This window comes from Morganella morganii, assembly GCF_019243775.1.
Classification (GTDB): Bacteria; Pseudomonadota; Gammaproteobacteria; order Enterobacterales; family Enterobacteriaceae; genus Morganella; species Morganella morganii.
On sequence record NZ_CP069157.1, the window covers coordinates 3,452,675 to 3,683,360 of the forward strand.

A 230,686-nucleotide genomic window follows, 5' to 3' on the forward strand; every position below is an offset into this window, starting at 1 on the left:
ATGAGGCAATTAATGTCTTCGCCCGCAACCTCAGTGATCTGCTGATGGCGGCACCGGCCGGGATGCGCGCCACAATGGGGCTGGATCCGGGTCTGCGTACCGGGGTGAAAGTCGCGGTGGTCGATGCCACCGGTAAAGTGCTGGCCACCGACACCATTTATCCGCACACCGGCCAGACTGCCAAAGCAGCGGCATCCGTCGCGGCGCTCTGCCTGAAATACCATGTGGAACTGGTGGCGATCGGTAACGGGACAGCATCCCGTGAAACTGAACGTTTCTTTGCCGATGTGCAGAAGCAGTTCCCGGATATCAAAGCCCAGAAAGTGATTGTCAGTGAAGCCGGTGCCTCCGTTTACTCTGCGTCAGAACTGGCAGCGGCAGAATTCCCGGACCTGGATGTATCACTGCGCGGTGCCGTTTCTATCGCCCGCCGGTTACAGGATCCGCTGGCCGAACTGGTGAAAATCGACCCGAAATCCATCGGGGTCGGCCAGTATCAGCATGATGTCAGCCAGACACAACTTGCCCGTAAACTGGATGCGGTAGTGGAAGACTGCGTAAACGCCGTCGGCGTTGACCTCAACACCGCATCTGTCGCCCTGCTGACCCGCGTTGCCGGGCTGAGCAAAGTGATCGCACAGAATATTGTTGACTGGCGTGATGAAAACGGCCGTTTTGCTGACCGCAAGCAGCTGCTGAAAGTCGCGCGTCTCGGCCCGAAAGCCTTTGAGCAGTGCGCCGGGTTCCTGCGTATTGCCGGCGGTAAAAATGCGCTGGATGCCTCCACCGTTCACCCGGAAGCCTATCCGGTGGTGGAAAAAATCCTGCAGGCCACACAGAAAACCCTCAGTGATCTGATGGGTAACAGTGATGTGCTGCGCAATCTGAAAGCACAGGATTTTGTCACTGAACAATTCGGTGTGCCGACCGTTTCCGACATCCTCAAAGAACTGCAAAAACCCGGTCGTGACCCGCGTCCGGAGTTTAAAACCGCCACCTTTGCCGATGGCATTGAAACCATGAATGATTTGCGTCCGGGCATGGTTCTGGAAGGCGCGGTCACCAACGTCACCAATTTCGGTGCTTTTGTGGATATCGGTGTTCATCAGGACGGACTGGTGCATATCTCCTCGCTGGCCAACCGCTATGTGGAAGATCCGCATACCGTGGTCAAAGCCGGGGATATCGTCAGTGTCAAAGTGCTGGATGTGGATATCGCCCGTAAGCGTATCGCGCTGACCATGCGGATGGATGAGGAGCCGGAAACGGCAGCCCGCCGCGGTGGTGGCGGCAGCGATAAACCACGGGCGGAAAAGCGTCAGAACAACCGCCCTGCCCGTAACGGTAATAATGACACCTCTGCCGGTAACAGTGCGATGGGTGATGCCCTCGCCGCGGCATTCGGTAAGCGTAAGTAATTCCCCTGCTATCATGTACGCGGCAGCCCCGGCTGCCCGTACATTTCCCTCCTGTTAGTCACATATTGCGTTAATTAGTCGTAAAAATTGTTATTAACGTAAATCAATACGTGAAATATCTGCTCTCAATTGTTTTATACGCCGGATATCTTGATGCACATCAAACTTTGCTGGTTAATTTTCGGGCTAAATAGGTAAAATATTGTTGGTTATGATTTGCATTTACAGTATCAATTAAATTTGTAAGGGATATTTTTCTGCCAAACTGTTCGTGCAATAATCATTTGCAATATCATTCCTGTTTGCATGGTTAACCGGAGCCTTTATGACACTTCAGCCACAACACAGTTATAAAATTCTGGGCTTTTCCGGGCAAATCAGCCCGGCATACCGTCAGAAATTATTGTCTCTGGGCATGCTGCCCGGCTCTGTTTTCCGGGTGATCCGCAGCGCACCGCTGGGCGATCCGATCCAAATCGAAACCCGGCACGTCAACCTGATGCTCAGAAAAAAAGACCTGGCGCTGCTGATGCTTGATGACGTGCAGGCGTAATCCGCCGCACATCCCGCGCTGACTCACTCTTTTCCCTCTGCCGCCGGCAGAGGGGTTTGTATTTATTGATTGGCATACGACACTATGAAAGCACTCACCCTGGGACTCATCGGTAATCCCAATTCAGGGAAGACCACGCTGTTTAACCAGTTAACCGGATCCAAACAACGCGTCGGCAACTGGGCCGGTGTAACTGTGGAACGGAAAATCGGTTATTTCACCACGCCGGAACACAAGATTGAGCTGGTGGATTTACCCGGCACCTATTCACTGACCACCATCTCTGAACAAACATCCTTAGACGAACAGATTGCCTGCCACTTTATCCTCAGCGGTGAAGCGGACATGCTGATTAACGTTGTCGACGCATCCAATCTCGAGCGTAACCTGTATCTGACGCTGCAGCTGCTGGAACTGGGTGTTCCCTGCATTATTGCCCTCAATATGCTGGATATCGCCGATAAAGCGAATATCAATATTGATGTCAAAGCGCTGTCAGAACGCCTCGGCTGCCCGGTGATCCCACTGGTTTCCACCCGCGCGTCCGGTATCTGTGAGCTGAAAGCCGCGATCGACAAACACACAATGACACCGCATGAAGTGCTGGTGAACTATCCGGCTGCGCTGCTCGACAGCATGAACACTCTCGCACAGTCGATTCCTGCGGAAGAGTTCAGCGCCACACAGCGCCGCTGGCTGGCACTGCAAAGCCTGGAGGGGGATATCTACAGCCAGGCACGCGCCGGTTTCACCCCGGAGCATGTGCAGTCTGTCCGTGACGCGATGCAGGCACAGCAGCAGGAAGAGCCGGAATTGGTAATTGCCGATGCCCGTTACCAGACCATCGCGGATATCTGCGAAACAACCATTGATAACAGCCATTCCGAGCCGAATAAACTGACCGCAGCGATGGACAAAATTGTCCTCAACCGCTGGCTGGGCGTGCCGGTATTCCTGTTTGTGATGTATCTGATGTTCGTGCTCGCCATCAATATCGGCGGGGCATTGCAGCCGCTGTTTGAAGGCGGTTCGGAAGCTATTTTCATTAACGGCACACAATGGCTGGGGATGACACTCGGCTTCCCGGACTGGCTGACCATATTCCTCGCCCAGGGGGTCGGCGGCGGTATCAACACCGTGCTGCCGCTGGTACCGCAAATCGGGATGATGTACCTGTTCCTCTCTTTCCTGGAAGATTCCGGTTATATGGCCCGCGCGGCATTTGTGATGGACAGACTGATGCAGGCACTCGGACTGCCGGGTAAATCCTTCGTGCCGCTGATTGTCGGTTTCGGCTGTAACGTGCCGTCCATTATGGGTGCCAGAACCCTGGATGCACCGCGTGAACGTCTTATCACCGTCCTGATGGCACCGTTTATGTCCTGCGGCGCGCGGCTGGCTATCTTCGCGGTTTTCGCGGCTGCCTTCTTCGGCAAAAACGGCGCGAGCATCGTGTTCTCCCTGTATATCCTCGGGATTGTGGTGGCTATCCTTACCGGTCTGCTGCTCAAACACACTATTATGCGCGGCGAAGCATCACCGTTTGTGATGGAACTGCCGGTGTACCACGTACCGCATATGAAAACCCTGTTTATGCAGACCTGGCAGCGCCTGAAAGGCTTTGTGGTGCGTGCGGGTAAAGTCATTATTGTCGCCAGTATGGTAATCGGCGCACTGAACAGCTTCAGTTTCTCCGGTAAACCGGCGGACAGCATTAATGATTCCGCACTGGCCTCAGTCAGTAAAGTGGTCACTCCGCTGCTCAGCCCGATTGGTGTCACCAATGATAACTGGCAGGCGACTGTCGGCCTGATCACCGGTGCGATGGCAAAAGAAGTTGTGGTCGGGACACTGAATACCCTCTACACCGCTGAAAGTATCACCAACGAACCGTTTGATCCGGAATCCTTTGATTTATGGGATGAACTGGGTGATGCGGTAAATGAAACCCTGGATTCCCTGGCGGAAACCTTCACGCTCGCGGCATTATCCAACCCGATTGAAGCCAGCAAAGGCGACGGCGAGATGGACGGCGGTACCATGGGCACCATGGCCGCGAAATTCGGCTCTGATGTTGCTGCTTACAGCTATCTGATCTTTGTGCTGCTGTATGTGCCGTGTGTCTCTGTGATGGGGGCTATCGCCCGTGAAACCAGCCGCGGCTGGATGACCTTCTCCATCCTGTGGGGTCTGAACGTGGCTTACTCACTGGCCGCCCTGTTCTACCAGGCCGCCACATTCAGTACCCATCCGGGGAGCAGTTCAGTGATTATCGCTGTAGTGGTGATTTTCAACCTGATCCTGTTTGCACTGCTGCGCCGCACACGCAGCCGGGTGAATCTCAGCTTCCGCCGTGATGCACACAGCCGCTGTGGCGGCTGCTCCGGCAACGAGTGTCACTGATAAAAGGACACGGACATGATCAGCCTGATCGCAGTACGTGACGCCATTGCACTGAACGGCCGGGCAGATGCCCGGCTGCTCAGCCACCAGTTGAATGCCCCGGAAGCCCTGGTGCAGGCCATCATGGAAAAGCTGGCTGCCATGGGAAAAATTGAAGCGGTGGATGTCAGCAGCTGTCTGAGCAGCAGCTGCAAACAGTGCCCTGAAAGTCAGGGCTGTGACACAAAGGTGTATCAGATTCATTCATAAAACTTACCCGCCGTTGTGCGGGTATTTTTTTATTAACAAACTCCGTCAGTACCTCACAAAACTCATCCGGATGTGAAATAAACGGTGCGTGAGCGCTGTTACGCATAATAACGGATGGAGAGGACGGCAGTTGCTCATCCAGCAGTGACGCGACTTTACGCGGCACCAGGCCATCGAGATAACCATAGATCCGCAGGAACGGCATTGTCAGGGACGGCAGTCCGCTGCGCAGATCGGCGGTTCTCAGAATCTCCAGCCCGGCATTCAGTACTGACACACCCGGCATCGGCTGTCCCAGTACCACTGATTTCAGTGTACGGGCATCCTGACGGGCACTTGCGGTTCCCAGTGTCTGCAGTGCCAGAAAACGCTCAACAGTACGCTGAAAATCGGTCGCCAGCTGATGCTGAAAGCCGCTCAGCACCGTCGGTTTGATCCCCGGCCAGCCTTCCTCTTCCTGTGCACCAAAACACGGCGATGAACAGATTGTCACCAGATGGCTCACTGCCTGCGGGTAACGCAGTGCAATATCCGCAGCCACCAGCCCGCCCAGTGACCAGCCCGCCAGCACCGCATTTTCCGGCATCTGCGCGAAAACGGTATCCGACATCTCCGTCAGTGACATCTCTCCGAATTCCTGGCTGCGCCCGTAACCCGGTAAGTCAACCTTGTGAATACGGAAATGCGGTGCGAGCCGCAATTCAATGCTGTTCCATACTTCGCTGTTCAGTCCCCAGCCGTGTAACAGCACAAGATCACGCGAACCCTGTCCGCTCTGCTGCCAAAAAAGCGTTGCCATCGTTATTGTTTCCTTATTTATCCGGAGGGAAGACGGATGGTTATTATTGAGAATTACTGCCTGCTGTGCAATCAGCCGCTGGCAATTGCCGCACACGGTATCTGCGGATTCTGCGAACGGGGACTGCCGGAGATGCCGCCGGTCTGCCGTCGCTGCGGCCTGCCGCTGGTGACACCGGAGCCGGAATGCGGCCGCTGTCTGCAATCCCCGCCGCCGTGGCAGAGCCTGCTGGCCGTAACCGGCTATCAGCCGCCACTGGCCGCCCTGGTTCACCGCCTCAAATACAGCGGGCAGACACACATTGCCCGTGCACTGGCACGGCTGCTGCTGCGCCGGGTGCTGGCAGCTTACCGCGCCGGGGAATGTCCGAAGCCGGATCTGCTGCTCAGCGTCCCGCTTTACCGTTACCGGCAATGGCGGCGCGGGTTTAATCAGAGTGATCTTATCACCCTTCCGCTGGCAAAATGGCTGCGCTGCCCTTATGACAGTTCCGGCCTTATCCGCACCCGTGCTACACTGAGCCAGCGGATGCTGTCCCGCACACAGCGCCTGACAAACCTGTCCTCTGCGTTTGCCGTCACCCGTGATGTCCGCGGACTGCATATTGCGCTGACCGATGATGTCATCACAACAGGGGCGACCATGACAGCGCTGTCTGAATTGCTCATTCGTGCGGGCGCGGCGGCAGTCCGGGTGTGGTGCCTTTGCCGCACCTTGTAGTGAACCCGCAAATGGGCGTATTATAACCAACCGGAACAGTCAACTATTTTTGGGCAATGTTATGATTACTATTACTGACGCTGCGCAGGCACATTTTTCCAAACTGCTTGCCAACCAGGAACCCGGCACACAAATCCGTGTTTTTGTTATTAACCCGGGCACTCCCAACGCGGAATGCGGAGTCTCTTATTGTCCGCCTGATGCTGTGGAAGCGACCGATACCGCGCTGCCGTTTGAGCAGCTGACCGCCTATGTTGATGAACTGAGCGCACCGTTCCTTGACGAAGCCGTGATCGACTTCGTGACCGATCAGCTCGGCTCTCAGCTCACCTTAAAAGCCCCGAACGCCAAAATGCGTAAAGTGGCGGATGATGCCCCGCTGATCGAGCGTGTCGAGTACGTTCTGCAATCTCAGATCAACCCGCAGCTGGCCGGGCACGGCGGCCGTGTTTCCCTGATGGAAATCACGGACGAAGGCTATGCCATCCTCCAGTTCGGCGGCGGCTGTAACGGCTGCTCCATGGTGGATGTCACCCTGAAAGAAGGGATCGAAAAAGAGTTACTGAATATGTTTGCCGGTGAACTGAAAGGCGTTAAAGACCTGACTGAACATCAGCGCGGCGAACACTCTTATTACTGATAGTGCTGTACCGGCCGGATATCGCACGGCCGTGATAATACACTGCCCGGTTATCCGCCGGGCAGGTTTCCGGTGGTGCTCTGTCACCGCTGATATTCACCTGCATACGAAAAATCATTATGGAACAAATCCGCTTAATCACACCGGATACGGCGTATGAACTCTGGCAGCAGAACGGGGCTGTCCTGGTTGATATCCGTGATCCGCAAAGCTTCCGTGCCGGTCATACTGACGGCGCATTTCACCTGACAAACGACACCGTGAATACCTTCATGGATCAGACAGATTATGAGCAGCCGGTTATGGTCATGTGTTACCATGGGCACAGCAGTCAGGGCGCGGCTCAGTATCTGCTTAATGTCGGCTATGAAACGGTATACAGCATCAACGGCGGCTTTGAGGCCTGGTTGCGCAATTACCCGGACACAGTCAGGTCACTTGCTTAACAACGGACAGCTATATGGTTTATCTGATCACCATCGCCAACCCGCGGATTGCCCAGTCATTTATTGATTATATGGCCGCCCGGGATATTGAGCTCACTATGCGTGCCACCCGCGAAGGGCGCGGCGCGGAATTGTGGCTCGACGACGAAAGCAAACTGGCACAGACACAGGCTGAGCTGGAAACCTTTATGCGTGATCCGATGAATAAACGCTATCTCGCCGCCAGCTGGGAATCCGGTGAAACCGATTCCCCGTTCCGCTACCCGGCCTCTCATGCCTTCAGTAACCTGGTGACCCCGGCCGGGCCGCTGACCATCACCATTACCGTACTGTGCGCACTGGTTTTTCTGTGGATGCAGATAAGCGGCACTGACGCGGTGATGGACTATCTGGCCTGGCCGCAGCCTGACCAGCAGGGTGAACTGTGGCGGTGGATAAGCCCGGTGTTCCTGCATTTCGGCCTGACCCATATTCTGATGAACCTGGCGCTGTGGTGGTATCTCGGCGGTCAGGTGGAAAAACAGCTCGGCAGCGGACGGCTGCTGGTGATCACCCTGATTTCTGCCCTGGTCAGTTGCTGGTCGCAATCCTTTTTCAGCGGCTCATCCTTCGGCGGCCTGTCCGGCGTGGTTTTCGCGCTGATCGCTTATGTCTGGTATACCGGTGCGCGCAATCCGTCCGCCGGTATTTATCTGCCCGCCGCCATGATGGTATTTTCGGTATTATGGCTGGTTATCGGTTACTTTGATTTATTTGGTACAATGCCGATTGCAAACATGGCCCATGCATCCGGTCTCGCGACCGGCCTGCTGATGGCGGTATGGGATAACCGCCGCCGGACGGCCTGAATAATAATGAAAATATGACATCACCGCCGCATATCACGGCACAGCCCTGAATATGCGCGGTACTGATCTGACCGGGGGATTTTGTGAAACAAACACAGCGTCATGATGCTATCGTTGAGTTAGTCAGTAAACAGGGCTATTTCAGCACAGAAGAGCTGGTCGAGCACTTTAAGGTCAGTCCGCAGACCATCCGCCGTGATCTCAATGAGCTGGCGGAGCAGAATAAAATCCACCGTCACCACGGCGGAGCTGCACAGCCGTCCAGTTCGGTGAATGCCGCCTATCATGAGCGTAAAAGCATGTGGTCGGATGAAAAACGCCGGATTGCCCGCCGTGTCGCGGCGCTGATCCCGGACGGTGCCACACTCTTTATCGATATCGGCACCACACCGGAAGCGGTCGCGCATGAGCTGCTGGAACACAAAAATCTGCGCATCGTCACCAATAACCTCAATGTCGCCACTCTTCTGATGGCGAAAGATGATTTCCGGCTGATCCTGGCCGGTGGTGAAGTCCGTTCCCGTGACGGCGGAATTGTCGGTGAGGCCACGCTCGATTTTATCTCTCAGTTCCGTCTGGATTTCGGGATTCTCGGGATCAGCGGCATTGATACTGACGGCTCCCTGCTGGAATTTGATTATCACGAAGTCCGCACCAAACGGGCGATTATTGAAAACTCCCGCTGTGTGATGCTCGTGACCGACCACTCCAAATTCGGCCGCAACGCCATGGTCAACCTCGGTAATATGGGGCTGATCGATTGCCTGTTTACCGACAAACGCCCGCCGGAAAGCATTATCAAAATCCTGGACGAACAACAGGTGCAGCTCGAAGTCTGCTGATTATCTCTGCCCGTGCCACCGCCCGGTGGCGCGGTTTTCCTCCCTTTTCCCTCTGCCGTAATTCATTATTCTTTGTATGGATATGCTAACGAATTGTTATCCATGTCACGGAGAACGTTTTTTTTATGTCCTGAATGTTGGAATATCGTTCACATTGCACTATCATGAGCGATAACGAACATTAAAGAACAAATATGGTCATGCGGGAGTGAGGATGGAAACGAAAGATTTGATCGTTATCGGGGGCGGAATCAACGGTGCAGGCATTGCCGCTGATGCCGCCGGACGCGGGCTGTCTGTGCTGATGCTGGAAGCACGGGATCTCGCCTGTGCCACCTCATCGGCCAGCTCAAAACTGATCCACGGCGGATTGCGCTATCTCGAACATTATGAGTTTCGTTTGGTGAGCGAAGCGCTGGCTGAACGCGAAGTATTATTAAAAATGGCCCCGCATATCGCCTTCCCGATGCGTTTCCGCCTGCCGCATCAGCCGCACCTGCGCCCGGCGTGGATGATCCGCGCGGGGCTGTTTCTGTATGACCATCTCGGTAAACGCACCACACTGCCGGGCAGCCGCGGCCTGACCTTCAGCAGCGCCTCTCCGCTGAAAGCAGAATTTAAAAAAGGCTTTGAATATTCCGACTGCTGGGTGGACGATGCCCGCCTGGTGGTGCTGAATGCACAGGAAGTTGTGCGGCAGGGCGGCGAAGTCCGCACACGGACAAAAGTCACCCGCGCATGGCGCGAAAATGGTTTATGGCAGGTGGAAGCAGAAAATGCCCTGACCGGCGAAACCCTGCGCTGGCAGGCAAAAGGGCTGGTCAACGCCGCCGGACCGTGGGTAAAAACCTTCTTTGATGACGGATTACAGCTCAAATCCCCTTATGGTATCCGTCTTATCAAAGGCAGCCATATTGTGGTACCGCGCGCTCACGACGAGCCGCAGGCCTATATCCTGCAAAATGAAGATCACCGCATTGTGTTTGTCATTCCGTGGATGGATGAATTTTCGATTATCGGCACGACCGATGTGGAATATCACGGCGATCCGGCAGACGTTAAAATCGATGATAACGAAATTAATTATCTGCTGGATGTGTATAACGACCACTTCCGCAAAACCCTGACCCGCGATGATATCCGCTGGACATACTCCGGTGTGCGTCCGCTGTGTGATGATGAATCGGACTCGCCACAGGCAATCACCCGCGATTACACGCTTGATTTGCATGATGACAACGGACAGGCGCCGCTGTTGTCCGTCTTCGGCGGCAAACTCACCACTTACCGCAAGCTGGGCGAACACGCGCTGGATAAACTGGCGGCCTACTATCCGCACGCCGGGAAAGCATGGACAAAACAGGCGGTACTGACCGGCGGTGAACTGAACGGCCGGAGCCGTGACGATTATGCCCGAGTGCTGACAGAACGCTGGTCCTGGCTGCCGAACGGACTGGCGCTGCGCCTGGCCCGCACCTACGGCAGTCAGACAGAAAAAATTATCGGTACTGCGCAATCCCTCAGCGACCTCGGGCAGTTATTCGGCCATAACCTGTATGAATCCGAGCTGCGCTATCTGGTACAGCACGAGTGGGTGATCACCGCAGAAGATGCGCTCTGGCGCAGAACCAAACTGGGAATGTGGCTCACACAGGAAGAACAGCTGCAGGTGGAGCAGTGGCTCCGCCGGGAAGAGCAATAACGGAAACGAAACAGACCGGCTCAAAAAGCCGGTCTTTTTTTTATCGCCTCAGCGCCGGGATTCCAGCGCCATCCGGACAGCCAGCCCGGCCAGCACAGTCCCCATCAGCCAGCGCTGCACCACCTGCCAGAACGGACGGCCCGTCATAAAGACAGCCACCGAGCCCGCCATCAGAATAATCAGTCCGTTAACTGTCAGGCTGATCATAATCTGTATTGTTCCGAGCGCCAGAGACTGTACCAGCACACTGCCGTGCCCCGGCACAATAAACTGCGGCAGCAGCGATAAATACATCACCGCCACTTTCGGGTTCGCCAGGCTGGTCAGAAACCCCATGGTGAACAATTTTTTCGGCTTATCTTCCGGTAAATCCCGCACCGAAAATGCAGAGCGTCCGCCCGGTTTGACCGACTGCCACGCCAGCCAGAGCAGATACAATGCCCCCGCAATACGCAAAGCATCATAGGCATAAGGAACAGCAAAAAAGAGCGCGGTGATACCAAATGCCGCACTGAGCATATAAAAAATAAATGCCAGGCCGACACCGGCAAGAGAAATATATCCGGCCCGCTTTCCCTGACAGAGTGAGCGGGAGATCAGATAAATCATATTAGGGCCGGGCGTTAATACCATTCCCAGTGCAACCAGGGCAAATCCGAGCAATGACGTCAAATCAGGCATAATGCACTCCATGACAGATAATGCATAACAGATTATAAGATAGATTATTGGTTTTACAGGATATATAACCACCCGGAACAGGCGATCATTGATTATAGCCGGAACAAAAAAAAAAGCAGCAACGATATAATTCAGTATGTATTAATAACGTGGGTTACTGCACAAAATCGCAGGCACAAAAAAAGCGCCTTCATTTCAGCGCTTTTTCTGGGACAGTCTTTTCTCAGTGAACCTGTGACGGGCTGAGCAGCTGATAAATGGTATCCGGGGTATATTTCTCACCGGAAAAATAGATATTCCAGTCAGTCAGCATCTCCGTATTCAGAGAATACACACCGCCCTCTTCCATCTCTTCAACATAAAACGGCTGGTTGATCAGTTTGCCGGTAAACACATCATTATCCAGAGTTTCCGGGATAAACCACATGTGCTCCAGATCATCCTCATCCCCGTACGGAATACCGCATTTGACCATAAATGCCCACGGATGCTCATCCTCTTCATCACGGGCTTTTTTACCGAATAATCCGCCGAGCAGACCTTTTTTCGTTTTGACCACCGGCTGACCGTATTCCGCAAACATCTGGGCAAAATAGTGCCAGCGCAGGCGGGCTTTTACCGCCATTTCATGGGTTTCACTGTTCGGGCGGTAAAACATAATGGCGGCATCGTCGTCGAAACTACGGAAAAATGTCTGTAACACCGGCGAACTTTCATTTACACGGAATAGCATACAGGATGGATGGTCATGCTGATCGTCGCGATCTCCGCGATCGCCGAGAAATTCATTTTCCGGCATATTATCGTGAGAGTAATCGATCTCTTCGAGAGGCTTCAGCTGGTCGATCGGGGTATTTTTGTTGATCTGGCGGATCCCTTCCTGATATGGCAGCGCCACAATATATTCCAGCTGTTTTTCCGTCTGGCCGCACAACATCGGCTCATTAAACAGTACCTTACCTTCATTCAGACTCTGCCCGATAAAACTGCGCAGCAGATCAGGAATGCCGTAGTACGCATTAATGGTATGCGGCAGCAGCAGTTCCACTTCCGGGATCCCGCAGCGCAGCAGGCCGTGTGTGTGGAACCAGTACATGGTCGGCGGAGAATTTTCCGTGTCATAGATTGCATGAATGGTATACAGAGATTCAATGTTCAGCTGCACGTCGTTTTCCAGCTGAAAATTGAGCCACTCACGGGTAAAACCGCGCCCGGCTGCCGAGATATCGATGCCCAGCAATAAATTCGGCACCAGAATCTGTACCATCTTCAGCTGGTACCGGTAACTTCGCAGCACGTCATTCTGTAAAAGGCATTCAACATAAATGTCCTGCCCGGTCTGGTTGACTTCGGCCAGCAGTCCGGCAGACAGCGGATCAGTTGAATAGTAAGGATTGATTTCCAGTTCCGGTGCCCGCGGTGCCAGTGACACCAGAAACAGCAGTTCTTCATCGCCGTAATGACAGGTGTAATAAAAGCTGTTCTCATCATGTTCCGCGTATTCAATATCACCCTGTGTGAAAAAGGTTTGTGATGCCAGACGCTCTTCTAACTCTGCCAGGTTGAGCCGCGAGGGAGAGAATGCCACAACCTCCGACGTCATCCTCTTACCTTTACCTTCCGCAACCTCAAGGTAATATTGTTTTATATCCATCGGTAATGCCTTTATCCGTTCTGAGTTGTGCTGCTGTGCTGAAATTAAACTCATTTGTTCATACGTATAAGTACCACATTTTGTATGCGGAGTTCATTCAGAATAATCCACCTATTATTCTGTAAATATACATTTTGACCAAAATCGTACGTCCGGGAGCAAAAACGGCTATAATCCGGTCAATTGCCCGCCCTGTTCTGAGGTATGAAAAGTTGAATAATAACAAAAACTTAACGATTACCGTTCCGTTACCTGAGCCCTATCATACAGCGGATTTTCTCGCATTTCATTTACGTGATAATCACCATGTGGCCGAAGAGGTCACGGAAAACCGGGTGATGAAAGGAATTTGCCTGCACGGCCACCCCGCGTTACTGACACTGGAAATCAGTTCAGGAGAAGCGCGTGTCACCCTCAGCACTGACGGCCCGGGGCCACTGCCGGAAGACGAAGCCCGTATGCAGCATCTCGCCCGGCATATGCTCGGTCTGATCCAGCCGGTGGAGGAGTTCGAGACACAATATCAGGATCACCCGCTGGCCGGTCCCCTTATCCGGCAACAGAAAGGGCTGCGGATCTACCAGTCCGCCACACCGTTTGAAGCCATTAACTGGGCGATTATCGGTCAGCAAATCAGTGTTCAGGCCGCGATTTCCATCCGCCGCCGCCTGATTCAGCATATCGGCCTGCGCCACTCCTCCGGACTGTGGTGCTATCCGGATGCGGCACATATTTTACAGACCGATTTTGACGGACTGCGCAGCTGCGGTTTTTCTGTAGGTAAAGCCAATGCCCTGCTGGCACTGAGTGAGCAACTGGAAAGCGGAGCGCTGGTGCTGCCGGATGTGGTCACACCGGAGAATGCAGACGCGGTTTCCGCCTCACTGACGGCGATCAAAGGTATCGGCACCTGGACGGTCAGCTATGCCCTGCTGCGCGGCTTTAACTATCTGAACGGCTCACTGCACGGTGATGTTGCGGTACGGCGTAATCTGCAGCGCCTGCTGGCGCGGGATGAAAAAATAACGGCGGATGAAACTCAGGAATGGCTGGCAGATTTCGCCCCGTGGCGGGCCCTGATGGCCGCCCACCTGTGGCGGCTGGAGTCCGCCGCCGGGTACTGAACAAAAAAAATGCCGCAAATGCGGCATTTTTTCTCTCTGCTGACTCAGCGCAGCCAGTTGGTTTTCGCCAGCTCCACAATCTCATCACCGCGCCCGTTGATAATCGCGCGCAGCATATACAGACTGAAGCCTTTGGCCTGCTCAAACTTAATTTCCGGCGGCATGGCCAGTTCCTGTTTGGCCGTCACTACATCCACCAGAACCGGGCCGTCATGGGCAAATGCGGTTTTCAGTGCATCATCCAGTGACTCGCTGTCTTCAACACGGATCCCTTTGATCCCCATGGCATTGGCCATCGCGGCAAAATCCGGATTGTGAAGATCGGTGCCGTCAGTCAGATAACCGCCCGCTTTCATCTCCATCGCCACAAAGCCCAGCACGCTGTTGTTAAAGATGACGATTTTCACCGGCAGCTGCATCTGCGCCAGGGAAATGAAATCCCCCATCAGCATACTGAACCCGCCGTCACCGCACATCGCCACCACCTGGCGTTTACGGTCATGCGCCTGAGCACCGATAGCCTGCGCCATAGCATTCGCCATCGAGCCGTGGTTAAAGGAGCCTATCAGCCGCCGTTTGCCGTTCATGGTGAGATAACGCGCCGCCCAGACCGTCGGGGTGCCCACATCACAGGTGAATACGGTGTCATCATCCGCCAGCTCACTGATTTTCTTCGCCAGATACTGCGGATGGATCAGTTCCCGTTTGCTTGCGGTTGCCAGTGCATCGAGGTCACTGCGGGCGGTCTGATAGTGTTTCAGCGCCGCATCCAGATGGGTGCGATCCTCTTTGGCCTGCAGGCGCGGCTGAATGGCATTGAGTGTGGCTTTGATATCCCCGATAACCGCCATATCCACCGCACAGTGCGCGCCGAGGCTGCCCGGGTTGATATCCACCTGAATAATTTTTGCTTTGGCCGGATAAAACGCGCGGTACGGGAAGTGCGTGCCGAGCAGCACCAGGGTATCTGCGTTTTCCATCGCATAATACCCGGAGGAAAATCCGATAAGCCCGGTCATCCCGACACTGTACGGGTTATCATACTCAATATGCTCTTTGCCGCGCAGTGCATGCACCACCGGTGCTTTCAGGGTTTCCGCCAGTTTGATAACTTCATCATGTGCCCCGGCACATCCGGCTCCGCACATCAGTGTGATGTTTTTCGCACCGTTAAGGGCATCCGCCAGTTTCACCAGCTCATCCCGCTGCGGCATCACCAGCGGCAGAGACGGCTCATACCAGACATTGCGGGCCGATTCCGGTGCCGGTCTTAATGCCACATCCCCCGGAATGACCACCACGGCCACGCCGCGCTCCAGAATCGCCTTGCGCATGGCAATACCCAGCACCTGCTGGATCTGCTCAGGATTGGAAACCAGCTCACAATAGACGCTGCACTCACGGAACAGCTCCTGCGGATGGGTTTCCTGGAAGTAATGACTGCCGATTTCGCCGGAAGGAATATGTGCGGCAATTGCCAGCACCGGCACGCGGTTGCGCTGACAATCAAATAATCCGTTGATTAAGTGGAGGTTACCCGGCCCGCAGGAACCGGCGCACACCGCCAGTTTACCGGTCAGATGGGCTTCCGCCCCGGCGGCAAACGCGGCCACTTCCTCATGCCGGGTGCCCATCCATTCAATGCTGCCCAGTTTACGTAAGCTGTCACTTAACCCGTTCAGTGAGTCTCCGGTGACACCCCAGATACGGTTGATTCCTGCATCCGCCAACATTTTTGCGATATAACCCGCTACAGTCTGCTTCATCGTAAATCTTCCCTCATACTGGTGATAAATCTGATTCGCAATAAGATGCTGCACAGAACAATACCGGCCTGCTCTGTGTGTTTATCCTGTCATTTCAGTGTAGCCCGGGCGCGCCGCAGATAAAACCACCAGTAATAAGGTAAATTTTCAGCACTAATTCAGGATATTGCCGGAGATCCGGCGGAATAATACAAAAATGGCTGCAAGGATATATAAATACACTTTTCTTAATTTCTGTTTAATAATATTAATATTATTGTTATTTCGGGTGGCGAATTTATATTTCACGCAGAATAAAAATAAAAAATCAGGAAACCAGGGCTTATATAACATATTGATATTAATAAATAATATAATATTATTTTATCACGGTGATATTATTTTTTACCGATATCATCCTTATTATTCATGCACCATGAAATACTGATATGATATAAACACGATCTCCGTCACGCTCACTTTTTTAATACTGACGTTAAAATCCCTCCTGCAAATAATAACGAAAACAGCTGCTGACAGAAACCCGCCGGTTCCGGAAGGCAGACTTTTTTTCGTAAAAATAAAATGTACTCATGTTGCGCCGGCGCTGTGGTATGACCGGTTTCCGGTCATACCCGCGCTTACATCAGGGATTCTTTATCAGCACACAAACCGGTTTCAGTTACGGGGTAAATGTAATGACCAATAAATACAATGTCAGTGAAAAACTCTTTGCGCTTGAGGCGTTCAGCAAGAAAACGCGCCAGGATTTACATAAAATCCCTGAGCTGTCCGGTGAAGAATATAAAACCTCAAAATACTGCCGCGAACTGATGGAAAGCTTCGGCTACACCATCCGTCAGTTTGAGGGATACACCGGCTTTACCGCTGAACTGACCGTCAATCCGGCATACCGCCTGATTGCTTACCGCACCGACATCGACGGCCTGGAAATGCCGGACATGACCTGCAACGAGCACAGTTCCGTACACGAAGGCTGCGCCCACAACTGTGGTCACGACACCCATATGACCATCGCGCTGACTGCGGCAAAATACCTCAGCGAACACCGCGATGAACTGACACACAATGTCCGTTTTGTCTTCCAGATGGCGGAAGAAGATATGCGTGTGCCGGGTGCGGATAAAATGGTGGAAATGGGCTGCATGGACGGTGTGGATGAAGTCTACGGGCTGCATAACGACGCCGCGATTGAAACCGGCTGCATCCGTTTTAACGCGGGTGTGATGTCCTCTTACGGCTCCGCCTGGACGCTGGATGTACACGGTGTTTCCGCGCACGGCTCCACGCCGCACAAAGGGCTGGATGCTATCCGCGAAGCCACCCGTATCATTGATTACATGGATTATATCGTCGCCAAGAAAACCGATCCTTTCAGCCCGGCTGTTTTCGGCTGCGGTATGATCAACGGCGGTACCATCCCGAATGCGCTGGCTGATTATGTGCAGGCACGCGGCACCATCCGTTCTATGGATGAAGAAACCGATAAAATCTTAAAAGCCAGCTTTAAAGAGATTGTTGCCCGCAGTGAAGCCGGTGGTTTTAAAACCACACTGGAAGCCTGCGGTTACCCGGCCGTAATTAACCATCCGCAGGCAGCGGAAGTCATTAAAAACGCGGCAGCGGCCTTCTTACCGGCTGAAAATATTGACTCAAACGGTAAGCCGATGACCGGCAGTGAAGATTTCAGCTATATGATTAATGCCACCAAAGACAGATTAGGTGCCATGTATTTCCTCGGCAGCGGTAACAAAGCCAAAGGAATTAATAACTATCTGCATGCCAATCCGTATTTTGTTGATGACGATTGCCTGCTGATCGGTGCGCAAATCTTTATTAATATTGCCACCCGCTAAAAAAGATTACACACAGCAAACACAAAGCCCGGTAACAGACGTTACCGGGCTTTTTTTATCCGGAATACAAAGGAATCAGAGCTCAGGCAATGCGCGGTAAAGCCGGTCACGGGCTTTAGGATCAACCGGCAGCCACTGTTCCGGCTGGTGAATATAATTCAGGTCAAGATGCGGCGCATAACAGGAAATAAAGTCATACATATAATCCTTCAGATGTGTATGACGGCTGATACAAATATGGGTATAGCTCGGTTTCACCAGATTACCGATATTAATACAGCGCAGTGAGTCACTGTCTTCCGCCGGATCAAACGCCACGGTGGAAATAACACCGACACCCGCTCCGCGCTTCACATAGAATTTAATAATTTCCGTATCGACCGCGGTTAATACCACATTCGGCGTCAGGTGGTTCTGATAAAATACCTGATCCAGCTTGGAACGGCCGGTGAATCCGAATACATAGGTGATCAGCGGATAATGAGCCAGCTCCTGAATCGTCAGCTGCTCATTCTGTGCCAGCGGGTGATCGTGCGGTACAATCGCACTGCGGGACCACTGATAGCACGGCAGTGTCAGTAAATCGTCATACAGATGCAGGGATTCAGTGGCGATTGCAAAATCCACATCCCCGTTTTTCACCATTTCCGCCAGCTGTGCCGGCGCTCCCTGATGGAAATGCAGCGAAATATTCGGGTAACGCGCATTAAAGCGTTCAATCACTTTCGGTAATTTATAACGGATTTGCGTGTGGGTGGTGGCAATACGGAGATTCTGTTTTGTCGTGGTATCTTCGTGTGATACCAGACTTTTAATTTTATCAAACTGCGCCAGAATATCGCAGGCAACACGATGAACTTCTTCACCAATCGGACTGAGCGATAATAAGTTATTATTTTTCCGGTTGAATAAAGAAACGTTCAGTTCATCTTCAAGAATTTTAAGCTGCTTGCTCACTGTCGGCTGCGAGGTATACAGCTTCTCGGCGGCATTCGTGATATTAAAGTCACTCCTGACCACCTCAACAAAACTTTTGAGCTGATTAATGTTCATTGCTTATTTATCCAGTTATAAAACGGATTCAAAATATTAAAATTATTAATAAACAGGGTTATAAGAGTAATACAACATGCTGTGTGTCAGGATGATAGCACAAGGCGGGTGATGAAGAAATAAACACGTTCCGCAAAAAGCGGTATCCGTTATTAGCAGGCTAATAACGGATTTTTGAGATGAGATTCAGTATCACTCAATATCACGAAATTACATCAGTTCAGATTCGACCGGCAAAATAACGGTTTCTGCTTTCCAGGATTCCCGTTCATTTCCGCTGTCGCGTTTACCCCGGCCTTCAATCTCGGTGAAGAACCAGCCAACCGGTACTTCAAAGATATCCGCAATACGGACTAAACAATCCACATCAACACGGTTTACACCACGTTCATAACGTGACATCTGCTGCTGACTGATTTCAATCATTTCAGCCAGTCTTGCTGCAGTAATGCCGTGATCTTTCCGTAACACCTGAATTTTTTGCCCGACGGCGCGTGCTATCGAGTTTTTTGCTTTGGTCATGTCGCTATCCCTCACATATGGCTGTGATAACCATCAGATTCCTCTCTGATGACTAACAAAAATATGCGTTTATTAAAGAAAGTGGACCAATTGATATTCACAAAGTTTTACTCTTTGTTGTTGTTTTAACTGCCGCATGTATGTACTTATGCAAACCAGCCTCGTACACATGTTGAAACACATATTACATATTCATTTACCAAATTGAAACCTACCGCTCCGGCACCTAACGAATTGTAAAAAAAAAGAATTATTCGGTGTCCGAAAGAGTGATAACCCTATGTATTATAGTATATTTACCTTTTCTTTCACCCCCGTACCAGGTATAAACCACTAAAAATAAAATGACTCATTAGTGGTATAAAATAGTAATTATTTAGCTTTAATAGAGTAACAAACCACAATTAAATGGAAAAAAAAACGATATATCTTGAAACATTTATATCTTTCTTAAATTGCTGTTGGCAGATATCACTGCATGATTTTCATATTCAGCAGATAACACCAAAGTTTATCTTATTATTACGTAAAGAAATCATTGAGGACTGTGATTATGCGTTAATTACATCAGATGTAATTATCAGGAAAACGCATACAGAAAATTGAGAAATCAGGTGAAACATACTGATAACATTGTCTGTTTTCTGAAACCGCCCTATATATTGCTTAAATTTAAACCACTCACATTATAATTATGCTGATAATTTAAAATACATCGGATTGTGATACTAAACATGTTCCGTTTCACACAACAAAATATGCTGAAAAGCATCCGTTTAAGATGCCTTATTTCCGGGGTGATCTGCACTTCCGTTGATTTTTCAGAAAAAAATAGCATTGAACATTTTACGATGCAGAGAAGTTAAATGCCAAATACACGATATTAATCAGTACAAAAACCCACTAATTTTACAAAAAATATGATTTATGCTAAATTAGGTGACCTCGTTTCAAAACAAAGGTGCTTTTTTTGGTTATTACAACACAATACTTTCCTATTCTTCCTGTCCTGTCTGCGGTTTCCTGTACCGTCTGCCGTTAGCGTCACATATTCAACAATCAATCTATTTAACGGGAAACATGAATACGGGAAAAAATACGTATTTATACTTACCAATTTAGTATTAAACATCTCCTGCTGCCGATGAATTCACTATCACACAAAAAGTCATTGCAGATTTGAGTGAAATCTCAGTTACGTGAATCCCCGTCATAAAACAAAAGGATACAACGATGAGACGCAAGAAAACAAAACAAAAACCTTTAAATATCAATGATATTACTATCATTGATGATGGAAAATTAAAGAAAGCCATCACCGCTGCCTCACTGGGTAATGCCATGGAGTGGTTTGATTTCGGGGTCTACGGCTTCCTGGCGTATGTGCTGGGTCAGGTCTTTTTCCCTTCCGCCTCCCCGGGCATACAGATGATCGCGGCGTTAGCGACGTTCTCCGTACCGTTTTTGGTACGTCCGCTGGGCGGGGTCTTTTTCGGCATTATGGGCGACAAATTCGGCCGCCAGAAAGTGCTTTCCGTCACCATCATTATTATGGCTGTCAGTACCTTCTGTATCGGTCTAATCCCGTCTTATGAAAGTATCGGGATCTGGGCACCGGTGCTGTTACTGCTGGCAAAACTGGCTCAGGGTTTCTCCGTGGGCGGTGAGTATTCCGGTGCAGCTATCTTTGTAGCGGAATATTCACCGGATCGTAAACGCGGATTTATGGGCAGCTGGCTGGACTTCGGCTCGATTGCCGGTTTCGTCTGCGGTGCCGGAGTGGTGGTGCTGATCTCCAGTATTCTCGGTGAGGAAACCTTCCGTGAATGGGGCTGGCGTATCCCGTTCTTCCTGGCGCTGCCGCTGGGCGTTATCGGCCTGTATCTGCGTCATGCCCTGGAGGAAACACCGGCTTTCCAGCAGCATGTTGAGGATATGAAAAATGCCAACCCGGAAACCGGCGAAGATAAGCCCCGCGTTTCACTGCGCAGCATTGCCTCACAGTACGGTAAGGGTCTGATGATTTGTGTCGGGCTGGTGATTGCCACCAACGTCACTTATTACATGCTGCTGACCTATATGCCGAGTTATCTGTCGCATAACCTGAATTACAGTGCGGATCACGGTGTGCTGATTATTATCGCGATTATGATTGGCATGCTGTTCGTACAGCCTCTGATCGGGATGATGAGTGACCGCATCGGCCGTAAACCGTTTGTCCTCGCGGGCAGTATCGGGTTATTTGTGCTGGCCATTCCGGCATTTATGCTGATTAACAGTGGTGTCATCGGCCTGATTTTCTTAGGCTTACTGATCCTGGCGGTGCTGCTTAACTGCTTTACCGGTGTGATGGCCTCTATTTTACCGGCCATTTTCCCGACAAAAATCCGTTACAGTGCACTGGCTATCTCATTCAATATCTCAGTGCTGATTGCCGGTGCCACCCCGACCGCCGCCGCCTGGCTGGTCGAGGCGACCAATAATCTGTATATGCCGGCCTATTATCTGATGGTGATTGCCGTTATCGGGATGATTACGGCGATTGTGATGAAAGAAACCGCCAATAAGCCGTTACGCGGCGCCACACCGGCCGCATCTGACCGCGCGGAAGCCAAAGAGATTTTGCTCGAGCATTACGATAATATCGAACACAAGATTGAGGCGATTGATGAGGAGATTGCCGCGTTGCAGAAACGCCGTCAGTCACTGATTGATCAGCACCCTAAACTGGACTGATGTCCTGCTCAGGCCCGCCTCTCCGGATGCGGGCCTTTTAATTGTTTATGCGGGAGGTAAAGTTATGACGGATTCAGCACCGGCCGTTGTCTGGCTGCGGCACGATCTGCGGCTGACAGATAACACGGCGCTTTACGCCGCCTGTCAGGCACACCGGCAGGTAAAACTGATTTTTACACTCACGCCGGGACAGTGGGAGCAGCACGCTATGTCCCCGTCACAGCAGGCGCTGATTTTCTGTCAGCTGCACGCGCTGAACACATCCGCAGCCGCACTCGGGATCACCCTGCATGTGCAGCCGTGCCATACCTTTGAGGATGCCGCTGACTGGCTGGCCGCGTGGTGCCGCGAACATCGTATCCCCGCTGTCTATGTCAATAAACAGTACGGGCTGAATGAACAGCGCCGTGATGCCCGCTTTGCCGCGCGTCTGCCGGACACCTGCCGCTTTTATGCCTTTGATGACAGTGTCCTGCTGCCGCCGGGCAGTGTGAGCACACAACAAGGCGGACTCTACAAAGTGTTCACCCCGTTCCGGCGGGCCTTTCTCACCACACTGATGCAGACCACCGTCCGCGTGCTGCCGGTACCGGAGGCCAAAGGCCCGCCGGTCTCCCCGGCACCGCTTAATCTGCCGCAGCAGGAGCATGCCCTTTTCCCTTCCGGAGAAGAGGCCGCACTGCAGCGGCTGGCGGATTTTTGTCAGAAGCATGCTGCGGATTACAAAACAGAACGGGATTTTCCGGCGATTGACGGCACCAGCCGCATCTCCGCGTATCTCGCCACCGGAATTTTGTCCCCCCGCCAGTGCCTGAGCCGTCTGCGCCTGCATTTCCCGATGGTCGCTGATGAGCCGGAAAGCGGCGCTTATACCTGGCTCAGTGAGCTTATCTGGCGGGAATTTTATCTGCATCAGCTGGCACAGCACCCGGATATCAGCCGTCACCGCCCGATGCAGCGCTGGACAGAGTCCATTATCTGGTCACCGGATAACAGCGGGCTGCTTGCCTGGCAGCAGGGTAAAACCGGGTTCCCGCTGGTCGATGCGGCCATGCGCCAGCTGAATGAAACCGGCTGGATGCATAACCGCCTGCGGATGATCACGGCCAGTTTTCTGGTCAAGGATTTACTGACTGACTGGCGGCGCGGCGAGCACTATTTTATGTCACAGCTGATTGACGGTGAATTTGCCGCCAATAACGGCGGCTGGCAGTGGGCGGCCTCCACCGGTCATGATTCGGTGCCGTATTTCCGGATTTTCAACCCGGTCACGCAGGGAAAACGGTTTGATCCGGACGGCAGCTTTATCCGCCGCTGGCTGCCGGAGCTGGCAGAAGTACCTGCGAAATACATTCATACACCCCATGAATGGGCGGAGAAAAATCAGCGTGAGATTGATTATCCGAAACCGGTGGTGGATCACCGGATGGCGAGGATCCGCGCTATCGATGCTTACGAAACCGCCCGCCGGACCGCTGCCGGCGGGGATGATAATCCGTATTAATCTGTTTTGTCTGCTGACCGGCGCACAGTGCTGTAGGTCAGCAGATGCTCCAGATTATAGTAACGGGCTTTATTCAGTACGGTGGTGTGAGACATCCCGATTTCACGGGACACTTTGCGGGCCGAACCGTAGCGGCGCAGATAATCTTCCAGCAGGCTTTTTTCCTGCCGCGCAAGAGACTCTTTCAGGTTGATATCTTCCTGCACCGGCAATACCGCAGGGGGTATTTCCGTTTTCGGTACCGGCTGCGGCCTGAGCACCGGAGAGGCCATCACTTCCTCATGGGGCAGCCACAGATCCCCGACGGTAATTTCCCGGCCGGAAGCCAGATGGATGGCCCGCAAAATCACGTTTTGCAGTTCCCGCACGTTACCCGGCCAGGAATAGGCCATTAACTGGTGATATGCATCCTGGGACAGACTGAGCTGTTTATTCAGCTCTGTCGTGTATTTGCTGATAAAGCGCTGCAGTAACAGCGGGATATCCGTCTTCCGCTCTTTCAGCGGCGGGATATTAATCGGGATCACGTTGATCCGGTAATAGAGATCTTCACGGAACGATTTGTTCTCGATCATCTCTTCCAGATTCCGGTTGGTGGCGACAATGATCCGCACATCCACCGGGATCTCTTTGTGCCCGCCGACGCGGCGGATCACGCCTTCCTGTAATACCCGCAGTAATTTACTTTGCAGGATAAGGGAAAGCTCGCCGAATTCATCCAGAAACACGGTGCCGTGGTTGGCGGATTCAAACAACCCCATCTTTCCGCCCTTGCTGGCGCCGCTGAACGCGCCGCCCTCATAACCGAACAGCTCACTTTCAATCAGGTTTTCCGGCAGTGCCGCACAGTTAATCGGCGCAAACGGGTGAGCGCTGCGGTCGCTGGCGTTATGAATGGCGCGGGCAAACAGCTCTTTACCGGTACCGGTTTCACCGCGGATCAGTACCGTATACGGGCTTATTGAGATTTTTTTAGCGAAATCAATCAGGTTCATCATGATTTCGCTTTCACAGATAATGTCATCAAAGCTGAACGGCAGGCTTTTATTCACCGAAGACGCCATTTGCTGCACCGAGCGCAGGCTCTTGAAGGTGATAACCGCCCCCATCACCTGAGACTCTTCACTCAGAATCGGACGGCCGGAACAGATATAATACAGCTCCCCTTTCGGCGTACTGGTGACCATCTGATAGTGATCGAAACTGTTGCCGCCGAGCAGTTTGGTGAGCACTGACTGGTTTTTGCCGCTGAGAATTTTGCTGATATTGACGCCGACAATATTTTCCCGTGAGATCGAGAAAAAGTCTTCCGCCACTTTATTGAAGTAGTTGATATTACCCTGATTATTGATACCGATAATGCCGTCCGTGGTGGATTCCAGAATCGCCTGTAATTCTTTTTCTTTACGCTCGTAGGGCTGTAATTTGGAACGGGTGACACTGATAACATCAGGATTAAGCAGGAGTTTGCTCAGCAGCAGCTTAACATCCCGCTCGCACTCCGTATTGAATTTGACATAAATTTTGCACGGAAAGACTTCCATGGAATTAATGCTGATTTCGGAGGCCGAAAATTCATTGATGACTTCTTCCACCATGGCGACGCGGTCAATGGTATTAATTAACCATCTATATGCAGACATGTGATTAGTCACTCCCGGTTAGTGTATGTAGTGCTCATTTTTCACCCACCCGACCAGGGTTAACCCATCTTAGGTAATCACTGAGAGGTGAACAAAGGGCGAAATACAACAAAATAGTGCGCAATAAAAAAACCATATGATAAGTAGCCTTATCATACAGAGTGTAATTGTTATTTTGGGTTTTGTTACGTTACTTACTATAAACAAGTTCAGTCGGCTTGTACCCGCCAGATATCTCAATTCTATGAAAAAAAGTCCGCAGATTGTCAGGTTTACACCTGCATTTATTGGAGTGGCAAATCATTAAACGCGCGGTAATTAATGGAATTGATTATTCATGGCTTTGATCATTATCAACCGCCGGACGTATCGATTCAGGAAAAAATTTAAAAAGAGATCTGGATCACCCTTCCCTTTTGGGGCTATAATGTGACGCAAGTCCGGTTTTATCCCTCAATGTGATTAACCTCACTATCAGAAAGTGGCAACTTACTGTCAACTTTCTTTCCACTTTGTCATTTTTACTTACAGTCCGCTTTCCACTTCCTCCGCACTGACTTTGTCTAATCTATACCTTAAAATTATTTATCTCTTTTAATTCAATGTGTTATAAAAATAACTCCTGAGTTGGCACGGCTATTGCTTTTATTACTGCAACAACAACACATGTTGGCATAATAAAAAATTATTCTTTGGAGGATTTATGCACGATTATACGAATAAAGGTTATGACACTAAGATTGTTCACGCTGGCCAGCAGGCTGATCCACTGACTGGTGCGTTATCAACCCCAATCTATCAGACCTCTACATTCGTCTTCGACAGCGCAGCACAAGGGGCAGCACGTTTCGCATTAGAAGAAGAAGGTTATATCTACTCACGTTTAGGTAACCCTACTAACGCAGCATTAGAAGAAAAAATGCGTGTACTGGAAAACGGCGAAGCAGCGCTGGCGACTTCTTCCGGTATCGCAGCTATCTCTACCACTATCCTGACTATGTGCGGCCAGGGCGACCATATCGTTGCTTCTGACACTCTGTACGGCTGTACTTATGCTCTGCTGTCTCACACCCTGCCTAAATTCGGTATCGAAGTCACTTTCGTTCGTGCAAATGACCCTGCGAACATCAAAGCGGCGATGAAACCAAACACCAAAATGGTTTACGTCGAAACTCCGGCTAACCCGACTCTGGCAATGATCGACCTCGAAGCAGCGGCAAATGTTGCTCACGAAGGCGGCGCAATGCTGGTTGTGGATAACACCTTCATGTCTCCGTACTGCCAGCGTCCTCTGGAATTAGGTGCAGACATCGTGGTTCACAGTGTGACCAAATACATCAACGGCCACGGCGACGTTATCGGTGGTGTGATTGTCGGTCCTGCTGACTTCCTGGTTCCTGCCCGTCTGGTTGGTGTTAAAGACATCACCGGTGGTGTAATGAGCCCGTTCAACGCATGGTTAACCCTGCGCGGTCTGAAAACACTGCACGTCCGTATGGAACGTCACTGCTCTAACGCAATGAAAGTGGCTAAATATCTGGAATCTAACCCGAACGTAGAAGCAGTATTCTACCCTGGTCTGCCGTCTCACCCGCAGCACGAGTTAGCGAAAAAACAGATGAGCAACTTCGGCGGTATGATCAGCTTTGAAATCAAAGGCGGTATCGAAGCAGGCCGTAAAGTGATGGACTCTGTTGAGTTATGCATGCTGGCAGTAAGCCTGGGCGATACTGAAACTCTGATTCAGCACCCTGCATCAATGACTCACTCTCCGGTTCCGGCTGAAGAGCGTCTGAAAGCAGGTATCACCGATGGTCTGATTCGTATCTCTGTCGGTCTGGAAACACCTGAAGACATCATTGCTGACCTGGAACAGGCTATTGCGAAAGCAGTTGCTTAAGACCAGAGCGGAAAATTAAGTCCTGCAGTATGTACTCACCTCATTTGCCGTTAACACACAGACGGGGTGAGTACACGAAGCACGCGGAAAAATTCATTGAGAGCCACTCTGAATTCTCTCCGGCGTGCTTTTTAAGTATTTAACAGGTTATTTTTAGCGGTAATAAAAAGAACAACGCAGTGCTGAAATTTTTTAGAAACCATAATCACAATAAATTATTATGAAAACCAAGGGGGCTTAGTATGGCGGACATGACCTCAACCGAGAATTCCGCGAAAGCGCTGGGCAAAATACCATTTACAATGTATGACGCCGGCTGGGTAGTACTTTGTATTGGTATGGCGATCGGTGCCGGTACCGTTGTAATGCCGATTCAGATCGGTCTGAAAGGTATTTGGGTATTTATTTTAGCTTTCATGATTGCGTATCCGGCAACCTATATGTTGCAGAAGCTGTACATGAATACGCTGTCTGAAAGTGAAGAATGTGAAGACTACACAAACATAATCACACAGTATCTGGGCAGTAACTGGGGTGTGGCGCTGGGAGTTATTTACTTCCTGATGCTTATCCACGGTATCTTTATTTACTCTCTCTCTGTTATTTTCGACAGTGCCTCTTATCTCCATACGTTTGGTGTTACAGAGGGTGTGCTTTCAAGCTCACTGATCTATCGTGTGGCTGTCTTTGCCGCGCTGATTTTCATTGCCTCCAAGGGCGAGAAACTGCTGTTTAAAATCTCCGGTCCGATGGTTATCGTCAAAGTCGGTATCATTGTATCGCTGGGTCTGGTGATGATCCCTCACTGGGATTTCAATAACATCACTGCATTCCCGCCGATTGGTGACTTTACCCGTGACGTGCTGCTGACTGTACCGTTTGCGTTCTTCTCTGCGGTCTTCGTTCAGATTCTGAACCCGATGAACATCGCGTACCGTAAACTGGAATCAGACAAACGTGTTGCCACCTACCGTGCTATCCGCGCTCACCGCGTGGCCTATATCACCCTGGTGACAATCATCCTGTTCTTCTCATTCTCCTTTACGTTCTCTATCAGTCATGAGCAGGCCGTATCCGCGTTTGAACAGAACATTTCTGCACTGGCTATTGCTGCTCAGGTTATCCCGGGCGCGGTCGTGAGTGTGATGACCACCGTTCTGAACATCTTTGCAGTTCTGACAGCATTCTTCGGTATCTATCTGGGCTTCCAGGAATCAGTGAAAGGCCTTGCGGTTAACATCCTTTCCCGCTTCATGGATAAAGAGAAAATCAACCACACCGTATTAAACATCTGTATCTCTGTCTTCATCGTTGCATTACTGACTGCATGGGTGTCAACAGGGTTCTCCGTGGTTGTCTTCTTCCAGATTGGTAGTCCGTTATACGCTATCGTTTCCTGCTTAATTCCTGTTTACCTGGTATTCCGTGTCGCGAAACTGAAAAAATTCAAAGACTGGAAAGCCTGGTGTGTTATGGGCTTCGGTATCCTGCTGCTCATCGCACCGTTCTTCAAATACCTTGAGTGACGGGTAAGAGAAAACAGGCCATCCGTCGGTGCCCCGCACTGACTGAAATAAAGTAAAACCCGGAACCGGTCACAGCACCGGTTCCGGAAAGTTAAAAAACTCAGCACCGCAGTCTGAATAAAAAAACCTCTGTCCTTCTGACCAATATATTATTAAGTTCCTTGATTGGTTAGCATATTGCGGGAGATATCATCTCCCGCTTTTTTTCGTCTGAAATTTGTCCCGGTGCTGCTCTGTCATCTGTATTACAGTTTTGTTTCTGCCGGATGGCGGGCACGGCAAACCCGTACAGTAATCCGCAAATCAGCTGTACTGGTCTGTCTTTTTTATTTAAAAGCGGAAATTATGGTGATTAAAAATCGCGCGGGGAAATAATACTGTCCGCAATAAGGCTCATCCGGATTTCCTGAATATCCCCTTCTTCATTTTCATAAAGAATGTCATCCAGCCCGGTGCCGGTCATATTCATTTCCTCAAAGAAACGACCCGGAGTGAGTTTAAAGGCCAGACTGACACGCAACAACGTATCCACATCAATACGGTTTACCCCCCGCTCATAACGCGAGAGCTGCTGCTGGCTAATCCCTATTCTGTGTGCCAGCTGCTTTGTGGTTAAACCTGCATTGGTCCGGTATTGTCTGATAACCTGTCCGATAGCTTCGGATATCGCATATTTCTTCATCATTAATCAATAACCCTATAAAGACCATCACTAAAATTCCTTATTTAGCTCACTGATCATAGAAAAAACACTTAAAACTATAAGTAGTTTATCGTACATAGGGCCATTTTTGAAAAACCAAAGGTTATGCTGTTTGTGAGTACATGAGGGGGTAAATGAGACTGAATGTTTCGATATATTTCGCCTTTAAAATCATAGTGTAACGAAATAATATTACAAAATATTAATCGATTGAAAGTACAATGAATTAGTAGAATAAGTGTTATATACCAAATAATTAGAAAAAAAAATATGTTTTCACTCCATTCAAATACAAATTCCGAGTTTTTACAGGATGTGAAAAAGTGTGTTTGATCCCACACATCGGATTTCAGCATAATAGGTTGATGACTCATCCTAATATGAACAGCAAACCGCAGTTAATAAATTAAATTAATGTAAATATTTTACACGAAAAATTAACTTAATTCGAATTTTGTCAGAAACACAGAAACCGGCACAAAAAAGCCGGTGACAGTTACCCTGCCACCGGCTGAATATCCGCCTGTTATTTCACCGGATTACAGACGTTCAATCACCATCGCGATCCCCTGCCCGCCACCGATACAGAGTGTCGCCAGACCGGTGGTTTTATTCTGAGCCTGTAATGCATGCAGCAGTGTCACCAGGATACGGGCACCACTAGCACCAATCGGGTGACCCAGGGCAATCGCCCCGCCGTTGATGTTTACTTTGTCAGGATCAAAACCCAGGTCACGGCCGACCGCGAGAAATTGGGAGGCAAATGCTTCGTTGGCTTCGATAAGATCGATATCCTTCAGTGACAGCCCCGTTTTCTCCAGCACTTTCCGCGTGGCCGGAACCGGCCCCAGCCCCATCATCGACGGTGAAACCCCGCCGGAGGCATAACCCCGGATGCGGGCAAGCGGTGTCAGTCCCAGTGATTTAGCACGGGTTTCCGTCATCAGCATCAGAGCTGCCGCACCGTCATTGATACCGGAGGCATTACCGGCAGTCACCGTTCCCGCTTTATCAAAGGCCGGGCGCAGTTTCGCCAGCCCTTCTGCCGTTGATCCGGCTTTCGGGAATTCATCGGTATCCACCACGATATCCCCTTTACGGCTTTTCACCGTCACCGGCACGATTTCAGCCTTAAAGGCGCCGCGCTCAATCGCGCTGACGGCTTTCTGCTGTGATGACAGTGCCAGTGCATCCTGCTCTTCGCGGGTCAGGTTATAGGCTTTGGCGATGTTCTCCGCTGTGATCCCCATGTGATAGTTATTCTCGGCACATAACAGCCCGTCACGCAGAATCACATCATGCACTGCACCGTCGCCCAGGCGGTAACCCCAGCGGGCACGGCTGTCGAGCAGATACGGCGCCTGACTCATATTTTCCGTGCCGCCCGCGATAATAATGTCCGCGTCACCGCTGCTGATCGCCTGTGCGCCCAGCGCAACACTCTTCAGGCCGGAGCCGCACACTTTATTGACGGTGAAAGCACAGGCGCTTTCCGGTATACCGCTGCGCAGCAGGATCTGGCGCGCAGGGTTCTGTCCGAGTCCGGCCTGTAGCACGTTCCCCATAATCACTTCATCCACCAGCCCCGGTTCCAGCTGCGTTTTTTCAGTAACGCGCTGACCACTGCCGAGCCGAGTTCCACGGCACTGACACCCGCCAGTGCGCCGTTAAAGTTGCCGATTGCGGTACGCACGGCACTGACAATAACGATATTTTCCATTGCGAAATCCTTACTGTTTAGTATCTGTCAGAAGAAAGCGAGGCCGATAATGAAAATCGGTGCCGAGAGCAGCAGGGCGGTGATGCAGTACCCCATAATGTCCCTGACCCCCAGCCCGGCGATCGCCAGTGCAGGAAGCGCCCAGAACGGCTGCGCCATGTTCATCCACTGTTCACCGTAGGCAATCGCCATCACGGACTTACCGAGATCAGCCCCCAGCGCCTGGGCAGCCGGAATAACAAACGGCCCCTGAATCACCCAGTGACCGCCGCCTGACGGCACGGCAAAGTTGATCAGCGCAGAGCTGAAGAACGTCATCAGCGGGAAGGTTTCTTTGTTGGCGACGTTGATAAAGAATTCAGTGATAAGCCCGCCCAGTCCGGAGCCTTCCATCATGAGCTGGATACCGGCATAGAACGGGAACTGCACGAGGATCCCGGCGGTACTGCGGGCGGCGGCACTGACGGCACGCATATACGCCATAGGGGTTTTATGCAGCAGCAGACCGGTCAGCAGGAAAATCATATTCACGGTGTTAATGGTGATGTTGAAACCGTTTTTGATGAAATACATGCCGAGGAACGTGAAGCCCAGAATCCCGATAATCCATGCGATAAGGCGGCTTTCTTCCATCCGGAGAGAAACCGGCGCGTCTTCCGGTAATTTTTTCTGGAAATCCGGCTCTTCTTCGAGCAGCGCAGGGTCGATCATCATGATGTCGTCTTTGCGCGGCATCATCATGCGGGTGACAAACGGCATCACCAGAATCAGTGTCAGGGTGATAAACAGGTTATACCCGGTGAACATGGTCTGGCTGACAGGAATAAGCCCGGCGATATGCTCGACAGGGTTACCCGGTGTGGCGGCCAGCAGCGGCATAGAGCCGGAGAAACCGCCGCCCCAGGTCATAAACCCGATATAGGCACAGGCGATCAGCAGCGGGTAGTCAGAGCCCGGTACACGGCGGGCCACTTCGCGGGCAAACATCGCCCCGACCACCAGGCCGAATCCCCAGTTAATGACACAGGCAACCGAACCGAAAAACGTCACCAGCATCACCCCCTGAACCGGGGTTTTTGCCAGTGAGGCAGTCAGCCGCAGAATACGTTTAACCGGCGGGGAGCTGGCCAGCGCGTGACCGGTCACGATGATCAGCGCCATCTGCATCCCGAACGCCAGCAGGTTCCAGAATCCGTTCCCCCATAAGTTCACCAGATCCATTGGTGTGCTTGGTGTGAGTGCCAGCGCGATGATAAACGTCAGCATGGTCAGCAGCATTGCGAAGATCAGCGGATCCGGCAGATAACGGCTCACCACACGGGTCATGACTCGTGAGATGCGTCCTATCATACGGCTTCCCCCGCAGTCACCAGCGGCATTTCACAGATAGCCGGTGAAACAATAAAATGCGCGGCGGTTTTTTCGCGGATAGTATCGATATCCGTACCCGGCGCGTATTCACACAAAATCATCTGATCGTTTTCAAAGCGGAATAACGCCAGTTCCGTTACCAGCACATCCACCGCTTTCACGGCGGTCAGCGGCATGGTGCACTCCGGCAGGATTTTGGCGGAACCGTCTTTTGCACAGTGCTCCATGGCTATGATCACTTTGCGTGCACCGGTCACGAGATCCATCGCACCGCCCATACCCGGCACCATTTTGCCCGGTACCACCCAGTTGGCGAGGTTGGCCTGTTCATCCACCTGTAAGCCGCCCAGTACGCTGGCATCCACATGACCGCCGCGGATCAGGGCGAAGGAGAAGGCGCTGTCAAACATCGACGCGCCCGGCAGGATGCCGCACGGCTGACCGCCTGCATTGACCAGATTCTTATCCGGCGTGGTTACCGGCCCGAGGCCGAGAAAGCCGTTTTCTGACTGTAATGTGATATGCACGCCTTCCGGCAGATAGTTCGCCACCTGTGTCGGCAGCCCGATCCCGAGGTTCACCACATCACCGTCATTCAGTTCAAGTGCCACACGGCGGGCGATTAATTCTTTTGCATTCATGATGTTTTCCTTATTCTGCAATCAGCCAGTCAATAATTGCCCCTGGTGTGGCAACACAATCCGGGTCGATATCCCCCACCGCGACCATTTCATCCGGCTCGGCAATGGTGATATCCGCCGCCAGTGCCATCAGCGGGTTAAAGTTGCGGGCACTGAGGTCATAGGTGAGGTTGCCGAGCGGGTCGGCTTTTTGTGCCTGAATCAGCGCCAGGTCAGCGCGGAGGGGAAGTTCGAGGAGATAATCGCGGCCATCGAGGGTAATTTTCTGTTTGCCTTCTTCCACGACCGTACCGACACCGGTCGGGGTGAGGAATCCGCCCAGCCCGGCACCGCCGCAGCGGATTTGCTCTGCCAGCGTGCCCTGCGGGATCAGCTGTACTTCCATTTCACCGGCGATCATGCGCCGCCCGGTTTCCGGGTTTGTCCCGATGTGGGAAGCGATGACTTTTTTCACCCGTCCGTTGACAATCAGCGGGCCCAGGCCGGTATCCACGAATGCGGTATCATTGGCGATAATGGTTAACTCTTTGACGCCGGATTCTAATAATTCAGTCATTAAACGCGGCGGTGTACCGACCCCCATAAATCCGCCGACCATAATTGTCATGCCGTCACGAAAAAATTCACCGGCTTTTTTCACCGTTATTTGTTTATTCTTCATAGCACTTCCCTTTTATAAAAAAATATAGACACAAAGGTAATAGCAAGCGCTATGCCAATAATAAAACCTGTATTTTGTTATATTTACATCACTCTAACTTACTGATATATATTGCTTTAAATATTATAAAAATAAACTTATTAACATATTATAAATAAATGATTCATTCCTGATGGTGAAATAAAATGCACAGTGTGAAAATTTATTCACAACAAAAAAAGCACGGTGAATTTATTTTCACCGTGCTTTTTAAAATTATTTTTATAAAATTATTATTAATTATTCAATATCGTATTCCTGCAATTTATACATTAATGCCCGGCGGCTGATCCCCAGCGCAGATGCGGTATGGGTTTTGTTATTCTGAAATTCCGCCAGGGCGGAAATAATCAGCTCTTTCTCGTAAGCTTTAATATTCTCTTTCAGGTTCAGGCCCGGCTCCTGCGTGACCGGAATCAGTGCCACCGGCTGGCTGCGGACCTGTGCCAGTAACTGCTCCGGCAGATCTTCGGGGAAAATCACATAACCGGTGCTCATAATCACTGCCCGCTCAATCACGTTGGAAATCTCCCGCACATTACCCGGCCACTGGTAGTTCATCAGTAATGCCAGCGTTTCCGGCGCCAGCTCGACAATATCGCGGTTATTTTCCTGACTGAATTTCTGCAGAAAATGGGAAGCCAGCAAACCCACATCCTCCGGCCGCTCACGCAGCGGCGGCAGATTCAGGTGAATGACATTGAGGCGGTAAAACAGATCCTGGCGGAAATGCCCTTCCCGCACCCGTTCATGCATATCGCGGTTGGTCGCGGCAATAATGCGGATATCCACACGGATAGTTTTACTGCCGCCGACCCGCTCGAATTCTTTCTCCTGCACCACCCGCAGCAGTTTCACCTGTAAATCCGCCGGCATCTCACCGACCTCATCAAGCAGCAATGTCCCGCCACTGGCACGTTCAAATAACCCCTGACGCTGTACCTGCGCCCCGGTAAATGCGCCCTTTTCATGGCCGAACAGTTCACTTTCCAACAGCGAGCCGGGCAGCGCCCCGCAGTTCACTTTAATAAAGGGGCCGTTGGCTCTTTCACTGTTGTAATGGATCGCCCGCGCCACCACTTCCTTCCCGGTGCCGCTTTCCCCAGTGATAAGCACTGTCGCCTGACTGCGCGAGACTTTGGCGATATCGCGGCAGATTTCCATCATTTTCGGGTTACGGGTCAGTACCCGTCCCCACTGGTAGCTGTCGCTCAGTTCGCGGTGCAGCAGATTAATTTCCTGTTTCATCTCCTGCAACTGTAATGCACGGGAGATAAGCAGTTTCAGCTCCGTCAGGTCAAAGGGCTTTATCACATAATCAAACGCCCCGAGACGCAGCGCGTCCACTGCGGTTTCCACAGCGGCATAGGCGGTCATCAGAATGACCGGCACTTCCGGGTTCAGCTCCCGCATCCGTTTGAGGGCCTCAATGCCGTCCAGTTTCGGCATACGGATATCCATCAGTACCACATCCGGTTTATCCTGCACAAAGCTTATCAGTGCCGCCTCGCCGTCCTCCGCCACCCGGGTTTCATGACCATCAATAGAAAAGGCGGTCTGTAACATCCGGCAGAGATTCTTTTCATCATCAACTATCAGAAGCCGGTACGATTTATGTGTAATCATTTTTCTTACCCTGCGTTATCGGCAACGTTATGGTGAACGTCGTTCCATGATGTTCCTGACTTTCAAGGAAAATATCACCGCCGTGACCGGCAATGATCCGCTGGCTGATAGCCAGTCCCAGCCCGGTTCCCGAGGCTTTGGTGGTAAAGAACGGGTCAAAAATTTTCTTCTGCAGCGCCGCCGGAATTCCGGTGCCGTCGTCGCGGATCACCACCATGACCCGCTGCTCTTCCATGTAACAGGTAGAGATAAAGAGATTGCCTCTGGCCGGAATCGACTGCACCGCGTTTATCATGATATTGAGCAGCACCTGACGCAGCAGTTCGCTGTTGGCCTCAATCAGCGGCAGTGTGTCATCCGGCTCCCAGGTAAAGGTGACCCGTGCCTCCACCCCTTTGGTTTTGACCAGCACCAGGGCTTCCTCAATCAGCCGGTTGACGCTGATCGGGCGGAATGTGCCGGTCTGCGGCCGGGAGAAATCAAGCAGCTGGCGGATGATCCGGTCAATGGAATCCACTTCCTTGAGAATAATACTGATATATTCCAGTTTATCCGGGTGATTTTCCAGTTCTTTGAGGATCTGCACGAAACCGCTGATCGCCGTCAGCGGGTTACGCACCTCATGGGCCACTCCCGCCATCAGCTCGCCGAGTGTCGCGAGTTTTTCCGCCTGCTGCATACGGCGCTGAACCTCTTTCTGCGCAGTAAGATCTTTAAATATCACCAGCGCGCCGATAAGCTCCCCGCCCGCATTACGGATGCGGCTGGTGCTGACGTTTATCTGAATGGTGCGGTCACGGGCGGGATAGGCAATTTCCAGACTGACGTGCTCAATACCGCGCTTCAGGGTATCGAGAACCGGGCTGGAGAAACTGCGCCCCTCAAAAACGTCACCGTAATATTTGCCGTGCAGATCCCGCTCCAGATAGCCGGTTATTTCTTCCGCCGCCGGGTTAATCATGGTGACACAGCCGTTGATATCCACCGCGATCACGCCGTCCGCCGCACTTTCAATAATCAGTTCGTTGAGGGTTTTCATCTCCCGCAGTGTCTGTGCCAGGGCGTTGACGCTGTCGCTGATCTCCCCCATTTCCCCTTTCATCATCGGCAGATGGGTATTGAGATCACGGGAGAGATCACTGAGGCCGCTTTTAATCGCGCCGATATCCCGGCTGAAATGACGGGAAAAGACGATAATAATCAGCAGACTGAACAGGATCCCGAGTGCAATGACCGCGATAATTTTGACATCCATCGCCAGCGCCTGGCGGTCAATATCATCCGTCAGTTCGTTCGCCCAGATATAGCCGATCACCTCGCCGTTACGCCTGACAGGAATCATGGCGTTCATAATATTACCGCGCACCTGGCTTCCCCAGCCGACCTCCGGCTCTCCCGTTGCCATCACATGACGGCCGGGGTGATCCTCACTGATTCGGGTACCGGTTTTGTTGCCGTAACGGGCACGCGGAGAATAGGTCACAATACCGTCGAGTTTACGGTGGTAATACCCGGCGCCGACCCCGGGGAAGGTGGAAGTGATAATTTCCGCCGCCGGATACAGTTTTTCGCTGATCAGCGCCAGGCGCTGGTCACGCGGCAGGGATGCGGCAAGGTCATATTCATCATTCAGTGCCTGTTCCAGCAGACCGGCAACGGAATAGAGTTTGTTCCGTTTCTCCTGCAACAACGCGGAACGCCCCTCTGTTTCCACAAAATAACCGATGATAAGTGTCGGCACGGTGACCAGCAGAATGGCCATCAATATGAGTTTGTCACGCAGACTGAAGGGATAATATTTATGCAACACAGAAGGCCCGTCTGAAAAGCAGTATGATTCACCAGCATATACAACTGATTAAAAAAATATCTTTGCGAACGGTCATAGTTCCGGAATCTCTGTAAAAACAACAGGATAATTGATGATTCGGAATGTTACAGGCGGGAGAAAACAGATAATACGGCAGCAGAGAGGGGATCTGCTGCCGGAACGGTAAAAAATCCTTATTTCACAAACTCACTGGCTTCACGCGCCAGTTTGCCGATGGCTGCCCAGTCTTTTGCTTTGATAAGCGAAGCCGGAACCATCCACGAGCCGCCGCAGGCCACAATCTGCGGGATAGCCAGATAGTCGCGGATATTGTTCAGCCCGATACCACCGGTCGGCATCACCTGTAACTGATGATACGGCGCCAGCATGGCTTTGATCATCGGAATACCGCCTGACGGCTCTGCCGGGAAGAATTTCACAAAATCGATGCCCAGCTCCAGTGCCTGCTCAACCGCGCTGGGGTTGTTAATCCCCGGCACAATCGGGATATCAATCTGCTGACACGCCTGCACGGTGTTCGGGTTCAGACCGGGAGAGACGACAAACTGTGCCCCGGCGGCTTTCGCCTGACGCACCTGCTCGCGGTTAATCACGGTTCCCGCGCCCACCAGCATATCCGGGCGGGCTTCGCGCAGCAGTTTGATCGCTTCCGCCGCACATTCAGTACGGAAAGTGATTTCCGCCACCGGCAGACCGTTATCCGCCAGCGCATTGCCTAACGGGATAATATCTTCCGCGTTATCCACGGCGATCACCGGCACAATTTTCAGCTGCCGGAAACGGGTAATCATTGCCTGTAATTCGGACATCTCGTTCTCCTCTTTTCCCGTTAAAACGTGTTATTCAGTAAAGTATCAGTGACCGGGCGGGTCGCCGCCTGCGGGATAATCGCCCCTTTGTGCTGAATCACCACACCCGCAAGCCGGTGGCCCATCCGGGCAGCGCGTTCAATATCCGCGCCGGTCAGCCAGCCCGCCAGGAACCCGGCGTTGAATGCATCACCGGCTGACGTGGTATCAACCACCTGTTCCGCCGGGGTGGTGGCAATAGTGATGGCCGGTGCGTCAGTGCGCAGATCACGGTAGTCACACCCCTGAGCACCCGCTTTTATAATCGCCTGCTTCACCCCGGCTTTTGCCAGACGGGCAAAGGTGGAGTTGCGGTCGCTGTCGCCCCACAGACGTGCTTCATCATCATCAGTGACCAGTGCCATGTCGGTCAGTGCATACATTGCCTGATAACAGTCACGGGTTTCATTTTCATCCGCCCACAGTGCCGGGCGGTAGTTGCTGTCAAACAGAATGGTCTTGCCCTGCTGTGACAGCGTTTTCAGGTCATCCAGCAGTTGCAGCCGGTCTTGCGGCGGCAGAATGGCAAGGCTGATCCCGCTGAGGTAAATGGCATCCATCTGCGCCATCTGTGCCAGCAGCGCCGGGTATTCCGGATGGCGGATAAGATAACGCGCCGCCGAATCATTGCGCCAGTAAAGAAACGTGCGCTCGCCCTGCTCATCCAGCTGGATAAGGTATAACCCCGGCTGATGATGCGGATCGATCAGCACATGCGCAGTATTGACCCCTTCCGCCTGCCAGCGGCTGATCATACCTTTACTGAGCGGGTCGGTTCCCATGGCAGAGATAAAATTCACCTCAACGGCGTCTCCGGCCGCACGGGCCAGATAAACCGCACTGTTCAGGGCATCACCCCCGTAGCGCTGAACCATCTCCCCGAACGGCGCACCGTTGAGTTCAATCATGCACTCGCCGATCAGACCAATGCGTTTCACTGTCATTATTCACCTTTTGCAGCGGAAAAATAACGCTGTGCATTATTGAAACAGATATCACGCACCATCTGTCCCAGCATATTCTCATCCGCCGGAATTTCACCATTTACCGCCAGCGTACCGAGCATATTACACAGAATACGGCGGAAGTATTCATGACGAGTATAGGACAGGAAACTGCGGGAATCTGTCAGCATCCCGACAAACTGGCTTAACAGTCCCAGTTGTGACAGCTGTTCGAGCTGACGCTGCATGCCGTCTTTCTGGTCGTTGAACCACCAGCCGGAACCGAACTGCACTTTACCTGCGATACCGCCGCCCTGGAAGTTGCCGATCATGGTCGCCAGCACTTCGTTATCACGCGGATTCAGGCAGTAAAGGATGGTGCGCGGCAGTTCATCGGTTTTATCCATTTCATCAAGCAGACGTGAAAGCGGATAAGCCACCGGCGCATCACCGATGGAATCAAAACCGCTGTCGGCACCGAGCAGCTTAAACATGCGCGTATTGTTGTTGCGCAGCGCACCGATGTGCAACTGCATCACCCAGCCGCGTTTCGCATACTGCTTTCCGAGCCAGACCAGCACCGCCGTTGCGAACTGCGCGGTGGCGGTTTCATCAGGGATTTCCCCGGCGAGACGTTTCTGCAGAATCGCATCCAGCACCGATTCATCCGGTACCGGTGCGTAGCGCAGGATCTCAATGCCGTGGTCAGAGGCAACACAACCATGCTGCGCAAAGTGTACCAGACGGCGTTCCAGCGCGGTCAGCAGGTCGCTGAAACGGCGGATATCCACATCAGCACTCTGTCCGAGCTTCGCGATATAGTCCGTGAAGCCGTCCAGTTCAATTTTAAAAGCACGATCCGGACGCCAGCTCGGACGCACTTCAATATCAAAGCTGTCATCCTGCGCAATCTGCCGGTGGTATTCCAGCGAATCTGCCGGGTCATCTGTTGTGCCGACCATATGCACATTCATCTGCTGCATAATGCCGCGCGCGGAAAATTCAGGTTGCGCCAGTTTTTCATTCGCTTCATCCCAGATGCTCTGCGCCGTTTCCGGCCCGAACACTTTGCCGGTGATACCGAACGGGCGGCGCAGTTCCAGATGAGTCCAGTGATACAGCGGGTTACCGAGAGTCATCGGCACGGTTTTTGCCCACGCCTGATATTTTTCATAATCACTGCTGTCGCGCCCGGTGATAAGCTGCTCCGGGATCCCCGCCGAACGCATGCCGCGCCATTTGTAGTGATCCCCTTCCAGCCAGATCTGCCCGAGGTTATCAAAACGGCGGTTTTCCGCGATTTCGCGCGGATTCAGGTGACAGTGATAGTCATAGATTGGCATGTCCGCCGCGTAGTCATGATATAGACGGCGGGCAATGTCGCTGTGCAGTAAAAAGTCTTCGCAAAGAAACTGTTTCATAAACTCTCCGGGATTACAGTGCGGCAACGGCCTGACGGGCACCGACATCAAGTAACTGCTGATACGCGCGTTTCACCGCATCAACAAAGCCCTGCTGTTTCGGCAGGCTGTCACCGAAAATGGATTCAATTGCCAGCAGCTCATCCACCACCGCCACAGACAGGCCGTGTTTTGCATAGATAGCCGCGAAGGTTTCTGCCAGCGGGTCACGCACATCGATTTTGTTGCCCTGCTCATCGGTGCCGCTGACATAACGCATCCAGCCCGCCACGCCCAGCACCAGGTGGCGGTAATCGCTGCCGTCCGCAATATGCTGCGCTACCGGGTCCAGCAGACGCTGCGGGAGCTTCTGGCTGCCGTCCATCGCAATCTGCCAGGTCTGATGTTTCAGGGACGGGTTGGTAAAGCGGTCAATCAGGTTATCCGCATAGGCGACCAGGTCGGTTTCTTCCGGCATGGTGAGGGTCGGCGCCTGCTCATCCAGCATCAGTGCACGGGCGGCTTTGCGGTAATCCGGGTTGGTCATGGTATCGGAAATATGGGCATAACCACCGAGATAGCCGAGATACGCCAGGAAGGAGTGGCTGCCGTTGAGCATCCGCAGCTTCATTAATTCAAACGGCACCACATCCTGCACAAACTGTGCACCGGCGCAATCCCACTCAGGGCGGCCGTTCACGAAGTTATCTTCAATCACCCACTGACGGAACGGCTCACAGGCGATAGCACAGTTATCTTCCGTTCCCAGAAGCTGTGCGATTTCCGCCAGTGTTTCCGGGGTGGCAGCCGGGACAATGCGGTCAACCATGGTGCACGGGAAAGTGACATTGGATTCAATCCACGCCGCCAGCGCCGGATCCTGTAACCGCGCCAGGCCGAGTACGGCTTCACGGGCAACATGACCATTCTCACGGACGTTGTCACAGGAGAGCACAGTAAACGGCGGCAGACCGCGTTCACGACGGCGTTTCAGTGCTGCAGTGATGTAGCCGATAGCAGAGCGCGGGGTCTCCGGTGTGGCCAGATCCTGTTTAATCAGTGCATTTTCCGGGTCAAGCTGCCCGGTCGCCGGATCGGTGCAGTAGCCTTTTTCGGTCACAGTCAGGGAAACAATACTGACATCCGGAGACGCCATTTTCTCAATCACCGCATCAATACCGTCGATCAGCGGGTGCATCGCTTCCTTCATTGAACCGATAATTTTCAGCTCTGTTTTATCCGCCCCTTTCTCCGCCACGGTATACAGCATGGACTGGGCTTTCAGCCCTTCGATCAGTGCCGCATCCTGTGCCGACATCAGGTTAACTTCGCAGTAACCCCAGTCGCTGTCTGTTTTTTCTAATACGTGATGGGTATACAGCGCCTGATGTGCGCGGTGAAACGCGCCGCAGCCGAGGTGAACAATACGGGTGGTGAGACGATCAGTCGTCCAGTCAGGACGCGTTGCGGTGATGTCCGCAGTGACAAGATTCTTTTCCATTACAGGCTCCCGGGGAGCAGGCTGCGGGAGAGATCCCGCAGCCCGGCAGGTACAAAGGTATGAGATATTATTTTGTATAGAATGCGCGGTGAATACCCATTTCCAGACCACGGATTTCAGCCAGCCCTTTCAGACGGCCGATGGCGGAATAGCCCGGGTTGGTTTTCTTCTTCAGGTCATCCAGCATCTGATGGCCGTGATCCGGACGCATCGGGATCAGGGACTCAGAGCCGCTCTCACGGCGGCGGTTCTCTTCGGCGGCAACCGCGCTGATCACATTATACATATCCACATCACCGGCCAGATGCGCCGCTTCGTGGAAAGTATTCGGGTTTTCTTCGCGCATGGTTGAACGCAGATGCAGGAAGTAAATCCGCGGACCAAAGGTCTGAATCATATTGACCAGGTCGTTGTCAGCACGCACGCCGTAAGAGCCGGTGCACATGGTGTAACCGTTGGCATCACTGTTGACGGTATCCGCCATCCACTGCATATCTTCAATCGTGGAGACAATGCGCGGCAGGCCGAGGATAGGACGCGGAGGATCATCAGGATGCACAGCCATTTTCAGGCCGCACTCTTCAGCCACCGGAATGATTTTATTCAGGAAATACGCAAAGTGCTCACGTAATTTCGCTTTATCGATACCGGCGTAACGTTTCAGGTGCTGGCGGAATTGTTCAAGTGTATAGCCTTCTTCCGCACCCGGAAGACCGGCAATAATATTGTTTATCAGTTTTTGTTTTTCGTCATCCCGCATGGTTTCAAAGCGGGTTTTGGCCTGCGCAAGTTCTTCTGCGGTGTAGTCCTGCTCAGCCCCTTCGCGCTGTAAGAGGTAAATTTCGAACACCGCAAATTCAATCTGATCAAAACGTAATGCTTTTGAGCCGTCCGGCAGCTCATATTCCAGGTCAGTACGGGTCCAGTCAAGAACCGGCATGAAGTTGTAGCAGACAGTATAAATCCCGCAGGCGGCGAGGTTACGCAGCGATTGCTGATAGTTGGCAATCCATTTTTCATACTCACCGGTCTGTGTTTTGATGTCTTCGTGGATAGGCACACTCTCAACCACGGTCCATTCCAGATGGTTAGCTTCAATCAGCGCCTTGCGCTTCTGAATTTCGTCTGTGGTCCAGACTTCACCGTTCGGGATATGGTGCAGCGCTGTCACGATACCGGTAGCGCCCGCCTGACGAATATCAGATAAAGTAACCGGATCTGCCGGTCCGTACCAACGCCAAGTTTGTTTCATACTAAACCTCGTTTATGCTCCGCGAATATCATCACTGTGTATTTGGTTGACCAATTAAATCCCCAGTGTGGCGAGTATTGCTGTCAAACCTTGCTGTCACGTGTACAGCGTTGTCATCTTCCTATCAACACAGAGAGACGTCAAGCCTGAAAACAATATTGGTCAACCAATATCACATTTTGTTTTATGATTAATTTATTGTTTTTACTGTAAATAAAAATACATCAACGAAAAGTGCGTTTTTGTTACTTTCATTTCACTAAATCGGTAAACCAAAACGGTCACTCATCCGGCAGGGCAGATGAGTGACAACACCGGTATTACGATGGTGTATAGTTCAGGACTAACTCAGGCAGCCACAGGCTGAGCTGAGGGAAATAGGTCACCACCGCCAGCGCCGCAATCAGTGCGATATACATCGGCACCAGTGGTTTCAGGACTTTATCAATACTGACGCCGCCCACGGAACACCCGACAAACAGTGCGCTGCCGACCGGCGGGGTACAGATACCGATAGCCAGGTTGAATGTCATGATGATCCCGAAGTGTACCGGGTCAATCCCCATATCCATGGCGACAGGCAGGAAAATCGGGGTGAAAATCAGCACCGCCGGCGTCATATCCATAAAGATACCGACAATCAGCAGGATGATGTTAATGACCAGCAGGATAGTCAGCGCGTTATCGGAAATCGCCATCAGACCGTCAGCAATCAGATACGGCAGATCCGCGTTCGCCATCGCCCATGACATCCCCATGGAGGCACCGATCAGGAGCAGCACGATAGAAGTCGTCACTGCCGATTCCAGAATAATTTTCGGCAGGCGGCTGAAACTGACTTCACGATAAATAATCACGGCCAGAACAAAGCTGTAGATTACGGCAATCGCGGATGCTTCTGTCGCGGTAAAGATACCGGCGATAATCCCGCCCATAATCACCACGATCAGCATCAGTGACGGAACAGCTTTCCAGACGGTTGAGAAAAACTCATTCCATGTCGGGCGCGGTGCAACCGGATAACCGCGTTTTTTCGCGATAATCCCGGAAACGATCATCAGAGACAGCCCCATCAGGATGCCCGGAATATACCCGGCCAGGAACAGCGCGGCAATCGACGTACCACCGGAAACCAGCGAGTAAACAATCAGCGTGTTGCTCGGCGGGATCAACAGACCTGACGGGCAGGACGCAATATTCACCGCAGCGGACAGTTCCGGGTCATACCCCTCTTTTTTCTGCATCGGGGACATGGTGCCGCCGACCGCAGCCGCAGAAGCCACTGCAGAACCGGAAATCGCACCAAACAGCATGTTCGCCATGATATTCACGTGCAGCAGTGAGCCCGGCAGACGACCGCCGATCACTTTTGCCACATTAATCAGCCGGGCAGCGATACCGCCCTGGTTCATAATGTTACCGGCGAGAATAAAGAACGGGATCGCCAGCAGCGAGAAGTTATCCACCCCTGCCGCCATACGCTGGGCGACAACAGTAATCGCGGAGTCGAGCGGCAGCGTCATGGCTATCGCCACTAACGATGACAGGCCGATAGCGAAGGAAACCGGAACACTGAGAACCAGCAGAAACGCAAAGGTGCCGAAGAGCGCGGCAATCACATACCAATCCATAATTAACCTCTCATCGCACCATTAATGGCTGTCAGTCAGTTCAGTATTTGCTGAACCCGGCTGAAAGAGTGAAAAGATATCAACCAGTGCATACATAATCATCAGTAAGCCGCTGATTGGTAAACAGAGATAGATGTAACCCATCTGCCAGCCCAGTGCCGGGGTGATCTGACCGCTTTCCAGTGTGGAAGAGACCAGTGTGCTGCCGCCGTACACCAGCACAATGCCTGCAAAGGCAATAATGGCAATCTGGATAAATAAACTGACAAACTGCTTTCTTGCACCTGACAGTTTCATAACGAGAAGATCAATCGCGAGGTGCCGGTGTTGTCCTGTGGTGTAAGCCGCACCAATCATGGCGACCCACATAAAAAGGTAACGGGCGAGTTCATCAGTAATGGTACTCGGGGAGCTGAGGATATAGCGGGATAACACCTGCCATGTCACACAGAACACCAGGAATGCTGATAAACAGATAGTAAAAACAGCAAGCCCTTTATTAATCAGCGCTACAAGGTTTTTCATTGGCCTTGTCCTTGTTCTTATTTTGGTTAACCAATTTGGCAACTGTCACACCAAATACAAATTTTGCTGTTCGAGCATAGTCTATCCCGCTGAAAACAGTGAGTGACGGTGATCACATTATGATTTGGTTAACCAGAGATTGGGGTTATTTTGTGATAGTGGTCAACCAATGAAGGTTTACCTTTTGACCACTTAGTGACTTGTGATTAAGGTGAGACAACATAATAAGAAGCTCATTTTCCTCCGGAGAACCCTAACGTGAAAAACAGCAAACGTATCCTCAGCACTGTTATCGGCGCGGTATTTGCTCTCAGCGCTACCCAGGCTTTCGCCGCCACCACGCTGAAACTCAGCCATAACCAGAACCGTGATCATGCTGTTCACAAAGCCATGACACAGTTTGCGGATGACGTAAAAACCAAAACAAACGGTGACGTCCGCATCCGTATCTACCCGGACGCGCAATTGGGCAACCAGCGTGAATCCATGGAATTAATGCAGAACGGTGCACTGGATATCGTCAAATCCAATGCTGCTGAACTGGAAGCTTTCTCACCGGCTTACTCCGTCTTTAACCTGCCTTACCTGTTCCGTGACAAACCACACTACGAAAAAATTATCTACGGTGATATCGGACAGGAGATCCTCGACTCCAGCAAAGACAGCGGGTTTGTCGGTCTGACTTACTATGATGCGGGCGCGCGCAGCTTCTATGCCAAGAAACCTATCCGCACACCGGACGATCTGAAAGGTCTGAAAATCCGCGTACAGCCGAGCCCGACGGCTATCTCAATGGTAAAAGCACTCGGCGGTAACCCGACCCCGCTGGCTTACGGTGAACTCTATACCGCCTTACAGCAGGGCGTGGTGGATGCGGCAGAAAACAATATCCCGTCCTATACACTGAGCCGTCACAGCGAAGTCACCAAGTTCTTCTCTCTGGATGAGCATACAATGGTGCCGGATGTGCTGGTGATGTCGACCAAATCACTGGATAAGCTGACACCGGAACAGCAGGAAATTGTGAAGCAGGCAGCCAAAGACTCCGCACAGACAATGGCGAAACTCTGGGAAGCCTCAGAGAAAGAAGAACGTGCGAAAGTTGAGAAGCAGGGTGTTGAATTTATCACCGTTGATAAAGTCACCTTCCAGGATGCGGTAAAACCGATGTATGACGATATTGCCAAGTCCAACCCTGAGTTATCCAAAATGGCAGATCGTATCCGCGACGTGAAATAATCTTCGTTGCACCTCTCAGATAAACCACCCTGTATTACCAATATTGGGTGGTTTATTTTATATTATAGTCATCAAAATCATTTTTGGTTGACCAATATCTGGTAAACTGACTCCGATTTCATTTTATTTATGGCACCACAGATGACTCAATTTATCGAATCAAAACGTCCTTATCAGGAAGTTGGCCACGCATTGCGTCAGATGATCACCAATATGCACTATGCTGTGGGTGATAAGCTTCCTCCTGAGCGCGAAATTGCTGAGATGCTCAGTGTGTCCCGTACCGTGGTACGCGAGGCACTTATTATGCTGGAACTGGAAAACCTGATAGAGGTCCGTAAAGGATCCGGTATCTATATTACTGACCTGCCGCATCAGAAAGACGGTTATACGGATAACGGTTCGCTCAATGCCGCCGGTCCGTTTGAGCTGTTACAGGCGCGGCAGCTGCTGGAAAGCAATATCGCGGAATTTGCCGCCACCCAGGCCACACCGGTGGATATCGCCAATATGCGCAGTGCCCTGCAGCGGGAACGCGACGAACTGAAAACCGGGGAAGATGAAACCGGCGACCGCGAGTTTCACCTGGCCATCGCGCAGGCGACCCATAACAGCATGCTGGTGGAGTTACTGAAACAATCCTGGGCATGGCGGGAAAACAACCCGATGTGGCTGAAGCTGCATACGCGCATCACCAATAAAGATTACCGCAAAGAGTGGATGACCGATCACCAGGTGATCCTCGCCGCCATGATTAAGAAAGACCCGGCGGCGGCCAAAGAAGCCATGTGGCAGCATCTGGAAAATGTAAAACAGCGCCTGCTGGAGCTGTCGGATGTCGATGACCCGGACTTTGATGGTTATCTGTTCAATTCCTACCCTGTTGACCTGGTGCGGAACTGATCCCCCTGCACACCTTTTTTACTCTCAGACACCAGAAACCGGGCAAAATCAGCCCGGTTTTTTTGACCGTAAAATAAAAATAATAACCTTATTATTCATAGTGTGATTCACCTCTCATTCATATAAAACATGCAATTGTCTGATATATAACACTTATTTTATAACAGAGAAATTTATTCTCTGCCGTCTGCGGCAGCGGAATTTTTTTTAGAAAATTTTTTCTGACTACCTGTGCCACTATCCGGCCATTACAATAACCATTAAATATTCATCGCATATTTTACAGGACACCAACTATGAGTAAGAAAATTGCCACTGTGCTGATCCACGGCGGACAGCAGCAGGATAAAGTAAACCATGCTATTTTCCCGGCGATCACCACCGCCAGTACGTTTGTGCAGACCAGCCTGAGCGAACACGGCGAATATGCCTATTCCCGCGTCAGTAACCCGACCCGCCACGCCTATGAAACACTGCTGGCCGATGTCGAGGAAGGGACTTACGCCACCGCGACCGCCTCCGGTGTAGCTGCTGCGGCACTGGTGCTGAATATCTTCCCGCAGGGCTCCCATATTATTGCGATGAAAGGCGTGTACGGCGGGACATTCCGTCTGTTTGAGCGCGTGGCAAAAGAGAACTGCGGCCATGAGTTCGATTATGTTGATCTCAATGATTTAGCCGCAGTACGCAGCAAAATCAAAGACAATACCCGCATGATCTGGATAGAAAGCCCGACCAACCCGTTACTGGAACTGGTTGATATTGAAGCCATCTGCGGACTGGCCAGAGAACACAATATCGTAACCTGCATCGATAACACCTTCGCGACACCGTGGAACCAGAAGCCCCTGACCATGGGTGCGGATCTGATCATGGTCTCCTCCAGTAAATATATCGGTGGTCACTCTGACTTGATCGGCGGCGCGGTGATCACTAACCGTGACGATCTCGCGGAAAGACTGAATTTCCTGAAAACCACCACCGGCGCGATTGCCTCTCCGTTTGATGCTTATCTCGCTCTGCGCGGCCTGAAAACCCTGGCACTGCGGATGGCGGCACAATGCAGCAATGCACAGGCCGTGGCGGAATTCCTGTCCGGTCACGACAAGATTGAAAAAGTATTTTATCCGGGCCTGAAAGATCATCCGCAATATGAGTTATGCAAAAAACAGATGCGCACCGGCGGTGCCGTGGTCACTATTCAGCTGAAAGGCGGCCTCGCAGAAACCGAAGCATTTGTGAAAAAACTGCGCTATTTTGTGCTCGCTGAATCGCTGGGCGGCGTGGAAAGCATGGTGAATCACTCCGCGACCATGTCCCACGGCTCCATGACCCGCGAAGAGCGCGAATCCATCGGTGTTTTTGACAGCACACTGCGTTTGTCTGTCGGCATCGAAGATATCGGCGATTTACTGGCTGATTTACAGCAGGCTCTGGCCTGACACAGCATCACTACCACAATAATAAAAGAGAAAGCGTATGCAGGACTATGGTATCTGGACGGTCATTACCCCGGTCGTCACAATTATTCTGGCCATCTGTACCCGTCAGGTGATTTTATCACTGCTGATCGGGATACTTGTCGGCTTTACTGTTATTCATGATCACAACCTCTTACTGGGGATCCGCGCGACCCTCGAAGGGATTATTGATGTCTTTAAATCATCAGGAAACGCCAAAACCATCATCTTTATGCTGATGATTGGCGGGATTATGCGGCTGGTCGTGGTGACCGGCGGTGTACGGGCGCTTGTCCGCCTGCTGACCAACAAAACGCAGATCATCAAAGGCCGCAAAGGTGTTCAGCTGCTGGCGGTGATTATCACGTCCCTGATTTTTATCGAAAGCTCGATTAACCAGCTGGTTTCCGGTGCTTCCACCAAAGCGCTGGCAAAAAAATACGGCGTGCCGCCGGAGAAAATGTCTTACATCATCCAGACCGCCTGTGTGTCTGTCTGTTCTTCCGCCATGATCAACGGCTGGGGTGCGGCAATGATGGGCGTTATCGGTGTGCAGATCTCTCAGGGGCTGATCACCGGCGAACCGTTTGATATCCTGGCACATTCCATGGTTTACAACATCATGGCCTGGTTCTCACTCGCCAGCATTCTGTTCTATATCTTCAGTAATGTCTCCTGGGGACCGATGCGCAAAGCAGAAATGCGTGCGCAGGCACTCATCAGCTCTGCGGATGTTATCACCGGTACACCGGAAGAAACGCACGACGAGCCGGAAGATGATAAAGACATTATTGATCATCCGAACTGCCATACTTCACTGAACTTCTTTATCCCGATCCTTTCCACCATTCTGATGGTGCCGGTCGCGCTGTATATCACCGGTGACGGCGAGTTCAGCAAAGGCAGTGGTTCCACCTCGGTTTACTGGGGCGTAATGTTCGGGACGGCGGTGTCATTTGTCTGGTTCCTGGCGCGCCGCGTGATGAATGTCGATACCTTCTTTAAAGAGCTCTATATCGGCTATGCCAATATGATTAAAATCAGCTCGGTGATGATCCTCGCCTTCCTGATGGGCTCTGTCTCTTCCGACCTTAACACCGGTGCCTATATTGCTCAGGTGACATCAGGGGTTATCGCGCCGGGCTTCTCTGTCGGCTTTATCTTCCTGATCAGTGCCATTATGTCACTGGCGACCGGCACCTCCTGGGGTACATTCGCCATCATGATCCCGATTGGTGTGCAGCTGGGTCTGTCTGTCGGTATGCCGCCGGAATATATGATTGGTGCGGCTATCGCCGGGTCTATCTTTGGTGATATGACCTCCCCTATCTCCAGTGATGCGATCGTGGCATCGATGGCGACAGACTGTGACCATATTGAGCATATCCGTACCCAGATGCCGTATGCGGTATTAACCGCGAGTTTTGCGCTGGCCGTCTATCTCTGGTTAGGATTCACCTACTGAGTATGACTGCGAATTCAATAAGGAAATGATATGTCTTCTTCTGTAAACACTGCCGGGGCAACCCGGCTGCAACAGACACTGGCGCAGTTCAGTAAGCTTAATCTGCTCAGCGGTGTCACGCCGCTGAATAAACTGAATAATCTCTCCCGCCTGCTGGGACGGGAGATTTACATCAAACGTGATGATCTGACACCGCTGGCGGCAGGCGGCAACAAGCTGCGCAAACTGGAATTCCTGATGGCGGATGCCCTGGAAAAAGGCGCACAGTTTATTGTCACTGCCGGAGCCATTCAGTCCAACCACGTCCGCCAGACAGCGGCTGTTGCGGCAATGTACGGCCTGAAATGTGTGGCGCTGCTGGAAAACCCGATCGGCAGTCAGGAAGCCAATTTTCTGAATAACGGCAACAAGCTGCTGACGGATTTATTTGGCACACACTGTGTGATGTGTGATGCCCTGACTGACCCGGATGCGCAGATGCAGGCACTGATCAACCATATGCAGCTCAGTGATGCGTATATCGTGCCGGTCGGCGGCTCCAATATGCTGGGTTCCCTCGGCTATGCGGAGTGCGCCATGGAAATCGTGCAGCAGACACCGGAAGGCACAGAATTCGGTGCTGTCGTGGTCGCCTCCGGCAGCGCCGGAACACACGCCGGGCTGTCTGCCGGATTACAGCTGGTGATGCCGCAGACCCCGGTTATCGGTGTCACCGTATCGCGGGTATATGCTGACCAGGCGCCGAAAGTGGTTAAACTGCAAAACGAACTGGCACAGCTGTTTGATATTGAAACACCGGCACCGATTGTGCTGTGGGACAGCTATTTTGCCCCGGAATACGGCATGCCGAATGCCGGCGGGCTGGAAGCCATTGAACTGCTGGCGCGTCACGAAGGTATTTTGCTGGATCCGGTTTACACCGGTAAAGCCATGGCCGGGCTGATTGACCAGGTTCGCAGACACCCGGAAGATACTTCACCACTTCTGTTTGTGCACACCGGCGGTGCCGCCGGACTGTTCGCTTATCAGGAAGTGAGCGCAGCAATATAAAGCTGTCCGCCATAATATTATAATTTACAGATAACATCTGACAGATACCGGCAATATCCCCTGTTCCGGTATCTGTTATTTCCCGCCTCTCTGATAATACCTCTCATTTCCGGAAAAAATCACACATCAAATTCCGATGTAAATCATTATTCAGGCCGATAAAAAATCATTTCCTGTGTTCTTTTTTAAAAAAAATACGCGTGTGAGATGTAAGTAAATAATGCATTTCCTCCCCGTTTTTCTTTCATTTATTATTACTCAACCTATTGATATTTAAATCATTACTTACTATTCATTTTGTTCACATCCGGTGAAAAAGAAATAAGATAAAATAAATACAATAAAAATACACATAAAAATCAAAAGATTAAATCCAATACTAACAGCGCAATAGTTTGAAACATCAGATTACACAGAGATACACCGCAGGGTATTCTCAATACATTATTTCGATATACTCATTCTGTGAGTTATTCAGAGACACTCATATATCTATAAATTAAACCAGACAAATAGTAAGCAGCAGAAAAAATAATCTTCAACTCCGGACAATGAAAATTGTATTTATCATTGCCAGAATTATTTCTGCCTTTATTCATTATTGTTTCGCATAAAACACCACGATCTCATTCTTATTCAGCTGACACTGAATAATAAAAAACTCATTTAAATAAGGTTTAAGATGAAAAAATCTATAATTGGTAAATCATTAATTTCTGCATTACTTGCCGGTACTGCTATGAGTGCATCCGCAGTTGATCAGACAGGTACAATTTCCTTTAAAGGCTTTATTTATAATGCCACCTGTTCGATTGATCTTAACGATACTAACTCTCCTAATGTTGATGTGTTAATGGGTCGTTATCCGACCAGTGCATTTACAGAAACCGGCACTATGGTTGGCGGAAAAGATGGCTACGGTGAACTGAATATTTCATTAACAGACTGCCCGGATCAGGGAAAAGTAAAATTACAGTTACATGGTAAGCCAAAAGATGGTGATAACGAGCTGTTAGAATTAGATAACCCGAACGCAAGTACAACGGCTAAAAATATTGCTGTCCTTATATTTGAGAATGGTGATACCAATAATGACCCTGTTGTGATTGATGGCTCAAAAACAGAGGAATATAACGTATCTTCCAGCGCATCATGGAAGGGAAGTTATACCGCATACTACTACAGTACCGCTGACGACGTTGAAGCCGGCCAGGCGGATGCAACGCTGAATTATACGCTCTCATATAATTAATATTTATGCGCAGATGAAATACTCTGCGCGCCCTCACTATAATAAAATAACCAAGGCTTAATCATGTTCACTAAAACAAATATTCTCTCTGCTTGTGCATTACTTCTTTTGGTATCAGAAAGCTATGCCGGTTTTGGTTTAGAAACAACCCGCGTTATTTATCATGAAAAAAATAACAGCGAGGGTGTTGTTGCCTTTAATACCGACAAAGGCAGAAATTATCTTTTGCAGTCATGGGTTGAAGATAAAGCAGGAAATGTCAGCCCTGATTTTGTTTCAACACCACCACTCGTCAAATTACGGGCTGAAAAAAAGAATACATTACAGATCACAAAAGTGGCGTCATTACCGGCTGACAGAGAGTCTCTTTACTGGCTGAATGTTAAGTTTGTGGCGCCGAGTGAGGAAGGCCAGGAAAACGTTCTGCGCTACTCGATGACCAACAGAATAAAAATCCTGTATCGTCCGGCGGCTCTCGATAACAGCCGTGATATTGAAACCTATGCGAATAAGTTAGACTGGTCTGTTTCAGGTAACCGCCTTACGGTTAATAACAGCACGCCTTATTATGTAAATATTTCAAAAATAACGGTTAACAACCAGGAAGTAAAACTGCCTGCCGGATATATATCGCCAAAATCGGCAGAGACAATAACGGCCCCGCAGGCAATTAAAGCACCTGCAAATGTAAAACTGACATACATAAATGATTACGGTAAAGCCGTTGAATTAAGTTATTCTGCTAAATAACAGATGATAATGATGATGAAAAAATATCATAATAAAAACCATTTTATGTCATTATCCGTGATGCCTGTCCTTATGGCAGGGACATCTTTCTCTGTTATGGCTGATGATTATTATCCGGCCAGCCTATTTAACATTCCCGGCAGCAACTCACAACTGACTAATGAAGATGTCAATGTTTTCAAAGAAAATGATAATGCACCAGGAAAATACAAAGTAACTCTTATTATTAATAATAATAAAATTACCACAAAAGAGATTGATTTTGTTCTGAGAAAAAACAACGCCGGTAATGAAAAGCTCATTCCCTGTTTTTCAAGAGAAGAATGGGAAAACACAGGACTCGATTTTCCGTCATCAGATAATGATGATACCGGTGGCTGTTTTAATATCAATGACATTGAATATACGCATGGCTATCTCGACCTTAACACCCGGATTTATGCACTGACAACACCACAGTCATACATTAATAAAGATAAACTGGAAGCATTAGAGCAGGAAAACTGGGATAATGGTATCCCTGCACTTTTTGTTAACTATTTATTTTCGGCAGTAAATCGTCAGCACAATGGCGAAACAAAAGACAGCTATTATGGAAATATCCAGACCAGAGTCAATCTGGGTGCATGGCGTTATCAGAATTATTCCACCTGGATGAATGATGACAATAATAAAAACAAATGGAAAAATATCAGTAATACCTTATCGAGAAACATAAATTCACTGAAAAGTGAATTTACTGTCGGTAATTTATATTCATCATCACAGTTATTTGATTCTGTTAAATTTCGTGGTATTCGTCTGACAACAGACAGAACCATGGATCCGGTCAGTAAAACAAACTATGTTCCGTCAATTTCCGGCATGGCAAATTCAGAAGCCGTTGTCACTGTTGTTCAGAATGGTGAAATTATCCTGAGACAAAGTGTTCCTGCCGGTCCGTTTAATCTCACAGAATATTACCCGATGAGTAATGGCGGAAACCTGTATGTTAATGTTAAAGAAACTGATGGTAGTGAGAAAAATTTCATCGTTCCTTTCTCTTCAATTTCCACACTGGAAAAGAAAGGAAATATGCGTTACAGCATTTCCGGCGGAACCTATGACAGCAATAACAAAGGTAACGGAAAGAAAATCAATCAGGCAGAAATATTTTATGGCCTGACCGATTTTGTCACCGTTTTCGGCGGAGCATTTGTTGCCAAAGATTATCAATCCGGCGGTATCGGTGCTGCATTTAACTTTGGTGCTTTTGGTGCAATCACAGCCGATATCCTGCATGCAAAAGCAACTCTTAATCACGATAAAGCCTCTGCCGGGAATGCGTTTCGCGTTAACTACTCGAAGAGAATAGAAGCAACAAATACCAGCGTATCCCTGGTGGGTTACCGTCACTTTGATGCTAAATTTTATCGTTTCGAGGATGCAATGTCATATGATGAAAACCGGAACGACCATAATAAACTTAAAAATGAATACACTTTATCACTGAATCAGCCTGTTTTTTCCGGCAATTCATCGCTTAATCTGTCGACTGTTATTTATGAATATACATCCGGTAAAAGACAAAAATCCTATAATGCCGGGTTCAACAGCTCATTTAACAAAATGAACTACGGTATATATTATAATTATTATCAGGGCACAAGAACTGAGAATGGTAAAAATAATACCTATAATGTCAGTATGAACCTTAATATTCCGCTCAATATTAAAGATAATACCATCTGGGCAAATTATAATATTTCTTCCGATGCCGATCATCAGACGTTACAGACTGCCGGGCTCAGCGGGAATTATGGTGAGAACCAACAAGGCAGCTGGGATATTTATCAGAGTCAGGGTAATAAAGGCACCGGGAATTCAGGCGGTCTGAGTAGTTCCTATCGCTCACAATATGCGTCTGTTAATGCCGGTTATTCATACAGTAAAAATAATAAAAATCTCAGCTATGGCATGAATGGTTCATTGCTGGCCACACAATATGGCGTAGTTACCGCTCCCGCATTGCAGAATACCAATGCACTGGTACTGACCAAAGATACTGCCGGTGTGGGTATCATTAACGGTCAGTCTGCTCAGACAAATAATTCGGGCCTTGCTGTTGTTTCCGGTATGACGCCATACCGGAAAAATAATATTGTGATTGATACTCAGACCATCCCCGGTGATACCGAGATCGAAAATAATATTATTAACGATATTGTTCCGACAAAAGGCGCACTGATTCTGGCCGATTTCAATGTGAAGAAAGGCTACAAACTGCTGATCACACTGAAAACACCTGATAATAAAGAAATACCGTTAGGCGCAAAAGCAACGATGGGTGGTGATACTGAATACCTGGTATCTAATTTTAATACGCTCTATTTCATTGCGGATAAAGAAAAAGGTGATATCCGCGTGACCTGGAAGCAGGACGGAAATATGCAGCAATGCATTATCCGGTATGACATTACCGGCACTTTACCCACGAACGGAATATATATTACAAAGCTGAATTGTCAGCGGGAGATTTGATGAAATACTGTCACCTGATAAAAAAAACCAGACATCTGATATTATCTCTGATAATTACCGCAGGCGGATTAGGTACGGCCGGCCATGCTTATGCACTCGAGGACTGTATCAGAGGCGGAAATCAGAACCATTCCACAATGACGTCAACCATCAATCTGCGTCTTACCGGCAGTATAAAGCAGAATCAGGAAGTCGGCCGCTTCACATTTGTCCGTGAAGGCGGTATCGGCGGCGTGGCAGACTGCGGACCGAATGCCGGTATTCACGGCTATACCAGCTACAGTGAAGGCAGTGGTATTGTCGCCAAGCATTATGGTGATATTGACGGCTATCCTGCATATCATATTTATCCGGGCGGAGATCGGAATTTTGTTTATGTTCTGATCGATAACAGAACCGGTATGCATTTTCAAAACCAGCCGGGAAGTAATATTCCGGTTCCGGCAGGTCCGCTCCTGCCGCTTGACTTAACAGTTATTATTTATGCCGCAAAAGATAATCCGGATACGCTTTCTTTAACCGGCGGAGCATATATTGGTACTGTCTTAATTCAGGCATATAACCCCGGCGGCGGCACAACAGCGGTAGGATACAGTTACAGACTGAAAGGCAAGATTGAAAGCGCACCGTCATCATGTTCGCTGGAAAATTCTGACCTAGAATTTAAATTACCACGGGCACCGGTAAATGCCTTTTCGTCCAAAGGATTTCCGGACGGTAATTATAAAGCTGAAGATAATTTATTTATTTCATGTAACGGCGATCTGTCTGCTCATATGAAATTAATGGCGGCTAAAACAGAAAATTATAACGGAAAAGAGTCTGTTATCGTTCCTGATGATGAAGGTAATAATAATGCGTCCGGTGTCGGTTTTGTTGTCACATCACCGATGAATAATGATGCCGTACTGGTTAATCAGGAGTTTGTTAAAATCGCGGACTTACAGGACGGAAAAACACGTGTTCCGCTTGTTGCTGAATATTACCGCTATGGCGATTCCGTTAAACCCGGCAGGCTGGAAGCAAACACACAATTTATTCTGCAGTTTGACTGATACAGCAGCCGTCCGGATCTCCCGGACGGCTGCTGCTGTTCAGCTGATACCGGTGCATCCCCGCCATGCCATCGGTACTGTGGCAAGATTATAGAGCGGCGTACCCAGCAGGTAGTGGTCATACACCGTCAGCCCCGGCGTTTTATCTTTTTCCATCGCGTAATATTCAACGGGCAGAATAAACGAGAGTAATAACAGCGAGATACCGGCATTACGGATAGCACGGCGCGGCAACGCACGGCTCAGCAGGTGAACCACCGCGAAATACGCCACAGAAACCACGATAAAAAACAGTACGATACCACTGTTTTCAGACAGGAAATCACCGGCTGATAACGGATAGCCCTGATGGAGCAGCTCAGGAAGGTTCGTCAGATATTCAGCGCCCGCCTCGCGGCGGAAAAGCGCAGAGGCAGATAAATTCAGCCCCCACAAAATGGTCAGCAGGCCAACAACTATTTTGCCCGCGGTATAGCGGCAGAGATACACATTCGCCAGCAGCAATAATGTGCCCATCACCGTAATTTTCACATTGTACTCCGCCCCCGGTCCGCCGGATAACACCGCCGGTGCCAGAGCAATCAGCACAATCAGTAAAACAGAAGAAAACAGACGCATAAATTAACTTTTAAATAACATAAACAAGCGGGTTGCAGTAAACCATTAACAACCTGATAAAACAAGTGCCGGAGAGAAAGAAAAACGCGGCCTCCGGAACGGAGACCGCGCTGTGACGTCTGTCAGTGAGATTTACCCTGCTCGATTCCGATGCCAATCTGAGAGCGGATAAACTGCGCCTCAAAGCGGCTGCGTTCTTCCTGACCCTGTGCGGAGTTATCCGTCACAGACACCAGCCAGGCCGCAATAAAGGCAGCAAACATTGAGAAAAGTGCCGGATATTCATACGGATAAATCGCTTTTTCGTGCCCGAGAATATTGACCCAGATAGTCGGTCCCAGGATCATCAGGATCACAGCGGTTAATAATCCCAGCCAGCCTCCGGCCAGTGCACCGCGTGTGGTCAGGCGTTTCCAGTACATGGAGAGCAGAATGATCGGGAAGTTACAACTCGCCGCGATAGAGAAAGCCAGCCCCACCATAAAGGCAATGTTTTGTTTTTCAAACAAAACACCCAGCCCGATGGCGACAATCCCGAGAATAATCACCGTCACTTTGGAGACTTTTAACTCATCCCGCTCATTGGCCTTGCCGTCTTTGATAGCACAAGCGTACAGATCATGGGAAACCGCAGAAGCCCCCGCCAGGGTCAGCCCGGCAACAACCGCCAGAATGGTCGCGAATGCCACGGCGGAGATAAAGCCGAGGAACAGATTACCGCCGACCGCATCCGCCAGATGCACCGCCGCCATGTTGGTGCCGCCGATCAGTGCCCCTGCCGCATCCTTAAATACCGGGTTCGGGCTGACCAGCAGAATGGCGCCGAAGCCGATAATAAAGGTCAGGATATAGAAGTAGCCAATGAATCCGGTGGCATAAAACACACTCTTACGCGCTTCTTTGGCATCACTGACCGTGAAGAAACGCATGATAATATGCGGCAGCCCGGCGGTACCGAACATCAGCGCCAGCCCCAGAGATAATGCGGAGATCGGATCCGATACCAGCCCGCCCGGGCTCATAATCGCCAACCCGTTTTTATGTACCGCAACCGCGTCTTTAAACAGGGTGTTAAAGTTGAAATCTACAGCTTTCATCACCATCAGTGCCATAAAGCTGGCACCGGCGAGTAACAGAACCGCTTTGATAATCTGCACCCAGGTCGTTGCCAGCATGCCGCCGAACAGGACATAAAACACCATCAGGATGCCGACCAGCACAACCGCCACGATATAGTTGAGTCCGAATAACAGCTCAATCAGTTTACCGGCCCCGACCATCTGCGCTATCAGATACAGCGCCACCACCACCAGCGAACCGCTGGCAGACAGCACACGAATCGGCCTGGCTTTCAGACGGTAAGAAACCACATCCGCAAAAGTGTAGCGCCCGAGGTTACGCAGACGTTCCGCAATCAGGAACAGGATCACCGGCCAGCCGATCAGGAAGCCGATGGAGTAAATCAGGCCGTCATAACCGGAGGTGTAAACCAGTGCGGAGATCCCGAGGAAGGAGGCGGCAGACATAAAGTCACCGGCAATCGCCAGTCCGTTCTGAAACCCGGTAATTTTTCCCCCGGCGGTGTAATACTCCGCACGGGAACGTGTCCGTTTTGCCGCCCAGTAAGTGATGTACAGTGTCAGGCCGACAAAAACCAGAAACATAATAATGGCCTGATAGTTTACCGGCTGGCGCTCCACCGGCCCGCTGATGGCATTCGCGTGACTGAGCAGCGGAAACAACAGGGATAACAGAAGAGCAGAAAGGCGCGTTTTCATTGTTTCACCCCGCTGATGATTTCGGCGGTCAGACGGTCGAATTCACCGTTTGCGCGGATGGTATAAATACCGGTCAGGACAAACGCACTGACAATCAGCCCGACGCCGACAGGTATCCCGCGGGTAATCGTCAGACCTTCGCCGAGTGGCGTACCCAGCCATTGCGGGTCAAAGGCTATCAGAATAATAAAGCTGACATACAGCACAAGTGTGATAGCGGACAATGTCCATGAGAACCGACTGCGCTTTCTGACCAGTTCCTGAAAGCGAGGGTCGTTCTCCACCTGCTGATAAATGGATGCGCTCATTGAGGATACTCCTCTGTTTTTGTTATCCGGAGTGTCAGTGCCGCACAATGCGGCACTGACTGAGGTTAGCGTGCTAATTCATTTTGATGGCCTGCTTTTCTTCGAGCAGTTTTTCGACCACACCGGGTCGGCCAGTGTTGATACATCACCCAGATTACCGGTATCACCGGCGGCGATTTTACGGAGGATACGGCGCATAATTTTACCGGATCGCGTTTTCGGCAGAGAGTCGGTCCAGTGCAGAATATCCGGGGTGGCAATCGGGCCGATTTCTTTACGGACCCAGTTCCTCACTTCCGCATACAGCTCTGGTGTCGGCTCCTCGCCGTGATTGAGTGTGACATAGGCATAAATAGCCTGCCCTTTGATACTGTGCGGGATCCCGACCACGGCCGCTTCGGCAATTTTCGGGTGTGAAACCAGTGCGGATTCCACTTCGGCGGTACCGAGGCGGTGCCCGGAGATATTCAGCACATCATCCACCCGCCCGGTGATCCAGTAATAGCCGTCTTCATCACGGCGGGTACCGTCCCCGGCAAAATACATACCTTTAAAGGCGGAAAAATAGGTCTGTTCAAAACGTTCATGATCACCGAACAGAGTACGGGCCTGGCCCGGCCAGGAGTCGAGGATCACCAGATTCCCCTCGGTTTCGCCGTCCAGAATTTCACCCTGGTTATCCACCAGCGCAGGCTGAACACCAAAGAACGGGACGGTCGCGGAGCCCGGTTTCAGTTCAATCGCCCCCGGCATCGCACCTATCATGCAGGCACCGGTTTCGGTCTGCCACCAGGTATCGACAATCGGGCAGCGGCTGTCACCGATAGTTTTGTAATACCACTCCCAGGCTTCCGGGTTAATCGGCTCGCCGACTGATCCCATAATGCGCAGTGATTTGCGGGAGGTGTCTTCAATCGCACTGAGGCCTTCAGCCATCAGGGCGCGGATAGCGGTCGGTGCGGTATACAGGATATTGACCTGATGTTTGTCGACAATCTGGCACATCCGGTTGACCTTCGGATGGTTCGGTACGCCTTCAAACATCAGCGTGATGGCCCCGTTGGAGAGCGGGCCGTAAACCAGGTAGGTGTGTCCGGTTACCCAGCCGACATCCGCTGTACACCAGAACACTTCATCACCATGATAATCAAAGATATATTTAAATGTCAGAGTGGCATAAACCAGGTAACCGCCGGTGGTGTGCAGCACGCCTTTCGGCTTGCCGGTGGAACCGGAGGTATAGAGGATAAACAGCGGATCTTCCGCATTCATCTCCTGCGGCGGACAGTCCGCACTGACACCACTGACAGCATCGTGCCACCAGATATCACGCCCTTCCTGCCACTCCACCGGATTACCGGTGCGGCGGAAAACAATCACACTGCTGACTGTGGTCACACCCGGGTTTTTCAGGCCGTCATCCACATTTTTCTTCAGCGGAATAGTACGCCCGGCGCGCAGACCTTCATCTGCCGTGATCACCATTTTTGCCCCGGAATCAATGACACGGCCGGACACCGCCTCCGGTGAGAACCCGGCAAAAATCACCGAGTGCACCGCACCGATACGGGCACAGGCCAGCATGGCGACCATTGCTTCCGGTACCATCGGCATATAAATCGCAACCACATCACCTTTGCGGATCCCCTGCTGTTTCAGGACATTGGCAAACTGGCAGACATCATGATGCAGTTCACGGTAAGTGAGTGTGCGGGACTCATCCGGGCTGTCACCTTCCCAGATCACCGCCGGTTTATCACCACGCTCCGCAAGATGCCGGTCAAGACAGTTAGCACTGAGATTCAGTGTGCCGTCCTCAAACCATTTAATACTGACATGGCCCGGATCAAAAGAGGTGTTTTTCACCCGCGTATAGGGCTTTATCCAGTCTACAATCTGACCTTTCTCACGCCAGTAGCTGTCGGGATCCTCAACAGACCGCTGATACTCGTCCAGATACTGCTGATGATTGATTAGCGCGTTTTCTGCAATTGCTTCGGGTACAGGATATTTCGTTATTTTTGTCATGATGCATCTCCTTTCAATTGTTAATGCTATGTCAAAATCACGTTAAATAAAGTTACCTTTCTGCCTTTGTTTCTTTTTTGCGCTAAAGATCACGGATTGAAAAAGGGGGTATTCACAGCGTTATCATTTGATGCGAAAACCTCCGGCGATATAAAAAATTACCCGTAGAATAAAAAATAGTGCATGACATCAGATGATAAGCAAAAGCTAAAATATTTAACTAAAATAAGACAGTAAAATAACAAATAAAAAAAATCCGCACAGATCGTACAGATCTGATAATCGTTTTCATTATCATCTGTTTCATTATAATGTTTAGCCTGTTCACACACGGTGTGAGCGGTTCGGTCAATTACTGGAGTTATAATTATGAGCTATGTATTACCTGCATTACCGTACGCTTATGATGCGTTAGAACCGCATTTCGATAAAATGACAATGGAAATTCACCATACCAAACATCATCAGACGTATGTGAATAACACCAACACCGCGCTGGAAGCCTTCCCTGAGATGGCAAATCTGGATATCGACGATCTGATCGCACAGCTCGATAAATTCCCGGCGGACAAACGTACCTTTATCCGCAACAACGCCGGTGGTCATTCCAACCACAGCATGTTCTGGAAAGGCCTGAAAACCGGCACCACATTACAGGGCGATCTGAAAGCAGCGATTGAACGCGATTTCGGCAGCGTTGAGGCGTTTCAGGCTGAGTTTGAAAAAGCCGCCGCAACCCGTTTCGGTTCCGGCTGGGCATGGCTGGTGCTGAAAGACGGCAAACTGGCTGTGGTTTCCACCGCCAACCAGGACAGCCCGCTGATGGGTGAAGCGATTTCCGGTACTTCCGGTTATCCGATCATCGGTCTGGATGTGTGGGAACACGCCTATTATCTGAAGTTCCAGAACCGCCGTCCGGATTACATCAAAGCATTCTGGTCTGTGGTGAACTGGGATGAGGCAGCAGCGCGTTTCGCTTCTGCAAAATAAGTCCTGAAATATGTGCGGACGCTGTCCGCACATATTCTTCTTTCCCGCTTTCGATTATGATATCCGTCTCACTCAATACGGAGGCGGCATGGCATACACACCTTTAGTTTTCACCGGTCCCGTCAGGGATACAGCCCGCTGCGGGCGCAGCGCAATTGAAAAGCGTCAGACCGAAGGCGTGATTGCCCTCAGTGCCACCGGACTCGCCGGTGACGAGCAGGCGGAAAAAGCCTTTCACGGCGGCCCTGACCGTGCGTTGTGTCACTATCCCCGCGAACACTACGACTACTGGAAAATGATGTATCCGGAGATTGAGGATCGCTTTGTCGCGCCGTTCTTCGGGGAAAATATATCCACCCTCGGTATGACAGAAGAAACCGTATTCATCGGGGATATTTATCAGTGGGGCAGCGCCGTGATTCAGGTCACCCAGCCGCGCTCACCGTGCTACAAACTGAATCCGCTGACAGATGTGTCTGATTTTGCACAGGTGATGCAGGATTGCGGCCGTACCGGCTGGCTGTACCGTGTCGCCGGGAAAGGGGATGTCAGCAGTGATCAGCCGCTGAAACTGCTGACCCGCACCAGCGCGGTGTCTGTCAGGGAAGCCGCTGCCATCGCTTTTCATCTGCCGTTTGATGAAACAGAATACCGTTATCTGTTACAGGCATCCGGACTTTCCGCCAGCTGGACACTGACCATGCAGCGCCGTCTGATGACCGGTAAAATCGAGGATTTTAACCGCCGGTTATTCGGCTCCGCCGCAGCCGTGTAAGAATATGTAATCCCGGGTTCTCCCTGCTTTAAACCCGTTCCGGAATGTGTGATTATCATACTCGTTTCACGATGACCGCTGCTGACCCCGCAGCACACACAGACGACCTTTTAAACAGGAGACACGGATGAAATACCTGATAATGCTGCTGAGCCTGGCAGCGCTTTCACTGCCCGCCGCCGCGGCAGATCAGAACAGTGCGGATGAGCTGGAAATCTTTACGGATAATGCAGAAAACTGCATCCATTTTGCCGGTGAATGGGATGTGTCCCTGCCGGCAGATCAGAAAAAAAGATATCAAAAAAGCACTGGATGAAACCTGTCCTCCGGCCAAAGAGCAGCAAAAAGTCTTGCGTGAAAAGTACCGCAATGACCCGGAGATGCTCGCAAAAATTAATGAATTTGACCTCGGCCAGTAACATCCGCCGTAAAAAAAAGCCCTTCCGGTCTGCACCGGAAGGGCTTTTTGATCTGATAGTGTGATATCTCAGGCGAAAATGGTTTTCTCTGCCGGGATCACCAGCAGTGCATCCTGCCAGCCTCTGAGAGTCAGAGCCGTCAGAGCAGATAATCCTTCATAGAACGGGCTGCCGCATTTTTCCTGCATCCGCGCCAGATAAAAGCGTGCCCACGGCAGAAGGTGTTCTGCCAGCAGTGAATTCAGGGCATCCGGACGATTTTCCGCCGTCCAGGCCGCCATCATCAGTAACAGGCCGATGTGATCTTCCGGCTCATTCTGCGACAGCACAATATCCACCTGATGTGCACGCATCCACTCACGCAGGGCAACAGTGGAATCCCCGAACAGCACCTGTTCTTTATCCAGCCAGACAGAGCCCCACGGCGATGCGGGCAGTGCCTGCGGGCCGATAAACAGCCGCTGATAGGCCTGCGCTAAAGTTTCCTCACCGGTGACAGTCAGACCCAGTTTCTGTGCGGCGGCCTGCTTTTGCGCATCATTACCGTACGGCCATTCCGCCACCCACTCCCCGGAAGAGAGCAGTTCCGTTATCTGTACGATTTCTGACGGCGGGTAGTAAAATGCCGCCCCGAGAATACGGGCCGTTAAGGCAACATCACTGACAGCTTGCTCACTCATAACTCAGGACTCTCACAATAAAATATCCGCGTATCCTGCCACGATTTCCGTCCGGAAAACAGTAACAGGATACGCGCTGATTGTATCAGGACAGATAGGCCATACCGGCTGTCATGTGCAGTCCGTAGAAAATACCGCGGCCGATAATTTCCCCGGATAACACCAGAACAAAACCAATCAGCATCATAATCACCGGCGGATTTGTCCGTTTCACCAGCGGCAGGATCCAGCAGGTCAGACCCAGCGCCAGCAGAACCAGACGCCAGCCCATATACAGGCCGAATTCCGGTACCAGCGCGGAAGCGCTCTGTACGGAACTGCGGATAAAGGCCAGATCAAACGCCTGTGACGTCACTGCGACCGCACTCGCCACCAACGCAACGATACCCACCAGCGGCAGCCAGCTGATGCAGCGCAGGTCAAACCCGGCAATCCGCAGCAGCAGAGCAGCCAGTACCGGCCCGCCCAGCAGAGCTGTCAGCACAAAGTGAACCGTGGTGTACGGGGTATACCAGGTCGGCACCGTGGCAATCTGGTAAACCTGCGGAATGGCGTAAATAAAGACCACCGCCAGAACCATTACCACCAGCAGCCAGAGCTTACCGAGCGCCGCCGGCATTTTGTTCAGTACCGCCAGCAGCCAGTAAAAACCACCGGCAGCGAAGAAGACCGAACCGGCCGCAATTTCATTACTGAGCGATGAACTGCCGAGGCGGTTAAACGCATTAAACGCACGCAGCGGCGTGCCCATGTGCATCATGGAGAGCAGGAAACCCACGCCCATCAGCACCCACAGGCCGAACATGCTGTAATGCACTTTACGGTTCAGTTCCGGTGACAGTTTTCCGGACAGCAGCACTGCCGCCATCACAATAAATGCCCCTGCCACACTCTGCCCGATGGTGGTAAAAAACATCAGCGGCCATTCATGAATTCCCGATCCCATGTTATACCTCCTCCGGGTTCGCCAGATGGCCTGTGGTATCCCCGACAGGACGGCTGTTGGCATTCAGTTTTAAAACGATATTCGGATGTGTGTATTCCGCAGACGGCAGCGGCGCGATTTCCGCCAGTGTGCCGTATTTAGCCCGCAGCTCTTCAATCGGTCCCATATCCAGTGCCCGCAGCGGACAGGATTCAACACAAATCGGCTTTTTGCCTTCCGCGACGCGCTCATAGCAGCCGTCACATTTGGTCATATGGCCTTTGACCTCATCAAACTGCGGTGCGCCGTACGGGCACGCCATATGACAGTAACGGCAGCCGATACATACTTCCTCATTCACCACCACAAAGCCGTCTTCCCGCTTGTGCATTGCACCGCTCGGGCAGACTTTGGCACAGGCCGGATCATCACAGTGGTTACAGGAGATGGAGAGATAGTAAGCAAACACATTCTGCTGATACACACCATCCTGCTCTGTCCAGTCGCCGCCTGCATACTCATAGATACGGCGGAAATTTACTTCCGGAGATAAGTTTTTAAAGTCTTTACAGGCCAGCTCGCAGGTTTTGCAGCCGGTGCAGCGACTTGAATCAATGTAGAAACCATATTGCGTTGACATAAATCGCTTCCTCAGGCCTTAACGACTTCAACCAGGTTGGAATGGGACGGATTCCCTTTCGCCAGCGGCGACGGGCGCTGAGTGGTTAACACGTTAATGCTGCCCGCGTGATCGATACGATCGCCGTCCGGGCTGTACCATGCACCTTCACCCAGACCGACAACGCCCGGCAGAATACGCGGTGTGACCTTCACATTGACGCGCACTTCCCCGCGATCGTTAAAGACCTTCACATTATCACCGTGCGCAATCCCGCGTTTCGCGGCATCGACAGGGTTAATCCACAGTTCCTGCGGACAGGCGGCTTTCAGCACATCAACGTTGCCGTAAGTGGAGTGAGTCCGGGATTTGTAGTGGAAACCGGTCATCTGTAACGGGTATTTTTCCTGAAGCGGATCACCGGCATGCTCAAAGCCTGCGGAATAAACCGGCAGCGGATGGATTTCATCCCCTTCGTTCAGTTCCCAGGTATCACGGAGTTCCGCCAGCTGTGCGGAATAGATCTCGATTTTACCTGACGGCGTGGTCAGCGGGTTTGCCTGCGGGTCGTTGCGGAAATCACGGTACGCCACATGGTGTCCCTGCGGGTCACGTTTTTTGAAAATACCCTGTTTGCGGAACTCATCAAACTCCGGCAGTTCCGGCAGCGCGGCGCGGGACTGCTCATACAGGTGACGCAGCCACTCTTCCTGGGTACAGCCTTCGGTAAACTGATCACCGACCCCCATCCGTTTGGCGATTTCGCTGGTCATGTCATAGATATTGCGGCTTTCAAAGCGCGGGGCGATTGCCTGATCGGCAAAAATCACATACCCCATGTTGCCTGCAGAGGCATCCATGCAGAAATCCATCTGTTCGGAAGCGGTGCAGTCCGGCAGCAGGATATCCGCATATTTGGCGGACGAGGTCAGATGGTTATCGATCACCACAATCATCTCGCACTTGCTCTCATCCTGAAGGATGTCATGAGTGCGGTTGATTTCGGAGTGCTGGTTCACCAGACAGTTACCGGCATAGTTCCAGACCATTTTGATCGGCACATCCAGTTTGTCTTTACCGCGCACACCATCCCGGGTGGCGGTCATCTCTTCGCCGCGCAGAATCGCATCTGTCCACATAAACATGGAGATACTGGTTTTCACCGGGTTGGTCAGGGTCGGCATACGGACAAACGGAATTGCGTAAGAGCCTTCACGCGCACCGGTGTTACCGCCGTTAATCCCCACGTTACCGGTCAGAATAGAGAGCATGGCAATGGCACGGGATGCGGTTTCGCCGTTTGAGCGGCGCTGCGGGCCCCAGCCCTGAGTGATATACGCCGGTTTGGCAGTACCGATTTCCCGCGCCAGTTTCACAATCCGCGCCGCCGGAATACCGGTGATTTTGGCTGCCCATTCCGGGGTTTTCGCCACGCCGTCCGGCCCTTCACCTAAAATATAAGCTTTATAGTGGCTGTTGGCCGGTGCACCGGCAGGCATGGTGGTTTCGTCATAACCGACACAATATTTGTCAAGGAACGGCTTATCCACCAGGTCTTCTTTGATCATCACATACGCCAGCGCGCTGACCAGTGCGGCATCCGTACCCGGACGGATCGGGATCCATTCATCCTCGCGCCCTGCACCGGTATCGGTATAACGCGGATCGATGATAATCATGCGGGCATTTGATTTTTCGCGTGCCTGCTCAACATAATAGGTCACACCGCCGCCGCTCATGCGGGTTTCGCCCGGGTTGTTACCGAACAAAACCACCAGCTTGCTGTTTTCAATATCTGACGGGCTGTTACCGTCCGCCCAGCCGCCGTAAGTGTAATTCAGACCGGCTGCAATCTGCGCGGTACTGTAGTCACCGTAATGATTCAGATAACCGCCGCAGCAGTTCATCAGACGGGCAATCAGTGTTGCTCCCGGCGGCCAGGATTTGGTCATGGTGCCGCCGAGGGTGCCGGTGCCGTAGTTAAGATAGATAGATTCGTTGCCGTAATCGCGGATCAGGCGTTTCATGGTACCGGCGATAGTATCAAACGCCTCTTCCCAGGTGATACGCTCGAATTTGTTCTCACCGCGTTTACCCACACGTTTCATCGGGTATTTCAGGCGATCCGGGTTGTACACCCGGCGGCGCATGGAACGGCCGCGCAGGCAGGCGCGTACCTGATGCAGATCTTCGTAGACATCATCACCGGTATTGTCGGTTTCAACATATCTGATTTCGCCGTCAACCACATGCATCCGTAACGGACAGCGGCTGCCGCAGTTAACCGTACAGGCACTCCAGACCACTTTCTCATCAGAAGCCGCCGCAGGTGCCGGGGTAGTTTCAGCGGCAGACGCCGCATGGCTGAACGGGAGGGATAACCCGCCCGCTGCAACTGCCAGACCGCCGGCCGCACCGGAGGCTTTGACAAACCCGCGCCGCGTCAGCGGCGCAGTGAACAACGCCGTTTCTTTCATCTTTGTCATATACATTGCTCGCTTAATTGATTTTGTAATCGTTATTATTATTGTTGTTGCCGGATAACGGCTTATTGTCAGATTGCGACTGGTAACCATTCGCAATAAATCATTTGTAATACAATAACCTGCAGTTATTAACCTATAGTTATTTTACGGTTTTACGATTCAGCCGGGTTGTTTTGCATCAAAAAATGAGTGCGTGAAAAGCAGATTATTGATCCCGTCAGTGGCAGACGGCATCCGCTCATGGGAAAATAGTGACCAGCTCAATATTATGATCAGGAAAAGGAGTTAACGTTATCAGACGCAGCGCACTCAACTACCTGATAAACGGCGAAAAAACCACACCGCCGTCAGTGAATGATCACTGTGTCAGGAAGAAACTCAAAAACAGTCAGTGTGATAACTGCGCCGCCTGCTGCCCGGCAGATGCGGTCACATTCGGCTATCTCGACGTCAAAATTGATAATGACCGCTGTTTTCAGTGCGGAAACTGCCTGTTTGTCTGCCCGTCTGATGCTATTGAACACATCCCTGTCCGCGAACGCAACTACAACAATAACGGGCAACTGGTGATTGAGAAGAAAGAAACCCCGGCCAGCGCGGAAGAGCTGCTGGTCTGGCACCGGCAGTACCATATCCGCGGGATGCAGATAGCAGAGCCGGAAGTTGATAACTGGCTGCCGGTACTGGCAGCGCTCAATCTGCGCCTGAAAGCCCTCGGCGAACCAATCTGGCAGTTGACTATCATCCCGCCGCCGCCGGTGGATACCGGAAAACGTTTTGCGCTGTTCCGGCAGAAAACCATCAGTAGCGGGCTGAATACCGGCCGTGCCAGAACCGGTCTGAATGAGCGAAAAAAACTCTGGCCGGATGACAGCTGGTTTGATGTGCGCCCGGATACGGAAAACTGTATTTTATGTACCGCCTGCGCGGCAGTGTGTCAGGAAGGGGCTATCACTATTGCGGATAATCAGTTTACCGTGGATAAGACAAAATGCAGCGGCTGCATGAGCTGCCGTGACGTCTGTTTCCCGAAAGCGATCGATGTCATACCGCAGGCAGAAAAAAACAGTCAGCCGGTCCGCTATGCTTATTTTGATGCTCATTGCAGCAGCTGCCATCTGCCTTTTATGAGCTGGCAGCCGGGACAGACATTATGCCCGGTATGCCGTTCACGAAAAGAGAAAGGCTGGCTGTAACGACAGAGATAAAAAAAGCGCCGAAAGGCGCTATTTTTATTTTTATATCATGTAATTACAGCGGACGACGTACAAAACCAATCGCGTCGTGTACTTTATCCAGCGTGACCTGTGCACGGGCAGAGGCTTTCTCAGCACCCTCTTTCATTACACGGTTCAGTAACACATCATCGTTACGGATTTCGTGATAACGGGTCTGTAACTCTGTCAGCATGCCGGAAACCGCATCCGCCACCGCACCTTTCAGGTGACCGTACATCTGGCCTTCAAATTCAGCTTCCAGCGCAGCAACCGGTTTGCCGGTCACACCAGAGAGAATATCCAGCAGGTTGGAAACACCCGGTTTATTTTCCAAATCATAAATCACGCGTGGCGGCTCTTCAGAGTCTGTCACCGCGCGTTTGATTTTCTTCGCTGCCGCTTTCGGATCTTCCAGCAGGGCGATCAGGTTGTTACGGTTATCATCGGATTTCGACATTTTTTTCGTCGGATCCTGTAACGCCATCACACGGGAGCCGCCAGCCGGGATAAACGGATCCGGCACCACAAACACATCACCGTAAATGGCGTTGAAGCGCTGCGCGATATCACGGCTCAGCTCCAGATGCTGTTTCTGGTCGATACCGACCGGCACCTGGTTAGTCTGATACAGCAGGATATCTGCGGCCATCAGCACCGGATAGTCAAACAGACCGGCGTTGATGTTTTCGGCATGACGGGCAGATTTATCTTTAAACTGTGTCATGCGGCTCAGTTCGCCGAAATAGGTGTAGCAGTTCAGTGCCCAGCCCAGTTGTGCATGCTGCGGCACATGGGACTGAACAAACAGCGTATTTTTTGCCGGTTCCAGACCACAGGCCATATAAAGCGACAGTGTATCCAGTGTGCGTTTGCGCAGCTCCGCCGGATCCTGACGGACAGTGATCGCGTGCTGGTCAACGATGCAGTAAATGCAGTCAAAATCATCCTGCATTTTTACCCACTGGCGCAGTGCGCCCATGTAGTTACCGATGGTCAGTTCGCCGGAAGGCTGTGCGCCGCTGAATACAACGGGTTTGTGTGCTTTGGTGTTAGTTCCGCTCATGATTATCCTTCCTGATGAGTTAACGGAGGCAGCCCGAGTGCAGGCAGCAGACCCGCAAAGTCGGACAGTACGCAATCCGGATTGCTGTCAGCAATCGGAATACCGTAGTTGTAGCCGTAGGTCATGCCGACACAGGGACATTCCGCTGCCCGTGCCGCCAGGATGTCATTGCGGGAGTCCCCGACAAACAGCATCTCTTCCTTACGCAGCCCGAACTCACCCAGCGTCAGGTAGAGCGGAGCCGGATGCGGCTTCTTATTTTTCACATCATCCCCGCCGAGCACGACAGAGAAAAATTTATCCAGACCGGTTTCAGCCAGCAGCGACGGAATAAACTGAGACGGTTTGTTGGTCACGATCGCCAGATCCAGCCCTGCGTCTGCCATCACCTGTAAGGTTTCTGCCACATGCGGAAATGCCGGACTGCCGGTTTTAACGGTCTCAGCATAAAAATCATCAAACAGCTGACGGCATTTCGCGTGCAGTGCAGCATCAGGTTTTTCACCGGTTGCATGAGTCAGGGCACGTTCCAGTAACATATCAACGCCGTTACCGACCCAGACAGAGGCCATTTCCCGGCCCGCTTTCCGGTAGCCCAGTGCTTCCAGTGCGCGATCAGTCGCTTCCGCCAGTCCCTGAATACTGTCAGTCAGTGTGCCGTCCAGGTCAAATGCAACGGCTTTAATCCCTGTGAATTGCTGTACTGCTGTTTTGTCTGTCATGCTGAAACCTTTGTTAATTCTTTACGCATATCATCAATCACGGCTTTGTAATCCGGTTTGCCGAAAATCGCAGAGCCGGCCACAAACATATCCGCACCGGCCTGCGCCACTGCCGCGATATTTTCAGTCTTAATTCCGCCATCGACTTCCAGGCGGATATCACGGCCGCTGGCATCAATGCGGCGGCGGACTTCTTCCACTTTTTTCAGTGTTTCCGGAATAAAGGACTGACCACCGAAGCCCGGGTTTACCGACATCAGCAGGATCAAATCCAGTTTATCAATCACATAATCGAGGTAACTGAGCGGCGTGGCCGGGTTGAATACCAGGCCCGGTTTACAGCCGCATTCGCGGATAAGCTGAATGGTGCGATCAACGTGCTCGCTCGCTTCCGCGTGGAATGAAATGTAGGTTGCTCCCGCTTTGGCGAAGTCCGGCACAATGCTGTCCACCGGTTTCACCATCAGATGCACATCAATCGGCGCGGTAATACCGTAATCACGCAGCGCCTTGCACACCATCGGCCCGATAGTCAGGTTCGGGACATAATGGTTATCCATCACGTCGAAGTGAACCACATCGCCGCCTGCGGCGAGAACTTTCGCGGTGTCTTCCCCCAGACGGGCAAAGTCAGCAGATAAAATGGACGGAGCAATCAAAAACTCTTTCATTCCTGTTTCCTCTTAATAAGACGCCGCCGGGTTCAACGGCTTACTGTCCGCGGTAAAGCGCCAGTAATTCATTCACTTTCTGGCGGTTAAGTGTATTGCGGCTGATAGTGCGGCGCACTTTGACAATATGTAGTTGCGCCTGATGATACCACTCCCGGGTCAGCGGGGTGTCATGATTCGAGATCAGAACCGGAATTTTGCGATCCGACGAAAGCATTTGTGCCAGTTGTGCCAGATTCTGCTGCTCCGGTAACCCGAATCCGCTGGTGTGATACGCCGTAAAATTGGCTGTCAGTGATAACGGCGCATAAGGCGGATCACAATAGACGATATCCCCGGTGCCTGCATTTTCCATGCTGGTCACATAAGACTGGCAGACAAACAGGGCGTTGCGGGCTTTTTCCGCGAACCACAGCAGTTCAGCTTCCGGGAAATAGGGTTTGCGGTAGCGCCCGAAGGGCACATTAAACCGGCCTTTGGAATTATAACGGCACAAACCGTTATAACAATGGCGGTTCAGATAGAGAAACAGAATGCTGCGCTCGAAATGATCCGTGCTCTGATTAAACTGTTCCCGCAGCGCATAGTACTGTAATTCATCATTAAACTGCGGCGTGAACAGCTTGCGGGACTCATCGATAAATTCCTGAGTCCGCTGCTTCACCATCGTGTAGAGGTGGATCAGATCACTATTGATATCCGCCAGCACATAGCGCGGATAATCTGTATTGAGAAAAACCGACCCCGCGCCGACAAAGGGCTCAATAAGACAATCACCCTCCGGCAGATGCCGTTTTATTTCATCTGCCAGAGTGTATTTTCCGCCGGCCCACTTCAAAAATGCGCGTTGTTTCTTCATGCTGTCTGTAATCATTGCTCAAAAAGGCCAGAGCCGCCGATTCTGCTCTGTTTCAGACAGCAAATCAGCACCTGACGGAATCCGTGTTTATTATTTCATGTCCTGATGCACTTGCTGCATCTTTCTGACCCACGGTTTTTTCCCCTGAATTTCGGCAGGCAGACGCTCAACTTCCCGTTTTGCATCCCCGACTGTCGGGAAATTACCGTACACCAGGACGTACCACGATTTTCCGTTACGTGTTGTCTCATAAACCTGATAGTTGGATAACCCGTGCTTCTGCGCAAAGGCTTTCAGCGTATCCGCACGGCTCGCGCTGCTCAGCTGCAGGGTATAGTTCCCGGCAGGGGCTTTGGCGATCGCGGTGCCGCTTTTTGACGGAGCCGGTGCCGCAGTAGCCGGTTTGGTGGTTTCACGCGGTTTGGCTGGTGTTGCCGTGGTGGTTTTCACCGGCTGCGGTTTCACCTGTTGTACCGGTTTCTTCGGCTCTTCCTTCGGAGTGACCACCGGCGGCAGATTATTCATATTCTGCTGCGCCGCATTATTAATACCCACCTGCGTATTTCCCTGATTCAGGGCATCGTTAATATCCCCCGGGATATCCACGCGCTGGCCGGTGCCGGTTGTCTGTGACGGCGGCTGTGCCTGTGTCGGCAGGTTATTGATAGCAGGGAGATTCACGCCGGTCTGCCCGGTCTGTGACGGAACCGGTTCGGTTGGCTGTAACTGTGTTGCACCGTCATTGCTGCCGGTGCCGAGGGTAATCGGGCGCTCGCCGTTCTGTGCCTGCGGCTGGGCTTCCGGTTCTGACGGCGATTTCAGCGCGGAGCTTATCGCGATAATCAGTAATACCAGGACCACAACCGCCACGCCGATCATCATCTGCTGGCGGGAGACGGCAAACTTAGGCCGTGACTGCTGCGGGCGCGGACGCGGATTACGGCGTTCAGGGCGCTCCGGTCTGTCAGATGCGTCCGGACGGATAGATTCATCATCCGGCTGGCTGAAAATCTGTGGTTCTTGCTTTTCGGGTTTAAAGCCGTCCATTTTGCCCTCCCATCAGAGCAGAAACTGTGTCTTTGGATATAACAGAAGAGAACTGACGCCCGGTGAGTGCGTCATAATGCGTAGTGTAACCATTTTCCCGGCACTCAGCGAGACAGATATCAAAAAACTTCTGCCGCCGCTTCCGTTACACGGACTGAATGGCAGCCAGCACCCTGTCATGCGGGATATCCGCACGGACAACTGACCGGCCGATTGTTTCCGGGACAATCAGGTGCAGTTTACCGCCCTGCACTTTTTTATCCCGCATCATGTGCGGCAGATACGCATCCGCCGGCATGGATTCCGGTCCGCGCACCGGCAGCCCGGCGCGGATAAGCAGCGCAATGACCCGCTCTGTCTCTTCCGGGCGGAAGGTCCCGAGCAGTTCAGCCGTGCGTGCAGCCATCACCATCCCTGCGGCGACTGCCTCGCCGTGCAGCCAGACACCGTAGCCCATTTCCGCCTCAATGGCGTGGCCGAATGTATGGCCGAGATTCAGCAGTGCGCGCAGCCCGCTGGTCTCTTTTTCATCCGCAGCCACCACCTCTGCTTTCAGTTCACAGCAGCGGCGGATGCAGTACGCCATCGCCTGCGGCTCAAGTGCCAGCAGACGGTCGATATTATTTTCCAGCCAGATAAAAAAATCGTGATCCAGAATAATGCCGTATTTGATGACTTCCGCCAGCCCTGACGCCAGTTCACGGCGCGGCAGGGTTTTCAGGCAGTCGAGATCAATCACCACACTGACCGGCTGCCAGAAGGCACCAATCATATTTTTACCCAGCGGATGGTTCACGCCGGTTTTACCGCCGACAGATGAATCCACCTGAGACAGCAGCGTGGTCGGCACCTGAATAAAACGGACGCCGCGCTGATAGCTCGCTGCCGCAAATCCGGTCAGATCACCGATAACACCGCCGCCCAGCGCAATCAGCGTGGTATCACGCCCGTGATTGTTTTCCAGCAGCGCGGTAAAAATACGGTCAAGGGTGGTCAGGGATTTATACTGCTCGCCGTCCGGCAAAATCACGGAATCCGCCTGTACGCCGGCTTGCGCAAGGTTATCGGTCAGTGTCTGAAGGTACAGCGGGGCAAGGGTTTCGTTGGTAACTATCATTGCACGCTGACCGGTGGTCAGCGACGCAAAGGTGCCGGAGAGGGAAAAGAGACCCGGAGCAATTGAAATAGGATAAGCACGCTCACCCAGAGTCACAGTCACTTTTTCCATGGCACCTCCGCATGTTGCCGGTAAAATGAAATTAACTGTTGGTTTCTAACAGTTCAATAATTTGATTTGCAACCACTTTTGCACTCTGATCATCGGTGTGGATAGTAATATCCGCGATCTCTTCATACATCGGATTGCGTTCATCGGCCAGTTTGACCAGGACTTCCCGGACCGGCTCATCGACCTGTAACAACGGACGCTTTTTATCGCGCTGTGTCCGGGCCAGTTGTTTTTCAATATTGGTCTCAAGGTATACAACCACACCCCGCGCAGACAGGCGGTTGCGGGTCTCCCGTGACTTGACGGAACCCCCGCCGGTAGCCAGGACGATACCCTGCTTTTCAGTCAGTTCATTGATGATTTTTTCTTCACGCAGGCGAAAACCTTCTTCACCTTCGACATCAAACACCCAGCCCACATCGGCTCCGGTGCGGCGTTCAATTTCCTGGTCGGAATCAAAGAATTCCATATTTAATTGCTGAGCCAGCTGACGACCAATAGTACTTTTGCCGGCACCCATCGGGCCGACAAGAAAGATATTGCGTTTCTCTGCCATGTTTTTGGTATAACTAAGAATATTCGTTAATGATAACCCGCCCCGCTCACCCGATCAGCGGCGGGACCTCAAATGAAACCTCATGAGTGAATCTGCGTGAGTAACCTGAAATTATCTCCGCACATTCTGCCCGATTGCAACCATACCGGCACGAAACCGGAAAGATACCTCAGGTGCTGCTGTGTGACGCCTGTCGCAATCCGGCCTCTGAACATCCGCACATACTATCATAACGCCTGCGAAAAACCGCGCCTTATATTTCCGTGAATCCTCCTGAAAACAGGAGCTGTACAGAAACATAAGGCGCGATCTGAGAATCAGGACGTTGTCCGTCAACGGATTAACGGCATATTTTACGGCGGCAGTGATTTCATACCTGCTAAATTTGCTAACTCTTGTATGCTAAATCGTTGCAATCGTCAAATGTATAACACCGCAGAACCGGTAAAAAAACCCGTTATTCTGCGCATATAATCCGTGAATAATGATACAACATGCTGATATTGATACAGTTACTAAATATCGATCAACTGCGGTGTAATGAATATCACTAATTCACGGCGGCTGAGTTTATCGTATTGATGAGTAAAAAGCTTTCCCATCAATGGGATCGACGATAAATACGGCACTCCGGTCACCTGTCTGCCTTTATCCTGCTGAAAAATCCCGCCGAGGATCAGGGTTTCCCCGCTGCGGACAATCACCTGTGTGGTGATTTCCTGCTTATCAATGGAATACTGCTCGCTGCCGTTCTGCATCAGCGCTGCACCGGGGGCATTACGGCTGATATGCAGTGTCAGACGTACTTTATTATCCCGCAGGATCTGCGGTGTCACCTCCATCCCCAGTACCGCCTCGCGGAACTGTACCTGTGAACCGGACTCATGGTTTTGCGTGGTGTACGGAATTTCCGCTCCCTGTTTGATACTGGCGGGATGCTCGTGCGCCGTGGTCAGGCGCGGGCTGGCGACAATATCCAGCTGCTGTTCCTGCTCCAGTGCGCTCAGTTCCATCTCCAGCAGATGGCCGCCGAGACGGGCGATATTAAAGGTGAACGTGTTATTTCCCCGCGCCTGATGCAGCTGCAGGCGGTTGCCGGACTCTGGTGACGGCAGCACGGTTCCCCACTGCAGCCCCAGCTCATGCAGCCCTTCCCGCGAGCCGGACACAATATGCGCCGTAATCTGCACCTGCTGCTGCGGCTGATCCATCTGTGCCAGCCAGGCTTCCGCCCGCGACAGCACATCCGGTTGTGCTTCTATAAAGAGGGAATTTGTCAGCGGGTCGGCTTCCGGCGCTTTATTATCTGTAAACCATTCCCCGTGATGCTGTTTCAGCAGGGCCAGCATGTCCGCCGCATCCGCATATTGCAGGGTAAATGTGCGGCTCTGCCCGCTTTCCGGTATCAGCGGCGGGGAATACATCACGGGGAGTTCTGTCAGCACGGCCGGTTCCTCACTGATGACGACAGGCTGAAAAAGATCCCGCGGATGCTGCCCGCCGGGAGCCGCTGCCGCAAGCAGCAGACAACAACCGGTGATCAGCCGGGCGGCTGATTTTGCTTTATTCATCATCATGCCATTCCTTTTCCGGATCCGGTGAATCCGCCCCCGGTAATGCCAGATGCAGTGTCAGCTGCAACAGCGGCGGGGATGAGGAGGTTCCGGGTGTCAGCGGGTGCAGCGAAAGCCGGGTGATCGGCAACTGAGTCAGCTCCCCGCTGAGGGTATCGAGCAGCGCCGCCAGCTCAGGGTAATGCGCCTCAAAGGTCAGCACCCAGCGTTCCGGCTGTTCCGGCGGCTCCTGCTGCCAGCCGGTCAGCAACGGCAGCGCATTTTCGGGCAGTAAGGTAAACAGCGGCGGGATATCCGGGGGCGGCAGAACCACCGTTTCCGGCACCGCCTGTTCTGACAGTGCTGTCAGCCGCTGCAACTGCCGGAACCGCATTTCCGTTTCCCCGGCTGCCGGTTGCAGATAAAAACACCAGAACACCACACCGGCCGATAACCAGATCCCGGCAGTCACTCCCCACTGCACGCGCCGGTACTGCGCACAGCGCCATACTGTGTTCAGATTCATGACCGGCTCCTCCCGGTCACCAATATAAACTGCCGGATCCCGGCTGTTTTGTGATGCTGCAGGCTGATCAGCCTGAGCGGCATCAGCCCCGGCGGTGCCCGCTGTAATAAAGGATGAGACGGGACAATCACCTGACGGCGGTTCACCGACAGGGCATGGCGCACACTGCTTTCTGTATCATGCTTTTGCTGCTCTGCCTGATAACGCGCCAGCCAGGCATCTTCCGGCAGCTGAGCCTGCAAAAAAACCAGCAAATCCCGGTAACGGCGGTTTTCCCGTGCAGTTTGCTGCTGCCGCAGATTTTCCGTTTCCGCCTGCCGCTGTAGCGCACGCTGACGGGCAAGTTCAGCCCGCTGCGGCGCAAGACGGATTTCCCGATCATCAAATGCGGCCTGTAACAACGCCAGATGCTGCACATTCAGTGAATGACGCAGATAAACCGGCAGCAATGCGGATAACAGCACGCCGCCTGCCATCAGAAACCGGAAAACCATCCGGCGGCAGATTTGCCGTTTCAGCCGGGAGCGCCAGGCAGTCAGATTCACCCGGTGTGTCATAGCCGCTCCTCCCCGCAAAGCACCATCCCTGCCGCCGCCGCGTAGCCCGGCGGGACATCATCCGCTTCCGCATTGCGGTAACGCCGGCATTCCCGCTGCCATGCCTGCGGCAGCAGCGCAGTATCATGCAGACAGCACAGTGCCGCCTGTGACTCATCAAAACCCTGTGTTTTCAGCTCTGTCAGTAATGACGGCAGGGTCAGGTCAGCCCGTCCGCTCAGTACCGGCTGCGTTTCACCGGCAGTCCAGCAAAGACTGTTCCCCTGACGGAAAACCAGCCAGTCCTGTGCGGCCACACCCCTGGCGCAGGCAAAACAGCGCAGCGCACAGGGAATAATGCTGAGTACCGTCAGATCCGCGCGGAGTTCCGCCGCCAGCGACAGCCACTGATCACGGACAGTACGGTGCAGCGCCGTCAGAATAATATCGCCGGAAAACCACCGGTAATCATAGATAAGATCCTGATGACGCCCCGGAAATGTGCGCGCCAGCCAGGTATCTATCAGCGGCACCACCGCAGACTGCGCGACACGGCTCTCCGGCAGGCGGATCTGCTGCTGAAGACAGAGTGACACCGGCAGTGCCGCCCGGCAATCCGGCCGCCCGCGGATACGCCGCCGCCATGGCGCCAGTGCAGCCGCAACCGCAGACAGGCCGGGCACACCGTTTTCGGCTGATTCCGTTTCCGGCAGTGTCAGCGTGATAAAATCCTCAAAACACCACCTCCGGCGTATGCGCCGCGCCAGTGCTATCCTGATCTCCCCGTCCTGAAGTGAAATTCCCGCCATCCGTGAAGCAATCCGCATAAATTATCCCTGTATTATTGATATGAGAAATACTTTTTTCTCTTAATTTTCCTGTGGTTACAAAATACGTATTCAAGAAACGCATGAACCTTTATACTACAGGGTCGCTGTTTATAAACTGTCCACCACACGGCTAACGGAAATTTTCAGGTGAAGTTCTTAAAGTATTTATTGATCTTTGTTGTCTGTTGCATTTTTCTTGGAGCAGCATCGATATATGGCATGTACAAATATGTCGAGGCTGACCTGCCCGATGTGGCCACACTGAAAGATGTCAAATTACAGACACCAATGCAGGTCTACAGCGCGGATGGCGAACTGATTGCCCAGTTCGGTGAAAAACGCCGTATTCCGCTGACACTCAGCCAGATCCCGCCGATGGTAAGGAATGCCTTTATCGCGACGGAGGACAGCCGTTTCTATGACCACCACGGAATCGACCCGATCGGGATTTTCCGTGCCGCTTCTGTTGCCATGACCTCCGGTCGTGCCTCACAGGGCGCCAGTACCATCACACAGCAGCTTGCCCGTAACTTCTTCCTGAGCCCAGAAAAAACCGTTATCCGTAAAGTAAAGGAAGCGTTCCTGGCCATCCGCATCGAACAGATGCTGACCAAAGATGAAATTCTCGAGCTGTATCTGAACAAAATTTACCTCGGCCAGCGCGCTTACGGCGTGGGGGCTGCGGCTTATGTCTATTTCGGCAAAAGCCTTGATCAGCTGACTCTCAGTGAGATTGCGGTGATCGCCGGGCTGCCGAAGGCACCGTCCACCTTTAACCCGCTTTACTCCAAATCCCGCGCCCTGGCCCGCCGTAATGTGGTGCTGACGCGGATGCTGGAAGAGAATTACATTACCCGCGCCCAGTATGATGAAGCGCGTAATGAGCCGATCGAAGCCCGTTATCACGCCCCGGAAATTGATTTTTCCGCGCCGTATCTGGCAGAAATGGTTCGTATGGCAATGATTGAAAAGTACGGTGAAAATGCCTATACCGATGGTTATAAGGTCTACACCACCGTTAAACGCAAAGATCAGCTCAGTGCTGAAGATGCGGTTCATACCGGTATCATCGACTACGATATGCGCCACGGTTACCGGGGAGCTCAGCAGGTTTTGTGGCCGCAGAACAGTGCGGCATGGGATACAGAGCAGATCCTGAGCAAACTGAAAACGTTACAGGTCTACGGCCCGCTCAACCCGGGTGTTGTGCTGAGTGCGGATGCTAACCGTGCACAGGTGATGCTCAAAGACGGCTCCACCATCGACCTGACCATGGACAGCATGCGCTGGGCGCGCAAATTTATCTCTGATCGCGCTATGGGTCCGGCACCGCGTGCGGTAAACGGTGTGGTGCATGCCGGTGAGCAGATCTGGGTGCGTCAGAACAAAGACCGCTGGATGCTGGCACAGATCCCGGATGTCAACTCTGCCCTGGTGGCACTCAATCCAACGGATGGTGCGGTGATCGCACTGGTCGGCGGCTTTGATTTCGGGCTGAGCAAATTCAACCGTGTCACCCAGTCTCTGCGCCAGGTCGGCTCCAGCATCAAACCGTTGCTGTATACCGCCGCACTGGATAAAGGTCTGACACTCGCCTCCCTGCTCAATGACCTGCCGATTGTCCGTGCGGACGGCGCTGGTCCTGACTGGCGACCGAAAAACTCACCACCGCGCTATGACGGCCCGATCCGTCTGCGTCAGGGGCTGGGACAATCGAAGAACGTGGTGATGGTGCGGGCCATGCGGGCAATGGGCGTGAATTATGCCGCCGATTATCTGCTGCGCTTCGGCTTCCCGGACAGTAACATTGTCCGGACAGAATCCATGGCGCTCGGCTCTTCCTCATTCACCCCGATGCAGATGGTGCGCGGCTATGCCGTGATGACCAACGGCGGCTATCTGGTCGACCCGTATTTTATCAGCCGGATTGATAACACCGAAGGCAAAGCTCTGTTTACCGCAGAGCCGAAAATTGCCTGTCCGCAGTGCACCAACATCCCGGTGATCTACGGCGAAGGTTCACATGACCTGGAAAGCAGCCTGAACAAGGATGCTCTGGAAAACGACGTGGCGAAATCAGACAGCCAGCCGCAGGAAAATGACCAGCCGGCAGCCCCGGAAGCCGACCTGGAAAAAGCACCGCAGGCAGGAAGTGATTCCCCGTATGCACCGCATGTAGTCAGCACCCAGGTGGCCTTCCTGATCAAAGACGCCATGAACTCCAATATCTATGGCGAACCGGGCTGGAGCGGAACCGGCTGGCGGGCAATGCGGGATATCAAACGCCGTGACCTCGGCGGTAAAACCGGTACCACCAACAGCTCAAAAGATGCCTGGTTTGTCGGCTACGGCCCGGACATCGTTGCTGCGGTCTGGATTGGTTTTGATGAAAACGCCCGTGACCTCGGCCGTGGTGAGGCCGGTGCGAAAAGCGCCCAGCCTATCTGGAACGACTTTATGAAAGTTGCGCTGGAAGGTGTGCCGGAACGCAAAGATCCGCCGCCACCGGGAATTATCTCCGTTCAGATCAACCGCAGCACCGGTAAGCTGGGCTCCGGCGGCAACTCCCGTTCCGAATACTTTATCAAAGGCACCGAGCCGACTGATTACGGCGTGTCGGAAGTGGGTACAACGATTATCCAGCAGGACGGCGGTTCGGAAGAACTGTTCTGATTAAGCGGATAAAAACAGAAGGGCTGCCTGAAGGCAGCCCTTTTTTTTCAATCGTTGTTACTTAACACAAATGAATGTCTTTTTTCGATGATTAACACAAACAGATTTGTGTTAAAAATAGCTTAGTGACCGGTACGCTGTAAAAATTGCTGCGCCAGGAACAGCGCGGTAATATTGCGGGCCTCGTTAAAATCCGGATGAGTCAGCAGATCCATCATCTTACTGACCGGCCAGCGCTCCTGAACCAGCGGTTCCGGCTCATCGCCCTCCAGCTTTTCAGGATACAGACCTTCCGCCAGCAGGATATTCATCTGCCCGGAGAAATAGGACGGGGACATGGTGACGCGGCGCAGCGGTGTCAGTGTGCGGGCACCAAACCCGATTTCTTCTTTCAGCTCACGGTTAGCGGCAGTCAGCATATCCTCACCGGGATCGACTGCACCTTTCGGGAACCCCAGCTCATAGCTGTCCACACCCGCCGCATATTCCCGGATCAGGATAAGTTCGTTATTTACCACAGGGACAATCAGGACAGATTCACGGGTTGCAGGACGCATACGTTCATAAACCCGTTCCGCACCATTACTGAATTTCAGTGCAACAGACTGGACAGTAAACAGGCGGGATTGGGCAACAGTCTCGATGCGGATAATTTTCGGTTTTTGTAATTCAGCCATGTATGCCTCTGTACGTAATATAAAAACGCAGTACAACCATACAGAGTAAAACTGTACAGGGTGAAAAAGTACCGCTTTGCGAATAAGTAAAAACCGGGGTAAATTCCCTGGTTCACTCACTTATTGCTCTGCTTCATATTACCCGTTCCTGAGACAAAGAAAAGCACCGGGCGGGATGAATAAATAACGGTAACATACAGCATAATCAGCAGGTAAAAGTGAAAATAATCAGTTATAACAGACTGTTATTTCAAATAATTTTTTTTGCATAATCAGAAAAGGCCGATTTTTTAACGGCTTCCTTCACTGTTATGCTGCACAGGCAATTACGACGGGGAAAAAATGACTATCACCCTCATTATAACGGCCGCTCTGGTGATCGGTTGTCTTATAATGGTTTCTGTTATCAGTCACCGGCGGAGACAGCGCCGGGCAGGTTATGTATTACCTTCACTGGCCAGTCTGACACACCACCGGCCGGGTGCCGGTGAAATTCAGGCCATTGAGCACCATCTGACCTGCGCTGCCCGGCAGGCGGTCAGTAATGATCTGCACTTTACATTACCGGCTTTCCCCAAAAAAAGTGATCACGTCTATCGTCTGTGCAACCGCATCACCCGGTATGCTATCCCGGAGAAAAACGGACAGCAGTGGCATTACTACATTGAAGGCAACGAGGTTTATCTGCCTGCGGTTCTGGATGAATTTATTCAGGCCACAAATGTCATTGATGTGATGTTTACTGACGGGATACCGATGATTGTCGGGCTGAACGGTCATGACTTACGTGAGTTTACTGATGACCACGCGCTGGCAAGGCCAATGACAAAAAATAACAACGTACCGGTACAGGCCGCGATACTGACTAACAGCAATGCTGATATTGAGTTTCTCGGCACACGCAGAGAGAGCCGGCAGGAATATAACCTGCAGCACAGTCACGGGTTTATCAGCGGCACGCTGATTGTCTGCGGCGTGCTGACGGCGCTCACTGCGGTCTTTATGCCGCCGTTTTTATTTTACTGGATGATGGCCGCCGGAGCCGGGCTGCTGCTGCCGGGCATCATTTTATCCCTGATCCCGATCAGCAACCGCCGCCGTCTGCGGGATATTCAGTGCTACCGGGGGATCCCGAAACGCTGGGGTCTGTTCGGCGATTTTGACCACAGTCAGAAGCACAGCATTTCACTCGGCGGTATTGACCTTATCTACCCGCGCCACTGGGAACCCTGGCTGCATCAGGATCTCGGGTCTGTCACACAGATTGAAATGTATGAGGATCAGCAGGTTGTCCGCCAGGGGAAATACCTCTCCCTGCGCGAGGAATCCACCCGCTTCCCGTATCGCCGTTACGGCAAAAATCTGCTGATCGCCCTGACCAGCGCCTTTGCCCTGCTGGTTCTGGCCTGCAATCAGCCGGTCAATTTACCGGTTAAACTGGCCCTGAACTGGCTGACCGGCACAGAAACCAAAGTCACCACCAATTTCAGTGAACTCCAGAATATGCCGCTCTATGTGGGGGATTTTCTGGAAGCCAAAGGCGTGGGGATGTGTTACATGCCGCCGAACCTCTCCGCCCAGGATAAACCCAATTTCCGCGCATTTGACTGCTCCGGTATTTACTGGAACAACACCTCCCCGCTTCCGGTTCCCGAGTCCGAACAGGTTGATCGCGCCGCCGCGCTGCTTGCCGAACTGAATAACCAGCTGCATCCCGATGCCGGAGCCCGTAAGGTGAACGACAGTCTGCGCAATGTTATCACCCGCTCCGGGATGAGCCTGTTGGATGACTTTTCCTCCCTGGTTCTGAAAACCCAGGCGTTATGTGAATTTGAAAACAGTGACTGTGTGCGGCTGAAAAACGCCCTCGTCAATCTGGGGAATTCCCCGAACTGGGAAAATTTATTAGCCCGCGCCAAAGCCGGTAAACTGGAGCAATCGAATGTTTTATTGCGTCCGGCAAGTGCAGAGGCCTTGGAAAAGCTGGTTATCGCCACCACATCTACAGCTATAAACAAAGAAGTGGAAAATGCGGCAATGCGGCTGAACAGTCCGCCGCCTGGTGGTGTGCTGCTGATCAGTGACGAAGGCAAATCCCTGGTGGAGAACGCCCCGGTCAATGAACAGACAGAGGAAATGACACCGCTGGCACACTGGCAGTCCCTGCAGAAGCTCTCCAATATGCTGCTGCACACCCCGTTTGAGGTTCAGGGTATTGTCACGGATGTGTCTGTGGATGCCAACGGCACCCGCCATATCCTGCTGCACTTTCAGCCGGATAATGTCATGCTGGCGCGGTTTATCGGCAGCTGCATTTTACTGGTCGTATTTTCCCTTCTGGCCATTATCAACGGCATCTATACGTTTATCCGCTGGCGTCAGCGCCGCCGCCGGATGACGGATATCCGCCGTTATTATGACAACTGCTTCCGGCACGACTACCCTTCCTCTGAGGTGCAGCCGTAACGGCTGCACTGTCTGTCACGGAGTAACCATGCAACAGGCTTCACAGGTCACAGAGCCTGTCCGCCTTGATAAATGGCTCTGGGCGGCACGGTTTTATAAAACCCGCTCCATCGCCAGAACCATGATTGACGGCGGCAAGGTTCATTATAACGGGCAGCGGACCAAGCCCGGAAAACTGGTCGAAAACGGCGCGGTTATCGTCCTGCGTCAGGGAAATGATGAACGGACAATCCGCGTGCTGGGGATCACGGACAAGCGCCTGAGCGCGCCGCTGGCACAGACACTCTGGGAAGAAACCCCGGAGAGCATCGAAAAACGTGAAAAAACCGCGCTTGCACGTAAAATGAATGCCCTGACGATGCCGCACCCGGAACGACGTCCTGATAAAAAGGAACGACGGACATTGTTAAAATTTAAACACAGTAATTCAGATACCGCGGAATAACCGGCGGTTAAGACGAGAGAAAATTATGTCTGCACGACAAGATACATTACACCGGTTCCTGTTTAACAAAAGCGATGTCCGGGGAGAATTGGTCAATGCTTCCGGCACATTACAGCAGATCCTGGATAATCATCATTACCCGGAGCCTGTCCGCCGCCTGCTCGGCGAACTGCTGGTCTGCACCAGCCTGCTGACCGCGACCCTGAAATTTGAAGGGGATATCACCGTTCAGATCCAGGGCGACGGCCCGGTCCGTCTCGCTGTGATCAACGGCAACGACCGCCAGCAGATGCGCGGTATTGCCCGTATGAACGGCGATGTGCCTGCCGGTGCCGGTTTCCACGATATGATCGGCAAAGGCTTTATGGTCATTACTATTACGCCACGTCAGGGCGAGCGTTATCAGGGTATTGTGGCGCTGGAAGGGGAAACGCTTGAAGCATGTCTGGATGACTATTTCCGTCAGTCCGAACAGCTGCCGACCAGCCTGTTTGTCCGCGTTGCGGAACACGACGGCAAAATGCAGGCCGCCGGGATGCTGTTACAGGCACTGCCGGCATCAGCAGAAGCCCGTACTCAGGAAGAAACACAGAACATGTTCAGCCACCTGATGCAGCTGACTGCCACTATTTCGTCTGATGAGCTCTTTACCCTGGATGCCGAAACCATCCTGTACCGTCTCTATCATGAAGAAGACGTTGTGCTGTATGAACCGGCACCGGTAGCGTTTCATTGCGGTTGTTCCCGAGAACGCTGCGCAGATACGCTGGTAACACTGCCGGAGGAAGATGTTAATCATATTTTGCAGGAAGATGGCAAAATTGATATGGAGTGTGAATATTGCGGTGCTCATCATATCTTTGATGAACAGGATATTCATGAAATCCGCACTCAGAAAAACGCTTCGCTGCACTGATTCGTTTTAGCTGACGCAACACCAGGCCGCACCGGGCTCCCCGGATGCGGCCTTTTTGTTTATTTTTTCTTATGGTATCGAGCCAGCTCACAAAATAAACCCAAATAAAATCCGGATTTTCATTTATTTGATAGCAATCGCTGTTAACCAGTCGTAAATAATTATGATATATGGAGATATTCCGACAACCCGGAGGCTTTGGATGAGCGTAAAAACAATGGCTGTGAGTGAACTGGAGCAGTATGGTATCCGCGATGCCGCAGAAATAATCTATAACCCGAGTTATGACTTACTCTTTGATGAAGAAACCCGTCCCGGCCTGACCGGTTATGAACACGGTGTTGTCACCACCAGCGGCGCGGTCGCGGTAGACACCGGTATCTTTACCGGCCGCTCACCGAAAGACAAATATCTGGTCAGGGATGATCTCACCCGCGACACCGTCTGGTGGGCGGATCAGGGAAAAGGCAAAAACGACAACAAACCGCTGTCACAGGACACCTGGAATTCCCTGAAACACCTGATCACCAATCAGTTATCCGGCAAACGCCTGTTTGTGGTGGACGCCTTCTGCGGCGCCAATGCCGATACCCGCCTGAAAGTCCGCTTTATTACCGAGGTTGCCTGGCAGGCACACTTCGTCAAAAACATGTTTATCCGCCCGGATGAAAACGAACTGCATGATTTTGAACCGGACTTCATTGTGATGAACGGTGCGAAATGCGTGAACCCGGACTGGCAGGCGCAGGGGCTGAATTCGGAAAATTTTGTGGCATTCAATCTGAGCGAGCGCATCCAGCTTATCGGCGGTACCTGGTACGGCGGTGAGATGAAGAAAGGCATGTTCTCCATCATGAACTATCTGCTGCCGTTACAGGGCATTGCCTCCATGCACTGCTCGGCAAACGTGGGTGAAAAAGGGGATGTGGCGATTTTCTTCGGCCTGTCCGGCACCGGTAAAACCACCCTCTCAACCGATCCGAAACGTAAACTGATCGGCGATGATGAACACGGCTGGGATGATGACGGCGTCTTTAACTTTGAGGGCGGCTGCTACGCCAAAACCATTAATTTATCTGCAGAAGCAGAGCCGGATATTTATCACGCCATCAGCCGCGATGCACTGCTGGAAAACGTGGTTGTCCGTCCGGACGGCAGTGTGGATTTTGATGACGGCAGCAAAACCGAAAATACCCGGGTTTCTTACCCTATCTATCATATTGAAAACATTGTTAAACCGGTTTCCAAAGCGGGTCACGCCAACAATGTGATTTTCCTGACTGCCGATGCCTACGGTGTGCTGCCGCCGGTGGCGGAACTGACACCGGAACAGATGCAGTATCATTTCTTATCCGGATTTACCGCAAAACTGGCCGGTACCGAGCGCGGCGTCACAGAGCCGACACCCACTTTCTCTGCCTGCTTCGGTGCGGCATTCCTGACGCTGCATCCGACACAGTACGCAGACGTACTGGTAAAACGGATGAAAGCGGCCGGGGCAAAAGCGTATTTAGTGAACACCGGGTGGAACGGAACCGGAAAACGCATTTCAATTAAGAATACTCGTGCTATCATAGACGCCATTCTTAGTGGGGATATTGATAAAGCGGCAAAACATACGCTGCCGGTCTTTAATCTGGCCATTCCTCACGAACTGCCGGGTGTCGACAGTCATATACTCGACCCGCGCAACACGTATGATAATGTGGCGCAGTGGCAGGAAAAAGCGGAAGACCTCGCAGGGCGGTTTATAAATAATTTTGATAAATATACCGACACGCCGGCGGGTCAGGCTCTGATTAGTGCAGGGCCTTCGCTGTAACCGGATAACAAGAAAAGTAGTGTGAGCAACACAGTAGCCCCGGGTCAGATGATCCGGGGCTTTCTGTTTTATTGGGCAGGCGGCAGGTCAAACAGCAGGATTTCACTGTCTTGTGCGGCATTCAGGCTGATTAACGCTTCATCCCATACGGCCACGCCATCACTGGTTTTCACCGTCTGGCCATTCACGGTCAGCTCACCTTTCACCACCTGGATCCAGACCATCCGTCCGCTCTGAGGCTGATATTCCCCTTCTTCACCGGCGGCCAGTGTCCAGCGCCACAGTGTCATGTCCTGAAAAACTTTCAGCGAGCCGTCACGGGCATCCGGGGAAAGCACCAGCTGGCGTCCGTTTGCCGCATCGAACCGGCGCTGTTCATAGCGCGGAGTCAGACCGGTTTTTTCAGGGATAATCCAGATCTGATACAGATGCAGCGGATTATCATTACTCGGGTTATATTCCGAGTGTCGGATCCCGGTTCCGGCGCTCATGATCTGGAACTCACCGGCAGGCACCTGTTCTTTATTCCCCATGCTGTCCTGATGCTCCACCGCACCACCCAGCACATAGGTAAGAATTTCCATGTCTTTATGCGGATGGGTACCGAACCCCTGACCTTCCGCGATAAAATCTTCGTTAATAACCCGCAGGGCGGAAAAGCCCATAAAGTTACGGTCATAATAATCGGCAAACGAAAAGGTGTGCCAGCTGTCGAGCCAGCCGTGGTTAGCATGGCCGCGTTCATTTGCAGGGCGTACATAGATCATAATTTTTCTCCTCAATCTGATGAGGTTAAGTTTACGTCCTGCCGCTAATTTCACCAGTAGCCGGGTTTAACGCAAGAATTCAAAAAATTTGAATAAGTGCTGACAGGGGGATGCGGAGATAACCATTAAAACCATCTTCTTTCAGACCCGGGCGGCGGGATAACCAGCAAAGCGGAAAGACGCTGACACATCCCTGTCCGCTCGGATCGCGCCATCCATGGCGCTTTACGCTTTCCTTTTTTTGCCGGTTATTCCCGAATGAATTTTTACATTATCAAAACCAAACAATTCATCTGTGAAATCATCCGGTTTGTGGCAAGGCGGTAAGGGAAGGATTCCGGGGAGCATACACAAGTATGTGACCCGGAATACTGAGCGCAACCAACACAGCCACAGGCCGGAGGATGACACAGAAAAGCCAACGCACCTGCGGCGCGAATGGCCCCGGGGAAAAAGGGGAAAAAAAAGCCAGCACTGGGCTGGCTAAATAAACACTGGAAGCAATGTGAGCAATGTCGTTCTTTCATCTGAACCCTGAAGGTGGTCATCTGAAAGTGACTTGATGATAATAGTTCTCAGTATCATTTGTAAAGCACTTTTTGCTCAGGATTTCGTATAATCACTGATGTTTTCTGTTAACTCACTGATACCGTGATTTATTTTAATAAAATTAAATAATTCCATAGGGTTATCAGGGATTAAACATCCGGTGAAAACGGCAGTGCCTGCGCACATGCCCACGCGGAACTCCATGCCCACTGGAAGTTATAGCCGCCGAGCCAGCCGGTCACATCGGTCACTTCGCCGATAAAATAGAGTCCCGGCACATCGCGGGCTTCCATGGTTTTGGAGGAGAGCGCCTGAGTATCCACACCGCCGAGTGTCACTTCGGCTGTCCGGTAACCTTCTGTGCCATTCGGCTGCACCTGCCAGTTCTGTAATTTCTCCGTGATTTCCTGCTGTACGGCTTTGGATAACTGGTTCAGCGCAGTATCCGGCAGGTCACCGGTTGTCTGTAAACACTCCACCAGCCGTTTTGGTAACAGCTTCGCCAGTGCATTACGCAGGCTCAGATTCGGGTGTTTTTCCCGCTGTACGGTGAAAAATTCAGCCAGATCGGTGCCCGGAAGTAAGTTAATACTCACATACTCACCGGGGTGCCAGTAACTGGAGATTTGCAGGACCGCAGGGCCTGACAGGCCACGATGGGTAAATAATATATTTTCCGCAAACCGGGTGCCATCCTGTGCGGTAACTGTCGCAGACACTGCCACGCCGGACAGCGTCTGTAAGGCTTCCAGCAGCGGTTTATGCAGCGTGAAAGGCACCAGTGCGGCGCGGGTCGGTAATACCGGCAGACCAAACTGTTCCGCCAGGCGGTAACCCAGCGGAGTCGCCCCCAGCCCCGGCATCGATAATCCGCCGCTGGCCACCACAAGTGAGTGAGCGCTCACAACCTTTCCGTTAACGGTCACACAGAAATCATCGCCCTGTTTCTGTACCTCCGTCACCTCACTGCGCAGGCGGATAACCACATTCCCCGACTCACACTCCGCCAGCAGAAGATCAACTATCTGTTGTGCGGAATCATCACAGAAAAGCTGGCCGAGGGTTTTCTCATGATAGGCAATCTGATATTTCTGCACCAGGGCAATAAAATCCCACTGCGTATAACGGGCGAGCGCTGACTTACAAAAATGCGGATTTTTGCTCAGATACGCCGCCGGTTCGGTATAAAGGTTGGTAAAATTACAGCGCCCGCCCCCGGACATCAGAATTTTCCGCCCGGCTTTTTTACCGTTATCCAGTACCAGCACCCGCAGCCCGCGCTGCCCTGCCTGCGCGGCACAGAACAGTCCGGCGGCACCCGCGCCTATTACAATCGCGTCAAACTTTTCCAAAATAGTGTTCTCTGTGTCTTTAAATGTGGAGAAATTCCGATAAATGTCTTAAATTTGTCATGATGATTAAATCAGGCCAAAAATTTATTCTTTTCAGAAAAGGAGCCTAATCCGATGATATACAAGGATTAATAATTCCTTAAGCTGATTTGATGAAGGTATCAAATCAAAAAAAGGCCATATTTCACTTCCCCGGGACGCATTTGTCGCTGATAATGCGCCGCGTTCATGTCCAACAACTGGCTTAACGTCTATGCTACATCTATTTACAGGCCTGGAATTTCACACCGGCCTCTTGTTAGTACTGGCACTGATCTTTGTGCTGTTTTACGAAGCCATCAACGGCTTCCATGATACCGCAAACGCGGTAGCAACTGTTATCTATACCCGTGCAATGCGCGCGCAGCTTGCTGTCGTCATGGCCGGTGTATTTAACTTCCTCGGGGTACTACTCGGCGGTCTGAGCGTGGCGTATGCGATCGTGCATCTTCTGCCCACGGACTTACTGCTGAATGTCAGTTCGGCCCATGGTCTTGCCATGGTCTTTTCCCTGCTTCTCGCCGCTATCATCTGGAACCTGGGCACCTGGTACTTCGGTATCCCGGCCTCAAGTTCTCATACCCTGATCGGCGCCATTATCGGGATCGGCCTGACCAACGCAATTGTGACTAACAGTTCCGTGGTTGATGCGCTGAATATTCCGAAAATGATCAGCATTTTCCTTTCTCTGATTCTGTCACCGCTGGTCGGCCTGGTGATCGCCGGATTAATGATCTGGTTCCTGCGCCGCTACTGGAGCGGCACGAAGAAACGCCGCCGTATCCACTTAACACCGGCAGAACGTGAGAAAAAAGACGGCAAACGCAAACCGCCATTCTGGACGCGTACCGCCCTTATCCTTTCCGCAGTCGGCGTCAGCTTCTCACACGGCGCAAACGACGGGCAGAAAGGTATCGGTCTGATTATGCTGGTTCTGATTGGTGTCGCCCCTGCCGGCTTTATGGTGAATATGAATTCCAGTGATTACGAAATCGCCCGTACGCGTGATGCCGTGGTCAACCTGGAGCAGTATTACACCACGCATAAGGATGCACTGGCACACGCCATCGAGCTGACCCCGGCACTGAACACGGAGAATACCGTTCTCAATGAACAGTTCCACTGTGACAGCTCCCGTACCGGCATCGTATTAAGACAGGCTCAGGATCTGCTCGGTAATATTCATACCTATGATGATTTATTACCGGAACAGCGCAGCCAGATGCGCCGTCTGCTGATGTGTATTTCGGATACCGCCGCAGAAGTGGCGAAATTACCGGAAACCAAACCGGAAGATGCGCGTTTCCTGAAACGTCTGTCCAATGACCTGCTGAATACCGTTGAGTATGCGCCTATCTGGATCATCATTTCTGTCGCGCTGGCGCTCTCTCTGGGCACCATGTTCGGCTGGAAACGTGTTGCAGTGACTATCGGTGAGAAAATCGGTAAGAAAGGCATGACATACGCCCAGGGCGTGTCTGCGCAGGTCACCGCGGCTGTCTCCATTGGTGTGGCAAGTTATACCGGGATGCCGGTATCCACCACCCAGGTGCTCTCCTCTGCGGTGGCAGGTACGATGATTGTTGACGGTGGTGGTGTTCAGACCAAAACCATCAAAAACATCATGCTGGCCTGGATTCTGACACTGCCGGTGTCCATTATCCTGTCCGGCGCGCTCTACTGGATCTCCCTGCAGATTATCTGACAGCAGGTTGCTATCCTCTGAAACAGAAAAGCCTGACACGTGTGTCAGGCTTTTTTTTGCATCCGGTAACCGGTTACGGCCAGATAATCATCATCAGCAGAGAGGCAATCACAATCCCGCATATCGCACTGATCATGGTGAACTGACGGCGGATACGTTCGCAGCGTAAAATCACTTCAGGGTCATGATGAGTGAGATATTCCCGCTGATTGATATAGCGGATAAGGCGCAGCTGCTTCTGCCACTGGGTGTGGTCAGTAAACGCATTATTGCCGCCGACAGCGTGGTAAAGCAGCGGGTCGCTGTCACGCAGGACCGAGAGTAATGCCCGGGTGGATGAATAAAACCGGATCATGTTAATCAGACAAAGAAAACATAACGCCCAGAACAGTGTAAGTATACTGAACATAATCCACTCCTTAGACTATCTGCGGAGAAGGAACCGGTGATATCAGTGTCTATCACATCATACTGACAGTATTTTATGTATTCAGTATGAACAATGCTGTGAAGTTCCACAAACTCTCACATTCTTTCACGATAATCTTCTGAAAATATCCGTTTTGCCACTCTCAACCTTGTGAGAAGTGCGCAGACTGGTATATCTTATAAATCAGACATTCTCTGCTGCCTGATAAAAGCATTGAGTTGTGATCAGCATTACACTCTTTAATGATATTAAGCAGTTATAGTATTCATAAAGGATAGCGGCGCAAGCCCTGCCAACCCCTTAACCTTTTGAACGGAAGGAGTTTCTTATGGCATATAAACATATTCTGGTCGCAGTCGATCTTTCGCCTGAAAGTGAAGTGTTAGTAAGCAAAGCAGTTTCTATGGCAAAACCTTACAACGCCAAAGTTTCTCTGATCCACGTTGATGTCAATTACTCTGACTTATACACCGGACTTATCGATGTTAACCTGGGTGATATGCAGCAGCGCATTACTGAAGAAACCAGTAATTCACTGAAAAACCTGGCGAAAAATTCCGGTTATGAGATTCAGGAAATGCTCAGCGGCAGCGGTGATCTCGGCCAGGTATTAGTCGATGCCATCAGAAAATATGATATGGACCTGGTTGTCTGCGGACACCACCAGGATTTCTGGAGCAAACTGATGTCTTCCGCCCGTCAGCTGATTAACACCGTTCATGTCGATATGTTAATTGTTCCGCTGCGGGATGATGATAACGCATAATCCTCTGCTGAAAAATTATTCATATAAAATGCCTGCTTATGCAGGCATTTTTTTTGGCTGAAAATGCGGCTGCCGAATCCGTCAAAAAGGCCGTCAACGAATTTTTTTTGTCATATATGAAAAAAACAGCTTGAAAACAGGATATAAACAAGAGATAAATTCAAGTGGTAAATGCAAACACATCTCACATTATTCGAAAAATAAAACAAAAATGTTCGGGATACCTCACAAAGTAACGTAACCCGATATCATTCGTGTCACAGATATGACGTACGCGAAAATATTCCGGAGAACCTGCCCCGGAGACAAGTGCGGCCTGCATAACTGCTGCATGAATGAGAAGGGCATGACAGACAGGAAATCAACATGAGTAACTTTATCTCTTTGGAAACGTTTCTGGAAAATGTTCAGCGCCGTGACCCGTCACAGCCGGAATTTCTCCAGGCGGTGCGCGAAGTTTTCTCCACGCTATGGCCATTCCTTGAAAAGAATCCGCAGTACCGCGATCAGAACCTGCTCGCCCGCTTTGTTGAGCCGGAGCGCGTAATTCAGTTCCGCGTGACCTGGGTTGACGATCAGGGTCAGGTGCAGGTAAACCGCGCATGGCGTGTGCAGTTCAGCTCCGCTATCGGCCCGTTCAAAGGCGGTATGCGCTTCCATCCGTCCGTAAACCTCTCCATCCTCAAATTCCTCGGCTTTGAGCAGACACTGAAAAATGCCCTGACCACACTGCCGATGGGTGGCGGGAAAGGCGGCTCTGACTTTGATCCGAAAGGCAAAAGCCAGGGCGAAGTGATGCGTTTCTGCCAGGCACTGATGACCGAGCTGTACCGTCATCTGGGCGCAGATACAGATGTCCCTGCGGGTGATATCGGCGTCGGCGGCCGTGAAGTCGGCTACATGGCGGGGATGATGAAAAAACTGTCCAACAACACCGCCTGTGTGTTTACCGGCAAAGGTCTCTCCTTCGGCGGCAGTCTGATCCGTCCGGAAGCCACCGGTTACGGGCTGGTTTACTTCACTCAGGCCATGCTGGAACGCCACGGGATGAGTTTCGACGGTATGCGTGTTGCGGTTTCCGGCTCCGGTAACGTGGCGCAGTACACCATCGAAAAATGCCTGTCACTGGGTGCGAAAGTGATCACTGCATCTGACTCCTCCGGTACCGTAGTTGACGAAGACGGTTTCACCGCCGAAAAACTGGCGCGTCTGACCGAAATCAAAGACCGTTACGGCCGTGTGGAAGAGTATGCGAAAGAGTTCGGCCTGGTGTATCTGAAAGATCAGACCCCGTGGGCTGTTCCGGTGGATATCGCTCTGCCGTGCGCCACTCAGAACGAGCTGGATCTGGCAGATGCTGAAGTGCTGATCAAAAACGGCGTTAAAGCCGTGGCGGAAGGCGCAAACATGCCGACCACTATCCCGGCAACCGATGCCTTCCTGGCCGCAAATGTCCTGTTTGCACCGGGCAAAGCAGCGAATGCGGGCGGCGTGGCAACATCCGGCCTGGAAATGTCACAAAACTCTGTCCGTCTCGGCTGGAAACGTGAAGTGGTGGATGAGCGTCTGCATCACATCATGCTGGATATCCACAATGCATGCGTTGAGTACGGCAGTGAGGAAAAACAGACCAACTATGTGCAGGGCGCGAATATCGCCGGCTTTGTGAAAGTCGCTGATGCCATGCTGGCGCAGGGTGTGCTGTAAGTCTGTAAGCTGTTACTGAAAAACGTCACAGTGTCGAAGGGGGTATAACAAGCGTTACGGAAGTCTCACTTGTTGCCCCTTCGCGAAACGGGAACTGCCCTGTCCCCTTTTCAGATGTTATTCAGTGTTATCCCTCTGCTTTCACACAGGGATAGATATCAAAACGATGATTTTTGGTTTCAATCGCCGCAGCGGCTTTCTGCCCGGCTAACGGCTCCGCGTAATCCGGACGTTTTACCACCACACGACGGGTTGCCAGCGCCAGTGCAGGCGCCAGCAGAAGATCCGCATCCTCATCCGCGCCCACCAGCGACTGAAACACCCGCATTTCTTTCTTCACCAGCGCGCTTTTCTGCCGGTGCGGATACATCGGATCGAGATAGACCACATCCGGCGGTGGTGTGATTTCCGCCAGCGCATCAATCCCGGACGCATGGATAAGGATCATTCTCTCCTGCATCCATCCCCCGATTTCACTGTCCCGGTAGGCCCGCTGTAAGCCATCATCCAGCAGTGCCGCAACGACCGGATGGCGTTCAATCATCCGCACATGACAGCCCAGCGACGCCAACACAAAGGCATCACGCCCGAGACCGGCTGTCGCGTCCACCACTGACGGAAGATAGGATTTCTTAATCCCGGCAGCCTTTGCCACTGCTTCACCGCGTCCGCCGCCGAAACGGCGACGGTGTGCCATCGTTCCCCCGGCAAAATCCACACGGATCCCGCCGAGTTTCGGTTCATCACACTTGCGCAGTTCCAGCCCTTCCGCCGTCAGCACCAGCGCCATCAGCGCGGTATCATCATGCTCCAGGCCCCACCGCGCCGCCAATACATCAAGGGCGCAGCTGTCTGCGCCCTGTTCACACTGTAAACGAATCTTCACGTATTACCCGTTGATTCCGTAGCCTTTTAACATCGCATCCAGTTCCGGCTTACGCCCGCGGAAGCGCTCAAACAGGACCATCGGCTCTTCCGAACCACCCCGGCTGAGAATGTTATCCAGGAAAGACTGACCGGTGACCGGATTGAAGATACCTTCCTCACTGAAGCGGGAGAATGCATCCGCTGCCAGCACATCCGCCCACAGATAACTGTAGTAACCGGCCGCATAACCACCGGCAAAGATATGACTGAACGCATGCGGGAAGCGGTTCCACGGCGCAGCAGGCACCACAGAGACTTTCTCTTTCACAGACAGCAGTGTCGGCATCACCTGAGCGCCGGTTGCCGGGTCATATTCCGCATGCAGACGGAAATCAAACAGCCCGAACTCCAGCTGACGCAGAATAAACATCGCAGACTGATAATTCTTCGCTGCCAGCATATTGTCGAGCAGCGACTGCGGCAGCGGCTCACCGGTTTCATAATGACCGGAGATAAAGGCCAGCGCCTCCGGCTCCCAGCACCAGTTTTCCATAAACTGGCTCGGCAGCTCAACCGCATCCCACGGCACACCATTGATGCCGGAAACATCCGCCACATCAATCTGTGTCAGCATATGATGCAGGCCGTGTCCGAACTCATGGAACAGAGTCAGCACTTCATCATGAGTAAACAGTGCCGGTTTGCCGCCGACCGGTTTATTAAAGTTACAGGTCAGATACGCAACCGGTTTTTGCAGGGAATTATCTTTGTGGCGCATACGGCCGATACAGTCATCCATCCACGCCCCGCCGCGTTTGTGCTCACGGGCATACAGATCCAGATAGAAACTACCGCGTAATTCACCGTTCTTATCAAATAAATCAAAGAAACGGACATCCGGATGCCAGGTTTCCACCCCGAAACGCTCTTTGGCGGTGATCCCGTAGATCCGGCGGATCACTTCAAACAATCCGCTGATCGCTTTTTCTTCCGGGAAGTACGGACGCAGCTGCTCATCACTGACCGAGAACAGATGCTGTTTTTGCTTATCGGCAAAATAGGCCATATCCCACGGCTCGAGTTTATCAACGCCGTAATGTTCTTTGGCAAAGGCGGCCAGCTGAGCCACTTCCTGCTCGCCCTGATGATGGGCGCGCTCCGCCAGGTCATTCAGGAAATCCAGCACCTGCTGCGGGTTTTCCGCCATTTTGGTGGCGAGGGATTTTTCCGCGTAGTTTTTAAAGCCGAGTAACTGTGCCAGCTCATGTCGCAGCGCTAAAATCTCCGCCATCACACTGCTGTTATCCCACTTACCGCCGTTCGGCCCCAGCTCGGAAGCACGGGTGCCGTAGGCTTCGCTCATCTCTTTGCGCAGCTCACGGTTATCGGCGTAAGTCATCACCGGCAGATAGCTCGGCATATCCAGGGTAAACAGCCAGCCCTTCTCACCTTTGGACTCCGCCAGTGCCTGTGCAGCAGCAACCGCGCTCTCCGGCAGACCAGCCAGCATGCTTTCATCGGTGATAAGCTTGCTCCAGCCCATGGTTGCATCCAGCACATTATTGCCGAACAGCGAACCCAGCTCAGACAGACGGGCAGAAATCTCGCCGTAGCGTTTTTGTTTCTCCGGTGGCAGACCAATGCCGGATAACTCAAAATCACGCAGTGAATTTTCCACTGACTTGCGCTGTGCCTGAGACAGTGACGCAAACGCCGGGCTGTTTTTCAGTGATTTATAGGCGTTATACAGCCCTTCGTGCTGACCCATCCAGGTGCTGAATTCTGACAGCAGCGGCAGGCACTGCTCATAAGCTTCACGCAGTTCAGGACTGTTTTTGACAGAGTTCAGATGACTGACCGGCGACCAGACACGGGATAATTTATCCCCGGCTTCCGCCAGCGGAACACACACATTTTCCCATGTAAAATCAGGTGCATGACTCACCACCTGCTCTACCGTCTGACGATAATTATCCAGCGTTTCTTTCACCGCAGGCACAATACATTCCGGATTGATGGCAGAAAATGCCGGTAACTGATTCTGAGTCGGGGTAAGCAAAGGGTTCATCATAAACCATCCTGTTGGCTGCTGGTGCACGTCCGCCGCAGCGCACATACACATGAAAAATGAAAATCGAAACTCTCTATAAGATGGGGACACACTCCGGCAAGTTCAATGATTTTTAGTGTTATTATGCTGATTAAAAATCATTCTCGTAAAAAATCGCACGATACTGATGTATCTCAAAGGAAAAAACGCAAGAGAACTTTTGAATCCCTGCCGGAAAGCGTATACTGTGCAACCTCAAAACGGAAGATCATCGTCCCCGGTGGGGCGGCCGGACTTCAAATCCGGTTGGGGCCGCCAGCGGTCCCGGGCAGGTTCGACTCCTGTGATCTTCCGCCAATTATATTCATCCGCACATCGCTAAAACCCATCTCTGTAATATCATCTGCACACAACTAACCGGTGTGAGTATTTTAACATTTATTTTTCCGGGTATATTGGTAGCATCTGTGTTCATTCCGCTGAGATAACAACCCGTAAAACGGAGGCCATGCAATGAGTGATAATCTTCCTGAGGCACCACAGGGCGAATTTATTCTGTTCCGCAGTGAAGATGGTCAGACCCGCGTTGAATGCCGTTTTGAATCTGATACGCTGTGGTTATCTCAGGCATCAATTGCTGAATTGTATGGAAAAGATGTCCGTACAGTTAATGAGCACCTTGTGAATATTTTCTCTGAGGGAGAACTTGCTCAAAACGCAACCATCCGGAAATTCCGGATAGTTCGATTAGAGGGAAATCGTCAGGTTTCCAGGGAGATAGACCACTATAGCTTACCTGCCATTCTCGCTGTCGGTTACCGCGTCCGCTCCGTTCGCGGCACACAGTTTCGGCAGTGGGCAACGCAAACACTGGAACAGTATCTGATCAAAGGGTTTGTGATGGATGATGAGCGGCTGAAGAATCCGCCTGTCGGTCAGTCTGTGGTGCCTGATTACTTTGATGAGATGCTCGAACGCATCCGTGATATCCGCGCCAGTGAGCGGCGGGTGTATTTACGGGTAAAAGAGATTTTCACGCTGGCGGCAGACTACGAACCTTCAAATAAAGAAACCACGCGTTTCTTCCAATCCATTCAAAATAAACTGCATTTTGCCTGTACCGGCATGACCGCCGCTGAGCTTATCGCCAGTCGTGCAGATGCCAATCAACCGGATATGGGATTAACAAACTATAAAGCCGGTGAAGTCCGTAAAACTGATGTGACGATTGCGAAAAACTATCTGCGTGAAAATGAGCTCAAAGAATTAAACCGCATCGTCAATATGTGGCTCGACTTTGCCGAAGACCAGGCGTTGCGCCGTAAGCAGGTTTTCTTACAGGATTGGGATACTAAACTGGATCAGTTTTTAAATTTCAATGACCGCAACGTATTGCAGGGCGCTGGTGGGATCAGTAAGAAAGCAGCTGATGAAAAAGCCAAAGACGTATTTGATATATTTGACCGGAAACGCCGCCGGTTAAAAGAGTCAGAAGGGGCGAGAGCGAATATCGCGGCACTGAGAGATTTGCTGAAAAAAGGGAAGTAGAAAAATCACAGAGCCATTATTTTTAATGTCAGCTGAATTATTAACGCCCGGTTTATGCCGGAACCGGACGTTGTAAACAAAGAGAGTAATTACTATTCAGAAATCAGTCTTAGAAAAACCGGTCATATCATCCAGTCCCATTTCGCGGCCTAACGCCGTCATCGGATGGACAATGATCAGGCCCCGCACCGCTTTCTTCAGCTTGCCGATATCAGCCTGTTCTTTCTTAGTGATAGAACGTTTGAATGGCATATCCACCAGCTTCTGCGCTTCTTTGCTGAGTTTCTTGCTGCGTTGTTCCTTCAGACGGGCAATGTCAGTTTCCAGCGCGGCTTTTTCTTTCTCAAGTTCTGCGTACTTTTCCGTTTCGTTCTTTTGCAGCATACCGGCCATCTGGTGACGGGTAAGGTCTAAACGGTCGCTGAGAAGCTTGATTTGTGCTTTTTCGTTTTCTTTCATTTTAATTAACCATGACTAAATTTCTTACCGGCAAGTATACACCATTCTGCATAAGAGGACGAAAAGGGAAGATATCACAATTTTAAACATTAAAACCTAATTGTGCCCATGCATCTTTCCATTCAGAAATTCGTTTTACCGAAATAGCATGATGAGTCGAGTTATCATTAATAGCCCACCTTCCGTTATGTTTATCTAAATAATCTGAATGAGCCTCATAAATATCATTCTGTATCCATGACAATGGTGTGATATAGAAAGTGGCAGGCTCTTTTCTGATATCGATAAATATCCAGAATTCATCGTCGTTTTTATCAGGTACACACTTATTGGCATAGTTGATTGATGTTTGCCACGTACCTGACATTTTAGCTCTGGTTGTTACTTTATATTTTTTGTCATTTGGAGAGTCAAATTTGATAAACGTTCTGCGGCCTTCTTTGCAGACGGAAACATTTATAGCACCAAGGCTCATTAGTTTTTGCAAGACCTTTAACTGTCCTGATTCTGCTGTAGTCATCTTTCCTCCTGAATGGAAAGTTGTTATGTCCGCCCGGAATCTTACTCCTTCACATTCCAGTTTTTAAAATAGCGTTTTAATTTTTCGACAGTATGGCGCCATTTCGGTGCCGTGGGTTTACAAACGGTATTTTGGTTACCGAAGAATCCGACTTCATTTACCGCCTCTTGTTCACTGCGGGTTTCCAGCCATTTGACAGGGACAAAATACTCAGATTTATCAGGATCATCTGCATTCCGCTGATAAAGTTCCTTGTACCTGAGTACATCCATCGCCAGCTTTTCACCCTCTTCCGTAGTGATAGTAAAGCTACCGGCAGGCTCAACGGCGCTCTGCACAATACCAACGCCGACATAACCCGTCGCCGGGATTTTTACCCACACCCGGTCCCCCGGCTGAAGTTGTTTCAGCGTCTGGCTGTACCAGCTTCCGCCGCCCGCACTGATAAATCCGTAACGACGAGCCTCTTCCCAGACCCGGCTTTGCGGGTCGCCAAACGAGACATAAAACTCACCATTCCAGGGCTCTTTTGCATTCGCACTTGTGGCGGTGGCCTGTGCCGCATTAGTTTGCGTTTCACTCGGATCGATAAGCCAGGCACGGCTTAAAAATTGCTCTTCTCCATGCTGAAAAACCTTAAAGAACAGGACGTTGATTGAGATACCATTTTTACTCAGATAATCCACAATACGCTCGGTGGACGGGTCCAGCTCTGCCGCCACAATAATGATTTGATGTGACTGATTAAGCGATTCTTCCTCCAGCTCAGCATTGAAACGCAGTCTGAATGCATCACCCAGATTGCCGCCACCAGAGAATTTTTCATAAATCTGCGACAGACGGTCAGCAGTAAGATCATCCACCCAGGAGGCGTAGTCCAGTGCCTGTGCGACCACTTCACGCGGCGTACGATCACGTTTAAGTTCAATCAGGACCAGTGATGCGTCCGGCGCAATCGCCAGCAGATCAATACGGCCCTTATCGAGGGTATTTTCCTGATGGCCGATAATCATCCACTGGTCGGAGAGAATGGTCGGGTCATTTAAAATCATCTTCTCCAGCAACTGCTCACTGGCGAGTTTGCTGATGGTTAGCGGCTGGGGATTTTCCCCTATCCGCCAGATTGCATGATGAACCGGCATCGTCTGTTCCTTAGCGCCTGATCCAGCAGGCGTTATTGTTGAAGCCAGTTTGGACTCGGACAGCGCGGAAGAACCGGAGCGTACACGTAGTACGTGAGGATTCTGAGCACTGCCCGAGACCCAAATGGCGAATAAAATAGCCTGGTGGACAGGCGCTTAGTTTAATGCTGCGTCAGTAAGTGCATCCGCCAGGTGGAGCCTGGTTTGTTGGGCGGATTGCAGGCAGGATTTGAGGTGACTGCAAATTAATAAATATTCATTAACTTTATCAGCGATCCTATGTTGTTCTTCCAAAGGTGGTAATGGTAAATATATTTCCTCTACATCACTTAAGCGAAAACTATTTTTTATACCTCTTTGTGGCGTATTAAATTGTAATTTTGCCATAGGAGAGCGCATAAACTCAGGAAAATAATAATTATGACATATTGGGATAAGACGTAGTAAACATGTATGTTGATTGATATATGCCTCACCTAATCCCTCAGGGATTAAACCTAAATTACCAACATCTCCCGTAATTGAAATAACTAAGTCAAAAGGTTCTAACTTTGTTCGCAATCCCTCTCCTTCAACTGGAGGAGTAACATAACGGAGATTGTCCATTCTTAGATCATAAGAATATTTGGATAAATTTCCCATTGTTACAAATAAAGCCCCTTTTTCTGAATAATATTTCGCCCAATCTCGAGATCCCGATGTAGTAAACATGGCTATATCAGATATACGACACCACTCCCACCCCACCGGCAATTCAAATGGCTTTTCCTCATCACTCACTGGCGGCAACGGTTTTTGTTTTTTAATTTTCCCTTCTTTCACCAGTTGCGTTTTTTCCTGCTCAATACGTTTAAGCAGTTCAGAAGCAGGTTCATCGTTAGGATCTTGCGACACAAGTTTACCCATAACTGCCAGTTGCAGAATGGTTTGCTTAAGTGCATCGATGCTGGCTTCAGTGGTAAACAGCGTGTCGAAATGCTGGCTGATTCGCACCCAGTTTTCGGCGAGTTCTTCGGCATTTTGGCTATCGGTCAGCGTTGCCAGCAGGGTTTTTACCAGTTGCTGATGCGCGTCCAGACTGCTCAGCGATTGCTGTTCCAGTTGATCGCAAATAGTCATCAACTGAGAAAATGTTTCGACTATCCTAATTTGCTCAGCAATTGGTGGAAATGGTAATGGATAGTTTTCAAAGAAGTTCCTTGGGACACGTTTTTGACCGGCAGAACCAGTCATCATTGATTCACCCATACTTAAATAATGAGGTGATTTTATATTAAGAAGAATATATTGAAGGTTTAACTCTGAACTAATCGGGCGAGCGACATGTAGTTCTGTTGTACCGACTCCAACACCACCTTTTAATCCCTTGAAAATCACCGCTTTACTATTTTCAAAACAAGGTGTTATTTTTGCTATCGCAATATCCCCGTCCGCAAAATGAGTATAGCCTTTCTTCACCTTACCCCAACTTTTTATTTCTTGGTCATGAGCACCATCAAATCGGGTAGAAATACATGGCATTGGGACAAAAGAAATATCTTGCTCATCATCTGTTACTTCTATCTTTGGATTTATCGTAGCAATCTCACTTAATGTGGTCCACTCCCACCCCACCGGCAACTCAAACGGCTTCTCATCCTCGCTAATCTCAGGAAGTGGTTTTTGCTTTTTAATTTTACCCTGCTTTACCAGCTCCGCTTTCTCAGCCGCAATACGTTTTAACAGCTCCGACGCCGGTTCATCATTTGGGTCCTGCGGCACCAGTTTTCCGCGTACCGCCAGTTCCAGAATCAGCTCGCGCAGTTTCTTAATACCATAGAGATCGATTTTGCCATTACTGCCACGCCCGGCTGCGGAGCGGGTTTGCAGGGCAGAAGACCAGATATCGATATGGTCGGTAATCAGCTTCTCAACGGTCATCAGTTAGCGTCCTTATTGCCTGTCAGTGCAGCGCCAAGAATATCGCGCAACTGGTTACGCAGTTTGCTGATTTCCGCCTGCTGTTTCTGGTACTGCGCCAGCAATTCGTCCGGGTCGTGGCTGATGGTTTCGCCCTGATAGGGATTTTTAATATCGAGGTTGAAGTTGCGGGCGATAATGTCATCAATGCTGACTTTCCATGCCAGATGGTTTTCTTTACGGGCAGCAAAACCGTCGGCTTCATTTCCCCACCAGTCGATCTCAGCCTGAAACTCTTCAAACTTCATCGGTTTGGTTTTACTGTAATTCTTCACACCGTCCGGGTACGGGTGTTCATAGAACCACACCTCTTTGGTTGGCTGACCTTTGGTGAAAAACAGAATATTAGTTTTGATACCGGTGTACGGGTTAAACACGCCGTTCGGCAACCGCACGATGGTGTGCAGATTGCACTCCTCAGTAAGCAGTTTTTTAATCTTGGTTTTCACACCTTCGCCAAACAGCGAGCCATCCGGTAATACCACTGCTGCGCGGCCTTTGTCTGCCAGCACTTCAATAATCAGTTGCAGAAACAGATCAGCGGTTTCACGGGTCTGCATCTCTGCCGGGAAGTTTTTCTCGATACCGTCTTCTTCGGTACCGCCAAACGGCGGGTTGGTAACAATCACATCAATCTGCTCATCCCAGGAAGAAAGCGGCTTATTGAGTGTGTTGTCATGGCGGATTTGTACCGGTACTTCAATGCCGTGCAGCAGCATGTTGGTGGTACACAGCAAATGCGGAAGCTGCTTTTTCTCTACGCCGCAGATCTGTTTTTGCAGTATTTTGTGGTCTTCGGTGGTATTGACGTAATGCTCTTTCACATGGTCAAACGCACAGGCGAGGAAACCGCCGGTACCGCACGCCGGGTCCATAATTGACTCACCCAGCTTCGGATCAATACGATTGACCATAAAGCGTGTCACGGCGCGTGGAGTATAAAACTCCCCCGCATTTCCTGCACTTTGCAGGTCACGCAGGATCTGTTCGTAAATATCGCCAAACAGATGCCGTTCCCGGCTGCTGCCGAAATCAATTTCATTGAGCTTGTTAATCACCTGGCGCAGCAGTGTGCCATTTTTCATATAGTTATAGGCATCGCTGAACGCCTGTCTGACAACAAAGCCACGCGGATTTTTATCGATCGACGCGATGAGGTTTTTAAGCCCCGGAAAAAGATCGTCGTTCACAAACTCCAGTAACTCATCACCGGTAATACCCTCACTGTCTGCTGCCCAGCTGCGCCATAAATAGCGCTTCGGGATCGGGAACTGATAATCATCCAGCTCCAGTTCCAACTCTTCTTCCTGGGTATCGAAAATTTTCAGGAACAACAGCCATGACAGTTGCCCCAAACGCTGGGCATCACCGTCAACACCGGCATCTTTACGCATAATGTCCTGAAGGGATTTAATTACTGAACTAATCGACATGTTTTCTTTCCATACTAAAAAAGACAGCCACCGGCCACAGGCGCGGCGGTGGCAATATATTTATTCGCTGTCAGGCTAATCGTGGCGGTAACCGGTAGATTTCGTTTTCCAGTTCGTTGACGGCCTGCTCATACGCTGCTTTGTTACCAAAGCCGGCTCTGATGATCTCTCCCGGACGGCCCAGCGCATCAAACGGTTTCAGTTTGAGCACCAGAACGTCCTCAATTTCCTGCACACCTTCATCAGCATATTTGTCCAGCAGAGTATTAAGTACCTGCTGAGCCGGTTCGGCATACTTCGTAAAATAGTTACGTTTACGCACATTTGCTGCACGCTCCTGACGCGTTAACGGCGGCTGACCGTACACTACATGGCAGAGCAAATCAAACGGGTCGAGATCTTTACCCACCTCTTCGGCCAGTACATCCCATAAAATCCCCAGTTGCTCCAGTTCTTCAATGATGACCTGTTTGCGCGGAGCATTCTTCCATTTACGCATAAAGCCATCCAGTGAAGCGTACTCACTGTCTTTCAGCATTGTTTTGCGGGTGTAATCGCGGAAGGATTCAGTCACCAGTTTACCGTCAGAATCATAATACTGAACACGTTTAGCCAGCACTTTTACATGCACGCCATTCACATAGAACTTACGGACTTTGTCGTCATCATCGTCACTATGGAATTCACCACAGCCTTCAGACCTGTCGCGGTTAACCTGATAGTCAGCGGTATCTTCCCGCGCTTCACCGGCGGTATTATCATCATTTTCCGCATCAAGTTGCTCGTTAAAATCCGAATCCTGATCGGAAATGTCACCGGGTCTGACCACCAGCACTTTTTCCGGCACACCGTCAAAGCGCTCATCCGCAAACAGTTCGGTTGCTTTTTTAAAGTCGAGAATGGTGAACCACAACTTACCGTACTTTTCGTTGATACGCGTACCGCGCCCGATGATTTGCTTAAATTTGGTTATGGACTGAATATTTTGATCCAGCACGACCAGCTTGCAGGTCTGCGCATCGACGCCCGTACTCATCAATTCTGAGGTGGTTGCTATCACCGGATAAGGCTTTTTCGGATTAATAAAGTTATCCAGCTGTGCTTTGCCGATATCATCGTCACCGGTAATTTTCATCACGTATTTTTCGTTCTTCAATACCTGCTCAGGATTAAGCACCACCAGCGCATGACGCATCCGCTCTGCATGATCAATATCGTTACAGAAAACAATGGTTTTATCCATCGGGTTGGTACGTTTCAGGTAATCGGTGATAGTCTTCGCCACCAGCATAGTACGCTCATCAATAACCAGCGTGCGGTCAAAATCCTTCAGATTGTATATACGGTCTTTAATCTCTTTGCCGTATTTATCCAGTTGACCTTTAACCGGCCGCCAGCCCTGAACATCGACATCGATATCAACACGCACGACTTTGTAAGGGGCGAGGAAACCGTCTTCAATTCCCTCTTTCAGTGAATAGGTGTAAACCGGTTCACCAAAATAATCGATATTGGAGACGTCTTCTGTTTCTTTTGGTGTTGCTGTCAGGCCAATCTGAGTGGCGCTGCCGAAATACTCCAGAATCTCCCGCCAGGCGGAATCTTCGGACGCACTGCCACGGTGACATTCGTCAATCACAATCAGGTCAAAGAAATCCGGAGCAACCTGTTTATAGGCTTTCTGATTCTCTTCCGGTCCGGTAATGGCCTGATACAATGCAAGATGTACTTCATAAGCAGGATCGATAGTACGGCCGGTGACTTTGGTCATCACAGTGCCGAAAGGTTGAAAATCATTATTTTTAGTCTGATCGACCAGAATGTTGCGGTCTGCAAGAAACAGAATACGTTTCTTGTTTCTGGCTTTCCACAGCCGCCAGATTATCTGGAACGCGGTATAGGTTTTGCCCGTGCCGGTTGCCATAACCAGCAAAATACGATTCTTTCCCGCTGATACGGCATCTATCGTCCGGTTAATTGCCCGCATCTGATAGTAACGGGGCGATTTCCCGCTGCCGTCATCGTAATAATCCTGACTGATAACGGGCAACTGTTGCTGAGTAAACCCTTTCCAGTCGCAATATTTTTGCCAGAGCAGCTCTGGTGCCGGGAAAGCATCAAGCGTAATTTCTGATTCGAGCTGCTGCGGATTGGTTTTATCATGGAAGATAAACCCATCACCGTTAGAAGCAAACACAAAGGGTACATCAAGCAGTCCGGCATAATCCAGTCCCTGCTGCATCCCTTTACTGATGGCGTGCTTATTGGCTTTGGCTTCGATAACCGCCAATGGCAGGTTAGGCTTGTGATACAGTACGATATCGGCAGATTTCACTTTGATACGTGATGCCAGCTTTCCGCGGACCACTATCTTACCATCACGCAGTTTCACTTCCTGACGAATCTGAGTCAAATCATCCCAGCCGGCATCCTTAACTGCGGGAAGGATAAATTTGCTGATAATATCCGTTTCACTCATATTCGTTTTGTTTACACCAGCCATAGCAGAGCGCTCCATGAAAGTGGGTTAGCTCTGATTCTACACAAATTAGTGCATCAGGTAAGGACTAAAGCAACATTTCGGGTATTCACTTCCCCTGAAATGGAACAACTATAATCAGGCTTTCTGCCCTGAAAACAGCAGAGGTCATAATGAAGAAAGTACGTTAGGACAGTACCTATATCCGGCAGGATATTTACACGATTCTGATTGATGTCGGTATGGCAGCTGATGCTGAAAATCATAAATTATTCACAGAAGCCTGCCGGAAAAATCTTGATACCTATCAGTCCTTATATGACGATTCATCAAAAAGTTTATATGCCCGCGTTGATCTGATTTATAACTTTGTCTGTAACCAGGAATTAAAAAATTACCGGGCCAGTTTTACCGGCGAACTTCACGCACCGATGTATCGTTACGACAATTCAAAGAATAATACGGAATATGATTTTGTCCGGAATAAAATCCGGGGCGGACTGGATGAAACCAGTAATGAGATCAATAACCTGATCTATGAACAAATGATTGAAATTCTCTACAAACCCGCATATATGGGTGAATCAAGGCACCCCGGTAATATTATGCTGTCACTGGACAGTGTCAGAAGAGAAATGGCACCGGAACTGGTGCTGAAACTGGTTAAATAGCGGTGAATATAAGACACCGGCTGAGTCCGGTGTCTTTTTATTTTCAGACAAAAAATCCCCCTGCTGATATCCCGGTTCCCTGATACATCAGCAGCCCTGCAATAATAAATATCCCCCCGGATATCAGCCGGAGAATATCGCCATAATGCCGGTTTGTTTTTTGTCCGGGATTACGGGACATGCGCAGTGCCAGAAAGCGCATGCTGTGTACGAACCAGGCTATCATACACAGTGTGATACCGGTTCCCAGCGCCATTGCAAATACCGCGATAATTCCCCAGTGAAAAACACCGATAACTGATGAGAATAGTAAAACTAATAATGCCCCCGAACACGGTCGGCTGCCCATGGCCAGAATCATACCGGCTTGTGTCCGCCAATTGCCGGTGACTGTATTTCCCGGCATAACATGCTGATGACCACAACTGCATGTCTGAACTTGTCCGCTTTGCAGATAAACAGGTTTTAACACAGCCGCAGATTTATTATCCGATACGCGGATTGTTTTTATTTGCGGCTTATTGACCGGTGGTCTGATAAATAAACGACGTAATGTGCGGATAACAATAATGGCGCCAAAAAGAATAATAAATGCATAGCTGGCTTTCTCCGTTATCTGGCTGACATTATTTAACTGGCGTACTGACAAATTTAATATAAACAGTACAACAGAGACTAAAATAACCGCCACAGTGCCCTGAAGCAGAGAAGCCAGAATACTTAATAACGCGCTGTGGCGTAATTTTGCCGGATGTGTGGCGATGTAAGCAGAAAGGATAACTTTGCCGTGGCCGGGACCCAGTGCGTGCAATAAGCCGTATAAAAAACTGAAAAGCGTCAGAAGCCCGCCCGCTTTCAGCGGATCAGACACCACTTTCTGAATCAGCGCCGCCATTTCAACATTCAGTTCTTTTTGTAACTTTGCACTGACATGCAGCAATGACGGCCACTGGCTGTACAGCAACCCACCCGCAGACAAAACAATAAACACAACAGTAAGCTGAATAATAGTCCGTGAATATGATGTCATCCGTTATCTCACTCCGGGCAATGTAAGGTGATCTGCTGTGCAAACTGGCGACCGAGCGTCAGGTCATCATCCGGGGTATCGCCGGTATCCAGCGACAGCGCGTAATCTTTCAGGGTATCCGAAGGATCTGCCTCGGTAAAAACTAACCGGCACTGTGATGCATCCGGCGGAGAAAGGTGAACCGCGCGTTTGCCGTTGTAGGTCATACTGACAAAAAAAGTCGGTTCATACGTTTTCAGCTCAATGGTACTGCCGGCTAACGGTATCGGATGCAATAGTGAGACACGGAATGACATAACAATCTGTAATCCCTCACGCGTCATCCGGTAGGTGTCCGGAAAGAGTTTAAGAGGCTGTTTTTTATTCTGATAATTCAGTTCGGAAAAATAAGACTGTGCAATTATATTGGCCATCACAGATGCTGCCTGCTTCTTCCACTGCGGGCCGTCTTCTTTGCTGTTCATCAAATCATACAGAATATCTGCGGAAGTCATCGGATCCATTTTCCAGACATATTCAATCCCCCTCAGCGTATGGTTTTCCGTCACAAGGGTCGTTTCCATATCAATAAAACTGTGCGGGTGTGCAAACACCTGCGGACTGAATGTCAGCAAAAACAGGAAAGAGAGCAGTAACGTATTCATTCTTCTGATTAAATTCACAGATTATCTCACCTGGCAAAAGATGTTATAACATAACATAGTGTTACGGATGAAAATACTGTTTTCTGAAACACCGCAGCAGACAGAAAAACATCATAAAATGACGAAAGTGCGATCCCTGCCACAGATATCCGTCATTCATTCACCTGTTCAATAAAACATCATAAAGATATAAGTCACACCGCCGATAACTCAAATATACCCTTATTTGTTTCGGGAGTTTTGTATGTCCTGGTATCCGTCCCGCATTTCAACCCGCCTGACTATCGGGGGCATCCTGCTCCTGGCCGTCACTACTGCCATTATCATTGTTGTTATGCTGTGGCGGGGTCAGCCCCGCGTTGTGGAAATTAATACTGCATTAATTGAAGAAACCGGACGCGGCCTGACATCCCGGGTCAGCACGATTTTATCTCAGACAGACGGAAAAACCGTCAGCTTGGCGCGCCTGGCGGAAGTGCTGCCCAATGATGAGGCGCTGTACCGCTATATCCCGCCCAATCTGATTGAAAGCAACAGCCTGATCACCGGCGGCGGGATCTGGCCGGAGCCGGGGGCATTCACCCCGGGAATTGAGAAACGCAGCTTTTTCTGGGCACGGAATCCGGCCGGGGAACTGGTTTTTTCTGATGAGTACAATACAGAGGGTGCCGGTAATTATCACAATGAAAGCTGGTACCGGAATGCCCGTGAGCAATCCACGGAAAGCTGTTTGTGGTCTGATGTTTACCGCGATGCCATTTCCGGTGTGAATATGGTGACCTGCAGTGTGCCGTACAAAACCGACGGAAAATTTGCCGGTGTCGCGACAACGGATATCCGTCTGGATAATATCGCCGCTATTATGCAGCAATACGGTAACAGCACCGGTGGCTATGCTTTTGTGACAGACCGGCAGGGGCAGCTGATCTATTTTCCGGGTGATGACAATAAGCAATTCAAAACCTTTGATGAGCTGGCCGCACAATCAGCCTGGCTGGCACCGGTGGCGGCAAGCCTGAAGCAACCCCATTCTGAGCAATCCGCTATCGACAGTATCCGCATTGATAATGACGGGCAGCTGAACACCACTTCACAAGTGATGCTGTTCCCGATGGCCGATACCGGATGGGTCATCGGCCTTGTCACGCCGGAGAGCCGGATCACCGGGCTGGCAAAAGTGATGATGCAGGATGTGCTGGAAGCCCTGCTGCCGATCATGGCACTGTTGTTGCTGGGTTCCTGGCTGGTTGTCCGCCGACTGATCACCCGCCTCGATGAAACCCGTAAGGCCCTCGATGACATCGCTCACGGGGAAGGCGACCTGACACGGCGGATGGAAGTGCGCGGTGCCGATGAAATATCCGCTATCTCACAGGCATTTAATCTGTTTGCCGATAAAATATCATCCATGTTGCTCACAGTACGCAGCAGCAGTTCTGTTGTGGCCGGAAATACCGTTAATCTTGCTGATAATAATAACGAGTTATCCGCACGGGTCACACAGCAGGCAGCGGCGCTGGAGCAAAGTGCTTCCGCGATGGAAGAACTGAACGCAACGGTGCGTCAGAACAGTGAAAATACCCATCAGGCCGATGAACTGGCGGAAACCACCGCACAAACAGCAAGCCGCTGCGGGGATATGATGCGTGATGTGATTTCGACAATGAACAGCGTCAGTACATCATCCGGACGAATGGTTGAAATCGTGTCAGTGATCGACAGTATTGCATTCCAGACCAATATTCTGGCACTGAATGCCGCCGTCGAGGCCGCGCGTGCCGGTGATTCCGGGCGAGGCTTTGCAGTGGTGGCGACTGAAGTCAGATCACTGGCTCAGCGCAGTGCACAGGCAGCACAGGAGATTAAGGCGCTGATTGATGAGTCTGTGCAGAATGTCAAAACCGGCAGTAATCAGGTGCATGAAGCCGGAGAAACGCTGGCAGATCTGGTGATGGATGTGTTGCAGGTAAGACAGCTGATGAGTGATATCCGCGTTGCCGGTGAGGAGCAGAGCAAAGGGCTGGCCGAGGTTACGATGGCTGTCTCAGAGATGGATACCACGGTACAGCAGAATGCCACATTAATTGATGATGCTGCTTCACGGACGCAAATCCTGCGAAGAGAAGCCGAACAGCTTTCGCAGATGGTATCGGCCTTTAAATTACCGGAACCGCGTTAATAATGCAGATACGTTTCCCGGCAGAAAACGCTCTGCCGGGAACACGTGAAATATCAGTCCAGATCTGACGCATTATGACGTTCGCGGATAAACCGGTCTGACGGCTCTCCGCCGCTGCGGTTAACCCGGCGTCCGCGCTGAACAGCCGGACGTGCCGCTATCTGCTTCGCCCAGCGGATCACATGCGGATATTCACTGACAGACAGGAATGTCGCCGCATTATACAGCGTACCCAGCACTAACCCACCGTACCATGGCCATGCAGCCATATCAGCAATAGTGTAATTATCGCCGGCAATAAATTCATGCTGACTGAGCTGACGGTTCAGGACATCCAGCTGGCGTTTGGTTTCCATCGCGTAGCGGTTAATCGGATATTCATATTTTTCCGGTGCATACGCATAGAAATGGCCAAATCCGCCGCCGACAAATGGTGCTGATCCCATCTGCCAGAACAGCCATGACAGTGTTTCTGCCCGTTCAGGCTGAGTTTCCGGCAGGAACAGGGAAAATTTTTCTGCCAGATACGTAAGAATTGCTCCGGATTCAAAGATCCGTACCGGCTTCGTACCACTTCTGTCGACCAATGCTGGGATTTTTGAGTTCGGGTTAATATCAACAAACCCGGAACCAAACTGGTCGCCTTCGCCGATATCAATCAGCCAGGCATCGTATTCCGCATCGCGGATCCCCGCCGCCAGCAGTTCTTCAAGCATGATAGTGACTTTCTGACCGTTAGGTGTTCCCAGCGAGTAAAGCTGCAATGGATGTTTACCAACAGACAGGGTTTTTTCATGTGTCGCCCCGGCAACAGGACGGTTGGTATTGGCAAATTTTCCGCCGTTTTTCTGTTTCCATTCCCACACCTGAGGCGGGACATAGGTTGGATCAGCCATAACGATGCTCCTTTGTATTTTCTGCCGGATTGAAGTGATCAGTTATCCAATCTACCTTCCGGTGAATAAAATACAAACGGAATTTTCTTTTCGTCCAAACGCAAAAAAGCCACCCAAAGGGTGGCTTCTTTACTTAATAATAACCTGGCGGTTCCCTACTCTCACATGGGGAGACCCCACACTACCATCGGCGCTACGGCGTTTCACTTCTGAGTTCGGCATGGGGTCAGGTGGGACCACCGCGCTACGGCCGCCAGGCAAATTCATTTCAATCCAAAACAAGCTTTCACAGTGAATGACTTCTGCCTCTTCACTGTGCTGAAAAATCTCTCTAATCGTCTCTCAACTCAAAACACCTTCGGTGTTGTCAGGTTAAGCCTCACGGTTCATTAGTACTGGTCAGCTCAACGCATCGCTGCGCTTACACACCCAGCCTATCAACGTCTTAGTCTCAAACGTTCCTTCAGGACCCTTAAAGGGTCAGGAAGACTCATCTCGAGGCAAGTTTCCCGCTTAGATGCTTTCAGCGGTTATCTCTTCCGCACTTAGCTACCGGGCAATGCAATTGGCATCACAACCCGTACACCAGTGGTGCGTTCACTCCGGTCCTCTCGTACTAGGAGCAACCCCTCTCAATCTTCCAGCGCCCACGGCAGATAGGGGACCGAACTGTCTCACGACGTTCTAAACCCAGCTCGCGTACCACTTTAAATGGCGAACAGCCATACCTTGGGGACCTACTTCAGCCCCAGGATGTGATGAGCCGACATCGAGGTGCCAAACACCGCCGTCGATATGAACTCTTGGGCGGTATCAGCCTGTTATCCCCGGAGTACCTTTTTATCCGTTGAGCGATGGCCCTTCCATTCAGAACCACCGGATCACCAAGACCTTGCTTTCGTACCTGCTCGAGCCGTCACTCTCGCAGTCAAGCTGGCTTATGCCTTTGCACTAACCGCATGATGTCCGACCATGCTTAGCCAACCTTCGTGCTCCTCCGTTACTCTTTGGGAGGAGACCGCCCCAGTCAAACTACCCACCAGACACGGTCCCCGATCCAGATTATGGACCCGGGTTAGAACATCAAACGTTAAAGGGTGGTATTTCAAGGATGGCTCCGTGCAGACTGGCGTCCACACTTCATTGCCTCCCACCTATCCTACACATCAAGGCTCAATGTTCAGTGTCAAGCTATAGTAAAGGTTCACGGGGTCTTTCCGTCTTGCCGCGGGTACACTGCATCTTCACAGCGAGTTCAATTTCACTGAGTCTCGGTGGAGACAGCCTGGCCATCATTACGCCATTCGTGCAGGTCGGAACTTACCCGACAAGGAATTTCGCTACCTTAGGACCGTTATAGTTACGGCCGCCGTTTACCGGGGCTTCGATCAGAAGCTTCGCCTTGCGGCTGACCTCATCAATTAACCTTCCGGCACCGGGCAGGCGTCACACCGTATACGTCCACTTTCGTGTTTGCACAGTGCTGTGTTTTTAATAAACAGTTGCAGCCAGCTGGTATCTGCGGCTGGCTTCAGCTCCGTGGGTAAACCACTTCACCTAGTGCCAGCGTGCCTTCTCCCGAAGTTACGGCACCATTTTGCCTAGTTCCTTCACCCGAGTTCTCTCAAGCGCCTGAGTATTCTCTACCTGACCACCTGTGTCGGTTTGGGGTACGATTAATGGTAACCTGGAGCTTAGAGGCTTTTCCCGGAAGCAGAGCATCAATCACTTCACCACCGTAGTGGCTCGTCGTCACGCCTCAGTGTTAACAACCGACCGGATTTGCCTGGTCAGTCCACCTGCACGCTTAAACCGGGACAACCGTCGCCCGGATGATTTAGCTTTCTCCGTCCCCCCCTTCGCAGTTACCACCAGTACGGGAATATTAACCCGTTGCCCATCGACTACGCTTTTCAGCCTCGCCTTAGGGGTCGACTCACCCTGCCCCGATTAACGTTGGACAGGAACCCTTGGTCTTCCGGCGTGCGGGTTTTTCACCCGCATTATCGTTACTTATGTCAGCATTCGCACTTCTGATACCTCCAGCAACCCTCACAGGTCACCTTCACAGGCTTACAGAACGCTCCCCTACCCAACAATATTTACATATCGCTGCCGCGGCTTCGGTGCATAATTTAGCCCCGTTACATCTTCCGCGCAGGCCGACTCGACCAGTGAGCTATTACGCTTTCTTTAAATGATGGCTGCTTCTAAGCCAACATCCTGGCTGTCTGAGCCTTCCCACTTCGTTTCCCACTTAATTATGACTTTGGGACCTTAGCCGGCGGTCTGGGTTGTTTCCCTCTTCACGACGAACGTTAGCACCCGCCGTGTGTCTCCCGTGATAACATTCTCCGGTATTCGCAGTTTGCATCGGGTTGGTAAGTCGGGATGACCCCCTAGCCGAAACAGTGCTCTACCCCCGGAGATGAGTTCACGAGGCGCTACCTAAATAGCTTTCGGGGAGAACCAGCTATCTCCCGGTTTGATTGGCCTTTCACCCCCAGCCACAAGTCATCCGCTAATTTTTCAACATTAGTCGGTTCGGTCCTCCAGTTAGTGTTACCCAACCTTCAACCTGCCCATGGCTGAGATCACCGGGTTTCGGGTCTGTACCTGCAACTAATTCGCCCAGTTAAGACTCGGTTTCCCTGCGGCTCCCCTATCCGGTTAACCTTGCTACAGAATATAAGTCGCTGACCCATTATACAAAAGGTACGCAGTCACACCCGAAGGGTGCTCCCACTGCTTGTACGTACACGGTTTCAGGTTCTTTTTCACTCCCCTCGCCGGGGGTTCTTTTCGCCTTTCCCTCACGGTACTGGTTCACTATCGGTCAGTCAGGAGTATTTAGCCTTGGAGGATGGTCCCCCCGTATTCAGACAGGATAACACGTGTCCCGCCTTACTCATCGGACTCACAACACCAGTGCTTTCAGATACAGGGCTATCACCTGCTGTGGCCAGCCTTTCCAGACTGTTCTCTTAACACTGATGCTGATTAAGGTCCTGGGCTGCTCCCCGTTCGCTCGCCGCTACTGGGGGGAATCTCGTTTGATTTCTTTTCCTCGGGGTACTTAGATGTTTCAGTTCTCCCGGTTCGCTTCATTACCCTATGTATTCAGGTAATGATAGTGCAACGAATTGCACTGGGTTTCCCCATTCGGAAATCGCCGGTTATAACGGTTCATATCACCTTACCGGCGCTTATCGCAGATTAGCACGTCCTTCATCGCCTCTGACTGCCTAGGCATCCACCGTGTACGCTTATTCGCTTAACCTCACAACCCGAAAGTGTCTTTCTGGACGGGTCGCTGCGCGTCATAATTTCTTTGTCGGGCAGTGCTCGCAATGCTCACATACTGATGTATGCTCCGCTTGCTGTGCGCTGGTCTCCGCGAAATTATTTAGCTCGCTTCCCCTCGAAAGTGAGTACTTTCAAAGTTGTTCGGCTGAGAGACTCATCAATATTACCTCGGTGATAATATTGATTGTTTCAATTTTTCAGCTTGTTCCGGATTGTTAAAGAGCATAATAATTCACAGCATACCGTTTCCGGTAAACTCTGAATTATTTTTCAGATATCAGATAATGGTGGAGCTAAGCGGGATCGAACCGCTGACCTCCTGCGTGCAAGGCAGGCGCTCTCCCAGCTGAGCTATAGCCCCATTATTTGGTTTTCCCGGGCGTGTCTTTTCATCATGAAAAGAGGAAACCGCATTGAGACAAGGCATGGAAAGGCGAAGTTTACTAAGGTAAACGAGTCTTTTCATGACGCAGTATCAATTCGGTTTTGGTAGGCCTGAGTGGACTTGAACCACCGACCTCACCCTTATCAGGGGTGCGCTCTAACCACCTGAGCTACAAGCCTATTCCCGGTATCTGCTTCTTTCTATCAGACAATCTGTGTGAACACTCACATTCAATACCAACTAGGTAAGGAGGTGATCCAACCGCAGGTTCCCCTACGGTTACCTTGTTACGACTTCACCCCAGTCATGAATCACAAAGTGGTAAGCGCCCTCCCGGAGGTTAAGCTACCTACTTCTTTTGCAACCCACTCCCATGGTGTGACGGGCGGTGTGTACAAGGCCCGGGAACGTATTCACCGTAGCATTCTGATCTACGATTACTAGCGATTCCGACTTCATGGAGTCGAGTTGCAGACTCCAATCCGGACTACGACGTACTTTATGAGTTCCGCTTGCCCTCGCGGGGTCGCTTCCCTTTGTATACGCCATTGTAGCACGTGTGTAGCCCTACTCGTAAGGGCCATGATGACTTGACGTCATCCCCACCTTCCTCCGGTTTATCACCGGCAGTCTCCTTTGAGTTCCCGCCATCACGCGCTGGCAACAAAGGATAAGGGTTGCGCTCGTTGCGGGACTTAACCCAACATTTCACAACACGAGCTGACGACAGCCATGCAGCACCTGTCTCAGAGTTCCCGAAGGCACCAAAGCATCTCTGCTAAGTTCTCTGGATGTCAAGAGTAGGTAAGGTTCTTCGCGTTGCATCGAATTAAACCACATGCTCCACCGCTTGTGCGGGCCCCCGTCAATTCATTTGAGTTTTAACCTTGCGGCCGTACTCCCCAGGCGGTCGACTTAACGCGTTAGCTCCGGAAGCCACGCCTCAAGGGCACAACCTCCAAGTCGACATCGTTTACAGCGTGGACTACCAGGGTATCTAATCCTGTTTGCTCCCCACGCTTTCGCACCTGAGCGTCAGTCTTTGTCCAGGGGGCCGCCTTCGCCACCGGTATTCCTCCACATCTCTACGCATTTCACCGCTACACATGGAATTCTACCCCCCTCTACAAGACTCTAGCTGACCAGTATCAGATGCAATTCCCGGGTTAAGCCCGGGGATTTCACATCTGACTCAATCAACCGCCTGCGTGCGCTTTACGCCCAGTAATTCCGATTAACGCTTGCACCCTCCGTATTACCGCGGCTGCTGGCACGGAGTTAGCCGGTGCTTCTTCTGTCGGTAACGTCAATTGCCAAGGTTATTAACCTTGACACCTTCCTCCCGACTGAAAGTACTTTACAACCCGAAGGCCTTCTTCATACACGCGGCATGGCTGCATCAGGCTTGCGCCCATTGTGCAATATTCCCCACTGCTGCCTCCCGTAGGAGTCTGGGCCGTGTCTCAGTCCCAGTGTGGCTGATCATCCTCTCAGACCAGCTAGGGATCGTCGCCTAGGTAAGCCGTTACCTTACCTACTAGCTAATCCCATATGGGTTCATCTGATGGCGCGAGGCCCGGAGGTCCCCCGCTTTGGTCCGAAGACATTATGCGGTATTAGCTACCGTTTCCAGTAGTTATCCCCCGCCATCAGGCAGATCCCCATACATTACTCACCCGTCCGCCGCTCGTCAGCAGAGAAGCAAGCTTCCCCCTGTTACCGCCCGACTTGCATGTGTTAGGCCTGCCGCCAGCGTTCAATCTGAGCCATGATCAAACTCTTCAATTAAAAGTGTCTGATGCTCAAAGAATTAAACTGTTTACTGCTGCTTATTTCTAAGCTGCTGTATTGGTCACTCTTCAAGACTTCTCAAAAATAATATTTTTTGTGATATGTCCTGCGAGTGCCCACACAGATTGTCTGATAAATTGTTAAAGAGCAGTTGCAACCTTCGCTGCCGTTGCCGGTCTTCTGCGTTGTTGCGAGGCTGCGTATATTACGTTTTCAGCCCCTTTGAGTCAAGCGTTGTTTTTCAACTTTCCGCTTTTTCTCTTTCTGCCGGACCGCGTGTTAGCGCGTTGTTCCGTGTCAGTGGAGGTGCATTATAGGGAGTCGATTTCAGAAGACAAGTGTTAATTTTCGATTTTCTGACTGTTTGCTGCATTCCCCAGCAAAACCCCTGTTTATACCGGGTTACACACAAAGTTATCCACAGATGGTAAAAAATCACAAAATTCACAAGCAACACGCAAACGTTTGCGTTACAATCTGCTGCATTCGTGTACCGTTGCTTTTTACTCCGGGTTTTGAAATCTTATGAGATACACCGATTTCACCTGCAACCTATTGTCATTTATTCGTTGAATTCAAGGGATCCAAACTCATGCAACAGCCTCGCCCTATCCGTCGCGCCCTGCTCAGTGTCTCTGACAAAACCGGCATCACTGAATTTGCTCAGGCTCTTTCCGCCCGTGGTGTTGAATTGTTATCAACCGGCGGTACTGCCCGCCTGCTGGCTGACGCCGGTCTGCCGGTGACTGAAGTCTCCGATTACACCGGTTTTCCGGAAATGATGGACGGACGTGTCAAAACCCTGCATCCGAAAGTACACGGCGGGATCCTCGGCCGCCGCGGCACCGATGATGAGATTATGGCGAAGCATCAGATTTCCGCTATTGATATGGTGGTTGTGAATCTTTATCCGTTTGCGGAGACCGTGGCAAAACCCGGCTGCACATTGGAAGACGCGGTTGAAAATATCGATATCGGCGGGCCGACCATGGTGCGCTCCGCCGCGAAGAACCATAAAGATGTGGCGATTGTGGTAAAAAGCAGTGACTACAGCAATATCATTGCCGAGATGGATGCCGGACAAAACAGCCTGAGTTTTGATACCCGTTTTGACCTCGCCATCAAAGCCTTTGAGCATACAGCTGCCTATGACAGCATGATCGCCAACTATTTCGGTCAGAAAGTAAAACCGTACTTCGGCGATACCACTCAGCCTTCCGGCCAGTTCCCGCGCACCCTGAATCTCAACTTTATTAAAAAACAGGATATGCGCTACGGCGAAAACAGTCATCAGAATGCCGCCTTCTATATAGAAGAGAATATTCAGGAAGCCTCCATCAGTACTGCTGTGCAGTTACAGGGCAAAGCCCTCTCTTATAATAATATTGCTGATACTGATGCAGCCCTTGAATGTGTGAAGCAGTTTGATAAACCAGCCTGTGTGATCGTCAAGCACGCCAACCCGTGTGGCGTGGCCGTTGCCGATAGCTTACTTACCGCCTATGACAATGCCTTCAAAACTGACCCGACCTCCGCATTCGGCGGTATTATCGCCTTTAACCGCGAACTGGATGCCAAAACGGCGGCAGAAATTATTGAACGCCAGTTTGTGGAAGTGATTATTGCCCCGTCCGTCGCGGAAGATGCGCTGCCGGTTCTCGCGGCAAAACAGAATGTCCGCGTGCTGACCTGCGGTCAGTGGCAGCATCCGGCTGCCGCCCTTGATTTCAAACGGGTGAACGGCGGTCTGCTGGTGCAGGATCGCGATCTCGGGATGGTCGGTGATAACGACCTGAAAGTGGTCAGCAAACGCCAGCCGACAGAGCAGGAACTGAAAGATGCCCTGTTCTGCTGGAAAGTGGCGAAGTTTGTTAAGTCCAATGCCATTGTTTATGCAAAGAATAATATGACCATCGGCGTGGGTGCCGGTCAGATGAGCCGCGTTTACTCCGCGAAAATTGCCGGCATCAAAGCCGGTGATGAAGGGCTGGAAGTGGCGGGATGCGCCATGGCATCCGATGCGTTCTTCCCGTTCCGTGATGGTATTGATGCGGCGGCTGCCGTTGGTATTACCTGCGTGATCCAGCCGGGTGGCTCCATCCGTGATGATGAAGTCATTGCAGCGGCAGATGAACACAATATCGCGATGATTTTCACCGGCATGCGCCATTTCCGTCATTAATACCCGGAGCTGACTTATGAATATCCTGATTATCGGTAATGGCGGACGCGAACACGCGCTGGCCTGGAAAGCCGCACAATCCCCGCTGGCAGCCAATGTTTATGTCGCGCCCGGTAATGCCGGTACCGCACAGGAACCAAACCTGACCAATGTGGATATCAGTGCGACAGATATTGACGGTCTGGTGGCCTTTGCCCGCGCCAATAATATCGGCCTGACCATTGTCGGCCCGGAAGCACCGCTGGTGATGGGTGTGGTTGATGCATTCAATGCAGCCGGTCTGACTATCTTCGGCCCGGCCAAAGGTGCCGCGCAGCTGGAAGGTTCCAAAGCATTCACCAAAGATTTTCTGGCGCGTCACCATATCCCGACGGCGGACTATCAGAACTTTACTGAGGTTGAACCGGCACTGGCTTATCTGGACAAAACCGGTGCACCGGTGGTGATCAAAGCTGACGGCCTGGCGGCCGGTAAAGGCGTGATCGTCGCCATGACCCTGAAAGAAGCACAGGACGCGGTACATGACATGCTGGCCGGTAATGCTTTCGGCGATGCCGGGCACCGCATTGTGATTGAAGAGTTCCTGACCGGCGAAGAAGCCAGTTTTATCGTCATGGTGGACGGTAAAAATGTGGTGCCGATGGCGACCAGCCAGGATCACAAACGGGTCGGTGACAATGACACCGGGCCAAACACCGGCGGTATGGGCGCTTACTCCCCGGCACCAGTGGTGACCGATGCCGTTCATCAGCGGGTGATGGAAAAAGTGATTTACCCGACCGTTGAAGGTATGGCGGCGGAAGGTCACACCTATCAGGGTTTTTTATACGCCGGGCTGATGATTGATGAACACGGCGAGCCTAAAGTGATTGAATTTAACTGTCGCTTTGGTGACCCGGAAACCCAGCCGATTATGATGCGGTTACAGTCAGACCTGGTTGAACTCTGCCTTGCCGGTGCACAGGGAAAACTGGCGGGAAAAACCTCGCAGTGGGATCCGCGTCCGGCGCTTGGTGTGGTGATGGCAGCCGGTGGTTATCCGGGTGATTACCGTAAAGGTGATGTGATCAGCGGACTGGATGTTCAGGAAGCAGACTGCAAAGTTTTCCAGGCCGGAACAGCACTGAAAGAAGGTGCGGTTGTGACTGACGGCGGCCGGGTGTTGTGTGTGACGGCACTGGGTGAGGATATTGCTCAGGCGCAGAAACAGGCTTATGCCGCACTGAAACATATTCACTGGGATGATGCATTTTGCCGCAGTGATATCGGCTACCGTGCTATTGCCCGTCTGAATAAGTAAACCACGTTAATACCCTGCGGGAGATTTACAGTGAATCTTCCGTAGGTTCCCATTTACAGAAGTTATCATTTGCCGCCAGCAGAATTTCCCGTCCTTCCGGTGAATCCAGCCATGCAATGTAGATAGGTGATGCGCTGCTGCGCTGACGCTTCGCCAGGAACTGTTCTGTTTCCGCATCAAACTCAATGTAGGATTTATTACCCTGACAATCCGTGACATAGCTGTCACGCCACTGCCCCTGTTTCAGCCGGATATCACCGATCACCAGTGCGCTGTTAAGTGTCAGCTGTCTGTCCGCCACAAAGGTCATCCGGGTGATTTCGTCTGCGGTCAGCGGGGATTTATGCCCGTCTTTATCACGCTGCATAAAGATGGTATTGCCCTCGTGATCCAGCCGTATCTGTTCAGAAAAACCGTTATCGCCCAGATATTCTGCACGGATCTGCCAGAGCTGGCCTCTGCGGTATTCATAAACGGTGACGACGGTCTGTTGTCCGCTGCGGTAGGGACTGAAAACACTCATCAGGACACGGGGTTGGTTGTCAGCGTTGAGACGCCACATTCTGACAGCGCCGTCGTCCGCGATATAACCGGACGCGCTGAAGGGAGGAAGGTCAGGCTGAACAGAGCAGGCGCTGAGCAATGAGCCAAAGCCCAGTGCAAGCAGCCCCTGTCTGATCAACAAAAGGGGACGAAATCCCCCTCTATCAATCTGTTTTTGCAACGCAATTATTTTACTGAATCTTTCAGTGCTTTACCGGCAGTGAAAGCAGGCACGTTTGCTGCTGCAATTTTGATTTCTTTACCGGTCTGCGGGTTACGGCCAGTACGCTCTGCACGATGGTTAACTTTAAAAGTACCGAAGCCAACTAATTGTACAGCATCGCCTTCTTTCAGAGAGTCAGTGATGGCCGCCAGAGTTGATTCCAGCGCTGCTTTAGCTTGTGCTTTAGACAGCTCTGCTTTTTCTGCGATAGCATCAATCAATTGAGTCTTATTCATAAAATATCCTTACAGTGTGTTTATCGTTTGCAAAGCATCGAGTGCGTCGGATGTGCCTTTTGACAGCCCTGATACACGCGCCCCGATAGCCACTTCTTTTCGCCCCCCACTGTAGACCAGAGACGGGGCAATTGTGAAGCCTTTAACACCGGCATTTATAGGCTTAAATCACGTTTTTTGATTTAATCGCCTAAACTAACGCCAATATTGCTGATCCCCGCATCCCGGAGATCGGATTTCAAGCCTTTTATCAACTCAATATCGCGCTCTTCGCAGGCGGCCAATAAGCGGTAAATTTCCCACTGAATGTCCCACTCTTCTTCAACAGCAGGCAATTCATTTAATTCGTCGTCGGACATTTCGCGTCCGGCTTGTGTCATTTCCAGTACCGCGACAGTGCCGACTGAAATCTCACTGACCGCAATAGCGTGCTCCAGTGTTTCCCCGCTCAGGCGGGTATGGATAAGCTCACTGAGTGCCGCGCAGGCATCAATCGCCGGATACACACCGTAGATATCATAGTCGTCTCCATCAGGGATAATGTCTTCCAGCTTTTCCAGCTGGTTATCAAAGTTCACTTTTGCGTCTTTGACAGTCAGGACTTCCCAGATGAGATCCAGAATACGCCGGTAAAGCGACGGATCGGTAAACCCGGTCTGCTGACAAAAAACGGCATAATTCGGGTACATTCTCTCGCACAGACAAGCCGTGAAGGTGAGATGCTGCCAGCTTTCCAGTTTTTCCAGCCGTAAGTGGATCGGGTTCTTTAACATTCCGCTTTACTCGTTACTCTGATGTGAGCCGCAGTTTACCTGAAAATCCGTGATATCCACATCTTTACGTGGAAAATCGGGAAATTTCTGTTTCAACCGGACAAAAAATGTTCGATTTGAGGCAATACCATCAGCCCAGCGGGTCGGTTCAGGCAGGCGATAGCCGCGCGTCAGGGCTTTTACCCAGGTCAGTGCGGTGTCAATACTCATATGATGACCGGGTGAAATGAACAGCGGATTGCAGCGGTTTTTGCTGCGCCAGACCCAGCCGAGCGGCTCACCTTTGTCTGTCAGCAGCGACTGTGCACCGGCCTCTTCCGCCAGCGGTTCAAACGTGCCGCATAACCGGCTTTTGGCCACACCAATAGCGGGTAAATCCAGCAGAACCCCGAGATGACCGGCAACGCCGAGACGGCGCGGATGAGCGCGCCCCTGGCCATCCACCAGCACCAGGTCCGGTTTTAAGGTCAGTTTCTCCCACGCGGCAAGTGCGGCAGGGATTTCACGGAAGGAGAGCAGCCCCGGAATATAGGGCAGTTGTGTGGGAATACGGGCGGTCTGATACTCCGCCACCTCCAGTTCAGGCCAGGTGAGGATCACCACGGCAGCCCGGGTGACGTCCCCCCCGTCCTCAAAGCCGATATCCACCCCCGCAATATAGCGGGGATTAAGCGGTACATCCTGCAGACTGACCCGTTGTGCCAGTTCCGTCTGCCGGGCTTTCAGGGCGCGGGTATCGATGGCTGTCATGGTGACCTCCGTGGTCTGTCAGTGATCAACCCTGATGATATTTAGCTGACAGGCGGTGAACAGATTCAACGAATGCACCGGCATGCTCAGGCGGAACATCCTGGTGGATGCCGTGTCCGAGGTTGAACACATGCCCTTCGCCCTGACCAAAACCGGCGAGGATAGATGCCACTTCCGCTTCGATACGGGCAGGTGATGCATAGAGCATGGACGGATCCATATTGCCCTGTAACGCCACTTTGCTGCCGACCCGGCGGCGGGCATCCGCGATATCTGTGGTCCAGTCCAGCCCCAACGCATCACAGCCGGTTTCTGCCATCGCTTCCAGCCACTGTCCGCCGCCTTTGGTGAACAGAGTGACCGGTACACGGCGACCGTCATTTTCGCGGATCAGACCATCGACAATCTTGTGCATGTAATTGAGTGAAAACTCACGGTAATCACGCCCGGTCAGCACGCCGCCCCAGGTATCAAAGATCATCACGGACTGCGCACCGGCTTTAATCTGCGCATTGAGATAGAGGATCACGCTGTCCGCCAGTTTATCCAGCAGCAGGTGCAGGGTCTGCGGTTCGGCATACATCATCTTTTTGATTTTGGTAAAGGCTTTGCTGCTGCCGCCTTCCACCATATAGGTTGCCAGTGTCCACGGGCTGCCGGAGAAACCAATCAGCGGCACATCGCCGTTCAGGGCTTTGCGGATGGCGCGCACGGCATTCATGACATAACCGAGTTCCTGTTCCGGATCCGGCACCGGCAGTTTTTCAACATCACGGGCATTCTGGATCGGATGCACAAAGCGCGGCCCTTCACCGGTTTCAAAATAGAGCCCGAGACCCATCGCATCAGGAATGGTGAGAATATCGGAAAAGAGAATTGCCGCATCCAGCGGAAAACGACGCAGCGGCTGCAGAGTTACTTCACAGGCCAGTTCGGTGTTTTTGCACAGCGCCATAAAATCCCCCGCCTGTTCGCGGGTGGCTTTATATTCAGGCAGATAACGCCCGGCCTGGCGCATCATCCACACGGGGGTGACATCCACCGGCTGACGCAGTAATGCCCGCAGATAGCGGTCGTTTTTCAGTTCACTCATGACAGACTCCAAAAAGTTGTTGGCCGCGTAACGTATTGACGTCCTGAATAAAACCCATTGTAGCACGCCTGCCGCCCGGGGTCAGGGCGGTGTTACGCGTCTTCGTCATCCTGACGGCACAGTACGACTGTATCTTCAATCAGACGGCGGGCAATGGTATCCGGCGGCGGAATAACCGGCAGATTATCATAGCGGTACCAGTCTGCACTGAGCAGCTCTGACGGATCGTGATGAATTTCACCATCCGCATAATCCGCCAGGAATCCCATCATCAGCGAGTGCGGGAACGGCCACGGCTGCGAGGAGACATAACGGATATTCTGAATCTCAATCCGGCTCTCTTCCATCACCTCACGGGCGACAGCTTCTTCCAGGGTTTCGCCGACTTCGACAAACCCGGCGAGTACGGTAAACAACGGCGCGCTTTTGTGGCGGCGGTGCTGTGCAAGCAGAATAGAGTCATGACGGCGGATGCCGACAATAATACACGGCGCTATCTGCGGATAGTAACGTTCGCGGCAGCTGTCACACAGACACGCCCACTCACTTTCACTGTATTTCATCGCCGCACCGCAGTAGCCGCAATAACGGTGCGAGCGGTAGAATTCCGCCAGTTGCACGCCGCGTCCGGCCATTTTGAAGAGGTCATCATTCTCTGCGGCAATAATGCGCGGCGAACACATATCGGAACGCATTTTTTCGCGGATCAGCCAGACCGGCAGCCCCTGCCACTCCCCGATACGCACCGCCGGTTTCCCGGTCAGCATCCATTGTGCCGCACTGCCCTCCGGCAGTTGTCCTTCCGGCAGCCAGACGCGGTTATCCGCGCTGATAACCCAGTAGCCGGTTTCATTGCCCGTTAAAATCTGCTGCATAATAGAGACATCATGTTAATGAAATAATAATGGATTAAATCATACTCCGTTTGCGGGGAGAATACTCGGCATAACGGGGCATGCATTTCCCTGTCACCCAGCTGTCAGAAAAGTGTCACACGGGTGTCAGTTGCCTGTCACAAACGCGTCATACCCTAGCCTCACCACTGATACTGAATCAGTTAACTGACGAGGGTTTTATGACACGTTTTCCTGCTGCCAAAATATTGCTGACCGCCGTTGCTGTTTCCGCCTCTTTTTCTGCGTTCTCTGCCGGACAAAACACCATTCCTGAAGAACTGATTGCCGCCGCCAAAAAAGGAGGCGTGGTTTACAGTGTCGGGATGCCGGATACCTGGGCCAACTGGAAAGGCACCTGGTCTGATCTTGAAAAACTCTACAATATCCGCCATCAGGATACCGACATGAGCTCTGCTCAGGAAATTGCCAAGTTTGCGGCTGAAAAAAGTAATGCCACCGCAGATATCGGGGATGTCGGTGCCGCCTTCGGCCCTGTCGCCGTTCAGAAAGATGTGGTGCAGCCTTATAAACCCACCACCTGGGATCAGATCCCGGACTGGGCAAAAGATAAAGACGGTAACTGGGCGCTGGCCTATACCGGCACCATTGCATTCATCATCAATAATGACCTTGTCAAAGAACAGCCGAAAAGCTGGGCTGATCTGCGCAGCGGTAACTACCGCGTGACAATCGGTGATGTCGGTATCGCGGCACAGGCTAACAGCGGCGTGCTGTCTGCGGCCTTTGCCCTCGGCGGTAATGAAACCAATATTCAGCCGGCGATTGAGTTGTTTGCCGATCTCGCCAAACAGAAACGTTTATCCCTGAATGACCCGAGCGTGGCCAACCTGGAAAAAGGGGAAGTGGAAGTGGCGGTAATGTGGGATTTCAACGCCCTTAACTACCGCGACCAGATTGATGCCAAACGCTTTACCGTGGTGATCCCGTCTGACGGCTCTGTCACCTCCGGTTACACCACTATTATTAATAAATACGCGAAGAACCCGAACGCTGCCAAACTGGCCCGTGAGTTTATTTTCAGTGATAAAGGACAGCTCAACCTGGCCGAAGGATATGCCCGCCCTATCCGCGCGGCACACCTGACCCTGCCGGACGATATCAAAGCCAAACTGCTGCCTGAATCCCAGTACAGCAAAGCCAAACCGATTACCGATTTTGACGGCTGGGAAAAAACCTCCCGCCAGTTGCCGAAACTGTGGCAGCAGAACGTTATCATCAACATGAATTAACGGAATGACAATGAATAACCCAGTTATCCTGGTTGTTCTGGATGGCTTAAACTACCGCACAGCCCATGACTGCATGGGCTTTATGCAGGGGTTAGCCGAATCCGGGAACGCCACACTGTACAGCCTGAGCTGTGAACTGCCCTCGCTCTCCCGCCCGCTTTATGAATGTATTCTGACCGGCGTGCGTCCCGTTGACAGCGGCGTGGTGCACAATCAGGTGGTGCGCCTGTCACACAACGACAGTATTTTCTCCCTCGCACAAAAAGCCGGAAAAACCACCGCTGCCGCCGCTTATCACTGGGTCAGTGAGCTGTATAACCGCGCCCCGTTTGATGCCGTCCGTGACCGTTTCACCCACGATGATTCGCTTGCGATACAACACGGCTGTTTTTATCAGGCGGATCACTATCCGGATGACCATTTATTCCTCGATGCGGAATATTTACGCCGTCAATACCATCCCGATTTCCTGCTTATTCACCCGATGAATATTGACGATGCCGGTCATAAATCCGGCGGGGATTCACAGCAATACCGCAACAGCGCCCGCCGTGCAGACGGCCTGCTCTCCGCGTATCTGCCTGCCTGGCTTGAAGCGGGTTATCAGGTACTGGTGACCAGTGATCACGGTATGAATAATGACCGCTCACACGGCGGGATTCTGGATGAAGAGCGCACTGTCCCGCTGTTTGTTGCCGGTGGCGCCTTCTCTCATGAGGCCGATCTTCCGGTGCAGCAGACACAGCTGTGCGGCACCATCTGCCGGTTGCTCGGCCTGAGCGGGCACAACAAAGCCGCTGTACCGCGCCTGCTGCGGGAGACGCAACATGGCTGATATTCTGCCGGAGCTGACCGCGATGAAAAGTAAGCAACATACCCGCCCCCTGTCACGCCGTCTGCCGCTGAAACCGATGCTGTTACTGCTCCCTGCCGCGCTGCTGTTCGTGCTTTTCCAGCTTGCGCCGATGTTATGGGTGATTATCAACAGCTTCGTGTATGAAGATGCGTGGTCATTCGGTAACTTTACCGAAATCTTCAGCAGCCCTTTTTATATTCAGTCCTTTGAAAACACTCTGTGGATTTCCGGGGTATCGGCGGTCGGCGGGCTGATCCTCGCCGCACTGTTTGCCGCCTCCTTACAGCACGTCCCGCCGCGTCCGCGCCGCTGGCTGATTGCCTTTACCAATATGACCGGCAACTTCAGCGGTGTGCCGCTGGCGTTTGCTTTCATCATCATTCTCGGCGTCAACGGCGCCATCACCCTGCAACTGAAAGCCTGGGGAGTGATTGAGGATTTCAATCTCTACAGCGCTGCCGGGCTGATGCTGATTTATCTCTATTTTCAGATCCCGCTGGGGATCCTGCTGCTCTATCCGGCGTTTGATGCCCTGAAACCGGAGTGGGAGGATGCCGCCAAAACCATGGGGGCCGGCCGCCCGGCCTACTGGCGCTATGTCGCGCTGCCGGTGCTTTCGCCGGCGCTGCTCGGCACCTTTATCATTCTGTTCGCCAATGCCGCCGGGGCTTATGCCTCCACTTATGCGCTGACCACCGGGAACTACAATATGGTGACCATCCGTATCGCCAGCCTGGTGTCCGGCGACCTGTTCCTGGAGCCGAATATGGCGGCGGCACTCTCTGTCCTGCTGATGGTTATCCTCGGATTCATCACTGCTGTCTATCACTGGCTGCTGAAACGGAGTTACCATGCCACGTGCTGATCTCACACTCAATCCGCCGTCCATGGCGCGTTATCACAAAATCATGCTCAGCCTGATTGTGATCCTGCTGCTGTTACCGATTATCGCGACGCTGCTGTATTCCTTCTCCACACGCTGGGGTGCCACGGTGCTGCCGGACGGCCTGACATTACAGTGGTATCTGAAACTGTGGCAGGATCCGCGTTTTCTTGCCGCGTTCGGCCGCTCACTGTTTATCTGTTTTGTCACCCTCGCTATCAGCACCCTGGTGATTCTGCCGCTGGTGTTTGCTGTTTTTTATTACTTCCCGCGGCTGAAAGGGCTGATGGAGATCCTGATTATTCTGCCGTTCGCCGTGCCGCCGGTGGTCTCCTCCGTCGGATTACTACAGCTGTTTGCTGACGGGCCGCTGCCGATTGCCGGTACGCCGTGGATCCTGATCGGCACCTATTTCACCATCACCCTGCCGTTTATGTACCGGGCGCTGGCCAACAGCCTGAACGGCGTGCCGCTGAAAGATCTGCTGGATGCCGCCCATCTGCTCGGCGCAGGCACTTTTAAGGCATTTCTGCTGGTGGTGGTGCCGAATATCCGCAAAGGGCTGCTGGTGTCACTACTGATCGCCTTTTCCTTCCTGTTCGGTGAGTTTGTATTTGCCAATATCCTGGTCGGCACCCGTTACGAAACCCTGCAAATCTATCTCTATAACATGCGCCAGACCAGCGGGCACTTCACCTCCGCACTGGTGGCGAGCTACTTTATTTTCACCCTGATCCTGACCCTGATCGCGACACGCTTAAGCCGCTGAGGAATCACTGATGAGCTATGTAATTGCTGAAAACCTGACAAAATCCTTTGCTGCCACTCCGGTCTTTTCCGGTCTGAATTTTTCTGTCAGCAAAGGGGAATTTATTACCCTGCTCGGCCCGAGCGGCTGCGGTAAATCTACCTTGCTGCGTTGTCTCGCCGGGCTGGAACCGGTCAATGACGGCAGAATTTATGTGAATAAACAGAATATTACTTCATCTCCGCCACAGCAGCGGGAAATCGGCATGGTGTTTCAGAGCTATGCGCTGTTTCCGAATATGACCACTGAACGCAACATTGCTTTCGGTCTGAAGATGCAGAAAGTCCCGGAAAATGAACAGCGCAAATCCGTTGCAGAGGTGATTGAGCTGGTGGGTCTGAAAGGAAAAGAACAGCATCTGCCGCATCAGCTTTCCGGCGGCCAGCGCCAGCGGGTGGCACTGGCACGGGCACTGGTGATGAAGCCGCGCATCCTGCTGCTGGATGAACCGCTCTCCGCACTGGATGCGCAGATCCGCAAACATCTGCGCCAGCAAATCCGTCAGATCCAGCGCGAGCTGAATCTCACCACCATTTTTGTCACCCACGACCAGGAAGAAGCCATGCTGATGTCTGACCGCATCTTCCTGATGAACAAAGGTGAAATCGTGCAGAGCGATACCGCCGAAAATATCTACACCCAGCCCGCCAATGAGTTTGTCGCGCGTTTTATGGGGCATTACAATCTGGTCAGCGCGCACAACGCCAACAGCCTGCTCGGCCTGAATCTCAGCGGTATTGTGGCGATCCGCCCGGAATCCATTTATGTGCGCGAGGCCGGAAGGCAGTACGGGGAACACATTTCTCACCCGGTTTCAGGTACAATCCGTGACAGTCAGTTACTGGGCAATATTATCCGTTATCAGGTGGATACCGGACTGGGCGCACTGACCGTGGATCTGCTGAACCGCTCCTCAGAGCGGCTGTTTGAACAGGGAACTCAGCTGGAGCTGATGTTCAATAAAAATGAAATCCGCGCCCTTGCCCCGTCAGTTAATTAAAGGAACGTCATGTCAACATTAGCGGTTTTCGACCTCGATCACACCTTAATCGCTGCAGACAGCAGCCTGTTATGGACAGACTACCTGTGGGAAAAAGGCATTATCACTGATCCGGCCTTTCTTGCCGCAGATAAGCAGATGATGGCGGATTACAGCGCCGGTAAGCTGGATATGGCCGCGTATATGGCCTTCAGCCTTAAGGGGTTGGGTAATGCCACCGTTGCACAGATTGATGAGTGGGTGGCTGATTTTACCGAAAGCAAAGTGCGCCCGCTGGTCTACCCGGATGCGGTCAAAACCCTCGCATTTTATAAAGAACACGGCGTGCCGGTGATCATCATTTCTGCCACCGCCGATTTTATTGTCAAACCGGTGGCGAAGATGCTGGGTGTGAATCTGGCGTTTGGTATTGAACTGGAAGTCCGGGATGATCACTACACCGGCGCATTGCAGGGGATCACTACCTTCCGGGAAGGGAAAGTGGAAAAACTGGCTAACTTTCTGGATATTCGTCAGTTTTTACCGGAACGTACGATTTTTTATACCGATTCCGCCAACGATTTACCCCTGTGCCGCTACGCCACAGATGTGCTGACGGTCAACGCCGACCCGGTATTGAAGGCAGAAGCAGAAAAGCAGGGGTGGATGCAACTGACGTGGTCATTAAACCCAGTAAACAGCTGATCCTCCTGCCCGTCACTGATAAATATGATACCCGCTGCCGGAGGTACGGCAGCGGATATCAGCCGGATCAGGCGGCGCTGCTCCCCAGTCTGAACTGTGTCATAACCTGCATGAGCTGCCCCGCCTGCTGATGCAGGCTTTCCGCAGCCGCCGCATTTTCAACCACCAGCGCAGCATTCTGCTGTGTGACTTCATCAATCTGCTGTACAGCAATCCCGACCTGCGAAATGCCCTGAGACTGCTCATTTGCCGCCAGTGTCAGCTCGTCAATCATCTGGCTGACCCCCTGTGTCTGAGTGACAATCACCTGCATCGACTCACCGGCTTCTGCCACCAGTTTACTGCCTGCGTCCACCTGCTCAACACTGGCATTAATCAGATTTTTTATTTCACCGGCAGCCTGTGCACTCCGCTGTGCCAGTGTCCGGACTTCGCCGGATACCACAGCAAAACCGCGTCCGTGTTCACCGGCGCGTGCGGCTTCCACCGCCGCGTTCAGTGCAAGGATATTGGTCTGGAATGCGATGGAATCAATCACACCGATAATGTCAGTGATTGTGCGGGAAGAGTTTGAGATATCCTGCATGGCATGAATAACCAGATCCACTTTCTCACCACCGTGACGGGCGGTTTCGGATGCTTCCGCAGCCATCATATTCGCTTTTGCCGCAATCTCCGCACTGCTTTTCACTGTAGCAGACAACTGTTCCATTGATGCTGCGGTCTGCTGCAGACTGCTGGCCTGGGATTCAGTACGCTGGCTCAGATCAGCATTACCGCTGGTTATCTGCATTGTGCCGGTCACAATACTGTCACTGTTATTACGCACCGTACCGACGATACTGGCCAGATTCCTCTGCATCGCTTTCAGGGTACTCAGCACACTACCGTCCGGAACCGGATGAATTTCATCGGACGGCGATAGATCACCGGAAGCCACCCGTTCAGCCACTTCTTTCAGTTGGGCGGGTTCGGCGCCCAGAGAGCGTGTCAGATTCCGGATAATCATCACCCCGGAGACAATCGCCAGCGTTAACGCCAGCAGCGCGAACACCAGAATAATGTTGCTCTGACGCTCATAATTCGTATTAAATTCCTGAATAAGCTGATTACCGGTTTCAGTGCCGTGATCGCGGCTGGCACGGAATGACAGGATATAGGCATCCGATGCCGCATACTCAGCATCCATCATTTTCGCAATCGCTTCCTCATGACGTCCCTGCTGATCGAGTTCAAGCACTTCCCGGGTCACGGCGGCATAGTGTTTTTCATCCGCTATCATCTTATCAAGCAACGCCCGCCCCTGCGGATCCATACCGAACTCATTGACCATATCCAGCAATGTCTGCGTTCTTTTACTGACTTTCCCGTCCTCTTCTTTAAAACGGTTCAGTTCTTCTGTTTTATCTTTCTTATCAGTCGCATTGATCATATCCCGCAGCATGATAGCCCGCTCTTCCGTCGCATGGCGGACTTCATAGGCCTGAACCTGAAGTGCATATGTCCCGTTAACGTAATTCGTGAACATCTCTTTGTCTTTATACAGGTTCATCACTGCCATTCCGGAAACCAGCGCCAGAATGGCGATCAGAACACCAAATGTGACAGATAACCTGACACGAATCGTCGTATTTTTAAGATTCATTTTTTTCCTGATGCAGAAAGCAGTCAATAAGGCCAATAAATAACCAAATATTTTTTCTTAATATGCCGTAATAAGGCACGCCGACAGAAAACATCGGCAACTGACCGGAAATTATCAGTTTTAATTTAATTTTTTTTATAGTCAGCTGCTGCGGTGTAACCACTGAATATCAGGGAGGATGATCGGAAACGCTTCTGGTGAATAAATGATGTTATAAAAAGGTTGTAGTTTCCGAGCAGCTTCTTATACTGAAATCTTTCTTGTCGGAGTGCCCAGTATTTATCTCTGTGATAAATCGGGCTGAGACCGTTAATTCGGGATCCGCGGAACCTGATCGGGTTAGTACCCGCGAAGGGAACAAGAGTAATCTTTCCTTTTTTAACCGCTGTTTTCAGCCGCCGCAATGCGGGTTTTATCAGCAGCCGGTTATCACGCATTACTCCTGACGCACCTCCAGACAAGCAATTTCTCACTTTTTCTTCCGGCGTTGCCGGTTTCACTGTAAGGAATTTGCTATGTCCCGTGAACAACGTATTGATACCACTGATCTCTCCCCGGGCGCGGAAACCGCCGCCCCGTCCAAAGCCCGTACCCGCCGTGAGCAGCGCGACGCGGCAGAGGAATATATCAGCACCCTGAAAGGGGTAAATTTCCCGAACTCCTCCCGTATTTATCTCACCGGCTCGCGCCCGGATATCCGGGTGCCGATGCGGGAAATTGCCCTGTCCCCGACCCTGATCGGCGGTGATAAAGCCAATCCGCAGTATGAAGAGAATGAGCCGGTGCCGGTTTATGATACCGCCGGGCCGTACGGCGACCCGCAGGTGAAACTGGATGTCCGTACCGGTCTTGCCCGTCTGCGTGAGCAATGGGTTGCAGAGCGGGGTGATACCGAAGCGGTGACACAACTGAGTTCTGATTTTACCCGTGACCGGCTGGCTGATAACGGCCTTGACCATCTGCGCTATCCAAACCGCCCGGCACCGCTGAAAGCCAAAACCGGAAAATGCGTGACACAACTGCATTATGCCCGGAAAGGGATTGTCACCCCGGAGATGGAGTTTATCGCCATCCGCGAAAATATGGGGCGTGAACGCATCCGGGGCGAAGTTCTGCTGCAACAGCATCCGGGACAGCATTTCGGTGCCAATCTGCCGGATAACATCACCCCGGAGTTTGTCCGCGATGAAGTCGCTGCCGGACGCGCCATTATCCCGTCCAATATTAACCACCCGGAATCCGAACCGATGATTATCGGCCGCAATTTCCTGGTAAAAGTGAATGCCAATATCGGCAACTCCTCTGTTACCTCCTCCATTGAGGAAGAAGTGGAGAAACTGGTCTGGTCCACCCGCTGGGGCGCGGATACGGTGATGGATCTCTCCACCGGCCGCTATATTCACGAAACCCGCGAGTGGATCCTGCGTAACAGCCCGGTGCCTATCGGTACCGTACCGGTCTATCAGGCACTCGAGAAAGTAAACGGTGTGGCCGAGGATCTGACCTGGGAGATGTTCCGCGATACCCTGCTGGAGCAGGCGGAACAAGGGGTGGATTACTTCACTATCCACGCCGGTGTCCTGCTGCGTTATGTGCCGATGACGGCAAAACGCCTGACCGGCATTGTGTCACGCGGCGGCTCGATTATGGCGAAATGGTGTCTGTCCCATCATCAGGAAAACTTCCTCTATCAGCACTTCCGTGACATCTGTGAAATCTGCGCGGCGTATGATGTGGCGCTGTCGCTCGGTGATGGTCTGCGTCCGGGCTCTATTCAGGATGCCAACGACGAAGCCCAGTTCGCTGAACTGCATACTCTCGGCGAGCTGACCAAAATCGCGTGGGAATATGATGTGCAGGTGATGATTGAAGGCCCGGGCCATGTGCCGATGCAGATGATCCGCAAAAACATGACCGAAGAACTGGAGCACTGCCATGAAGCGCCGTTCTACACCCTGGGGCCGCTGACCACCGATATCGCACCGGGCTATGACCATTTCACATCCGGCATCGGTGCGGCACTGATCGGCTGGTTCGGCTGTGCCATGCTCTGTTATGTGACACCGAAGGAACATCTCGGATTACCGAATAAAGAAGATGTTAAACAAGGGCTTATCACCTATAAAATCGCCGCGCACGCCGCCGATCTCGCCAAAGGGCATCCGGGAGCACAAATCCGCGATAACGCGATGTCAAAAGCGCGTTTTGAATTCCGCTGGGAAGATCAGTTCAATCTGGCGCTGGATCCGGAAACTGCCCGGACTTACCACGATGAAACCCTGCCGCAGGCATCCGGCAAAGTCGCACATTTCTGTTCAATGTGCGGGCCGAAATTCTGCTCAATGAAAATCTCACAGGAAGTCCGCGACTACGCCGCGGGGATGGAAGAGATGTCTGACGCCTTCCGCGCCAAAGGCAGCGAGCTGTATCACAGTGCAGAGGAGCGTATCGATGAATCTGCCTGACGCGCCGTTTGCCCGGACGGAACATAAATTAGGGCTGTATCCGGTGGTCGATTCACTGGTGTGGATTGAGCGGCTGCTGGCATCCGGCGTGCGGACTATTCAGCTGCGCATCAAAGACAAAACCGATGCACAGGTGGATGAGCAGATCCGCACCGCTGTTGCGCTGGGGGAAAAATATCAGGCGCGGCTGTTTATCAATGACTACTGGCGTTCTGCCATAAAGCACGGTGCGTATGGTGTGCATCTCGGCCAGGAAGATCTGGATATTGCTGACTTGCGGGCAATTCAGCAGGCCGGACTGCGCCTCGGGATTTCCACCCACGATGACAACGAGTTGCTGCGTGCCAAAGCGCTGCATCCATCCTATATCGCGCTGGGGCATATTTTTCCGACACAAACCAAAATCATGCCCTCTTCCCCGCAGGGACTGGAAAACTTAGCCCGCCAGGTTGCAGCCACGCCGGATTTCCCGCTGGTCGCCATCGGCGGTATTTCCCTTGAACGCGCCCCTGCCGTGGCCACCACCGGGGTCGGCAGTATTGCGGTGGTCAGCGCCATCATCAAAGCCGCTGACTGGCAGGCTGCCACCCGGCAGCTGATGACACTGACCGGGGAAGCCGCTGAATATCAGGAGGTAAACCATGCTGAATGATCATGATTTTATGCGCTACAGCCGCCAGCTGCTGCTGGAGGATATCGGCCCGGAAGGTCAGCTGAAACTCAAACAGTCTCATGCGGTGATCACCGGCCTCGGCGGGCTGGGATCCCCTGCGGCGCTGTATCTGGCCGCCGCCGGAGTCGGTGAGCTGACCCTGATTGATGATGATGAAGTGCATCTCTCCAACCTCCAGCGCCAGATTTTATATACCGAAGCCGATGTGCCGGACAATAAAGCCCGTACGGCAGCGACACGTCTGCGGGCGCTGAACCCGGCCCTGACGCTCAATGTGATCACCGAACGTCAGACCCGGGAAACGCTGCAATACATTGTACAAACAGCAGATATTGTTCTCGACTGTACCGACAACATGGCCACCCGCCATGCTATCAATGCCGTCTGCGTGACGCAGCAAAAAACCCTGGTCAGCGGCAGCGCGGTTGGTTTCAGCGGACAACTTCTGGTACTGCAGCCCCCGTTTGAGCACGGCTGTTACTGCTGCCTCTATCCCGATGATGTCATTCCGGAACGCAACTGCCGAACTGCCGGTGTGCTCGGCCCGGTTGTCGGGGTGATCGGCACACTCCAGGCGCTGGAAGCGATCAAACTGCTGGCCGGATTGTCTTCCCCGCTGAACGGGAAATTACGCCTTTTCGACGGCAGACAGCAAAGCTGGAGCACATTACAGCTCCGGCGGGCGGCAGAGTGCCCGGTGTGTCAGGAGGCAGCCGCATGCGCATAACGGTGAATGACGAGGTGATGGATATTGATTCTCCCATTACCGTCAGTGAACTGCTGGCATTTCTCGGCCGTCCCGTGGCGGGTATTGCTGTCGCGGTAAACCAGGCCATTGTTGTCCGTGGCTGCTGGTCAGAACACGTTGTCCGCGACGGCGATCAGATTTTACTTTTTCAGGCTATCGCAGGAGGTTAATGATGCTGACGATTGCAGATACCATATTTACATCCCATTTATTTACCGGCACCGGGAAATATACCAGCAGCCGGGTGATGCAGGAGGCGATTGCCGCCTCCGGCAGCCAGTTAGTCACCATGGCGATGAAGCGTATCGACCTTTCTCAGGGACACGATGATATCCTTGCCCCGCTCCGTGAACTCGGTATTAAACTGCTGCCGAATACTTCCGGTGCAAACAATGCCCGGGAAGCGGTGTTTGCCGCACAACTGGCGCGGGAGGCGCTCGGCACCAACTGGATCAAACTGGAGATCCACCCCGATGCCCGTTATCTGCTGCCGGACCCGGTTGAAACCCTGGCTGCGGCAGAAATACTGGTGAAAGAGGGGTTTGTTGTCCTGCCTTACTGCAGTGCGGACCCGGTACTATGCCGCCGGTTGCAGGAGGCCGGATGCGCCGCCGTTATGCCGCTGGGTGCACCTATCGGCTCCAATCAGGGATTACAGACCCGCGATATGCTGCGCATTATTATTGAACAGGCAACGGTTCCGGTAGTGATTGATGCCGGGATCGGCGCACCAAGTCACGCCCTCGAGGCGATAGAACTGGGTGCAGATGCCGTGCTGGTTAATACCGCGATGGCCGTTGCCCGCTCACCGGTCACCATGGCAAAAGCGTTCCGTCTGGCCATTGAGGCCGGGCTGCTGGCGCGGGAGGCAGAGCTGGCGCCGAAGCAGTTGCAGGCATCGGCATCCAGCCCGCTGACCTCATTCCTCGGAGCATTGTGATGAGTGAAAAAACCTTCAGTGACCGCTGGCAGCAGCTGGACTGGGATGATCTCACCTTACAGCTCAACAGCAAAACCACGCGGGATGTCGAACGGGCACTGAGTGCAGACACGCTGACCACCACGGATTTTATGGCACTGATCTCCCCGGCGGCCCGGCCGTATCTCGAAATCATGGCGCAGAAAGCACAGACACTGACCCGGCAGCGTTTCGGCCATGTCGTCGGGATGTATGTCCCGCTCTATCTCTCTAACCTGTGTGCCAACGACTGTACTTACTGTGGCTTCTCCATGAGCAACCACATTAAGCGCAAGACCCTGACACCGGCAGAAATCCATAGCGAATGTAAGGCAATAAAAGCCCTCGGCTTTGACAGCCTGCTGCTGGTCACCGGCGAACATCAGCGCAAAGTGGGAATGGACTACTTCCGCGAAACCTTCCCGCTGATCCGTGATTATTTCAGTACCATGATGATGGAAGTGCAGCCGATGGCGACAGAGGAATACGCCGAACTGCGCACGCTGGGGCTGGACGGCGTGATGGTGTATCAGGAAACCTACCATGAGAGCACCTATCAGCGGCACCATCTGAAAGGGAAAAAACAGGATTTTCACTGGCGGCTGCAAACCCCGGATCGCCTTGGTCAGGCCGGGATCAGCAAGATCGGGCTCGGCGCGCTGATCGGCCTGTCCGGTCAGTGGCGGACAGACTGCTACATGGTCGCGGAACATCTGCACTATCTGCGCCAGCGCTACTGGAAAACCCGTTATTCCATCTCTTTCCCGCGCCTGCGCCCGTGTGCAGGCGGTATTGAGCCGGAATCCCTGATGAATGAAGCGGAGCTGGTGCAGCTTATCTGTGCATTCCGCCTGTTCGCACCGGATATTGAGCTGTCACTCTCCACCCGCGAATCACCGTATTTCCGTGATCATATGGTGCCGGTGGCGATAAACCAGGTCAGCGCCGGTTCCCGCACTCAGCCCGGCGGCTATGCCGAAGAGGATGATCCGGAACTGGAGCAGTTCAGCCCGCATGACAACCGCTCGCCGCAGCAGGTCGCGGATGCCCTGCTCGCCGCCGGTCTTCAGCCGGTCTGGAAGGACTGGGACAAATATCTGGGAAGATAAGGAAAGAAAGGCCGGTGAATACCGGCCTGATTTTTTTATTCTATCCGCTTACAGTAAGTCACCGGCGGCACATCCTGTCCGGCATTTTTCGCCGGAATATAGCGATCCCAGAAATCATTAAATAACCGGAAAATCTCTTTCCGCCGGCTCAGTATTAATGTCATAGTGATCAGCACATAAACCGCACTCAGAATATCGGTCAGCGCCCATAAAATATCGGCCTGAAGGTTAGTGAATAACACAATCGGCGCCAGGTAATAAACCCGGTACAGATTCTTCGCGATTTTATTGGCTCTGGTGTCCCCGAAGAAAAAGTTCACCGCTTTCTCACAGGTAAAATACATGCCGATGGTCGTGGTACAGGCCAGCAGGGTGATAAATATCGCCATAAACCAGCTGCCCGCATCACCGTATGTCACTTTAAATGCCAGCGTGGTCAGGCGTGATGAGGTAATACCGGCGTAATCCACCCACACGTTAGTGGTCAGAATAGCCAGCGCGGTAACAGTACAGATAATAATGGTCAGGAAAACCTCGCCGAAACCCCAGCTGGACTGGCGGATCGGGTGATCGGTTGTTGCTGCCGCATGTGCCACAATACCGTAGCCGGTTCCGGCGTCATTGGAATAAATCCCCCTGGCGATCCCGAAACGGATGGCTTCCATCACAGTTGCTCCGGCAAATCCGCCGACACCGGCAGCCGGTGAAAAGGCCGATTTAAAAATCAGCGCAAATGCAGGCAGGATCTGATCATAATTCATCACCAGCAGAATAACGGCAACGGTCAGATAGGTGATCGCCAGTTTCGGCACCACACTTTCCATTTTGGAGGAAATACCTTTTAATCCGCCGATAATGACACTGGCAATAAAAATAACCATCACCAGCAATGTCAGGTAACTGTCGACATTAAACGCTTCTTCGATAGAGGACGTCGCGGATTCACTCTGTACCAGACAAGTCCACGGCCCGAGCATAAAACAGCATACCGACAATGCAACCGCACCTTTTTTCCAGCCCAGAGCATGTTCCATCACAAATGAGCGGTCACAGACATACTCATCCATCGATTTTTCATATTTGACGCGGTAACGCTGGCCGAGAATAATTTCACAGGCTTTGGTCGCAATTCCGAAAAAAGCAGAAAACCAAAGCCAGAATATCGCGCCCGGCCCGCCCATCGTAATCGCGGTTGCCACCCCGCCGATACTGCCGATACCCACGGTATTCGCCAGCGCGGTACAGGCGGCGGCAAAACTGGATACTGAGCCCGCCCCCTGAATTTGTTCACCGGCATTTTTTTTTCTTAAACAACCCGCCGTAGGTATTTTTAATATTAAAACGGAAATTCAGCTGGTATTTAAACCGGAATTTAATGGTCAGCCAGATACCAAGACTGACTAATAAAACCGGCATCGGATAAGTCCAGATAAAATCTGAAAACTGATTAATAATATTAAGAATCGTGTCCATAGTGAGTATCCGGTTTAATTAAACACATCAAGTGCCTGAGTAATATCAGCAATTAAATCTTCGGCAGCTTCGCATCCGGCAGAAATACGGATAAGCCCCTCATGCATACCGAAATCAATCAGTTGCTGCGGTGTAAATTCAGTGCGGAATGCGGTTGCCGGATGCGCCAGAGAGGTGCGGAACCCGCCCAGCGTGCCCAGATAGGTAATAAGATTTAAACGGCGGATAAAAGCATCGACTTTTGTCTGGTCATCAGCGACACGGAAACTGAGCATCGGGCCGCAGCCCTGCAGAAACAGGGATTTCGCTAAATCATGCTGAGGATGTGACGCCAGGCCCGGATAATTCACCTGAGCCACACGCGGGTCACCGCTGAGTGCTTCCGCAATACGCTGTGCATTTTCCATCTGGCGCGATACCCGCATTTCCATTGTCCGGATGCTGCGCAGACAGAGCCAGGCCGTATAAGGATCACTGCATCCTCCCAGCAGGCGGGCTTTCAGCTCAATTTTCTGCATCAGTGCCTGTGAGCAGGTTACCGAGCCGGCGGTTAAATCACTGTGGCCCCCGAAAAATTTGGTCAGGCTGTGGATCACGATATCCGCGCCGTGCTGTAAGGGCTTTATGACAAACGGGGTTGAAAAGGTATTATCCACCACCAGCAGGCAATCATTCGCCCGGCTGATACCGGCAATGGCATCGATATCGACCACTTTAATCAGCGGGTTACTGATAATTTCAGTATACAGCATCACCGTTTCCGGCCGGATGGCGGACTGTACCGACTCCGGTGACAGAAAATCCGCATAGGTTACTGTTACCCCCAGCGGAACCAGAATTAAATCAATCAGTTCGATGGTTTCGCCGTAAATAGCCTCATTCACGACAAGATGGTCGCCCTGTCTGAGCAGGCTCAGCAGTGTTGCTGAGATTGCTGCCATCCCGGAGGCCATAACGGCAGAGACTTCTCCGTCTTCCATCAGTGAAATCGCGGCAGATAAGCTGTCCCGGTTCGGGTTTGCGGTACGGTTATACTGATACTCACCATTGCCGCTGCTGACCGCAAAATAGTGCTGCGTATCCTGCATGGCATAGGCGGTAGCCGGAAAAATAGCGGGCGCATCCGGATGAATATGACCCGGTAAATTCATTTCCCCTGAATACAATAGCTGTGTGCGTTCTTTCATTTTTTATCCTGCTTTTTTAACAATAAATAACAATGCGCACACCCTAAACCTTATAGCTGGAATAAGGTTAAATCCGTAATTCAGGTTATGAGAAGATAATCACAAAATTATTTCCCCGGGAAATAGTATGTTAATTTTAAATCTGATAATTTAAATAAAAGTAATTATTTTACAGGCAGCAATCATGAAGAAATATTTTACTATCGGGGAAACTGCCGCGCTATTAGGCGTTTCAACGCAGACACTGCGTTTTTATGATAAAAAATCCATTCTCAAACCAGGTTATACGGATAATGAAAACGGATACCGTTATTATACATTTGAACAATTTCATTATATCGACAGAATTAAATATCTTCAGAAAATGAATATGAGCCTGAGTGATATTAAAACTATTATGGAAAGTGGCGATAAAAATAAATTGACCGAATATTTAATCCAGGAAAAATCACGTAAATTACAGCAGATGGCAGAATTAAAAAAGACCATTGAAACGCTGGACTGGTATCTGGATTACTTTACCTTCACTGATAATAAACCGCGCAACGGGGCTTTTTATACCACCGAATTACCGGAACGCTGGTGTCTGTTTGTTCCCTGTTATCCGGCAGATCGCCCGATTTCAAAAATGGAACTGCGGCTGGCTGAAATGAAAGCCAGACCGGAAAATCAGTCCCTCGATTATCTGCGGCAATACGCCTATGTGCTGGATTATAAAAACATTATTGAGCAAACCTTCTACCCGTCGAAATACCTGATTTACCTGAAAGAGAAACCGGATTTTGATTCTCCGAATCTGGTGTGTTTACCGGCCGGGTTTTATCTTTGCTGTATCTGTCATTATCTCAGTGAGAATATCGATGCTGAAATGGTGAAACGTTATTTCCACGGAAAAGAAAAACCACGGATGGTTATCGCCAATGAATTTGAAGATAACCTGGTCAGTTATGAATCCGCCCCTTATGAACTGCAATTTCTGATTTCATAATGTACACACAAAAAAATGGCCTGATAATCGTTATTATCAGGCGTGAGTTGTTATATAAAAACGGGATTATCTGTCGACAACAATATCCTTATTCACCACTTCCGGACCACTGTTGCCAATCATGGTGGCAAATTTCTCAATCGGGTCGGTACGCAGTGCATACAGGCGTTTCAGCGCATATGGATTATCGCCGAGGCGGACTTTCCCCTGAATGGTGGTGACGGCCATCGTCATACCGGCCTGCTGTGCGGCATCCATCGCATCCTGATTATATGCCCCGAAAGGATATGCCAGATAATGCTGTTCGGGGTTCAGTTTCGCCAGAACGCGCTGCGAACGCTGGTAGTCCAGCAGGATCGTGTGTTCCTTACGGCTGAAAATAATCGGGTTTTTGCGGTTATCCAGCCGATGTAAAAAATGCGTATGTGACTGAATATCAAACACATCCCGTGACTGCATCAGCTCCGGCCAGCACATAAACTGCAATCCGTCCGGTGCCCATTTCTGCGGTTTTGATTTCACCCGCGAGGAAATCACAAACAGTGTGGCTTTCTGATCATTCTGCTTCAGGATCGGATATGCATAGCGGTAAACCGATTTCAGGCCATCGTCGAACGTCAGCGCCACCACTTTACCCGGCAGGTTATTTTCCTTCGCCAGATAACCGGCCACATCATCAAGGGAAATCGTCCGGTAACCGGCCTGCTTCAGATAATCCATCTGCGCCTTAAAGGCTTCAACGGATGTGGTGGTCGAGGTATGACGGAAATTCCTGTTTTCACTGTCTTTCAGGATATGATGATACGTCAGGATCGGAATCCCTTTGTCCAGTTCCACATCTGACAGGCGGATGTACGCCAGTCTGTCCGCCAGGCGGATAGTCAGCCAGACAATTTTTTCACCTTCCCGGTTTTCCCTGACCATTTTGGCCAGCACCGGATAACGCAGATCACCAAACAGGGTGGCAACAGGGGATTTAGATTCATCCGGCGAGCCAAACACATTGGTGTTGCTGATGGTTATCAGATAATCATAAATCGGATTATTGAGTTCATTCAGTGTATCCAGCGGCGGCACGACTTTAGGTTTTTTATCTGACAGCTGTTCGCTGCCGATAAAACCGCGATCATTACCAAACTGTAATTCACGGAATTCGCCCTTCATCGGATAAATATAAAAACCGTGTGACGGGTTCAGTTCCGCAACCCCCTGCATCACACCGGCCACCGGAGCAAAAATCACCTGCGGTTCTTTTACCTGAATCAAAACCGGCGGTTCATCTTTCAGTAACCATTCCTGAGAATCAGAAGGCACTTCCGCCGCCCGGCTGACACCGGCGACAGAAAATAAAATCATAAAAATAAACAATACGTTGCGCATAATATGCCCGTTTACCTGCTGTACTGCACAAAAAAGCCCTCCTTAAAAAAGGAGGGCTGTTCAGTCAGTTACATTGCTGTATCACTTACTCTTTGCTGCCACCGAAGCCGGCGTTCAGAAGCTCAGCTAAGTTAGCTGTTGCTTCATCAGCGCTGACCTGCTGTGGTGCTGCCTCGGCAGTTTCTGCCAGGTGACGGCGGCGGATACGATCCTGGTGGTACGCGAAACCGGTACCGGCCGGGATCAGGCGACCCACAATGACGTTCTCTTTCAGACCGCGCAGTTCGTCGCGTTTACCCGCAACGGCCGCTTCGGTCAGAACGCGTGTGGTCTCCTGGAACGATGCCGCAGAGATAAAGGACTCTGTTGCCAGAGACGCTTTGGTGATACCCAGCAGATCACGTTCAAAGGTTGCAGGGATTTTGCCTTCCTGCTCCAGCAGACGGTTTGCCACTTTCACGCGTGCATATTCAACCTGCTCACCTTCGAGGAACTCAGAGCTTCCCGCAGAGGTGATGGTGACTTTACGCAGCATCTGACGAACGATAACTTCGATGTGTTTATCGTTAATCTTAACGCCCTGTAAGCGGTAAACTTCCTGGACTTCGTTCGCGATATAACGTGCAACGGCATTCACGCCGCGCAGACGCAGGATATCGTGCGGTGATTCCGGACCATCAGATACGACGTCACCACGTTCAACCATTTCACCTTCGAACACGTTGAGCTGACGCCATTTCGGAATCATCTCTTCGTAAGGATCGCTGCCGTCGATTGGTGTGATCACCAGACGACGCTTACCTTTGGTCTCTTTACCGAACGAGATGATACCGCTGATTTCAGCCAGGATCGCAGGCTCTTTCGGACGACGCGCTTCGAACAGATCCGCAACGCGCGGCAGACCACCGGTAATATCCTTGGTACCGACAGATTCCTGCGGGATACGTGCCAGCGTGTCACCGGCGGTGATTGCCACGCCGTCATCCAGCTGAACAATCGCTTTACCCGGTAAGAAGTACGCGGCAGGCATATCAGTGTTCGGGATCAGAACATCGTTACCCTGTGCATCGACAATTTTCAGTGCCGGACGCATTTCTTTCGCACTGGTGGTACGTTCTGCAGAATCCAGAACAACCAGTGAGGACAGACCGGTTAATTCATCAGTCTGACGGGTAATGGTCTGGCCGTCGTGCATGTCGGTAAAGCGGATGATACCGGACACTTCACTGACAACCGGCATGGTATGCGGATCCCAGTTAGCGACAGTTTCACCGCCGTTGACGGCTTCACCGTCACCTTTGGAGAGCTGGGCACCGTAAGGTACTTTGTAGCTCTCTTTGGTACGGCCGAATTCGTCGATCAGACGCAGCTCTGTGTTACGGGACGTGATAACCAGTTTGCCCGCAGAGTTCATGATGAACTTCGCGTTGAACAGTTTCAGTGTACCCTTGTTACGGACCTGAATGCTGGATTCCGCAGCAGCACGGGATGCCGCACCACCGATGTGGAACGTACGCATCGTCAGCTGTGTACCCGGTTCACCGATTGACTGTGCCGCGATAACACCCACCGCCTCACCGGCGTTGATGATGTGACCACGCGCCAGGTCACGGCCGTAGCATTTCGCACACACACCGAAGTCAGTTTCGCAACTAACCACAGAGCGGACTTTCACGCTGTCGACTGAGTTTTCTTCTAACAGGTCACACTGTTTTTCGTGCAGCAGGGTGTTACGCGGGATAAGAATATCCGCAGTACCCGGCTTCAGAATATCTTCAGCAGCCACACGGCCTAATACGCGGTCGCGCAGAGGTTCTTTAACATCACCACCCTCGATAACCGGGGTCATGACGATACCTTCGTGCGTACCACAGTCATCTTCAGTGATGACGAGGTCTTGCGCCACGTCAACCAGACGACGGGTCAGGTAACCGGAGTTTGCTGTTTTCAGTGCGGTATCCGCCAGACCTTTACGTGCACCGTGGGTTGAGATGAAGTACTGGAGTACGTCAAGACCTTCACGGAAGTTCGCGGTGATTGGCGTTTCGATGATGGAACCATCCGGTTTCGCCATCAGACCACGCATACCGGCCAGCTGACGAATCTGTGCAGCAGAACCACGCGCACCGGAGTCGGCCATCATAAAGATACTGTTGAAAGAAACCTGCTGTTCTTCTTCGCCGTCGCGGTTAACCACGGTTTCAACAGACAGGTTTTCCATCATCGCCTTGGCAACACGTTCGTTGGCCGCGGCCCAGATATCGATAACTTTGTTATAACGTTCGCCGGCGGTAACCAGACCAGACTGGAACTGCTCCTGGATTTCTGCCACTTCCGCTTCGGCTTCCGCGATGATCCCGGCTTTTTTCTCCGGAATAACCATGTCATCGATACCAACGGATGCACCTGAACGGGCAGCGTAGGCAAAACCGGTGTACATGATCTGGTCAGCAAAGATAACGGTCGGCTTCAGACCCAGAATACGGTAACAGGTGTTCAGCATTTTGGAGATTGCTTTTTTACCCAGCGGCTGGTTAACCAGTGAGTAAGGCAGACCACGCGGAACGATACGCCATAAGATGGCACGGCCGACAGTGGTATCAATCATGCTGGTACGCTTGGTGATATTACCTTCGCCGTCTTTCACTTCTTCAGTGATACGGACTTTCACACGGGCATGCAGAGACGCATGACCGGCGCGGTATACACGCTCAGCTTCAGTTGAACCGTTCAGTACCATGCCTTCGCCTTTGGCGTTAACACAGTCACGGGTCATGTAGTACAGGCCCAGAACAACGTCCTGGGAAGGTACGATAATCGGATCGCCGCTTGCCGGTGACAGGATGTTGTTGGTGGACATCATCAGGGCACGGGCTTCGAGCTGAGCTTCCAGGGTCAGAGGAACGTGAACCGCCATCTGGTCACCATCGAAGTCGGCGTTATATGCCGCACAAACGAGCGGGTGCAGCTGGATAGCTTTACCTTCGATAAGGATTGGTTCAAACGCCTGAATACCCAGACGGTGAAGTGTCGGTGCACGGTTCAGGAGAACCGGGTGCTCACGGATAACTTCATCCAGGATATCCCATACGACCGCTTCTTCGCGCTCAACCATTTTCTTGGCTGCTTTAATGGTGGTTGCGAGACCACGCAGTTCCAGCTTGCCGTAGATGAACGGTTTGAACAGTTCCAGTGCCATTTTCTTAGGCAGACCGCACTGATGCAGACGCAGGTATGGACCTACGGTGATTACAGAACGACCGGAATAGTCAACACGCTTACCGAGCAGGTTCTGACGGAAACGACCCTGTTTACCTTTGATCATGTCTGCCAGAGATTTCAGCGGACGCTTGTTAGAGCCGGTAATTGCACGACCACGACGGCCGTTATCCAGCAGCGCATCCACGGCTTCCTGCAGCATACGTTTTTCGTTACGTACGATGATGTCAGGTGCAGCCAGATCCAGCAGGCGTTTCAGACGGTTGTTACGGTTGATCACACGACGGTACAGATCGTTCAGATCTGAAGTCGCAAAGCGACCGCCGTCGAGCGGAACTAACGGACGCAGATCCGGTGGTAATACCGGCAGCACTGTCAGGATCATCCACTCAGGTTTGTTACCGGACTGAATGAAGGCTTCCAGCAGCTTGATGCGCTTGGTCAGTTTCTTACGTTTGGTTTCTGAATTGGTTTCATTCAGTTCTTCGCGCAGGTTTTCGACTTCCTGTTCCAGATCCATTGCTTTCAGCAATGCCTGGATGGCTTCCGCACCCATTTTCGCGTCGAATTCATCACCGAACTCTTCCAGAGCGTCGAGATACTGTTCTTCTGTCAGAATCTGGCTGCGCTCAAGGCTGGTCATCCCGCCTTCAACAACAACATAAGATTCAAAGTACAGAACACGTTCGATATCACGCAGCGGCATATCCAGCAGCAGGCCGATACGGGACGGCAGTGATTTCAGGAACCAGATGTGTGCGGTCGGTGATGCCAGTTCGATGTGACCCATGCGCTCACGGCGCACTTTAGTCTGAGTCACTTCAACACCACACTTCTCACAAATCACACCACGGTGTTTCAGACGTTTGTACTTACCGCACAAACATTCGTAATCTTTTACCGGCCCGAAGATACGCGCACAGAAAAGCCCGTCACGCTCAGGTTTGAACGTACGGTAGTTAATGGTTTCCGGCTTTTTCACTTCACCAAATGACCATGAACGAATCATGTCAGGTGAGGCCAGACCAATTTTGATCGCATCAAACTCTTCGGTCTTGGTTTGCGCTTTCAGAAACTTTAATAAGTCTTTCACGAAATGGCTCCTGTCGGAGTTAGACCTGTGAGACAAACGGTCGTCTGTTTGTCCCTTAAACCAGATTTACTGGTGCTGCCCGTGTACCACGGGCAGCCACAACGGTAATTACTCGTCTTCCAGCTCGATATTGATACCGAGGGAACGGATTTCTTTCAGCAATACGTTGAAAGATTCCGGCATTCCCGGCTCCATCTGATGACTGCCGTCGACGATGTTTTTATACATCTTCGTACGACCGTTAACGTCATCCGATTTCACAGTCAGCATCTCCTGGAGGGTGTAAGCGGCACCGTATGCTTCCAGTGCCCACACTTCCATCTCCCCGAAGCGCTGACCACCGAACTGTGCCTTACCACCCAGCGGCTGCTGGGTAACCAGGCTGTAAGAACCGGTAGAACGCGCATGCATCTTGTCATCAACCAGGTGGTTCAGTTTCAGCATGTACATATAGCCGACGGTAACCTGACGCTCGAACTGCTCGCCGGTACGACCATCAAACAGTGTGATCTGACCGGAAGTCGGTAAGCCACCCAGGGTCAGTAATGCTTTGATTTCCTGCTCTTTTGCACCATCGAATACTGGTGTTGCTGTCGGCATACCTTTTTTCAGGTTGTCCGCCAGACGCAGAACTTCTTCATCACTGAAGGTGTTCAGATCCACTTTCTGACGCGGGTCGTTACCCAGGTCATAGGCTTTCTGGATGAATTCACGTAATTTCGCGACTTCCTGCTGCTCTTTGATCATCTGGTTGATTTTGTCACCGATGCCTTTCGCAGCCATACCCAGGTGGGTTTCCAGAATCTGACCGATGTTCATACGCGATGGTACGCCCAGCGGGTTCAGTACGATGTCAACAGGGTTACCTTTTTCATCGTATGGCATATCTTCGATAGGGTTAATTTTTGAGATAACCCCTTTGTTACCGTGACGACCCGCCATTTTATCACCAGGCTGGATCTGACGTTTAACAGCCAGATACACTTTAACGATTTTCAGCACGCCCGGTGCCAGATCATCGCCCTGGGTGATTTTGCGGCGTTTCGCTTCCAGTTTCTTGGCGAACTCAGATTTCAGTTCGTCATACTGTTCTGCCAGCTGTTCTAACTGATTCTGTTTCTCTTCATCAGTCAGAGCCAGTTCTAACCAGCGCTCGCGCGGCAGTTTGTCCAGTTTGTCAGCTTCCATACCGCCGTTGATCAGAACGGAACGGATACGGCTGAACAGACCGGCTTCCAGAATCTGGAGCTCTTCGGTCAGGTCTTTCTTCGCGTCACGCAGCTGCATCTCTTCGATTTCGAGAGCACGCTTGTCTTTTTCCACGCCATCGCGGGTAAAGACCTGGACGTCGATAACAGTACCGGAAACACCATTCGGTACGCGCAGAGATGAATCTTTCACGTCTGACGCTTTTTCACCGAAGATAGCACGCAGCAGTTTCTCTTCCGGGGTTAACTGTGTTTCACCTTTCGGTGTCACTTTACCGACCAGAATGTCGCCGCCTTTCACTTCCGCACCGATATACACGATACCGGATTCATCCAGTTTGGAGAGAGCCGCTTCACCCACGTTAGGGATGTCCGCAGTGATCTCTTCAGGCCCCAGTTTGGTGTCACGGGACACACAAGCCAGTTCCTGGATGTGGATAGTGGTGAAACGGTCTTCCTGAACAACACGCTCGGACACGAGGATGGAGTCTTCGAAGTTGTAACCGTTCCATGGCATAAATGCCACACGCATGTTCTGACCCAGTGCCAGTTCGCCGAGGTCAGTTGACGGACCATCAGCCAGCACGTCACCGCGCTCAACCGGCTCACCCAGCGATACGCAAGGAGTCTGGTTGATACAGGTGTTCTGGTTAGAACGGGTATATTTGGTCAGGCTGTAGATGTCGATGCCCGCTTCGCCGGCATACATTTCATCTTCATTTACCTTGATAACGATACGTGATGCGTCAACGTACTGAACAGTACCGCCGCGTTTGGCTACGGCTGTAACACCGGAGTCAACTGCTACCGCACGTTCCATACCGGTACCAACCAGTGGCTTGTCAGCGCGCAGAGTCGGAACCGCCTGACGTTGCATGTTCGCACCCATCAATGCACGGTTGGCGTCATCGTGTTCCAGGAACGGGATCAGGGATGCACCGACAGAAACCACCTGCTGGGTGGAAACGTCCATGTACTGAACCTGATCACGGCTGAATAAGCTGGATTCACCTTTGTTACGGCAGGTGATCAGTTCATCAACGAAGTGGCCGTCGTCATCTAATACGGTGTTTGCCTGTGCAATGATGAAGTTACCTTCTTCGATTGCAGACAGGTAATGAATTTCATCGGTAACAACATCGTCACGCACTAAACGGTACGGGGTTTCCAGGAAACCATATTCGTTAGTCTGTGCATAAACAGATAAGGAGTTAATCAGACCGATGTTCGGACCTTCAGGGGTCTCGATAGGACATACGCGACCGTAGTGAGTCGGGTGAACGTCTCGGACTTCGAAGCCGGCACGTTCACGGGTCAGACCACCCGGGCCTAATGCTGAGATACGGCGTTTGTGCGTAATTTCTGACAGCGGGTTGTTCTGGTCCATAAACTGGGACAGCTGGCTGGAACCAAAGAACTCTTTAACCGCAGCAGAAATCGGCTTGGCGTTGATCATATCCTGAGGCATCAGGTTATCCAGATCACCCAGAGACAGACGCTCTTTCACTGCACGCTCAACACGGACCAGACCCACACGGAACTGGTTCTCTGCCATTTCACCGACAGAACGGATACGACGGTTACCTAAGTGGTCGATATCGTCCACTTCACCGCGGCCGTTACGGATGTCGATCAGTTTCTTCATGACATCAGTAATGTCCTGCTGGCTCAGGATCCCGGTACCGTCAGAGTCATCACGACCCAGTGAACGGTTGAACTTCATGCGGCCGACCGCAGACAGATCATAACGATCTTCAGAGAAGAACAGGTTCTCGAACAGGTTTTCAGCAGCTTCGCGGGTTGGCGGCTCACCAGGACGCATCATGCGGTAGATTTCTACCAGTGCGCTTAAACGATCGTTGGTCGGATCCACACGCAGGGTTTCTGACATGTAGGCGCCGTGATCCAGGTCGTTGGTGAACAGGGTTTCAATGGTTTTGTGACCGGACTGGCTCAGACGCGCCAGCAGATCCAGTGACATTTCCATGTTCGCCGCACAGATTAATTCGCCGGTCGCTTCATCGATGTAATCACGCGCAACCACTTTGCCTGCGATATATTCAACAGGAACTTCAATCTGGCTGACTTCGTCTTTTTCCAGCTGGCGGATATGACGGGCAGTGATACGACGGCCTTTCTCAATATAAACTTTACCGTTCGCTTCGATATCGAAGGACGCAGTTTCACCACGCAGACGCTCAGGAATGAGGGTCATGGTCAGTTTATTATTGCGGATTTCAAAGGTGGTTTTTTCGAAGAACAGGTTCAGAATGTCTTCGGTGCTGAAATTCATCGCACGCAGAATGATCGAAGCCGGTAATTTACGGCGGCGGTCAATACGGACAAATAAGTTGTCTTTCGGATCGAACTCGAAATCCAGCCATGAACCACGGTAAGGAATGATACGTGCGTTATACAGCACTTTACCGGAAGAGTGTGTTTTACCTTTGTCACTGTCAAAGAACACGCCCGGGCTGCGGTGTAACTGAGAAACGATAACACGCTCAGTACCGTTGATAACGAACGTTCCGTTTTCGGTCATGAGCGGAATCTCGCCCATGTAAACTTCCTGTTCTTTAATATCTTTAACTGTGCCTTCCGGTGCTTCACGCTCGTAAACAACCAGACGCAGTTTTACGCGCAGTGGTGCGGAAAAGGTTACGCCGCGGATCTGACATTCTTTAACGTCAAATACCGGCTCACCCAGACGGAAGCTGACATATTGCAGTTCAGCATTGCCACTGTAGCTCTGAATCGGGAAAACGGAACGGAACGCGGCTTCCAGGCCGTTCTGACCGTCCGGATCGAGTTCAATGAATTTCTGGAATGAATCCAGCTGGATAGAAAGGAGATAAGGTACATCCAGCACTTGCGGACGTTTACCAAAATCCTTACGAATACGTTTCTTCTCGGTATAGGAGTAAACCATAGGGTTCCTCAGCTCGCTTGATCAGTGACCCGGCCTGCCCGTATCGGACGGACAGTCGCTACAACTATCTAATTTGGACAGAAAATTGAACATTTTCTGTTAATACCCATTGCTATTACTCTTAAATCATTTCATTGCGCTGCTGACTACCGAGCTACCCGAGCGAATCGCAGTCATAAACACAGTATATTAAGTCGTCAATAGCAAAAAGTATTCGGAGAGTTTGCGGGTGTCAGATAACACAACTGTTACCCCGGAAACACACGCATGCGCATTAGCGCAAAAAGGCTGGTGACCAATAAGTCACCAGCCATCAGCCATTTTCAGGCTGCTACTGCAAAAAGTGGCTTATTTAACTTCAACTTCCGCGCCAGCTTCTTCCAGAGATTTTTTCAGAGTTTCAGCTTCATCTTTGCTCACACCTTCTTTCAGTGCAGCAGGTGCGCTTTCAACTAAGTCTTTAGCTTCTTTCAGGCCCAGACCAGTTGCGCCGCGAACAGCTTTGATTACTGCAACTTTGTTAGCGCCTGCAGCTTTCAGAATAACGTCGAACTCAGTTTTCTCTTCAGCAGCTTCAGCAGGACCCGCAGCAACTGCTACAGCAGCAGCAGCAGAAACGCCGAATTTTTCTTCCATCATGGTGATCAGTTCAACAACGTCCATTACAGACATTTCAGCAACTGCGTCCAGGATTTGTTCTTTAGTGATAGACATACGATATGTTCCTAAAATTCAGAATAAGTTTATACGTTAAAAAGCAACGAAGAAAAGAAAGGGCAATTAAGCTGCTTCTTTCTGATCGCGTAACGCTGCCAGAGTGCGAACCAGTTTGCCTGCAGAGGCTTCTTTCATGGTTGCCATCAGGCGCGCGATTGCTTCTTCGTAAGTCGGGAGTGTTGCTAAGCGATCGATATCTTTCGCTGCAATTAACTCACCTTCAAAGGCTGCGGCTTTAATCTCGAATGCAGGGTTCGCTTTCGCGAATTCTTTGAACAGACGAGCAGCAGCGCCCGGATGTTCATGAGAAAATGCAATCAAGGTAGGACCGACGAATACGTCTTTCAGGCACTCAGAAGAGGTACCTTCAACAGCACGACGCAGCAGGGTGTTACGTACTACACGTACAGTAACGCCAGCTTCACGACATGCTTTACGCAGACCGGTCATTTTATCTACAGTCACACCACGGGAATCCGCGACAACTGCAGACAGCGCACCTTTGGCAACTTCGCTGACTTCAGCAACAATCGCTTGTTTGTCTTGAAGATTTAATGCCATTAGCTTCTTGCTCCTGGTTTAGCCGGGTAATACAACCCCGGAACTCACTTCACTCAGCACCGGAAGGTGGAGAGCGCTAAAACACGGTGAGCAGAATACTCGAATAAAATTCTTGTGGCTCTGTCACCGTCTACGCAGGAAAATTAAGTAATCACTTACACCTGCGGTCTTGGACGGGGCCCGGAAAAGGCCGGGCTCCAACCGAAATTCTGGCTGTGCCTGATTCTGTGATAATTTCACTAAATCAAATACAGCAAACATTGGGCGTCAGATTCTACAGAAACCTGACCCCAATGTAAAGCGCTTACTATCCGCAGATATTAAGCAGCAGCAGTCAGACCAGACTGGTCGATTGCAACACCCGCACCCATGGTGGTAGACAGGCTGATTTTCTTGATGTACACGCCTTTCGCTGAAGATGGTTTTGCTTTTTTCAGCGCAACCAGCAGAGCTTCCAGGTTTTCTTTCAGTTTATCAGTGTCGAAATCTACTTTACCGATAGTGGTGTGGATGATCCCGTTTTTGTCGTTACGGTAACGAACCTGACCCGCTTTAGCGTTGTTCACAGCTTCAGCAACGTTAGGCGTTACAGTACCCACTTTCGGGTTTGGCATCAGGCCGCGCGGGCCTAAGATCTGACCTAATTGGCCAACAACGCGCATTGCATCCGGAGATGCGATAACAACGTCGAAGTCCATTTCGCCGGCTTTGATTTTGTCAGCCAGGTCTTCCATACCAACCAGTTCTGCACCTGCAGCTTTAGCAGCTTCAGCGTTAGCGCCCTGTGCGAACACAGCTACGCGGACAGAACGACCGGTACCGTTTGGCAGTACAGTTGCACCGCGAACGTTTTGGTCAGATTTACGTGCATCGATACCCAGGTTAACGGCAACGTCAACGCTTTCAACGAATTTAGCAGTCGCTAATTCTTTCAGCAGGGCTACGGCTTCATTGATGTCGTACAGTTTGGTAGCATCAACTTTTTCACGGATATTGCGCATGCGCTTGGTCAGTTTAGCCATCGATTAACCCTCCACTACCAGGCCCATGGAACGAGCAGTACCTTCGATAGAACGCATCATAGCTTCTACATCGGCACCAGTCATATCCGCTGCTTTAGTCTCAGCAATCTCACGAACCTGAGCAGAAGTAATTTTACCTACTTTCTCTTTGTTCGGTTTGCCGGAACCAGATTTCAGACCTGCAGCTTTCTTCAGTAAAACTGCCGCTGGCGGAGTTTTAGTGATGAAAGTGAAAGAACGGTCAGCATAAACGGTGATAACAACCGGGATTGGTAAACCTTTTTCCATGCTGTCTGTTTTGGCGTTAAACGCTTTACAGAATTCCATGATGTTCACACCCTGCTGACCCAGTGCTGGACCAACCGGTGGACTTGGGTTTGCCATACCAGCTGCAACCTGCAGTTTGATATAGGCTTGTACTTTCTTAGCCATTTAAAAATCCTCAATGTGGGTAATAGCGCCGGTTATCCCGGCTCCCCTATGAATACAGGCCCGCGTGAAAACGCGAACCCCTGAAAAACAAAAGGCGCGAAATTGTAGATAAATTTCCCGCCCTTTGCAAGCCCGGAAAAAAAACCGTTACGGTTTTTCGACCTGACTGAAATCCAGTTCGACCGGTGTTGCACGACCAAAAATAGAGACTGATACCTTCAGGCGGCTCTTCTCGTAGTCGACTTCTTCAACAACACCGTTAAAGTCTGCAAACGGACCATCGGAAACACGGACCATTTCGCCCGGCTCGAACAGCGTTTTCGGACGCGGCTTATCACCCACCTGCTGCAGGCGGTTCATAATCGCATCAACTTCTTTATCGCTGATCGGTGCAGGACGATCGGATGTTCCGCCGATGAATCCCATTACACGCGGTACGTTACGCACCAGATGCCAGGATGCATCGTTCATCGCCATCTGAACCAGGACATAGCCCGGGAAGAATTTGCGCTCACTTTTGCGGCGCTGACCGCTGCGGATCTCGACGACTTCTTCCGTTGGCACCATGACTTCGCCAAATGAATCTTCCATCCCGTTGATTTTGATATGTTCACGCAGAGACTGCGCAACCCGGCTCTCGAATCCGGAGAAAGCCTGGATGACATACCAACGTTTTTTAGGAGAATCCGACATCTTTAGAACCTCAGAAGGATGTTATATAGGAAACAAGACGGACAAGGATACCATCAAGGCCCCATAACACTAACGACATAACCGCTGTGACTGCCGCAACGATCAGTGTTGTATGCAGTGTTTCCTGACGTGTAGGCCAGATCACTTTACGCATTTCAACCCGTGCTTCGCGGGCAAAAGTCAGTGTCGCTTTGCCTTTCGTTGTCCACAGTGCAATACCACCGGCTAATGCGATGACGACAACAACTGCCAGCGCACGCAGCGCGAGATTAAATTCGCGGAAGTAGTAGTTACCGCCGATAGCAGCGATCAGCAGAACTGCGACCACTAACCATTTGGCAATGTCAGCACCACGGCCGTTTTGTTGAGCTTCGCTATTCGCACTCATAAACCAACCTGTAACCATGAAATAAAAAAGTCAGCCGGACTGCCTCGCTGTTGCAAAACAAATCAGACCAAAATTAGGGACAGATGCAATTGTATCTGACTTGGCGTCATAATCCAGCATGAGTTTCGTATTCTTCGAGATACTCACCATTCGTTGCGTGAGAGCCTATCTCACCAGTAGTTGATGATCAACTAGTGATGAGATAGGTTCTTCATAAAACAACGCAGAAAAAGGGCATCAAATGATGCCCTTTTTAGGATTATTACATCCGTAATTAACCCATCACTTTCGCTACAACACCCGCGCCAACGGTACGGCCGCCTTCACGGATTGCGAAACGCAGACCATCGTCCATTGCGATTGGGTGGATCAGGGTGACGATCATTTTGATGTTGTCGCCCGGCATTACCATTTCAACGCCTTCCGGCAGTTCGATAGTACCTGTTACGTCTGTGGTACGGAAGTAGAACTGTGGACGGTAACCTTTGAAGAATGGAGTATGACGACCACCTTCATCTTTGCTCAGAATATAAACTTCTGATTCAAATTTGGTATGTGGTTTGATTGAACCTGGTTTAGCCAGAACCTGACCACGTTCGATTTCTTCACGCTTGGTACCACGCAGCAGAACACCGACGTTCTCACCGGCACGGCCTTCGTCCAGCAGTTTGCGGAACATTTCAACACCGGTACAGGTGGTTTTCGCAGTATCTTTGATACCCACGATTTCAACTTCCTCACCAACCTTGATGATACCGCGCTCAACACGACCGGTAACAACGGTACCACGGCCGGAGATTGAGAATACGTCTTCGATTGGCAGCAGGAACGGCTTGTCAATTGCACGCTCTGGCTCAGGGATGTAAGAATCCAGGAAACCTGCCAGTTCAACGATTTTAGCTTCCCACTCTGGCTCGCCTTCCAGTGCTTTCAGCGCTGAACCGCGAACGATTGGCGTGTCGTCGCCAGGGAAATCGTACTGAGACAGAAGTTCACGAACTTCCATTTCAACCAGTTCCAGCAGCTCTTCATCATCAACCATGTCACATTTGTTCAGGAATACGATGATGTAAGGAACGCCAACCTGACGACCTAACAGGATGTGCTCACGGGTCTGTGGCATAGGGCCATCAGTTGCAGCAACAACCAGGATAGCGCCGTCCATCTGTGCAGCACCGGTGATCATGTTTTTAACGTAGTCGGCGTGCCCCGGGCAGTCAACGTGCGCGTAGTGGCGAGTCGGAGTATCGTACTCTACGTGAGAAGTAGAGATGGTGATACCACGTGCTTTTTCTTCAGGCGCGTTATCGATCTGGTCGAATGCACGAGCGTTACCGCCGTAGGTTTTTGCCAGAACGGTGGTGATTGCAGCAGTCAGGGTAGTTTTACCGTGGTCAACGTGGCCGATAGTACCAACGTTAACGTGCGGTTTCGTACGTTCAAATTTTTCTTTAGACACGACTCTATTCCTTATGAAGTCCCTTCTTCACTGTGAGAAGGGACTGAAATTAACGAGTTAAACCGGTAAGTTACCGATTATTTTGCATTACGAGCTTCAATAACAGCCTGAGCTACGTTGTTTGGCGCTTCATTATACTTCAGGAATTCCATGGAGTAAGAAGCACGGCCCTGAGTCTGTGAACGCAGGTCAGTTGCATAACCAAACATTTCAGACAGTGGCACTTGCGCACGGACGATTTTACCGGTAGGCATGTCATCCATACCTTCGATCATACCGCGACGACGGTTCAGGTCACCAATGACGTCACCCATGTAGTCTTCCGGTGTTTCCACCTCAACTTTCATGATTGGTTCCAGCAGAACTGGTTTCGCTTTTTTGAAGCCGTCTTTAAACGCCAGAGATGCTGCCAGTTTAAACGCCAGTTCAGAGGAGTCAACATCATGGTATGAACCGAAGTGCAGACGAACACCCATGTTAACAACAGGGTAGCCTGCTAACGGACCAGATTTCAGCTGCTCCTGGATACCTTTGTCAACCGCAGGGATGTATTCACCAGGAATCACACCACCTTTGATTTCGTTGACAAATTCGTATTCCATGTTGACGCCTTCGGCATCTTTCTTGTTCAGCGGGTACATGTCGATAACAACATGACCGTACTGACCACGACCACCGGACTGTTTAGCGTGTTTACCTTCGATATCAGTCACTTTCATAGTGATTGCTTCGCGGTAAGCAACCTGTGGTTTACCCACGTTCGCTTCAACTTTGAACTCACGACGCATACGGTCGACCAGAACGTCCAGGTGTAATTCACCCATACCGGCGATGATAGTCTGGTTAGTCTCTTCATCACTTGATACGCGGAATGATGGATCTTCCTGTGCCAGACGGCCCAGTGCGATACCCATTTTTTCCTGGTCAGCTTTGGTTTTCGGCTCGATTGCAACGGAGATTACCGGCTCAGGGAATTCCATACGCTCCAGGATGATTGGTGCATCAATCGCACACAGAGTATCACCTGTAGTGACGTCTTTCAGACCGATAGCAGCCGCGATGTCACCAGCGCGAACTTCTTTAATCTCTTCACGTTTGTTAGCGTGCATCTGAACGATACGGCCGAAACGTTCTTTCTTGGATTTAACCGGGTTCAGTACGGTATCACCGGAGTTAACAACACCAGAGTACACGCGGAAGAACGTCAGGTTACCCACGAACGGGTCGGTTGCAATTTTAAATGCCAGAGATGCAAACGGCTCTTCATCAGAAGAGTGACGCTCAGCCGGGGTATCTTTACCGTCGTCCAGAATACCTTTAATTGCAGGAACTTCTGTCGGAGATGGCAGGTACTCAACAACCGCATCCAGCATCGCCTGAACACCTTTGTTCTTAAATGCAGAACCACAGGTTACCAGGATAATTTCGTTCGCCAGTACGCGCTGACGTAATGCTGATTTGATTTCAGCTTCAGTCAGTTCTTCACCGCCGAGATATTTTTCCATCAGCTCTTCTGAGGCTTCAGCTGCGGCTTCAACCAGATTCTGGTGCCATTCAGCAGCTAATTCCTGCATGTTTGCCGGGATATCTTCGTAGACGAAGGTAACGCCCTGGTCTTCTTCACTCCACTGAATCGCTTTCATTTTAACCAGGTCAACAACACCGGTGAATGATTCTTCAGCGCCGATAGCTAACTGAAGAGGAACCGGAGTAGCCGCTAAGCGGGTTTTGATCTGATCAACAACTTTCAGGAAGTTTGCACCCATACGGTCCATTTTGTTAACGAACGCGATACGAGGTACATGATATTTGTTTGCCTGGCGCCATACGGTTTCAGACTGTGGCTGAACACCACCAACGGCACAGTAAACCATTACAGCACCATCAAGAACACGCATGGAACGTTCTACTTCGATTGTGAAGTCAACGTGCCCCGGGGTGTCGATGATGTTGATGCGGTGTGGTTCAAATTGTTTGCCCATACCGGACCAGAACGCAGTGGTTGCTGCGGAGGTGATAGTAATACCACGCTCTTGTTCCTGCTCCATCCAGTCCATCGTTGCTGAACCTTCGTGGGTCTCACCAATTTTATGGTTCACACCTGTATAAAACAGAATACGTTCTGTTGTGGTGGTTTTACCGGCGTCGATATGTGCACTGATACCGATATTACGGTAACGTGAAATGGGTGTTTGACGAGCCATTTTTTCCTCTCTCTTGGACGTTCGTTTAATTTGGTCGGGCAGCCTTACGGCTACCCTATACACAATTCACTACGGTTTGATTACCAACGGTAGTGTGCGAACGCCTTGTTAGCTTCTGCCATACGGTGAACGTCTTCACGTTTCTTAACGGCAGTGCCTTTGTTTTCAGCTGCATCGGATAATTCATTTGCCAGGCGCAGAGCCATGGACTTATCACCGCGTTTACGGGCAGCTTCAACGATCCAGCGCATTGCTAATGCATTACGGCGGACCGGACGAACTTCAACCGGTACCTGGTAAGTAGAACCACCAACACGGCGGGACTTAACTTCGACAGTCGGACGCACGTTATCCAGTGCGATTTCGAATGCTTCCAGGTGCTCTTTACCTGAACGCTGAGCCAGGGTCTCAAGCGCGGTATATACGATTGATTCTGCGGTAGATTTTTTACCGTCTACCATCAGGATATTTACAAATTTGGCCAGCAGCTCTGATCCGAACTTAGGATCTGGCAGAATTTTACGTTGACCAATTACACGACGACGTGGCATGGAAATACTCCGTTGTTAATTCAGGGTTGTCCAAAACTCAATGAGTTTATTTGACATTAATGCGATAAATGTTTGGCCTTACTTAACGGAGAACCATTAAGCTTTTGGCTTCTTCACACCGTACTTAGAACGAGCTTGTTTACGGTCTTTAACACCGGAACAGTCCAGTGCGCCGCGAACAGTGTGGTAGCGAACACCCGGTAAGTCTTTAACACGACCACCGCGGATCAGGATCACGCTGTGTTCCTGCAGGTTATGACCTTCACCACCGATGTATGAAGAAACTTCAAAACCGTTGGTTAAACGTACACGGCATACTTTACGCAGTGCTGAGTTAGGTTTTTTAGGTGTGGTGGTATATACACGAGTACATACGCCACGTTTTTGCGGGCATGCTTCCAGTGCAGGAACGTTGCTTTTCACAACTTTCGAGCTACGGGATTTGCGAACCAGCTGATTAATCGTTGCCATTATAAAAAAAGCTCCTGGTTTTTTGCTTCGTAAACACGGATTTGTGCCTCGTATCTGTCAAAGACAAAACACGAGGACGCGAAATTTTATTGCTGACGCAACAGGGTGTCAAGAAATATACAATGATATTTGCTATTCCCACGCAAAATGTTGCGTGTGTGTGACCGTGAGCTCCACAAAACCAGTATAGTCTGTGATTCTCACTTTGCCCGAAAGGAACGGTAATAAACCGCGTGCTTCGGCATCCTCCCGCAACACACAGGGAATATGACCCGACTGAATAAGCGCCTGCAACAACGGGTTACCTTCCGTTGCTGCGATTACGCCATCTTCGGTAAAAAGGATGTCATCCTCAGGGGATAACAGATTCAGTAATGATTGGATATCAGTACGAAATGGCGATTGGCTGACAGTATATAGCATCTTGCTCACCGTAAGTAGATCAAAATGACACCACGGCGTCAAATACCGCCAGTTTCCGGGCCAGTTCCGCCGCACTCAGGCAGGTGACCGGCAGGATATACGGCGTCTCCGGGGATAACCCGCGTGCGGCCATATCCTCCGCACAGCAGTAGCACTCATCAATATCGTACAGCGGCAGGACTTTGAAGGTGGAGATATAATCACGGGCGAGGATTTTTGCCGGTGTCTGTTCCGGTAATAACTGAAGTACCCCGTCAGACACAAAAAAGGCCGCAATCTCTTCCGTATAATTACTGGTTGCCAGCAGTGCATCCAGCCCTTCCCGGCCGCTGTTGCTGCCGTGAGGTGCACTTCTGAAAACAAATGCGATACGTTTCACCGGATCTCCCTAAAACTGGATAACGCGATCACAGGTCATCATGGCTTCCGCCAGAGTTCCCAGGCCGCTGAGGGAAAAACCGTCCGCCAGATTGGCTGCCGCCAGTTTCAGCGACTCCGCCTGTGCGGCATCGGTTACACCGCGGCGCAGCGCCGCTGCCACACAGACTGCCAGCTGAATACCGTTATCGCGGGCAAGCTGCTGCCACTGACGTACCATGTCGGTTTCGTCCCCGGCCGGTGATGTCAGCACATTGGCGTTGCTGACCCCTTCGCGGTAAAAAAACACACACTGAATCCGGTGTCCGGCCGCAATCACATGCTGTGCAAACAGCAACGCGCTGCCGGCACGCTGTGTGCCGTAGGCCGGGCCGGTGACCAGCAGGCAGTAAGATAACGGTGTCATTGCTCCGTGCTGCCTTACTCGCCGTTTTTAAACTGGCGGATGTAGAGATAGACCGTGTGTTTGGAGATATTCAGACGCACCGCCACAAGGTTGATGGCATCTTTGATATCAAATATCCCTTTCTCATACAGGTTCAGTACCACCTGTTTGTTCTTCGCGTTGTTTGCCACGTTGCGGTCGGCATTCACTTCTTCAATCGTCTGTTCCAGCGTCTGTGCCACCAGGTCTTCAACGGAAGAGGCAAAGTTCACATTGGAGGTCTCTTCTGCCAGCTCTTTCGGGATAAACGTCTGAACAATCTGGGAGAACGGCACATCCAGGTTCATGTTAATACACAGCAGCCCGATGATACGGCGTGATTTATTGCGGATAGCAATCGTCAGCGATTTCATCAGTGCCCCGGTTTTCGCCCGTGTGAAATAGGCTTTCGAGGTGCTGCAGTCTTCATCTGTAATGTCGTGCAGCATGCGCAGCGCGAGGTCGGTAATCGGGGAACCGACTTTACGGCCGGTGTGATGACCGTTTGCGATCTTCACCGCTGAGCGCTTCAGATCTTCCAGTGAGTGGAGAACGATTTCACAGTGCTCACCGATGAGCAGCGCCAGGCCATCAACAGCCGCCTCATAGGATTTCAGGATCTCATAATCCGTTTCAGTAAACGGATGATTTACAATGTAATCCGAATCATTGTCATTAAATAATACTGGGTTAGACATTTAATACACCACTCTTTGTAACGTGTGAACGTCGTTGGTTTTACTCATCTGTAATCTTTCACTGCAGGAGGAGGATTACCCTGTCATCATGTATCAATTATATACCCGGATTTCCCGGGTGCAGGAAAGCAGCAAATGACGGGCTTCCGGTTCTGTGCAGGTACCCGCAGGTTAAGTTATAGCGAAAAACAGGCCGTTTTGCGCCTGAGGTGATCAAATTCTGGTAAAAAATTACAAAAAAACACGGATGTTTTGCAAATTTTTCATAATCCTGATCGTTGCGGAAACAAAAACCCGCACAACAGGGCGCGGGTTTTTGTCAGTTTCCGGTATCAGCAGGACTTATTTGGCCGCAGGTTTGATATCCAGTAACTCGACGTCAAAGACCAGGGTGGAGTTGGCAGGGATCCCCGGAACACCGTCGGTACCGTAAGCTGCTTCCGGCGGGATGACCAGTTTGGCTTTACCGCCTTTTTTCATCTGCTTCAGACCTTCGGTCCAGCCTTTGATCACGCTGTCCAGACGAATGGTCAGCGGCTCGTTACGGTCGTAAGAGCTGTCAAACTGGGTACCGTCAATTAATGCGCCTTTATAGTGAACAACAACGGTGTCAGTCTCTTTCGGAGATGCACCGTTACCGTCTTTCTCAGATTTGTAGAGCACACCGCTCTTGGTTTTTTCAACGCCTTTTTCTTTGGCGAATGCGGCACGGTATTTGTCACCGGCTGCTTTGTTTTCAGTCGCCTCGCGTGCCATTTTTTCCTGAGCGGCACCTTTCACCTGCTCTTCAAAACCGCGCAGCGTCTGGTTGATCTCTTCATCACTCAGTTTGCTTTTGTTATTGAATGCATCCTGAACACCCGCCATCATCTGATCGCGATCCAGATCCAGGCCAATGGATTTCTGCTCATTCAGGGCATTTTCCATGTAACGGCCCAGTGACGCACCCAGCGCATAAGCATTCTGCTGACTTGCGGTTTTAAATGCGCTGTTCAGCTTCACTTCTTCTTTTTTCGGCGCGGTATCCGCATAAGCCTGTGACATACCTAATGTCATTGCCAGCGAGGTTGCGACAACAGTCGCTTTAAACAGTGATTTCATCCTTTTCTCCATAAGTTTTGCAACAGTTACAGGACGTACCTCACAGCAGATCACGTCAGAGAGTCCTTGCAGCCGTCACCGGGCGACATCATAATGTCACGGTTTTGTGATGCTGAGACAACCTTAGCAAAAAGAGGTTTCATAGTAACCCCCCAATAAAAGATATCCTCTCACACTAAGTGTATTTCACAGGAATATTACATACTTTTACACAGTAATCCCCGTCTCAGACAGGAGAAAACGATGGACCTTTTGGAACTTGAACAACGCCTCGAACAGCTTGAAAGCAAAACCGCCTTTCAGGATCTGACCATTGAGGAACTCAATCAGGTGGTAACACAGCAGCAGATGGATATCACCCGGCTGAATGAAAGGCTCCGCCTGCTGACCGAACGCCTGAAAGCCACCCCGGGCTCAAATGTGGCACCGCTGTCAGAAGAAGTGCCGCCACCGCACTACTGATAAAACACAGGTATAAAAAAAGCGCATCCGTCAGAATGCGCTTTTTTTGTCCGGTTCAGATGCGGGTTATCAGTGACAACCGCAGCCGCCGTTACCGTGGCCTTTACCGTGACCGCCACCGCCGCAGCAGCCGCCTTCACCGTGTTCGTGACCATGGTCGTGATCGTGGCCGTGACCGCCGCCGCAGCAACCGCCTTCTTCGCCGTGGTCGTGACCACCGCAGCAGCCGCCTTCTTCACCGTGAACGTGACCGTGCTCCAGCTCTTCTGCTGTTGCTTCACGCACACCGATAACTTCGACGTGGAATTTCAGGTTCTGACCGGCCAGCATATGGTTGCCGTCAACGATCACTTCGTCACCTTCGATACCGGTGATTTCAACCGGCACAGGGCCCATATCGGTGTCTGCCAGGAAACGCATGCCGACTTCCAGCTCATCAACACCGACGAAAACGTCTTTCGGTACGCGCTGAACCAGGTTTTCGTCATACTGACCGTAAGCGTCGTTTGCGCCGACATCAACGTCGAACACATCACCGGCAACACGGCCATCCAGTGCACTTTCCAGCCCGCTGATCAGCGCGCCGCGACCGTGCAGATAGTCTAACGGAGCACTTGCCGGAGACTCATCAACTAATACACCGTCTTCTGTTCTTACCTGATAAGCCAGGCTCACTACCAGGTCTTTTGCTACTTTCATGGTATCTCCTACACATCCGCGGGGGATAAGATTTTAATTAACGCGCCGATTGTAACGGAATTTACAGCCACTGTATCTGTTTTGGGACAAATTCCCCCAAATTCTCTGTGAAAAGCAGCAGCCTGTTATTCCCCCGGTGTAAAGATACCAATCACCTGTTCATCTTTGCGCACATGCTGCTCCGCATGCGCGTCCGCCCGGCGTTCGAGATGGCCGCACGTCACACACTGCACCACGTCCACATTATCCTCACGCCACATGGCGAGGGTGTCCTGTGCCTGACACTCAGGGCATACCGCACCCGCAATAAACCGTTTCCGGTTACTCATTTTTCTGCTCCTGTCTCTGTCCGTCCGCTGCCCGGTGAGTCTTCTGTCAGGTTCCAGCTGTCCGGCAGATGTTTTTCCCGTTTCATTTCATTATCAAACAGGTTTTCCAGCTCGCGCCGCGCCTCTTTCACGCGGGAGATATGCGAAATTTCCTCTTCCGCCTGCGGGATAAGCTCACGCAGCAACTGCATATCCAGCCTGCGGAATAATTGCTGCGCCCGGTGTGCTTCCGCCGGATGCGTGCCCAGCCCGATCAGGGTTTTGCGCGCCAGTTCCAGCGCCGACGAGAAGGTTTCGCGGCTGAACTGTGTTACGCCGTGTGTAAGCAGCTCGTGTGCCTCCACCCGTCCCCGGGCGCGGGCAATAATCTGCAGATGCGGGAAGTGCTCCTGACACAACTGCACAATGGTCATAGTATCTTCCGGCTTATCACAGGTAATGACAATCACCTTTGCTGTCTCTGCCCCGGCAGAACGTAACAATGCGAGTCCTGTCGCATCCCCGTAATAAACCTTATAGCCGTAACGGCGCATGGCGCTGACCGCACTGACATCTTTTTCCAGTACCGTCGGATGAATTTTGTTCGCCATCAGCAGACGGCCGATGACCTGCCCCATCCGCCCGAAACCGACCAGAATCACATGCGGATGGTTATCCTCCACAAACGGGGTTTCGCCCGTTCCCGGTTCGGCATTATTGTAACGGCGCGCCAGAATCATATCGATGCCCTGCATCAGCAGCGGCGTGGTCATCATGGAAAGGGTGACTACCACCAGCAGCAGCGCCATCTGATGATCCGTAATCACACGGCTGGCCAGTGCCGCCGAGAACAGCACGAACGCAAATTCCCCGCCCTGACTGAGCACCCCGGCAAACTGTAAGCGCCCGCTGCGCCGGCAGGTCAGATGTGCCAGCAGATACAGCACCGTCATTTTGACACTCACCAGCACAATCACACCCAGCAGAATTTGCGGCAGATACTGCCACAGCACGCCGATGTTCAGTGACATGCCGACAGAAATGAAGAACATCCCCAGCAGCAGCCCTTTGAACGGCTCGATAGTGATCTCCAGCTCATGGCGGTATTCCGTATCCGCCAGCATCACACCCGCGATAAATGTTCCGAGCGCCATGGAAAACCCGAGCTGCTCCATAAACACCGCCGAACCGATCACCAGCAGCAGCGAGGCGGCGGTAAAGACTTCACTGACCCCGGATTTCACCACCAGCCGGAACAATGGCCGCAGCAGATAACGCCCGCCAATCAGCAGTCCGGCAAAGGCCAGAATTTTGATGCCGATGCGATACCAGTCACTGCCCGCCGTTTCCCCGCCCAGCAGAGGAATAACCGCGAGGATAGGGATCACCGCCATGTCCTGGAACAGCAGCACTGAGAATCCCATCTGGCCGCTGTCGTTGTTGGTCATGCCTTTTTCATCCATCAGCTGTAATGCCATCGCTGTGGAGGACATCGCCATTCCCAGCCCGCCGACCACTGCCGCCTGCCAGGAGAAATCCGTCAGCCAGAGCAGCACCCCGAGGATCAGGGCGGAGAACACCACCTGCGCGGTGCCGGTACCGAAAATAGATCGCCGTAGTTTCCACAGTTCACGCGGATTCAGCTCCAGCCCGATAAGAAACATCAGGAACACCACACCAAGCTCAGAGAAGTGCAGCAGCTCATTGACGTTCTTGATAAAGCCCAGCCCCCACGGGCCGATAGCAATCCCCGCCAGCAGATATCCCAGTACCGCGCCGATACGCAGCCGCTGCGCCACCGGCACCATCACCACGGCTGCCGCGAGAAACACAATACCTGCATGCAGCAGGTTGCCGTCAGCTGGCTCCATTTTTACGCCCTCCGGTCAGTTGCGGTGCCCGCAGCCAGTCACAATACGCCTGCGCCTGCTCATGCAGCATGGCTTTTCCCTGGCGGCGTGCGGCATAGAGAATAACCGGTGCCAGCCAGTGCATTTCACACAGTGCCGCCGTCAGCTCAAACGGTCTCAGTAACTCACTGATCGGAAAACGGTTATAGCCGCCGTGCTGATAAGCTTCCGCCGGTTCCCCTGTTGTGATCACCTGGCGCCAGTATTTGCCGGACAGCTGTCTGCCGCCCTGTTCACCGGAGAAATCACGGGTCAGCACGCGGTCAAACCACTCTTTCAGCAGCGCGGGGCAACTGTAAGTGTACAGCGGGTGCTGAAACACAATGATGTCATGCTGCCGCAGCAGTTCCTGCTCATGGCGGATATCGATAAAAAAAGTCCGGATAGGTGCCGTACAGGTCATGCACCGTCACATGCCCGAGTTCCGACGCCGCAGAGATAAGCGCCTTGTTGGCGATGGAGTGATGCGGTTCCGGATGGGCGTAAATCAGTAATATAGTCGGATTATTTATCATCACTTCCTCTTAAAAACGTGAGAATCTTTGTGATTTTCGCTACTATGCCCGCTGCAACGATACTCCTCGCCTGCTGACGGGTGATTTGCTGCTGACAACGCACGAATTACATTAATTTTACTCTCAATTACTTACCCTATCGATATTTATGATTGTTTTCTCTTCACTTCAGGTTCGCCGCGGCGTCCGTGTTCTGCTCGACAACGCAACGGCCACCATCAATCCGGGCCAGAAAGTCGGACTGGTGGGAAAAAACGGCTGCGGTAAATCCACGCTGCTGGCGCTGCTTAAGGGCGAATTACAGGCCGAAGCAGGCAGTGTGTCATTTCCGGGAAACTGGTCCATGGCCTGGGTTAACCAGGAAACCCCGGCACTGGATGAACCGGCGATCGAGTATGTCATTGACGGTGACCGCGAATTCCGTGAGCTTGAGGCAAAATTACAGCAGGCGAATGAACAGAATGACGGCCACGCCATTGCCGTGATCCACGGTCAGCTCGACACCCTCGATGCCTGGACCATCCGTTCCCGTGCCGCCACACTGCTGCACGGGCTGGGATTCTCACAGGAACAGCTGGACACCCCGGTACGGGCCTTCTCCGGGGGCTGGCGGATGCGCCTGAACCTGGCACAGGCACTGATTTGCCGCTCTGATCTGCTGCTGCTCGATGAACCGACCAACCACCTGGATCTCGATGCGGTGATCTGGCTGGAAAAATGGCTGAAGAGCTATCCCGGCACTCTGATTCTGATCTCCCATGACCGCGATTTCCTCGATCCGATCATTGATAAAGTCCTGCACATTGAACAAAACGGTCTGTTTGAATACACCGGTAACTACTCCTCCTTTGAGGTGCAGCGTGCCGAGAAAATGGCCCAGCAGCAGGCACAGTATGAAAGTCAGCAGTTACGCCGCGCACATCTGCAGAAATATGTCGATCGTTTCCGCGCTCAGGCGACCAAAGCCAAGCAGGCACAAAGCCGTCTGAAGATGCTGGAACGCATGGAGCTGATTGCCCCGGCACTGGCGGATAACCCGTTCCGTTTCAGTTTCCGCCCGCCTGAAGCACTGCCGAACCCGCTGCTGAAAATGGAAAAAGTCAGCGCCGGGTACGGTGAGAAAGTGGTGCTGGATAATATCAAACTGAACCTGGTGCCCGGTTCACGTATCGGCCTGCTCGGCCGTAACGGCGCGGGTAAATCCACCCTGATTAAAATGCTCGCCGGTGAACTGGAGCCGTTACAGGGCAAAATTGGTCTCGCCAAAGGTATCAAACTGGGTTACTTCGCCCAGCATCAGCTGGAATTTTTACGCGCAGATGAATCCCCGTTACAACATATGGTGCGCCTGGCGCCGGATCAGACTGAACAGCAACTGCGTGATTACCTCGGCGGTTATGGTTTCAAAGGTGATCAGGTGACCGACAACACCGGTCGTTTCTCCGGCGGGGAAAAAGCGCGTCTGGTACTGGCGATGATTATCTGGCAGCGCCCGAACCTGCTGCTGCTCGATGAACCGACAAACCACCTGGATCTGGATATGCGCCAGGCACTGACCGAAGCCCTGATCGAATTTGAGGGAGCGATCGTCGTGGTTTCCCACGATCGTCACCTGCTGCGATCCACCACCGATGATCTGTACCTGGTGCATGATGGTCAGGTCGAGCCGTTTGACGGCGATCTGGATGATTATCAGCGCTGGCTGGCAGACAGTCAGAAACAGATGCGCCAGAGTGCGGAGCCGGCGGCGGAAAACGGCGAGGAAAAAAATACCGTCACCGCGCAGGATCGCAAAGAGCAGAAACGCCGTGAGGCGGAATTCCGCCAGCAGACTCAGCCGCTGCGCAAAGAATCTGAGAAACTGGAAAAAACCATGAGCCGGTTATCGGACGCCATTGCCGTGATTGAGGAAAAACTCGGTGACAGCGGCCTGTATGATCAGTCCCGCAAAGCCGAGCTGAACACCTGCCTTCAGGAACAGGCGCAGTTCAAAGCTGAGCTGGAAGAGGCGGAAATGGCCTGGATGGAGATTCAGGAAAACCTCGAAGCCATGACACAGGCCTTTGAAAATCAGTAAATGATAAAGAGCGGCCCCTGCCGCTCTCTTTTCTTATCAGCCGTCCAGGCTGTTAATCATGGTGCGGGCATTGATCACCAGCCGCCGCGCCTGCTCTTCCCGCCGCTGTAACAGCGCCATAAACAGCAGATCCGTCACTGTATTCTGCGCCGTCCGTGAGGAAATAGACGAACTGCGCCACTCGTTTTCTTCCGCGACCGTTTCCAGCACATAATCCGCCATTTTTGCCAGCGGTGACTGACGGTTCCCGGTAATCGCAATCAGCGTGGCATTCTGTTTTTTCGCCGTGGCGGCGGTGACCAGCATATCCTTGCGTTTGCCGCTGAATGACAATACCACCAGCACATCCTTTTCGGTCAGCGTCTGGGAAAAAGCGATCTGGATATGGTGATCGGCTTCCGCCAGTGTCATCAGCCCGATTTTCTGAAGTTTATAGGCCAGATCTTTCGCCGTCAGCCCGGAGCCGCCGATACCGGCGACCTGAATACAGCGGGCATTATCCAGACAGGCGACAATCTCTGCCATCTGTTCAAAATCGAGCCGCCGTGTGGTTTCCGTAATGGAATTCTGCTTTTCCTGTGCCAGTTTCTGCGCGATCACCAGCAGCGGATCATGTGCTTCTATCCGGTTATGCAGCGCCTGCTGCTGATTAGCTGCCAGCACCCGGTTGCGGCCAATCTCTTCGCTGATAGCGACTTTCAGTGCCGGAAAACCCTTAAATCCCAGTTTCTGACTAAACTTCACTATAGCGGACTGACTCACGCCCACCCGCTCCGCCAGTACCTGGGAGGAAAGTGTCACGGTTTCTTCCGGCTGCGCCAGGATGAAATCGGCAATATGCTGCTGATTGGTCGCCAGCTCTGCTTTTACCCAGCTGATTTTTGTCAGGATCGCCATGTGTACCTGTTTTCCTTCTGCGGAGAATAAAAAAGGAATAAATTATTTTAACTAAAATGACGAATTATTCCTGATAAAGGACGTATCTGACTAATAAAAAATACATTTATATTCAATTAAATATAAAAAATAAAATGATGATGGGAAATGAAACTATTCCTGCTATAGCATCATAGTTGAATAGATTACTCTGTGATAATTCTCACACAAAAAGAATATTTAATTCTCTAGCATGCGATTATATCTTATACAAAGGATCACGCATGAAGATTGACTTAACCTCAATGATTACCGAGAGCCGCAACCCGGCAAGCGCGGATATCGACAGCCTGCCGACATTAGATATGCTGCGGGTGATTAACCGCGAAGACCAGACCGTGGCCCTTGCCGTGGAAAAAACACTGCCGCAGGTGGCACAGGTGGTGGATGCGGTGGCACAGGCATTCCGCCTGGGCGGACGGCTGATTTATATGGGCGCGGGCACCTCCGGCCGTCTCGGGATACTGGATGCCAGTGAGTGTCCGCCGACCTTCGGCACCCCGGCAGAGCAGGTGGTCGGTCTGATTGCCGGTGGTCACAAAGCTATCCTGAAAGCCGTTGAAAATGCGGAAGATAACCGCGAACTGGCGGTGAGTGATCTGAAAGCCCTGAATTTCAATGAAAAAGATGTGTTAGTCGGGATCGCCGCCAGCGGCCGTACCCCCTATGTGCTGGGCGGTATGGAATACGCACTGTCACTCGGTGCAACGGTAGCCGCTGTCAGCTGTAATCCGGACAGTGAAATGAGCCGTCTGGCCGGTATCGCCATCACACCGGTGGTCGGCCCGGAAGTCATTACCGGTTCCTCCCGCATGAAAGCCGGCACCGCCCAGAAACTGATACTCAATATGATCACCACCGGCGCCATGATCCGCTCCGGGAAAGTGTACGGCAACCTGATGGCGGATGTGGAAGCGACCAACGCCAAACTGGTTGAGCGGCAGAAACGTATTGTGATGGCCGCAACGGAATGTGACAAAGCGACCGCAGAACAAGCCCTTGCCGCCTGTGACGGACACTGCAAGACCGCCATCGTGATGATCCTGGCACAGCTGAGTGCCGGTGACGCCAAAGCCCTGCTGGCACAGCATCAGGGGTTTATCCGTGACGCGCTGACCGGCGCGGCGCACTCTTAACGCAAGGTAATCACCATGGCCAAAATCAGTCAGTCAACCATCATACAGATTCTGGATGCCATCGGCGGTCCGGGTAACGTGGCACAGAGCGGTAACTGTATGACCCGCCTGCGTCTGACACTGAACAACACACAGCTGGCGGATAAAATCGCCATCAAAAAAATTGAGGGCGTGCTGGGTGTGATTGAAAGTGATGAGCAGTTCCAGATTGTGCTGGGGCCGGGCAAAGCACAAACCGCCGCAGAGCTGATGCAGAAATATCTGGATGAGCATGTACCGGGCAGTGAACCGGACAGCCGCAGCCTGAAAGAGATTGCCGCTGATCAGAAGCAGCATCTGAAAGAAAAACAGACAAATCCGGTACAGCGTTTTCTCGCCAAATTCGCCACTATTTTTACCCCGCTCATTCCCGGGTTTATCGGCGTGGGTCTGCTGCTCGGCTTTGCCACACTATTTGAATCGCTCTGGGTCACCGGAAATCCGTCCCCGAACAGCACACTGGTGGAAGTGCTCAGTTACATGAAGGTCTTCGGCAAAGGGCTGTTTACCTTTATGGGGATCCTGATCGGCTATAACGCGCAGAAAGCCTTCGGCGGATCCGGTGTCAATGGTGCGATCATCGCGGCACTGTTTATCCTCGGTTATGATCCGCAGGCGACCAAAGGTTTCTACTCCGGTATGGAAACGTTCTTCGGTCACGGCATTGACCCGCGCGGTAATATTATCGGGATTCTGATCGCCACCATCACCGGTGCATAGGTCGAACGGCAGGTGCGGCGTTTTATCCCGGCAAACCTGGACATCATTCTGACCTCCGCCATCACCCTGCTGATTATGGGTGCACTGACCTTTATTGTGATTATGCCTATCGGCGTCTGGCTGTTTGACGGCATGTCCTGGCTGTTTATGCACCTTAACGCTAACCCGTTCGGCGCTGCGGTTCTCGCCGGTCTGTTCCTGATAGCGGTGATGTTTGGTATCCACCAGGGCTTTATCCCGGTGTATACCGCGCTGGTCGGCACTCAGGGTTTTAACTCCCTGTTCCCGATCCTCGCCATGGCGGGTGCCGGTCAGGTCGGTGCTGCGCTGGCACTGTATGTCCGCGCGAAAAAAGACTCGGTGCTGCGTAATCAAATCCGGGGAGCAATTATCCCGGGCTTCCTCGGCATCGGCGAACCGCTAATCTACGGCGTGACCCTGCCGCGCGTGAAGCCGTTTATCACTGCCTGCTGCGGTGGTGCAGCCGGCGGGTTCTTTATCGGGCTTGTCGCCTGGTTCGGCTATCCGGTCGGGCTGAATACCGTTTTCGGGCCATCGGGGATTATCGCCATTCCGGTGATGACATCCGACAGTGGTATCTTCATGGGGATGGCGGTCTATACCGGCGGGTTACTCGTCGCCTATCTGGCCGGATTCCTGTTTACCCTGCTGTTCGGCAGTAAGAATGTGGATTTAAGCTGATTTCGCTGCAGCGATAAAAAAACAGACCGCAATGCGGTCTGTTTTTCATTCAGCTTCTGTTTTTGTTCCGCAGGTTATATTATGTCTGCTATTCAAGCCAGATGAGCGGCACACAGGCGGCGGTGAGTAACCCCATCACAATATTGAAGGTGAACCAGGCATTGCGGCTGCGCAGAAAAAGGCCGATAAAGGCACCGAATCCGATCCAGATAAGCCCGGCAACCAGATTCACAGAGACCATCACAATACTCATCACTCCGACAGACAGCATATACGCATCACCGCTCAGGCTGTAACTGCCGACCGCCCCCAGTCCCATCAGCCAGGCCTTGGGATTGATAAACTGTAACAGCGCCCCCTGATACCAGGTGACGGCCTTACTGACCTGCGGTTCATTAAGCTCCTGATACGGTGCGGTAGCCAGTTTTTTGGCAAGCCACAGAAGGTAAAGACTACCCGCAATTTTCATAGCAGTATGCAATTTGGGATAAATCAGTAAAATAGCCGCAACACCAAAGGCTGAAAGGTATAATACCGTCTGCATGCCGAGCATAATACCAGCCATCAGTGCCAGCGTACGGCGAAAGCCGAGCTGTGCACCGGAGGCGGTCAGTAACATATTATTGGGGCCGGGCGTGACTGCCGCGATAAACATAAATACGGAAAGTGAGATAAAAAGATGTGCGGTCATGAGTAATCCGGCAACGTGGTCATTTTCTTCCCGGAAAATTACCAGTATGTTTTTCATTAAACAAGAGATGTTTTTTCATTACGAATCTAACTATGTCTAGTCATTTTCAACCGATTTCCTGGGCAACCAACCCGCACCTGCAAACGTTGCTGCCCCGGATTTTCCGCCGGAAACCGACGATAAAACCATTCTGGCAGCGCCTGACACTGCCGGATGATGATTTTATTGATCTTGCATGGAGCGAAGATCCCGATACCGCACGCCATAAACCACGGCTGGTCATCTTTCACGGGCTGGAAGGCAGTTTCCGCAGCCCGTATGCGCACGGTATCCTGGCTGCGGCCGCCCGTCAGGGCTGGCTGGGTGTTGTTATGCATTTTCGCGGATGCAGCGGCGAGCCGAACCGCTCCAGACGGATTTACCACTCCGGTGAAACCGAAGATGCCCGTTATCTGCTGAACTGGCTGCAGGATACCTACGGGAAAGTACCGACCGGCGCGGTCGGTTATTCACTCGGCGGCAATATGCTGGCCTGTTATCTCGCCGAAGAGGGTGAGAATGCCGCAGTGGATGCAGGTATTGTGGTTTCCGCCCCGCTGATGCTGGAGCCGTGCTCTTTCAAAATGGAAAAAGGCTTTTCCCGTTTTTATCAGTGGTATCTGCTGAAAGGGCTGAAACGTAATGCCACCCGCAAACTGGTGCGCTACCCGAATTCACTGCCGACAAACCTGCTGCATATCCGCGCGATTAAACGGATCCGCGAATTTGATGACATTATCACCTCACGGATCCACGGCTTCCGCGATGCCTCGGATTACTACCGCCGCTGCAGTGCCCTGCCGAAACTCCCAGCCGTACGTAAGCCGATGCTGATCATCCACGCCAAAGATGATCCTTTTATGGCACAGGAAGTGGTGCCGGATCTGTCACAACTGCCGCCGTGTGTGGAGTACCAGATGACCGAACACGGCGGCCATGTCGGCTTTGTGTCCGGCAGCTGGCGCCGTCCGCGTTTATGGCTGGAGGAGCGCATCCCTGAATGGCTCGCGCCGCATCTGGCCGCAAAGGAGACACCATGATTATTCCCTGGCAGGATATCGCGCCGGAAACACTGGAAAGTATCCTGGAAAGTGTGGTGCTGCGCGAAGGCACCGACTACGGCGAACATGAAAAATCACTCAGTGATAAAGTGGCGGATCTTTACACGCAACTCAAAAACGGCGACATTGTGATTGTCTGGTCGGAATTACACGAAACACTCAACATCATGCCGTCGGCACAATTCCGCGGCTGATTCAGCCGGAGGAAACGCCGCATGTCACGGACCCACCCGATTATCGCCGTTACCGGCTCCAGCGGAGCCGGTACCACTACCACCAGTCAGGCTTTCCGTAAAATTTTCCAGCAACTGGATGCGGTTCCGGCCATTATTGAAGGTGACAGTTTCCACCGTTACACGCGGCCGGAAATGGATGCCGCCATCCGCAAGGCCCGCGAGCAGGGCCGCCACATCAGCTATTTCGGGCCCGAAGCCAACGATTTTGGCCTGCTCGAAAGCACATTCCGCCAGTACAGCGAAAACGGCAGCGGCGAACGCCGCAAATATCTGCATACCTATGATGAAGCCGTGCCCTATAATCAGCTGCCCGGCACCTTCACCCCCCGCGAGGCACTTCCTGCCGGGACGGATGTACTTTTCTATGAGGGATTACACGGCGGCGTGGTCACGCCGGAACATGATATTGCCGGACATGTGGATCTGCTGGTCGGCGTGGTACCGATAGTCAATCTGGAGTGGATACAGAAGTTAGTCCGTGACACCAATGATCGCGGCCATTCACGGGAGGCGGTAATGGATTCTGTCGTGCGTTCGATGGATGATTACATCCGCTATATCACCCCGCAGTTTTCCCGCACCCACATTAACTTCCAGCGGGTGCCGACGGTGGATACCTCAAACCCGTTCTCGGCCAAATCCATTCCGTCACAGGATGAAAGCTTTACCGTGATCCGCTTCCGCGGCCTGAAAAAAATCGATTTTCCCTATTTGTTATCCATGCTTCAGGGCTCCTTTATTTCCGCCTCAAATACCATCGTCGTCCCCGGCGGAAAATTAGGGCTGGCGATGGAATTAATAATGGCACCGCTGGCAGAGCAATTATTGCAGGGAAAACAAATAAACAAGCGATAAAAAAACCGGGTAATAATGTATTACCCGGTTTATTTTCAAAAATAAAAATAATATTTCAAAAAATCATTCAATATTCTTTACTTCAAAACTATGCGTAATGTTAACACTTTCGCCTAACATTAATGAAACAGAGCAATATTTCTCAGCGGATAATTGCACGGCACGCCCGACAACGTTTTCAGTCAGGTCACGGCCGGTCACAATAAAATGCAGATTAATATGAGTGAATAAACGTGGCGCGGTTTCACGACGTTCAGCGGTGAGTTTTACATCACAATCAATGACTTGATTACGGCCTTTTTGCAAAATAGAGACAACATCAATGGCGCTGCAGCCGCCGGTTGCCATCAGTACCATCTCCATCGGGTTCGGAGCTTTTTCACCGGCATTACCGTCCATTGTAATCTGGTGTCCTGACGCGGATTCCCCTAAGAAAGTCATGTTCTCAACCCACTTTACACGCGCTTCCATTTTTATACCCTCATCATCAATATAATTCACGACAGACTACCCTTTCATTCACGGGCTGGCAATCTATCCCATAGTTTATTATGCTGAAGCGAGACAGTGGAAGACAGGACAGTTTTCCTGTGCTAAAAACACGGCAAGGATTTATCTATGGCTAAGATCAATATCTTTCCGTGAGGATTATTATACTATTTTAATAAACTAACTTGCCGGAAATTCAGCAAGTTAATATGATAAGCTAAGACTTTATATAATTGCAGAGCGTAAACAACGGTTTGCAATAACTAACAACAGAGGATAACGCGAATGGTTCTCGGCAAGCCACAAACAGACCCCACGCTTGAATGGTTTTTGTCTCACTGCCATATCCACAAATATCCATCCAAAAGCACGCTTATTCATCAGGGCGAAAAGGCAGAAACACTCTACTATATTGTAAAAGGTTCTGTTGCGGTGCTGATCAAAGATGAAGAAGGCAAAGAGATGATTTTATCCTATCTCAACCAGGGTGATTTCATCGGTGAACTCGGATTATTTGAGGAAGGACAGGAACGTACAGCGTGGGTACGGGCAAAAAGCGCCTGCGAAGTTGCAGAAATCTCGTACAAAAAGTTCCGCCAGCTTATCCAGGTTAACCCGGATATCCTTATGCGCCTTTCCGCGCAGATGGCAAGCCGCCTGCAAACCACATCAGAAAAGGTCGGAAACCTTGCATTCCTTGATGTGACGGGCCGCATCGCCCAGACATTACTGAACCTGGCAAAACAGCCGGATGCGATGACTCATCCGGACGGCATGCAAATCAAAATTACCCGTCAGGAAATCGGCCAGATTGTGGGATGTTCCCGCGAAACCGTCGGCCGTATTCTGAAGATGCTGGAAGATCAAAACCTGATCTCCGCACACGGTAAAACCATCGTGGTATACGGCACCCGTTAATCCGGACCGCCCTTATCACCAAAACAGGCGCATCTGCGCCTGTTTTTTTTGTTTCCGGCTCATCATTATTACTGAAGAATATCAGCTCTGCGAACCCGCAGCTTTCCTTCGCGGCCGGCTTGATCAAAAGAGGCTTTCAACTGACGCATTGCTGCTATTTTACGCTCTTTGATACTCATTTTTTTTTATCTCAGAAATGTCGCGTTTTGAGTACATACCCTTTCCCCCCTTCACCAAGGCCCGCTTTTATTTCTGATAGTACGTTATCATGTCCGTGCTGTAAAATTCTGTCATAGTAGCGTTTTAACTTATCATTCTCTGCAATCATAAAATAAACCTTCGCAGCATATTGCTGACAATGCAGAATCACAATTCGTTGCAGGGCAACAGCCAGATCCTGAACAAATCCATAACGCCGTGAACACATTCCTCTTTCCGGTACCTGATAGAACGTTGAGTTTAAAAAATTATCTTCGCGATCAAACTTCAGGTCATAGCATCGTTCCGGAAGCCTGAACCCCGCCTCTGCACTCCGGAACGCCGAATATGCCGCATCAGTAATGTCGACCGGACTAAAAATAACCACAAAATCAAACCCATCGACAGAGAAGCGATAGAGATGAACATAAAAACTGCCATGAAGAAATTCTTCAAATCTGCCTGAAAACCGAATTGCCATTGCTTTACTGAGACTAGATAAACGTCCGGCAAACCTATCACAGTAAATATAGTAATAAAATATACAAATCAGTTAGTTAAACATGTTACCGTGATGGATTTACTGCATTTCCCGGAAATCATTCAGGGTTTTCGCCAGCCGTTTCATTCCTTCATCCACATCGGCTTTTTCAATAATCAGCGATGGCGTGAAACGCAGAACATTGGTACCGGCGTTAAGCAGCATCAGGCCGTTTTTGGCTGCCAGCCCCAGCAGGGTTTTTGACTGATCGCGGTAAATGCCCGCCAGTTCGGCACCAATCAGCAGCCCTTTCCCGCGGATCTCCGCAAATGCACCGAATGTACTGTTCAGAGATTGCAGTGCATCCGCAAACCACTGATGGCGCTCATTCACCCCCGCCAGCAATGCCGGGTCGTTGATCAGATCAAAGGCCGCATTACCGACCGCACAGGCCAGCGGGTTGCCGCCGTAGGTTGTACCGTGCGTACCGGGTACCATCACCTGTGCAATGTCCTGTTTTGTCAGCATGGCACTGATCGGGAAACCGCCGCCCAGCGCTTTGGCCGTGGTCAGAATATCCGGCTCAATGCCGTAATCCATATAGGCAAACAGTTTGCCGCTGCGCCCCATCCCGCTCTGCACTTCATCAAATACCAGCAGCGCCTGATGTTTATCACATAATTCACGCAGGCCCTGCATAAAGGCCGGTGTGGCAGGTGTGATCCCGCCCTCGCCCTGGACAGGTTCCAGCACCACGGCACAGGTGTGATCATCCATCACTGCTTTGACAGCATCAAGGTCGTTAAAAGGCACATGAATAATATCTGCCGGTTTCGGCCCGAAGCCATCAGCATATTTCGGCTGACCACCGACAGAAACGGTAAAGAGTGTCCGGCCGTGGAAGCCGTGATGGAAAGCGATAATTTTGGTTTTATAAGGATGATGACGGGTCAGTGCATAATGACGCGCCAGTTTGAATGCGGCTTCATTTGCCTCCGCACCGGAGTTGGCAAAGAAAACCCGTTCCGCAAACGTATGTTTTATCAGCTTCTGCGCCAGTATCAGCGCCGGTTCATTAGTAAAAATATTGCTGACATGCCAGAGCGATTCACTCTGGGCTTTCAGGGCCGCGATCAGTGCCGGATGACAATGGCCCAGCGCCAGTACGGCAATACCACCGGCGAAATCAACATATTCAGTGCCGTTCTGATCCCACACCCGGCTTCCCTGACCTCTGACAGGAATAAAATCAGCCGGTGCATAAATTGGCAGCATCACTTCATCATAAGTGCCGCGCGTAACCGCATTCTGTTTTGTCATCGTTCCTTACCTGATCTATCCACAAGTGAAAATATAATCACCAAATATGAATAAAAAATCAAATCAAAACGAATGAAAAAACAGAACCGAGGATAAAATAAGCGATAACTGATTAGTATTTCAGGAAATTATTCAGGAGTTCATGCCCCTGTTCACTGAGAATACTTTCCGGATGGAACTGCACACCTTCAATCGGCAGGGTTTTATGGCGGATCCCCATGATTTCATCCACATTGCCGTCATGCAGACTCCATGCGGTAACCTCAAACGAGGCAGGCAATGTTTCCGGGGCAATCACCAGCGAGTGATAGCGGGTGACGGTCAGCGGACGGTTCAGCCCTTTGAACACACCCTGCTGATTATGATGGATTGCTGTGGTTTTGCCGTGCATCACTTTACGCGCCTTCACCACCTGCGCGCCGAATGCCTGGCCGATAGCCTGATGCCCGAGACACACCCCGAGGATCGGGATTTCACCGGCGAAATGGCTGACCGCATCCAGTGAAATACCGGCTTCTGACGGCGTGCAGGGACCCGGTGAGATCACCAGGTGAGATGGCGATAATTGCTCAATATCACTGAGGCTGACGGCATCATTTCGTTTAACCTGTACATCTGCACCTAACTCACAGAAGTATTGATACAGGTTATAAGTAAATGAGTCATAATTATCGATAATTAATAGCATGATTATCTATATCCGACTGATATATTTATCTTTTTTATTTTCAAACTGCTGTATCAGGCACACGTTGACAATACCCTGCAACCCCGGGGGATTGCACAGACAGTTTCATGAAGCGGGCTATAATACCACAGCCGGACAGAGAAAATAGCCCGAATGCGGCATGGTGCCGCAGAGGCAGATATCGTCTTATTCAGACTATCAGGGAGTTTGACATGCTTACGGGGAATATCCGGAAATATTCCCCTTAGTCTGCACGAAAATACGGTTTATTTTACGATAGTTGCAGAAATAATTTTGATCGGTGTCGATGGCACGTTCTGGTACGGACCGATGTTTTCTGTCTTCACTTTTGAGATTTTATCGACAACTTCCATGCCGTTCACGACTTTACCAAACACAGCATAGCCGAAATCACGCTGGCCGTGGTCGAGGAATGCATTATCCGCTACGTTAATAAAGAACTGGCTGGTTGCACTGTCTTTATCTGCGGTACGCGCCATCGCAATGGTGCCGCGCAGGTTACGCAGGCCGTTATCCGCTTCATTTTTTACCGGCGGGCGGGTCTGTTTCTGGTTCATATCCGCCGTAAAGCCGCCGCCCTGCACCATAAAGCCCGGGATGACACGGTGGAATGTTGTATCGTCATAGAATTTATCGGTGACATACTGTTTGAAATTTTCCACAGTCTGCGGCGCTTTTTCATTATCCAGCGCAATTTCAAAATCGCCTGCGGTGGTGGTAAATTTAACATGCGTCTGCTCCGCCGCGAACGCCAGCGACGTTGCACTGAGGGTACAGGCTGCCACAAATGTAACTAAAACACGTTTTAACATTCCCAATTCCTTTCAACGAAATAAACTGACACTAATCTTACCGATTTTAATGGGCAATGGCGCTGAGCGCCACAGATTTACTTTAATTTACCTTTACTGCCGGGATAACTAATTAATATAAGAATTTTTCACGTATTTGTACTGATGATATTCTGCGCACAGCCCGTAATTTAGTAAAATAAGACGGAACCGTTCATTCTGCTGATGCTTTTATTGCATTTAACGCGTAAATATAAATATCATATTGATTTTTATGCGTAAATTTCATTTTCTGATGAAAAATTCAACTTATGCCAAATAAAAAATAACACCTGCCTGTATAACCGATAATAAACCGCTCTGTTTTTTTATCTTTTTGCGCGTAAATATCCGTGTTTTTTCCACCGGGAAGACTTTGTTTTTTCCGGATTATATCGGTTACCACACACAGCCCGATTATTGTTATTACTTTTTTCCGCTCTGAGAATAAACAGACACAGTAATCTGTCTGCCACAGTTCTTAAACAACAGGCATTAGGCTATAATCATCCCGGTTTCGACCTGAGGAGAACAGATTTTGACCATTAAAACGCACAACTACCAAGCGACCCATTTTGTCATCAGCGCACCGGATATCCGCCATTTACCGGAAGATACGGGGATCGAGGTGGCGTTTGCCGGTCGCTCCAATGCCGGAAAATCGAGTGCACTGAATGCACTGACACAACAAAAAAGCCTGGCACGGACCAGTAAAACCCCGGGACGCACCCAGCTTATTAACCTGTTTGAAGTCACTGAGGGCTGCCGTGTGGTTGACCTGCCGGGCTACGGTTACGCCGAAGTACCGGAAGCGATGAAACGCAAATGGCAGGCAGCGCTGGGTGAATATCTGCAAAAGCGCGACTGTCTGCGCGGTCTGGTGGTGCTGATGGATATCCGCCATCCGCTCAAAGACCTGGATATGCAGATGATTGAATGGGCTGTGGCTATGCAGGTACCGGTTCTGGCACTGCTGACCAAAGCCGACAAACTGGCCAGCGGCGCACGTAAAAAGCAGCTGATGGCGGTGCGTGATGCACTGACTGATCTGAGTGAAACCGGCGATATTCAGGTGGAATATTTCTCCGCCCTGAAAAAAATCGGCATTGATAAATTACGTCTGAAACTGGACACCTGGTTCAGCGAAAGCGACGCAGAGTGATCCTCTGAAATATCCGCTCATGAAGAAGCCCGCGACAGCGGGTTTTTTTATGCAAAAAAAAATGCTCCGGTCAGACATTGTCTGACCGGAGCAGCTAATATTCAGCTAAATCCGATTACGTGAAGTAAAAGGTCTGAAAGATAGAACATCTTACCTCTGTACCCTACGCGAATAACTTTACCGCAAATTTGCCGACAAAAAAACCTTTTTTGTAATTTTTTTTCAGATTGCGCACGATTCAGCTTGTCATAAAACCGTCAAATTCCTTCCAAATGTACTTTAATTACATATTTATGCGATCTGGATCTATAGGTAGTCCGGGACTGTCCGCACAAAATAGCAACAAAACAGCACAAATGATGCCGTTTTCACACCATACTGTTATGATAGTCTGAGCGCATCCGGGAGTACGTCTCCCCATAATTTTTATTTATATTAGTGAGTTAGCTATGGCATTACTGACATTACGGCATTTTCCTGATCCCTGCCTGCGGGAAACGGCCCAACCCGTCACGGTTTTTGATGACGAACTGAAAACATTTGTCACGGATATGACAGAAACCATGTATGCCGAACGGGGCATCGGCCTTGCCGCGCCGCAGGTGGGTGTCTGTAAGCGTGTGATTATCGTCGATGTCTCTGAAAACCGCGATCAGCCGATGGCGCTGATTAATCCGGAATTTATTCAGTGCGACGGCGAAATGATGATGATGGACGGCTGTCTGTCCCTGCCGGAGAGTTATACGGAGACACAACGCTACTCCGCTGTTACTGTCCGTTATCAGGATATAAACGGTGCAGAACATACCCTTGAGGCGGAAGGATTACAGGCGGGCTGCCTTCAGCATGAAATCGACCATCTCAACGGCAAGTTATTTATCGATCATCTCTCGCCGCTGAAGCGCCAGCGCATTGAGAAAAAAGTGAAGAAAACCCTGAAAATGCGGGAAGAAAACGCCTGACAGACCCGCTCCGGGGCCAATGCCTTTACGCTATAGATTTCAATTTGTGGCAAGGCAGCAAAGGAAGAAATCCGGGGAGCATACATCAGTATGTGGCCCGGATTTCTGAGCATGCCCAACGCAGCTACGGATTGAAAGATGACGCGTGATCAAACAAACACGATTCAGAGCACAATGCCTTTACGCTATAGATTTCAATTTGTGGCAAGGCGGCAAAGGAAGAAATCCGGGGAGCATACACCAGTATGTGACCCGGATTTCTGAGTGCGGCCAACGCGGCCATGGATTGAAAGATGACGCGTAAATTAGTGGGCTTCGTCCCAGTTGGCGCCTACCCCCGCTTCTACTTTTAACGGCACATCAAGTTTCATCGCGGCTTCCATCAGCCCGCGGATCTTCTCTGCCATCTCAGCCTGTTGTTCTTTTCGTACTTCAAACACCAGTTCATCGTGCACCTGCATAATCATCAGCGCATCGATGTTCTCTTTTTGCAGCCAGTCATCCACGGCAATCATCGCTTTTTTGATGATATCTGCTGCGGTGCCCTGCATCGGGGCGTTGATCGCCTCGCGCTCAGCCGCCTTGCGGCGCATACCGTTACGGGAATTGATTTCCGGCAGCCAGAGACGACGGCCTTCCAGCGTTTCCACATAGCCTTTTTCTGCCGCGTGTTCACGGGTGCGGGCCATATACTCCAGCACGCCCGGATAGCGTTCAAAATAGAGGTCCATATAGCGCTGTGCTTCACCGCGCGGGATCCCCAGCTGACGTGCGAGACCAAATGCACTCATGCCGTAAATCAGGCCGAAGTTAATAGCCTTCGCGCTGCGGCGCTGATCCGCCGTCACTTCGTCCAGCGGCACACCAAACACTTCGGCGGCGGTGGCGCGGTGGATATCCTTGCCTTCGGCAAAGGCTTTCAGCAGCCCTTTGTCCTGTGACAGATGCGCCATGATGCGCAGTTCAATCTGAGAATAGTCCGCGGCCATAATGCAGTAGCCGTCACGGGCAATAAATGCCTGACGGATACGGCGGCCTTCATCGGTTCTGACCGGAATATTCTGCAGGTTCGGGTCACGGGAAGAAAGACGGCCGGTCGCGGTCACTGCCTGGTGATACGAGGTATGCACACGGCGGGTTTTCGGATCCACCATCAGCGGCAGTTTATCGGTATAGGTGGTTTTCAGTTTGGACAGGCCGCGGTGTTCGAGGATCACGCGCGGCAGTTCATGGTTATCCGCCAGCTCTTCCAGCACTTCCTCATTGGTTGACGGTGCACCGCCCGGAGTTTTCTTCACCACCGGCAGATTCAGTTTTTCAAACAGAATAGTTTGCAGCTGCTTTGGTGAAGAGAGGTTGAACTCCTCTCCGGCAATCGCAAACGCCTGTTTTTCCAGCTCATCCAGACGGGCTGTCAGCTCCACTGACTGTGCGGCAAGCACATTGGCGTCAATCAGAACCCCGGTCCGTTCCATACGGGAGAGCACCGGCACCAGCGGCATTTCGATATCCTGATAGACATGCAGCAGCGATTTTTCGGCTTCCAGCTGCGGATACAGCGCCTGATGCAGCAGCAGTGTGATATCCGCATCTTCCGCCGCATAATTGGCCGCTTCTTCCAGCGGGATCTGATTAAACGTCAGCTGCTTTTTGCCTTTCCCGGCGATATCTTCAAAGGTGGTGGTTTTGTAATTCAGATGACGGTCGGCCAGGCTGTCCATATCATGACGTCCGGCGACACTGTTGAGCACATAGGATTCCAGCATGGTATCGAAGGCGATTCCGCGCAGTTCCACACCGTAATTTTCCATAATCCCACGATCAAATTTCAGGTTCTGACCGATTTTCCGTATTTTTTCATCTTCCAGAATCGGTTTCATCACCCGCAGCACCTGCTCAGTCAGCAACTGATCCGGCGCATCCAGATAATCATGACCAATCGGCACATACGCCGCATGGCCTGCTTTCGCCGCAAATGACATCCCGACCAGACGCGCGGAGAGATTATCCAGACTGTCGGTTTCGGTATCAAACGCAAACTCACCGGCTTCACGCAGGATTTGTGCCCAGCGGTTCAGCGCCTCTTCATCGAGAATAGTTTCATAGTTTTCACTACTGATTTCCGGCGTGGCTGCCGGGGTCTGTACTGCGCCGGTTACAGCTGCTTTTGACGGCGCGCTGCGGGTACTTTTCTTCGCCAGCCAGCCGCCGTTTTCCAGATCACTTATCCAGCGTTTAAATTCATACTGTGTGAATAATGCATGCAGCTTATCTAAGTCCGGTTCCGTCAGTGCCAGGGAATCCCAGGTGCAATCGAGTTCCACATCGGTTTTGATGGTCGCCAGAGTGTAAGAGAGATATGCCATCTCTTTATTGGTTTCCATCTTCGGTGCGAGGGTTTTGGCACCACGGAAGCTCAGTCCGGCAATTTTATCCAGGTCCGCATAAATATCATCCAGGCTGCCCAGCCCCTGTAATAAGGCCTGAGCGGTCTTCTCGCCGACGCCCGGCACGCCCGGGATGTTATCGGAGGAGTCGCCCATCAGCGCCAGATAATCAATAATCAGTGACGGCGGAACACCGTATTTGGTTTCCACCTCTTCCGGCCCGAGAATGGTATTGTTCATGGTATTGATCAGGGTGATATCCGGGGTCACCAGCTGCGCCATATCTTTATCACCGGTACTGATCAGCACGGCACGGCCTTCTGCCGCCGCCTGTTTCGCCAGTGTCCCGATAACATCATCCGCTTCCACGCCGGAAACAGATAACAGCGGCATCCCCATCGCGACGACCATGTCATGCAGCGGCGCTATCTGCTCACGCAGATCATCCGGCATCGGCGGGCGGTGTGATTTATAGGCTTCAAACAATTCATCACGGAATGTTTTACCTTTGGCATCAAATACCACGGCAACATGGCTGGGTTCATACTGCATTATCAGGCTGCGCAGCATATTCAGCACGCCGTACATGGCACCGGTCGGTTGTCCGGCGCTGTTAGTCAGCGGAGGGAATGCGTGGTAAGCACGATAGAGGTACGATGAACCATCGACTAAAATCAAAGGGTTGTCTGCAATCTGAGCCATAATTGCCTTCACAGTATTAAATGGATTCTTGCGGGTAGCATGCCACAGACTGCGGCATCAGACGACTATTATCAGCCTCAGCCGTTAATCTTCCCGCACTCAGAACAGGACAGGTTTGCCCTGGAAATAAAAAATAACAAGCTGTGGATAACTTTGTGGGTAAATTTATGAACCCTATGTAAATCACTGTCTGCAGCGCGATATGCCTGAATCTCGTTCAAAAAAATCAATAGGTTATAAACGAATACCGCAAGATAATCTGCCGTTGTAATCACTTGATTAATGTGGATAGTAAAAAAGCAATGGCGTTACCGCCATTGCTTCCCGGAGATACAGATGCTGTGATCAGTTCTGTTTGATCAGATAATTGACCGTATCAGAGAACGCTTTACCGTATTCATTCACATCTTTGACTTCCAGACCGGCGTTGTTGATCTGGTATTTACCTTTGACAAAGACTGCCGGCACACCGCGTAATTTGTAATCCGCAGCCGCTTTCTGCTGCTTGGCAATCAAGGATTTCACAAAGATACTGTTCGCGGCGGAATCATAATCCTCGCCGGTCACACCAGCTTTGATAAAGGCGTCACGGACATCAGCAGGCGTTTTAATTGTGCCGGTTTTCTGAATGCCTTCGAACAGGAGCGGAGTCACTTTGTCCTCAACACCCATCGCCATTGCCACAGACCATGCTTTGGTCAGTTCAGGCCCCATCGGACCGCCGAGGAAATCAACATGATAACGTTCATGTTTCGCCCCTTCCGGCAGGTTTTTGCTGATGGATTCCGGTACTTTGAAGTTTTCTTCAAACTGGTAGCAGTGCGGGCAGTAGAAGGAGAAAAACTCCACCACGTCAGGCTGATTTGTTACCGGTGTGCTCAGTTCGGTGTACTCTTTTCCCGATACCGGGTTTGCAAAGACACTGAATGACATCGCAAATCCAATCAGCGCTAACCAAAGTTTCTTCATCTTTATCTCTCCTGAAAATCAATAAGGCAGAAAGCGCGTCAGCGGAGGCTCCGCCAGTACGGCTGTCTGTTCAGTCATCAGTGATTGCTGCTGTGACCAGAAATCACCTTCCGCCATCCACGGAAATGCCCGGGGAAAAGCGGGATCCTGCCAGCGGCGTGCCACCCAGGATAAAAAATGAACCATGCGCATGGCGCGCAGCGGTTCAATCAGTGCCAGCTCCCGCGTATCGAAGTCACAAAACTCCTGATAGGCATCGAGCAGAATATCCAGCTGATAACGGCGCGAATCCGTATCCCCGCTGAGCAGCATCCACAGATCCTGCACTGCCGGACCGTTGCGGGCATCATCGAAATCCACCAGCCACGGTTCATCACGCCATAAAATATTACCCGGATGACAATCCCCGTGCAGGCGAATGGCGTGCCAGTCGTCGTGCCAGCGGGCGGATGTCTCACGGATCAGGGTATCCAGTGTCGCGATAAAGCTGTCACGACGCGCCTGCGGGATCAGCGGGCACTGCGCGAGGATTTCACGCGGTGTCAGCAGATATTCCTGCAGTCCGATCGCCGGCCGGTGCTCAAAACAGCGTTCCCGGCTTATCTGATGCAGCCGTCCGAGCAGCCGCCCGGTGCTTTCCAGCTGATCAAGATTATCCGTCTCATACGCCCGTCCGCCGACCGACGGAAACAGCGCGAACAGATAACCGTCCTGTGACAGCAGCGTGTCGCCGTCAAAGGCCAGCGGTGCCGCGACCGGCAGCCCGGCCTGAGCCAGTGTCAGGGTCAGGTCGTGCTCCTCACGGATCTGCGCCTCATTCCAGCGGGCCGGACGATAGAATTTCACCACATAGCGGGTACGGTTTTCATCCGTAAACTGATATACGCGGTTTTCATAGCTGTTCAGTTCCGTCAGACCGGAATCAAGCCAGATACCGTAACGGCTCAGGCTGTCGATCAGGCGGTCAGGCCGGAAATCCTGAAAAGTGAAAACCGGCGGGGTAATCGTCTGCATTACTCTTTGATGATGCCGCGTGCACGTAACAGGGCGGTTTTAAAATCTTCTTCGTAATCTTTTTTCAGACCCGGAATGGCGTCTGTTGCCTCAGAGCCGCGCATTTTCAGGTGATAAATAAGAATATCATCGGTCAGATCAGATAATTCACCCTCAAACCCGGCTTCGTCAGCCAGTTTCTGTAACATCTGCATCAGGTTCAGATCAGAATGTTGCTGCCAGACAGGGTGCAGAAGTTCGATAACCTCATTAAGACGATGACATTTCATAATAAATTCCTTATAAGCAAGATCGTAACACATTACCAATTATCCGCCGCTCCGGAAAGAACAGGACTGTCAGGATGCGTAAATATTGGCAGGCTGTAATAACTGCGGCGTATTATCCGTGATTATAACGACCATTGCATTGATATTCGCGCTCACTATACCGGAATCCTTGTTAAGATAAGTTCAGAATATTTATCAGAGATTGTCAGAGAAACTGAAAATGATGATGCAACTCAGCGGCTGTATTCTTGCCGGCGGCCGGGCCACTCGGATGCAGGGACAGGACAAAGGTCTGGTATTACTGGGCGGGATCCCGCTTTATCAGCACAGTGTAAAACTGCTCGCCCCGCAGACAGACGATATTTTTATCAATGCCAACCGCAATACGCAGGATTATCACGCCACCGGCCTGCGGGTGGTCGCCGATACATTACCGGATTTTCCGGGCCCGCTTGCCGGGATGCTCGCCGGTCTTGAAAATGCCCTGCACGACTGGGTGCTGTTCGTACCCTGTGATGTACCGCAGTTCCCGGCGGATCTGGCAGAAAAACTCTGGCAGCAGAAAGGTGATGCCCTGTGCGCTTATGCCTGTGATCACCAGCGGGCGCATCCGGCCTTTGCGCTGTGTCACCGCTCGCTGATCACGCCGCTGACAGAATACCTCACCGGCGGTGATCGCAAACTTCTGCTGTTTATGGATAAAATCGGCGCCAAAGCCGTCACATTTGATGCAAATCCCGGCGATTTTATTAATCTCAATACCCTTGCCGAGTGCCGGGAATGGGAAAAACAGCACCGGCTGCCGCACCCGGTACCGCTGCTGGCCGTCACTGCCTACAGTGGCACCGGCAAAACCACACTGCTGAAAAAGCTGATCCCGCAACTGCGGGAAAGCGGGCTGCGCATCGGTCTGGTCAAGCACACGCATCACGATATGGATGTGGACACCCCGGGGAAAGACAGCTACGAACTGCGTAAAGCTGGTGCTTATCAGACGCTGGTGGTCAGTCAGGAGCGGTTTGCACTGATGACCGAAACCCCGGGTGGCGCGGAGCCTGATCTGATGCAGCTGGCCGCCCGCTTTGATACACGGGAGCTGGATCTTATCCTGGTGGAAGGGTTCAAGGGGGAATCCGTACCGAAAATCGCCCTGTTCCGCGATGTGACTGACCGTCCGTATCAGACACTGCTGGATGAATTTGTTATTGCGTTTGCGTCAGATAAGCCACGGCTGGATGTTACTGTACCGCAGTTGGATATCAACAATATCACTGCCATCCGTGACTTTATTGTCAGTTGGCTGGAACACCATCCGTAATCGTCACTCATATCGGGCCTGACATAAAATCATGTTACCCGGCCCGATATGAGTCTCATCTGCATGCTCATACTTTTTATCCTGAAAAAACCATTTAATATTATTATTTCCTCTTTAAAAATAGAGAAATATTGAATATGACGTTATTTGATCTATCCTGAAAACGTATTTGTTGTATTTCCTGAAACAAAAAACGAGGTTTATTTATCATGAAAAAGTATTTCGTCACCGCGTGTCTGGTTGCTGCAAGTGCATTTTCCTCAGTGGCTCTCGCTGAACCTGCTGATATTCAGGTACCCGATAAAATGACCTGCAAAGAATTCGTTAATCTGAACCCGCAAAGCTGGGCGCCGGTTGCCTGTGGGTGATCAGCAAAGACACACAATACCCGGGCGGTGACTTTGTGGCACTGTCAGAAAAAGGGGTTGCAGAAGCACCAAAAATTGTTGAATTCTGTAAGAAATTCCCGGAAGGCACCCTTCAGGATTACCTGGCTGCCCGCAATAAATAATCTCTGAAAATAAATAATGAAACGCCGGAGATATATTCCGGCGTTTTTATGCCACTATTCCGGCAAACTTTCCGCTGCATATTTGCTACAGTATATCTTTCAGCCGCTTTATCGGATAAAAGATATAATGAGTGACGAACTGATTCTGGTCGATGAACATGATAATACCCTCGGGTATGACGAAAAACTCCGCGTTCATCAGCTCGGATTACTGCACCGTGCGTTTTCTGTATTCCTGTTTAATGATGCGGGTGAGCTGCTGATCCAGCAGCGCGCACTCAGCAAATACCACTCCGGCGGATTGTGGGCCAACAGCTGCTGCAGTCATCCCCGCCGTGGTGAATCGCTGGAACAGGCGACACAGCGCCGTCTGCAGGAAGAGCTGGGGATCACCAGCCCGTTACAGGCCGCCGGCCATATCATTTACCGTGCGGATGTTCCGCCGTCACTGACTGAACATGAATATGATCACCTGTTTACCGGTCACTATAACGGCCCGTTTTCCCTGAATCCGCAGGAAGTCGCTGCCGTGCGCTGGATATCACTCACTGACCTGAAAAAAGAGATGCATGACCATCCGCAGCAATTTGCCGAATGGTTTAAGGTCATCGCCAAAAAATTCCCGCTATTACAGATAACAACCTCATGACGCTGATAACAGAAGAACGTGCGCCTTCCGCGCAGGAGTACTGCGCGCTGCGCATTAAAGCCGGATTGTCGGCAAAATCACTGAAAGCCGCTGAGATCGGGCTGCATCGGGGGCTATCTTACATCCGCCACACTCGAAGGTTCCTATATCCCGATGGTCGCGGATAAACCCGGTTTCTATGAAAAGCCCGGCTGGAAATCGGTCGGCCCGGCATCAGAGGGGATGTCGAAGAAGTTCGGGTGACCGTCAGCTATTCAGAATAGATACCGGTTGCCAGCTGCAGATCCCGTAATGTAATCATCAGCAGCATCGGGTCAGCCGGTGACGGCATAAAACCGGTATGCTCATAAAAACGTCTGGCATTATCAGACAGAGCACGGACAACAATACCGCGGATACCCACAATCCCGGCTGCCTGCAAGACCCGCAGTGCGGCATCTTTTATCAGACCCCGTCCGATCCCTCTGCCTTTTACGCTTTCATCAACAGCAAGACGTCCCGGCAGAATAACCGGAATTTCCGGAGGCATATTACGTCTGAAGCGTCCCGCCGCCTGTGAACAGGTAATAACACCTGTCGATAATGCATAATAGGCCATTATCCGGTTATGGTGGCAGACGACAAATGTCCGTGAAGCGCCTCACCGGACTGTGGTGCCATATCCAGTCTGGTAATAAACTGCTGATAGACATCGGTACTGACATCAATAACCCGTAAATCTGCCAGTGTTTCTTCGGCGGCACGCCGCGCAGCTTCCAGTACGAACTCGGTTCTGTTTTTACCGGCAGCATGCGCTGCGCGATCAATCAGAATTTTATCTTCCGGTTTGATGCGTAAATTCAGTGTTGAACGGGTGATATTCACGCCGGACACAGGATGCTGCTCATCTGTGTGTTTTGTCATATCCTCCTCCGGAATAATGTTACATCCTTTTAAACATAGTACGGTGTAGTGTCATTGTCATTACGTAAAATAAAGCAGGCCGGACATCGTCACGGCCTGCTTTGCAGACATCAGTATCAATTACTGTGCCATCAGCGCATTGTCACAAACTCTTCCGCTGCTGTCGGGTGGATTGCCACGGTATTATCGAAATCTTTCTTGGTGGCGCCCATTTTCAGTGCAACCGCAAAGCCCTGCAGGATTTCGTCCATACCGTAGCCGATGCCGTGGATACCAACGATTTTTTCGTCTTTACCCGCACACACCAGCTTCATTTTGCATGGCTGGCGGTGGCTGGTGACAGCGGTATACATGGCGGTGAAAGAGGATTTGTAGCATTTCACATTATCCGCGCCGTACTGCTCAATCGCCTGTGGTTCTGTCAAACCCACGGTGCCGATAGCCGGGTGGCTGAAGACAACAGTCGGGATATTGGTGTAATCCAGGTGCTCGTCCGGCTTGTTGTTAAACAGGCGCTCAGAGAGACGGCGGCCTGCGGCAACCGCAACCGGCGTCAGTTCGACAGCGCCGGTGTTATCCCCCACCGCATACACGCCCGGAACCGACGTGTTCTGGTATTTATCCACCTGAATATAACCACGGTCGTTAAGTTTCACGCCGGTCACATCCAGATTGATGTTGTCTGTTGCCGGTTCACGGCCGATAGCCCAGATCAGGCAATCTACAGTCTGCTCGTGGCCGTTTTCCAGTTGCAGGGTCAGGCTGCCGTCAGCATTTTTCACAACTGCTTTCGGTACAGAGTTGGTGTGCAGTGACGGCCCTTCGGTGTTCATCACCTCGACCAGCGTTTCCGTAATCAGCGGATCAAAATTACGCAGCGGTGCATGTTTGCGGACGAACAGATGTGTTTCGCTGCCCAGTGCATTCAGCACCCCGGCCAGTTCCACGGCGATATACCCGGCACCGACCACCGCCACACGTGACGGCAGAGCTTTCAGTGCGAAGAAACCATCAGAATCAATCCCGTATTCCGCGCCCGGGATGGACGGCGGAACCGGACGGCCGCCGGTGGCGATCAGGATATGATCCGCGGTGTACGTTTCACCGTTCACTTCTACCGTGTGCGCATCTTTAAAACGGGCAAAACCGGTGATCACATCCACTTTGTTATTGCCGAGAACGCGCTCATAAGACTGGTGAATACGATCAATATACGCAGAACGGCTTTCCAGCAGTTTGTCCCAGCTGAAATGATTGATGGTGGTATCGAACCCGTAATCCGGGCCGTACTGGCGGATAGCTTCCGCAATCTGCGCACCGTACCACATCACTTTTTTCGGGACACAACCGACGTTAACACACGTGCCGCCGAGCGCTTTTGCTTCAATCAGGGCACATTTCTGCCCGTACATTGCTGCCCGGTTTACAGACGCAATACCGGCACTGCCGCCGCCGATTGCAATATAATCGTAATGTTTGCTCATAGTTGGCTCGTTCCATTTATCAGTCAATACATAAACACCCGCTGCCGTCATGCCCGCAGCGGAAACGAATTATTCCGGTGTGATCCATTCAACCAGTGTATGCCCTGTACCTTCCGGTACCAGCACGTTATGCAGCCACGGCAGCACAGATTTCATCTGCGATTCCAGCTTCCACGGCGGGTTAATCACAATCATGCCGGATGCGGTCATACCGCGCTGATCACTGTCAGGGCGCACCGCCAGCTCGATTTGCAGAATCTTGCGGATCCCGGTTGCCTGGAAATCTTTTACCATCCGTTTGATCTGCTGGCGCAGCACCACCGGATACCAGACCGCATAAGTCCCGGTCGCAAAACGGCGGTGACCTTCCTGAATCCCTTTCACCACGGCCTGATAATCACTTTTCAGTTCATACGGCGGGTCAATCAGCACAAATCCGCGCCGGGACAACGGCGGTAACTGTGATTTCAGCTGCTGATAACCATCTTCCCGCACCACACGGGCGCGGTTATCGCGGCTAAATTCATTGCGCAGCAGCGGGAAATCAGACGGATGCAGTTCGCTGATATTTAATTTGTCGTGATCACGCAGCAAATGTGCGGCGATCAGCGGCGAACCCGGATAAAAACGCAGGTCACCACGCGGATTCAGTGCACTGACGGCTTCAAGATACGTTTTCAGTTCTTCCGGCACCGATTCCTGTGCCCAGATACGGGCGATCCCTTCCAGGTACTCCCCGGTACGCTCCGCATGCTCACCACTGAGCTGATAACGCCCGGCGCCGGCGTGCGTATCCAGATACAAAAAGGGTTTGTCTTTCTCTTTTAATGATTCAATGATCAGACTCTGGACGGTGTGTTTTAACACATCCGCATGGTTGCCGGCGTGAAAGCTGTGGCGGTAACTAAGCATACAAGGGCCTCAGATGGTCGGGTGTGCACCACCCGGAACAAGAATATCAGTACAGATTGAAGTGCTCAGTATAACCTGATTTCGGCAGGAAAGAACCAATGCCCTTTCCTCATCTGTGCGGCGTGATAATGAACCATTGTCATTATTGATAGTCATAAAATGACGACTAGTATAAATAACGAGGTAAACATGACACGTTTTACAACTGCTGCACTGGCTCTGGGTGCATTACTGGTAAGCACCTCCGCGCTGAGTGCGCAGAATGGCTGTGACATCAAAAAAAGCAAAATTCAGGAGCAGCTCAGCTACGCCAAAGCTCACGGCAATACTCACCGTGTGCAGGGGCTGGAGCGGGCTTTGCAGAATGTGAATACTTACTGCACACCAAACAGCCTGCGTGATGATGCCCGCGATGAAGTCAGTGACCGGACAAAAGAAGTGGCAGAGCGCAAAGCCGATTTACAGAAAGCCATCGATAAAGGCGATATCAGTAAGATTGCCAAACGCGAACGCAAACTGGCCGAAGCCGAAGCGGAATTAAAAGAAGCACAGGCGGAACTGGATTCATTATTAAAGTAATCATACCGCTGCCGGTTTTCTGACAACAGAAACCGGCAAACAGTATTAAAACGCTGTTGCTCTTACCTGCCCGAAATAATTAGTCAGCTGAAAGCGGACTTCAAAATAAGGCCCTTCCGGTTTATAAACACACCCGGTAATAAGCAGCAGAATAACCGGTATCAGCAAACAACGGTAAATTCCCCGGTTATTTCCGGGAAAGACACATTTATTATTCATATTGTGAACATCTTATAAATTGGTATTTATTTTAATTATTCTGAGAAGAAATAAGCGCGGCTAATTACATATTATTATCCCGGTTAATCAATCGGGAAATTCTGAAGCCCGTTATACCGGAACCTGAATTGTTCATCCGGTGAGTCCTGTAGTAAACTTAAACGGAATCAATTTCCGAATAAGCGAGGATACATGACCCGGGAAAACGACACACCGGAAGATGACAACAGCACATCATCATTAAAACCCCTGCGGAAGAATTTTGATGAAGGGTTAAAACAGGGAAAAAAAGCCCTGAAATGGAGCGTGAAAGCCGGAAATTATATCCGCAATATTCCGTTTATTGCCCATCTGATCCGCACCGCCACCCGCTTTAATGACAGAATGGGCAGCCCGTTCGGTGCAGCGATTACCTATTTCTCGTTTTTATCCATGATCCCGATTCTGATGGTCTCTTTTGCCGCCGCCGGTTATGTGCTGGCCTTTAATCCGGAACTGCTGACTAAACTTATCCGTGGTGTCGCCAACAGTATCAGCGACCCGACACTCGCCGCCACTATTGAGCGCAGTATTGATACCGCAATCCGCCAGCGTGCAACCGTCGGGTTAACCGGTCTGGCACTGGCACTCTATTCCGGGGTGAACTGGGTGGGCAATCTGCGGATGGCTATCCGGGCACAGTACCACGACCAGTGGGAGCCGGATATTGAAGTGAAAGAGAATATGTTCCTGCGCTATCTGCGGGATTTCCTGGCGCTGATCGGTCTGCTGGTGGCGCTGGTGGTTACTCTCTCGCTGACCTCAATTGCCGGTGCCGCGCAAGCCCGGATTGTCGCGTTTCTCGGCCTGGATGCTGTCGAATGGCTGCGTCCCGCCTGGACAACTATCGGCCTGACCATCTCCATCCTTGCCAACTATCTGCTGTTTACCTGGATTCTCTGGATCCTGCCGCGCATGAAGCTGAGCCGCCGCTCCCTGCTGAAAGGCACACTGCTGGCCGCAATAGGCTTTGAGATCCTGAAAACCATTATGACCTGGCTGCTGCCGAATATGGCGGCCTCCCCGTCCGGTGCTGCGTTTGGTTCCGTTATCGGCCTGATGGCCTTTTTCTATTTCTTCGCGCGCCTGATCCTCTTTTCTGCCGCCTGGATTGCGACTGATATCCAAAAAAACAAAACCGCCTGAGATTTTGGCTGCAATATGGTATGAATATCAGTCAGTGTAACGGATACTGAACCGTTACCGGCTGATATTCAGACAGTTGCAGACAACCACATCTATCAGGAGCCTCTATGCCATTCATCAATATCCGCATCACCAAAGAAGGTGCGACCGCAGAACAAAAGCAAAAACTGATTGAAGGTGCCACACAATTACTTGTTGATGTACTGGGAAAAAACCCGGCTTCAACCTTTGTGATTATTGATGAGGTGGAAACAGACAACTGGGGTGTCGGCGGACAGAGTGTGACGAAACTGCGCGCTGACGCGAAGAAATAATCATGCCGGCGCGGAATTTATCAGCCCTGCTGCAGGATGTTCAGCCGGACGGTTTTGCCACGGCATTCTGTTTCACCGGCGAAGGGTGTGAATTGCCGGACGGTGCGGCACACGGCGGACTGAGCAAAAACGACAGCACGCCGGTCACCCCGGATACCCCGGTGCGGATCGCCAGTAATACCAAAACGTTTACCGCGGCGGCAGTGCTGCGCCTGTATGAACAGCAGAAGCTCAGTCTCAGTTCACCGGTCGCGCCGCTGCTCTCCCCGCAGTATGTCCGCTGGCTGACAGAGGCGGGTTATGATCTGAATACCATCACGGTGCAGCATCTGCTCAGTCACAGCAGCGGGCTGTATGATCATGCCGATGAGAAGTATATCCGTGATGTGCTCGCCGACCCCGGCCATCTCTGGACACGGGATGAGCAGATCCGCCTGTATGTCAGCCGGGGCTATCCGCTGATGAAACCGGGCCTCTGTTTCCTCTATTCCGATACCGGGTATCTGCTGCTGGGCGATATTATTGAGCGGATCACACAACTGCCGCTGGCACAAGCGGTCCGGCAGTTGCTGCGCTTTGATGCACCGGGCATGGAATCCGCTTACTGGGAACTGGAAGAACCGGCGCCGGCGGGTCTTCCGCCACGGGCGCATCAGTATCTCGGTAATATTGACGGGGAGACCATCAGTCCGACCATGGATCTGTGGGGCGGCGGCGGGTTGATTATGTCGGTAAACGCCCTGGCGGTGTTTATGGCAAATCTGTTTGAGGGCCGTATTTTTGACAAGCCGGACACCCTTGAAACCATGCTGAAACCGGGCAGCCATGACGGTGCGGAAGATTACCGCTGCGGGGTGATGGTGACAGAGCGGGACGGCCAGACACTCTGGTATCATTTGGGATTCTGGGGAACCGCAGCTTACTATCACCCGCAGAAAAAAATCGCGGCGGCGGGCTTTGTGAATAACAGGGACACCCGGCCGTGGCTGATGAATCTGCTGGAAAGCAGCTTGTGTCAGGACGATGAATAGCCATTAAAAAAGGGTATCTGAAAGATACCCTTTTTATTTCATACCATTACCCGAAATCAGGCACTGACACCGTCGGTGTTGTTATCTGCCGCCGGTGGCTCGGCATTGCCGTTTTGCCCGCCTTTTTTAGCCGGAGCCGGTGCTTTTGGTTCTGCCGGTTTCGCTTCCTGTGACGGCGCTGCCGCTTCCGGGGTTACCGCCGGGGCTTTGGCCTGCTCTGCGGCGGCTTTTTCTGCCGCTGCTTTTTCGGCTGCCGCTTTCTCAGCGGATTCCGCATCCGCCGCAGCCTGTTTCTCTGCCGCAGCAACCGCTTTCTCCGGATGCATTATCTTATCGAACTGAGCACGCAGCTGATCCACATTCATTTCTGTCTCACCTTTCGGCTGAGTAAAGAAGAATGCGGTATCCTGTTCTAAAATCGCATGAATTTCTGCGTTCAGCACATCCGGTGTCAGGTTATTCAGGAACGCCTGACGCAGACGCTGGTACTGCTCCGGCGGAATATCAATGATATTACTCTGCTGGGACATCAGACGCTGGTTGATCAGGATATCCGTGGTGGTCCGGGCATAAATAGCAAACAACTGCTGAAGCTGAGCCTGTTTCATGGCAATCAGCGCATCAAAATTCTCAGCGGAAATCCCTTTTTCTTTCAGCACAGCCAGTTCACCGGCCAGTTCAGAGACAATCACCGGCATTTTTTCATTCGGCGCACGCAGGCTGAGCATACAGCTGGCACGCTGATACTGCATCCGGCAATCCATATTCATGGCCATGAATTTTTCATTTTTCTTGCCGATGCCCTGCTGTAATACACCAAAAAGTGCCTCACGGGCGAGGTCATTTAACCAGTAGCGGTTCAGTGCATCTGAATCTTTGACGGAAGACCAGTTCAGATCCCAGACCAGCGCCAGCATATCGTCTTTCTGATTTTCATTCACGGCATGGACTGAGCGTGGTTTCATCGGCGGTAGTGTGGCGACACTGACCGGTGTCTGACGCTTACCTTCCAGAGAGCCGAATGCTTTGCTGATGCCGTCTTCCAGCGCGCGTTTATCAACCGGCCCGGCAACATACAGTGTCGCCATATCCGGTGTGTACCAGCGCTGATAGAAACTGTTCAGTGCCTCAACATCAATTTTGCCCGCAGGCGGCGACACCGGGTCAAACCCCTGGAGGGTGGTGCCTTTTAACCGGGCACGCCAGATAGGATCATTGATATTCGGCGGATAAGTGGCGACCGGAGAATCCGGCGCGGCCAGAGCGGCAGTAACAGTTTCCTGATTAAAAATTCCATGACCTGAGACATCCGCCATCCAGCTCAGTGCCGCTTTCAGCACTTCAGGATTATTATTCGGCAGGCTCAGGTTATAGAGTGTGAAATCATAGGAAACAATCGCCGGCGGCAGCGGCATATCCGGGCTTATACCATTACGCAGCAGGTTCGATAACTGCTGTGTGTTCAGGCTCTGGCTGTTAAACATCACCACTTTCGGGATGAGGTAAGCGAACCCTTTTTCAGCCGGTTTTTCCATCATGGAGCCGGTCTGAACAGAAAGGCGCATCTGTATGCGGTCATTCGGGCGCTGCGGCGTCTGAAGCAGCTGCCAGCTGAATCCGTTTGCCAGTTTACCCTGCTGCCATGCCGGGTCCGGCTGTAATGCTTCTGCGTGTAACTGAGATGTGACGGCAATCAGGACGCCACCGAGTAAAACACGTAAATAAGAGCGTTGCATGCTAACCTCTTTTAATATGAATCCCTGGTATGCCTTCTTCTGAGGTTTACCACTGATGCCGGAAATACTGTTATGTCAGACGATACGTACAGGCAAAAACTGACCGGCTTCCGGGACGCCCTTTTGATTCGTCTGGGTTTAGACAGCAAACCGTCCGGGAAGTTTTATGATGACTCCGTTTTATGTTTGTTCAGCTGGTTCCGGTACCCCTTCGCCAGCAAACCAAGTTCATCATCCTCATGATATGCTGAACAACTGAGCTGCTCTGCAGGCTCATCACTGTTCAGCTCACGGGCCATATTACGCAGCGGCCGCACGATCAGGCGGTTAATACACCAGCTTATCGCGATCACCAGCACCAGCGCCAGTAACAGATAACTGGTCACCATCAGTGCCACGACATTCATCGCGAAGCGGTATATGCGGTTATCATCCACCTGAAGAATAAGATAACCCTGCGGGGGTTTGCCGGTATGTGCCACGCCGTAGGCGTAAAGCGGAACCTTAATCTCAACCGGGATCCCGAAAATCATTTTTGCTGTGCCGGGAATAGGACGGTGTGTGGCAAAATCCAGGCTTATCACCTGAACATTTTCCGGCGTCATCACAATCGCGCGTCCTAAAATCCCGCTGGCCCGCAATGTTATCAGCGTCGATTTTATTGCGTTTAAGTCCGACCCTAACAAGGCATCTGCCAGCGGTTTCCTGACCTGTACTGACGAATTATAAAGCTGATTGATGTAATCATCTTTCCGCTGTTGTATCAGATGTGATAACAGAAGCGTCATAAAAAGTGCGATCGTCACCAAAGTCACCGCAGCGACAACTGACATCTGTTTGATAGTCAGTGACTTTCTGACTTTTACACGCATATTCCACGCCTTTCGTTACAATTCAGTTATCACATCTTTCGCCATACGCAGTGATTATACGTCATCATTGTGCTTTGTGCTGATCTAATCTCACCCGCCAGACAGCAAAAAGCGATAACGGAGCCCTCCATTATCGCTGTTTGTCTTCAGTTAAAACATGTTTTTCTGTAATTTACTGTAAAACAGAATGTTATGCGGAAATTTTTGCCTCTTCTTCCCTGTCCACCGCGAAACAGGCAATCAGCTGTCCGCCGTAGGATTTAAGCTCCGGACGGAACTGAGTACAGGTGCCAAATGCATGACGGCAGCGGGCGGCAAAGGCGCATCCCGGCGGCGGATTCAGCGGGCTCGGCAGCTCGCCGGTCAGTTTTATCCGCTCGCGGCGCTGTGCCGGATTCAGCCTCGGTGTCGCGGAGAGCAGAGCCTGTGTGTAAGGATGGCGCGGATTCTCAAAAATCTGCGCTTTGGTACCTTTTTCCACACAACGTCCCAGATACATCACCATCACATCATCCGCGATATGTTCCACCACAGATAAGTCATGAGAAATAAACACATACGACAGACCCAGCTCATCCTGAAGATCCATCATCAGGTTCAGCACCTGAGCGCGGACGGATACATCCAGCGCGGATACCGGTTCATCGGCAATCACCACATCCGGATCCAGCATCAGCCCCCGGGCAATGGCAATACGCTGGCGCTGACCGCCGGAAAACATATGCGGATAACGGCTGTAATGCTCAGTTTTCAGGCCGACTTTCGCCATCATCGCCAGCACTTTCTCTTTGCGCTCTGCCGCGCTGAGAGAGGTATTGATAACCAGCGGCTCTTCCAGAATCTGCCCGACTTTTTTACGCGGATTAAGCGAGCCGTACGGGTTCTGGAACACAATCTGGATTTTCTGCCGCCGCAGTTTCTCCGCATGTTTATCTGCCACCAGCAGATCCTGCCCCTGGTAGAACAGCTCCCCGCCGGTCGGTTTTTCAATCATGGTCAGCAGACGGCCGAGTGTCGATTTCCCGCAGCCGGACTCCCCGACCACCGCCAGGGTTTTCCCGCGATTCAGATCAAACGATACGCCGTCGAGGGCTTTCACCATCCGCTCCGGCGAGAAAAAGCCTTTCTTCACCGGATAATATTTTTTCAGATCACTGACATGTAACAGCGGCTGTGTGGTTTCACTCATGGCCCGGTCTCCCTTCATCATCCAGCGGGGTATGACATTTCACCTGACGCGCCCCGACAGTACGCAGTTCCGGTTCCGTGCTGCGGCATAAATCCGTGGCATACGGGCAGCGCGGGTTCAGCAGACAACCTTGCGGCCGGTCATATTTACCGGGCACAACTCCCGGAAGTGATGCCAGACGGCTCTTGTTACCGGCGAATTCCGGCAGCGCCCGTAATAGTGCCTGAGTATACGGATGACGCGGCGCGCGGAAGATATCCGACGCCTTGCCGGACTCCGCCACCTGCCCCGCATACATCACAATAATGTGGTGAGCGGCTTCCGCCACCAGCGCGAGGTCATGGGTGATCAGCACCAGTGCCATGTTTTCCTGCTGTTGTAACTCGAGCAGCAGTTCAATGATCTGCGCCTGAATGGTCACATCCAGCGCCGTTGTCGGTTCATCGGCAATCAGCAGCTTAGGACGGCAGGCAATCGCCATCGCAATCATCACCCGCTGGCTCATCCCGCCGGATAACTGATGCGGATAAACATCCAGCCGCGATTTCGGATCCGGGATACCGACCAGCGTCAGCAGGTCGATAGTCCGCTGTAACCGGGTTTTCCGGTTGCCGCCCTGGTGAACTTTCAGGGCTTCCATGATCTGATATCCCACGGTATAGCAGGGATTCAGGCTGGTCATCGGATCCTGGAAAATCATTGCCACATCCGCGCCCACCAGCTCGCGCCGCTCTTTTTCTGAGATGGTCAGCAGATGGCGGCCGTCAAACTCAAGGTTATCCGCCATCACCCGGCCCGGGAAATCAATCAGCCCCATAATCGCCAGTGAACTGACGGATTTACCGGAGCCGGATTCCCCGACAATCCCGAGCACTTCACCTTCCTCAACCTGATAGCTGATCCGGTCAACGGCGCGGAATGGCATCTCTTTTTCACCGAAGTGAACAGATAATTTATCAACTGTTAATAACGCCATGTCTGCACCTCTACTGCTTAAGCTTAGGATCAAGGGCATCACGCAATCCGTCGCCCATCAGGTTAAACGCCAGTACTGTCAGTAAAATCGCCAGGCCCGGGAAGGTCACCACCCACCATGCGCTCTGCGTAAACTGTAAAACATCGGACAGCATGGTTCCCCACTCCGGTGTCGGCGGCTGTGCGCCCATCCCGAGGAAACCTAATGCGGCCATGTCCAGAATAGCGTTGGAGAAACCCAGAGATGCCTGCACAATCAGCGGCGCCAGGCAGTTCGGCAGAATATTGACAAACATCTGGCGCACCGGGCCTGCGCCCGCCACCGCAGAAGCGGTCACATAGTCGCGGCTCACTTCCGTCAGCACCGCCGCGCGGGTCAGACGGATATAGTGCGGCAGTGCCACGAAAGTCAGCGCCAGCGAGGCATTAACAATCGACGGACCGAAAATCGCCACCAGCACCAGTGCCAGCAGCAGGCTCGGCAGTGCCAGCATGATATCGACGATACGCATGATCAGGGCATCAACCCAGCCGCCGAAATACCCGGCAGCGAGGCCAATCACCACCCCCAGCAGCAGCGACAGCGCTACCACCAGACAACCGACCAGCAGTGAAAGCCGTGCGCCGTACATCAGGCGCGACAGAATATCGCGGCCGATATCATCAGTACCGAGAATAAACTGCCATGAGCCGCCTTCCTGCCAGACCGGCGGTTGTAATAAATGATCACGGAACTGCTCATCCGGCAGATGCGGGGCGAGCAGCGGGGCAAAAACGGCGATCAGCAGCATCAGCAGAATATAGATCAGGCCGATCAGCGCGCCTTTGTTGCGCCGGAAGTAGTGCCAGAATTCGCGCAGCGGGGAAAGCGGCTCAGGCGCGCGGGTCACGGTAGTATTTGTCGTCTCAGACATTGTGCGCTCCTGTTATTTTTTATGACGGATCCGCGGGTTAACGACGCCGTAGAGTAAATCCACGCACAGGTTAACCAGGATAATCAGAATGGCGATCAGCAGAACGCCGCCCTGCACAACCGGATAGTCGCGGCGCTGAAGGGCATCAATCAGCCAGCGGCCGATACCGGGCCAGGAAAAAATCGTTTCGGTCAGAATCGCCCCGGCCAGCATCACGCCGACCTGTAAGCCGATAACGGTCACCACCGGCAGCAGCGCGTTGCGCAGTGCATGCACCACAATCACGCGGATGCGGCTCAGCCCCTTGGCGCGGGCGGTACGGATATAATCCTCACCCAGCACTTCCAGCATTGCCGAACGGGTCATACGGACAATCACCGCCAGCGGGATGGTACCGAGCACAATGGACGGCAGAATAAGATGCATCACCGCATCATGAAAATCGCCGTCCTCACCCCAGATCAGGGTATCAATCAGCATAAATCCGGTCAGCGGCTGACTGTCGTCGAGGAACACACTGTCCGATAAGCGCCCCGACACCGGTGTCAGATCGAGATTCACCGACACCAGCATGATCAGCATGATGCCCCACCAGAAAATCGGCATGGAATAGCCGGTCAGGGAGACCCCTATAGCGGTATGATCAAAGATTGACCCGCGTTTGACGGCCGCCAGTACCCCGACCGGGATCCCGACAGAAATGGCGAAAATCATGGCACAGGCAGCGAGTTCCAGCGTGGCTTTAAAGCGGGGAACAAACTCTTCCCACACCGGCTGACGGCTCTTCAGAGAGAGGCCGAGGTCACCGTGCAGGACACCGTTGATATAATGAAGGTACTGTTTCCAGTAGGGCTGATCCAGCCCCAGGGCCGCCATCAGTTGAGCGTGGCGTTCAGGGGAAATTCCCCGCTCACCCGCCATGATAGTGACCGGGTCTCCCGGAATCAGATGAACAAATATAAACGTCAGTAACGTGATACCGATAAATGTCGGTATTACCATCCCGACCCGTCGGAGGATAAATTGCAGCATATCCCTGTTTCTCTTGTAATGGCCGCTGACAGCGCTCTGGTCATAAGACCGGACGAAAGGGAGGACTTTCCCTTTATACTCACACGATGAATAATATTGTTTTAGTTATGTGTTCTGCGTCGTCCGTGCAATGCGGTTCGATACAGGGTTGCCGCCCCCCGGAGGAGGCGGCAGACCGGTAACACTCATTTCCGGTTTACTTATTTTTCGATAGACACATTGTCAAAGTGGTGTTTACCCAGCGGATCCACCACATAGCCTTTCACTTCTTTGCGCACCGGCTCAAACACTGTGGAGTGTGCAACGATCAGTGCAGGCGCCTGCTCTTTCATCACTACCTGAGCCTGCTCATACAGCTTGGCGCGCTCTTTCGGATCAGCCGTGGTACGTGCCGGCTGAATGATGTTTTCAAAGGACTGATCACACCATTTCGAGTAGTTAGAACCCTGCTCTTTAGCCGCACAGCTGAAGAGTGTGGCGAAGAAGTTATCCGGATCCCCGTTGTCACCGGTCCAGCCCATCATGACAGTCTGAGGCTCGCCCGCTTTTGCGCGCTTGAGGTACTCGCCCCACTCATAGGTCACAATCTTGGCTTTCACGCCGACTTTCGCCCAGTCTGCCTGGATCATCTCAGCCATACGGCGGGCGTTCGGGTTATACGGACGCTGAACCGGCATCGCCCACAGGTCGATTTCAAAGCCGTTTTCCATACCTGCTTCTTTCAGCAGCGCTTTGGCTTTTTCCGGATCATACGGATAGTCTTCAATGCTGTTGTTGTAGCCCCACATGGTCGGCGGGATCAGGTTTTTCGCTTTCTGGCCTGCGCCCTGATACACCGCGTCAATGATGGCATCTTTATTAACTGCCATATTCAGTGCCTGACGTACTTTGACGTTATCCAGCGGTTTTTTCGTGACGTTATAGGAGAGATAGCCGACGTTCAGGCCCGGCTGCTCTTTCAGGACAATGTTTTTATCTTCACGCATACGCTCCAGGTCTGCCGGGTTCGGGTACGGCATTACCTGACACTCGTTTTTCTGCAGTTTGGCGTAACGGACAGAGGCATCCGGGGTGATGGAGAAGACCAGGCGGTCAATTTTCGGTTTGCCGTTCCAGTAATCGTCATTGGCTTTATACAGGATACGGGAATCTTTCTGGTACTGCTGCAACACAAACGGCCCGGTGCCGATCGGGTTCAGGTCGACTTTCTCCGGTGTACCGGCTTTCAGCATCTGATCGGCATATTCAGCGGAAAGAATGGAGGCGAAGTCCATCCCGAGGTTTGCCAGGAACGGCGCTTCAGAGCGGCTCAGCTGAAAACGGACAGTGTTGTCATCGACCTTCTCAACTTTATCGATGATTTTATCCATATCCATGCCGCTGAAATATTCATAACTACCGCCGGAGACCTTGTGATACGGGTTATCCGGGTTTTTCTGGCGGTCGAAGGTAAAGACCACATCATCCGCATTGAAATCACGGGTTGGTTTGAAATCCTTGCTGCTGTGGAATTTCACCCCTTTGCGCAGATGGAACGTATAGGTTTTTCCGTCTTCGCTCACATCCCAGGATTCCGCCAGGCCCGGCTCCAGCTCTGTGGTACCGGCTTTAAACTCCACCAGCCGGTTATACAGCGGCACGGAGCTGGCATCATAAGTGGTTCCCGAAGTGAACAGCTGCGGGTTAAACCCTTCCGGTGATCCCTCAGAACAAAAAACCAGCGTTCCCGCCGCATTAACACTGGCGGATACCGCCAGAGCAACCAGTGTAATACCCAGCTTCGCAAATCCTGTCTTACGTTTGGCGCTTCTCATCATCATTATCTCCGCCTGTCGTTGAATGTCGTGTTTGCTCTGTCGTCCGGCAGTGCCGGACCACAAATTTCAGTTTGTTTATTATTTTCTGACACTTCACTAAATCAACTGTCACAGAGGCAGTCAATACTATTGACTATGGACGATGACTACACATAAAACACACAAATCAAACGTTTTGATAACAAAAACAGCTAAAATGTTTGAACGGGTGCACAACTGAGCATTTATTCAGCTGCCGGATAAAACGTTCACAGAATAAACAGCTGATAAAAATTATCCGGATTTTGTGACTGAATGCTTAATTACTGCGCGATTATTTTGTCTGATATCACTGTCACAGTGTTTTCCGTTGCACATTTTGCCACAACTGCCGCTGTAATCCGCACCCTGCCTGATATACAGCGGTACTATCACGTACTGAAATCAAACCGGTCCTCAGTAACTGACACTGACAGAAAATCCTCCCGCCGGTGAAAAGGCCCGTACACGTTCCGCTTCTTTCAGCGGCAGACCGGCAAAGACCTGATAGCTCAGTGATTTATAAAACCCCTTCATCCCGATCTCCGTACCCGCCAGACGATGAGATCGCGCACCTCCGGAAATTTTTGCCCCCGGCAGCCCGGCATCTGCTGCCAGATACAGATTATGTCCCGGCAATACCTGCTGCCAGACCACCTCATTACGGCTGATAAAAGCCCGCGCGGCGCTCATGCTGTGGGAAAACGGATAGCCGCGTACCGAATAACGGCCACTCAGGGATTCATAATCCATCTCATCTGCTTTATCTGCATTAATAAAGCCGCGCATAACGCCTTCATAATAAAACGGCTGACCGGCAAGGCGGAACGGTACTGTCAGTGTTGTTTCTGCCATCAGCTGCCGGGTCGGTTTCAGCTTTTTTTTCTGTTACCGGCAGCGCACCAAAGCGGTTCAGTGAATGCTTATACTGCACCTGATACTGCAAGGTGAAATCCGGCAGATACCAGCGGTGATTCAGTCCGGTATTCCAGTAAACAGACCGGCGCTCAGGCAATATCAGCGGCGCATGTCCGAGTGTGACATGCCGGGTTACCGCAGAAATGCCGCTGCTGAGGGTGAGATCATGTGCCGGAGTCAGAAGGAGCTTACGGCCGAAGCTCAGATCCAGCGTTTTGCTGCGGGTAAAATAGTCCAGTGATCCCCGGTATACCGGGTATTGCTGCTTCTGCTCACTGTAACTGCCGCCTGCGGTAAATTCCCAGTACCGGAAAGGGATCCGGTACTGGCCATAAATAAATTTCACCCCGGCGGAATGGTCGCGGTCCATATCCCGCAGGGTATAAATAAACAGGCGGTCATACAGCTGTAACGGATTTTCAAGACTGAGCCGGTTAGTTATCTGCCTGCTGCCGGTTGACGGGCTACCGTAGTTGCTGATTTCAAGTGAGCCGCTGATGCTGCGTTTTTTCTGCCGGGTAATGGTGATGATGCTGTTGCCGGGGTTCTGCGGATCAGGTTCAACGGCAGCCTGAGCCCCCAGACTGGGCAATTGATTCAGATGGGACATTCCCAGTTCAGTATCACGGATATTCAGCTGTCCGTCTGCCCGCTGCGGGAAAATCAGGTTCAGCCCGAAATGCGTATCTCCGCTCTCTTTATCGCGATAGCCGCTCAGATAACCGGGCTGATAGTGAAGTGTCAGGGTACCGTCGCTGACATTCTGCGGTGGCACACTGATTTGTGCTGTGATAAAACCGGCCTGATGCACCACCGACTCCAGTGTCATTACCGCTTCTGCCATCTGTTCTGATGTCAGACAGTGTCCGGTAATGCTTTTTTCAAATTCATCCGCCAGATAAGAGGGCTCAATTAATTCACGCTGCTTAATCACCACCTCTGACAGTATGGCGCAGGAGGCCGGAGAAACCGGCGGAGAAGAAGTGTAAGTGCTGCCCCATGCGCAGCCACAGGCCGTCGCCATCACAGCAGCAGCCGCTGTTTTTTTTTATCATGTATCCGTCCGTCTGATGAAATCCTTTCAGCGGGCAGTTAAACGGATAACAGAAAACAGCGATATCAAAAAAGCGGCGGAATTTTTGAAAGTAACAGAAGAGGAAAAATGGCAGATGCTGAAAAGCAAAAAACCCTGCTGTAAAAGCAGGGTTTTTCTTAATATGGTCGGCGAGATAGGATTCGAACCTACGACCCACTGGTCCCAAACCAGTTGCGCTACCAAGCTGCGCTACTCGCCGAAAGCGGGATGGATATTACTGCCGGAAAGGCTAAACGTCAAGAGCAGAAACCGGAATTTTTTGTTTTTCACCCCATTATTTTTATTTCGCCGGTTTATCAGCCAAATTTCTGTTTTTTATCCGCTTATTGGTAAACGGTATGTTTTTTATTTGCTATCGGAATGCTGAAAACTGACAAAAAATAACCACTCTGTTTATATCTGCTGTCAGCGACTTTATTTATCCTGCCCGTGGATTTTATACCTCAGCAACAACCAGGGAGTGGTTATGCCAAAAATAGTAAAGCTGTCCGTTATCAGCAGTGCCCTTTTCCTCGCTCAGTTCGCCTCTGCAACGGATATTACCGTTAATCCTGTATCATCAGAGACGACTCAGGTCATCCGTCAGGGGAACACCACCACCATCAATATCGCACCGGCAAACATACACGGTGTTTCTTATAATGCCTATGATCAGTTTAACGTCGGCAAGCATGGTGTGGTATTTAATAACCGCGAATCCGGTGCAGGTATGATTATTAACGAGGTGCTTTCAACCGAAAAATCACAACTGCGCGGCAATATGCATGTGGATGGCCAAAAAGCCCATCTCATTATCGCTAACCCGAACGGTATTGCCTGTAACGGATGCAGTGTTTCCGGCGCGGATCAGTTAACACTGACCGGCGGAAAAATAGTATTCTCTCTGGACGGAGAATTACTGGGTTATCACAATAGTAAAAATAACAGCAACATTCGCATTAGTAACACCACTGAAAATGCGTTTTCTTCCGTAAACAAATTCAATGTGATTGCTGAAAACATCACTATTCGTAACAGTGAAATCAGTACGCCCAATCTGGTGATGTTCAGCGGCCATGAATTAGTAAAATATTCACCAGATACAGTCCGGGGTTTGGAAGCCTTACCCGGCAGCAGTGGTACACAAAAAAGTAAACTGACTATCAGCAAAGGCAGCCATATTAAAACGGATAATATGTATATCAGTGCAAATAACACTGATATAAAAAATCACGGTATGATTACAGTTGGTGATGCACAAAAGCAACATGCTGTGAATAGTCAACTGACGTTGGATTTGGTCAATTCACACCTGATGAATGGCAGCAAAGGTAATATCCGTGTAACTGATGCGGATTCAATCCTGGAAAACAGCCAGATTACCAACAACGGCAATATCCATATTGATAACAAACATAAAATGCTGGCAATAGGCAGCGCTGTTATCCATAACAAAGGGAATATGTCATCAGATATCACCAAAATTACCAGTTTGAATAATGTTAAATCCGGTGTTGGTATTAATAACTATGGCAATCTGACAGGCAGTTTATTGGTTAAAGCAAATCAAATCGCATTTAACAATAAAAAATATCTGGAAGCATTGGATATATCTGCAGATAGTGATGTTCTTGCCTATATTAATGATGGCGAGATAATGAATGAAACAGCTAAGTTCAGAGCTTATGAACTCTATCATTCAGGTAATGGAAAAATCACATCCGTGCCTGTATTTGAATCTGAGATAAAAAAACCACTTCAGTAAAAAGAAAGCCCGGCATTGCCGGGCTTTTAGCTCTTTCACCGGTTACTGCAACAGCGAAATATCCGCAACACCCAGGAACAGGTTGCGCAGTTCATTTAATAATGTCAGACGGTTACGGCGGATATTGTCATCCTTATCCATCACCATTACGCTATCAAAGAACGCATCCACCGCTTCACGCAGAGAGGCCAGTTCAGTCAGTGCTTCCTGATATTTGCCTTCCGCATAGAGCGGAGCCAGCTGCGTTTTCAGGTCAGTCACATAGGCTGCCAGGCGGATCTCTTCCGGTGCATTCATTAATGATGCCAGAACGGTATCATTCAGTGCATCATCACTCTTCGACAGAATGTTGGAAACACGCTTGTTAGCAGCGGCCAGAGCAGCGGCTTCCTCCAGTGTACGGAAGTGAGTGACGGCTTTCATGCGGGCATCAAAGTCTGCCGGACGGGTCGGACGACGCGCCAGAACCGCCTGGATAGTATCAATCGCATAACCCTGCTCCTGATACCAGGCACGGAAACGGCCTAACATGAAATCAACCACGTCAGTGACCACATTCGCGTTCGTCAGCTTATCACCATACAGGCGGACCGCTTCCTGTGTCAGCGTTTCCAGGTCGAGGTTGTAACCTTTCTCAACGATGATACGCAGCACGCCGAGTGCGGCACGGCGCAGAGCAAACGGGTCTTTATCCCCTTTCGGATGCTGGCCGATACCGAAGATCCCCGCCAGGGTATCCATTTTGTCAGCAATCGCCAGAGCATCAGACACCGGCGTTGACGGCAGGTTATCACCGGCATAACGCGGCTGATACTGCTCTTTCAGCGCCAGTGCCACGTCTTCGGATTCACCGTCATGGCGTGCATAGTGCATGCCCATCACACCCTGGGTGTCAGTGAACTCAAAGACCATGTTGGTCATCAGGTCACATTTGGCCAGCAGGCCCGCACGGGTGGCGTGATTCACATCCGCGCCAATCTGACCGGCAATCCAGCCTGCGAGCGCTTCAAGGCGATCAGTTTTATCACGCAGTGTACCCAGTTGCTGCTGGAACAGAACCGTGCTCAGGCGCGGCAGGTTATCTTCCAGACGCTTTTTGCAGTCGGTTTTGAAGAAGAACTCAGCATCCGCCAGACGAGGACGGACGACTTTTTCATTACCTGCGATGATCTGCGACGGGTCAGAAGACTCGATATTGGCGACAAAGATAAAGTTCGGCATCAGGTTGCCGTTTTTGTCGTAAACCGGGAAGTATTTCTGGTCACCTTTCATAGTGTAAACCAGCGCTTCAGACGGAACCGCGAGGAATTTTTCCTCGAATTTCGCTGTCAGCACAACCGGCCATTCCACCAGTGAAGTGACTTCTTCCAGCAGGCTGTCAGTCAGGTCAGCCACGCCGCCCAGTGCCAGTGCTGCTTTTTCCGCATCACGTTTGATCATAGCTTTACGGGCATCGTAATCCGCCATCACTTTACCGCGGGTTTCCAGAATTGCCGGATACTCGTCTGCGTGTGCGATAGTAAATTCCGCTTCACCCATAAAACGGTGACCACGGATAACACGGTCAGAGGTTATCCCAAGGACTTCACCCGGAATAACATCCGCGCCCATCAGCATCGTGACGGTATGAACCGGACGCACAAAGTGAGTCTCTTTATCACCCCAGCGCATCAGTTTCGGGATAGGCAGTTTTGCCAGCGCACGGCTGACCATATCTGCCAATAATTCTTTGGCTTTATTCCCTTTTTCCACCGCGCGGTACAGCAGCCATTCACCTTTGTCAGTGACCATGCGATCAGCCTGATCGACAGTGATCCCGCAACCGCGTGCCCAGCCTTCCGCCGCTTTGGTCGGTTTGCCTTCGGCATCAAATGCCTGGGCAATAGCAGGGCCGCGCTTTTCCACTTCGCGATCAGCGGCAGATTCCGCCAGACCGGCAATTTTTACCGCCAGGCGGCGTGGTGCAGCATACCAGGTCACATCACCGTGAGTCAGGTTAGCAGCGGCCAGTTCTGCAGTCAGGTTGGCCGCAAAAGATTCAGCAAGAGAACGAAGCGCCTTCGGCGGTAACTCTTCTGTGCCGATTTCCGTCAGGAAAGTCTGTTGTGTCATGACAGCCTCTTAGTTCTTTTTACACATCGGGAAGCCCAGTGCCTCACGGGAGGCATAGTAAGCTTCGGCAACGGCTTTGGTCAGGGTACGGATGCGCAGGATATAACGCTGACGTTCCGTCACCGAAATCGCTTTGCGCGCATCAAGCAGGTTGAAAGAGTGAGCCGCTTTCAGAATACGCTCGTAGGCCGGTAACGGCAGCGGAGTTTCCAGTGCCAGCAGGGACTGTGCTTCTTTCTCATACTGTTCGAAACAGGTGAATAAGAAGTCCACATCGGCGTATTCAAAGTTATACGTGGATTGCTCAACTTCGTTCTGATGATAGATATCACCATAGGTGGTTTTGCCCAGCGGGCCGTCACACCAGACCAGATCGTAAACGCTGTCCACGCCCTGGATGTACATCGCCAGGCGCTCGAGACCGTAAGTGACTTCCCCGGTAACCGGTTTGCACTCCAGTCCGCCGACCTGCTGGAAGTAAGTAAACTGTGTAACTTCCATGCCGTTCAGCCAGACTTCCCAGCCTAATCCCCAGGCACCCAGTGTCGGGTTTTCCCAGTTATCCTCAACAAAACGGATGTCATGAACCGTCGGGTCAATACCCAGCTCTTTCAGGGAGCCGAGATACAGCTCCTGGATGTTATCCGGAGACGGTTTGATGATGACCTGAAACTGATAGTAGTGCTGCAGGCGGTTCGGGTTTTCCCCGTAACGGCCGTCCGTCGGACGACGGGATGGCTGCACATAGGCCGCCGCAATCGGCTCCGGCCCTAACGCTCTCAGACACGTCATCGGGTGTGAAGTGCCGGCGCCGACTTCCATGTCCAGTGGTTGAACAATGGTACAGCCCTGGCGCGCCCAGTAATCCTGTAATGTCAGGATAAGACCCTGGAAGGTTTTGGTATCAAACTTTTGCATGTTGGATCCGCACGCGAGAAAATGAATAATAAAATAAAAGTCATTCAGTATACCCTCTGACCGCCGGACTATACAGCGCTTCTCCGATCTTTTTCCGCCCGGATCGAAAAACCGGTAATATACCCGTTTACATGGATATTTATCCAGTATAAATTAACCGGAAAGCCGTCTTCCGGGAGAACACAATGTCACTGTCCGCCGCTGCTCAGACCCGCTGTGCCTGGGTTACTGATGACCCGCTCTATATTCAGTACCATGACACCGAATGGGGTGTCCCCGAGCGTGATAACTATAAATTATTTGAGATGATCTGCCTTGAAGGCCAGCAGGCGGGTCTTTCCTGGCTGGTGATCCTGAAAAAGCGTGAAAATTACCGGCAGTCGTTCTTTCAGTTTGATCCGGAAAAAGTGGCGGCCATGACAGAGGCCGATGTGGACAAACTGATGCAAAACCCGGGAATTGTCCGCCAGCGGGCGAAAATCAATGCCATTATCAGTAATGCAAAAGCCTACCTGGCGATGCAGGAGGCCGGTGAAGATTTCAGTGATTTTTTGTGGAATTTCACCGGTAACACGCCGCTGATTAACCACTATACAGACAGCAGCACCATCCCTGCGGATACCCCGCTGTCCCATGCTCTGGCAAAAGCACTGAAAAAACGCGGGTTTAAATTCTGCGGGCCGGTTATCTGTTATTCCTTTATGCAGGCCGTCGGCATGATTGATGATCATCTGCCGCACTGTTGCAGCCGCCGTTAAAAAAATCCCCGTTATGTGGTAAGTACATAACGGGGTAAAGGTATAACGAGGACTTTGGATCTGTTAACTGACATCACCGGCCGGCATAAAGCACAAGGCATTTACCTCACACCGTTCAGTAATGCGTCCCAGTTTACCCGCAAGTGCCTCCGGTAATGGCTGTAATAATCCTGCTATTATCATTGTATTAGCGCCGACAAACCGCACTGTTCAATAAATTCAGTCACACTTTCTGACAGATAATTCCGCCGGTTCTGTTAAAACAATTCCACGGGGGTGGTACCCTTTGCCTGTGATCTGCGTGTTTTACCGGTGACGATTTGCCGGTGATCATTTTCCGGTGACAGCACTCACGTTCCGCCGTTAAACGGAAATCCGGATCACACAAAAAAACAAAAACTTCTCAGTACACTCTATTTATGGAATAGTACGCCGGTCGGGTGAAATAATTACCGGTACCCGCCCGCTGTATATGCAGGGACATGTTATGACACGCAAATGTATGATAATAAGCGGATTGCTGGGACTGAGTACGATACTCAGCGGCTGCTCAAGTATTATGACCCGGACCGGCCCGACAGAGGGCTACTATCCCGGAACCAAAAACAGTATCGCCATGTTGCAGGATGACGAAACCGGCTGGGTAATGAAGCCGATTGTCGCCATTGACCTGCCCTTCTCCGCTGTCCTCGATACCCTTCTGGCTCCGGTCGATTATGCCACCGGCGGCAAAGACAACAGTGAGTCATCCCCTGCGGAACGGGTAAAACGCCTGGAAGCAGCGGAAACCGCCCATAACGCCCCGGCACCATTGCCGCAGGAGTAATCTGCCGCCGTTACAGCCCGGTGTCTGCCACCCAGATTTGCTGCCAGCCGTTTGTGCGGCGCAGAAATGCCACCCGGCTGTTATCCGGTGAAAACACCACCGCATCCCCTGACACCGGTTCTGCCGATGGTGCCGTCACCGCGCGGCATACCCCGGTTTCAGCACAACACACCATGACCAATCCTTTACGGACAAAGGTCAGATACCGCCCGGTGCTGTCCCAGCTGAATGCAGATTCAATACTGTCACTGCCGGAAGTGACCTGATGCACCTCACCGCCCAGCGGGGAAATCGTCCACAACTGAACAATTCCCTGATCGTCCTGCATCAGAAACGCAATTTTGTCGCCCTGCGGTGAGCTGCGCAGCCAGAAGCGCGGCTGTTTTGCCAGCCCCGGATACCGGCGATGATGAGTAAATGTCAGCCGCGTCTGGCTGACACCGGCCGGCGGAGCAGGCATCGTACTGTCAGTTCCCTCAAGCGGCAAATCGCCGGCAACGGTATAATCTTCAGGCCGTTCCGGCAGATCGAGACGGAAAATCTCCGGGATCACCTCACCGTTTTCTGACCGGGTATCCCCGATAAACGCAATCGCCCGCCGCTGACGGGAGCCGTCTGCCCGCAGATACCCCTGCTCACCAATCCAGCCCTCTTCGTATGCCCGGCTGATTTCATCACTGCCGGGCTGCGGCGCCGGAGTTGTCCGCGAGACCACACAGCAGAAAAATTCTCCGTCATATTCACGCGGGTGATGTTTCCCGCTGCATACCGGATGCAGCGGAACCGCCACCGCCACATTACGCAGATCCAGCACCGGATCCTGCTCGTGCAGTACATGGTCGTTATAAGTAAAACTCAGCCATTCCCCGTCCGGGCTGAACACATGCACATGTGTACCACCGCGCAGAGCGCCGGGCTGATAAGGCGGCGTAATACAGAAAGCATCAATATTGTGTGCAACACCCGGTACATCATCACTGACCATCACCCCCTGACGATGATGGAAATCATACTGCCACTGCGGATCCGGGTTCAGCGGCCCGCGGATAAAGGCATACCGCACCGGCAACTGCGGGCTGACAGTCACCACACCCACACAGGCCCCGGCGGTTCCCCGGTAAATTTCACGGATTTCTGTTGTATTCACATGAATTTTTTCTATCGTTTTACCGATAAACGAAGACCCCTGAGGGCGGACATCATAAACCAGCCATTGGCTATCCGGCGTCCATACATTAATATTAGTAAGCTGATGATGACGGGGTGTTGTTGTTATCTGATATTCATTCATTAGAGTGATACTCTCTTTTTATACCATCAGTTCGGATAACCTCAGGTAATCCGATTGGGTCAGACTAAAAAAACTCAGTCGAGACTTTCGGCTGTGCTGACTATGCTAACCTTCCGATAAACCGGCAATGATAAGACTATGTTACTCAGTATCCTGTACATTATTGGTATTACCGCTGAAGCCATGACCGGAGCACTGGCCGCCGGCCGCCGGAAAATGGATGTTTTCGGCGTAATTATTATCGCCTCCGCCACTGCTATCGGCGGCGGATCTGTCCGCGATATGCTGCTGGGCCATTACCCGCTGGGCTGGGTAAAACATCCTGAATATATTATTACGGTTGCCTGTGCTGCCGTTATTACTATCTGGGTTGCGCCGATGATGAAGCATCTGCGCCGCCTTTTCCTGATCCTGGATGCTATCGGGCTGATGGTATTTTCCATTATCGGCGCTCAGATAGCACTCGATATGAACTACGGGCCGATCATTGCGGCTATTGCCGCCGTTATCACCGGTGTTTTCGGTGGTGTGCTGCGCGATATGCTGTGTAACACCATTCCGCTGGTTTTCCAGAAAGAATTATATGCCGGTATCTCCTTTGCCGCTGCCTGGCTCTATATGGGATTACTGTTTTACACGCCGCTGCCGCGCGATGCCGTCATTATTATTACCCTGGTGGCCGGCCTGACGTCCCGGTTAATTGCCATCCGCTACCGCCTCGGGTTACCGGTCTTTAATTACGAAAATCAGGATTAACGGCAATAACCGCTCACCCGGAACCGGACAATACCGGTTCCGGTTCTGCTTATCTGCCCTGTTTGTCTGTTTTTTCCTGTTGTCCCGCACTGTCATGTAACTGACGGGTATATGCATACATTTTTATTCCGCCGGTGCGGAAAAATGAAACATCCGTATTCATCTGCCCGGAAAAATAAGAAATTTTCAGCAGATAATCACCTGAACGCTGCATGTCGCTGCGCGTGTGTGTATACTATATGCGGGGATTTATTCCCCGAGGCTTTTTCAACCCCCAATCAGACAAGACATCAACAATGACCCAAGGTACGTTATATATTGTCTCTGCGCCGAGTGGTGCGGGAAAATCGAGTCTTATTCAGGCATTACTGAAAACACAGCCTTTATATGACACCCAGGTTTCTGTTTCGCACACCACCCGTGGTATCCGCCCGGGCGAAGTGCACGGAGAGCATTATTTCTTCACCACTGAAGATGAATTCAAAAGCATGATCGGCCGTAATGAGTTTCTCGAACATGCCTGTGTCTTCGGAAATTACTACGGTACCGCCCGTAAAACAGTGGAAGATATCCTGAACTCCGGTGTTGATGTATTTCTTGATATTGACTGGCAGGGAGCCCGCCAGATCCGGGAACAGATGCCGGCAGCCCGCAGTATCTTTATTCTGCCGCCGTCCCGTGAGGAATTGCTGCGCCGCCTGCGCGGCCGTGGTCAGGACACTGACGAAGTCATTGCCGGACGTATGGCACAGGCGGTCAGTGAAATGCAGCACTATGGCGAGTACGATTATCTGATTGTGAACGATGATTTTAATGTCGCGCTGACCGATTTACAGACGATTATCCGTGCGGAACGTCTGCGTTCAGGTCGCCAGGTTCAGCGACATGATGCTTTAATCGCCAAATTATTGGCACAGTGATACAACTTTCAGTATCATGCCGAGTCATTTATTTATCTGTGGAGTAGCACACCTATGGCACGCGTAACAGTCCAGGACGCAGTAGAAAAAATTGGTAACCGTTTTGACCTCGTATTAGTGGCAGCACGCCGTGCGCGTCAGTTACAGGCCGGCGGCAAAGAGCCTCTGGTTCCGGAAGAAAACGATAAAGTCACCGTGATCGCCCTGCGCGAAATCGAAGAAAATCTGATCAACGGCCAGATCCTTGACGCCCGTGAGCGCCAGGAACAACAGGAGCAGGAAGCTGCTGAAATGCAAGCGGTTTCTGCAATCGCCGAAGGACGTCGTTAAGTTAAGGTAGGTCTGCCTTGTACCTGTTTGAAAGCCTGAACCATATTGTTAAGGATTATCTGCCGAAAGAGCAGATTGATCTGTTAAAACAAGCCTATATCGTTGCGCGGGATGCTCACGAAGGGCAGACCCGCTCCAGTGGCGAACCGTATATTACCCATCCGGTCGCTGTTGCCTGTATCCTGGCCGAGATGCGTCTCGACCTCGAAACACTGATGGCAGCACTGCTGCACGACGTTATTGAAGATACGCCTGCCACCTTTCAGGATATTGAACAACTGTTCGGCACCACGGTTGCCGGGCTGGTGGAAGGGGTATCGAAGTTAGACAAACTGAACTTCCGCGATAAAAAAGAAGCTCAGGCTGAAAACTTCCGCAAAATGGTCATGGCGATGGTGAAAGACATCCGTGTCATTCTCATCAAGCTGGCAGACCGCACGCATAACATGCGCACGCTCGGGTCTCTGCGTCCCGATAAGCGTCGTCGTATTGCGCGCGAAACCCTTGAAATCTACAGTCCTCTGGCTCACCGTCTCGGTATTCACCATATCAAAACGGAGCTTGAGGAGCTGGGATTCGAAGCCCTTTACCCGAACCGCTACCGCGTCATCAAAGAAGTGGTGAAAGCCGCGCGCGGCAACCGTAAAGAGATGATCCAGAAGATTTTATCCGAAATCGAAGGGCGTCTGACGGAAGCCGGGATCAGCTGCAAAGTCAGCGGACGGGAAAAACATCTCTACTCCATCTACCGGAAAATGCACTTGAAAGAGCAGCGTTTTCACTCGATCATGGACATTTATGCATTTCGCGTGATTGTAAGCACTGTCGACACCTGTTACCGCGTATTAGGTCAGGTTCACGGCCTGTACAAGCCGCGTCCCGGCCGCGTCAAAGATTATATCGCCATCCCGAAAGCCAACGGCTATCAGTCATTACACACCTCCCTTATCGGCCCTCACGGGGTGCCGGTGGAAGTGCAGATCCGGACCGAAGATATGGATCAGATGGCGGAAATGGGGGTGGCAGCACACTGGGCTTATAAAGAGCACGGTGAATCCGGCACTACCGCACAGGTGCGTGCCCACCGCTGGATGCAGAGCCTGATAGAACTTCAGCAAAGCACCGGCAACACCTTTGAATTTATTGAGAGCGTGAAATCCGATCTCTTCCCGGATGAAATTTATGTCTTCACGCCGGAAGGCCGGATTGTGGAGTTGCCGACCGGCGCCACCCCGGTGGATTTCGCCTATGCCGTGCATACGGACATCGGCCACTCCTGTGTCGGCGCGCGCGTTGACCGCCAGCCGTATCCGCTCTCCCAGCAACTGACCAGCGGACAAACCGTTGAAATTATTACCGCACCGGGCGCACGGCCGAATGCCGCGTGGCTGAACTTTGTTGTCAGCTCAAAAGCCCGGGCGAAAATCCGTCAGTTACTGAAAAACCTCAAAAGGGATGATTCTGTCAACCTGGGCCGCCGTCTGCTCAACCATGCACTCGGTAACGGCCGTAAGATCACAGATATCCCTCAGGAAAATATCAGCCGTGAGCTGGTGCGGATGAAACTGGCGACTCTGGATGACCTGCTGGCGGAAATCGGCCTGGGGAATGCCATGAGTGTGGTGGTTGCCCGTAACCTGCTGAACGAGCCGGAAAGTAATACCGAAGAGAGCACCACCCGCAAGCTGCCGATCAAAGGCGCGGACGGAGTGCTTATCACCTTCGCCAAATGCTGCCGTCCGGTACCGGGTGACCCGATTATCGCCCATATCAGTCCGGGTAAAGGGCTGGTTATCCACCATGAATCCTGCCGTAATATCCGCGGATATGAAAAAGAACCGGAAAAATTCATGGCTGTTGAGTGGGATAATGATATCGACACCGATTTTATTGCTGAAATCAAAGTGGATATGTTTAACCACCAGGGCGCACTGGCTAACCTGACTGCCGCAATTAATGATGCCAACTCCAGTATTCAGAGCATGAATACCGAGGAGAAAGATGGCCGCGTTTACTGCGCCTTTATCCGCCTGACCGCAAAAGACCGTATCCAGCTTGCGAATATTATGCGTAAGATCCGCATTATGCCGGATGTCCTGCGCGTCAGCCGTAACCGGAATTAATCACACGGTATGAATTCCCAACGTTATGAGCGCATCTGCCGGATGATGGCGATGCGCCAGCCTGACCTCACCCTGTGTCTCGAGGAAGTGCATAAGCCGCACAATGTCTCGGCGGTGATCCGCAGCGCGGATGCTGTCGGTATCCATGATCTGCATGCGGTCTGGCCGGAAAAAATCAAAACCCTGGTCTCTTCCGCCGCCGGCAGCAACAGCTGGGTAAATGTGCATAACCACGACACACTCGCTGATGCCGTGACCCTCCTGAAATCACAGGGTATGCAGATTCTTGCCACTCATCTGTCTGACAGCGCGGTGGATTTCCGGGCGATCGATTTTACCCGCCCAACCTGCATTATCATGGGCTCGGAGAAAACCGGCATATCTCAGGAAGCCATCCGGCTGGCAGATCAGCATATTATGATCCCGATGTCCGGCATGGTACAGTCACTGAATGTGTCTGTTGCCGCCGCCGTGATCCTCTATGAGGCACAACGCCAGCGTGAAGCTGCCGGTCTCTATGAGCATCCCCGTTGTGCCCTGGCACAGGATGAACAGCAGCGCCTGCTGTTTGAACGCGGTTATCCGGTGCTGGCCCAGGTCGCCCGCGAGAAAAAACTGCCCCGTCCGCAGATTGATGAACAGGGTCATATTATTGCGCCGGACAGCTGGTGGGCTGCCATGCAACAGAAGAAACCATCCGCCTGATACGAAACGGAGCAGAAAATGAAAGGTCAACTGCTTGATGCTATCCCACTCACGACTTTACACGGCGTCGGGGCCGGGCAGGCGGGCAAACTGGCCGGTATCGGTCTGCACACCCTTCAGGATCTGCTTTTCCATCTGCCGCTGCGTTATGAAGACCAGACCCGGCTTTATACCATTACCGATCTGTTACCCGGGATTTATGCCACCGTCAGCGGCGAAGTGCTGCGCACCGATGTGGTCTTTGGCCGCAAGCGGATGATGACCTGCCAGATAAGCGACGGTACCGGCATATTAACCCTGCGTTTCTTTAACTTTTCAGCGGCGATGAAAAATGCGCTGGTGGCCGGAAAACAGGTCACCGCTTACGGTGAAATCCGGCGCGGCAAAAATGGCCCGGAGATTTTCCACCCCGAATACAAAGTCCGCCAGAGTGATACTTCCGTTGAATTACAGGAAACACTCACCCCTATCTACCCGACCACCGAAGGTGTCCGACAGGCCACACTCCGCAAACTGCTCGATCAGGCGCTGGAGTTGCTCGATACCTGCGCCATTAATGAATTACTGCCGCCGGAACTGACCCGCTCTATGATGAGCCTGCCGCAGGCGCTGAAAACGCTGCACCGGCCACCGACGGATACACAGCTTGCCGAACTGGAAAGCGGGCAGCATCCGGCACTGAAACGGATTGTGCTGGAAGAACTGCTGGCGCATCACCTCAGCATGCTGGCGGTCAGAGCAGGGGCACAGCGTTATCACGCACTGCCGCTGTCACCGCAGGAAACACTGAAAAATCAGTTTCTGGCACAACTTCCCTTCTCACCAACCAATGCCCAGCAGCGCGTGGTGGCGGAAATAGAGCAGGATCTGGAAAAACCGGTACCGATGATGCGCCTGATTCAGGGGGATGTCGGCTCAGGGAAAACGCTGGTCGCCGCGCTGGCGGCACTTCGCGCTATCGCACACGGCAGACAGGTGGCGCTGATGGCACCGACAGAATTGCTGGCTGAACAACACGCCTGTACTTTCCGTCAGTGGCTGGAGCCGCTGGGTATCAGTGTCGGCTGGGTTGCCGGGAAACAGAAAGGCAAGGCACGACAGGCACAGGAAGACGCCATTGCTGCCGGTGATGTGGCCATGGTTATCGGCACACACGCCATTTTTCAGGAACATATCCGTTTTCATTCCCTGGCGCTGGTGATTATCGATGAACAACACCGCTTTGGTGTCCACCAGCGGCTGGCATTGTGGGAAAAAGGCGAACAGCAGGGATTCCATCCACATCAGCTGATCATGACCGCCACGCCGATCCCGCGTACTCTGGCCATGACTGCCTATGCAGATCTCGATACCTCGGTTATCGACGAACTGCCGCCCGGCAGAACCCCGGTGACCACGGTGGCGATTCCGGACAGCCGCCGCCATGAGATTATTGAGCGGGTGCGCAATGCCTGTCAGGATGAAAAACGTCAGGCTTACTGGGTCTGTACCCTGATCGATGAATCGGATTTGCTGGAAGCCCAGGCGGCTCAGGTCACGTTTGATGAGCTGTCCGCCACGCTACCGGATCTGCGGGTCGGGATGGTTCACGGCCGCATGAAACCGGCAGAAAAACAGGCGGTAATGGCACAGTTTAAGGCCGGTGAGCTGGATCTGCTGGTTGCCACCACGGTGATTGAAGTCGGGGTGGATGTACCGAACGCCAGCCTGATGATTATCGAAAACCCGGAACGGCTCGGGCTGGCACAGCTGCATCAGCTGCGCGGCCGGGTCGGGCGCGGCTCTGCGGTCTCCCACTGTGTGCTGCTGTATAAAACCCCGCTCACCCAGACAGCAAAACTGCGTCTTCAGGTACTGCGGGACAGCAACGACGGCTTTGTTATCGCGCAGAAAGACCTGGAAATCCGCGGGCCGGGGGAACTGCTCGGCACACGCCAGACCGGCAATGCGGAATTTAAAGTGGCGGATTTACTGCGCGACCAGGGCATGCTGCCGGAAGTACAGCGCGTTGCACGGCATCTGCACCAAAACTATCCGGAACAGGCAAAAGCCCTGATAGAACGCTGGCTGCCGGAACGCACACAATACACCAACGTATAACGAAAAAAGCCACCCGGAGGGGTGGCTTGCCTGCTTTAAGAACTGTTCTGTTACCCGCCCGCAGCCGGGAAGATAGGTAACGCCAGGAAGAACGGAATAACCAGTGCGTTAATCAGATCCAGGAAGAACGCCCCCACCATCGGCACCACCAGGAAGGCCACATGGGAAGGACCGAAGCGATCAGTTACCGCCTGCATGTTGGCAATCGCGGTTGGTGTCGCGCCCATCCCGAAGCCACAGTGACCGGCAGCCAGTACCGCCGCATCATAGTTTTTCCCCATCACACGGTAAGTGACGAAGACGGCATACAGCGCCATCACCACGGTCTGTACCGCCAGAATCACCAGCATCGGTACCGCCAGAGAGGCGATTTCCCACAGTTTCAGGCTCATCAGTGCCATCGCCAGGAACAGTGACAGACTGACGTTACCCAGCACCGACACCGCCCGTTCAAACACACGGTAGAAGCCCATCAGTGACAGACTGTTGCTCAGGATAACCCCGATAAACAGCACACACACGAACGCCGGGATCTGGAACTTCCACTGCATCGACGTGAAGAAATCCGTCAGAACACCATACAGATACGTCCCTGCCAGCAAACAGATAGCAATCAGTGCAATTGTTTCAAGCAGAACCATTGAAGTGATCATGCGTCCGGCCTGCGGTTTTTCAAACGCGGTCGGTGCTTCATCATCCTGTAATTTCACATCGCTCATGGCTGTCTTTTTGATCAGGAAACGGGCCACCGGACCACCAATCAGGCCGCCGAGCACCAGACCAAATGTGGCACAGGCAATCGCAATTTCTGTTGCAGAGGTGAAACCATAGCTGTCGCTGAAAATTTTACCCCATGCCGCCCCGGTACCGTGACCACCGGAAAGTGTGATAGAACCGGCCAGCAGACCAATCAGCGGGTCAAGCCCCATCATTTTCGCCAGGGAAATACCGACACTGTTCTGCACAATCAGTAAGCCCACAACGGCAATCACAAAGATAAATAATGTTTTACCGCCCGCCTTCAGGCTGGCTAAGTTGGCGTTTAAGCCGATGGTGGCGAAGAACGCCAGCATCAGCGGGTCTTTCAGTGAATCATCAAATTTCACTTCCAGATCCATACCGGATTTGAGCCCCAATAATACAATCGCGACCAGAAGACCACCGGCCACAGGCTCAGGAATAGTATACTTTTCGAGGAATGGTACAGTTTTTACGAGTTTACGTCCCAGTAATAGGACGAGTGTGGCCGCAACCAGCGTGCCGTAAACGTCGAGTTGATACATTCACGTACCCCTTTTATTGTTGGTATTTGTTACATCAGTATCGCGTTAATAACGTCCTTATTACGCAAGAAAAAAAAGCAGGTATCGGGATTAAAGAAAAAAAAAGCGGATAAAGACAAGTTAAAATAAATAAAACTGTGATTATATTCCGCTATAAAAAATAACATCTCATCCGCGCAAACGATTGCTTTTGTGCCGCAGATCATTAAAATACGGAAATTGCTTATCCCGGACCTGTTGACATGAACTCTGCAATTTCTGACAAAACCAGTGTAACTCCCGCGACTAACACAAATAGTGAACTCATCTACCGTCTGGAAGATCGTCCGCCGCTGCCGCAGACCCTCTTTGCCGCCTGCCAGCATCTGCTGGCGATGTTTGTGGCGGTGATTACGCCGGGGTTGCTTATCGCTCAGGCGCTTGGCCTTTCCGCCCATGATACCCAGCGGATTATCAGTATGTCGCTGTTCGCTTCCGGGCTGGCCTCACTGCTGCAAATCCGTACCTGGGGGCCGGTCGGCTCAGGGCTGCTCTCTATCCAGGGCACCAGCTTTAACTTTGTTGCCCCGCTGATTATGGGGGGGTATGGCACTGAAAAATAATGGTGTGGATACGGAAGGAATGATGGCGGCGCTGTTCGGCACACTGATGCTGGCGGCGATGACAGAAGTGATCCTCTCCCGTTTCCTGCATCTGGCTCGCCGTATTATCACACCGCTGGTCTCCGGTGTGGTGGTGATGATTATCGGCCTGTCATTAATTCAGGTCGGGCTGACCTCCATCGGCGGCGGTTATGGCGCAATGGCGGATAACACCTTCGGCTCTGCCGATAACCTGATCCTCGCCGGTATTGTGCTGGCGGTGATTGTGCTGCTGAACCGCCAGAAAAACCCGTATCTGCGCGTCGCTTCACTGGTACTGGCGATGACCGCGGGCTATCTGGCCGCCTGGTGGATGGGCATGCTGCCGGATAACCATGCAGAAATTCCAAAAGAAATGATTGTGATCCCGGCACCGCTCTATTACGGCTTATCCATTGACTGGAACCTGCTGCTGCCGCTGATCCTGATCTTTATGGTGACCTCGCTGGAAACCATCGGTGATATTACCGCGACGTCCGATGTCTCCGAACAACCGGTGTCCGGCCCGCTCTATATGAAGCGCCTGAAAGGCGGCGTGCTGGCAAACGGTCTCAATTCCGCCCTGTCTGCGGTCTTTAACACCTTCCCGAACTCCTGTTTCGGGCAGAATAATGGTGTGATCCAACTGACCGGCGTTGCCAGCCGTTATGTCGGTTATGTGGTGGCACTGATGCTGATCGTGCTGGGGCTGTTCCCGGCCGTAGCCGGTTTTGTGCAGCACATTCCGGAGCCGGTACTCGGCGGTGCAACCATTGTGATGTTCGGGACGATTGCGGCATCCGGGGTGCGGATTGTTTCCCGCGAAACCCTGAACCGCCGGGCAATTATGATTATTGCGCTGTCGCTGGCTGTCGGCATGGGGGTTTCCCAGCAGCCGCTGATCCTGCAGTTCGCACCGGACTGGCTGAAAACCCTGCTTTCTTCAGGAATTGCGGCCGGTGGCCTGACCGCGATAGCCCTGAACCTGATTTTCCCGCCGGAGAAATAATCATCTGTTTAACCGCGTGACCGGAAAGGGTCACGCGGGCTGCTCTGTGCGGAAAAACCGCGATAATCCTTGTCACCATAAAGAGCCTCACGCTAGTATGCCCTCAGGATTATCTATCGGGGAGCGCATTATGAAATGGTTGGGACGGGCTGTTTTCTGGCTGATAACACTGGTCATTATTCTTATCGTTGCCACGGCCCTTGTGGTGCAGACATCATGGGGTACAAAACAGGTTTCAGCCCTTATCAGTGACAACACACGCTACAAAGTCTCGCTTTCCGCGATAAGTCACTCGCTCTCATCTCCCTCACTTATTTCACTCAGTGATGTCAGCATCAGCACGGTTTCCGGTGATTTTGCCCTGGAAGCGGCCAATGTTGAGCTGACCCTGGACTGGCGCAGTTTTTCTGAACCCGGCTGGTTTGCCCGTATCATTGTGCAGAAAGGGGATATCGAAATTTCTGATGCTGCTGACAGCAGCACCCTGCCGGTCAGTGCCGGGTTATTACAGCTCAATCAGACCGCACTCCGCCGCACCGACGGCAACCGGGTAATTGACGCGGAAGATGTTACCGGCGGGATCACACCGTGGCAGCCGCAGGGCAGTGACCTGACCGGAAACGGCAAATACCAGTTTTCCGCCAACAGCCTGAATTACTACGGGCTGCCGCTGAAAAATATCCTGACACAGGGCGAGGTCAGCGGAAAACAATTCACGTTTGATAACCTGACCGCCACACTGGAAAACGGCCTGATCACCGCCACCGGACGCCGCAGCGCCGAAGGTCAGTGGCAGCTGGATAACCTGTTGCTTAATGATATCCGCTGGCAGACACCGCAAACACTGACACAGCTGGCAGACAGCACAGAAAACCTGCCGGATATTCAGGCCAGGAATATCACCGCCACCAATATCAAGCTCGAAGGTCATCAGTGGGCGGTAAACTATCTGGAAGGCACGGTCAAAAATCTGGCCTTTAAACAAGGGCGCTGGCAGACGGACAACGGACAGGCAGATATCGCCGCAGCAGATCTGACACTCAGCGGGCAGCATTTTTCTGACATTATCAGCACCCTGGAACTGCGCGGCGATCAGATTGCGGTCAACCGTCTGACCGGCCGCTATGACAAGAGTATTCTGCGCTTTACCGGGGAGTGGAACCGCGCCACCCGGACACTGGATATCACCAGCGGTGTCGCCGACAACCTGCTGTACAGCCTCCCGGAACAGTGGTTCGCCACATTACAGGAAGCCGCCCCGCAGGGAATTGATGCTATCCGCCTGCAGGATATTAAAGTCTCCAATGCCCTGCTGATTGATACACAGCCGGTTTTCCCGTTCCAGCTCACCAATGTGAACGGCTACATCAAAACCATGCAGATCCTGAAATCCGGTCAGTGGGGATTATGGGACGGCGAGCTTTCTGTCAGTGCCGGCAATGCCACCTTTAACCGGGTCGAACTGCACCGCCCGTATCTGACACTGACTGCCGGAGCTGACAGTGCGGCAACCACACAATTTGCCGCCTCCGCCGGGGAAGGGCTGCTGAAAATGCAGTTTCAGGCCACACCATCCGGTACCGCGCCTTTCAGTTTCACATTACAGGCAACCGGTGCGGACAGTCAGATCCTGTCACAATGGGGCTGGCAACCTGCTCCGCTGACCGGCAGCGCCAATTACACCCTGCACCTGAACGGGCAGTTGCGGGCAGAGGATATCCGCAGCACACTGAGCGGCATGCTCTCCGGACAGGATAAACAGGGAAATCAGATAAACCGGGCTATCACGCAGGGACAGATGAGCAACACCCCGGGATCCGCAGAGCCAGTACCTTCTGCCCCGCCTGCACAGCGGGTGATCCCGGATAACAGCGAAACCGGAGAAATTCTGTAACCTTTGCTGATACAAAAACAGCGCCGTAAGGCGCTGTAGCGTCATCCATGACGCGCATGCTTTTCGTCCGCCTGCCCGTTATCACCGCCGTATCTGACCAATTGTCCTCTCTGTCAGCCACAGCGAAAGAAATGTGTTTTACCCCTCACTCCGCGCTGTGTTTCTGGCCGGGCAGCACCATATAGGTACCGGTAAAGACCGCGCCGACTTCATCCCCCTGCCCGACAGTCACTTCCAGCTTAATCCGCGCTTTACTGCCGCGTGCCAGACGATCCAGGTCGCCGCTGAGTTTATCGCGGGAAGCAATGGCTTCCGGTCTGCCTGCCACGGCCTTGCGGTAACGGATATTGGCATCCACCAGCACAATATCGCCGTCCAGGGAGTTTTCCTGTAACAGCAGCCAGATAAGTCCCCAGCCGGTCAGTGTCGCCATCGAGAACTGGCTGCCGGCAAAAATGGTCTGATGCAGGTTCTGGTTCGGGCCTTCCGGCATGGTGGTCATAAATTCCTGACCGGTGTACTGCGTAATGCGGATCCCCATTTTTTCGCTCAGGGGAATGGTTTCATACCATGCTTTCTGTAATTCAGCACACCAGTCAGGACGATGCAGGATCGCATCGAGGGTTTCAACGGATTTAATCATAAAAAAATGACGAACAGGCGTCGTTTGCGGGCCTGTAATCGGTCCTCTGTTTTCAAAACCTGATTTTTCAAAAAATGCGACCGCTTCCTCACGGGCACTGCAGACAATCCGCTTAACACCTTCCTGACGCGCCACGGACTCCAGTGCGCGTGCAATCAGTGTGCCCAGCCCGCGTCCCTGCATCTGCGGATCAACTGCCAGAAAGCGGATCACGCCTTCATTTTCTGCATTGATATACAAACGGCCGACAGCCACAGGCTGCCCGGTTTCGTCCACCACCATCTGATGATGTGCATAGGTATCATAACCGTCCTTTTCCGACCCCTGCGGCTGATTCAGCGGCTTGCGCAGCATCGCCCAGCGGAAATGAAAATAGCTTTCCAGCTCCTGATCGGTTTTTGGTACACGTAAATGATACATCGCACTTTCTCCTGTCAGTGGTAACCGGTGACCGGCCTGAGACTGTTGTATCATACCTGCAGCCAGAAAGTGACCGGACCATCGTTTGTCAGACTGACCTGCATGTCAGCCGCAAACCGGCCTGTTTCCGTCACCATTCCGGCTGCACGGCACTGCGCTACAAAGTGCTCATATAAGGCATTGGCTTTTTCCGGTGCCGCGCCGTTTGAAAATCCCGGGCGCATTCCTTTTTGTGTTTCCGCTGCTAAGGTGAACTGTGACACCACCAGCAACTGACCGCCGGACTGCGCCACATTCAGGTTCATTTTTCCGTCCGCATCACTGAAAATGCGGTAACCCATCACTTTCTCACTCAGGCGTTTTGATTTTTGTTCGTCGTCATCCCGCTCAACACCCAGAAGAACCAGCAATCCGGGACCGATTTCACCGGCAATTTCCCCGGCGATCCGGACATCCGCGCGGGTCACACGCTGTATTAATGCAATCATGTCATATCCGTTTAAAAAACAATCACACCTGAATTACTCAGTCACTTCTGCTGAAAAATCATACTCTGCAAAATAACGGGAGACTGTGCCACGATCGGTGACCAACACGCCTTTGATACCGAGAG

196 protein-coding genes, 4 tRNA genes, 3 rRNA genes, 7 pseudogenes and 1 riboswitch (2 of these 211 cut by a window edge) are annotated in these 230,686 nt (G+C 51.6%); of the genes and pseudogenes, 85 read left to right on the forward strand and 125 right to left on the reverse strand.

The window, feature by feature from the left end:
- The 4 genes from JL661_RS16565 to JL661_RS16580 all read left to right on the forward strand — a co-directional run.
- Nucleotides 1–1,418, forward strand: the 3' portion of a protein-coding gene (locus JL661_RS16565) for a Tex family protein (RefSeq protein ID WP_049246095.1). Its footprint begins 913 nt before the window's first position; only the last 1,418 of its 2,331 coding nucleotides appear in the window; the start codon falls outside the window, past its left edge; the stop codon is at nt 1,416–1,418.
- Between the two features lie 325 nt (nt 1,419–1,743).
- Nucleotides 1,744–1,971, forward strand: a complete 228-nt coding sequence (gene feoA, locus JL661_RS16570; RefSeq protein WP_004237966.1) for a ferrous iron transporter A — start codon at nt 1,744–1,746, stop codon at nt 1,969–1,971.
- An 84-nt stretch (nt 1,972–2,055) separates the two neighbouring features.
- A complete protein-coding gene (gene feoB, locus JL661_RS16575) occupies nt 2,056–4,374 on the forward strand; it encodes a Fe(2+) transporter permease subunit FeoB (protein WP_036418254.1) in 2,319 nt (772 codons plus the stop codon).
- Nucleotides 4,375–4,389: 15 nt separating this feature from the next.
- Nucleotides 4,390–4,623, forward strand: coding sequence for a FeoC-like transcriptional regulator (locus tag JL661_RS16580; RefSeq protein ID WP_004237963.1), 234 nt, complete (start codon nt 4,390–4,392; stop codon nt 4,621–4,623).
- On the opposite strand, the gene bioH is transcribed toward JL661_RS16580, so the two are convergent.
- Nucleotides 4,541–5,422, reverse strand: coding sequence for a pimeloyl-ACP methyl ester esterase BioH (gene bioH / locus JL661_RS16585; RefSeq protein WP_218480987.1), 882 nt, complete (start codon nt 5,420–5,422; stop codon nt 4,541–4,543). The genes JL661_RS16580 and bioH overlap by 83 nt on opposite strands.
- 36 nt (nt 5,423–5,458) lie before the next feature.
- On the opposite strand from bioH, the gene JL661_RS16590 reads away from it, so the two are divergent.
- The 6 genes from JL661_RS16590 to glpD all read left to right on the forward strand — a co-directional run bounded on the left by JL661_RS16590 (nt 5,459) and on the right by glpD (nt 10,620).
- Nucleotides 5,459–6,142 (forward strand): double zinc ribbon domain-containing protein, encoded by a 684-nt coding sequence (locus tag JL661_RS16590; RefSeq protein ID WP_004904678.1) that lies wholly within the window; start codon nt 5,459–5,461, stop codon nt 6,140–6,142.
- 61 nt (nt 6,143–6,203) lie between these two features.
- Entirely contained in the window at nt 6,204–6,782 is a 579-nt protein-coding gene (nfuA, locus tag JL661_RS16595; RefSeq protein ID WP_004237958.1) for a Fe-S biogenesis protein NfuA, read from the forward strand.
- Nucleotides 6,783–6,901: 119 nt separating this feature from the next.
- Nucleotides 6,902–7,228 carry a thiosulfate sulfurtransferase GlpE gene (gene glpE, locus JL661_RS16600; protein ID WP_004237957.1) on the forward strand — a complete coding sequence of 109 codons (327 nt, stop codon included), beginning with the start codon at nt 6,902–6,904 and terminating at the stop codon, nt 7,226–7,228.
- 14 nt (nt 7,229–7,242) lie between these two features.
- Complete coding sequence (gene glpG / locus JL661_RS16605) at nt 7,243–8,076, forward strand: rhomboid family intramembrane serine protease GlpG (protein ID WP_004237956.1); 834 nt, start codon at nt 7,243–7,245, stop codon at nt 8,074–8,076.
- Nucleotides 8,077–8,159: 83 nt separating this feature from the next.
- Complete coding sequence (locus tag JL661_RS16610) at nt 8,160–8,918, forward strand: DeoR/GlpR family transcriptional regulator (RefSeq protein ID WP_218480988.1); 759 nt, start codon at nt 8,160–8,162, stop codon at nt 8,916–8,918.
- 214 nt (nt 8,919–9,132) lie between these two features.
- Nucleotides 9,133–10,620, forward strand: coding sequence for a glycerol-3-phosphate dehydrogenase (gene glpD, locus JL661_RS16615; RefSeq protein ID WP_062773332.1), 1,488 nt, complete (start codon nt 9,133–9,135; stop codon nt 10,618–10,620).
- Between the two features lie 48 nt (nt 10,621–10,668).
- Here glpD and JL661_RS16620 read toward each other — a convergent pair whose 3' ends face one another.
- Together JL661_RS16620 and JL661_RS16625 are read right to left on the reverse strand one after the other, a co-directional pair.
- Nucleotides 10,669–11,301 carry a LysE family translocator gene (locus JL661_RS16620; protein ID WP_004904667.1) on the reverse strand — a complete coding sequence of 211 codons (633 nt, stop codon included), beginning with the start codon at nt 11,299–11,301 and terminating at the stop codon, nt 10,669–10,671.
- A 223-nt stretch (nt 11,302–11,524) separates the two neighbouring features.
- Complete coding sequence (locus JL661_RS16625; RefSeq protein WP_036418257.1) at nt 11,525–12,955, reverse strand: DUF4026 domain-containing protein; 1,431 nt, start codon at nt 12,953–12,955, stop codon at nt 11,525–11,527.
- A gap of 212 nt (nt 12,956–13,167) precedes the next feature.
- On the opposite strand from JL661_RS16625, the gene JL661_RS16630 reads away from it, so the two are divergent.
- A complete protein-coding gene (locus tag JL661_RS16630; protein WP_004237951.1) occupies nt 13,168–14,079 on the forward strand; it encodes a DNA-3-methyladenine glycosylase family protein in 912 nt (303 codons plus the stop codon).
- Between the two features lie 44 nt (nt 14,080–14,123).
- Here JL661_RS16630 and poxB read toward each other — a convergent pair whose 3' ends face one another.
- Nucleotides 14,124–15,845 (reverse strand): ubiquinone-dependent pyruvate dehydrogenase, encoded by a 1,722-nt coding sequence (gene poxB / locus JL661_RS16635; protein ID WP_049241476.1) that lies wholly within the window; start codon nt 15,843–15,845, stop codon nt 14,124–14,126.
- A gap of 677 nt (nt 15,846–16,522) precedes the next feature.
- Between poxB and JL661_RS16640 the strand changes: the two genes are divergently transcribed.
- On the forward strand, nt 16,523–17,701 hold the full coding sequence (locus JL661_RS16640; protein WP_032098644.1) for a M20 metallopeptidase family protein: 1,179 nt from the start codon (nt 16,523–16,525) through the stop codon (nt 17,699–17,701).
- Between the two features lie 75 nt (nt 17,702–17,776).
- Here JL661_RS16640 and JL661_RS16645 read toward each other — a convergent pair whose 3' ends face one another.
- Together JL661_RS16645 and JL661_RS16650 are read right to left on the reverse strand one after the other, a co-directional pair.
- On the reverse strand, nt 17,777–18,754 hold the full coding sequence (locus JL661_RS16645) for a LysR substrate-binding domain-containing protein (RefSeq protein ID WP_004237948.1): 978 nt from the start codon (nt 18,752–18,754) through the stop codon (nt 17,777–17,779).
- A gap of 210 nt (nt 18,755–18,964) precedes the next feature.
- Nucleotides 18,965–19,276, reverse strand: a complete 312-nt coding sequence (locus JL661_RS16650) for a helix-turn-helix domain-containing protein (RefSeq protein WP_004237947.1) — start codon at nt 19,274–19,276, stop codon at nt 18,965–18,967.
- 1,233 nt (nt 19,277–20,509) lie between these two features.
- On the opposite strand from JL661_RS16650, the gene proP reads away from it, so the two are divergent.
- Together proP and phrB are read left to right on the forward strand one after the other, a co-directional pair.
- Complete coding sequence (gene proP / locus JL661_RS16655; RefSeq protein ID WP_004237946.1) at nt 20,510–22,012, forward strand: glycine betaine/L-proline transporter ProP; 1,503 nt, start codon at nt 20,510–20,512, stop codon at nt 22,010–22,012.
- A gap of 64 nt (nt 22,013–22,076) precedes the next feature.
- Nucleotides 22,077–23,516 (forward strand): deoxyribodipyrimidine photo-lyase, encoded by a 1,440-nt coding sequence (gene phrB / locus JL661_RS16660; protein WP_062773335.1) that lies wholly within the window; start codon nt 22,077–22,079, stop codon nt 23,514–23,516.
- Here the strand turns inward: phrB and JL661_RS16665 are convergent.
- A complete protein-coding gene (locus tag JL661_RS16665; RefSeq protein WP_004237944.1) occupies nt 23,513–25,159 on the reverse strand; it encodes a sigma-54 interaction domain-containing protein in 1,647 nt (548 codons plus the stop codon). The genes phrB and JL661_RS16665 overlap by 4 nt on opposite strands.
- Nucleotides 25,160–25,862: 703 nt before the next feature.
- Between JL661_RS16665 and megL the strand changes: the two genes are divergently transcribed.
- On the forward strand, nt 25,863–27,059 hold the full coding sequence (gene megL / locus JL661_RS16670; RefSeq protein ID WP_004904656.1) for a methionine gamma-lyase: 1,197 nt from the start codon (nt 25,863–25,865) through the stop codon (nt 27,057–27,059).
- Nucleotides 27,060–27,301: 242 nt separating this feature from the next.
- A complete protein-coding gene (locus JL661_RS16675; protein WP_004237942.1) occupies nt 27,302–28,585 on the forward strand; it encodes an SLC5/6 family protein in 1,284 nt (427 codons plus the stop codon).
- A gap of 352 nt (nt 28,586–28,937) precedes the next feature.
- Here the strand turns inward: JL661_RS16675 and JL661_RS16680 are convergent, their stop codons facing one another.
- The 14 genes and pseudogenes from JL661_RS16680 to JL661_RS16745 all read right to left on the reverse strand — a co-directional run bounded on the left by JL661_RS16680 (nt 28,938) and on the right by JL661_RS16745 (nt 45,278).
- On the reverse strand, nt 28,938–29,270 hold the full coding sequence (locus JL661_RS16680; protein ID WP_004237940.1) for a helix-turn-helix domain-containing protein: 333 nt from the start codon (nt 29,268–29,270) through the stop codon (nt 28,938–28,940).
- Between the two features lie 557 nt (nt 29,271–29,827).
- Nucleotides 29,828–31,008, reverse strand: a pseudogene (locus tag JL661_RS16685) (acetyl-CoA C-acetyltransferase).
- A gap of 27 nt (nt 31,009–31,035) precedes the next feature.
- Nucleotides 31,036–32,358 (reverse strand): TIGR00366 family protein, encoded by a 1,323-nt coding sequence (locus JL661_RS16690; RefSeq protein ID WP_015422346.1) that lies wholly within the window; start codon nt 32,356–32,358, stop codon nt 31,036–31,038.
- Nucleotides 32,355–33,020, reverse strand: a complete 666-nt coding sequence (locus JL661_RS16695; protein WP_036424804.1) for a 3-oxoacid CoA-transferase subunit B — start codon at nt 33,018–33,020, stop codon at nt 32,355–32,357. The genes JL661_RS16690 and JL661_RS16695 overlap by 4 nt, the downstream gene beginning before the upstream one ends.
- Nucleotides 33,021–33,030: 10 nt before the next feature.
- The gene (gene atoD / locus JL661_RS16700) at nt 33,031–33,681 is read right to left on the reverse strand and encodes an acetate CoA-transferase subunit alpha (protein WP_004237936.1); all 651 of its coding nucleotides are present in this window, start codon (nt 33,679–33,681) and stop codon (nt 33,031–33,033) included.
- 279 nt (nt 33,682–33,960) lie between these two features.
- On the reverse strand, nt 33,961–35,346 hold the full coding sequence (gene atoC, locus JL661_RS16705) for an acetoacetate metabolism transcriptional regulator AtoC (RefSeq protein ID WP_004237935.1): 1,386 nt from the start codon (nt 35,344–35,346) through the stop codon (nt 33,961–33,963).
- On the reverse strand, nt 35,333–37,108 hold the full coding sequence (atoS, locus tag JL661_RS16710; protein ID WP_004237934.1) for a two-component system sensor histidine kinase AtoS: 1,776 nt from the start codon (nt 37,106–37,108) through the stop codon (nt 35,333–35,335). The genes atoC and atoS overlap by 14 nt, the downstream gene beginning before the upstream one ends.
- 242 nt (nt 37,109–37,350) lie before the next feature.
- Nucleotides 37,351–37,986: a bifunctional 4-hydroxy-2-oxoglutarate aldolase/2-dehydro-3-deoxy-phosphogluconate aldolase gene (locus tag JL661_RS16715; RefSeq protein ID WP_004237933.1), complete on the reverse strand. Its 636-nt coding sequence runs from the start codon at nt 37,984–37,986 to the stop codon at nt 37,351–37,353.
- A 20-nt stretch (nt 37,987–38,006) separates the two neighbouring features.
- The gene (locus JL661_RS16720) at nt 38,007–38,969 is read right to left on the reverse strand and encodes a sugar kinase (protein ID WP_004237932.1); all 963 of its coding nucleotides are present in this window, start codon (nt 38,967–38,969) and stop codon (nt 38,007–38,009) included.
- Nucleotides 38,969–40,390: a glucuronate isomerase gene (uxaC, locus tag JL661_RS16725; RefSeq protein WP_004237931.1), complete on the reverse strand. Its 1,422-nt coding sequence runs from the start codon at nt 40,388–40,390 to the stop codon at nt 38,969–38,971. The genes JL661_RS16720 and uxaC overlap by 1 nt, the downstream gene beginning before the upstream one ends.
- Before the next feature lie 13 nt (nt 40,391–40,403).
- Entirely contained in the window at nt 40,404–41,870 is a 1,467-nt protein-coding gene (locus JL661_RS16730; RefSeq protein ID WP_062773338.1) for a fructuronate reductase, read from the reverse strand.
- A 67-nt stretch (nt 41,871–41,937) separates the two neighbouring features.
- On the reverse strand, nt 41,938–43,122 hold the full coding sequence (gene uxuA, locus JL661_RS16735) for a mannonate dehydratase (RefSeq protein ID WP_004237929.1): 1,185 nt from the start codon (nt 43,120–43,122) through the stop codon (nt 41,938–41,940).
- Nucleotides 43,123–43,442: 320 nt separating this feature from the next.
- Entirely contained in the window at nt 43,443–44,753 is a 1,311-nt protein-coding gene (locus JL661_RS16740; RefSeq protein WP_004237928.1) for a TRAP transporter large permease, read from the reverse strand.
- A 21-nt stretch (nt 44,754–44,774) separates the two neighbouring features.
- The gene (locus JL661_RS16745) at nt 44,775–45,278 is read right to left on the reverse strand and encodes a TRAP transporter small permease (RefSeq protein WP_004237927.1); all 504 of its coding nucleotides are present in this window, start codon (nt 45,276–45,278) and stop codon (nt 44,775–44,777) included.
- Nucleotides 45,279–45,536: 258 nt separating this feature from the next.
- Here JL661_RS16745 and JL661_RS16750 point away from each other — a divergent pair, with 258 nt between their 5' ends.
- From JL661_RS16750 to JL661_RS16790, 9 genes are all read left to right on the forward strand, one after another.
- On the forward strand, nt 45,537–46,517 hold the full coding sequence (locus tag JL661_RS16750; RefSeq protein ID WP_015422348.1) for a TRAP transporter substrate-binding protein: 981 nt from the start codon (nt 45,537–45,539) through the stop codon (nt 46,515–46,517).
- A gap of 141 nt (nt 46,518–46,658) precedes the next feature.
- Nucleotides 46,659–47,420, forward strand: coding sequence for an FCD domain-containing protein (locus tag JL661_RS16755; protein ID WP_370597971.1), 762 nt, complete (start codon nt 46,659–46,661; stop codon nt 47,418–47,420).
- A 296-nt stretch (nt 47,421–47,716) separates the two neighbouring features.
- Complete coding sequence (locus tag JL661_RS16760; protein WP_004237924.1) at nt 47,717–48,862, forward strand: trans-sulfuration enzyme family protein; 1,146 nt, start codon at nt 47,717–47,719, stop codon at nt 48,860–48,862.
- A 37-nt stretch (nt 48,863–48,899) separates the two neighbouring features.
- Nucleotides 48,900–50,345, forward strand: a complete 1,446-nt coding sequence (locus JL661_RS16765) for a Na+/H+ antiporter NhaC family protein (RefSeq protein WP_004904626.1) — start codon at nt 48,900–48,902, stop codon at nt 50,343–50,345.
- A 30-nt stretch (nt 50,346–50,375) separates the two neighbouring features.
- Nucleotides 50,376–51,395, forward strand: a complete 1,020-nt coding sequence (locus JL661_RS16770) for a D-cysteine desulfhydrase (protein WP_004237922.1) — start codon at nt 50,376–50,378, stop codon at nt 51,393–51,395.
- A gap of 682 nt (nt 51,396–52,077) precedes the next feature.
- The gene (locus tag JL661_RS16775) at nt 52,078–52,647 is read left to right on the forward strand and encodes a fimbrial protein (RefSeq protein ID WP_032098619.1); all 570 of its coding nucleotides are present in this window, start codon (nt 52,078–52,080) and stop codon (nt 52,645–52,647) included.
- 63 nt (nt 52,648–52,710) lie between these two features.
- The gene (locus JL661_RS16780) at nt 52,711–53,397 is read left to right on the forward strand and encodes a fimbrial biogenesis chaperone (protein ID WP_062773341.1); all 687 of its coding nucleotides are present in this window, start codon (nt 52,711–52,713) and stop codon (nt 53,395–53,397) included.
- 96 nt (nt 53,398–53,493) lie between these two features.
- Nucleotides 53,494–55,917 carry a fimbria/pilus outer membrane usher protein gene (locus tag JL661_RS16785; RefSeq protein ID WP_225310073.1) on the forward strand — a complete coding sequence of 808 codons (2,424 nt, stop codon included), beginning with the start codon at nt 53,494–53,496 and terminating at the stop codon, nt 55,915–55,917.
- A gap of 137 nt (nt 55,918–56,054) precedes the next feature.
- A complete protein-coding gene (locus JL661_RS16790) occupies nt 56,055–56,972 on the forward strand; it encodes a fimbrial protein (protein WP_225310072.1) in 918 nt (305 codons plus the stop codon).
- Nucleotides 56,973–57,011: 39 nt separating this feature from the next.
- Here the strand turns inward: JL661_RS16790 and JL661_RS16795 are convergent, their stop codons facing one another.
- From JL661_RS16795 to acs, 4 genes and pseudogenes are all read right to left on the reverse strand, one after another.
- Entirely contained in the window at nt 57,012–57,590 is a 579-nt protein-coding gene (locus JL661_RS16795) for a hypothetical protein (protein WP_004237917.1), read from the reverse strand.
- A 122-nt stretch (nt 57,591–57,712) separates the two neighbouring features.
- Nucleotides 57,713–59,368: a cation acetate symporter gene (locus JL661_RS16800; RefSeq protein ID WP_049241443.1), complete on the reverse strand. Its 1,656-nt coding sequence runs from the start codon at nt 59,366–59,368 to the stop codon at nt 57,713–57,715.
- Entirely contained in the window at nt 59,365–59,676 is a 312-nt protein-coding gene (locus JL661_RS16805) for a DUF485 domain-containing protein (protein ID WP_004237915.1), read from the reverse strand. Before JL661_RS16805 ends, JL661_RS16800 begins: the two co-directional genes overlap by 4 nt.
- A gap of 73 nt (nt 59,677–59,749) precedes the next feature.
- Nucleotides 59,750–61,704: pseudogene (gene acs, locus JL661_RS16810) on the reverse strand (acetate--CoA ligase).
- Between the two features lie 369 nt (nt 61,705–62,073).
- On the opposite strand from acs, the gene sodA reads away from it, so the two are divergent.
- From sodA to JL661_RS18495, 3 genes are all read left to right on the forward strand, one after another.
- Nucleotides 62,074–62,694 (forward strand): superoxide dismutase [Mn], encoded by a 621-nt coding sequence (sodA, locus tag JL661_RS16815; RefSeq protein ID WP_004237912.1) that lies wholly within the window; start codon nt 62,074–62,076, stop codon nt 62,692–62,694.
- An 88-nt stretch (nt 62,695–62,782) separates the two neighbouring features.
- Nucleotides 62,783–63,469, forward strand: coding sequence for a 6-hydroxyaminopurine reductase (gene yiiM / locus JL661_RS16820; protein ID WP_024474701.1), 687 nt, complete (start codon nt 62,783–62,785; stop codon nt 63,467–63,469).
- A 127-nt stretch (nt 63,470–63,596) separates the two neighbouring features.
- On the forward strand, nt 63,597–63,785 hold the full coding sequence (locus JL661_RS18495; RefSeq protein WP_247718673.1) for a hypothetical protein: 189 nt from the start codon (nt 63,597–63,599) through the stop codon (nt 63,783–63,785).
- Nucleotides 63,786–63,956: 171 nt separating this feature from the next.
- Here JL661_RS18495 and dmsD read toward each other — a convergent pair whose 3' ends face one another.
- From dmsD to dmsA, 4 genes are all read right to left on the reverse strand, one after another.
- Nucleotides 63,957–64,568 (reverse strand): Tat proofreading chaperone DmsD, encoded by a 612-nt coding sequence (gene dmsD / locus JL661_RS16830; protein WP_004237909.1) that lies wholly within the window; start codon nt 64,566–64,568, stop codon nt 63,957–63,959.
- A gap of 85 nt (nt 64,569–64,653) precedes the next feature.
- Nucleotides 64,654–65,514 (reverse strand): DmsC/YnfH family molybdoenzyme membrane anchor subunit, encoded by an 861-nt coding sequence (locus JL661_RS16835; protein WP_004237908.1) that lies wholly within the window; start codon nt 65,512–65,514, stop codon nt 64,654–64,656.
- 1 nt (nt 65,515) lies between these two features.
- Complete coding sequence (locus JL661_RS16840) at nt 65,516–66,133, reverse strand: DMSO/selenate family reductase complex B subunit (protein WP_004237907.1); 618 nt, start codon at nt 66,131–66,133, stop codon at nt 65,516–65,518.
- Nucleotides 66,134–66,144: 11 nt separating this feature from the next.
- A complete protein-coding gene (gene dmsA / locus JL661_RS16845; RefSeq protein ID WP_062773348.1) occupies nt 66,145–68,598 on the reverse strand; it encodes a dimethylsulfoxide reductase subunit A in 2,454 nt (817 codons plus the stop codon).
- Nucleotides 68,599–68,948: 350 nt separating this feature from the next.
- Here dmsA and JL661_RS16850 point away from each other — a divergent pair, with 350 nt between their 5' ends.
- Nucleotides 68,949–69,794 carry a 4Fe-4S binding protein gene (locus JL661_RS16850; RefSeq protein WP_015422351.1) on the forward strand — a complete coding sequence of 282 codons (846 nt, stop codon included), beginning with the start codon at nt 68,949–68,951 and terminating at the stop codon, nt 69,792–69,794.
- A gap of 55 nt (nt 69,795–69,849) precedes the next feature.
- On the opposite strand, the gene trpS is transcribed toward JL661_RS16850, so the two are convergent.
- The 11 genes from trpS to JL661_RS16905 all read right to left on the reverse strand — a co-directional run bounded on the left by trpS (nt 69,850) and on the right by JL661_RS16905 (nt 79,403).
- Complete coding sequence (gene trpS, locus JL661_RS16855; RefSeq protein ID WP_004237902.1) at nt 69,850–70,878, reverse strand: tryptophan--tRNA ligase; 1,029 nt, start codon at nt 70,876–70,878, stop codon at nt 69,850–69,852.
- Nucleotides 70,879–70,880: 2 nt separating this feature from the next.
- The gene (locus JL661_RS16860) at nt 70,881–71,600 is read right to left on the reverse strand and encodes a phosphoglycolate phosphatase (RefSeq protein ID WP_004237901.1); all 720 of its coding nucleotides are present in this window, start codon (nt 71,598–71,600) and stop codon (nt 70,881–70,883) included.
- Nucleotides 71,597–72,271, reverse strand: a complete 675-nt coding sequence (rpe, locus tag JL661_RS16865) for a ribulose-phosphate 3-epimerase (RefSeq protein WP_004237900.1) — start codon at nt 72,269–72,271, stop codon at nt 71,597–71,599. Before rpe ends, JL661_RS16860 begins: the two co-directional genes overlap by 4 nt.
- 40 nt (nt 72,272–72,311) lie before the next feature.
- Nucleotides 72,312–73,130 (reverse strand): adenine-specific DNA-methyltransferase, encoded by an 819-nt coding sequence (dam, locus tag JL661_RS16870; RefSeq protein ID WP_036415636.1) that lies wholly within the window; start codon nt 73,128–73,130, stop codon nt 72,312–72,314.
- Nucleotides 73,131–73,220: 90 nt separating this feature from the next.
- On the reverse strand, nt 73,221–74,177 hold the full coding sequence (locus tag JL661_RS16875; protein WP_004237898.1) for an SPOR domain-containing protein: 957 nt from the start codon (nt 74,175–74,177) through the stop codon (nt 73,221–73,223).
- 145 nt (nt 74,178–74,322) lie between these two features.
- Nucleotides 74,323–75,405 (reverse strand): 3-dehydroquinate synthase, encoded by a 1,083-nt coding sequence (gene aroB, locus JL661_RS16880; RefSeq protein WP_062773350.1) that lies wholly within the window; start codon nt 75,403–75,405, stop codon nt 74,323–74,325.
- Nucleotides 75,406–75,436: 31 nt separating this feature from the next.
- Complete coding sequence (aroK, locus tag JL661_RS16885; protein WP_004237896.1) at nt 75,437–75,961, reverse strand: shikimate kinase AroK; 525 nt, start codon at nt 75,959–75,961, stop codon at nt 75,437–75,439.
- 515 nt (nt 75,962–76,476) lie between these two features.
- On the reverse strand, nt 76,477–77,538 hold the full coding sequence (locus JL661_RS16890; protein ID WP_015422352.1) for a secretin N-terminal domain-containing protein: 1,062 nt from the start codon (nt 77,536–77,538) through the stop codon (nt 76,477–76,479).
- On the reverse strand, nt 77,525–78,040 hold the full coding sequence (locus tag JL661_RS16895) for a hypothetical protein (RefSeq protein WP_004237894.1): 516 nt from the start codon (nt 78,038–78,040) through the stop codon (nt 77,525–77,527). Before JL661_RS16895 ends, JL661_RS16890 begins: the two co-directional genes overlap by 14 nt.
- Entirely contained in the window at nt 78,037–78,597 is a 561-nt protein-coding gene (locus tag JL661_RS16900; protein ID WP_004904593.1) for a hypothetical protein, read from the reverse strand. Before JL661_RS16900 ends, JL661_RS16895 begins: the two co-directional genes overlap by 4 nt.
- Nucleotides 78,594–79,403, reverse strand: a complete 810-nt coding sequence (locus JL661_RS16905) for a hypothetical protein (protein WP_032098627.1) — start codon at nt 79,401–79,403, stop codon at nt 78,594–78,596. Before JL661_RS16905 ends, JL661_RS16900 begins: the two co-directional genes overlap by 4 nt.
- A gap of 150 nt (nt 79,404–79,553) precedes the next feature.
- Here JL661_RS16905 and mrcA point away from each other — a divergent pair, with 150 nt between their 5' ends.
- Nucleotides 79,554–82,079, forward strand: coding sequence for a peptidoglycan glycosyltransferase/peptidoglycan DD-transpeptidase MrcA (mrcA, locus tag JL661_RS16910; RefSeq protein ID WP_036413287.1), 2,526 nt, complete (start codon nt 79,554–79,556; stop codon nt 82,077–82,079).
- A gap of 122 nt (nt 82,080–82,201) precedes the next feature.
- Here the strand turns inward: mrcA and nudE are convergent, their stop codons facing one another.
- Entirely contained in the window at nt 82,202–82,756 is a 555-nt protein-coding gene (gene nudE / locus JL661_RS16915; RefSeq protein ID WP_004238577.1) for an ADP compounds hydrolase NudE, read from the reverse strand.
- Between the two features lie 342 nt (nt 82,757–83,098).
- Between nudE and JL661_RS16920 the strand changes: the two genes are divergently transcribed.
- The 4 genes from JL661_RS16920 (at nt 83,099) to pckA (ending at nt 88,405) form a co-directional block, all read left to right on the forward strand.
- Complete coding sequence (locus tag JL661_RS16920; RefSeq protein ID WP_036418285.1) at nt 83,099–85,222, forward strand: IgaA/UmoB family intracellular growth attenuator; 2,124 nt, start codon at nt 83,099–83,101, stop codon at nt 85,220–85,222.
- 28 nt (nt 85,223–85,250) lie between these two features.
- Nucleotides 85,251–85,667 (forward strand): ribosome-associated heat shock protein Hsp15, encoded by a 417-nt coding sequence (gene hslR / locus JL661_RS16925; RefSeq protein ID WP_004238575.1) that lies wholly within the window; start codon nt 85,251–85,253, stop codon nt 85,665–85,667.
- Nucleotides 85,668–85,692: 25 nt separating this feature from the next.
- On the forward strand, nt 85,693–86,583 hold the full coding sequence (hslO, locus tag JL661_RS16930) for an Hsp33 family molecular chaperone HslO (protein WP_004238574.1): 891 nt from the start codon (nt 85,693–85,695) through the stop codon (nt 86,581–86,583).
- A gap of 202 nt (nt 86,584–86,785) precedes the next feature.
- Nucleotides 86,786–88,405, forward strand: a complete 1,620-nt coding sequence (gene pckA / locus JL661_RS16935) for a phosphoenolpyruvate carboxykinase (ATP) (RefSeq protein ID WP_036418286.1) — start codon at nt 86,786–86,788, stop codon at nt 88,403–88,405.
- 68 nt (nt 88,406–88,473) lie between these two features.
- On the opposite strand, the gene JL661_RS16940 is transcribed toward pckA, so the two are convergent.
- Complete coding sequence (locus JL661_RS16940; protein ID WP_062773353.1) at nt 88,474–89,172, reverse strand: pirin family protein; 699 nt, start codon at nt 89,170–89,172, stop codon at nt 88,474–88,476.
- Nucleotides 89,173–89,870: 698 nt separating this feature from the next.
- The gene (locus JL661_RS16945; protein WP_062773356.1) at nt 89,871–91,073 is read right to left on the reverse strand and encodes a BaiN/RdsA family NAD(P)/FAD-dependent oxidoreductase; all 1,203 of its coding nucleotides are present in this window, start codon (nt 91,071–91,073) and stop codon (nt 89,871–89,873) included.
- Between the two features lie 253 nt (nt 91,074–91,326).
- Here JL661_RS16945 and pitA point away from each other — a divergent pair, with 253 nt between their 5' ends.
- Nucleotides 91,327–92,817, forward strand: coding sequence for an inorganic phosphate transporter PitA (gene pitA, locus JL661_RS16950; RefSeq protein ID WP_036418287.1), 1,491 nt, complete (start codon nt 91,327–91,329; stop codon nt 92,815–92,817).
- 73 nt (nt 92,818–92,890) lie between these two features.
- Here pitA and uspB read toward each other — a convergent pair whose 3' ends face one another.
- Complete coding sequence (gene uspB / locus JL661_RS16955) at nt 92,891–93,226, reverse strand: universal stress protein UspB (RefSeq protein ID WP_004904572.1); 336 nt, start codon at nt 93,224–93,226, stop codon at nt 92,891–92,893.
- 349 nt (nt 93,227–93,575) lie between these two features.
- Here uspB and uspA point away from each other — a divergent pair, with 349 nt between their 5' ends.
- Both uspA and gdhA read left to right on the forward strand, forming a co-directional pair.
- The gene (gene uspA / locus JL661_RS16960) at nt 93,576–94,013 is read left to right on the forward strand and encodes a universal stress protein UspA (protein WP_004904570.1); all 438 of its coding nucleotides are present in this window, start codon (nt 93,576–93,578) and stop codon (nt 94,011–94,013) included.
- Between the two features lie 366 nt (nt 94,014–94,379).
- Complete coding sequence (gdhA, locus tag JL661_RS16965; RefSeq protein WP_004238567.1) at nt 94,380–95,720, forward strand: NADP-specific glutamate dehydrogenase; 1,341 nt, start codon at nt 94,380–94,382, stop codon at nt 95,718–95,720.
- Nucleotides 95,721–95,847: 127 nt separating this feature from the next.
- Here the strand turns inward: gdhA and rsmJ are convergent, their stop codons facing one another.
- Nucleotides 95,848–96,606, reverse strand: a complete 759-nt coding sequence (gene rsmJ / locus JL661_RS16970) for a 16S rRNA (guanine(1516)-N(2))-methyltransferase RsmJ (protein ID WP_015422358.1) — start codon at nt 96,604–96,606, stop codon at nt 95,848–95,850.
- Nucleotides 96,607–96,609: 3 nt separating this feature from the next.
- Nucleotides 96,610–98,658 carry an oligopeptidase A gene (gene prlC / locus JL661_RS16975; protein ID WP_036413302.1) on the reverse strand — a complete coding sequence of 683 codons (2,049 nt, stop codon included), beginning with the start codon at nt 98,656–98,658 and terminating at the stop codon, nt 96,610–96,612.
- Nucleotides 98,659–98,899: 241 nt separating this feature from the next.
- Here prlC and JL661_RS16980 point away from each other — a divergent pair.
- Together JL661_RS16980 and JL661_RS16985 are read left to right on the forward strand one after the other, a co-directional pair.
- Nucleotides 98,900–98,994, forward strand: a tRNA-Sec gene (locus JL661_RS16980).
- 156 nt (nt 98,995–99,150) lie between these two features.
- Complete coding sequence (locus JL661_RS16985; protein ID WP_062773359.1) at nt 99,151–100,185, forward strand: virulence RhuM family protein; 1,035 nt, start codon at nt 99,151–99,153, stop codon at nt 100,183–100,185.
- Between the two features lie 96 nt (nt 100,186–100,281).
- On the opposite strand, the gene JL661_RS16990 is transcribed toward JL661_RS16985, so the two are convergent.
- The 6 genes from JL661_RS16990 to hsdR form a co-directional block, all read right to left on the reverse strand.
- Complete coding sequence (locus JL661_RS16990) at nt 100,282–100,644, reverse strand: YibL family ribosome-associated protein (protein WP_032099254.1); 363 nt, start codon at nt 100,642–100,644, stop codon at nt 100,282–100,284.
- 82 nt (nt 100,645–100,726) lie between these two features.
- Complete coding sequence (locus JL661_RS16995) at nt 100,727–101,164, reverse strand: hypothetical protein (RefSeq protein ID WP_225310071.1); 438 nt, start codon at nt 101,162–101,164, stop codon at nt 100,727–100,729.
- Nucleotides 101,165–101,205: 41 nt separating this feature from the next.
- Nucleotides 101,206–102,306 carry a PDDEXK family nuclease gene (locus JL661_RS17000; protein ID WP_062773362.1) on the reverse strand — a complete coding sequence of 367 codons (1,101 nt, stop codon included), beginning with the start codon at nt 102,304–102,306 and terminating at the stop codon, nt 101,206–101,208.
- A gap of 156 nt (nt 102,307–102,462) precedes the next feature.
- The gene (locus JL661_RS17005) at nt 102,463–104,226 is read right to left on the reverse strand and encodes a restriction endonuclease subunit S (RefSeq protein ID WP_062773364.1); all 1,764 of its coding nucleotides are present in this window, start codon (nt 104,224–104,226) and stop codon (nt 102,463–102,465) included.
- Nucleotides 104,226–105,698, reverse strand: coding sequence for an N-6 DNA methylase (locus tag JL661_RS17010; protein ID WP_062773367.1), 1,473 nt, complete (start codon nt 105,696–105,698; stop codon nt 104,226–104,228). The genes JL661_RS17005 and JL661_RS17010 overlap by 1 nt, the downstream gene beginning before the upstream one ends.
- Nucleotides 105,699–105,768: 70 nt before the next feature.
- On the reverse strand, nt 105,769–108,201 hold the full coding sequence (gene hsdR / locus JL661_RS17015) for an EcoAI/FtnUII family type I restriction enzme subunit R (protein WP_062773370.1): 2,433 nt from the start codon (nt 108,199–108,201) through the stop codon (nt 105,769–105,771).
- 218 nt (nt 108,202–108,419) lie between these two features.
- Here hsdR and JL661_RS17020 point away from each other — a divergent pair, with 218 nt between their 5' ends.
- Nucleotides 108,420–108,848, forward strand: a complete 429-nt coding sequence (locus JL661_RS17020) for a hypothetical protein (RefSeq protein ID WP_046024982.1) — start codon at nt 108,420–108,422, stop codon at nt 108,846–108,848.
- A 43-nt stretch (nt 108,849–108,891) separates the two neighbouring features.
- Here the strand turns inward: JL661_RS17020 and JL661_RS17025 are convergent, their stop codons facing one another.
- Nucleotides 108,892–109,878: a nickel/cobalt transporter gene (locus JL661_RS17025; protein ID WP_062773373.1), complete on the reverse strand. Its 987-nt coding sequence runs from the start codon at nt 109,876–109,878 to the stop codon at nt 108,892–108,894.
- Nucleotides 109,879–109,886: 8 nt separating this feature from the next.
- Entirely contained in the window at nt 109,887–110,522 is a 636-nt protein-coding gene (locus tag JL661_RS17030; protein WP_073970197.1) for a DUF1007 family protein, read from the reverse strand.
- A gap of 244 nt (nt 110,523–110,766) precedes the next feature.
- Here JL661_RS17030 and JL661_RS17035 point away from each other — a divergent pair, with 244 nt between their 5' ends.
- Nucleotides 110,767–112,701, forward strand: a complete 1,935-nt coding sequence (locus tag JL661_RS17035) for a methyl-accepting chemotaxis protein (protein WP_004241113.1) — start codon at nt 110,767–110,769, stop codon at nt 112,699–112,701.
- Nucleotides 112,702–112,754: 53 nt separating this feature from the next.
- Here the strand turns inward: JL661_RS17035 and yghU are convergent, their stop codons facing one another.
- The 6 genes from yghU to JL661_RS17065 form a co-directional block, all read right to left on the reverse strand.
- The gene (yghU, locus tag JL661_RS17040) at nt 112,755–113,597 is read right to left on the reverse strand and encodes a glutathione-dependent disulfide-bond oxidoreductase (RefSeq protein ID WP_036413351.1); all 843 of its coding nucleotides are present in this window, start codon (nt 113,595–113,597) and stop codon (nt 112,755–112,757) included.
- Between the two features lie 142 nt (nt 113,598–113,739).
- Nucleotides 113,740–113,855, reverse strand: a 5S ribosomal RNA gene (gene rrf / locus JL661_RS17045).
- A gap of 110 nt (nt 113,856–113,965) precedes the next feature.
- Nucleotides 113,966–116,877 (reverse strand): 23S ribosomal RNA (locus JL661_RS17050).
- Nucleotides 116,878–117,188: 311 nt separating this feature from the next.
- Nucleotides 117,189–117,264, reverse strand: a tRNA-Ala gene (locus JL661_RS17055).
- 126 nt (nt 117,265–117,390) lie between these two features.
- Nucleotides 117,391–117,467 (reverse strand) — tRNA-Ile (locus tag JL661_RS17060).
- 66 nt (nt 117,468–117,533) lie between these two features.
- A 16S ribosomal RNA gene (locus JL661_RS17065) occupies nt 117,534–119,076 on the reverse strand.
- The 16S, 23S and 5S rRNA genes sit together here with 2 tRNA genes alongside, the layout of an rRNA operon.
- Nucleotides 119,077–119,671: 595 nt before the next feature.
- On the opposite strand from JL661_RS17065, the gene purH reads away from it, so the two are divergent.
- The gene (gene purH / locus JL661_RS17070; protein WP_062773315.1) at nt 119,672–121,261 is read left to right on the forward strand and encodes a bifunctional phosphoribosylaminoimidazolecarboxamide formyltransferase/IMP cyclohydrolase; all 1,590 of its coding nucleotides are present in this window, start codon (nt 119,672–119,674) and stop codon (nt 121,259–121,261) included.
- Between the two features lie 16 nt (nt 121,262–121,277).
- Entirely contained in the window at nt 121,278–122,561 is a 1,284-nt protein-coding gene (purD, locus tag JL661_RS17075) for a phosphoribosylamine--glycine ligase (protein ID WP_036419191.1), read from the forward strand.
- Between the two features lie 25 nt (nt 122,562–122,586).
- Here purD and JL661_RS17080 read toward each other — a convergent pair whose 3' ends face one another.
- The 6 genes from JL661_RS17080 to nudC form a co-directional block, all read right to left on the reverse strand.
- Nucleotides 122,587–123,246 (reverse strand): DUF1481 domain-containing protein, encoded by a 660-nt coding sequence (locus tag JL661_RS17080; RefSeq protein ID WP_015422415.1) that lies wholly within the window; start codon nt 123,244–123,246, stop codon nt 122,587–122,589.
- Nucleotides 123,247–123,290: 44 nt separating this feature from the next.
- The gene (gene hupA, locus JL661_RS17085) at nt 123,291–123,563 is read right to left on the reverse strand and encodes a nucleoid-associated protein HU-alpha (protein WP_004242271.1); all 273 of its coding nucleotides are present in this window, start codon (nt 123,561–123,563) and stop codon (nt 123,291–123,293) included.
- A 182-nt stretch (nt 123,564–123,745) separates the two neighbouring features.
- On the reverse strand, nt 123,746–124,336 hold the full coding sequence (locus tag JL661_RS17090; protein WP_004242272.1) for a YjaG family protein: 591 nt from the start codon (nt 124,334–124,336) through the stop codon (nt 123,746–123,748).
- A gap of 6 nt (nt 124,337–124,342) precedes the next feature.
- A complete protein-coding gene (gene nfi / locus JL661_RS17095; protein ID WP_225310139.1) occupies nt 124,343–125,077 on the reverse strand; it encodes a deoxyribonuclease V in 735 nt (244 codons plus the stop codon).
- Between the two features lie 34 nt (nt 125,078–125,111).
- Nucleotides 125,112–126,179 (reverse strand): uroporphyrinogen decarboxylase, encoded by a 1,068-nt coding sequence (hemE, locus tag JL661_RS17100; protein ID WP_004242275.1) that lies wholly within the window; start codon nt 126,177–126,179, stop codon nt 125,112–125,114.
- Nucleotides 126,180–126,271: 92 nt separating this feature from the next.
- Complete coding sequence (gene nudC / locus JL661_RS17105; protein WP_004242276.1) at nt 126,272–127,054, reverse strand: NAD(+) diphosphatase; 783 nt, start codon at nt 127,052–127,054, stop codon at nt 126,272–126,274.
- 200 nt (nt 127,055–127,254) lie between these two features.
- Here nudC and JL661_RS17110 point away from each other — a divergent pair, with 200 nt between their 5' ends.
- From JL661_RS17110 to JL661_RS17135, 6 genes are read left to right on the forward strand one after another with little or no spacing between them, the layout of a single operon-like run.
- On the forward strand, nt 127,255–128,325 hold the full coding sequence (locus JL661_RS17110; RefSeq protein WP_218480989.1) for an ABC transporter substrate-binding protein: 1,071 nt from the start codon (nt 127,255–127,257) through the stop codon (nt 128,323–128,325).
- Nucleotides 128,326–128,335: 10 nt separating this feature from the next.
- Entirely contained in the window at nt 128,336–129,160 is an 825-nt protein-coding gene (locus tag JL661_RS17115; RefSeq protein ID WP_062773309.1) for an alkaline phosphatase family protein, read from the forward strand.
- Nucleotides 129,153–130,046 carry an ABC transporter permease gene (locus JL661_RS17120; RefSeq protein WP_081113486.1) on the forward strand — a complete coding sequence of 298 codons (894 nt, stop codon included), beginning with the start codon at nt 129,153–129,155 and terminating at the stop codon, nt 130,044–130,046. Before JL661_RS17115 ends, JL661_RS17120 begins: the two co-directional genes overlap by 8 nt.
- Complete coding sequence (locus JL661_RS17125; protein WP_062773306.1) at nt 130,033–130,833, forward strand: ABC transporter permease; 801 nt, start codon at nt 130,033–130,035, stop codon at nt 130,831–130,833. The genes JL661_RS17120 and JL661_RS17125 overlap by 14 nt, the downstream gene beginning before the upstream one ends.
- Nucleotides 130,834–130,843: 10 nt before the next feature.
- Nucleotides 130,844–131,872 carry an ABC transporter ATP-binding protein gene (locus tag JL661_RS17130; RefSeq protein ID WP_062773303.1) on the forward strand — a complete coding sequence of 343 codons (1,029 nt, stop codon included), beginning with the start codon at nt 130,844–130,846 and terminating at the stop codon, nt 131,870–131,872.
- A gap of 9 nt (nt 131,873–131,881) precedes the next feature.
- A complete protein-coding gene (locus JL661_RS17135) occupies nt 131,882–132,556 on the forward strand; it encodes an HAD family hydrolase (protein WP_004242284.1) in 675 nt (224 codons plus the stop codon).
- A 67-nt stretch (nt 132,557–132,623) separates the two neighbouring features.
- On the opposite strand, the gene JL661_RS17140 is transcribed toward JL661_RS17135, so the two are convergent.
- The gene (locus JL661_RS17140) at nt 132,624–134,201 is read right to left on the reverse strand and encodes a methyl-accepting chemotaxis protein (protein ID WP_004242285.1); all 1,578 of its coding nucleotides are present in this window, start codon (nt 134,199–134,201) and stop codon (nt 132,624–132,626) included.
- A gap of 254 nt (nt 134,202–134,455) precedes the next feature.
- A riboswitch (TPP riboswitch) is annotated at nt 134,456–134,575 on the forward strand.
- Nucleotides 134,576–134,716: 141 nt separating this feature from the next.
- On the opposite strand from JL661_RS17140, the gene thiC reads away from it, so the two are divergent.
- Genes thiC through thiH form a run of 6 tightly spaced genes read left to right on the forward strand, consistent with a single transcriptional unit; the run spans nt 134,717 to nt 140,154 of the window.
- Nucleotides 134,717–136,666, forward strand: coding sequence for a phosphomethylpyrimidine synthase ThiC (thiC, locus tag JL661_RS17145; protein ID WP_036419167.1), 1,950 nt, complete (start codon nt 134,717–134,719; stop codon nt 136,664–136,666).
- Nucleotides 136,653–137,318, forward strand: a complete 666-nt coding sequence (gene thiE / locus JL661_RS17150; protein WP_062773300.1) for a thiamine phosphate synthase — start codon at nt 136,653–136,655, stop codon at nt 137,316–137,318. Before thiC ends, thiE begins: the two co-directional genes overlap by 14 nt.
- Nucleotides 137,308–138,066, forward strand: a complete 759-nt coding sequence (locus tag JL661_RS17155) for a HesA/MoeB/ThiF family protein (protein ID WP_062773297.1) — start codon at nt 137,308–137,310, stop codon at nt 138,064–138,066. Before thiE ends, JL661_RS17155 begins: the two co-directional genes overlap by 11 nt.
- The gene (thiS, locus tag JL661_RS17160; RefSeq protein ID WP_036413552.1) at nt 138,057–138,257 is read left to right on the forward strand and encodes a sulfur carrier protein ThiS; all 201 of its coding nucleotides are present in this window, start codon (nt 138,057–138,059) and stop codon (nt 138,255–138,257) included. Before JL661_RS17155 ends, thiS begins: the two co-directional genes overlap by 10 nt.
- A gap of 2 nt (nt 138,258–138,259) precedes the next feature.
- A complete protein-coding gene (locus JL661_RS17165; RefSeq protein WP_036419160.1) occupies nt 138,260–139,027 on the forward strand; it encodes a thiazole synthase in 768 nt (255 codons plus the stop codon).
- A complete protein-coding gene (gene thiH, locus JL661_RS17170; RefSeq protein ID WP_036419157.1) occupies nt 139,027–140,154 on the forward strand; it encodes a 2-iminoacetate synthase ThiH in 1,128 nt (375 codons plus the stop codon). Before JL661_RS17165 ends, thiH begins: the two co-directional genes overlap by 1 nt.
- A gap of 35 nt (nt 140,155–140,189) precedes the next feature.
- Here the strand turns inward: thiH and JL661_RS17175 are convergent, their stop codons facing one another.
- From JL661_RS17175 to JL661_RS17180, 3 genes are read right to left on the reverse strand one after another with little or no spacing between them, the layout of a single operon-like run.
- Entirely contained in the window at nt 140,190–141,503 is a 1,314-nt protein-coding gene (locus tag JL661_RS17175; protein ID WP_345739892.1) for an alanine/glycine:cation symporter family protein, read from the reverse strand.
- Nucleotides 141,442–141,627 (reverse strand): hypothetical protein, encoded by a 186-nt coding sequence (locus JL661_RS18500; RefSeq protein ID WP_247716714.1) that lies wholly within the window; start codon nt 141,625–141,627, stop codon nt 141,442–141,444. Before JL661_RS18500 ends, JL661_RS17175 begins: the two co-directional genes overlap by 62 nt.
- A 14-nt stretch (nt 141,628–141,641) precedes the next feature.
- Nucleotides 141,642–142,814 (reverse strand): trans-sulfuration enzyme family protein, encoded by a 1,173-nt coding sequence (locus tag JL661_RS17180; protein ID WP_036419154.1) that lies wholly within the window; start codon nt 142,812–142,814, stop codon nt 141,642–141,644.
- 184 nt (nt 142,815–142,998) lie between these two features.
- Between JL661_RS17180 and JL661_RS17185 the strand changes: the two genes are divergently transcribed.
- A complete protein-coding gene (locus tag JL661_RS17185; RefSeq protein WP_004242301.1) occupies nt 142,999–143,802 on the forward strand; it encodes a MerR family transcriptional regulator in 804 nt (267 codons plus the stop codon).
- Nucleotides 143,803–143,868: 66 nt separating this feature from the next.
- On the opposite strand, the gene JL661_RS17190 is transcribed toward JL661_RS17185, so the two are convergent.
- The 18 genes from JL661_RS17190 to fkpA form a co-directional block, all read right to left on the reverse strand.
- Nucleotides 143,869–145,182, reverse strand: coding sequence for a polysaccharide deacetylase family protein (locus tag JL661_RS17190; protein WP_004242302.1), 1,314 nt, complete (start codon nt 145,180–145,182; stop codon nt 143,869–143,871).
- An 85-nt stretch (nt 145,183–145,267) separates the two neighbouring features.
- Complete coding sequence (rpoC, locus tag JL661_RS17195; RefSeq protein ID WP_004242303.1) at nt 145,268–149,494, reverse strand: DNA-directed RNA polymerase subunit beta'; 4,227 nt, start codon at nt 149,492–149,494, stop codon at nt 145,268–145,270.
- A 108-nt stretch (nt 149,495–149,602) separates the two neighbouring features.
- The gene (rpoB, locus tag JL661_RS17200) at nt 149,603–153,631 is read right to left on the reverse strand and encodes a DNA-directed RNA polymerase subunit beta (protein WP_004242304.1); all 4,029 of its coding nucleotides are present in this window, start codon (nt 153,629–153,631) and stop codon (nt 149,603–149,605) included.
- A 348-nt stretch (nt 153,632–153,979) separates the two neighbouring features.
- Nucleotides 153,980–154,345 carry a 50S ribosomal protein L7/L12 gene (rplL, locus tag JL661_RS17205; RefSeq protein WP_004242306.1) on the reverse strand — a complete coding sequence of 122 codons (366 nt, stop codon included), beginning with the start codon at nt 154,343–154,345 and terminating at the stop codon, nt 153,980–153,982.
- A 66-nt stretch (nt 154,346–154,411) separates the two neighbouring features.
- A complete protein-coding gene (gene rplJ, locus JL661_RS17210; RefSeq protein WP_004242307.1) occupies nt 154,412–154,909 on the reverse strand; it encodes a 50S ribosomal protein L10 in 498 nt (165 codons plus the stop codon).
- Nucleotides 154,910–155,229: 320 nt separating this feature from the next.
- Entirely contained in the window at nt 155,230–155,931 is a 702-nt protein-coding gene (gene rplA, locus JL661_RS17215; protein WP_004238485.1) for a 50S ribosomal protein L1, read from the reverse strand.
- Nucleotides 155,932–155,934: 3 nt separating this feature from the next.
- The gene (gene rplK, locus JL661_RS17220) at nt 155,935–156,363 is read right to left on the reverse strand and encodes a 50S ribosomal protein L11 (RefSeq protein WP_004238484.1); all 429 of its coding nucleotides are present in this window, start codon (nt 156,361–156,363) and stop codon (nt 155,935–155,937) included.
- A gap of 147 nt (nt 156,364–156,510) precedes the next feature.
- Entirely contained in the window at nt 156,511–157,056 is a 546-nt protein-coding gene (gene nusG, locus JL661_RS17225) for a transcription termination/antitermination protein NusG (RefSeq protein ID WP_004238483.1), read from the reverse strand.
- A gap of 10 nt (nt 157,057–157,066) precedes the next feature.
- Entirely contained in the window at nt 157,067–157,444 is a 378-nt protein-coding gene (gene secE, locus JL661_RS17230; RefSeq protein ID WP_004238482.1) for a preprotein translocase subunit SecE, read from the reverse strand.
- A gap of 274 nt (nt 157,445–157,718) precedes the next feature.
- On the reverse strand, nt 157,719–158,903 hold the full coding sequence (tuf, locus tag JL661_RS17235; protein WP_036413223.1) for an elongation factor Tu: 1,185 nt from the start codon (nt 158,901–158,903) through the stop codon (nt 157,719–157,721).
- A gap of 77 nt (nt 158,904–158,980) precedes the next feature.
- A complete protein-coding gene (fusA, locus tag JL661_RS17240; RefSeq protein WP_004236495.1) occupies nt 158,981–161,107 on the reverse strand; it encodes an elongation factor G in 2,127 nt (708 codons plus the stop codon).
- A gap of 80 nt (nt 161,108–161,187) precedes the next feature.
- Nucleotides 161,188–161,658: a 30S ribosomal protein S7 gene (gene rpsG / locus JL661_RS17245; protein WP_004240719.1), complete on the reverse strand. Its 471-nt coding sequence runs from the start codon at nt 161,656–161,658 to the stop codon at nt 161,188–161,190.
- Nucleotides 161,659–161,754: 96 nt separating this feature from the next.
- Nucleotides 161,755–162,129 carry a 30S ribosomal protein S12 gene (rpsL, locus tag JL661_RS17250; RefSeq protein ID WP_004236497.1) on the reverse strand — a complete coding sequence of 125 codons (375 nt, stop codon included), beginning with the start codon at nt 162,127–162,129 and terminating at the stop codon, nt 161,755–161,757.
- A gap of 132 nt (nt 162,130–162,261) precedes the next feature.
- Complete coding sequence (tusB, locus tag JL661_RS17255; RefSeq protein ID WP_024473585.1) at nt 162,262–162,552, reverse strand: sulfurtransferase complex subunit TusB; 291 nt, start codon at nt 162,550–162,552, stop codon at nt 162,262–162,264.
- A 19-nt stretch (nt 162,553–162,571) separates the two neighbouring features.
- Entirely contained in the window at nt 162,572–162,931 is a 360-nt protein-coding gene (gene tusC, locus JL661_RS17260; RefSeq protein ID WP_004240720.1) for a sulfurtransferase complex subunit TusC, read from the reverse strand.
- Between the two features lie 9 nt (nt 162,932–162,940).
- Nucleotides 162,941–163,336 (reverse strand): sulfurtransferase complex subunit TusD, encoded by a 396-nt coding sequence (gene tusD, locus JL661_RS17265; protein WP_004236499.1) that lies wholly within the window; start codon nt 163,334–163,336, stop codon nt 162,941–162,943.
- A gap of 14 nt (nt 163,337–163,350) precedes the next feature.
- Nucleotides 163,351–164,052, reverse strand: coding sequence for a helix-turn-helix transcriptional regulator (locus JL661_RS17270; RefSeq protein ID WP_004236501.1), 702 nt, complete (start codon nt 164,050–164,052; stop codon nt 163,351–163,353).
- A gap of 342 nt (nt 164,053–164,394) precedes the next feature.
- A complete protein-coding gene (gene fkpA, locus JL661_RS17275) occupies nt 164,395–165,153 on the reverse strand; it encodes an FKBP-type peptidyl-prolyl cis-trans isomerase (RefSeq protein ID WP_004240721.1) in 759 nt (252 codons plus the stop codon).
- Nucleotides 165,154–165,396: 243 nt separating this feature from the next.
- Here fkpA and JL661_RS17280 point away from each other — a divergent pair, with 243 nt between their 5' ends.
- A complete protein-coding gene (locus tag JL661_RS17280) occupies nt 165,397–165,615 on the forward strand; it encodes a SlyX family protein (RefSeq protein ID WP_004240722.1) in 219 nt (72 codons plus the stop codon).
- Between the two features lie 69 nt (nt 165,616–165,684).
- On the opposite strand, the gene slyD is transcribed toward JL661_RS17280, so the two are convergent.
- From slyD to kefG, 4 genes and pseudogenes are all read right to left on the reverse strand, one after another.
- Nucleotides 165,685–166,314, reverse strand: coding sequence for a peptidylprolyl isomerase (gene slyD / locus JL661_RS17285; RefSeq protein WP_004236504.1), 630 nt, complete (start codon nt 166,312–166,314; stop codon nt 165,685–165,687).
- Between the two features lie 125 nt (nt 166,315–166,439).
- Nucleotides 166,440–166,643 (reverse strand): YheV family putative zinc ribbon protein, encoded by a 204-nt coding sequence (locus JL661_RS17290; protein ID WP_046024786.1) that lies wholly within the window; start codon nt 166,641–166,643, stop codon nt 166,440–166,442.
- Nucleotides 166,640–168,493, reverse strand: a complete 1,854-nt coding sequence (kefB, locus tag JL661_RS17295) for a glutathione-regulated potassium-efflux system protein KefB (protein ID WP_046024787.1) — start codon at nt 168,491–168,493, stop codon at nt 166,640–166,642. The genes JL661_RS17290 and kefB overlap by 4 nt, the downstream gene beginning before the upstream one ends.
- A pseudogene (gene kefG / locus JL661_RS17300) lies at nt 168,480–169,047 on the reverse strand (glutathione-regulated potassium-efflux system ancillary protein KefG). Before kefG ends, kefB begins: the two are co-directional and overlap by 14 nt.
- A 148-nt stretch (nt 169,048–169,195) precedes the next feature.
- Here kefG and JL661_RS17305 point away from each other — a divergent pair.
- Nucleotides 169,196–171,124 carry an ABC transporter ATP-binding protein gene (locus JL661_RS17305; protein WP_004236508.1) on the forward strand — a complete coding sequence of 643 codons (1,929 nt, stop codon included), beginning with the start codon at nt 169,196–169,198 and terminating at the stop codon, nt 171,122–171,124.
- A 36-nt stretch (nt 171,125–171,160) separates the two neighbouring features.
- Here the strand turns inward: JL661_RS17305 and JL661_RS17310 are convergent, their stop codons facing one another.
- The gene (locus JL661_RS17310) at nt 171,161–172,021 is read right to left on the reverse strand and encodes an SIS domain-containing protein (protein ID WP_004236509.1); all 861 of its coding nucleotides are present in this window, start codon (nt 172,019–172,021) and stop codon (nt 171,161–171,163) included.
- Nucleotides 172,022–172,284: 263 nt separating this feature from the next.
- On the opposite strand from JL661_RS17310, the gene murQ reads away from it, so the two are divergent.
- Together murQ and murP are read left to right on the forward strand one after the other, a co-directional pair.
- Entirely contained in the window at nt 172,285–173,196 is a 912-nt protein-coding gene (gene murQ, locus JL661_RS17315; protein WP_062773294.1) for an N-acetylmuramic acid 6-phosphate etherase, read from the forward strand.
- A gap of 15 nt (nt 173,197–173,211) precedes the next feature.
- A pseudogene (murP, locus tag JL661_RS17320) lies at nt 173,212–174,657 on the forward strand (PTS N-acetylmuramic acid transporter subunit IIBC).
- 88 nt (nt 174,658–174,745) lie between these two features.
- Here murP and JL661_RS17325 read toward each other — a convergent pair.
- Entirely contained in the window at nt 174,746–175,348 is a 603-nt protein-coding gene (locus JL661_RS17325) for a LysE family translocator (protein WP_036413539.1), read from the reverse strand.
- Nucleotides 175,349–175,440: 92 nt separating this feature from the next.
- On the opposite strand from JL661_RS17325, the gene JL661_RS17330 reads away from it, so the two are divergent.
- From JL661_RS17330 to JL661_RS17340, 3 genes are read left to right on the forward strand one after another with little or no spacing between them, the layout of a single operon-like run.
- Nucleotides 175,441–176,427 (forward strand): hydrolase, encoded by a 987-nt coding sequence (locus JL661_RS17330; RefSeq protein ID WP_015422410.1) that lies wholly within the window; start codon nt 175,441–175,443, stop codon nt 176,425–176,427.
- Nucleotides 176,424–176,642, forward strand: a complete 219-nt coding sequence (locus JL661_RS17335) for a YheU family protein (RefSeq protein ID WP_004236514.1) — start codon at nt 176,424–176,426, stop codon at nt 176,640–176,642. The genes JL661_RS17330 and JL661_RS17335 overlap by 4 nt, the downstream gene beginning before the upstream one ends.
- 21 nt (nt 176,643–176,663) lie before the next feature.
- Nucleotides 176,664–177,539, forward strand: coding sequence for a phosphoribulokinase (locus tag JL661_RS17340; protein ID WP_004240728.1), 876 nt, complete (start codon nt 176,664–176,666; stop codon nt 177,537–177,539).
- A 63-nt stretch (nt 177,540–177,602) separates the two neighbouring features.
- Here JL661_RS17340 and JL661_RS17345 read toward each other — a convergent pair whose 3' ends face one another.
- Nucleotides 177,603–178,010, reverse strand: coding sequence for an OsmC family protein (locus JL661_RS17345; protein WP_015422409.1), 408 nt, complete (start codon nt 178,008–178,010; stop codon nt 177,603–177,605).
- 303 nt (nt 178,011–178,313) lie between these two features.
- On the opposite strand from JL661_RS17345, the gene crp reads away from it, so the two are divergent.
- Nucleotides 178,314–178,946, forward strand: a complete 633-nt coding sequence (gene crp / locus JL661_RS17350; protein ID WP_004240730.1) for a cAMP-activated global transcriptional regulator CRP — start codon at nt 178,314–178,316, stop codon at nt 178,944–178,946.
- Between the two features lie 190 nt (nt 178,947–179,136).
- Here crp and JL661_RS17355 read toward each other — a convergent pair whose 3' ends face one another.
- The 4 genes from JL661_RS17355 to ppiA all read right to left on the reverse strand — a co-directional run bounded on the left by JL661_RS17355 (nt 179,137) and on the right by ppiA (nt 182,466).
- Entirely contained in the window at nt 179,137–179,625 is a 489-nt protein-coding gene (locus JL661_RS17355; protein WP_036421231.1) for a hypothetical protein, read from the reverse strand.
- A 99-nt stretch (nt 179,626–179,724) separates the two neighbouring features.
- Nucleotides 179,725–180,945 carry a bifunctional acetylornithine/succinyldiaminopimelate transaminase gene (gene argD, locus JL661_RS17360; protein ID WP_036417386.1) on the reverse strand — a complete coding sequence of 407 codons (1,221 nt, stop codon included), beginning with the start codon at nt 180,943–180,945 and terminating at the stop codon, nt 179,725–179,727.
- Nucleotides 180,946–181,057: 112 nt separating this feature from the next.
- Complete coding sequence (locus JL661_RS17365; protein WP_004236520.1) at nt 181,058–181,633, reverse strand: aminodeoxychorismate synthase component II; 576 nt, start codon at nt 181,631–181,633, stop codon at nt 181,058–181,060.
- Between the two features lie 266 nt (nt 181,634–181,899).
- Nucleotides 181,900–182,466: a peptidylprolyl isomerase A gene (ppiA, locus tag JL661_RS17370; RefSeq protein ID WP_004236521.1), complete on the reverse strand. Its 567-nt coding sequence runs from the start codon at nt 182,464–182,466 to the stop codon at nt 181,900–181,902.
- Nucleotides 182,467–183,022: 556 nt separating this feature from the next.
- Between ppiA and yihA the strand changes: the two genes are divergently transcribed.
- The gene (gene yihA, locus JL661_RS17375) at nt 183,023–183,646 is read left to right on the forward strand and encodes a ribosome biogenesis GTP-binding protein YihA/YsxC (RefSeq protein WP_004236522.1); all 624 of its coding nucleotides are present in this window, start codon (nt 183,023–183,025) and stop codon (nt 183,644–183,646) included.
- 101 nt (nt 183,647–183,747) lie between these two features.
- Here the strand turns inward: yihA and spfP are convergent, their stop codons facing one another.
- Nucleotides 183,748–183,795 (reverse strand): small protein SpfP, encoded by a 48-nt coding sequence (gene spfP / locus JL661_RS18745; RefSeq protein WP_438361642.1) that lies wholly within the window; start codon nt 183,793–183,795, stop codon nt 183,748–183,750.
- A 300-nt stretch (nt 183,796–184,095) separates the two neighbouring features.
- Here spfP and def point away from each other — a divergent pair, with 300 nt between their 5' ends.
- On the forward strand, nt 184,096–184,608 hold the full coding sequence (def, locus tag JL661_RS17380; RefSeq protein ID WP_036413535.1) for a peptide deformylase: 513 nt from the start codon (nt 184,096–184,098) through the stop codon (nt 184,606–184,608).
- Nucleotides 184,609–184,913: 305 nt separating this feature from the next.
- On the opposite strand, the gene polA is transcribed toward def, so the two are convergent.
- The 4 genes from polA to JL661_RS17400 form a co-directional block, all read right to left on the reverse strand.
- Nucleotides 184,914–187,697: a DNA polymerase I gene (gene polA / locus JL661_RS17385; RefSeq protein ID WP_062773291.1), complete on the reverse strand. Its 2,784-nt coding sequence runs from the start codon at nt 187,695–187,697 to the stop codon at nt 184,914–184,916.
- Nucleotides 187,698–188,042: 345 nt separating this feature from the next.
- Nucleotides 188,043–188,666, reverse strand: a complete 624-nt coding sequence (gene dsbA / locus JL661_RS17390; RefSeq protein ID WP_004236525.1) for a thiol:disulfide interchange protein DsbA — start codon at nt 188,664–188,666, stop codon at nt 188,043–188,045.
- A gap of 18 nt (nt 188,667–188,684) precedes the next feature.
- Nucleotides 188,685–189,671 (reverse strand): serine/threonine protein kinase, encoded by a 987-nt coding sequence (locus JL661_RS17395; RefSeq protein WP_370531212.1) that lies wholly within the window; start codon nt 189,669–189,671, stop codon nt 188,685–188,687.
- Nucleotides 189,672–189,679: 8 nt separating this feature from the next.
- Nucleotides 189,680–189,949: a YihD family protein gene (locus tag JL661_RS17400; protein WP_004240741.1), complete on the reverse strand. Its 270-nt coding sequence runs from the start codon at nt 189,947–189,949 to the stop codon at nt 189,680–189,682.
- A gap of 226 nt (nt 189,950–190,175) precedes the next feature.
- Between JL661_RS17400 and mobA the strand changes: the two are divergent.
- The 4 genes and pseudogenes from mobA to idi form a co-directional block, all read left to right on the forward strand.
- Nucleotides 190,176–190,712, forward strand: a pseudogene (gene mobA, locus JL661_RS18505) (molybdenum cofactor guanylyltransferase MobA); the annotation flags it as partial.
- Between the two features lie 36 nt (nt 190,713–190,748).
- Nucleotides 190,749–191,267, forward strand: coding sequence for a molybdopterin-guanine dinucleotide biosynthesis protein MobB (mobB, locus tag JL661_RS18510; RefSeq protein WP_225310111.1), 519 nt, complete (start codon nt 190,749–190,751; stop codon nt 191,265–191,267).
- 209 nt (nt 191,268–191,476) lie between these two features.
- A pseudogene (locus JL661_RS17410) lies at nt 191,477–191,778 on the forward strand (HdeA/HdeB family chaperone).
- A gap of 127 nt (nt 191,779–191,905) precedes the next feature.
- Complete coding sequence (idi, locus tag JL661_RS17415; protein WP_049246570.1) at nt 191,906–192,427, forward strand: isopentenyl-diphosphate Delta-isomerase; 522 nt, start codon at nt 191,906–191,908, stop codon at nt 192,425–192,427.
- 250 nt (nt 192,428–192,677) lie between these two features.
- On the opposite strand, the gene JL661_RS17420 is transcribed toward idi, so the two are convergent.
- From JL661_RS17420 to JL661_RS17435, 4 genes are all read right to left on the reverse strand, one after another.
- Nucleotides 192,678–193,025 (reverse strand): GNAT family N-acetyltransferase, encoded by a 348-nt coding sequence (locus tag JL661_RS17420; RefSeq protein ID WP_081113485.1) that lies wholly within the window; start codon nt 193,023–193,025, stop codon nt 192,678–192,680.
- Entirely contained in the window at nt 193,025–193,330 is a 306-nt protein-coding gene (locus JL661_RS17425; protein ID WP_062773288.1) for a type II toxin-antitoxin system TacA family antitoxin, read from the reverse strand. The genes JL661_RS17420 and JL661_RS17425 overlap by 1 nt, the downstream gene beginning before the upstream one ends.
- Nucleotides 193,331–193,461: 131 nt before the next feature.
- Nucleotides 193,462–194,814, reverse strand: coding sequence for a glutathione-disulfide reductase (gene gorA / locus JL661_RS17430; protein ID WP_004236534.1), 1,353 nt, complete (start codon nt 194,812–194,814; stop codon nt 193,462–193,464).
- Between the two features lie 69 nt (nt 194,815–194,883).
- Nucleotides 194,884–195,726 carry a 23S rRNA (adenine(2030)-N(6))-methyltransferase RlmJ gene (locus JL661_RS17435; RefSeq protein WP_036417394.1) on the reverse strand — a complete coding sequence of 281 codons (843 nt, stop codon included), beginning with the start codon at nt 195,724–195,726 and terminating at the stop codon, nt 194,884–194,886.
- A gap of 189 nt (nt 195,727–195,915) precedes the next feature.
- Here JL661_RS17435 and JL661_RS17440 point away from each other — a divergent pair, with 189 nt between their 5' ends.
- From JL661_RS17440 to JL661_RS17455, 4 genes are all read left to right on the forward strand, one after another.
- Nucleotides 195,916–196,305, forward strand: a complete 390-nt coding sequence (locus JL661_RS17440) for a DUF1090 domain-containing protein (RefSeq protein ID WP_004236536.1) — start codon at nt 195,916–195,918, stop codon at nt 196,303–196,305.
- Nucleotides 196,306–196,716: 411 nt separating this feature from the next.
- Nucleotides 196,717–197,709 carry an inner membrane protein YhjD gene (yhjD, locus tag JL661_RS17445; protein ID WP_049242212.1) on the forward strand — a complete coding sequence of 331 codons (993 nt, stop codon included), beginning with the start codon at nt 196,717–196,719 and terminating at the stop codon, nt 197,707–197,709.
- 107 nt (nt 197,710–197,816) lie between these two features.
- The gene (locus JL661_RS17450; RefSeq protein ID WP_004236540.1) at nt 197,817–198,023 is read left to right on the forward strand and encodes a 2-hydroxymuconate tautomerase family protein; all 207 of its coding nucleotides are present in this window, start codon (nt 197,817–197,819) and stop codon (nt 198,021–198,023) included.
- Between the two features lie 2 nt (nt 198,024–198,025).
- Nucleotides 198,026–199,054 (forward strand): serine hydrolase domain-containing protein, encoded by a 1,029-nt coding sequence (locus tag JL661_RS17455; RefSeq protein WP_049246572.1) that lies wholly within the window; start codon nt 198,026–198,028, stop codon nt 199,052–199,054.
- Between the two features lie 56 nt (nt 199,055–199,110).
- Here JL661_RS17455 and JL661_RS17460 read toward each other — a convergent pair whose 3' ends face one another.
- The 10 genes from JL661_RS17460 to JL661_RS17505 form a co-directional block, all read right to left on the reverse strand.
- Entirely contained in the window at nt 199,111–200,790 is a 1,680-nt protein-coding gene (locus JL661_RS17460; protein WP_062773285.1) for a M16 family metallopeptidase, read from the reverse strand.
- Nucleotides 200,791–200,954: 164 nt separating this feature from the next.
- Nucleotides 200,955–201,662: a HAMP domain-containing protein gene (locus JL661_RS17465; protein WP_004236543.1), complete on the reverse strand. Its 708-nt coding sequence runs from the start codon at nt 201,660–201,662 to the stop codon at nt 200,955–200,957.
- Nucleotides 201,663–201,852: 190 nt separating this feature from the next.
- A complete protein-coding gene (gene dppF, locus JL661_RS17470; protein ID WP_004236544.1) occupies nt 201,853–202,851 on the reverse strand; it encodes a dipeptide ABC transporter ATP-binding subunit DppF in 999 nt (332 codons plus the stop codon).
- The gene (dppD, locus tag JL661_RS17475) at nt 202,844–203,827 is read right to left on the reverse strand and encodes a dipeptide ABC transporter ATP-binding protein (protein ID WP_024473616.1); all 984 of its coding nucleotides are present in this window, start codon (nt 203,825–203,827) and stop codon (nt 202,844–202,846) included. Before dppD ends, dppF begins: the two co-directional genes overlap by 8 nt.
- A gap of 10 nt (nt 203,828–203,837) precedes the next feature.
- On the reverse strand, nt 203,838–204,740 hold the full coding sequence (dppC, locus tag JL661_RS17480; RefSeq protein ID WP_004236547.1) for a dipeptide ABC transporter permease DppC: 903 nt from the start codon (nt 204,738–204,740) through the stop codon (nt 203,838–203,840).
- 12 nt (nt 204,741–204,752) lie between these two features.
- The gene (gene dppB, locus JL661_RS17485; RefSeq protein WP_015422405.1) at nt 204,753–205,772 is read right to left on the reverse strand and encodes a dipeptide ABC transporter permease DppB; all 1,020 of its coding nucleotides are present in this window, start codon (nt 205,770–205,772) and stop codon (nt 204,753–204,755) included.
- A gap of 200 nt (nt 205,773–205,972) precedes the next feature.
- On the reverse strand, nt 205,973–207,586 hold the full coding sequence (gene dppA, locus JL661_RS17490) for a dipeptide ABC transporter periplasmic-binding protein DppA (protein ID WP_036409105.1): 1,614 nt from the start codon (nt 207,584–207,586) through the stop codon (nt 205,973–205,975).
- Between the two features lie 438 nt (nt 207,587–208,024).
- A complete protein-coding gene (locus JL661_RS18575) occupies nt 208,025–208,462 on the reverse strand; it encodes a ShlB/FhaC/HecB family hemolysin secretion/activation protein (RefSeq protein ID WP_218480990.1) in 438 nt (145 codons plus the stop codon).
- The gene (locus JL661_RS17500; protein ID WP_218480991.1) at nt 208,404–209,549 is read right to left on the reverse strand and encodes a ShlB/FhaC/HecB family hemolysin secretion/activation protein; all 1,146 of its coding nucleotides are present in this window, start codon (nt 209,547–209,549) and stop codon (nt 208,404–208,406) included. Before JL661_RS17500 ends, JL661_RS18575 begins: the two co-directional genes overlap by 59 nt.
- Before the next feature lie 194 nt (nt 209,550–209,743).
- A tRNA-Pro gene (locus JL661_RS17505) sits at nt 209,744–209,820 on the reverse strand.
- Nucleotides 209,821–210,087: 267 nt separating this feature from the next.
- On the opposite strand from JL661_RS17505, the gene JL661_RS17510 reads away from it, so the two are divergent.
- Entirely contained in the window at nt 210,088–211,365 is a 1,278-nt protein-coding gene (locus JL661_RS17510; RefSeq protein ID WP_062773282.1) for a two-partner secretion domain-containing protein, read from the forward strand.
- A 42-nt stretch (nt 211,366–211,407) separates the two neighbouring features.
- On the opposite strand, the gene glyS is transcribed toward JL661_RS17510, so the two are convergent.
- Together glyS and glyQ are read right to left on the reverse strand one after the other, a co-directional pair.
- On the reverse strand, nt 211,408–213,477 hold the full coding sequence (gene glyS / locus JL661_RS17515) for a glycine--tRNA ligase subunit beta (protein WP_004236552.1): 2,070 nt from the start codon (nt 213,475–213,477) through the stop codon (nt 211,408–211,410).
- A 9-nt stretch (nt 213,478–213,486) separates the two neighbouring features.
- The gene (gene glyQ / locus JL661_RS17520) at nt 213,487–214,395 is read right to left on the reverse strand and encodes a glycine--tRNA ligase subunit alpha (RefSeq protein ID WP_004236554.1); all 909 of its coding nucleotides are present in this window, start codon (nt 214,393–214,395) and stop codon (nt 213,487–213,489) included.
- A gap of 185 nt (nt 214,396–214,580) precedes the next feature.
- Between glyQ and JL661_RS17525 the strand changes: the two genes are divergently transcribed.
- Together JL661_RS17525 and JL661_RS17530 are read left to right on the forward strand one after the other, a co-directional pair.
- Nucleotides 214,581–215,153, forward strand: a complete 573-nt coding sequence (locus JL661_RS17525; protein ID WP_062773279.1) for a DNA-3-methyladenine glycosylase I — start codon at nt 214,581–214,583, stop codon at nt 215,151–215,153.
- Between the two features lie 487 nt (nt 215,154–215,640).
- Complete coding sequence (locus JL661_RS17530; protein WP_015422403.1) at nt 215,641–215,979, forward strand: YceK/YidQ family lipoprotein; 339 nt, start codon at nt 215,641–215,643, stop codon at nt 215,977–215,979.
- Nucleotides 215,980–215,989: 10 nt separating this feature from the next.
- Here the strand turns inward: JL661_RS17530 and JL661_RS17535 are convergent, their stop codons facing one another.
- The gene (locus tag JL661_RS17535; RefSeq protein ID WP_062773277.1) at nt 215,990–217,270 is read right to left on the reverse strand and encodes a YidR family protein; all 1,281 of its coding nucleotides are present in this window, start codon (nt 217,268–217,270) and stop codon (nt 215,990–215,992) included.
- Nucleotides 217,271–217,408: 138 nt separating this feature from the next.
- On the opposite strand from JL661_RS17535, the gene JL661_RS17540 reads away from it, so the two are divergent.
- The 6 genes from JL661_RS17540 to recG all read left to right on the forward strand — a co-directional run bounded on the left by JL661_RS17540 (nt 217,409) and on the right by recG (nt 224,204).
- Nucleotides 217,409–218,026 carry a trimeric intracellular cation channel family protein gene (locus JL661_RS17540; protein WP_004236560.1) on the forward strand — a complete coding sequence of 206 codons (618 nt, stop codon included), beginning with the start codon at nt 217,409–217,411 and terminating at the stop codon, nt 218,024–218,026.
- Between the two features lie 296 nt (nt 218,027–218,322).
- A complete protein-coding gene (gene gmk, locus JL661_RS17545) occupies nt 218,323–218,946 on the forward strand; it encodes a guanylate kinase (protein ID WP_004236564.1) in 624 nt (207 codons plus the stop codon).
- 54 nt (nt 218,947–219,000) lie between these two features.
- Complete coding sequence (gene rpoZ, locus JL661_RS17550; protein WP_004236565.1) at nt 219,001–219,276, forward strand: DNA-directed RNA polymerase subunit omega; 276 nt, start codon at nt 219,001–219,003, stop codon at nt 219,274–219,276.
- Between the two features lie 17 nt (nt 219,277–219,293).
- Nucleotides 219,294–221,399: a bifunctional GTP diphosphokinase/guanosine-3',5'-bis pyrophosphate 3'-pyrophosphohydrolase gene (spoT, locus tag JL661_RS17555; protein WP_004236566.1), complete on the forward strand. Its 2,106-nt coding sequence runs from the start codon at nt 219,294–219,296 to the stop codon at nt 221,397–221,399.
- A 9-nt stretch (nt 221,400–221,408) separates the two neighbouring features.
- Nucleotides 221,409–222,104 carry a tRNA (guanosine(18)-2'-O)-methyltransferase TrmH gene (gene trmH, locus JL661_RS17560; RefSeq protein ID WP_004240760.1) on the forward strand — a complete coding sequence of 232 codons (696 nt, stop codon included), beginning with the start codon at nt 221,409–221,411 and terminating at the stop codon, nt 222,102–222,104.
- An 18-nt stretch (nt 222,105–222,122) separates the two neighbouring features.
- Nucleotides 222,123–224,204 carry an ATP-dependent DNA helicase RecG gene (recG, locus tag JL661_RS17565; RefSeq protein ID WP_062773274.1) on the forward strand — a complete coding sequence of 694 codons (2,082 nt, stop codon included), beginning with the start codon at nt 222,123–222,125 and terminating at the stop codon, nt 224,202–224,204.
- A 50-nt stretch (nt 224,205–224,254) separates the two neighbouring features.
- Here the strand turns inward: recG and gltS are convergent, their stop codons facing one another.
- A complete protein-coding gene (gene gltS, locus JL661_RS17570) occupies nt 224,255–225,487 on the reverse strand; it encodes a sodium/glutamate symporter (RefSeq protein WP_004236569.1) in 1,233 nt (410 codons plus the stop codon).
- Nucleotides 225,488–225,729: 242 nt separating this feature from the next.
- On the opposite strand from gltS, the pseudogene JL661_RS17575 reads away from it, so the two are divergent.
- Nucleotides 225,730–227,116 (forward strand): annotated as a pseudogene (locus tag JL661_RS17575) (uracil-xanthine permease family protein).
- Between the two features lie 130 nt (nt 227,117–227,246).
- Nucleotides 227,247–229,010 carry an AsmA family protein gene (locus JL661_RS17580; protein ID WP_062773271.1) on the forward strand — a complete coding sequence of 588 codons (1,764 nt, stop codon included), beginning with the start codon at nt 227,247–227,249 and terminating at the stop codon, nt 229,008–229,010.
- A gap of 145 nt (nt 229,011–229,155) precedes the next feature.
- On the opposite strand, the gene fabY is transcribed toward JL661_RS17580, so the two are convergent.
- The 3 genes in view from fabY to yihX are tightly spaced (at most 50 nt apart) and all read right to left on the reverse strand, a layout consistent with a single transcriptional unit that may run on beyond the window.
- Nucleotides 229,156–230,073 carry a fatty acid biosynthesis protein FabY gene (gene fabY, locus JL661_RS17585; RefSeq protein WP_062773268.1) on the reverse strand — a complete coding sequence of 306 codons (918 nt, stop codon included), beginning with the start codon at nt 230,071–230,073 and terminating at the stop codon, nt 229,156–229,158.
- A 50-nt stretch (nt 230,074–230,123) separates the two neighbouring features.
- A complete protein-coding gene (gene dtd, locus JL661_RS17590; RefSeq protein WP_004236576.1) occupies nt 230,124–230,561 on the reverse strand; it encodes a D-aminoacyl-tRNA deacylase in 438 nt (145 codons plus the stop codon).
- Nucleotides 230,562–230,594: 33 nt separating this feature from the next.
- Nucleotides 230,595–230,686: the end of a glucose-1-phosphatase gene (gene yihX, locus JL661_RS17595; RefSeq protein ID WP_062773265.1), read on the reverse strand. It continues 526 nt past the right edge of the window; only the last 92 of its 618 coding nucleotides appear in the window; its start codon lies off the right edge, out of view — the gene reads right to left on this strand; its stop codon occupies nt 230,595–230,597.

What these genes read in the sequence shown, in the direction of transcription:
- pitA (WP_036418287.1), top strand. Translation starts at nt 91,327, where the DNA reads ATGCTACATCTATTTACAGGCCTGGAATTTCACACCGGCCTCTTGTTA.
- def (WP_036413535.1), top strand. Translation starts at nt 184,096, where the DNA reads ATGGCATTACTGACATTACGGCATTTTCCTGATCCCTGCCTGCGGGAA.
- argD (WP_036417386.1), bottom strand. Translation starts at nt 180,945, where the DNA reads ATGACAAAACAGAATGCGGTTACGCGCGGCACTTATGATGAAGTGATG.
- gmk (WP_004236564.1), top strand. Translation starts at nt 218,323, where the DNA reads ATGACCCAAGGTACGTTATATATTGTCTCTGCGCCGAGTGGTGCGGGA.
- JL661_RS17540 (WP_004236560.1), top strand. Translation starts at nt 217,409, where the DNA reads ATGTTACTCAGTATCCTGTACATTATTGGTATTACCGCTGAAGCCATG.
- uxuA (WP_004237929.1), bottom strand. Translation starts at nt 43,122, where the DNA reads ATGAAACAAACTTGGCGTTGGTACGGACCGGCAGATCCGGTTACTTTA.
- JL661_RS17035 (WP_004241113.1), top strand. Translation starts at nt 110,767, where the DNA reads ATGTCCTGGTATCCGTCCCGCATTTCAACCCGCCTGACTATCGGGGGC.
- glpD (WP_062773332.1), top strand. Translation starts at nt 9,133, where the DNA reads ATGGAAACGAAAGATTTGATCGTTATCGGGGGCGGAATCAACGGTGCA.
- JL661_RS17530 (WP_015422403.1), top strand. Translation starts at nt 215,641, where the DNA reads ATGACACGCAAATGTATGATAATAAGCGGATTGCTGGGACTGAGTACG.
- JL661_RS16625 (WP_036418257.1), bottom strand. Translation starts at nt 12,955, where the DNA reads ATGGATATAAAACAATATTACCTTGAGGTTGCGGAAGGTAAAGGTAAG.
- tusB (WP_024473585.1), bottom strand. Translation starts at nt 162,552, where the DNA reads ATGCTATATACTGTCAGCCAATCGCCATTTCGTACTGATATCCAATCA.
- JL661_RS18575 (WP_218480990.1), bottom strand. Translation starts at nt 208,462, where the DNA reads ATGGCAGAAACAACACTGACAGTACCGTTCCGCCTTGCCGGTCAGCCG.
- JL661_RS16765 (WP_004904626.1), top strand. Translation starts at nt 48,900, where the DNA reads ATGCAGGACTATGGTATCTGGACGGTCATTACCCCGGTCGTCACAATT.
- nfuA (WP_004237958.1), top strand. Translation starts at nt 6,204, where the DNA reads ATGATTACTATTACTGACGCTGCGCAGGCACATTTTTCCAAACTGCTT.
- gltS (WP_004236569.1), bottom strand. Translation starts at nt 225,487, where the DNA reads ATGTATCAACTCGACGTTTACGGCACGCTGGTTGCGGCCACACTCGTC.
- JL661_RS17090 (WP_004242272.1), bottom strand. Translation starts at nt 124,336, where the DNA reads ATGTTAAAGAACCCGATCCACTTACGGCTGGAAAAACTGGAAAGCTGG.
- JL661_RS17425 (WP_062773288.1), bottom strand. Translation starts at nt 193,330, where the DNA reads ATGACAAAACACACAGATGAGCAGCATCCTGTGTCCGGCGTGAATATC.
- gorA (WP_004236534.1), bottom strand. Translation starts at nt 194,814, where the DNA reads ATGAGCAAACATTACGATTATATTGCAATCGGCGGCGGCAGTGCCGGT.
- JL661_RS17135 (WP_004242284.1), top strand. Translation starts at nt 131,882, where the DNA reads ATGTCAACATTAGCGGTTTTCGACCTCGATCACACCTTAATCGCTGCA.
- dtd (WP_004236576.1), bottom strand. Translation starts at nt 230,561, where the DNA reads ATGATTGCATTAATACAGCGTGTGACCCGCGCGGATGTCCGGATCGCC.
- JL661_RS17500 (WP_218480991.1), bottom strand. Translation starts at nt 209,549, where the DNA reads ATGGCGACGGCCTGTGGCTGCGCATGGGGCAGCACTTACACTTCTTCT.
- JL661_RS16645 (WP_004237948.1), bottom strand. Translation starts at nt 18,754, where the DNA reads ATGAACATTAATCAGCTCAAAAGTTTTGTTGAGGTGGTCAGGAGTGAC.
- aroK (WP_004237896.1), bottom strand. Translation starts at nt 75,961, where the DNA reads ATGGCAGAGAAACGCAATATCTTTCTTGTCGGCCCGATGGGTGCCGGC.
- JL661_RS17165 (WP_036419160.1), top strand. Translation starts at nt 138,260, where the DNA reads ATGCTGACGATTGCAGATACCATATTTACATCCCATTTATTTACCGGC.
- JL661_RS17290 (WP_046024786.1), bottom strand. Translation starts at nt 166,643, where the DNA reads ATGAGTAACCGGAAACGGTTTATTGCGGGTGCGGTATGCCCTGAGTGT.
- rpoB (WP_004242304.1), bottom strand. Translation starts at nt 153,631, where the DNA reads ATGGTTTACTCCTATACCGAGAAGAAACGTATTCGTAAGGATTTTGGT.
- idi (WP_049246570.1), top strand. Translation starts at nt 191,906, where the DNA reads ATGAGTGACGAACTGATTCTGGTCGATGAACATGATAATACCCTCGGG.
- JL661_RS16840 (WP_004237907.1), bottom strand. Translation starts at nt 66,133, where the DNA reads ATGTCAACGCAATATGGTTTCTACATTGATTCAAGTCGCTGCACCGGC.
- rplK (WP_004238484.1), bottom strand. Translation starts at nt 156,363, where the DNA reads ATGGCTAAGAAAGTACAAGCCTATATCAAACTGCAGGTTGCAGCTGGT.
- polA (WP_062773291.1), bottom strand. Translation starts at nt 187,697, where the DNA reads ATGGCTCAGATTGCAGACAACCCTTTGATTTTAGTCGATGGTTCATCG.
- atoD (WP_004237936.1), bottom strand. Translation starts at nt 33,681, where the DNA reads ATGAAGAATAAACAAATAACGGTGAAAAAAGCCGGTGAATTTTTTCGT.
- dmsD (WP_004237909.1), bottom strand. Translation starts at nt 64,568, where the DNA reads ATGAGTGAGCAAGCTGTCAGTGATGTTGCCTTAACGGCCCGTATTCTC.
- sodA (WP_004237912.1), top strand. Translation starts at nt 62,074, where the DNA reads ATGAGCTATGTATTACCTGCATTACCGTACGCTTATGATGCGTTAGAA.
- rplL (WP_004242306.1), bottom strand. Translation starts at nt 154,345, where the DNA reads ATGTCTATCACTAAAGAACAAATCCTGGACGCAGTTGCTGAAATGTCT.
- JL661_RS16800 (WP_049241443.1), bottom strand. Translation starts at nt 59,368, where the DNA reads ATGAAAACGCGCCTTTCTGCTCTTCTGTTATCCCTGTTGTTTCCGCTG.
- JL661_RS17010 (WP_062773367.1), bottom strand. Translation starts at nt 105,698, where the DNA reads ATGTCGATTAGTTCAGTAATTAAATCCCTTCAGGACATTATGCGTAAA.
- JL661_RS16890 (WP_015422352.1), bottom strand. Translation starts at nt 77,538, where the DNA reads ATGATGATGAATAAAGCAAAATCAGCCGCCCGGCTGATCACCGGTTGT.
- gdhA (WP_004238567.1), top strand. Translation starts at nt 94,380, where the DNA reads ATGAGTAACTTTATCTCTTTGGAAACGTTTCTGGAAAATGTTCAGCGC.
- ppiA (WP_004236521.1), bottom strand. Translation starts at nt 182,466, where the DNA reads ATGTTAAAACGTGTTTTAGTTACATTTGTGGCAGCCTGTACCCTCAGT.
- JL661_RS17130 (WP_062773303.1), top strand. Translation starts at nt 130,844, where the DNA reads ATGAGCTATGTAATTGCTGAAAACCTGACAAAATCCTTTGCTGCCACT.
- glyQ (WP_004236554.1), bottom strand. Translation starts at nt 214,395, where the DNA reads ATGCAAAAGTTTGATACCAAAACCTTCCAGGGTCTTATCCTGACATTA.
- dppB (WP_015422405.1), bottom strand. Translation starts at nt 205,772, where the DNA reads ATGCTGCAATTTATCCTCCGACGGGTCGGGATGGTAATACCGACATTT.
- JL661_RS16730 (WP_062773338.1), bottom strand. Translation starts at nt 41,870, where the DNA reads ATGGAAAAGAATCTTGTCACTGCGGACATCACCGCAACGCGTCCTGAC.
- nudC (WP_004242276.1), bottom strand. Translation starts at nt 127,054, where the DNA reads ATGCAGCAGATTTTAACGGGCAATGAAACCGGCTACTGGGTTATCAGC.
- JL661_RS17345 (WP_015422409.1), bottom strand. Translation starts at nt 178,010, where the DNA reads ATGGAAGCGCGTGTAAAGTGGGTTGAGAACATGACTTTCTTAGGGGAA.
- JL661_RS16780 (WP_062773341.1), top strand. Translation starts at nt 52,711, where the DNA reads ATGTTCACTAAAACAAATATTCTCTCTGCTTGTGCATTACTTCTTTTG.
- JL661_RS18500 (WP_247716714.1), bottom strand. Translation starts at nt 141,627, where the DNA reads ATGGACACGATTCTTAATATTATTAATCAGTTTTCAGATTTTATCTGG.
- bioH (WP_218480987.1), bottom strand. Translation starts at nt 5,422, where the DNA reads ATGGCAACGCTTTTTTGGCAGCAGAGCGGACAGGGTTCGCGTGATCTT.
- JL661_RS17580 (WP_062773271.1), top strand. Translation starts at nt 227,247, where the DNA reads ATGAAATGGTTGGGACGGGCTGTTTTCTGGCTGATAACACTGGTCATT.
- JL661_RS17435 (WP_036417394.1), bottom strand. Translation starts at nt 195,726, where the DNA reads ATGCTTAGTTACCGCCACAGCTTTCACGCCGGCAACCATGCGGATGTG.
- JL661_RS17460 (WP_062773285.1), bottom strand. Translation starts at nt 200,790, where the DNA reads ATGCAACGCTCTTATTTACGTGTTTTACTCGGTGGCGTCCTGATTGCC.
- JL661_RS16895 (WP_004237894.1), bottom strand. Translation starts at nt 78,040, where the DNA reads ATGAATCTGAACACAGTATGGCGCTGTGCGCAGTACCGGCGCGTGCAG.
- hupA (WP_004242271.1), bottom strand. Translation starts at nt 123,563, where the DNA reads ATGAATAAGACTCAATTGATTGATGCTATCGCAGAAAAAGCAGAGCTG.
- hsdR (WP_062773370.1), bottom strand. Translation starts at nt 108,201, where the DNA reads ATGGCTGGTGTAAACAAAACGAATATGAGTGAAACGGATATTATCAGC.
- JL661_RS17330 (WP_015422410.1), top strand. Translation starts at nt 175,441, where the DNA reads ATGTCTAGTCATTTTCAACCGATTTCCTGGGCAACCAACCCGCACCTG.
- yiiM (WP_024474701.1), top strand. Translation starts at nt 62,783, where the DNA reads ATGGCATACACACCTTTAGTTTTCACCGGTCCCGTCAGGGATACAGCC.
- rpsG (WP_004240719.1), bottom strand. Translation starts at nt 161,658, where the DNA reads ATGCCACGTCGTCGTGTAATTGGTCAACGTAAAATTCTGCCAGATCCT.
- proP (WP_004237946.1), top strand. Translation starts at nt 20,510, where the DNA reads ATGAGACGCAAGAAAACAAAACAAAAACCTTTAAATATCAATGATATT.
- JL661_RS17025 (WP_062773373.1), bottom strand. Translation starts at nt 109,878, where the DNA reads ATGACATCATATTCACGGACTATTATTCAGCTTACTGTTGTGTTTATT.
- trpS (WP_004237902.1), bottom strand. Translation starts at nt 70,878, where the DNA reads ATGAGCGGAACTAACACCAAAGCACACAAACCCGTTGTATTCAGCGGC.
- pckA (WP_036418286.1), top strand. Translation starts at nt 86,786, where the DNA reads ATGAGCGTAAAAACAATGGCTGTGAGTGAACTGGAGCAGTATGGTATC.
- JL661_RS16875 (WP_004237898.1), bottom strand. Translation starts at nt 74,177, where the DNA reads ATGGACGGCTTTAAACCCGAAAAGCAAGAACCACAGATTTTCAGCCAG.
- JL661_RS17020 (WP_046024982.1), top strand. Translation starts at nt 108,420, where the DNA reads ATGGCAGCTGATGCTGAAAATCATAAATTATTCACAGAAGCCTGCCGG.
- JL661_RS16715 (WP_004237933.1), bottom strand. Translation starts at nt 37,986, where the DNA reads ATGTCCGAATTACAGGCAATGATTACCCGTTTCCGGCAGCTGAAAATT.
- feoA (WP_004237966.1), top strand. Translation starts at nt 1,744, where the DNA reads ATGACACTTCAGCCACAACACAGTTATAAAATTCTGGGCTTTTCCGGG.
- JL661_RS16720 (WP_004237932.1), bottom strand. Translation starts at nt 38,969, where the DNA reads ATGACAGTGAAACGCATTGGTCTGATCGGCGAGTGCATGATTGAACTC.
- dsbA (WP_004236525.1), bottom strand. Translation starts at nt 188,666, where the DNA reads ATGAAGAAACTTTGGTTAGCGCTGATTGGATTTGCGATGTCATTCAGT.
- phrB (WP_062773335.1), top strand. Translation starts at nt 22,077, where the DNA reads ATGACGGATTCAGCACCGGCCGTTGTCTGGCTGCGGCACGATCTGCGG.
- JL661_RS17535 (WP_062773277.1), bottom strand. Translation starts at nt 217,270, where the DNA reads ATGAATGAATATCAGATAACAACAACACCCCGTCATCATCAGCTTACT.
- JL661_RS17420 (WP_081113485.1), bottom strand. Translation starts at nt 193,025, where the DNA reads ATGGCCTATTATGCATTATCGACAGGTGTTATTACCTGTTCACAGGCG.
- kefB (WP_046024787.1), bottom strand. Translation starts at nt 168,493, where the DNA reads ATGGAGCCAGCTGACGGCAACCTGCTGCATGCAGGTATTGTGTTTCTC.
- JL661_RS16905 (WP_032098627.1), bottom strand. Translation starts at nt 79,403, where the DNA reads ATGCGGATTGCTTCACGGATGGCGGGAATTTCACTTCAGGACGGGGAG.
- JL661_RS17450 (WP_004236540.1), top strand. Translation starts at nt 197,817, where the DNA reads ATGCCATTCATCAATATCCGCATCACCAAAGAAGGTGCGACCGCAGAA.
- dppF (WP_004236544.1), bottom strand. Translation starts at nt 202,851, where the DNA reads ATGAGTGAAACCACACAGCCGCTGTTACATGTCAGTGATCTGAAAAAA.
- fkpA (WP_004240721.1), bottom strand. Translation starts at nt 165,153, where the DNA reads ATGAAATCACTGTTTAAAGCGACTGTTGTCGCAACCTCGCTGGCAATG.
- dppD (WP_024473616.1), bottom strand. Translation starts at nt 203,827, where the DNA reads ATGGCGTTATTAACAGTTGATAAATTATCTGTTCACTTCGGTGAAAAA.
- megL (WP_004904656.1), top strand. Translation starts at nt 25,863, where the DNA reads ATGCACGATTATACGAATAAAGGTTATGACACTAAGATTGTTCACGCT.
- purH (WP_062773315.1), top strand. Translation starts at nt 119,672, where the DNA reads ATGCAACAGCCTCGCCCTATCCGTCGCGCCCTGCTCAGTGTCTCTGAC.
- JL661_RS16770 (WP_004237922.1), top strand. Translation starts at nt 50,376, where the DNA reads ATGTCTTCTTCTGTAAACACTGCCGGGGCAACCCGGCTGCAACAGACA.
- JL661_RS17190 (WP_004242302.1), bottom strand. Translation starts at nt 145,182, where the DNA reads ATGCGCAACGTATTGTTTATTTTTATGATTTTATTTTCTGTCGCCGGT.
- fusA (WP_004236495.1), bottom strand. Translation starts at nt 161,107, where the DNA reads ATGGCTCGTCAAACACCCATTTCACGTTACCGTAATATCGGTATCAGT.
- JL661_RS16940 (WP_062773353.1), bottom strand. Translation starts at nt 89,172, where the DNA reads ATGATCTATGTACGCCCTGCAAATGAACGCGGCCATGCTAACCACGGC.
- poxB (WP_049241476.1), bottom strand. Translation starts at nt 15,845, where the DNA reads ATGAAGCAGACTGTAGCGGGTTATATCGCAAAAATGTTGGCGGATGCA.
- glyS (WP_004236552.1), bottom strand. Translation starts at nt 213,477, where the DNA reads ATGACACAACAGACTTTCCTGACGGAAATCGGCACAGAAGAGTTACCG.
- rplA (WP_004238485.1), bottom strand. Translation starts at nt 155,931, where the DNA reads ATGGCTAAACTGACCAAGCGCATGCGCAATATCCGTGAAAAAGTTGAT.
- atoS (WP_004237934.1), bottom strand. Translation starts at nt 37,108, where the DNA reads ATGGCCATTCTGCTGGTCACCGTGCCGACACTTATCATCGGTTATTTT.
- JL661_RS17305 (WP_004236508.1), top strand. Translation starts at nt 169,196, where the DNA reads ATGATTGTTTTCTCTTCACTTCAGGTTCGCCGCGGCGTCCGTGTTCTG.
- uspA (WP_004904570.1), top strand. Translation starts at nt 93,576, where the DNA reads ATGGCATATAAACATATTCTGGTCGCAGTCGATCTTTCGCCTGAAAGT.
- JL661_RS17140 (WP_004242285.1), bottom strand. Translation starts at nt 134,201, where the DNA reads ATGAATCTTAAAAATACGACGATTCGTGTCAGGTTATCTGTCACATTT.
- JL661_RS17340 (WP_004240728.1), top strand. Translation starts at nt 176,664, where the DNA reads ATGTCACGGACCCACCCGATTATCGCCGTTACCGGCTCCAGCGGAGCC.
- JL661_RS17400 (WP_004240741.1), bottom strand. Translation starts at nt 189,949, where the DNA reads ATGAAATGTCATCGTCTTAATGAGGTTATCGAACTTCTGCACCCTGTC.
- JL661_RS16590 (WP_004904678.1), top strand. Translation starts at nt 5,459, where the DNA reads ATGGTTATTATTGAGAATTACTGCCTGCTGTGCAATCAGCCGCTGGCA.
- JL661_RS17155 (WP_062773297.1), top strand. Translation starts at nt 137,308, where the DNA reads ATGCTGAATGATCATGATTTTATGCGCTACAGCCGCCAGCTGCTGCTG.
- JL661_RS18495 (WP_247718673.1), top strand. Translation starts at nt 63,597, where the DNA reads ATGAAATACCTGATAATGCTGCTGAGCCTGGCAGCGCTTTCACTGCCC.
- JL661_RS17185 (WP_004242301.1), top strand. Translation starts at nt 142,999, where the DNA reads ATGAAGAAATATTTTACTATCGGGGAAACTGCCGCGCTATTAGGCGTT.
- JL661_RS16640 (WP_032098644.1), top strand. Translation starts at nt 16,523, where the DNA reads ATGACCAATAAATACAATGTCAGTGAAAAACTCTTTGCGCTTGAGGCG.
- dam (WP_036415636.1), bottom strand. Translation starts at nt 73,130, where the DNA reads ATGAAGAAACAACGCGCATTTTTGAAGTGGGCCGGCGGAAAATACACT.
- JL661_RS17335 (WP_004236514.1), top strand. Translation starts at nt 176,424, where the DNA reads ATGATTATTCCCTGGCAGGATATCGCGCCGGAAACACTGGAAAGTATC.
- fabY (WP_062773268.1), bottom strand. Translation starts at nt 230,073, where the DNA reads ATGTATCATTTACGTGTACCAAAAACCGATCAGGAGCTGGAAAGCTAT.
- atoC (WP_004237935.1), bottom strand. Translation starts at nt 35,346, where the DNA reads ATGATTACACATAAATCGTACCGGCTTCTGATAGTTGATGATGAAAAG.
- JL661_RS16900 (WP_004904593.1), bottom strand. Translation starts at nt 78,597, where the DNA reads ATGACACACCGGGTGAATCTGACTGCCTGGCGCTCCCGGCTGAAACGG.
- JL661_RS16795 (WP_004237917.1), bottom strand. Translation starts at nt 57,590, where the DNA reads ATGCGTCTGTTTTCTTCTGTTTTACTGATTGTGCTGATTGCTCTGGCA.
- JL661_RS17455 (WP_049246572.1), top strand. Translation starts at nt 198,026, where the DNA reads ATGCCGGCGCGGAATTTATCAGCCCTGCTGCAGGATGTTCAGCCGGAC.
- nusG (WP_004238483.1), bottom strand. Translation starts at nt 157,056, where the DNA reads ATGTCGGATTCTCCTAAAAAACGTTGGTATGTCATCCAGGCTTTCTCC.
- JL661_RS17180 (WP_036419154.1), bottom strand. Translation starts at nt 142,814, where the DNA reads ATGAAAGAACGCACACAGCTATTGTATTCAGGGGAAATGAATTTACCG.
- rpsL (WP_004236497.1), bottom strand. Translation starts at nt 162,129, where the DNA reads ATGGCAACGATTAATCAGCTGGTTCGCAAATCCCGTAGCTCGAAAGTT.
- JL661_RS16775 (WP_032098619.1), top strand. Translation starts at nt 52,078, where the DNA reads ATGAAAAAATCTATAATTGGTAAATCATTAATTTCTGCATTACTTGCC.
- JL661_RS16835 (WP_004237908.1), bottom strand. Translation starts at nt 65,514, where the DNA reads ATGGGATCGGGAATTCATGAATGGCCGCTGATGTTTTTTACCACCATC.
- JL661_RS17510 (WP_062773282.1), top strand. Translation starts at nt 210,088, where the DNA reads ATGCCAAAAATAGTAAAGCTGTCCGTTATCAGCAGTGCCCTTTTCCTC.
- JL661_RS17310 (WP_004236509.1), bottom strand. Translation starts at nt 172,021, where the DNA reads ATGGCGATCCTGACAAAAATCAGCTGGGTAAAAGCAGAGCTGGCGACC.
- rplJ (WP_004242307.1), bottom strand. Translation starts at nt 154,909, where the DNA reads ATGGCATTAAATCTTCAAGACAAACAAGCGATTGTTGCTGAAGTCAGC.
- dppC (WP_004236547.1), bottom strand. Translation starts at nt 204,740, where the DNA reads ATGTCTGAGACGACAAATACTACCGTGACCCGCGCGCCTGAGCCGCTT.
- JL661_RS16665 (WP_004237944.1), bottom strand. Translation starts at nt 25,159, where the DNA reads ATGTCTGCATATAGATGGTTAATTAATACCATTGACCGCGTCGCCATG.
- JL661_RS16675 (WP_004237942.1), top strand. Translation starts at nt 27,302, where the DNA reads ATGGCGGACATGACCTCAACCGAGAATTCCGCGAAAGCGCTGGGCAAA.
- JL661_RS17115 (WP_062773309.1), top strand. Translation starts at nt 128,336, where the DNA reads ATGAATAACCCAGTTATCCTGGTTGTTCTGGATGGCTTAAACTACCGC.
- secE (WP_004238482.1), bottom strand. Translation starts at nt 157,444, where the DNA reads ATGAGTGCGAATAGCGAAGCTCAACAAAACGGCCGTGGTGCTGACATT.
- yghU (WP_036413351.1), bottom strand. Translation starts at nt 113,597, where the DNA reads ATGGCTGATCCAACCTATGTCCCGCCTCAGGTGTGGGAATGGAAACAG.
- dppA (WP_036409105.1), bottom strand. Translation starts at nt 207,586, where the DNA reads ATGAGAAGCGCCAAACGTAAGACAGGATTTGCGAAGCTGGGTATTACA.
- JL661_RS16995 (WP_225310071.1), bottom strand. Translation starts at nt 101,164, where the DNA reads ATGACTACAGCAGAATCAGGACAGTTAAAGGTCTTGCAAAAACTAATG.
- JL661_RS17365 (WP_004236520.1), bottom strand. Translation starts at nt 181,633, where the DNA reads ATGCTATTAATTATCGATAATTATGACTCATTTACTTATAACCTGTAT.
- JL661_RS17280 (WP_004240722.1), top strand. Translation starts at nt 165,397, where the DNA reads ATGGACCTTTTGGAACTTGAACAACGCCTCGAACAGCTTGAAAGCAAA.
- JL661_RS16650 (WP_004237947.1), bottom strand. Translation starts at nt 19,276, where the DNA reads ATGACCAAAGCAAAAAACTCGATAGCACGCGCCGTCGGGCAAAAAATT.
- uspB (WP_004904572.1), bottom strand. Translation starts at nt 93,226, where the DNA reads ATGTTCAGTATACTTACACTGTTCTGGGCGTTATGTTTTCTTTGTCTG.
- JL661_RS16695 (WP_036424804.1), bottom strand. Translation starts at nt 33,020, where the DNA reads ATGAATGCAAAAGAATTAATCGCCCGCCGTGTGGCACTTGAACTGAAT.
- JL661_RS17125 (WP_062773306.1), top strand. Translation starts at nt 130,033, where the DNA reads ATGCCACGTGCTGATCTCACACTCAATCCGCCGTCCATGGCGCGTTAT.
- uxaC (WP_004237931.1), bottom strand. Translation starts at nt 40,390, where the DNA reads ATGAAACAGTTTCTTTGCGAAGACTTTTTACTGCACAGCGACATTGCC.
- JL661_RS17110 (WP_218480989.1), top strand. Translation starts at nt 127,255, where the DNA reads ATGACACGTTTTCCTGCTGCCAAAATATTGCTGACCGCCGTTGCTGTT.
- JL661_RS16990 (WP_032099254.1), bottom strand. Translation starts at nt 100,644, where the DNA reads ATGAAAGAAAACGAAAAAGCACAAATCAAGCTTCTCAGCGACCGTTTA.
- nudE (WP_004238577.1), bottom strand. Translation starts at nt 82,756, where the DNA reads ATGGCTGAATTACAAAAACCGAAAATTATCCGCATCGAGACTGTTGCC.
- JL661_RS16580 (WP_004237963.1), top strand. Translation starts at nt 4,390, where the DNA reads ATGATCAGCCTGATCGCAGTACGTGACGCCATTGCACTGAACGGCCGG.
- dmsA (WP_062773348.1), bottom strand. Translation starts at nt 68,598, where the DNA reads ATGACAAAGATGAAAGAAACGGCGTTGTTCACTGCGCCGCTGACGCGG.
- thiC (WP_036419167.1), top strand. Translation starts at nt 134,717, where the DNA reads ATGTCCCGTGAACAACGTATTGATACCACTGATCTCTCCCCGGGCGCG.
- JL661_RS17440 (WP_004236536.1), top strand. Translation starts at nt 195,916, where the DNA reads ATGACACGTTTTACAACTGCTGCACTGGCTCTGGGTGCATTACTGGTA.
- purD (WP_036419191.1), top strand. Translation starts at nt 121,278, where the DNA reads ATGAATATCCTGATTATCGGTAATGGCGGACGCGAACACGCGCTGGCC.
- JL661_RS16680 (WP_004237940.1), bottom strand. Translation starts at nt 29,270, where the DNA reads ATGATGAAGAAATATGCGATATCCGAAGCTATCGGACAGGTTATCAGA.
- JL661_RS16785 (WP_225310073.1), top strand. Translation starts at nt 53,494, where the DNA reads ATGGCTGATGATTATTATCCGGCCAGCCTATTTAACATTCCCGGCAGC.
- JL661_RS16860 (WP_004237901.1), bottom strand. Translation starts at nt 71,600, where the DNA reads ATGACAGACAAAACAGCAGTACAGCAATTCACAGGGATTAAAGCCGTT.
- thiE (WP_062773300.1), top strand. Translation starts at nt 136,653, where the DNA reads ATGAATCTGCCTGACGCGCCGTTTGCCCGGACGGAACATAAATTAGGG.
- JL661_RS16805 (WP_004237915.1), bottom strand. Translation starts at nt 59,676, where the DNA reads ATGAGCGCATCCATTTATCAGCAGGTGGAGAACGACCCTCGCTTTCAG.
- JL661_RS17325 (WP_036413539.1), bottom strand. Translation starts at nt 175,348, where the DNA reads ATGACCGCACATCTTTTTATCTCACTTTCCGTATTTATGTTTATCGCG.
- thiH (WP_036419157.1), top strand. Translation starts at nt 139,027, where the DNA reads ATGAGTGAAAAAACCTTCAGTGACCGCTGGCAGCAGCTGGACTGGGAT.
- murQ (WP_062773294.1), top strand. Translation starts at nt 172,285, where the DNA reads ATGAAGATTGACTTAACCTCAATGATTACCGAGAGCCGCAACCCGGCA.
- yhjD (WP_049242212.1), top strand. Translation starts at nt 196,717, where the DNA reads ATGACCCGGGAAAACGACACACCGGAAGATGACAACAGCACATCATCA.
- JL661_RS16920 (WP_036418285.1), top strand. Translation starts at nt 83,099, where the DNA reads ATGACTATCACCCTCATTATAACGGCCGCTCTGGTGATCGGTTGTCTT.
- JL661_RS17000 (WP_062773362.1), bottom strand. Translation starts at nt 102,306, where the DNA reads ATGCCGGTTCATCATGCAATCTGGCGGATAGGGGAAAATCCCCAGCCG.
- prlC (WP_036413302.1), bottom strand. Translation starts at nt 98,658, where the DNA reads ATGATGAACCCTTTGCTTACCCCGACTCAGAATCAGTTACCGGCATTT.
- JL661_RS16690 (WP_015422346.1), bottom strand. Translation starts at nt 32,358, where the DNA reads ATGATAGGACGCATCTCACGAGTCATGACCCGTGTGGTGAGCCGTTAT.
- JL661_RS17030 (WP_073970197.1), bottom strand. Translation starts at nt 110,522, where the DNA reads ATGAATACGTTACTGCTCTCTTTCCTGTTTTTGCTGACATTCAGTCCG.
- glpE (WP_004237957.1), top strand. Translation starts at nt 6,902, where the DNA reads ATGGAACAAATCCGCTTAATCACACCGGATACGGCGTATGAACTCTGG.
- trmH (WP_004240760.1), top strand. Translation starts at nt 221,409, where the DNA reads ATGAATTCCCAACGTTATGAGCGCATCTGCCGGATGATGGCGATGCGC.
- JL661_RS17270 (WP_004236501.1), bottom strand. Translation starts at nt 164,052, where the DNA reads ATGTCTAACCCAGTATTATTTAATGACAATGATTCGGATTACATTGTA.
- recG (WP_062773274.1), top strand. Translation starts at nt 222,123, where the DNA reads ATGAAAGGTCAACTGCTTGATGCTATCCCACTCACGACTTTACACGGC.
- JL661_RS16985 (WP_062773359.1), top strand. Translation starts at nt 99,151, where the DNA reads ATGAGTGATAATCTTCCTGAGGCACCACAGGGCGAATTTATTCTGTTC.
- rpe (WP_004237900.1), bottom strand. Translation starts at nt 72,271, where the DNA reads ATGAAAGAGTTTTTGATTGCTCCGTCCATTTTATCTGCTGACTTTGCC.
- hslR (WP_004238575.1), top strand. Translation starts at nt 85,251, where the DNA reads ATGCAACAGGCTTCACAGGTCACAGAGCCTGTCCGCCTTGATAAATGG.
- JL661_RS17525 (WP_062773279.1), top strand. Translation starts at nt 214,581, where the DNA reads ATGTCACTGTCCGCCGCTGCTCAGACCCGCTGTGCCTGGGTTACTGAT.
- rpoZ (WP_004236565.1), top strand. Translation starts at nt 219,001, where the DNA reads ATGGCACGCGTAACAGTCCAGGACGCAGTAGAAAAAATTGGTAACCGT.
- JL661_RS16760 (WP_004237924.1), top strand. Translation starts at nt 47,717, where the DNA reads ATGAGTAAGAAAATTGCCACTGTGCTGATCCACGGCGGACAGCAGCAG.
- thiS (WP_036413552.1), top strand. Translation starts at nt 138,057, where the DNA reads ATGCGCATAACGGTGAATGACGAGGTGATGGATATTGATTCTCCCATT.
- JL661_RS16755 (WP_370597971.1), top strand. Translation starts at nt 46,659, where the DNA reads ATGACTCAATTTATCGAATCAAAACGTCCTTATCAGGAAGTTGGCCAC.
- JL661_RS16740 (WP_004237928.1), bottom strand. Translation starts at nt 44,753, where the DNA reads ATGGATTGGTATGTGATTGCCGCGCTCTTCGGCACCTTTGCGTTTCTG.
- slyD (WP_004236504.1), bottom strand. Translation starts at nt 166,314, where the DNA reads ATGAAAGTAGCAAAAGACCTGGTAGTGAGCCTGGCTTATCAGGTAAGA.
- hslO (WP_004238574.1), top strand. Translation starts at nt 85,693, where the DNA reads ATGTCTGCACGACAAGATACATTACACCGGTTCCTGTTTAACAAAAGC.
- glpG (WP_004237956.1), top strand. Translation starts at nt 7,243, where the DNA reads ATGGTTTATCTGATCACCATCGCCAACCCGCGGATTGCCCAGTCATTT.
- JL661_RS16745 (WP_004237927.1), bottom strand. Translation starts at nt 45,278, where the DNA reads ATGAAAAACCTTGTAGCGCTGATTAATAAAGGGCTTGCTGTTTTTACT.
- JL661_RS16620 (WP_004904667.1), bottom strand. Translation starts at nt 11,301, where the DNA reads ATGCCTGATTTGACGTCATTGCTCGGATTTGCCCTGGTTGCACTGGGA.
- crp (WP_004240730.1), top strand. Translation starts at nt 178,314, where the DNA reads ATGGTTCTCGGCAAGCCACAAACAGACCCCACGCTTGAATGGTTTTTG.
- aroB (WP_062773350.1), bottom strand. Translation starts at nt 75,405, where the DNA reads ATGGAAAAAGTGACTGTGACTCTGGGTGAGCGTGCTTATCCTATTTCA.
- JL661_RS17120 (WP_081113486.1), top strand. Translation starts at nt 129,153, where the DNA reads ATGGCTGATATTCTGCCGGAGCTGACCGCGATGAAAAGTAAGCAACAT.
- JL661_RS16790 (WP_225310072.1), top strand. Translation starts at nt 56,055, where the DNA reads ATGACGTCAACCATCAATCTGCGTCTTACCGGCAGTATAAAGCAGAAT.
- hemE (WP_004242275.1), bottom strand. Translation starts at nt 126,179, where the DNA reads ATGAGTGAACTGAAAAACGACCGCTATCTGCGGGCATTACTGCGTCAG.
- feoB (WP_036418254.1), top strand. Translation starts at nt 2,056, where the DNA reads ATGAAAGCACTCACCCTGGGACTCATCGGTAATCCCAATTCAGGGAAG.
- tusD (WP_004236499.1), bottom strand. Translation starts at nt 163,336, where the DNA reads ATGACACCGTTATCTTACTGCCTGCTGGTCACCGGCCCGGCCTACGGC.
- JL661_RS17355 (WP_036421231.1), bottom strand. Translation starts at nt 179,625, where the DNA reads ATGGCAATTCGGTTTTCAGGCAGATTTGAAGAATTTCTTCATGGCAGT.
- JL661_RS17005 (WP_062773364.1), bottom strand. Translation starts at nt 104,226, where the DNA reads ATGACCGTTGAGAAGCTGATTACCGACCATATCGATATCTGGTCTTCT.
- JL661_RS17465 (WP_004236543.1), bottom strand. Translation starts at nt 201,662, where the DNA reads ATGCGTGTAAAAGTCAGAAAGTCACTGACTATCAAACAGATGTCAGTT.